Source organism: Enterobacter sp. BIDMC92, from assembly GCF_001030225.1.
Lineage (GTDB): Bacteria > Pseudomonadota > Gammaproteobacteria > Enterobacterales > Enterobacteriaceae > Enterobacter > Enterobacter sichuanensis.
Genome location: NZ_KQ087598.1, coordinates 1,434,320 through 1,665,005, shown reverse-complemented (window position 1 = coordinate 1,665,005; position 230,686 = coordinate 1,434,320). Strand labels below are relative to the sequence as shown.

198 protein-coding genes, 3 pseudogenes and 1 riboswitch (2 of these 202 cut by a window edge) are annotated in these 230,686 nt (G+C 56.3%); of the genes and pseudogenes, 88 read left to right on the top strand and 113 right to left on the bottom strand.

Translation table 11 applies throughout. The features are described 5' to 3' along the window. Positions 1 to 1,755 carry the 5' portion of an ABC transporter ATP-binding protein gene (locus SP99_RS07530; protein ID WP_047958172.1) on the bottom strand. 153 nt of this gene lie to the left of the window's left edge, so the window shows 1,755 of its 1,908 coding nt (coding positions 1-1,755); it begins with the start codon at positions 1,753 to 1,755; its stop codon lies off the left edge, out of view. Positions 1,756 to 1,767: 12 nt separating this feature from the next. Beyond that, complete coding sequence (rlmKL, locus tag SP99_RS07525) at positions 1,768 to 3,876, bottom strand: bifunctional 23S rRNA (guanine(2069)-N(7))-methyltransferase RlmK/23S rRNA (guanine(2445)-N(2))-methyltransferase RlmL (RefSeq protein ID WP_045284707.1); 2,109 nt, start codon at positions 3,874 to 3,876, stop codon at positions 1,768 to 1,770. 98 nt (positions 3,877 to 3,974) lie between these two features. Here rlmKL and SP99_RS07520 point away from each other — a divergent pair, with 98 nt between their 5' ends. Next, positions 3,975 to 5,084, top strand: a complete 1,110-nt coding sequence (locus SP99_RS07520) for a YcbX family protein (RefSeq protein WP_047958171.1) — start codon at positions 3,975 to 3,977, stop codon at positions 5,082 to 5,084. On the opposite strand, the gene zapC is transcribed toward SP99_RS07520, so the two are convergent. Beyond that, entirely contained in the window at positions 5,081 to 5,623 is a 543-nt protein-coding gene (zapC, locus tag SP99_RS07515) for a cell division protein ZapC (RefSeq protein ID WP_047958170.1), read from the bottom strand. The two genes, SP99_RS07520 and zapC, sit on opposite strands and share 4 nt — an antisense overlap. A gap of 165 nt (positions 5,624 to 5,788) precedes the next feature. Then, positions 5,789 to 6,799, bottom strand: a complete 1,011-nt coding sequence (pyrD, locus tag SP99_RS07510; protein WP_045284708.1) for a quinone-dependent dihydroorotate dehydrogenase — start codon at positions 6,797 to 6,799, stop codon at positions 5,789 to 5,791. Positions 6,800 to 7,048: 249 nt separating this feature from the next. Here pyrD and ssuE point away from each other — a divergent pair, with 249 nt between their 5' ends. From ssuE to ssuB, 5 genes are read left to right on the top strand one after another with little or no spacing between them, the layout of a single operon-like run. After that, entirely contained in the window at positions 7,049 to 7,624 is a 576-nt protein-coding gene (ssuE, locus tag SP99_RS07505; protein ID WP_025755987.1) for an NADPH-dependent FMN reductase, read from the top strand. Further along, positions 7,617 to 8,579 carry a sulfonate ABC transporter substrate-binding protein gene (locus SP99_RS07500; protein ID WP_025755988.1) on the top strand — a complete coding sequence of 321 codons (963 nt, stop codon included), beginning with the start codon at positions 7,617 to 7,619 and terminating at the stop codon, positions 8,577 to 8,579. The genes ssuE and SP99_RS07500 overlap by 8 nt, the downstream gene beginning before the upstream one ends. Further along, positions 8,576 to 9,721: an FMNH2-dependent alkanesulfonate monooxygenase gene (gene ssuD, locus SP99_RS07495; RefSeq protein ID WP_047958169.1), complete on the top strand. Its 1,146-nt coding sequence runs from the start codon at positions 8,576 to 8,578 to the stop codon at positions 9,719 to 9,721. The genes SP99_RS07500 and ssuD overlap by 4 nt, the downstream gene beginning before the upstream one ends. Positions 9,722 to 9,730: 9 nt before the next feature. Next, positions 9,731 to 10,522, top strand: coding sequence for an aliphatic sulfonate ABC transporter permease SsuC (gene ssuC, locus SP99_RS07490; protein WP_025755990.1), 792 nt, complete (start codon positions 9,731 to 9,733; stop codon positions 10,520 to 10,522). Then, a complete protein-coding gene (ssuB, locus tag SP99_RS07485) occupies positions 10,519 to 11,289 on the top strand; it encodes an aliphatic sulfonates ABC transporter ATP-binding protein (protein WP_047958168.1) in 771 nt (256 codons plus the stop codon). The genes ssuC and ssuB overlap by 4 nt, the downstream gene beginning before the upstream one ends. An 84-nt stretch (positions 11,290 to 11,373) precedes the next feature. Here ssuB and pepN read toward each other — a convergent pair whose 3' ends face one another. After that, positions 11,374 to 13,986, bottom strand: coding sequence for an aminopeptidase N (gene pepN, locus SP99_RS07480; protein WP_047958167.1), 2,613 nt, complete (start codon positions 13,984 to 13,986; stop codon positions 11,374 to 11,376). Positions 13,987 to 14,240: 254 nt separating this feature from the next. Here pepN and pncB point away from each other — a divergent pair, with 254 nt between their 5' ends. The 4 genes from pncB (at position 14,241) to SP99_RS07460 (ending at position 20,079) form a co-directional block, all read left to right on the top strand. Beyond that, positions 14,241 to 15,443, top strand: coding sequence for a nicotinate phosphoribosyltransferase (pncB, locus tag SP99_RS07475; protein WP_047958166.1), 1,203 nt, complete (start codon positions 14,241 to 14,243; stop codon positions 15,441 to 15,443). A gap of 166 nt (positions 15,444 to 15,609) precedes the next feature. Then, complete coding sequence (asnS, locus tag SP99_RS07470; RefSeq protein WP_025755994.1) at positions 15,610 to 17,010, top strand: asparagine--tRNA ligase; 1,401 nt, start codon at positions 15,610 to 15,612, stop codon at positions 17,008 to 17,010. A gap of 605 nt (positions 17,011 to 17,615) precedes the next feature. Further along, positions 17,616 to 18,704 carry a porin gene (locus SP99_RS07465; protein ID WP_047958165.1) on the top strand — a complete coding sequence of 363 codons (1,089 nt, stop codon included), beginning with the start codon at positions 17,616 to 17,618 and terminating at the stop codon, positions 18,702 to 18,704. A gap of 184 nt (positions 18,705 to 18,888) precedes the next feature. Next, positions 18,889 to 20,079 (top strand): amino acid aminotransferase, encoded by a 1,191-nt coding sequence (locus tag SP99_RS07460; protein ID WP_025755995.1) that lies wholly within the window; start codon positions 18,889 to 18,891, stop codon positions 20,077 to 20,079. Positions 20,080 to 20,128: 49 nt separating this feature from the next. On the opposite strand, the gene SP99_RS07455 is transcribed toward SP99_RS07460, so the two are convergent. The 8 genes from SP99_RS07455 to cmoM all read right to left on the bottom strand — a co-directional run bounded on the left by SP99_RS07455 (position 20,129) and on the right by cmoM (position 34,737). Further along, positions 20,129 to 20,776: an MBL fold metallo-hydrolase gene (locus SP99_RS07455; RefSeq protein WP_025755996.1), complete on the bottom strand. Its 648-nt coding sequence runs from the start codon at positions 20,774 to 20,776 to the stop codon at positions 20,129 to 20,131. Positions 20,777 to 20,796: 20 nt separating this feature from the next. Further along, a complete protein-coding gene (locus tag SP99_RS07450; RefSeq protein WP_025755997.1) occupies positions 20,797 to 21,348 on the bottom strand; it encodes a peptidoglycan L,D-endopeptidase MepK in 552 nt (183 codons plus the stop codon). 174 nt (positions 21,349 to 21,522) lie between these two features. Beyond that, on the bottom strand, positions 21,523 to 23,337 hold the full coding sequence (gene ldtD / locus SP99_RS07445; RefSeq protein WP_047958164.1) for a L,D-transpeptidase: 1,815 nt from the start codon (positions 23,335 to 23,337) through the stop codon (positions 21,523 to 21,525). A 178-nt stretch (positions 23,338 to 23,515) separates the two neighbouring features. Next, positions 23,516 to 27,052, bottom strand: coding sequence for an inverse autotransporter beta domain-containing protein (locus SP99_RS07440; protein ID WP_231584222.1), 3,537 nt, complete (start codon positions 27,050 to 27,052; stop codon positions 23,516 to 23,518). 446 nt (positions 27,053 to 27,498) lie between these two features. After that, positions 27,499 to 31,947 carry a chromosome partition protein MukB gene (gene mukB, locus SP99_RS07435; RefSeq protein WP_047958162.1) on the bottom strand — a complete coding sequence of 1,483 codons (4,449 nt, stop codon included), beginning with the start codon at positions 31,945 to 31,947 and terminating at the stop codon, positions 27,499 to 27,501. Continuing rightward, a complete protein-coding gene (gene mukE, locus SP99_RS07430) occupies positions 31,947 to 32,651 on the bottom strand; it encodes a chromosome partition protein MukE (RefSeq protein ID WP_008499954.1) in 705 nt (234 codons plus the stop codon). Before mukE ends, mukB begins: the two co-directional genes overlap by 1 nt. Next, on the bottom strand, positions 32,632 to 33,954 hold the full coding sequence (gene mukF, locus SP99_RS07425) for a chromosome partition protein MukF (RefSeq protein ID WP_025756001.1): 1,323 nt from the start codon (positions 33,952 to 33,954) through the stop codon (positions 32,632 to 32,634). Before mukF ends, mukE begins: the two co-directional genes overlap by 20 nt. Positions 33,955 to 33,957: 3 nt before the next feature. Beyond that, positions 33,958 to 34,737 carry a tRNA uridine 5-oxyacetic acid(34) methyltransferase CmoM gene (gene cmoM, locus SP99_RS07420; RefSeq protein WP_025756002.1) on the bottom strand — a complete coding sequence of 260 codons (780 nt, stop codon included), beginning with the start codon at positions 34,735 to 34,737 and terminating at the stop codon, positions 33,958 to 33,960. Positions 34,738 to 34,861: 124 nt separating this feature from the next. Here cmoM and elyC point away from each other — a divergent pair, with 124 nt between their 5' ends. Then, positions 34,862 to 35,641: an envelope biogenesis factor ElyC gene (gene elyC, locus SP99_RS07415; protein ID WP_047958161.1), complete on the top strand. Its 780-nt coding sequence runs from the start codon at positions 34,862 to 34,864 to the stop codon at positions 35,639 to 35,641. On the opposite strand, the gene SP99_RS07410 is transcribed toward elyC, so the two are convergent. From SP99_RS07410 to SP99_RS07350, 13 genes are all read right to left on the bottom strand, one after another. Beyond that, positions 35,618 to 36,511: a YcbJ family phosphotransferase gene (locus SP99_RS07410; RefSeq protein WP_025756004.1), complete on the bottom strand. Its 894-nt coding sequence runs from the start codon at positions 36,509 to 36,511 to the stop codon at positions 35,618 to 35,620. The genes elyC and SP99_RS07410 overlap by 24 nt on opposite strands. A 139-nt stretch (positions 36,512 to 36,650) precedes the next feature. Then, on the bottom strand, positions 36,651 to 37,397 hold the full coding sequence (kdsB, locus tag SP99_RS07405) for a 3-deoxy-manno-octulosonate cytidylyltransferase (protein ID WP_047958160.1): 747 nt from the start codon (positions 37,395 to 37,397) through the stop codon (positions 36,651 to 36,653). Further along, the gene (gene ycaR / locus SP99_RS07400; protein WP_006174474.1) at positions 37,394 to 37,576 is read right to left on the bottom strand and encodes a protein YcaR; all 183 of its coding nucleotides are present in this window, start codon (positions 37,574 to 37,576) and stop codon (positions 37,394 to 37,396) included. Before ycaR ends, kdsB begins: the two co-directional genes overlap by 4 nt. A gap of 45 nt (positions 37,577 to 37,621) precedes the next feature. Continuing rightward, entirely contained in the window at positions 37,622 to 38,851 is a 1,230-nt protein-coding gene (locus SP99_RS07395; protein ID WP_047958159.1) for a winged helix-turn-helix domain-containing protein, read from the bottom strand. A 44-nt stretch (positions 38,852 to 38,895) separates the two neighbouring features. Beyond that, a complete protein-coding gene (gene lpxK / locus SP99_RS07390) occupies positions 38,896 to 39,873 on the bottom strand; it encodes a tetraacyldisaccharide 4'-kinase (protein ID WP_047958158.1) in 978 nt (325 codons plus the stop codon). Then, positions 39,870 to 41,618, bottom strand: a complete 1,749-nt coding sequence (msbA, locus tag SP99_RS07385) for a lipid A ABC transporter ATP-binding protein/permease MsbA (RefSeq protein ID WP_047958157.1) — start codon at positions 41,616 to 41,618, stop codon at positions 39,870 to 39,872. The genes lpxK and msbA overlap by 4 nt, the downstream gene beginning before the upstream one ends. Positions 41,619 to 41,653: 35 nt before the next feature. After that, positions 41,654 to 43,918, bottom strand: coding sequence for a ComEC family protein (locus SP99_RS07380; protein WP_047958156.1), 2,265 nt, complete (start codon positions 43,916 to 43,918; stop codon positions 41,654 to 41,656). 214 nt (positions 43,919 to 44,132) lie between these two features. Beyond that, a complete protein-coding gene (ihfB, locus tag SP99_RS07375) occupies positions 44,133 to 44,420 on the bottom strand; it encodes an integration host factor subunit beta (RefSeq protein ID WP_008499965.1) in 288 nt (95 codons plus the stop codon). Between the two features lie 170 nt (positions 44,421 to 44,590). Then, on the bottom strand, positions 44,591 to 46,264 hold the full coding sequence (rpsA, locus tag SP99_RS07370; RefSeq protein ID WP_008499966.1) for a 30S ribosomal protein S1: 1,674 nt from the start codon (positions 46,262 to 46,264) through the stop codon (positions 44,591 to 44,593). A 111-nt stretch (positions 46,265 to 46,375) separates the two neighbouring features. Beyond that, the gene (gene cmk, locus SP99_RS07365; RefSeq protein WP_013097305.1) at positions 46,376 to 47,059 is read right to left on the bottom strand and encodes a (d)CMP kinase; all 684 of its coding nucleotides are present in this window, start codon (positions 47,057 to 47,059) and stop codon (positions 46,376 to 46,378) included. Between the two features lie 185 nt (positions 47,060 to 47,244). Then, a complete protein-coding gene (gene aroA, locus SP99_RS07360; protein ID WP_045284487.1) occupies positions 47,245 to 48,528 on the bottom strand; it encodes a 3-phosphoshikimate 1-carboxyvinyltransferase in 1,284 nt (427 codons plus the stop codon). A 66-nt stretch (positions 48,529 to 48,594) separates the two neighbouring features. Continuing rightward, positions 48,595 to 49,683, bottom strand: a complete 1,089-nt coding sequence (gene serC / locus SP99_RS07355) for a 3-phosphoserine/phosphohydroxythreonine transaminase (protein WP_045284488.1) — start codon at positions 49,681 to 49,683, stop codon at positions 48,595 to 48,597. Between the two features lie 162 nt (positions 49,684 to 49,845). After that, positions 49,846 to 50,538 (bottom strand): DUF421 domain-containing protein, encoded by a 693-nt coding sequence (locus SP99_RS07350; protein ID WP_025756012.1) that lies wholly within the window; start codon positions 50,536 to 50,538, stop codon positions 49,846 to 49,848. A gap of 127 nt (positions 50,539 to 50,665) precedes the next feature. On the opposite strand from SP99_RS07350, the gene ycaO reads away from it, so the two are divergent. The 4 genes from ycaO (at position 50,666) to pflA (ending at position 56,969) form a co-directional block, all read left to right on the top strand. After that, positions 50,666 to 52,426 (top strand): 30S ribosomal protein S12 methylthiotransferase accessory factor YcaO, encoded by a 1,761-nt coding sequence (gene ycaO, locus SP99_RS07345; protein ID WP_162185033.1) that lies wholly within the window; start codon positions 50,666 to 50,668, stop codon positions 52,424 to 52,426. Between the two features lie 406 nt (positions 52,427 to 52,832). Then, positions 52,833 to 53,690, top strand: coding sequence for a formate transporter FocA (focA, locus tag SP99_RS24555; protein ID WP_008499974.1), 858 nt, complete (start codon positions 52,833 to 52,835; stop codon positions 53,688 to 53,690). A gap of 51 nt (positions 53,691 to 53,741) precedes the next feature. Next, complete coding sequence (pflB, locus tag SP99_RS07335; RefSeq protein WP_045284490.1) at positions 53,742 to 56,024, top strand: formate C-acetyltransferase; 2,283 nt, start codon at positions 53,742 to 53,744, stop codon at positions 56,022 to 56,024. A 204-nt stretch (positions 56,025 to 56,228) separates the two neighbouring features. After that, a complete protein-coding gene (gene pflA / locus SP99_RS07330) occupies positions 56,229 to 56,969 on the top strand; it encodes a pyruvate formate lyase 1-activating protein (RefSeq protein ID WP_025756015.1) in 741 nt (246 codons plus the stop codon). A gap of 35 nt (positions 56,970 to 57,004) precedes the next feature. Here pflA and SP99_RS07325 read toward each other — a convergent pair whose 3' ends face one another. The 10 genes from SP99_RS07325 to lrp all read right to left on the bottom strand — a co-directional run bounded on the left by SP99_RS07325 (position 57,005) and on the right by lrp (position 71,017). Then, a complete protein-coding gene (locus SP99_RS07325) occupies positions 57,005 to 57,523 on the bottom strand; it encodes an anti-virulence regulator CigR family protein (RefSeq protein ID WP_025756016.1) in 519 nt (172 codons plus the stop codon). 123 nt (positions 57,524 to 57,646) lie between these two features. Beyond that, positions 57,647 to 58,795, bottom strand: a complete 1,149-nt coding sequence (locus SP99_RS07320) for an MFS transporter (protein WP_047958155.1) — start codon at positions 58,793 to 58,795, stop codon at positions 57,647 to 57,649. A 275-nt stretch (positions 58,796 to 59,070) separates the two neighbouring features. Further along, positions 59,071 to 59,934 (bottom strand): dimethyl sulfoxide reductase anchor subunit family protein, encoded by an 864-nt coding sequence (locus tag SP99_RS07315; protein WP_047958154.1) that lies wholly within the window; start codon positions 59,932 to 59,934, stop codon positions 59,071 to 59,073. A gap of 1 nt (position 59,935) precedes the next feature. Further along, positions 59,936 to 60,553, bottom strand: coding sequence for a DMSO/selenate family reductase complex B subunit (locus SP99_RS07310; protein WP_025756019.1), 618 nt, complete (start codon positions 60,551 to 60,553; stop codon positions 59,936 to 59,938). A 10-nt stretch (positions 60,554 to 60,563) separates the two neighbouring features. Continuing rightward, positions 60,564 to 63,008, bottom strand: coding sequence for a dimethylsulfoxide reductase subunit A (gene dmsA / locus SP99_RS07305; RefSeq protein ID WP_047958153.1), 2,445 nt, complete (start codon positions 63,006 to 63,008; stop codon positions 60,564 to 60,566). A gap of 211 nt (positions 63,009 to 63,219) precedes the next feature. Then, on the bottom strand, positions 63,220 to 64,512 hold the full coding sequence (gene serS, locus SP99_RS07300) for a serine--tRNA ligase (protein ID WP_025756021.1): 1,293 nt from the start codon (positions 64,510 to 64,512) through the stop codon (positions 63,220 to 63,222). A 92-nt stretch (positions 64,513 to 64,604) separates the two neighbouring features. Then, the gene (gene rarA / locus SP99_RS07295; RefSeq protein WP_025756022.1) at positions 64,605 to 65,948 is read right to left on the bottom strand and encodes a replication-associated recombination protein RarA; all 1,344 of its coding nucleotides are present in this window, start codon (positions 65,946 to 65,948) and stop codon (positions 64,605 to 64,607) included. A gap of 9 nt (positions 65,949 to 65,957) precedes the next feature. Beyond that, positions 65,958 to 66,569 carry an outer membrane lipoprotein periplasmic chaperone LolA gene (lolA, locus tag SP99_RS07290; RefSeq protein ID WP_047958152.1) on the bottom strand — a complete coding sequence of 204 codons (612 nt, stop codon included), beginning with the start codon at positions 66,567 to 66,569 and terminating at the stop codon, positions 65,958 to 65,960. Positions 66,570 to 66,697: 128 nt separating this feature from the next. Further along, positions 66,698 to 70,387, bottom strand: a complete 3,690-nt coding sequence (locus tag SP99_RS07285) for a DNA translocase FtsK 4TM domain-containing protein (RefSeq protein ID WP_047958151.1) — start codon at positions 70,385 to 70,387, stop codon at positions 66,698 to 66,700. A gap of 135 nt (positions 70,388 to 70,522) precedes the next feature. Continuing rightward, on the bottom strand, positions 70,523 to 71,017 hold the full coding sequence (gene lrp / locus SP99_RS07280) for a leucine-responsive transcriptional regulator Lrp (RefSeq protein WP_000228469.1): 495 nt from the start codon (positions 71,015 to 71,017) through the stop codon (positions 70,523 to 70,525). Between the two features lie 544 nt (positions 71,018 to 71,561). Between lrp and trxB the strand changes: the two genes are divergently transcribed. The 6 genes from trxB (at position 71,562) to SP99_RS23620 (ending at position 78,305) form a co-directional block, all read left to right on the top strand. Further along, positions 71,562 to 72,530: a thioredoxin-disulfide reductase gene (gene trxB / locus SP99_RS07275; RefSeq protein WP_025756025.1), complete on the top strand. Its 969-nt coding sequence runs from the start codon at positions 71,562 to 71,564 to the stop codon at positions 72,528 to 72,530. Between the two features lie 114 nt (positions 72,531 to 72,644). Then, a complete protein-coding gene (cydD, locus tag SP99_RS07270; protein ID WP_047958150.1) occupies positions 72,645 to 74,411 on the top strand; it encodes a heme ABC transporter permease/ATP-binding protein CydD in 1,767 nt (588 codons plus the stop codon). Continuing rightward, positions 74,411 to 76,132 (top strand): heme ABC transporter ATP-binding protein/permease CydC, encoded by a 1,722-nt coding sequence (gene cydC, locus SP99_RS07265; protein ID WP_047958149.1) that lies wholly within the window; start codon positions 74,411 to 74,413, stop codon positions 76,130 to 76,132. The genes cydD and cydC overlap by 1 nt, the downstream gene beginning before the upstream one ends. A 45-nt stretch (positions 76,133 to 76,177) precedes the next feature. Continuing rightward, entirely contained in the window at positions 76,178 to 76,882 is a 705-nt protein-coding gene (gene aat / locus SP99_RS07260) for a leucyl/phenylalanyl-tRNA--protein transferase (RefSeq protein WP_025756028.1), read from the top strand. Between the two features lie 284 nt (positions 76,883 to 77,166). Then, positions 77,167 to 77,385 (top strand): translation initiation factor IF-1, encoded by a 219-nt coding sequence (infA, locus tag SP99_RS07255; protein WP_002211347.1) that lies wholly within the window; start codon positions 77,167 to 77,169, stop codon positions 77,383 to 77,385. Between the two features lie 665 nt (positions 77,386 to 78,050). Next, positions 78,051 to 78,305: a DUF4225 domain-containing protein gene (locus SP99_RS23620; protein WP_072049117.1), complete on the top strand. Its 255-nt coding sequence runs from the start codon at positions 78,051 to 78,053 to the stop codon at positions 78,303 to 78,305. 51 nt (positions 78,306 to 78,356) lie between these two features. Here SP99_RS23620 and SP99_RS07245 read toward each other — a convergent pair whose 3' ends face one another. Further along, the gene (locus SP99_RS07245) at positions 78,357 to 78,680 is read right to left on the bottom strand and encodes a hypothetical protein (protein WP_050597145.1); all 324 of its coding nucleotides are present in this window, start codon (positions 78,678 to 78,680) and stop codon (positions 78,357 to 78,359) included. A 146-nt stretch (positions 78,681 to 78,826) separates the two neighbouring features. Further along, positions 78,827 to 79,033, bottom strand: a pseudogene (locus SP99_RS25315) (group II intron maturase-specific domain-containing protein); the annotation flags it as partial. A 236-nt stretch (positions 79,034 to 79,269) separates the two neighbouring features. Between SP99_RS25315 and parS the strand changes: the two are divergent. Together parS and SP99_RS07235 are read left to right on the top strand one after the other, a co-directional pair. Further along, a complete protein-coding gene (gene parS / locus SP99_RS07240) occupies positions 79,270 to 79,713 on the top strand; it encodes a type II RES/Xre toxin-antitoxin system antitoxin (protein WP_025756031.1) in 444 nt (147 codons plus the stop codon). After that, positions 79,710 to 80,183: an RES family NAD+ phosphorylase gene (locus tag SP99_RS07235; protein WP_047958147.1), complete on the top strand. Its 474-nt coding sequence runs from the start codon at positions 79,710 to 79,712 to the stop codon at positions 80,181 to 80,183. The genes parS and SP99_RS07235 overlap by 4 nt, the downstream gene beginning before the upstream one ends. Positions 80,184 to 80,263: 80 nt before the next feature. Here SP99_RS07235 and clpA read toward each other — a convergent pair whose 3' ends face one another. Beyond that, positions 80,264 to 82,543 carry an ATP-dependent Clp protease ATP-binding subunit ClpA gene (clpA, locus tag SP99_RS07230; protein ID WP_014831269.1) on the bottom strand — a complete coding sequence of 760 codons (2,280 nt, stop codon included), beginning with the start codon at positions 82,541 to 82,543 and terminating at the stop codon, positions 80,264 to 80,266. Between the two features lie 27 nt (positions 82,544 to 82,570). Beyond that, entirely contained in the window at positions 82,571 to 82,891 is a 321-nt protein-coding gene (gene clpS / locus SP99_RS07225) for an ATP-dependent Clp protease adapter ClpS (protein ID WP_006174393.1), read from the bottom strand. A 267-nt stretch (positions 82,892 to 83,158) separates the two neighbouring features. Between clpS and cspD the strand changes: the two genes are divergently transcribed. Then, positions 83,159 to 83,380: a cold shock-like protein CspD gene (gene cspD / locus SP99_RS07220; protein ID WP_008499993.1), complete on the top strand. Its 222-nt coding sequence runs from the start codon at positions 83,159 to 83,161 to the stop codon at positions 83,378 to 83,380. Positions 83,381 to 83,450: 70 nt separating this feature from the next. On the opposite strand, the gene macB is transcribed toward cspD, so the two are convergent. Together macB and macA are read right to left on the bottom strand one after the other, a co-directional pair. After that, on the bottom strand, positions 83,451 to 85,391 hold the full coding sequence (gene macB, locus SP99_RS07215; protein WP_047958146.1) for a macrolide ABC transporter ATP-binding protein/permease MacB: 1,941 nt from the start codon (positions 85,389 to 85,391) through the stop codon (positions 83,451 to 83,453). Beyond that, on the bottom strand, positions 85,388 to 86,503 hold the full coding sequence (gene macA / locus SP99_RS07210; RefSeq protein WP_047958145.1) for a macrolide transporter subunit MacA: 1,116 nt from the start codon (positions 86,501 to 86,503) through the stop codon (positions 85,388 to 85,390). Before macA ends, macB begins: the two co-directional genes overlap by 4 nt. 159 nt (positions 86,504 to 86,662) lie before the next feature. On the opposite strand from macA, the gene SP99_RS07205 reads away from it, so the two are divergent. Then, the gene (locus SP99_RS07205) at positions 86,663 to 87,619 is read left to right on the top strand and encodes a VirK/YbjX family protein (RefSeq protein ID WP_047958144.1); all 957 of its coding nucleotides are present in this window, start codon (positions 86,663 to 86,665) and stop codon (positions 87,617 to 87,619) included. On the opposite strand, the gene SP99_RS07200 is transcribed toward SP99_RS07205, so the two are convergent. Next, a complete protein-coding gene (locus SP99_RS07200) occupies positions 87,616 to 89,274 on the bottom strand; it encodes an ATP-dependent endonuclease (protein ID WP_047958143.1) in 1,659 nt (552 codons plus the stop codon). The genes SP99_RS07205 and SP99_RS07200 overlap by 4 nt on opposite strands. A 372-nt stretch (positions 89,275 to 89,646) precedes the next feature. On the opposite strand from SP99_RS07200, the gene aqpZ reads away from it, so the two are divergent. The 4 genes from aqpZ (at position 89,647) to hcr (ending at position 94,189) form a co-directional block, all read left to right on the top strand. Then, on the top strand, positions 89,647 to 90,342 hold the full coding sequence (gene aqpZ / locus SP99_RS07195) for an aquaporin Z (protein WP_013097330.1): 696 nt from the start codon (positions 89,647 to 89,649) through the stop codon (positions 90,340 to 90,342). Between the two features lie 171 nt (positions 90,343 to 90,513). Next, positions 90,514 to 91,413 carry a LysO family transporter gene (locus SP99_RS07190; RefSeq protein ID WP_025756039.1) on the top strand — a complete coding sequence of 300 codons (900 nt, stop codon included), beginning with the start codon at positions 90,514 to 90,516 and terminating at the stop codon, positions 91,411 to 91,413. Between the two features lie 144 nt (positions 91,414 to 91,557). Beyond that, positions 91,558 to 93,210: a hydroxylamine reductase gene (gene hcp, locus SP99_RS07185; protein ID WP_047958142.1), complete on the top strand. Its 1,653-nt coding sequence runs from the start codon at positions 91,558 to 91,560 to the stop codon at positions 93,208 to 93,210. Positions 93,211 to 93,220: 10 nt separating this feature from the next. Continuing rightward, positions 93,221 to 94,189: an NADH oxidoreductase gene (hcr, locus tag SP99_RS07180; protein WP_047958141.1), complete on the top strand. Its 969-nt coding sequence runs from the start codon at positions 93,221 to 93,223 to the stop codon at positions 94,187 to 94,189. Positions 94,190 to 94,280: 91 nt separating this feature from the next. Here the strand turns inward: hcr and SP99_RS07175 are convergent, their stop codons facing one another. Next, positions 94,281 to 94,715 (bottom strand): DoxX family protein, encoded by a 435-nt coding sequence (locus SP99_RS07175; protein WP_047958140.1) that lies wholly within the window; start codon positions 94,713 to 94,715, stop codon positions 94,281 to 94,283. A 151-nt stretch (positions 94,716 to 94,866) separates the two neighbouring features. Between SP99_RS07175 and poxB the strand changes: the two genes are divergently transcribed. The 4 genes from poxB (at position 94,867) to SP99_RS07155 (ending at position 100,177) form a co-directional block, all read left to right on the top strand. Beyond that, positions 94,867 to 96,585, top strand: a complete 1,719-nt coding sequence (gene poxB / locus SP99_RS07170; protein WP_047958139.1) for a ubiquinone-dependent pyruvate dehydrogenase — start codon at positions 94,867 to 94,869, stop codon at positions 96,583 to 96,585. A gap of 37 nt (positions 96,586 to 96,622) precedes the next feature. Beyond that, positions 96,623 to 97,624: a low-specificity L-threonine aldolase gene (ltaE, locus tag SP99_RS07165; protein ID WP_025756044.1), complete on the top strand. Its 1,002-nt coding sequence runs from the start codon at positions 96,623 to 96,625 to the stop codon at positions 97,622 to 97,624. Positions 97,625 to 97,634: 10 nt separating this feature from the next. Further along, entirely contained in the window at positions 97,635 to 99,071 is a 1,437-nt protein-coding gene (locus SP99_RS07160) for an SDR family oxidoreductase (RefSeq protein ID WP_047958138.1), read from the top strand. Positions 99,072 to 99,163: 92 nt separating this feature from the next. Beyond that, the gene (locus SP99_RS07155; protein ID WP_047959784.1) at positions 99,164 to 100,177 is read left to right on the top strand and encodes an NAD-dependent epimerase/dehydratase family protein; all 1,014 of its coding nucleotides are present in this window, start codon (positions 99,164 to 99,166) and stop codon (positions 100,175 to 100,177) included. Between the two features lie 519 nt (positions 100,178 to 100,696). On the opposite strand, the gene SP99_RS07150 is transcribed toward SP99_RS07155, so the two are convergent. The 15 genes from SP99_RS07150 to gspC form a co-directional block, all read right to left on the bottom strand. Continuing rightward, positions 100,697 to 102,532, bottom strand: a complete 1,836-nt coding sequence (locus tag SP99_RS07150; protein WP_045284521.1) for a glycoside hydrolase family 19 protein — start codon at positions 102,530 to 102,532, stop codon at positions 100,697 to 100,699. Between the two features lie 137 nt (positions 102,533 to 102,669). Beyond that, entirely contained in the window at positions 102,670 to 103,122 is a 453-nt protein-coding gene (gene iagB, locus SP99_RS07145) for a type III secretion system invasion protein IagB (RefSeq protein ID WP_047958137.1), read from the bottom strand. A gap of 138 nt (positions 103,123 to 103,260) precedes the next feature. Beyond that, positions 103,261 to 105,963 carry a glycosyl hydrolase family 18 protein gene (locus SP99_RS07140; protein WP_047958136.1) on the bottom strand — a complete coding sequence of 901 codons (2,703 nt, stop codon included), beginning with the start codon at positions 105,961 to 105,963 and terminating at the stop codon, positions 103,261 to 103,263. Between the two features lie 263 nt (positions 105,964 to 106,226). Continuing rightward, the gene (locus SP99_RS07135) at positions 106,227 to 107,024 is read right to left on the bottom strand and encodes a prepilin peptidase (protein ID WP_047958135.1); all 798 of its coding nucleotides are present in this window, start codon (positions 107,022 to 107,024) and stop codon (positions 106,227 to 106,229) included. Further along, entirely contained in the window at positions 107,021 to 107,506 is a 486-nt protein-coding gene (locus SP99_RS07130) for a type II secretion system protein M (RefSeq protein ID WP_047958134.1), read from the bottom strand. Before SP99_RS07130 ends, SP99_RS07135 begins: the two co-directional genes overlap by 4 nt. Then, the gene (gene gspL, locus SP99_RS07125) at positions 107,503 to 108,633 is read right to left on the bottom strand and encodes a type II secretion system protein GspL (protein WP_047958133.1); all 1,131 of its coding nucleotides are present in this window, start codon (positions 108,631 to 108,633) and stop codon (positions 107,503 to 107,505) included. The genes SP99_RS07130 and gspL overlap by 4 nt, the downstream gene beginning before the upstream one ends. Before the next feature lie 15 nt (positions 108,634 to 108,648). Continuing rightward, positions 108,649 to 109,665 carry a type II secretion system minor pseudopilin GspK gene (gspK, locus tag SP99_RS07120; protein WP_047958132.1) on the bottom strand — a complete coding sequence of 339 codons (1,017 nt, stop codon included), beginning with the start codon at positions 109,663 to 109,665 and terminating at the stop codon, positions 108,649 to 108,651. Next, positions 109,662 to 110,315 (bottom strand): type II secretion system minor pseudopilin GspJ, encoded by a 654-nt coding sequence (gspJ, locus tag SP99_RS07115; RefSeq protein WP_047958131.1) that lies wholly within the window; start codon positions 110,313 to 110,315, stop codon positions 109,662 to 109,664. Before gspJ ends, gspK begins: the two co-directional genes overlap by 4 nt. After that, positions 110,312 to 110,686, bottom strand: coding sequence for a type II secretion system minor pseudopilin GspI (gene gspI / locus SP99_RS07110; protein WP_045284528.1), 375 nt, complete (start codon positions 110,684 to 110,686; stop codon positions 110,312 to 110,314). The genes gspJ and gspI overlap by 4 nt, the downstream gene beginning before the upstream one ends. After that, positions 110,679 to 111,164, bottom strand: coding sequence for a type II secretion system minor pseudopilin GspH (gspH, locus tag SP99_RS07105; protein ID WP_025756056.1), 486 nt, complete (start codon positions 111,162 to 111,164; stop codon positions 110,679 to 110,681). Before gspH ends, gspI begins: the two co-directional genes overlap by 8 nt. After that, the gene (gene gspG / locus SP99_RS07100) at positions 111,164 to 111,613 is read right to left on the bottom strand and encodes a type II secretion system major pseudopilin GspG (protein ID WP_047958130.1); all 450 of its coding nucleotides are present in this window, start codon (positions 111,611 to 111,613) and stop codon (positions 111,164 to 111,166) included. Before gspG ends, gspH begins: the two co-directional genes overlap by 1 nt. A 2-nt stretch (positions 111,614 to 111,615) precedes the next feature. Next, on the bottom strand, positions 111,616 to 112,824 hold the full coding sequence (gene gspF / locus SP99_RS07095; RefSeq protein WP_047958129.1) for a type II secretion system inner membrane protein GspF: 1,209 nt from the start codon (positions 112,822 to 112,824) through the stop codon (positions 111,616 to 111,618). Then, positions 112,824 to 114,302 (bottom strand): type II secretion system ATPase GspE, encoded by a 1,479-nt coding sequence (gene gspE / locus SP99_RS07090; protein ID WP_047958128.1) that lies wholly within the window; start codon positions 114,300 to 114,302, stop codon positions 112,824 to 112,826. The genes gspF and gspE overlap by 1 nt, the downstream gene beginning before the upstream one ends. Positions 114,303 to 114,315: 13 nt before the next feature. Further along, positions 114,316 to 116,244, bottom strand: coding sequence for a type II secretion system secretin GspD (gene gspD / locus SP99_RS07085; protein WP_047958127.1), 1,929 nt, complete (start codon positions 116,242 to 116,244; stop codon positions 114,316 to 114,318). Positions 116,245 to 116,256: 12 nt separating this feature from the next. Then, entirely contained in the window at positions 116,257 to 116,988 is a 732-nt protein-coding gene (gspC, locus tag SP99_RS07080) for a type II secretion system protein GspC (protein ID WP_047958126.1), read from the bottom strand. Positions 116,989 to 117,287: 299 nt separating this feature from the next. On the opposite strand from gspC, the gene SP99_RS07075 reads away from it, so the two are divergent. Together SP99_RS07075 and SP99_RS07070 are read left to right on the top strand one after the other, a co-directional pair. Then, positions 117,288 to 118,841, top strand: coding sequence for an ExeA family protein (locus tag SP99_RS07075; RefSeq protein WP_047958125.1), 1,554 nt, complete (start codon positions 117,288 to 117,290; stop codon positions 118,839 to 118,841). Then, on the top strand, positions 118,841 to 119,449 hold the full coding sequence (locus SP99_RS07070; protein WP_047958124.1) for a hypothetical protein: 609 nt from the start codon (positions 118,841 to 118,843) through the stop codon (positions 119,447 to 119,449). Before SP99_RS07075 ends, SP99_RS07070 begins: the two co-directional genes overlap by 1 nt. Here the strand turns inward: SP99_RS07070 and SP99_RS07065 are convergent. The 3 genes from SP99_RS07065 to SP99_RS07055 form a co-directional block, all read right to left on the bottom strand. Then, positions 119,446 to 120,069 (bottom strand): helix-turn-helix domain-containing protein, encoded by a 624-nt coding sequence (locus SP99_RS07065; protein ID WP_047958123.1) that lies wholly within the window; start codon positions 120,067 to 120,069, stop codon positions 119,446 to 119,448. The two genes, SP99_RS07070 and SP99_RS07065, sit on opposite strands and share 4 nt — an antisense overlap. A 261-nt stretch (positions 120,070 to 120,330) precedes the next feature. After that, on the bottom strand, positions 120,331 to 121,161 hold the full coding sequence (locus SP99_RS07060) for an N-acetylmuramoyl-L-alanine amidase (RefSeq protein WP_047958122.1): 831 nt from the start codon (positions 121,159 to 121,161) through the stop codon (positions 120,331 to 120,333). Next, entirely contained in the window at positions 121,158 to 121,481 is a 324-nt protein-coding gene (locus SP99_RS07055; protein ID WP_025756066.1) for a heavy metal-binding domain-containing protein, read from the bottom strand. The genes SP99_RS07060 and SP99_RS07055 overlap by 4 nt, the downstream gene beginning before the upstream one ends. A 97-nt stretch (positions 121,482 to 121,578) precedes the next feature. Between SP99_RS07055 and SP99_RS07050 the strand changes: the two genes are divergently transcribed. From SP99_RS07050 to artJ, 6 genes are all read left to right on the top strand, one after another. After that, positions 121,579 to 122,097: a lipoprotein gene (locus tag SP99_RS07050; protein WP_047958121.1), complete on the top strand. Its 519-nt coding sequence runs from the start codon at positions 121,579 to 121,581 to the stop codon at positions 122,095 to 122,097. 226 nt (positions 122,098 to 122,323) lie between these two features. Continuing rightward, the gene (artP, locus tag SP99_RS07045; RefSeq protein WP_008500030.1) at positions 122,324 to 123,052 is read left to right on the top strand and encodes an arginine ABC transporter ATP-binding protein ArtP; all 729 of its coding nucleotides are present in this window, start codon (positions 122,324 to 122,326) and stop codon (positions 123,050 to 123,052) included. 19 nt (positions 123,053 to 123,071) lie between these two features. Beyond that, positions 123,072 to 123,803: an arginine ABC transporter substrate-binding protein ArtI gene (artI, locus tag SP99_RS07040; protein ID WP_047958120.1), complete on the top strand. Its 732-nt coding sequence runs from the start codon at positions 123,072 to 123,074 to the stop codon at positions 123,801 to 123,803. A 6-nt stretch (positions 123,804 to 123,809) separates the two neighbouring features. Beyond that, positions 123,810 to 124,526, top strand: a complete 717-nt coding sequence (gene artQ, locus SP99_RS07035) for an arginine ABC transporter permease ArtQ (protein ID WP_025756069.1) — start codon at positions 123,810 to 123,812, stop codon at positions 124,524 to 124,526. Then, positions 124,526 to 125,194, top strand: a complete 669-nt coding sequence (gene artM, locus SP99_RS07030) for an arginine ABC transporter permease ArtM (RefSeq protein ID WP_025756070.1) — start codon at positions 124,526 to 124,528, stop codon at positions 125,192 to 125,194. The genes artQ and artM overlap by 1 nt, the downstream gene beginning before the upstream one ends. 180 nt (positions 125,195 to 125,374) lie before the next feature. After that, the gene (gene artJ / locus SP99_RS07025) at positions 125,375 to 126,106 is read left to right on the top strand and encodes an arginine ABC transporter substrate-binding protein ArtJ (protein WP_015571008.1); all 732 of its coding nucleotides are present in this window, start codon (positions 125,375 to 125,377) and stop codon (positions 126,104 to 126,106) included. A gap of 85 nt (positions 126,107 to 126,191) precedes the next feature. Here the strand turns inward: artJ and SP99_RS07020 are convergent, their stop codons facing one another. The 11 genes from SP99_RS07020 to nfsA form a co-directional block, all read right to left on the bottom strand. Further along, a complete protein-coding gene (locus tag SP99_RS07020; RefSeq protein WP_047958119.1) occupies positions 126,192 to 127,661 on the bottom strand; it encodes a sensor histidine kinase in 1,470 nt (489 codons plus the stop codon). Then, a complete protein-coding gene (locus tag SP99_RS07015) occupies positions 127,645 to 128,352 on the bottom strand; it encodes a response regulator transcription factor (protein ID WP_025756073.1) in 708 nt (235 codons plus the stop codon). Before SP99_RS07015 ends, SP99_RS07020 begins: the two co-directional genes overlap by 17 nt. Before the next feature lie 72 nt (positions 128,353 to 128,424). Then, positions 128,425 to 129,552: a 23S rRNA (uracil(747)-C(5))-methyltransferase RlmC gene (gene rlmC, locus SP99_RS07010; protein WP_047958118.1), complete on the bottom strand. Its 1,128-nt coding sequence runs from the start codon at positions 129,550 to 129,552 to the stop codon at positions 128,425 to 128,427. A gap of 40 nt (positions 129,553 to 129,592) precedes the next feature. After that, positions 129,593 to 130,066, bottom strand: coding sequence for a YbjO family protein (locus SP99_RS07005; protein WP_025756075.1), 474 nt, complete (start codon positions 130,064 to 130,066; stop codon positions 129,593 to 129,595). Between the two features lie 65 nt (positions 130,067 to 130,131). Continuing rightward, the gene (gene potI / locus SP99_RS07000) at positions 130,132 to 130,977 is read right to left on the bottom strand and encodes a putrescine ABC transporter permease PotI (protein WP_023310934.1); all 846 of its coding nucleotides are present in this window, start codon (positions 130,975 to 130,977) and stop codon (positions 130,132 to 130,134) included. After that, positions 130,974 to 131,927, bottom strand: coding sequence for a putrescine ABC transporter permease PotH (potH, locus tag SP99_RS06995; RefSeq protein WP_047958117.1), 954 nt, complete (start codon positions 131,925 to 131,927; stop codon positions 130,974 to 130,976). The genes potI and potH overlap by 4 nt, the downstream gene beginning before the upstream one ends. A gap of 10 nt (positions 131,928 to 131,937) precedes the next feature. Beyond that, positions 131,938 to 133,071 carry a putrescine ABC transporter ATP-binding subunit PotG gene (gene potG / locus SP99_RS06990; protein WP_025756077.1) on the bottom strand — a complete coding sequence of 378 codons (1,134 nt, stop codon included), beginning with the start codon at positions 133,069 to 133,071 and terminating at the stop codon, positions 131,938 to 131,940. Between the two features lie 143 nt (positions 133,072 to 133,214). Then, a complete protein-coding gene (gene potF, locus SP99_RS06985) occupies positions 133,215 to 134,327 on the bottom strand; it encodes a spermidine/putrescine ABC transporter substrate-binding protein PotF (protein ID WP_047958116.1) in 1,113 nt (370 codons plus the stop codon). A gap of 351 nt (positions 134,328 to 134,678) precedes the next feature. After that, positions 134,679 to 135,155: a YbjN domain-containing protein gene (locus tag SP99_RS06980; protein ID WP_047958115.1), complete on the bottom strand. Its 477-nt coding sequence runs from the start codon at positions 135,153 to 135,155 to the stop codon at positions 134,679 to 134,681. Between the two features lie 63 nt (positions 135,156 to 135,218). Beyond that, positions 135,219 to 136,121, bottom strand: coding sequence for a 30S ribosomal protein S6--L-glutamate ligase (gene rimK / locus SP99_RS06975; protein WP_025756080.1), 903 nt, complete (start codon positions 136,119 to 136,121; stop codon positions 135,219 to 135,221). A 69-nt stretch (positions 136,122 to 136,190) separates the two neighbouring features. Next, positions 136,191 to 136,913, bottom strand: coding sequence for a nitroreductase NfsA (gene nfsA / locus SP99_RS06970; protein ID WP_047958114.1), 723 nt, complete (start codon positions 136,911 to 136,913; stop codon positions 136,191 to 136,193). A 184-nt stretch (positions 136,914 to 137,097) separates the two neighbouring features. Between nfsA and SP99_RS06965 the strand changes: the two genes are divergently transcribed. After that, entirely contained in the window at positions 137,098 to 137,367 is a 270-nt protein-coding gene (locus SP99_RS06965) for a GrxA family glutaredoxin (RefSeq protein ID WP_006809455.1), read from the top strand. A gap of 30 nt (positions 137,368 to 137,397) precedes the next feature. Here SP99_RS06965 and SP99_RS06960 read toward each other — a convergent pair whose 3' ends face one another. Further along, on the bottom strand, positions 137,398 to 137,772 hold the full coding sequence (locus SP99_RS06960) for an inner membrane protein YbjM (protein WP_045284541.1): 375 nt from the start codon (positions 137,770 to 137,772) through the stop codon (positions 137,398 to 137,400). 274 nt (positions 137,773 to 138,046) lie between these two features. On the opposite strand from SP99_RS06960, the gene SP99_RS06955 reads away from it, so the two are divergent. From SP99_RS06955 to arsC, 4 genes are all read left to right on the top strand, one after another. Next, positions 138,047 to 139,732 carry an aspartate:alanine antiporter gene (locus tag SP99_RS06955; protein WP_008503440.1) on the top strand — a complete coding sequence of 562 codons (1,686 nt, stop codon included), beginning with the start codon at positions 138,047 to 138,049 and terminating at the stop codon, positions 139,730 to 139,732. Between the two features lie 252 nt (positions 139,733 to 139,984). Then, on the top strand, positions 139,985 to 140,305 hold the full coding sequence (locus tag SP99_RS06950; RefSeq protein ID WP_047958113.1) for a metalloregulator ArsR/SmtB family transcription factor: 321 nt from the start codon (positions 139,985 to 139,987) through the stop codon (positions 140,303 to 140,305). A 40-nt stretch (positions 140,306 to 140,345) separates the two neighbouring features. After that, a complete protein-coding gene (locus SP99_RS06945; protein ID WP_047958112.1) occupies positions 140,346 to 141,635 on the top strand; it encodes an arsenic transporter in 1,290 nt (429 codons plus the stop codon). Between the two features lie 12 nt (positions 141,636 to 141,647). Continuing rightward, the gene (gene arsC, locus SP99_RS06940; protein ID WP_047958111.1) at positions 141,648 to 142,079 is read left to right on the top strand and encodes a glutaredoxin-dependent arsenate reductase; all 432 of its coding nucleotides are present in this window, start codon (positions 141,648 to 141,650) and stop codon (positions 142,077 to 142,079) included. A gap of 14 nt (positions 142,080 to 142,093) precedes the next feature. Here the strand turns inward: arsC and SP99_RS06935 are convergent, their stop codons facing one another. Beyond that, positions 142,094 to 142,645, bottom strand: a complete 552-nt coding sequence (locus tag SP99_RS06935) for a TetR/AcrR family transcriptional regulator (RefSeq protein ID WP_025756087.1) — start codon at positions 142,643 to 142,645, stop codon at positions 142,094 to 142,096. A gap of 81 nt (positions 142,646 to 142,726) precedes the next feature. Between SP99_RS06935 and SP99_RS06930 the strand changes: the two genes are divergently transcribed. After that, the gene (locus tag SP99_RS06930) at positions 142,727 to 143,941 is read left to right on the top strand and encodes an MFS transporter (protein ID WP_047958110.1); all 1,215 of its coding nucleotides are present in this window, start codon (positions 142,727 to 142,729) and stop codon (positions 143,939 to 143,941) included. Then, positions 143,931 to 144,743 carry a Cof-type HAD-IIB family hydrolase gene (locus SP99_RS06925; protein ID WP_047958109.1) on the top strand — a complete coding sequence of 271 codons (813 nt, stop codon included), beginning with the start codon at positions 143,931 to 143,933 and terminating at the stop codon, positions 144,741 to 144,743. The genes SP99_RS06930 and SP99_RS06925 overlap by 11 nt, the downstream gene beginning before the upstream one ends. Before the next feature lie 58 nt (positions 144,744 to 144,801). Here SP99_RS06925 and SP99_RS06920 read toward each other — a convergent pair whose 3' ends face one another. Next, entirely contained in the window at positions 144,802 to 146,034 is a 1,233-nt protein-coding gene (locus SP99_RS06920; RefSeq protein WP_047958108.1) for an MFS transporter, read from the bottom strand. Positions 146,035 to 146,202: 168 nt separating this feature from the next. On the opposite strand from SP99_RS06920, the gene SP99_RS06915 reads away from it, so the two are divergent. The 3 genes from SP99_RS06915 (at position 146,203) to deoR (ending at position 148,373) form a co-directional block, all read left to right on the top strand. After that, a complete protein-coding gene (locus SP99_RS06915; RefSeq protein WP_047958107.1) occupies positions 146,203 to 146,931 on the top strand; it encodes a phosphatase PAP2 family protein in 729 nt (242 codons plus the stop codon). 7 nt (positions 146,932 to 146,938) lie between these two features. Continuing rightward, positions 146,939 to 147,547 carry an undecaprenyl-diphosphate phosphatase gene (ybjG, locus tag SP99_RS06910; protein WP_047958106.1) on the top strand — a complete coding sequence of 203 codons (609 nt, stop codon included), beginning with the start codon at positions 146,939 to 146,941 and terminating at the stop codon, positions 147,545 to 147,547. Between the two features lie 67 nt (positions 147,548 to 147,614). Continuing rightward, positions 147,615 to 148,373: a DNA-binding transcriptional repressor DeoR gene (gene deoR, locus SP99_RS06905; protein WP_025756093.1), complete on the top strand. Its 759-nt coding sequence runs from the start codon at positions 147,615 to 147,617 to the stop codon at positions 148,371 to 148,373. Positions 148,374 to 148,463: 90 nt separating this feature from the next. Here the strand turns inward: deoR and dacC are convergent, their stop codons facing one another. Continuing rightward, entirely contained in the window at positions 148,464 to 149,669 is a 1,206-nt protein-coding gene (gene dacC / locus SP99_RS06900; protein WP_032672410.1) for a serine-type D-Ala-D-Ala carboxypeptidase, read from the bottom strand. A 241-nt stretch (positions 149,670 to 149,910) separates the two neighbouring features. Between dacC and SP99_RS06895 the strand changes: the two genes are divergently transcribed. Further along, a complete protein-coding gene (locus tag SP99_RS06895; protein ID WP_047958105.1) occupies positions 149,911 to 150,537 on the top strand; it encodes a glutathione S-transferase family protein in 627 nt (208 codons plus the stop codon). Here the strand turns inward: SP99_RS06895 and SP99_RS06890 are convergent, their stop codons facing one another. Both SP99_RS06890 and bssR read right to left on the bottom strand, forming a co-directional pair. After that, entirely contained in the window at positions 150,538 to 151,656 is a 1,119-nt protein-coding gene (locus SP99_RS06890; protein ID WP_047958104.1) for a PQQ-dependent sugar dehydrogenase, read from the bottom strand. Between the two features lie 106 nt (positions 151,657 to 151,762). Then, positions 151,763 to 152,146, bottom strand: coding sequence for a biofilm formation regulator BssR (bssR, locus tag SP99_RS06885; protein WP_025756097.1), 384 nt, complete (start codon positions 152,144 to 152,146; stop codon positions 151,763 to 151,765). A 216-nt stretch (positions 152,147 to 152,362) separates the two neighbouring features. On the opposite strand from bssR, the gene rimO reads away from it, so the two are divergent. Beyond that, a complete protein-coding gene (gene rimO, locus SP99_RS06880) occupies positions 152,363 to 153,688 on the top strand; it encodes a 30S ribosomal protein S12 methylthiotransferase RimO (protein ID WP_047958103.1) in 1,326 nt (441 codons plus the stop codon). A gap of 63 nt (positions 153,689 to 153,751) precedes the next feature. On the opposite strand, the gene gsiD is transcribed toward rimO, so the two are convergent. The 5 genes and pseudogenes from gsiD to iaaA all read right to left on the bottom strand — a co-directional run bounded on the left by gsiD (position 153,752) and on the right by iaaA (position 159,974). Further along, the gene (gene gsiD / locus SP99_RS06875) at positions 153,752 to 154,663 is read right to left on the bottom strand and encodes a glutathione ABC transporter permease GsiD (RefSeq protein WP_047958102.1); all 912 of its coding nucleotides are present in this window, start codon (positions 154,661 to 154,663) and stop codon (positions 153,752 to 153,754) included. A gap of 1 nt (position 154,664) precedes the next feature. Then, positions 154,665 to 155,585 (bottom strand): glutathione ABC transporter permease GsiC, encoded by a 921-nt coding sequence (gene gsiC / locus SP99_RS06870; RefSeq protein ID WP_025756100.1) that lies wholly within the window; start codon positions 155,583 to 155,585, stop codon positions 154,665 to 154,667. A 5-nt stretch (positions 155,586 to 155,590) separates the two neighbouring features. After that, a complete protein-coding gene (gene gsiB / locus SP99_RS06865; RefSeq protein ID WP_025756101.1) occupies positions 155,591 to 157,129 on the bottom strand; it encodes a glutathione ABC transporter substrate-binding protein GsiB in 1,539 nt (512 codons plus the stop codon). A 23-nt stretch (positions 157,130 to 157,152) separates the two neighbouring features. Beyond that, a complete protein-coding gene (gene gsiA / locus SP99_RS06860; RefSeq protein WP_047958101.1) occupies positions 157,153 to 159,024 on the bottom strand; it encodes a glutathione ABC transporter ATP-binding protein GsiA in 1,872 nt (623 codons plus the stop codon). Beyond that, positions 159,011 to 159,974 (bottom strand): annotated as a pseudogene (iaaA, locus tag SP99_RS06855) (beta-aspartyl-peptidase). The gene gsiA and the pseudogene iaaA overlap by 14 nt, the downstream one beginning before the upstream one ends. A gap of 187 nt (positions 159,975 to 160,161) precedes the next feature. On the opposite strand from iaaA, the gene moeA reads away from it, so the two are divergent. Further along, complete coding sequence (gene moeA / locus SP99_RS06850) at positions 160,162 to 161,394, top strand: molybdopterin molybdotransferase MoeA (RefSeq protein WP_047958099.1); 1,233 nt, start codon at positions 160,162 to 160,164, stop codon at positions 161,392 to 161,394. A gap of 1 nt (position 161,395) precedes the next feature. Beyond that, complete coding sequence (gene moeB / locus SP99_RS06845) at positions 161,396 to 162,148, top strand: molybdopterin-synthase adenylyltransferase MoeB (protein ID WP_047958098.1); 753 nt, start codon at positions 161,396 to 161,398, stop codon at positions 162,146 to 162,148. Between the two features lie 99 nt (positions 162,149 to 162,247). Here the strand turns inward: moeB and fsa are convergent, their stop codons facing one another. Next, positions 162,248 to 162,910 (bottom strand): fructose-6-phosphate aldolase, encoded by a 663-nt coding sequence (gene fsa / locus SP99_RS06840; protein WP_047958097.1) that lies wholly within the window; start codon positions 162,908 to 162,910, stop codon positions 162,248 to 162,250. A 128-nt stretch (positions 162,911 to 163,038) separates the two neighbouring features. Here fsa and SP99_RS06835 point away from each other — a divergent pair. The 4 genes and pseudogenes from SP99_RS06835 to SP99_RS06820 all read left to right on the top strand — a co-directional run bounded on the left by SP99_RS06835 (position 163,039) and on the right by SP99_RS06820 (position 168,817). Next, a pseudogene (locus SP99_RS06835) lies at positions 163,039 to 163,938 on the top strand (glycyl-radical enzyme activating protein). A gap of 4 nt (positions 163,939 to 163,942) precedes the next feature. Beyond that, positions 163,943 to 166,375, top strand: coding sequence for a formate C-acetyltransferase/glycerol dehydratase family glycyl radical enzyme (locus tag SP99_RS06830; RefSeq protein WP_047958096.1), 2,433 nt, complete (start codon positions 163,943 to 163,945; stop codon positions 166,373 to 166,375). Positions 166,376 to 166,596: 221 nt separating this feature from the next. Further along, entirely contained in the window at positions 166,597 to 167,412 is an 816-nt protein-coding gene (locus SP99_RS06825; RefSeq protein WP_025757290.1) for a Cof-type HAD-IIB family hydrolase, read from the top strand. A gap of 148 nt (positions 167,413 to 167,560) precedes the next feature. Then, the gene (locus SP99_RS06820; RefSeq protein WP_047958095.1) at positions 167,561 to 168,817 is read left to right on the top strand and encodes a DUF1479 domain-containing protein; all 1,257 of its coding nucleotides are present in this window, start codon (positions 167,561 to 167,563) and stop codon (positions 168,815 to 168,817) included. On the opposite strand, the gene SP99_RS06815 is transcribed toward SP99_RS06820, so the two are convergent. Further along, positions 168,814 to 169,887 carry a LacI family DNA-binding transcriptional regulator gene (locus SP99_RS06815; RefSeq protein ID WP_025757288.1) on the bottom strand — a complete coding sequence of 358 codons (1,074 nt, stop codon included), beginning with the start codon at positions 169,885 to 169,887 and terminating at the stop codon, positions 168,814 to 168,816. The genes SP99_RS06820 and SP99_RS06815 overlap by 4 nt on opposite strands. Positions 169,888 to 170,175: 288 nt before the next feature. Here SP99_RS06815 and SP99_RS06810 point away from each other — a divergent pair, with 288 nt between their 5' ends. Then, a complete protein-coding gene (locus tag SP99_RS06810) occupies positions 170,176 to 171,477 on the top strand; it encodes an MFS transporter (RefSeq protein WP_047958094.1) in 1,302 nt (433 codons plus the stop codon). Positions 171,478 to 171,494: 17 nt separating this feature from the next. Then, positions 171,495 to 173,858 (top strand): glycoside hydrolase family 31 protein, encoded by a 2,364-nt coding sequence (locus SP99_RS06805; RefSeq protein WP_047958093.1) that lies wholly within the window; start codon positions 171,495 to 171,497, stop codon positions 173,856 to 173,858. An 84-nt stretch (positions 173,859 to 173,942) separates the two neighbouring features. On the opposite strand, the gene SP99_RS06800 is transcribed toward SP99_RS06805, so the two are convergent. Then, the gene (locus tag SP99_RS06800; protein ID WP_047958092.1) at positions 173,943 to 175,538 is read right to left on the bottom strand and encodes an ABC-F family ATPase; all 1,596 of its coding nucleotides are present in this window, start codon (positions 175,536 to 175,538) and stop codon (positions 173,943 to 173,945) included. 221 nt (positions 175,539 to 175,759) lie between these two features. Between SP99_RS06800 and ldtB the strand changes: the two genes are divergently transcribed. Further along, the gene (ldtB, locus tag SP99_RS06795) at positions 175,760 to 176,680 is read left to right on the top strand and encodes a L,D-transpeptidase (protein ID WP_025757284.1); all 921 of its coding nucleotides are present in this window, start codon (positions 175,760 to 175,762) and stop codon (positions 176,678 to 176,680) included. Positions 176,681 to 176,722: 42 nt separating this feature from the next. Here the strand turns inward: ldtB and SP99_RS06790 are convergent, their stop codons facing one another. The 9 genes from SP99_RS06790 to mntR form a co-directional block, all read right to left on the bottom strand. Next, complete coding sequence (locus SP99_RS06790) at positions 176,723 to 177,439, bottom strand: GntR family transcriptional regulator (RefSeq protein ID WP_047958091.1); 717 nt, start codon at positions 177,437 to 177,439, stop codon at positions 176,723 to 176,725. A gap of 11 nt (positions 177,440 to 177,450) precedes the next feature. Further along, positions 177,451 to 178,776, bottom strand: a complete 1,326-nt coding sequence (locus tag SP99_RS06785) for a PTS sugar transporter subunit IIC (protein ID WP_047958090.1) — start codon at positions 178,774 to 178,776, stop codon at positions 177,451 to 177,453. Between the two features lie 51 nt (positions 178,777 to 178,827). Next, a complete protein-coding gene (locus SP99_RS06780; protein ID WP_047958089.1) occupies positions 178,828 to 180,204 on the bottom strand; it encodes a glycoside hydrolase family 1 protein in 1,377 nt (458 codons plus the stop codon). A 148-nt stretch (positions 180,205 to 180,352) separates the two neighbouring features. Beyond that, entirely contained in the window at positions 180,353 to 181,393 is a 1,041-nt protein-coding gene (locus tag SP99_RS06775; RefSeq protein WP_047958088.1) for an aldo/keto reductase, read from the bottom strand. Between the two features lie 104 nt (positions 181,394 to 181,497). Further along, positions 181,498 to 183,021, bottom strand: a complete 1,524-nt coding sequence (locus tag SP99_RS06770; protein WP_047958087.1) for an efflux transporter outer membrane subunit — start codon at positions 183,019 to 183,021, stop codon at positions 181,498 to 181,500. After that, positions 183,021 to 184,592: a DHA2 family efflux MFS transporter permease subunit gene (locus SP99_RS06765; protein WP_045285466.1), complete on the bottom strand. Its 1,572-nt coding sequence runs from the start codon at positions 184,590 to 184,592 to the stop codon at positions 183,021 to 183,023. Before SP99_RS06765 ends, SP99_RS06770 begins: the two co-directional genes overlap by 1 nt. Beyond that, positions 184,589 to 185,683: an HlyD family secretion protein gene (locus tag SP99_RS06760; protein WP_047958086.1), complete on the bottom strand. Its 1,095-nt coding sequence runs from the start codon at positions 185,681 to 185,683 to the stop codon at positions 184,589 to 184,591. The genes SP99_RS06765 and SP99_RS06760 overlap by 4 nt, the downstream gene beginning before the upstream one ends. Before the next feature lie 101 nt (positions 185,684 to 185,784). Beyond that, complete coding sequence (locus tag SP99_RS06755) at positions 185,785 to 186,894, bottom strand: anion transporter (RefSeq protein ID WP_047958085.1); 1,110 nt, start codon at positions 186,892 to 186,894, stop codon at positions 185,785 to 185,787. After that, the gene (gene mntR, locus SP99_RS06750) at positions 186,891 to 187,364 is read right to left on the bottom strand and encodes a manganese-binding transcriptional regulator MntR (protein WP_025757276.1); all 474 of its coding nucleotides are present in this window, start codon (positions 187,362 to 187,364) and stop codon (positions 186,891 to 186,893) included. The genes SP99_RS06755 and mntR overlap by 4 nt, the downstream gene beginning before the upstream one ends. A 183-nt stretch (positions 187,365 to 187,547) precedes the next feature. On the opposite strand from mntR, the gene mntS reads away from it, so the two are divergent. Both mntS and SP99_RS06740 read left to right on the top strand, forming a co-directional pair. Continuing rightward, the gene (mntS, locus tag SP99_RS06745) at positions 187,548 to 187,676 is read left to right on the top strand and encodes a manganase accumulation protein MntS (RefSeq protein ID WP_014831181.1); all 129 of its coding nucleotides are present in this window, start codon (positions 187,548 to 187,550) and stop codon (positions 187,674 to 187,676) included. 283 nt (positions 187,677 to 187,959) lie between these two features. Then, positions 187,960 to 189,543, top strand: coding sequence for a phosphoethanolamine transferase (locus tag SP99_RS06740; protein ID WP_047958084.1), 1,584 nt, complete (start codon positions 187,960 to 187,962; stop codon positions 189,541 to 189,543). A 145-nt stretch (positions 189,544 to 189,688) separates the two neighbouring features. On the opposite strand, the gene ompX is transcribed toward SP99_RS06740, so the two are convergent. Continuing rightward, positions 189,689 to 190,207 carry an outer membrane protein OmpX gene (ompX, locus tag SP99_RS06735; RefSeq protein WP_025757274.1) on the bottom strand — a complete coding sequence of 173 codons (519 nt, stop codon included), beginning with the start codon at positions 190,205 to 190,207 and terminating at the stop codon, positions 189,689 to 189,691. Positions 190,208 to 190,561: 354 nt separating this feature from the next. On the opposite strand from ompX, the gene rhtA reads away from it, so the two are divergent. The 6 genes from rhtA (at position 190,562) to ybiO (ending at position 197,159) form a co-directional block, all read left to right on the top strand. Then, positions 190,562 to 191,449, top strand: a complete 888-nt coding sequence (gene rhtA, locus SP99_RS06730) for a threonine/homoserine exporter RhtA (RefSeq protein WP_025757273.1) — start codon at positions 190,562 to 190,564, stop codon at positions 191,447 to 191,449. A 299-nt stretch (positions 191,450 to 191,748) separates the two neighbouring features. Further along, complete coding sequence (gene dps, locus SP99_RS06725; RefSeq protein WP_025757272.1) at positions 191,749 to 192,252, top strand: DNA starvation/stationary phase protection protein Dps; 504 nt, start codon at positions 191,749 to 191,751, stop codon at positions 192,250 to 192,252. A 362-nt stretch (positions 192,253 to 192,614) separates the two neighbouring features. Then, positions 192,615 to 193,358 carry a glutamine ABC transporter substrate-binding protein GlnH gene (gene glnH, locus SP99_RS06720; protein WP_025757271.1) on the top strand — a complete coding sequence of 248 codons (744 nt, stop codon included), beginning with the start codon at positions 192,615 to 192,617 and terminating at the stop codon, positions 193,356 to 193,358. Between the two features lie 84 nt (positions 193,359 to 193,442). Next, positions 193,443 to 194,102 carry a glutamine ABC transporter permease GlnP gene (gene glnP / locus SP99_RS06715; protein ID WP_003858462.1) on the top strand — a complete coding sequence of 220 codons (660 nt, stop codon included), beginning with the start codon at positions 193,443 to 193,445 and terminating at the stop codon, positions 194,100 to 194,102. Next, positions 194,099 to 194,821 carry a glutamine ABC transporter ATP-binding protein GlnQ gene (gene glnQ / locus SP99_RS06710; RefSeq protein ID WP_025757270.1) on the top strand — a complete coding sequence of 241 codons (723 nt, stop codon included), beginning with the start codon at positions 194,099 to 194,101 and terminating at the stop codon, positions 194,819 to 194,821. The genes glnP and glnQ overlap by 4 nt, the downstream gene beginning before the upstream one ends. A gap of 124 nt (positions 194,822 to 194,945) precedes the next feature. Further along, positions 194,946 to 197,159, top strand: a complete 2,214-nt coding sequence (gene ybiO, locus SP99_RS06705) for a mechanosensitive channel protein (protein WP_047958083.1) — start codon at positions 194,946 to 194,948, stop codon at positions 197,157 to 197,159. 45 nt (positions 197,160 to 197,204) lie between these two features. Here the strand turns inward: ybiO and rlmF are convergent, their stop codons facing one another. Then, positions 197,205 to 198,116: a 23S rRNA (adenine(1618)-N(6))-methyltransferase RlmF gene (gene rlmF / locus SP99_RS06700; RefSeq protein ID WP_047958082.1), complete on the bottom strand. Its 912-nt coding sequence runs from the start codon at positions 198,114 to 198,116 to the stop codon at positions 197,205 to 197,207. Between the two features lie 242 nt (positions 198,117 to 198,358). On the opposite strand from rlmF, the gene mcbA reads away from it, so the two are divergent. The 3 genes from mcbA (at position 198,359) to ybiJ (ending at position 199,555) form a co-directional block, all read left to right on the top strand. Beyond that, positions 198,359 to 198,625, top strand: coding sequence for a DUF1471 family periplasmic protein McbA (mcbA, locus tag SP99_RS06695; RefSeq protein WP_025757267.1), 267 nt, complete (start codon positions 198,359 to 198,361; stop codon positions 198,623 to 198,625). A gap of 117 nt (positions 198,626 to 198,742) precedes the next feature. Continuing rightward, the gene (locus SP99_RS06690; RefSeq protein ID WP_047958081.1) at positions 198,743 to 199,009 is read left to right on the top strand and encodes a DksA/TraR family C4-type zinc finger protein; all 267 of its coding nucleotides are present in this window, start codon (positions 198,743 to 198,745) and stop codon (positions 199,007 to 199,009) included. 285 nt (positions 199,010 to 199,294) lie between these two features. Continuing rightward, the gene (gene ybiJ, locus SP99_RS06685) at positions 199,295 to 199,555 is read left to right on the top strand and encodes a DUF1471 family protein YbiJ (protein WP_025757265.1); all 261 of its coding nucleotides are present in this window, start codon (positions 199,295 to 199,297) and stop codon (positions 199,553 to 199,555) included. Positions 199,556 to 199,673: 118 nt separating this feature from the next. On the opposite strand, the gene ybiB is transcribed toward ybiJ, so the two are convergent. Further along, positions 199,674 to 200,636, bottom strand: a complete 963-nt coding sequence (gene ybiB / locus SP99_RS06680; RefSeq protein WP_047958080.1) for a DNA-binding protein YbiB — start codon at positions 200,634 to 200,636, stop codon at positions 199,674 to 199,676. 219 nt (positions 200,637 to 200,855) lie between these two features. Between ybiB and SP99_RS06675 the strand changes: the two genes are divergently transcribed. The 5 genes from SP99_RS06675 to SP99_RS06655 all read left to right on the top strand — a co-directional run bounded on the left by SP99_RS06675 (position 200,856) and on the right by SP99_RS06655 (position 206,209). Continuing rightward, a complete protein-coding gene (locus SP99_RS06675; RefSeq protein ID WP_047958079.1) occupies positions 200,856 to 201,389 on the top strand; it encodes a fimbrial protein in 534 nt (177 codons plus the stop codon). A gap of 61 nt (positions 201,390 to 201,450) precedes the next feature. Further along, a complete protein-coding gene (locus SP99_RS06670; RefSeq protein WP_047958078.1) occupies positions 201,451 to 202,125 on the top strand; it encodes a fimbrial biogenesis chaperone in 675 nt (224 codons plus the stop codon). 72 nt (positions 202,126 to 202,197) lie between these two features. Next, positions 202,198 to 204,693 (top strand): fimbria/pilus outer membrane usher protein, encoded by a 2,496-nt coding sequence (locus SP99_RS06665; RefSeq protein WP_047958077.1) that lies wholly within the window; start codon positions 202,198 to 202,200, stop codon positions 204,691 to 204,693. 15 nt (positions 204,694 to 204,708) lie between these two features. After that, complete coding sequence (locus tag SP99_RS06660) at positions 204,709 to 205,698, top strand: fimbrial protein (protein ID WP_047958076.1); 990 nt, start codon at positions 204,709 to 204,711, stop codon at positions 205,696 to 205,698. Between the two features lie 10 nt (positions 205,699 to 205,708). Then, a complete protein-coding gene (locus tag SP99_RS06655) occupies positions 205,709 to 206,209 on the top strand; it encodes a fimbrial protein (protein WP_047958075.1) in 501 nt (166 codons plus the stop codon). Here the strand turns inward: SP99_RS06655 and dinG are convergent. Then, the gene (gene dinG, locus SP99_RS06650) at positions 206,196 to 208,373 is read right to left on the bottom strand and encodes an ATP-dependent DNA helicase DinG (RefSeq protein WP_047958074.1); all 2,178 of its coding nucleotides are present in this window, start codon (positions 208,371 to 208,373) and stop codon (positions 206,196 to 206,198) included. The genes SP99_RS06655 and dinG overlap by 14 nt on opposite strands. A gap of 97 nt (positions 208,374 to 208,470) precedes the next feature. Then, positions 208,471 to 209,850, bottom strand: a complete 1,380-nt coding sequence (gene rhlE / locus SP99_RS06645; protein ID WP_025757258.1) for an ATP-dependent RNA helicase RhlE — start codon at positions 209,848 to 209,850, stop codon at positions 208,471 to 208,473. Positions 209,851 to 210,053: 203 nt separating this feature from the next. On the opposite strand from rhlE, the gene cecR reads away from it, so the two are divergent. Genes cecR through SP99_RS06620 form a run of 5 tightly spaced genes read left to right on the top strand, consistent with a single transcriptional unit; the run spans position 210,054 to position 215,694 of the window. Then, positions 210,054 to 210,731 (top strand): transcriptional regulator CecR, encoded by a 678-nt coding sequence (gene cecR / locus SP99_RS06640; RefSeq protein ID WP_025757257.1) that lies wholly within the window; start codon positions 210,054 to 210,056, stop codon positions 210,729 to 210,731. Then, positions 210,728 to 211,723 (top strand): secretion protein HlyD, encoded by a 996-nt coding sequence (gene hlyD, locus SP99_RS06635; RefSeq protein ID WP_025757256.1) that lies wholly within the window; start codon positions 210,728 to 210,730, stop codon positions 211,721 to 211,723. The genes cecR and hlyD overlap by 4 nt, the downstream gene beginning before the upstream one ends. Next, the gene (locus SP99_RS06630; protein ID WP_047958073.1) at positions 211,716 to 213,455 is read left to right on the top strand and encodes an ATP-binding cassette domain-containing protein; all 1,740 of its coding nucleotides are present in this window, start codon (positions 211,716 to 211,718) and stop codon (positions 213,453 to 213,455) included. The genes hlyD and SP99_RS06630 overlap by 8 nt, the downstream gene beginning before the upstream one ends. After that, positions 213,445 to 214,578, top strand: a complete 1,134-nt coding sequence (locus tag SP99_RS06625) for an ABC transporter permease (protein WP_047958072.1) — start codon at positions 213,445 to 213,447, stop codon at positions 214,576 to 214,578. Before SP99_RS06630 ends, SP99_RS06625 begins: the two co-directional genes overlap by 11 nt. Before the next feature lie 9 nt (positions 214,579 to 214,587). Further along, positions 214,588 to 215,694 carry an ABC transporter permease gene (locus SP99_RS06620; RefSeq protein ID WP_047958071.1) on the top strand — a complete coding sequence of 369 codons (1,107 nt, stop codon included), beginning with the start codon at positions 214,588 to 214,590 and terminating at the stop codon, positions 215,692 to 215,694. On the opposite strand, the gene SP99_RS06615 is transcribed toward SP99_RS06620, so the two are convergent. Continuing rightward, a complete protein-coding gene (locus SP99_RS06615; RefSeq protein ID WP_023334980.1) occupies positions 215,656 to 216,066 on the bottom strand; it encodes a YbhQ family protein in 411 nt (136 codons plus the stop codon). The genes SP99_RS06620 and SP99_RS06615 overlap by 39 nt on opposite strands. A gap of 133 nt (positions 216,067 to 216,199) precedes the next feature. Between SP99_RS06615 and SP99_RS06610 the strand changes: the two genes are divergently transcribed. The 3 genes from SP99_RS06610 to SP99_RS06600 are packed head-to-tail and all read left to right on the top strand — an operon-like array spanning position 216,200 to position 219,158. Beyond that, complete coding sequence (locus tag SP99_RS06610; RefSeq protein WP_045285451.1) at positions 216,200 to 216,961, top strand: endonuclease/exonuclease/phosphatase family protein; 762 nt, start codon at positions 216,200 to 216,202, stop codon at positions 216,959 to 216,961. Next, positions 216,958 to 218,196 (top strand): cardiolipin synthase ClsB, encoded by a 1,239-nt coding sequence (gene clsB / locus SP99_RS06605; protein ID WP_025757251.1) that lies wholly within the window; start codon positions 216,958 to 216,960, stop codon positions 218,194 to 218,196. Before SP99_RS06610 ends, clsB begins: the two co-directional genes overlap by 4 nt. Continuing rightward, a complete protein-coding gene (locus SP99_RS06600; RefSeq protein WP_047958070.1) occupies positions 218,196 to 219,158 on the top strand; it encodes a lysylphosphatidylglycerol synthase transmembrane domain-containing protein in 963 nt (320 codons plus the stop codon). Before clsB ends, SP99_RS06600 begins: the two co-directional genes overlap by 1 nt. A gap of 105 nt (positions 219,159 to 219,263) precedes the next feature. On the opposite strand, the gene SP99_RS06595 is transcribed toward SP99_RS06600, so the two are convergent. The 6 genes from SP99_RS06595 to moaA all read right to left on the bottom strand — a co-directional run bounded on the left by SP99_RS06595 (position 219,264) and on the right by moaA (position 222,743). Continuing rightward, a complete protein-coding gene (locus SP99_RS06595; RefSeq protein WP_014883084.1) occupies positions 219,264 to 219,971 on the bottom strand; it encodes a Bax inhibitor-1/YccA family protein in 708 nt (235 codons plus the stop codon). A gap of 64 nt (positions 219,972 to 220,035) precedes the next feature. Continuing rightward, entirely contained in the window at positions 220,036 to 220,488 is a 453-nt protein-coding gene (gene moaE / locus SP99_RS06590; RefSeq protein ID WP_047958069.1) for a molybdopterin synthase catalytic subunit MoaE, read from the bottom strand. Between the two features lies 1 nt (position 220,489). After that, complete coding sequence (gene moaD, locus SP99_RS06585) at positions 220,490 to 220,735, bottom strand: molybdopterin synthase sulfur carrier subunit (protein WP_025757247.1); 246 nt, start codon at positions 220,733 to 220,735, stop codon at positions 220,490 to 220,492. Beyond that, positions 220,728 to 221,213, bottom strand: a complete 486-nt coding sequence (gene moaC, locus SP99_RS06580; RefSeq protein WP_047958068.1) for a cyclic pyranopterin monophosphate synthase MoaC — start codon at positions 221,211 to 221,213, stop codon at positions 220,728 to 220,730. Before moaC ends, moaD begins: the two co-directional genes overlap by 8 nt. Positions 221,214 to 221,216: 3 nt before the next feature. Continuing rightward, positions 221,217 to 221,729, bottom strand: a complete 513-nt coding sequence (moaB, locus tag SP99_RS06575) for a molybdenum cofactor biosynthesis protein B (RefSeq protein ID WP_047958067.1) — start codon at positions 221,727 to 221,729, stop codon at positions 221,217 to 221,219. Positions 221,730 to 221,753: 24 nt separating this feature from the next. After that, positions 221,754 to 222,743, bottom strand: coding sequence for a GTP 3',8-cyclase MoaA (gene moaA / locus SP99_RS06570; protein WP_047958066.1), 990 nt, complete (start codon positions 222,741 to 222,743; stop codon positions 221,754 to 221,756). Beyond that, positions 222,731 to 222,865: riboswitch (molybdenum cofactor riboswitch) on the bottom strand. Its footprint overlaps the gene before it by 13 nt. 226 nt (positions 222,866 to 223,091) lie before the next feature. On the opposite strand from moaA, the gene yvcK reads away from it, so the two are divergent. After that, the gene (yvcK, locus tag SP99_RS06565; protein WP_025757243.1) at positions 223,092 to 224,000 is read left to right on the top strand and encodes a uridine diphosphate-N-acetylglucosamine-binding protein YvcK; all 909 of its coding nucleotides are present in this window, start codon (positions 223,092 to 223,094) and stop codon (positions 223,998 to 224,000) included. 74 nt (positions 224,001 to 224,074) lie between these two features. Here the strand turns inward: yvcK and uvrB are convergent, their stop codons facing one another. Continuing rightward, complete coding sequence (gene uvrB, locus SP99_RS06560) at positions 224,075 to 226,090, bottom strand: excinuclease ABC subunit UvrB (RefSeq protein WP_025757242.1); 2,016 nt, start codon at positions 226,088 to 226,090, stop codon at positions 224,075 to 224,077. A 752-nt stretch (positions 226,091 to 226,842) separates the two neighbouring features. On the opposite strand from uvrB, the gene SP99_RS06555 reads away from it, so the two are divergent. Further along, entirely contained in the window at positions 226,843 to 227,565 is a 723-nt protein-coding gene (locus SP99_RS06555) for an ABC transporter ATP-binding protein (RefSeq protein ID WP_047958065.1), read from the top strand. On the opposite strand, the gene bioD is transcribed toward SP99_RS06555, so the two are convergent. The 4 genes in view from bioD to bioB are tightly spaced (each overlapping or abutting the next) and all read right to left on the bottom strand, a layout consistent with a single transcriptional unit that may run on beyond the window. Then, on the bottom strand, positions 227,528 to 228,229 hold the full coding sequence (gene bioD, locus SP99_RS06550; protein WP_197086099.1) for a dethiobiotin synthase: 702 nt from the start codon (positions 228,227 to 228,229) through the stop codon (positions 227,528 to 227,530). The two genes, SP99_RS06555 and bioD, sit on opposite strands and share 38 nt — an antisense overlap. Then, positions 228,222 to 228,977 carry a malonyl-ACP O-methyltransferase BioC gene (bioC, locus tag SP99_RS06545; RefSeq protein WP_047958063.1) on the bottom strand — a complete coding sequence of 252 codons (756 nt, stop codon included), beginning with the start codon at positions 228,975 to 228,977 and terminating at the stop codon, positions 228,222 to 228,224. The genes bioD and bioC overlap by 8 nt, the downstream gene beginning before the upstream one ends. Beyond that, complete coding sequence (gene bioF / locus SP99_RS06540) at positions 228,961 to 230,118, bottom strand: 8-amino-7-oxononanoate synthase (protein WP_047958062.1); 1,158 nt, start codon at positions 230,116 to 230,118, stop codon at positions 228,961 to 228,963. The genes bioC and bioF overlap by 17 nt, the downstream gene beginning before the upstream one ends. Next, positions 230,115 to 230,686 carry the 3' portion of a biotin synthase BioB gene (bioB, locus tag SP99_RS06535; protein ID WP_047958061.1) on the bottom strand. Its footprint extends 469 nt past the window's final position, so the window shows 572 of its 1,041 coding nt (coding positions 470-1,041); its start codon lies beyond the right edge, outside the window; it ends in the stop codon at positions 230,115 to 230,117. The genes bioF and bioB overlap by 4 nt, the downstream gene beginning before the upstream one ends.

Below are 230,686 nucleotides of genomic sequence, written 5' to 3'. Positions count from 1 at the left end.
CTCAAGCGCGGCCTCTAGTTCTTCAAGACGCTGCGGTAGCCCCTCCAGTTCGCGCTGCAGGTTATAGCTTAGTTTAGCCGAGGTTTTCTTGACAGTTTCTGCTTTTGTTACAACAGGTTCAGAACTTATTTTGGACTTTGCCTGTTTCTGCGCCAGAGACTGCGACTGCTGCCCTTTTGCATCGTGATAGCCGCCGACATATTGTCCAATTCGACCTTCACCTTCGAAAATCCAGCACTCGGTCACGGTGTTATCAACAAACTGACGATCGTGGCTGACGAGCATCACGGTTCCCTGATAGCCATCAATCAGTTCTTCCAGCAGTTCCAGCGTTTCGACATCCAGATCGTTGGTCGGTTCATCGAGGATCAGCAGGTTGCTTGGCTTCAGGAACAGACGTGCCAGCAGAAGACGATTTCGCTCACCGCCTGACAGGGCACGTACCGGCGTCATCGCACGTTTCGGATGGAACAGGAAGTCCTGCAGGTAGCCCAGCACATGGCGCGGCTTGCCGTTCACCATCACCTCCTGCTTACCTTCGGCGAGGTTATCCATCACCGTTCTGTCCGGATCCAGCTCCGCGCGGTGCTGATCGAAGTAGGCCACTTCGAGTTTCGTACCGCAGTGAATGCGTCCGCTGTCGGCCTGAAGCTGTCCGAGCATCAGTTTCAACAGCGTGGTTTTACCGCAGCCGTTCGGGCCAATCAGGGCGATTTTGTCACCGCGCTGGACCTGAGCCGAGAACTCTTTCACCAGGACTTTACCGTCAACCTGATAGTTCACGTTTTCCATTTCGAAGACAATCTTGCCGGAACGGGAGGCCTCTTCCACCTGCATTTTGGCGCTGCCCATCACTTCACGGCGTTCGCTACGTTCACGGCGCATGGCCTTCAGGGCACGCACGCGGCCTTCGTTACGGGTACGGCGGGCTTTAATCCCCTGGCGGATCCACACCTCTTCCTGCGCCAGCTTGCGGTCAAACTCGGCATTCTGCAGTTCTTCCACGCGCAGGTTTTCTTCTTTCTCCAGCAGATAGGTATCGTAATCGCCTGGATAAGTCACCAGCTTACCGCGGTCGAGATCGACAATACGCGTCGCCATATTGCGAATAAACGAACGGTCGTGAGAGATGAAGATGATGGTGCCGCTGAAGGTTTTCAGGAACCCTTCCAGCCAGTCAATCGCTTCGATATCCAGGTGGTTGGTGGGTTCGTCCAGCAGCAGCACCTTCGGCCCGCTGACCAGCGCGCGACCCAGGGCCGCTTTACGCAGCCAGCCACCGGAGAGCGCCGACAACTCCATATCCGCTTCGAGACCAAGCTGCGCCAGCACCTCATTAATACGGTTTTCAAGCTGCCACAGGCCGTGGTGATCGAGCATCTCCTGCACTTTAGCCAGCTCGTTGAGATTCTTGTCGCTCGGGTCGGTCATCACCAGATGCGAAATCTCATGATAGCGCTTCAGGTATTCAGCCTGCTCAGAGATGCCTTCCGCCACGAAATCGTACACGCTGCCGGTCACGTGGCGCGGTGGATCCTGCTGCAGGCGGGAGACAATCAGATCCTGTTCGTAAACAATCCGGCCGTCATCCAGGCCCTGTTCACGGTTGAGGATTTTCATCAGCGTGGATTTACCCGCGCCATTGCGGCCCACCAGACAGACGCGCTCGTTATCTTCGATGTGCAGTTCGGCATTATCGAGAAGTGGTGCGTCGCTGAATGAGAGCCACGCGCCGTGCATACTAATTAAAGACATTTATTTTTCCTTTCAGACCGCGGTAATCAACCAGCAGTTATGGATTTGACGGTTACGGGCAAAGTCCTGAGACAGCGTTTTTTGGCTGATTTCTTGTGCTTTCAGTCCCAGGGCTGCTAAGCCGTCATGATCCATACGGAAGCCGCGTTTGTTGTTCGAGAACATAATCGTGCCGCCTTTACGCAGCAGGCGTTTCAGGTCGGTCATCAGGCGCAGGTGATCGCGTTGTACATCAAAGCTATCTTCCATACGCTTGGAGTTGGAGAAGGTCGGCGGATCGATAAAGATCAGGTCGAACTGCTCATCGGTATCACGCAGCCAGCCCAGCACGTCGGCCTGCATCAGACGATGCTGACGCCCGGTTAAGCCGTTCAGGCGCAGGTTGCGCTCCGCCCACTCCAGATAGGTGCGGGACATATCGACCGTGGTAGTGCTGCGCGCACCGCCCAGACCCGCATGCACGCTGGCGCTGCCGGTATAGGAGAACAGGTTGAGGAAATCTTTACCCTTGCTCATCTGGCCCAGCATACGGCGGGCGATACGGTGGTCAAGGAACAGACCGGTATCGAGGTAGTCGGTCAGGTTAACCCACAGGCGGGCGTTATATTCGCCCACTTCGATAAAGTCGCCCTTCTCGCCCATCTTCTGATACTGGTTTTTCCCTTTCTGCCGTTCACGGGTTTTGAGCACCAGTTTGTTTGGCGCAATCCCCAGCACGGCGATGGTGGCGGCAATGACGTCCAGCATGCGCTGACGCGCTTTTTGCGCATCAATGGTTTTTGGTGGCGCGTATTCCTGAATCACCACCCAGTCCGCGTAGCGGTCAACCGCCACGTTGTACTCCGGCAGATCGGCGTCATACAGGCGATAGCATTCAATGCCTTCCTGCTTCGCCCATTTTTCAAATTTCTTCAGGTTCTTACGCAGACGGTTAGCGTAATCTTCCGCCACGCCCGACGGTTTGCTGTCCGCCGCCTTCTCTGCCAGATGGTAGTTTTTCTGCACGCAGTCCAGCGGGCCATTCTTCGCCTTAAACTGGCGATCGGCGCGCAGTTGCAGGCAGCTCAGCAATTCCGGTGAGGCGCTAAAGAGGGAGAGATTCCAGCCGCCAAAGTAATCTTTCATGTTGCGGCCGAGCAGGCTGTGCAGGGCAATCAGCGCCGGTTCGCTGTCGAGACGCTCACCGTATGGCGGGTTGCTGATAACCGTACCGTAAGGCCCTTTCGGCAGCGGGTTGGTCAGGTTGGCGACATCTTTCACCTCGAAGGTGATCAGCTCGCCGATACCGGCACGACGGGCGTTGCTGCGCGCACGTTCAATCACGCGCGGATCGCTGTCCGAACCGTAGAAGTGGGAGGTGTACTCCGCCAGGCCTTTACGTGCGCGGGCCTGAGCGTCCGCTTTCACCTCTTTCCAGATGGCTTCATCGTGCTGCGCCCAGCCTTTGAAGCCCCACTGGCCGCGGTGCAGTCCCGGCGCGCGGTCGGTGGCCAGCATAGCCGCTTCAATCAGCAGCGTACCGGAGCCACACATCGGGTCGAGCAATGGCGTGCCTGGCTGCCAGCCGGAGCGCATCACGATGGCGGCGGCCAGGGTTTCTTTGATCGGTGCCATACCGGTGCGATCGCGGTAGCCACGCAGATGTAAGCCCGCCCCGCTCAGATCGAGAGAGATACTTGCTGTGTCACCATTGAGCCAGACGTTAATGCGCAGATCCGGGTTTTCACGATCGACGTTTGGTCGTTCCTTATTTTTACGCGTGAAACAGTCCACAATGGCGTCTTTGACGCGCAAGGCACCGTACTGGCTGTTGCGGATCTCGTCGTTCACGCCGTTGAAATGCACCGCGAAGGTGGCATCTGGAGTGAAGATCTCTGTCCAGTCGATCATCTGAACGCCGGTATAGAGGTCAAGGTCACTGTAAACCTTACACTCCTTCATCGGCAGCATGATGCGCGATGCCAGACGGCTCCACATCAGGCTCTGGTAAATAAGCCGTGTGTCGCCCTCGAAATGGACACCACCCTGAACCACCTGGCACTCTTGCGCACCCAGGGCTTCCAGTTCAGTTTTTAACAGCTCTTCCAGCCCACGGGCCGTACTGGCAAACAGAGAATTCATATCGTCACTTTTACTCTAAGAAAATTGTCGCGCATTATAGCTAATATGGCGTGTATGTCATAAAGTTGAGGGCTTATTTTCATTCGAGGGACTGTGCAGTGGCGACCTTATCCAGGCTTTTTATTCATCCGGTGAAATCCATGCGTGGCATCGGCGTTTCTCACGCCCTGGCCGACATGAGCGGATTTGCCTTCGATCGTATCTTCATGGTCACCGAGCCGGACGGGACGTTCATTACCGCACGCCAGTTCCCGCAGATGGTTCGCTTTACCCCTTCCCCGCTTCATGACGGTTTGCACCTGACCGCACCGGATGGTGAAAGTCGGGTGATCCGCTTTGCTGATTTTGCGCCTGTCGATGCGCCAACGGAAGTGTGGGGCAATCATTTTACCGCGCGCATTGCCCCGGAAGAAATTAACCGCTGGCTGAGCGGCTTTTTCTCCCGCGACGTGCAGCTTCGCTGGGTTGGGCCGGAACTGACACGTCGCGTGAAGCGTCACGACGCGGTTCCGCTCTCCTTCGCCGATGGTTTCCCGTTCCTGCTGACCAATGAAGCCTCGCTGCGTGATTTACAACGCCGCTGCAAAGCCAGCGTTCAGATGGAGCAGTTCCGTCCGAACCTGGTGGTGACGGGAGCAGACGCCTGGGAAGAAGATACCTGGAAAGTAATCCGCATTGGCAGCGTTATTTTCGACGTGGTGAAGCCCTGCAGCCGCTGCATTTTCACGACGGTGAGTCCGGAGAAAGGCCAGAAGCACCCTTCCGGCGAGCCGCTGAAAACCCTGCAGTCCTTCCGTACCGCGCAGGATAACGGCGATGTCGATTTTGGCCAGAACCTTATCCCACGCTCCAGCGGCGCGATCCGTGTCGGTGACGAGGTAGAAATTCTTGCCCGTGGACCCGCACGCGTTTACGGCGCAGGCCAGGAAGAGGAGTCTGTCGATATTGAGACGCCAGTCAGCTCGGCGGTGGATATTCACTGGCAGGGCAGCGTCATTCGGGGAAACAATCAGCAGGTTTTACTTGAGCAACTGGAACAAGCGGGGATCCGCATACCCTATTCCTGCCGCGCGGGGATCTGTGGCTGCTGTCGAATTAAACTGGTGGAGGGCGAGGTCAGTGCGCTGAAAAAGTCAGCGATTGCCGAAGACGGGACCATTCTGTGCTGCAGCTGTATCCCAAAAACGTCGGTACAGCTGGAAGCTTAAACCGCCTGCTCAAGGCTGAACGAGTCCATACGCAACTGCGGTTTCAGCCTGTCGTTCATTACCTTTATGGCATCCCCAAGCTGCATCGTCCGCCCGGCAATGGTCACGCCGGGCTGGGCCAGCAGACAGAGCGCGGCATTTTCGCCAGGCTCAACCACCAGCAAACTGACATCTTCTGCCGTATCGCTCAGGTTGACGCAGGCTGCGTCACCCGTTGCCGGGGTCCAGTTCATGTTGTGCGCAAGAAAGTGCCAGCTTTTCGGCATCTGTGGTTTCAGGAAACGGATCGCGACCAGCGCATTTAATACCAGTTCGGCACGCTGCTCTTTAGAGAGAACCAGATCGCGACATTTCTCCTCAAAGGAGAAATAAAGCGCAGCGTCATCCACGCAAAAGCCAGACGGGGAAAACGCATCCGGGGTTAACATTCGGCGGGCGAAACGAGAACGAAACAACATGCCATTGGCTAAATCGAGCATCATTCGATCGTGCTCGTCGCAAAAATACCAGCGCCAGTTATCGTCAGGTTTAATTCGCATGTTTCTCTCCCGTACCCAAACGTCCTGTACTAAAAATGTCCTGATTGCCGCTTCGTTTATAACACCATTAATAAAAGACCATAATGTCTAAATAAGCAACAGTGACGGAATATAAAACAACCAGGGCTGGAAATAAAGCCCTGGTTGTCTGATTAGGAGAAAAGATTAGATATGAGTAACGATTTCTTTAATCAGCGGCGGCCCTTTAAAAATAAAGCCGGAATAGATTTGCACCAGTGACGCACCTGCCGCCATCTTCTCGCGCGCAGCTATCACGGAGTCAATGCCACCGACGCCAATAATCGGCAGGCGTCCTTTTAATTCCGCAGACAGGGCACGAATAATTTCGGTGCTTTTTAATTGTACCGGACGACCGCTTAACCCACCCGCTTCATCACAGTTTTTCATTCCCTGTACGAGGGAGCGATCGAGGGTGGTATTGGTCGCAATCACGCCATCAATATTATGGCGAACTAAACTGTCAGCAACCTGGATCAATTCTTCCGCAGAAAGATCCGGGGCGATCTTAACCGCCACCGGAACATATTTATGGTGGATCGCCTGCAGGGCATTTTGTTTATTTTTAATGGCGCTCAGAAGATCGTCCAGCGCTTCACCATATTGTAAGGATCGCAGGCCCGGAGTATTGGGTGAAGAAATATTCACCGCGATATAACCGGCATAGGCGTAGACTTTTTCCATACAAATCAGGTAGTCATCTTTACCCTGCTCGACTGGCGTATCTTTATTTTTGCCGATATTGATGCCTAATACCCCATCAAAATGGGCTTTTTTTACGTTCTCCACCAGGTGATCCACACCGTGGTTGTTAAAGCCCATGCGGTTGATCAACCCTTCGGCTTCGACCAGGCGGAACAGGCGCGGCTTGTCATTTCCCGGCTGCGGACGCGGGGTGACGGTACCAATTTCGATGGAGCCAAATCCCATCGCGCCCAGGGCATCAATGCACTCGCCATTTTTATCCAGACCTGCCGCCAGACCCAGCGGGTTTTTAAAAGTCAGTCCCATGCACTGCACAGGTTTTTCCGGCACGTTCTGGCGCACCAGTGCCGCCAGCGGCGTTCCGGTAATACGACGTAATTGCTGGAATGTAAATTCATGAGCGCGCTCAGGATCGAGCTGGAAAAGGGCTTTACGAACGAAGGGGTAGTACATGAACTCTCCTGGATTCCCGGTGTGCAAACCGGGAGGGGATTATGGGCGATCCCGGCGCGAAAGGGAATTGACCTGTGGCAAAAAAAGCCGCGTAAAACGCAATCGTTTACCTGCCCGGGGATTTCTTATGCTCTTTTTCGCATTTTAATTGCAGATAAATCATTTAGTGGAATAACCGCGCGATGTCACACTCCTGAAAATTGTTATGAATGTTAGATAAAAGCAAACAATTGGTTATAAGGAGGAAGTATGCGCGTCATTACTCTGGCCGGAAGTCCACGATTCCCTTCGCGCTCCAGCGCCCTGCTGGAATATGCCCGTGAAAAGCTCAATGCCCTGGATGTGGAAGTGTGCCACTGGAACCTGCATAACTTCGAACCTGAGGATCTGCTCTACGCCCGTTTTGACAGCCCCGCGCTCAAAACCCTGACAGAACAGCTTAAAGACGCGGACGGCTTAATCGTCGCCACGCCGATTTATAAAGCCTCTTTTTCCGGCGCACTGAAAACCTTGCTTGATTTGCTTCCTGAACGCGCACTGGATGGCAAGGTGGTGTTGCCGCTGGCCACAGGCGGCACAGTCGCCCATTTACTGGCGGTGGATTACGCCCTGAAGCCGGTCCTGAATGCGCTGAAAGCGCAGGAGATCCTCCACGGCGTCTTCGCGGATGACTCCCAGGTCATTGACTATCAGCACAAACCACACTTTACGCCTAATCTGCAAACCCGCCTCGATAACGCTCTGGAAACCTTCTGGCATGCCCTGCATCGCAGGGATATTCAGGCTCCGGCGTTTGGTCAGCCTCAAGGAGTCGCTCATGTTTAAAATCTTATCACGCGTCGGACTGGCAGGTCTGATGGCACTGACGTCGCTGGCCCATGCCGCAGATAACGCCCCTGAGAGCTTACGCATCGGTTACCAGAAAGGCAGCGTGAGTATGGTGCTGGCCAAAAGCCACCAGCTTCTGGAAAAACGCTTCCCGGACACCAAATTCTCCTGGGTTGAGTTTCCCGCTGGCCCCCAGATGCTGGAAGCCCTGAACGTCGGCAGTATTGATCTGGGCAGTACAGGCGATATTCCGCCAATATTCGCCCAGGCCGCCGGAGCGGACCTCGTCTACGTGGGCGTTGAGCCGCCTAAACCGAAGGCCGAAGTGATTCTGGTACCGGAAAAGAGCGACATCAAAAGCGTCGCCGATCTTAAAGGACATAAAGTTGCGTTTCAGAAAGGTTCCAGCTCGCATAACCTGCTGTTGCGTGCCCTGCAGGAAGCCGGGCTGAAGTTCACCGATATTCAGCCCGTCTATCTGACCCCGGCTGATGCGCGCGCCGCCTTCCAGCAAGGGAATGTGGATGCCTGGGCCATCTGGGATCCGTACTACTCGGCCGCACTGCTGCAGGGCGGCGTGCGGGTACTGAAAGACGGTACCACCCTGAAACAGACCGGCTCGTTCTACCTTGCCGCAAAACCGTATGCGGAAAAAAACGGCGCATTTATTCAGAACGTACTGGATACCTTTACCCAGGCCGATGCCCTGACTCAAAGCCAGCGTCAGGAGAGTATTGCCCTGCTGGCAAAAACCATGGGCTTACCTGAACCGGTGATCGCGAGCTATCTCAGCCACCGTCCACCGACCACCATTTCCCCCGTAGATGCACACGTTGCCGCACTTCAGCAGCAAACCGCTGACCTCTTCTATCAAAATCACCTGGTTCCTAAGCAGGTGGATATTCGTGAACGTATCTGGCAACCCGCAGGCAAAGAAGGAACAAAATCATGAGTCTGAATCTTTTCTGGTTTTTACCCACCCACGGTGATGGACACTATCTTGGTACAGAAGAGGGTTCACGCCCGGTTGACCACGGCTATCTGCAGCAGATAGCGCAGGCGGCGGATCGCATCGGTTTCACCGGGGTACTGATCCCAACCGGACGATCCTGTGAAGATGCCTGGCTGGTCGCCGCCTCGATGATCCCGGTGACTCAGCGGCTAAAGTTCCTGGTTGCGTTGCGCCCGAGCGTCGTCTCCCCCACCGTGGCAGCGCGTCAGGCGGCAACCCTCGACAGACTGTCCAACGGTCGCGCCCTGTTTAACCTGGTGACGGGTAGCGATCCCCAGGAGCTGGCGGGCGACGGAGTGTTCCTCGACCACACCGAGCGCTATGAGGCCTCTGCCGAGTTCACCCGCGTCTGGCGACGTCTGCTGGAGGGTGAAACCGTGACCTTCGAAGGCAAGCATATTCACGTTCGCGACGCGAAGCTTTACTTCCCGCCGGTGCAGCAGCCGCGCCCTCCCCTCTATTTTGGCGGATCGTCAGATGTGGCGCAGGACCTGGCGGCAGAGCAGGTCGATCTGTATCTCACCTGGGGCGAACCGCCTGAGCTGGTAAAAGAAAAAATTGACCAGGTCCGCGCCAAAGCGGCCGCGCATGGCCGCAAGGTGCGCTTCGGTATTCGTCTGCATGTGATTGTGCGTGAGACCAATGAAGAAGCCTGGCAGGCGGCCGACCGTCTGATTTCTCATCTGGATGATGAGACTATCGCCAAAGCGCAGGCCGCGTTTGCCAAAACTGACTCTGTAGGACAGCACCGGATGGCATCCCTGCACAACGGCAAACGCGAGAATCTGGAGATCAGCCCGAACCTGTGGGCAGGCGTGGGTCTGGTGCGCGGCGGTGCGGGTACGGCGCTGGTCGGCGACGGTCCAACCGTGGCCGCGCGGATTAATGAATACGCAGAGCTTGGGATCGACAGCTTTATTCTCTCAGGCTATCCGCACCTGGAAGAGGCGTATAAGGTGGGCGAACTGCTGTTCCCGCATCTGGATGTGGCCATCCCGGAAATTCCCCAGCCCCGCCAGCTGCAGCTGCAGGGCGAAGCCGTGGCCAACGAATTTATCCCGCGAAAAGTTGCGCAAAGCTAAGGAGTAACCATGTCTGCCACCTCACAAAAATGGTTGCTGCGCGCCGCGCCGTGGTTTTTACCCGTCGGTATTGTGGCTATCTGGCAGCTCGCGTCGTCCACCGGCTGGCTGTCGAGCCGCATTCTGCCCTCCCCGGAGGGCGTTATCGAAGCGTTCTGGTCGTTAAGCGTCAGCGGCGAGCTGTGGCAGCATCTGGCGATCAGCTCCTGGCGCGCGGTGATTGGTTTTTCCATCGGCGGTAGCATCGGCCTGGTGCTGGGGTTGATCAGCGGCCTGTCCCGCTGGGGTGAACGGCTGCTGGATACGTCCATTCAGATGCTGCGCAACGTGCCGCATCTGGCGCTGATCCCGCTGGTGATTTTATGGTTTGGTATTGATGAGAGCGCCAAGATTTTCCTCGTGGCGCTGGGCACGCTATTCCCGATTTACATCAACACCTGGCACGGCATCCGCAACATCGATCGCGGTCTGGTGGAGATGGCGCGCAGCTACGGTTTATCAGGCTTCGCGCTATTTACTCACGTCATTCTGCCCGGCGCCCTGCCCTCGATTATGGTCGGGGTGCGTTTTGCGCTCGGTCTGATGTGGCTGACGCTGATCGTCGCGGAAACCATCTCTGCCAACTCCGGCATTGGCTATCTGGCGATGAACGCCCGCGAATTCCTGCAAACGGATGTGGTCGTGGTCGCCATCATCCTTTACGCCCTGCTCGGCAAACTCGCCGATGTGAGCGCCCAGTGGCTGGAACGCAGCTGGCTACGCTGGAATCCGGCCTATACCACTTCGGAGGCGAAAGCATGAACACAGCCCGACTGACTCAGGGTACCCCGCTGTTACTCAGCGGTGTCACCAAACGCTATGGTGAAAACACCATTCTTAACGGACTGGATCTGCACATTCCCGCCGGGCAATTTGTGGCCGTTGTCGGCCGCAGCGGCGGCGGCAAGAGCACACTGTTGCGTCTTTTAGCGGGGCTGGAGTCCCCCAACGGCGGCGACATTCTGGCAGGCACGACGCCGCTGGCCAATATTCAGGACGATACCCGTATGATGTTCCAGGACGCGCGGCTGCTGCCGTGGAAAACAGTCATCGACAATGTCGGGCTCAGTCTTAAGGGCAACTGGCGGGATGAAGCCCGCCAGGCGCTGGCCGCGGTTGGGCTGGAAAATCGAGCCGATGAATGGCCTGCGGCGTTGTCGGGTGGACAGAAGCAGCGTGTGGCGCTGGCGCGGGCGTTGATTCACCGTCCGGGCCTGCTGTTGCTCGATGAACCGCTGGGCGCGCTCGATGCCCTGACGCGAATCGACATGCAGGATTTGATTGCATCCCTCTGGCAGGCGCACGGCTTTACGGTGCTGCTGGTGACGCATGACGTGAGCGAAGCCGTCGCAATGGCCGACCGGGTGCTGTTAATAGAAGACGGGAAAATTGGGCTGGATCTGACGGTAGACCTTCCACGCCCTCGTCGCGTCGGTTCCGCAAGGCTGGCGGAGCTCGAAGCTGAAGTGCTGGATCGGGTGATGAAACGGGGGGGGAATGAGCGCGCGTTGATCAAAGCTAATGCCTGATGCCCTCACCCCGACCCTCTCCCACAGGGAGAGGGAGAAAACCCTATGTAGGCCCGGTAAGCGTAGCGCCACCGGGCTTTTACATCAGGCCAACGCTTTAGCAATCTTCTCGTACAGATCGCCTGACAGGTTTTCCAGCCCTTTCAGTTGCTCAAGCGCGGCACGCATCTTCGCCTGACGCTTCTCGTCGTAACGTTTCAGACGGATCAGCGGCTCAATCAGACGCGATGCCACCTGCGGGTTACGGCTGTTCAGCTCAGTCAGCATTTCAACCATAAACTGATAACCGCTGCCATCTTCGGCGTGGAACGCCGCCGGGTTGCTGCTGGCAAACGCACCAATCAGGGAGCGCACGCGGTTGGGGTTGCTCATGGTAAAGGAGCGATGCTTCAGCAGGCTGCGAACGGTGCTGAGGGCATCGGCCGCCGGACTGGTCGCCTGCAGAATGAACCACTTGTCCATCACCAGACCATCCTGATGCCATTTGTCGTCGTACTCCTGCATCAGCGCATCACGGCAAGGCAGTTCAGCTGCAACGCTTGCCCCCAGCGCGGCCAGCGCGTCGGTCATGTTATCCGCGTCGTGATACTGCTTGCTCACCAGGGTGTTCGCCAGCCCGGTTTCACCAAACGCCAGATAGCGCAGGCAGGTGTTACGCAGAGAACGTTTACCGATGTCCGCATGCTCCACGCGATACGCGTCAAGCTTATTGGCGTTGTAGACCGCCAGGAACTCATCGGCCAGCTCGGTCGCCAGCGTGCGGGTCAGCGCTTCACGCACCGCCACGATGGCGATCGGGTCAATAATGTCAAACAGCTCCGCAATTTCCGTCGCGGACGGCAGAGTCAGGATTTCAGCCGCCAGTGCCGGATCAATCTTCTCGTCCAGCAGGATGGCGCGGAACGCGTCAGCCACATGAACCGGCAGCGTCAGCGGCTGGCCCTGCTGGTAACGGTTCACGTTCAGCTTGATGTAGGTTGCCAGCAGGCTTTGTGCCGCATCCCAGCGGGAGAAGTCGTTGCGCGCGTGACGCATCAGGAACGTCAGTTGCTGATCGCTCCACTTGTACTCCAGCTTCACTGGCGCAGAGAATTCACACAGCAGCGCAGGTACCGGCTGGAAATAGACGTTATCGAAGATAAAGGTCTGCTCGGCCTGGGTCACGTTCAACACGTGGTGCACCGGGTGGCCGCCCTTCTGGAGTGGGATGACGTTGCCTTCGTTATCGTACAGCTCAATACTGAACGGAATATGAAGCGGATATTTCTCTTCCTGCTCTGCCGTAGGCGGCGTGCGCTGACTGATGGTCAGCGTGTACTGCTCGGTTTCCGGATTGTAATCGTCTTTGATGGTGACAATCGGCGTACCGGCCTGGCTGTACCAGCGGCGGAAATGAGAGAGATCGACATTGGAGGCATCTTCCATCGCCTGCACAAAGTCGTCGCAGGTGGCCGCACTGCCGTCATGACGCTCAAAGTACAGCTGCATCCCTTTCTGGAAATTCTCCTCACCCAGCAGGGTGTGGATCATACGGATAATTTCCGCCCCTTTTTCATACACCGTCAGGGTGTAGAAGTTGTTCATCTCAATGACTTTATCCGGGCGGATCGGGTGCGCCATTGGGCTGGCATCTTCCGCAAACTGCAGGCCACGCATGGTACGCACGTTGTTGATGCGGTTTACCGCACGAGACCCCAGATCGGAGCTGAACTCCTGGTCACGGAAGACGGTCAGGCCCTCTTTCAGGCTCAGCTGGAACCAGTCACGGCAGGTGACGCGGTTACCGGTCCAGTTGTGGAAATACTCGTGGCCGATGACGCGCTCGATATCGAGATAATCTTTATCGGTGGCGGTATCGGTACGCGCCAGCACATATTTGGAGTTAAAGACGTTAAGACCTTTGTTCTCCATTGCGCCCATGTTGAAGAAGTCAACAGCGACGATCATATAGATGTCGAGGTCGTATTCGAGGCCGAAGCGCTCTTCGTCCCACTTCATAGAGTTGATGAGCGAGGTCATCGCCCATGGGGCGCGGTCCAGGTTTCCGCGGTCAACAAACAGCTCCAGCGCCACCTCGCGACCCGAGCGCGTTTTGAAGGTGTCGCGCAGCACGTCGAAATCTCCCGCTACCAGCGCAAACAGGTAGCACGGTTTCGGGAACGGATCCTGCCACTGAACCCAGTGACGGCCATTTTCCAGCTCGCCTTCACCGACGCGGTTACCGTTGGAGAGCAGGAAGGGATAAAGCTTTTTATCGGCGATGATTTTGGTGGTGAAGCGCGCCAGAACGTCCGGGCGGTCCAGATACCAGGTAATGTGACGGAACCCTTCCGCTTCGCACTGGGTGCACAACGCCACGCCAGACTGATAAAGCCCTTCCAGCGCCGTGTTGGCGGCCGGGCTGATTTCATTCACGATGCGCAGCGTAAACTTTTCCGGCAGGTTGTCGATGACCAGCTGGTTGTTTTCTTCTTTATAGTCAGACCACGCTTCATCATTAATCTGCAGGGAGACCAGCGTCAGGTCTTCACCATCCAGACGCAGCGGCACGGCCGTTGCGCTGTGGCGCGTCACCTGGCTCACCGCCGTCACAACGGTTTTAGTGGCATCCAGGTCAAAAGTCAGATCGATATCGCTAATCAGGTAATCCGGCGCACGGTAGTCGTGGCGGTATTTGGCTTGTGGCTGTTGTGTCATAGAAAACCTTATGCATCGTTTGTCGAGTAACGTTTCAATATATTCCTGTTGTGTAAAACGCGCTACGCAGAATGTTCATCTTTTCAGGAACAAAACCCTTTTTTGCTACATTTATATAACACGGGGCACAAAATGCCCTCGACCCTTAAACGCGCTTATGTTGTGATCGGGGTTCAATAAATCACTAAACAAGGTATACTCCGGAGTTGTTTATTGTACTAAACGCTCCTGTGAGAGGATGCTACTGCGCACCTATGACTCAATTCGCTTCTCCTGTTCTGCATACGTTGCTGGATACCGACGCGTATAAACTGCATATGCAGCAAGCCGTTTTCCACCATTACTATGACGTTCATGTCGCGGCGGAATTCCGCTGCCGTGGCGACGACTTGCTCGGTATCTACGCAGACTCCATTCGTGAACAGGTCGATGCTATGCAGCATCTGACGCTGCAGGACGACGAATATCAGTGGCTTTCTGGCCTGCCTTTCTTCAAAACCGACTATCTGAACTGGCTGCGCGATTTCCGCTATAAGCCGGAGCAGGTGACCGTGGTTAACGATAATGGCAAGCTGGATATTCGCCTTGAAGGCCCGTGGCGGGAAGTGATCATGTGGGAAGTGCCGCTTCTGGCGGTAATCAGCGAGCTGGCCCACCGCTACCGTTCGCCGGAAACAGGCGTCGCGCAGGCGGTTGCCTCGCTGGAAAACAAACTGGCCGCCTTCTCCACGATGACTGAAGGGCTGGATATGTCCCGCTTCCGTCTGATGGACTTTGGCACCCGTCGCCGTTTCTCCCGCGACGTTCAGGAGGCGATCGTGAAACGTCTGCAGCAGGAGCCGTGGTTCGTGGGCACCAGCAACTACGACCTGGCCCGTCGTCTCGACCTGACGCCAATGGGAACCCAGGCGCACGAGTGGTTCCAGGCGCATCAGCAGATAAGCCCCGACCTGGCTAACAGCCAGCGTGCGGCACTGGCCGCTTGGCTCGAGGAGTACCCGAATCAACTCGGGATCGCCCTCACCGACTGTATTACGATGGATGCCTTCCTGCGCGACTTCGGTCCCGAGTTCGCCGAGCGTTACCAGGGGTTACGCCACGATTCCGGAGACCCGGTTGAATGGGGCGAGAAGGCGATTGCCCATTACGAAAAGCTGGGTATTGACCCGATGAGCAAAGTGCTGGTCTTCTCCGATAACCTCGATCTTGCGAAAGCCGTTGAGCTCTACCGTCATTTCAACACCAGAGTGAACCTGAGCTTTGGGATTGGTACCCGTTTGACCTGCGACATTCCCCAGGTGAAACCGCTGAATATCGTCATAAAACTGGTGGAATGTAACGGCAAGCCGGTGGCGAAGCTCTCCGACAGCCCGGGCAAAACCATCTGTCATGACAAAGCGTTTGTCCGCGCGTTACGCGAAGCGTTCGATCTCCCCCAGGTTAAAAAAGCCAGTTAAGCGCTCACGGGAGCCTTAACTGGCTCCCCTCTTCTTATTTATTTCTTAAATCTTCTCTTTTGACTGCGAAATTTACTTGTCTGATAGCGGATGGCAGGTAACATAGATATCCCCCATAAGGGTGGACAAGTGTTTATTTTTTCCGACTATTAACAGAGAGAATATTATGAGCGTTGTGCCTGTAGCCGACGTACTCCAGGGCCGTGTCGCCGTTGACGCAGAAGTCACCGTGCGCGGATGGGTGCGTACCCGCCGAGATTCTAAAGCTGGCATCTCCTTCCTTGCCGTCTATGACGGTTCCTGCTTTGATCCTGTACAGGCCGTCATTAATAATTCTCTGCCCAATTACAATGATGACGTTCTGCGCCTGACAACGGGTTGTTCCGTAATTGTGACCGGCGTTGTGGTGGCATCACCGGGTCAGGGCCAGAGTTTTGAAATTCAGGCCACATCCATTGAGGTTACCGGCTGGGTTGAAGATCCGGACACCTATCCGATGGCGGCAAAACGTCACAGCATTGAGTACCTGCGTGAAGTCGCGCACCTGCGTCCGCGCACCAACCTGATTGGTGCGGTGGCGCGCGTGCGTCATACGCTGGCGCAGGCGCTGCATCGTTTCTTCGATGAGCAGGGTTACTTCTGGGTTTCGACTCCGCTGATCACTGCGTCTGATACAGAAGGTGCAGGTGAAATGTTCCGCGTCTCTACGCTGGATCTCGAAAACCTGCCGCGCACGCCAGAAGGCAAAGTGGACTACGATAAAGACTTCTTTGGTAAAGAAGCCTTCCTGACGGTCTCTGGCCAGCTCAACGGCGAAACTTACGCCTGTGCGCTGTCCAAAATCTATACCTTCGGCCCAACCTTCCGCGCCGAAAACTCCAACACCAGCCGTCACCTGGCGGAATTCTGGATGCTGGAGCCGGAAGTGGCGTTCGCTAACCTGGACGATGTCGCAGGTCTGGCAGAAGCGATGCTGAAGTATGTCTTCAAAGCGGTGCTGGAAGAGCGTCCGGACGACATGAAATTCTTCGCTGAGCGAGTAGACAGCGATGCGGTGGCCCGTCTGGAGCGTTTCGTCTCCGCTGATTTTGCACAGGTAGACTATACCGACGCGGTGGCAATCCTAGAGAAGTGCGGTGAGAAGTTCGAAAACCCGGTCTACTGGGGCGTTGACCTGGCGTCTGAGCACGAACGCTATCTGGCTGAGAAACACTTCAAGGCACCGGTTGTTGTTAAAAACTACCCGAAAGACATTAAGGCTTTCTATATGCGCCTTAACGAAGACGGTAAAACCGTGGCAGCGATGGACGTGCTGGCGCCGGGCATCGGTGAAATTATCGGTGGTTCGCAGCGTGAAGAGCGTCTGGACGTGCTGGACGCGCGCATGGAAGAGATGGGTCTCAACCCTGCAGACTACAGCTGGTACCGCGATCTGCGCCGCTACGGCACCGTACCGCATGCCGGTTTTGGTCTGGGCTTCGAGCGTCTGATCGCTTACGTGACCGGTGTTCAGAACGTTCGTGACGTGATTCCGTTCCCACGTACTCCGCGTAATGCCAGCTTCTAATCGGTAAAACAGAAAATGGCCAGATCATGCTGGCCATTATTTTATTCTGCATTGTCAGTTTTCGTCAGCGTAAAGTCAGCATCTTTAAACCTTCTCCCCGTCACAACCACTACCTGTTACGTTTTGTTTCCGTGAAATATCCAGCCACAAAAAATAAACCCCATTCTTATTGCGATTAATACATCCTCAAGCAATAGCACAAATTTCAACCACTTTTTAAGCCATCCAGACGTCTTTATTGCGCCATAAGAAAAAGCGAGTCGTTTAAGGTCTGTTTATATGAAATGCCTTTATCCAAATTAATCATAAGGAATTCATATATATAGGAAACACCCTGTTGTTTAATTCGCCAGCGAGTTCTGAAGTTTGAGATGGTTCACAAAGTTCCGAAAAATACATATTTAGTTACACATATTTTCTTGTTGTTACTTAATCTTGAGATTTGTAGCACTTTGAGGCTAGCGAAACGCTTCGGTGAATGGAAAGATGCCTGTCAGATACATAAAGACACCAAACTCTCATCAATAGTTCCGGAAATATTTATTGACAGAATTTATTGACGGCAGTGGCGAGTGTCATAAAAAAACCAATGAGGGTAATAAATAATGATGAAGCGCAATATTCTGGCAGTGGTAATCCCTGCCCTGCTGGTAGCCGGTGCAGCTAACGCTGCAGAAATCTATAACAAAAACGGCAACAAACTGGATCTGTACGGGAAAGTTGTAGGTGAGCACGACTTCGTAACTTCAGGTGACAACACTGACAGCAGCGATGCAACCTATGCTCAGATCGGTTTCAAAGGCGAAACTCAAATTAATGACCAGCTGACCGGTTACGGTCAGTGGGAATACCGTGCGCTGGCAAGCCAGGCAGAAAGCAACCAGACTCAGCGTACCCGTCTGGCGTTCGCTGGTCTGAAAGCCGGTGATGCGGGCTCCATCGATTACGGCCGTAACTACGGTATCGTATACGATGTAGAATCTTATACCGATATGGCCCCATCCTTCTCTGGTATGACCTGGGCTAACTACTCTGATAACTTCATGACTGGCCGTAACTCTGGTCTGCTGACCTACCGCAACTCTGACTTCTTCGGTCTGGTTGACGGTCTGAGCCTGGGCCTGCAGTATCAGGGTAAAAACGAGCGTACCGACGTGAGAACGGCTAACGGTGACGGCTTCGGTACCTCTCTGGGCTATGAATTCGGCGAAGGTTTCGGCCTGATCGGTGCTTACAGCAACTCTGACCGTACTAATGCGCAGAGCGCTGACGGTAAAGGCGAAAAAGCTGAAGCATGGGCAGTTGGCGCGAAATACGACGCGAACAACATCTACCTGGCGACCACCTACGCTGAAACCCGCAACATGACCCGTGAAGCTGACGGTTCATTCGCGAACAAAACTCAGAACTTCGAAGTGATCGCTCAGTACCAGTTCGACTTCGGTCTGCGTCCGTCCGTGTCCTACGTTCAGTCTAAAGGTAAAAACCTGGCACAGCGTGGCACCTTCTCTGGCGGCGATGCTGACCTGCAGAAATTCGTTGAACTGGGTGCGACTTACTACTTCAACAAAAACTTCAACATCTATGTTGACTACCAGCTGAACCTGATCGACGACACCGACTACTCTCGTAACGTCGGCATCGTGAACGGTAAAGACGACCAGGTTGCAATGGCTGTGACCTACCAGTTCTAATCAGAACACCACTATGTTATATGCTTAATGAACAGGGCTTCGGCCCTGTTTTTTTATGCCCGACAGAAAATAATAGCGACTTTTGAAAAGCCGCACGCTTTTCGTCGCAAACGGTTGGCATTTTGTAAATCTACCGTTAACCTGATAGCGGATTTCACTTCTGTAATCACAATGGAACTTCGTCATGTTTGAGAACATTACCGCCGCTCCTGCCGACCCGATTCTGGGCCTGGCCGATCTGTTTCGTGCCGACGACCGCCCTGGCAAAATCAACCTGGGTATTGGTGTATATAAAGATGAAACCGGCAAAACTCCGGTACTGACCAGCGTCAAGAAAGCTGAGCAGTATCTGCTGGAAAATGAAACCACCAAAAACTACCTCGGTATTGATGGTATCCCTGAATTTGGTCGCTGCACCCAGGAGCTGCTGTTCGGTAAAGGCAGCGCAATTGTAAGTGACAAACGTGCCCGTACAGCACAGACCCCTGGCGGTACCGGTGCTCTGCGCGTGGCGGCGGATTTCCTTGCGAAAAACACCTCTGTTAAGCGCGTCTGGGTGAGTAACCCAAGCTGGCCAAACCACAAGAGCGTCTTCAACTCTGCGGGTCTCGAAGTGCGCGAATATGCTTACTATGATGCGGCAAACCACTCTCTTGATTTTGACGGCCTGCTGGCAAGCCTGAGCGACGCGCAGGCAGGCGACGTGGTACTGTTCCACGGCTGCTGCCACAACCCAACCGGTATCGATCCAACGCTTGAGCAGTGGGAACAGCTGGCTAAGCTTTCTGTTGAGAAGGGCTGGCTGCCGCTGTTTGACTTTGCCTACCAGGGCTTCGCCCGTGGTCTGGAAGAAGACGCCGAAGGCCTGCGCGCGTTCGCAGCCGTCCATCAGGAGCTGATTGTTGCAAGCTCCTACTCCAAGAACTTCGGTCTGTATAATGAGCGTGTAGGTGCCTGTACGCTGGTTGCGGCAAACGAAGAGACCGCCGATCGTGCCTTCAGCCAGATGAAGTCGGTTATCCGTGCGAACTACTCTAACCCACCAGCACACGGTGCCTCTGTTGTTGCCACTATTCTGAGCAACGATGCGCTGCGCGCCATCTGGGAACAAGAGTTGAACGATATGCGTCAGCGTATCCAGCGCATGCGTCTGCTGTTTGTGAACACTCTGGCGGAGAAAGGTGCTGACCGCGACTTCAGCTTTATCACCAAACAGAACGGTATGTTCTCTTTCAGCGGCCTGACCAAAGAGCAGGTTCTGCGTCTGCGTGAAGAGTTTGGCGTGTACGCCGTGGCGTCTGGCCGTGTCAACGTTGCGGGCATGACACCTGACAACATGGCGCCATTGTGCGAAGCGATTGTCGCCGTACTGTAATATGCGCCCATAAAAAAGCCTGCGTTATGCAGGCTTTTTTTATTTCGGATTACCAGACAGGCATTTCATCCTGAAGGAACGGGTTGTGGAGCCGTTCATAGCCCAGCGTCGACATCGGGCCGTGTCCAGGGATAAACGTCACGTCATCACCCAGCGGCAACAACTTCTGTTTAATCGACTGAATCAACTGCCCGTGATCGCCGCGCGGAAAATCGCTGCGTCCTACGCCACCTTTGAAAATCACGTCGCCGGAAATCAGCAGACGGGACTGGTCATCAAAGAAGACAATATGGCCTGGCGTATGCCCAGGACAATGCAACACCTGTAAAGTCACATTCCCTACGTTAACGCGCTCTCCTTCGTTTAGCCAGCGATCGGGCGTCAGAGGCTGACACTCATCAAGGCCAAACATGCGGCTTTGGGCAGGTAACCCCTGCAGCCAGAACTCATCTTCTTTTTCCGGACCAATCACCGGCACGCCATAATGTTGTGCCAGTTCCGCCGCTGCGCCAACATGGTCAAGGTGACCATGCGTCAGCAAAATTTGCATCAGCGTCACACCGCTGTCAGCGACTTCCTGCTTGATTTTCTCAGCGTCGCCGCCGGGATCGACAAGCGCGGCCAGTTTAGTTTGTTCGCACCAGATAAGTGAACAATTCTGGGAGAACGCGGTAACCGGAATAATACGATAGTTCATACTGCTCCTGTGTTTCGTTATTACCAGTGCCGGACCGGACCGGTATCAATATGCACAAAGTTGCTGCTGGGGTAATATCCTACACCACCTGCGCGCATAGATAACGCAGCTTTGCGAATATTGGCTAACGAAACGCCCTCAATATGGAAATCCATTGCCTGTCCCTTCGTGTGGTAGCTTTTTTTCGCTACCCCGCGACTATGGGCGCGCAGCTCATTATTGGTATCAATGGAACGATAACCCGAAATAAGCTGCACCGGCTTGCTGGTACCCAGCAGGCCCTGAAGGCGGAAAAGCTGGTCAAACAGTCCTGGATCGATGGCTTTTACTTTATTCGCGCGGAAATCACGGAAAAAATGGTTAAGTCTTGCTAATTCATCCTGAATATAGCCTCTGCCATCGAAGAACTCCGCTTTTAGCGACTCACCGGTGTGAAGATTGTTGAGCGTTAAAACTCGCGGACGAGGTGTCGAGAGGGTGGCAAATGCTGGCGTCGGCAAGATGGCCGCTGCGCCAAGCGCAACACCACCTAACGCCAGCAGTTTGCGGCGATTAGCGTCAAATTTGTCCATGATAATCAGGTCTACAGGTCAAAGAAATCGTAATATGCTTAGCGCACGAAGGGCACCATAACTGGCAAAACCGGGTACGTCAAGGCGCCCAACCCCAGTGAACACGCGGCTTACAGCGATATCGCCCCGTGTTCACCATAACTTACGACAATCATTTTTCCCGAACTGCTTCATTTACCTGATTAATTGTTCCGCTTTTGGCAAAATTTGTGCACCGGATCGCGCGGTGAGATCATAATTGTAAATATCTGTACGGTACTGGGTACGCCCGTCTTCGCCAACAAACGCCGTCAGGTAGTAAAGATTGACCGGAATATTGTGTCGAATATTAACGTAACGCGTATCCCCCTGTTTCAGAGCATCCGAAATACGGGTGTCATTCCAGCCCGCATCCTGCAGCAGCATGTTGGCCAGCTCCGAGGCTTTGTTCACGCGTACACAGCCAGAACTTAGCGCACGGGTCTCTTTCTGGAACAGGTTGTGATTCGGAGTATCGTGCAGATAGATCGCTTCTGAACTCGGCATATTGAATTTGTAACGTCCCAGCGAGTTATGCGCCCCGGGAGCCTGCTGGAAACGGAACGGCAGATTCGACGGCGTGATCGTCGACCAGTCGACCATATAAGGATCAATCGCTTCTTTGCTGTTCCAGCCGCGCATCACCGTATAGCCATGACGTTCCAGATAACCCGGATCGTTCCACACCTTCGGCAGAATGTCTTTACGCGCCAGCGTCGGCGGCACATTCCACGGCGGGTTGACGACCACGTTATTCAGCGCACTGCTCATCAGCGGTGTTTTGCGATCCGGCCGCCCGACAATGACGCGCGACGCCAATACTTCGCTGCCGTTCTGGTAATAGACCAGCGAATACGCCGGAATGTTAACCATTATCCCGGTGGAGAGCGTGCCCGGCAGCAAGCGCAACCGCTGGATGTTCAGCGCCAGCACCCCGGCGCGTTGCGCAGGTGAAACGTTCAGCCAGTCACGCGTTGATTTACCGATTACGCCGTCCGCGCCCAGCCCCTGAGCCGCCTGGAACTGTTTAACCGCCGCAACCAGTTCCCGATCGTAAGCTGCAGGCTTATCACTCAACCTCTTCTCTTTTACTGAGGCTGACGGGCTAACCACAGCGTCTTGCGCCTCATCGCCTGGAAGGGCTATCTTCGGCCCGCTGTCCAGAAGACCGGAACGTTTCAGAATTTCACGCAGGGCGGGAACATCGCTGCTCCACTGTCCCGGACGCAGCGTCGCGGTACCGCGCATCTGCGGCCACGGACGGGAATCCGCCACCAGCGTAAGCAGCGACTGATGCATCGTGGCATATTGCGGATGCGCCGGCGCGAGGCTGGCAATAAACTGCGGCAACTGGCCGTTGTCCAGGGCCAGTTGCCACTGATTAATCACTGACAGGGCTGGCGTCGCCAGCTTGTAAGGCTTATCACTGTACAACCAGCGATTGCCGTTGACCGGAATACCAGCCACAAACTGCAGGTAGCCCATCATGGCATCAGAGAGCACCACATCCCGTGCCTGACCGGTGACCGCCGGGTCGGTTAGCAGTTCCACCCACTGCGTAAACTGAGGCTGGAAACCTGCTATCGCCACTTCCGCCAGCTGTTGCTGGAAGGCACGCACGGCATCCCGGTTTTCCCACATGGGTTTCATATCGCGTGCCGCATACAGCAGCGTGAGCTGGTTAATATAGGCGGGTGTGTATCCGGCAGGAAGCCCGGAGCGCAGCTGCTGACTAAGAGACTCTGCGTCGATACCCTCCGGTAACGGCCTGATGCCGGCCATAATCGCCGTCGCCGGAGATTGGTCCAGCGGTTGCGACAGCGACGTCGGCTGCGCGCCGGTCGTGGCGGAGCTGTCAGTCGGCACGATTTCAGGCTCATCGGCCTGAGCGGTTAACAGTGGAGCAAACATCACTGCCAGGCACAAACCGAGTGCTGACAGCTGACGACCACATTGATTCTTTAGCAACATCCCTTGCCCCCTGTTTTCTCACGACATGCCCATCACAATGGGGCTTTTCTTCATTATAGAAAGGCGTAATCAGTGTTGCCTTACCTTATGTAAAGAAGCTTAAAGATAACGCAGCGGAAGAAAGAAGTTAAGTGATAAGAGAAAAACCCCGCAGCAGGGTGGCTGCGGGGGGAAGGAATTACTCTACGGTTAAGAGAGTATTGATGTGATAACTTAATAGCCGAGCCTGGGTATTGTAGTCCTGGCCATCAAACGTAATCACGCCCTCATAGATCCCCTTAGGTAACGACGGATTGTCGCTTGCGTTATAATTCAGTTGCGGTTTATTACGTAAAGTTTCGCAGACAGTTGCGTCGTTAAACGGAACAGTAACACATCCCTCTGTCTGTCTGACACCTTTAAATACAACGTTGTGAACAACATCGTTCTCATCCTTCATCGGCACGGTCAGGGTCGTTGCTGGCTGACCCGAACGTCCGCTTTTATATAAAGATGTTGGTCCAACCGTATCACCTGTGGCGATAAATCCGACCGATGAATAATCCGTAATAACCTCACTTTTATATTGTCCTGATGCACCCGTGATAGTCCAGTCATAAGAGACAGTATCAAAGAAATCCACACTTCTGTCTTCCAGTGTGGTGCCGCCTGCCGTAGCCGTTACCGTCACCGACCCACGGGTTGCACCTCTCAGCGTTACGCTTGTTTTACCGGAACTGTTAGTCGTGCTTTCCGTTGCAGACAATGTATTAATACTGGTTGTCCAGGTGACCGTCTCCCCCTGTAACGGGTTACCGTTAGCATCAGTTACCACTGCGGTATAGGTCACCCCACTCCCGTTTATCGACACATGAGTGGAAGACGGCGTCAGGGAGGCCACCGTTGCTGTTTTGACATCTCCGATAAATGTCACCGCACCGTCGGTTTTCTCACCGCTGGTGTTCGTCGCTGGCGTTGCCGTCACCTTGACCGCCGTGCCCGCTTTCACTGAGGTTCCCGCAGTGGTCGCCGTGCCATTAACGTCAGTATCGCTGCTGGCTGGCGTAAGCGTCACACCGTCCTGGGTGGTGCTCCAGTTCAGGGTGGTCCCCGTCACCACGTTATCGTTCGCATCCGTCACCGTGGCCGTCCAGGTGATCACATCGGCGCCGTCAGCCACCGCCTGCGTTTTATCTGCCTGGATGCCGGTGACCTTCGCTGTCGCAGCGTCCGCCACGAAAGTCACCTTATCCGCCGCCTTTGGCGTCGCCTCGCTGGTCTGCACCGTTACCACCACATCGCCCGCCTTAACGGAGGTGATCGTAATCTGCGACGTGCCGTCTGCGGCGCTGGTGGTCTGCGCGGCACTCAGCTTCACATCGCGGTTATCCGCCGACCAGTTCACCGTCGCGCCCGCGATCGCGTTCCCCTTCGCATCTGTCACCGTGGCTTGATAGGTGATGCTGTCCGTGCCGTTTGCCACCCCTTGTTGCTTGTCGGGTGTAATCTGGCTGATCACTACCGTGCTGGTATCCGCCACAAAGGTGATCGGGTTCGTTTCCTGGGTGGTGCCGTTGACTTCTGCATTCACCGTAATGGTGCCGGTTTTTGACGACTTCAGGGACAACACCGCATTACCGCTGCTGTCGGTGGTCGATGTTTTCGTGGCAACCGCCGTATCGTCCATTTTCACCGTCCAGTTCACCGTCACGCCGGAGACCGGATGGCTGTAGCCGTCCGTGACCTGCGCCGTTACCACGCTAGTGTCGGTATTGTTCGCCACCACCCTGTCTTTCTCACTGTCAATCGCCACCACTTTTGCCGTGGACATATCAGCAGTGAACGTCAGTGATGGCGAGCTCAGAGCATTGCCGCCCTGCAATTGCGCCGTCACCACCGTGGTAATGACATCCTTACTGGACACCTGGATTTGCGCGGCGCCGGTCTCATCGGTACTGGTCTGAGAAGCCGAAAGTACCGCCTGAGCACTGTCGGCAGACCAGTTCACCACGGCATCTTTCAGAACCTTGCCGTACTGATCCGTCACGTGTGCCGTCAGGGTGATAGGCGCGCTGCCGCTCGCCAGCGCACTGTTTGCGGAGGTATCGAGCGTGGTTAACTGCGGTAAAATGACCGTCGCCTCTTCAATCAGCGTCGCGGTGGCCAGTGTTGTGGTGCCATCAATCAACGGCTGAATGGTCAGAGTGTCCGGCGTAGTACCGCTGATCAGCGTGGCCGTGTAGATGCCGCTGCCGGACTCCGTAAAGGCCCCCATCGTCGGCGCCTTGTCGGTTATCGCCCCCGCGGCTTTCGCAGCAGCGGTGACCGATGAAGTCAGCGTGGCCGTCAGACGTGAAGCCAGGCCCGTTGCGGCTTCACCCGCGCTGGTTTTGAGCGTCACGCTCACCACAGCAGTGCTTTTTCCGTCTGCTGGTACCTTAGCCGACGAAACCGTGGTCGTGGACTGCAGGGTGTTGACGTCGATCCCGTTCACCGTAACGTTTATCCGCTCCGGCGACGAGGCATTGCCCTTTTTATCCCACGCGGTGGCGCTCAGGGTGTAGCTGTTGCTGCCGCTGCCCTGCCAGACCGGCAGCGTCATGACAACCTGTTCCGGGCTGCTGCCCGCCGTGATTTTCCCGCCGTGGCTGAAGAAGCTGTCGCCCCGCCATTCAATGCGGTCGAGACCGTGCTTCGCTTTTACCTTCGCCGTCACGGCCTGTTTTGACTTCTCCGCCCCTTCCAGTTCCGGTGGCAGCGAGAGGGAAATCAGCTCCTGCTTGCGGTACTCCAGCACGATGTTGTTGTTGCGATCGACCAGATCCATCCGGCCCCCCTGCAGAGTGCGGCGCTGCGCCACCTGCGACGGATCGAGCTGAGCACTCAGCGGCACACCCGGCGTCCAGGTCAGCGCCAGGTTCACCTGGGTGTCATTCTCACCGCTCTTGCCCATCTTCTGGTTCAGACCCATCGTCACCAGCGGTACCGGCGTGTAGTTCACGCCGACCGTGACGGCATAGGGATCTTTTTGTCTGTCGTCTTCGTCATCGCCAAACAGTCCGACGCTGTCGCCAAAATACTGTTCGTAAATAATATTCGCCCCTAACTGCGGGTACGCCGGTAAATAACCGGTGGCGCGAATATCAAATCCGTTCGCCACACGCTCGTCGTAATCTTCATAGCGGGAAGAGGACATCCAGTCGCTCAGACGTAAATAACCGTTCGCGGACAACTTCAAGTAATCCCATCCCAACTCGGTGCCAAAACCGAGACGCTGATGCTCATTACCGGAAACCTGCCGATCGTAGAAAATATTGGTTCCCCACATCCAGTTATCATTAAAATGGCGATAGCCAAATCCGCCATTGACAATATTACGGTCATCGTGACGGCGGCCACCTAACTGGGTGAAAAGCAGGTTTTCTTTTCCGTTATATAACGGAAGCAGTAAATCCAGATCGGAATCATTAAGCGTGAAATGTTCATCGGTGCTGATATTCACCCGGGCGGTGCCAAACTGGCTCAGCCACTCCTGCACACTGGAGGCCGCCTTGCCGGTGGCGGCGTTGACCACCGTGCTGACGAGGGCGTCAGAGGCGTTGTCGCTGCTGAGCAGGGAGCCAGCCTGAACGGCCGTCTGCGCGATGCTGTCTGCACCTTGATCTGAATTTTTTGCCGATACTTTTTCAGGAGAAGATATTTTTTCCTGCGCGCTGGCGTTAAATACCGGAGACAAATAAAGTACTGATGAGGGAGGAAGCAGCTGTAACGCAATTTGTATGACAGCGAACAACTTCCTTGTTCCTGATTTCATAATATTACCATTTCCATTAAAAGAAGATTGCAAATTATTATTCTATTGTTCACTCAGAACGTTTTCAATACCACTCGGGAAGAGAGCTTTGCGTATAGAGAGGGCATTCCGACTGCAACCAATAAATCACATCAATATAAAAACAAATAATTTTATTTATAATACGTAAATACAGCCAGATTCATTTATGGCGTGAATAAATTGCAGCGACAATGTTGTTATCAGAAGGTCTTTATATTTACTTAATAAAAACTTTAAAACATCTTACATTAAAATAAAAACGCAACCCGGGGGTTGCGTTTAAAAAAGACATGTTGTGCGTAGCACCGCCCGGCAGGACAGACGGCTACATTATTGATAAAAATACGCTACGAAGCGCCAGCCGCATCCGGCAATGACTCCGGCGGCTGCGGGGCAAAACCGCGCAGCCCGACAACGTGTACGTGCTCACTGTTCTGGAACACCTTACGCACCAGTTTATAGGTGGTCCCTTTTTCCGGGCTGATGTTTTCCGGTGCCGCAATGATGAGCTGCATATCGAGACGTTCGCAAAGCTCAAACAGCGTGGCGATGGATCGGGCGTCGAGACGCGCCGCTTCATCCAGGAACAGCAGTCGGCATGGGGAGATGTCTTTCCCGCGCAGACGACGCGCTTCATCTTCCCAGCTCTGTACAACCATCACCAGAATCGACATCCCGGTACCGATCGCTTCACCGGTGGAGAGCGCGCCGGATTCAGCACGCAGCCAGCCGTCGGAGCCACGGTTGACCTCAACTTCCATCTCCAGGTAGTTACGGTAATCCAGCAGCTCTTCACCGATGGTTTGTGGCGTACGCTGCCCCATATCAATCTGCGGGTTCAGGCGCTGATACAGCTTAGCCAGCGCTTCAGAGAAGGTCAGACGGTTGCTGTTGAACAGGTCCTGATGCTGCTCATGCTGCTCAGACAGCACCTCCAGCAGCGTCGCGTGGGCTTCACGCACGTTGACGTTGAGGCGCACGCTGTTCACCTGACCAAACGACACGCTCTGCAGCCCCTGGTTCAGCTGGCGAATACGGTTCTGCTCGCGTTGAATGGTTTTGCGGATGATGTTCGCCACGCTGCGGGAGCTGATCGCCAGCTTCTGTTCACGGGAGGTCAGCTCTTCCGTCAGACGCCCCAGTTCGATCTCCATCTGCTCGATGGCTTCAACCGGATCGTCGGTACGGATAATGTCCTGACGAATACGCTCGCGCAGGTGCTGGTAAACCGCCACGAAGAACTGAATTTTACGTTCCGGACGTTTCGGATCCTCTGACATCCGCAGAACATCGCGCAGATGCTCGTTATCTGCCACCGCCAGACGCAGCGCACCCAGCGCCTTATCCGACATGGAACGCAGCTCATCGGCAGAGAGGTAAGCCAGTTCACGGCGGTGCAGACGACGCTCAACGTTATTGTCTTTCACCATCCGCATGACCGCGCACCAGCCCGCCTTCGCGCTGACGACCTGCTCACGCATTTCATGGTAGTCACGCTCCAGCTTGCGCAGGCGACGGGTCAGGTTATCCATTTCCGCTTCACAGAAGGTCAGCGCTTTTTCCAGCTGATTGCGTCGTGCGCGGTTATTACTGAGCTGGGCATGCAATTCGTCACGACGAATGCGCGCCCGCTCTTCTGCCCCGCTGTCAGCACGCACGCCGATGTCCTGAAGCTCTTTGTGCAGATCGTTGAGCAGCTCTTTCTTGGTATCGAAGGAGCTTTTCAGTGAAGCCAGCACCTGGTTGTACTGGTTCAGCTGAGCGGAGTGGCTGCGCATCGCTTCACGGGCGCGGGTACGTTCCGCTTCAGCCTGCTCAAGACGCTGACGTAATTTTTCGTTCAGATCGCTGTTACCGCTCAGCATTTCGGCCGAGTCGGAGTAGCCGAAGTGGGCACGACGCTGCACCACTTCCGTCAGGGCAAACGCCTGCTGGCGCGCTTCGCGCTGCACCTGCTGCGACCAGGCATAATCTTCTTTTAACTGCTCGAACTGTTCCGGGTCGCTCTGCAGCACAGACACGACGGGCTCCAGCTTCGCCAGCTGGTTGCCGTGCTGCTGCACAAAGCGGGCGGCTTCCTGCGCTTCATCCAGACGTTCCTGGATCTCATCCACACGGTCAGCCAGCGTGTCATCGGCCAGCAGATTCAGGCGCGGCAGGATACGGTTAAGGGCCGCAACGCCCTCTTTCGCCTGCTCGAACTGGACGCGGCTCTGCTGGTTATCATTTTCGTGCGCGGCAATCGCACGCTCCAGCTCACCACGGCGGGTGTTGAGCTTGCGAATTTCCGCTTCCGGGTCAGCTTCAAAGGCCACAGCCAGATGGCTGCCGATAAAGCGGCTGAACGCCTGGTGCAGGCGCTGGGTTTTCTGGACGTCAAACGACAGGGTCGCAAAACGTTCAGACAACGTTTCACGTTCGGCGTGAAGGCTTTCAATGCGGCTTTCACGCGCGGCGCGACCGAACAGCGGCAGTTCCGGGAAGCGGGAATAACGCCACTGGCGATCGGCGATTTTCACCACCACCGCTTTTTCCAGCTCATCGACGCTGAATACGCTGTCATCAAATGACTGCGGATCCCCTTCAATCAGGTAGAGATCTTCCGGGCAATCTTCCAGACCGGCAAGCTGCTCAGAAATTAGCGACAGATCCGGGACCACAATCGCGTTACGCGACGGGCCATACAGCGCCGAGAAGTACGGCGCATCATCCAGACCGACATCGTCATAAATTTCGGACAGCAGCACGCCGCCAAAACGCTCCGCCAGGGCATTGAGACGCGGGTCTTCCGCACCGCCCGGCTGGCTTAAGCGCTCAATTTCTTCGTCGACGTCACGCTTGCGCGCACCCACTTCATCACGCTCAACAATCGCCTCGCGCTCGCGCTCCAGCAACTGCTGCAGGTATTCAGTGACTTCCTGGCTGGATTCGAACTGCTCGCCACACTGCTCACTCAACTGGTTAAGGCTGCTCTGGGCCGCCAGCCAGACCGGCGCACGCTGCAGCAGCGCCTGAGAGCGGGACTGAAGCTGCTCCAGCTCCTGGCGCAGGGTCATGCGCTGTTCGCTGGCGCTGGATACGGAATCGGAAAGCGCGGCAATACGGGCTTCCAGCTCCTGATGCAGGGCTTCAAGCTCGTCGAAATCGTAATTTTTCCCCTGGCGCTTGCAGAACTCCGCCAGCAGACGCTCGGCTTCCTGCTGCTCACGCAGGCGCTGCTCCAGTTCGTTCAGGCGCATACGCAGCGGCTGAACCTGCTCGGCAAGATGGCGCTGGTTCACCCCATCGCGCAGCAACTCGCGGGCAACGTCCCACGCTTCGTTACGGGCCAGCGGGCCGTTAATCGCCACCACCAGCTGATAAGCCTGCTCAAACTGGCTGTGCGCCGTTTGCGCGACGCTCATTTTCTGTTCGAGAGAGAGCAGTTTTTCCGTTGCTTCCTGCTCTTTTGCCTGGAAGGTTTCCAGCCATTCGTCGGCGCTGTCCGGCGTTAAGTCGGGCAGATGGCACAGCTCTTTTGCGCGCTGTAACGCCTGCAGGGCCTGGGTGTACTGAATCGCACGCGTCTGCTGCACGTCCAGCGCCTGCTGGTAATCGGCAAGCTGGCTTTTCAGCTCATCCACTTCCAGCTCGGCGGCTTCGGCACGGGCTTCGTTCTCTTCCTGCATCTCGGCGGCTTCGGCCACCACTTCATTTTGCTCTTCGAGACGAATTTGCAGTTCATCGAGATCCGCTTCATAGCGCTCGATTTTTTCCTGCTGACGCAGTGCGGTTTGCACCAGGTTCAAGTGATCGCTGGCAGCCTGGTAATCGGCTTCCAGATCGCCCTCAGCACCGTTGTGTTCGCCCAGTTCACGCGCCATTTCAACGTGCTTATACTGCTCGGCCACCAGCTGTTTACGGGAGGTAAACAGCTCGCGACGATACTCTAATGCCTGATCGAGATGCACGCGGCGCTCGTTGGCGTGACGCATATAGTCCGCCGCCACGTAGTTGGTGGCCTCGCTGATCAGGTGTTTAAACAGATCGCGGTCAGACTGGGTAACGCGAATGGCTTCCAGCGTCATGCGGTTTTCACGCAGCGCCGCTTCCATATCCTGGAACGCCTTCCGTACCCCGCTGTTTTCCGGCAACAGGTAGTCGCGCAGGGAGCGGGTAATGGCGCTGGAGATCCCGCCGTACAGGGACGCTTCGATCAGACGGTAGTATTTGCTACGGTCAGATGCCGTGCGCAGACGACGCGCCACCACGCCCAGATCGAACATCAGGGAGTGGTAGTCGGTAATCGAGTTGAACTGCTTGAACTGCACGCCTTCGATAGTCTCAAGCTTATCTTTCAGCTCCTGCAGCGTCAGTACGCGCGCCTGGCGCTCGTTCAGGGTTTCCGTCAGCAGCGCCGTCGGCTGCATTGAGGTTGGCAGTCCCTGAATGGCGAACGGTTTAATATCGACTTTACGGTCGCGTCCGGCCACCTGTTGCAGTCGCACGCCCACCACCACACGCTGATGACGGGAGTTAATGACGTCCAGCACCGAATAGCAGACACCGGCCTTCAGCTTACCGTGGAGGCCTTTATCGCGGGAGCCACTTGTCGCCCCCGCTTCGGTGGTGTTACGGAAGTGGAGCAGCGTCAGGTCAGGGATCAACGCCGTGACAAACGCCGCCATGGTGGTGGATTTCCCTGCGCCGTTACCGCCGGAGAGGGTTGTCACCAGCTCGTCCAGATCGAACGTTCGGGCAAAGAAGCCGTTCCAGTTAATCAGCGTCAGTGAGCGAAATTTACCGCGTTCAATCATTACTCTTCCTCCCCGCTATCCGGCAGATTCTCTTCATGCTCATCATTGAGCTGCAAATGGTTTTCCACCGGCATCGCTTCACCGTCGCGGATCATGCGAAGCTGCGCTTCACGCGCGTCGTCACCCGCACGCACGTCGGCGCCGAAGCGGAAGACAGATTCCGTAATGCGGAATTTGCTGCTGTCGTGGCCCATAAACCAGACCATCCCCAGACGGCGCAGACGGTTCAGGGAGGAGCGGACTTTTTCCTGTAATTTCTGACGATCGAGATCCGACCCTGTTGAACGGTTATTGACCAGCTTAAGCAGCTTGCTCTCATCTGCCAGCGTTAATAGCTCATCGTAAAGCTCCTGCTGGGTGAAGATACCTTCATTGGCCAGACGTTCAGGGCTGAGATAGAGGTAGCACAGAATTTTGCCGACCATCATATCCAGCTCGGAGAGTACGGAACGCGGAATCAGCGTCGTGGAGCGTGGGCGCAGGTAGAAAAACCCTTCCGGCGCGCGAATGAGCTCCACGTTGTAGCGTGCGTAAAACTCTTCCAGGTACTCCTGGAAGTCCATCAAAAAGGCGTGATTATCCAGCTCGTCGAGGCCAATGTGACGACCGGCACGCAGCTGGCTGTCCAGCGCCGGAAATAACGGATTCGCCAGCGCCTGTGCCAGCTTAACTGGCATCACTTGTTCAATATTTGTCAATGACATGCGCCTGTACCTTGGCTCCGTAATCGTTAATTGGCTGCCACTTCGGCGGCAGTCCGGTGAAATCTGCTTGCGCGATGCCCAGGCGTACCGCCTGGTCTACCACAATGCGGGCAATGTCGAAGTGGCGCGCGCGAGGATATTGCGCCAGATAGTCGCGCACCACGAGGCCAAGATCCAGCGGCACTTGTCTGGTTTTGTAGACAGCGAGCTGTTCTTCGATCATGGCCGCAAGTTGCTCGCGAATTTCGTTAAATTCTTCATATTCCAGATCCGGTGGCAGTTCACCGGTCACCTCTTCATCGCGCAGCGCCATCTCTTCGTCGCGCATATCCAGCAGACGATCGGCGTTGGCGTAGGTCAGCGCCCATGGCGCATCGAAATAGGTCTGTACCGACTGGCGCAGACGCTGAGCAAAGACGCGGTTTTTATCCATATCGATCGCGGTACGGATAAATTTATGCACGTGGCGATCGTAGCCGATCCACAGGTCGATCGACTGCTGGCCCCAGCTGATAATGCGATCGAGCTTGCTCTGCAAATCAAAGACCAGACGGTCGATAAAATGCAGATCGTCATGCGCCAGAGTCGCATCCTGAATGCGCAGCAGGTTCGCCTGCAGCTTATCCCCCGCCGCCTCCAGTGTATCCTGCAATTCGCGCAGCGTGCCGGAGGTTTCTGAGAGCAGCAGTTCGCAGCTGGAGATGGCCGCACGCCAGTCTTTATTCAGCAGTTGCGCGATATCGTCTTTCACCTGCTGCTGCTGTTCGTCCATCAGACGCTGGGTCAGATCGATACTGTCGAAAATTTCCGCCACCGAGTATTTCAGCGGGGCGTAGACGTTACGGTGCCAGTGGAACTCATCACCGTTTTCATCCGCAGCATCAGCGGCACGCTTAAGCTCACCCGCCACAATCGAAAGCTGCATTGAGAGACGCAGCGTGGAAAATTCCCGCTGGCGGATGTAGTAATCGGTAATGCCGATGCCCAGTGGCGTCAGGCGATAGATGGCGTTTCCTTCCGCCTGCTCGCTGGTAAAGCGGTTCAGCAGACGTTGACGCACCATATCGTTGATTGCGTTGTTGGCACGCACGCTAATGGTTTCGCTGGTTTGCTCAAACGCATCACTGACATGGCGGAACGCGTCCACCAGTTCACCCTCGCTCATTTCCCCGTCCAGCCGTTCGCCGTTCAGCGTGGCCACCGCCAGCAGGAAAGAGAGTCTGTCTACCGGCAGCGAGATGGAGAAATCGTTTTTCCTGGCCCAGGCAACCAGTTCGGGGACTGTCTGGGAAAATTCACTCATAGGTTATCCTTGCATCTGCGGCTTGTGCGCGGTGACGTGAATATAGCGGCCAAGGCTGACAAAAGGCTCCTGACGGCAATACCGCGTTTCTAATTCTGTTAAGGTGTCAAAACAGTCACGCTGTTTGTGTTTTTCACGCAGATAATCATGAAACACCCTGACGCCCGTCTTCCCGGTTATCTTCCAGCCGATCGCTTCCAGCCAGCCATAAACCTGCTGCGGATCGCGCGGATAGTCCGGGGAAAGCGTGCGCTTTTTCTTTTTAGGCATCCCGACCTGAACATAGTCGAAGTTACCCGCAACCATGTTGTGCATCAGGAAGCCGTTAGCATTGTAGAACATCAGCGACAGCGTGCCGCCCGGGCGCAACATCGACCACAAGGTTTGTAACACGCTTTGCGGATCGGCCACCCACTCCAGCACCGCATGAAACAATATCAGATCAACCTGGGTTTCCAAATGCTGTGCAATGTCCTGAGCGGCGCATTGTATAAAATGCATGTTGTCGCTCACACCTTTCTCTTCCGCTGCACGCGTCGCACGGGCGACCATTTCAGCAGAAAGATCGCAAAGCGTGACGTGATGACCGCGTTCCGCCATTTTTATGGCCGTCTGTCCTTCACCGCCTCCGGCGTCCAGCACGCGCAACGTTTGACCCCCGAAGGTGGCCAGAATCGTGTCCAGATCCTGCCAGAGGATCGTCTGCCGGAGCTGCCCTTTAGTGGTGCCATAAATGTTGCGCGAAAACTTTTCCGCGATGTCATCAAAATTGCGATCCCGCATTGGGAGAGTTCCACTCGCTAACTGCAAAACCGCTATTTTGTCACACCCGCGCGGAGAATGAACCTCTCTGGTGTAATATCACGGGTATTCACCTGCTATATGGTTAAAAAAGGAACCAAAAAGGATGCTTTTTACCCTGAAGAAATATGTGGGAGGGATGATGCTTCCCCTTCCGCTCCTGCTGCTCATCATCGCGCTGGGGTTGGCGCTGGTGTGGTTCAGTCGCTTTCAGAAAAGTGGCAAAACGCTTATTACGTTCGGCTGGCTGGTCTTGCTGCTGCTGAGCCTGCAACCGGTCGCGGATGGCCTGTTACGTCCCATCGAAAACAGGTACCCAACATGGCAGGGTAATCAGAAAGTGGCCTACATCGTGGTGCTGGGTGGCGGATATACCTGGGACCCGGACTGGGCCCCCAGCTCAAACCTGATCAACAACAGCCTGCCACGGCTCAACGAAGGCATTCGCCTGTGGCTGGCGAATCCGGGATCAAAAATGATCTTCACCGGTGCAGCGGCTAAAACCAACCCGGTGAGTACGGCTGAAGCGGGGGCCAGGGTGGCGGAATCGCTCGGCGTGCCGCGGTCATCGATCATTACCCTGGACCGCCCAAAAGATACCGAAGAAGAGGCCGCTGCGGTGAAGCAGGCGATTGGTGATGTCCCGTTCTTACTGGTGACCTCCGCCTCGCACTTGCCAAGAGCGATGATCTTCTTTGAAAAGCAGGGCCTGCACCCGCTCCCGGCACCGGCAAACCAGATGGCCATAGACGCGCCGCTTAACCCCTGGGAACGGGCGATCCCGTCCCCGACCTGGCTGATGCACAGCGATCGCGTGGGTTATGAAACGCTTGGACGCCTCTGGCAGTGGCTGAAGGGGTCCTCAGGCAAGCCAGGGCAGGAGTGATTTTGTCGCCAGATCGAAGTTGGCGCGATTGAAACGACCGGTATTCACCAGTTGTGCCACCTCGTCCCACAGCAGGTAGAGCCAGCGCCGCCAGAGAAACGCTTCGGCAACGGGCGCACGTTGAAGGTAGTGCCAAAGCAGACCTTCCGCCGCCCCGCTGTCGCTGAGCCTGAATAACTCATATTCGCGCGGCGCCCAGAGCATGACTCCCGGCCCCAGCATGGCCAGAAGCTGATCGCTGCGGGAGTCCTTGAGCATGCTGCGCAGGGTGAAATTACCGTGGATCAGCACGCAGTTGTCATTAAAACCTTCAAACAGCGCCGGTAAGCACTCGCGGGTGCGGAACAGAATACGTTTGTCCTGCATGGTTAAACCGGTGTTATTGAACTGGTTAAGCGTCCCCCACAGCACTTCGACCCGCTGGCGATACCATAGCGGCCACAGGTTTTCCTGGGTACTGTCGACCGGGCCAACGAGTCCACGGCTATCCTGACGATGCCAGGCCAGCAGCGCCTCGACAATCTGGTCCTTGAGCTGTTCCCAGCGCTCCGGCGTACGTGCCGGGGCTTCAACAGACACCCCGCGCAGCCGCTCAATCAGCAGCACATCCGGGCCGGGGTGCTCCTCATGCGTCATCACGCCATAAACCGTCGGCATACGGACGGTTCCCTGCCGTGCGAGCATTGAAATTTTCCAGGCGAGCTGGCGGGCAACCCCCGGCGAGGTAAAGCTCCTGGCCATCAGCGGCATTGGGTTTCCCTGACTGTCGTACAACGACCAGAGCGCGGTATCAGCCTTTTCACTCACACATTCAACCCGGCTTAATTTCTCGCCAAGCAGGTGACTCAGTTCGGCACGCAGCTGTTCCATATGAGATTACCCCCATTAAGACTACTGCTTTTATAATGAGCGCGTTGAAAGCAGATGTCACCCTGCAGAGATCAATTATGGAAAAGACAGGAAAAAATAAACCGGAGAGTGCATCCCTCCATGAGGGATGCAGGCAGGATTAATGCAGTTCGGCGCGAACGCGCTCAAGATCTTCAGGAGTGTCAACGCCCGTGCCAGGGACCTCCTCGGCAACAGCAACGTGGATTTTTTCGCCATACCAGAGCACGCGCAGCTGCTCCAGCATTTCGATATGTTCCAGTGGGCTCGGCGCCCAGCTCACATACCGACGAATAAAGCCAGCGCGATAGCCGTAGATGCCAATGTGACGCAGGAAGGTATCACCAATAGTCTCTTTTGAAACCGCAAAGCGATCGCGATCCCACGGAATGGTGGCGCGGGAGAAATAGAGCGCATAACCCTCAGCATCCGTCACCACCTTTACCGCATTCGGATTGAACGCTTCTTCTGCATGATGAATGGGCACCGCCAGCGTGGCCATTCCGACCTGACGCTGCGCCAGGTTTTCTGCCACCTGACGAATAATGACCGCCGGGATCATCGGCTCGTCACCCTGCACGTTCACGATGACCGTATCATCGCTGAAACCGCATTTCTCAACCACTTCCGCCAGACGCTCGGTGCCAGACTGGTGATCGGCGCGGGTCATACATACTTCCCCACCAGCAGCCTCAACCGCACGCGCCACATCGGGATGGTCGGTCGCCACGATAATGCGCTCAGCACCCGACTCACGGGCACGTTCAAGGACGTGCACGATCATCGGCTTGCCATTGATATCCACCAGCGGTTTACCCGGCAGACGGGTTGAGGCGTAACGCGCAGGAATAATGACAACAAAACTCATGGTTTGCTCTCTTCTGCCACCAGGGAACGGGCTTCGTTTTCCAGCAATACCGGAATACCGTCACGCAGCGGGAAAGCCAGACTGTCCAGCTTGCAAATCAGCTCTTGTTTGTCCTGGCTGTAGTAGAGTTTGCCGTTGCATACCGGGCAGGCAATAATTTCAAGTAAACGGTGATCCATAGTTCCTCCGTATGGGTAATCGCTAAAGCTTAACACATTCCTTTTTCAGGGAGTGCCTGTTTCCCAGCCACTTCGACAGGATGTAAACAATCCATCAGGTACCCGACCCAGCGTCACGTCGTGAGCCCCCTGCCAGCGCGCGAATTCGCTTATGGCGAGCGTTAACCCTTTTTCCAGAGCCGCCGTCACCCTGACGCCCTCTTCCAGGTAAAGCGCTATGATTTCAAGCGTACCGGTCTTGCGGTGCATTTTGGCATCCATACGCCCGACCAGTTGCCCCTTATGCAGCAGAGGTAAGACGAAGTAGCCATACTGGCGCTTGGGTGCCGGGGTGTAACACTCCAGCCGGTAGCTGAAACCGAACAGCTGCTCGGCGCGTTTTCTGTCCCAGACCACCGGATCGAAAGGCGACAGCACCGTGCTGTGGGTTGCCTGAAGTTTCCCTTCCAGCGCCTGAGGCAATAGCGGGAAGAGCTCCTTATGCAGCCACATTTCGCCCAGTGTTTCTACCATGACGGGGATTATGCGCTGTTCTTGTTGCCACATTTCCAGCAGCGGTTTTAGCGCGGGCTGGCGCAGACGGTAATAATCTGCCAGCCATTGTGAACGGAAAATACCCAGGCTGCGGGCGCTGTTTTCCAGCATGATGGCCTCAGCGGCCTCACGGGAAAGCAGGTCGCGCTCGTCGTCCCAGTGCGGCATCACGCGATGCGTGAGGTCGTAAACACGCTGAAAATTACGCCGTTCAATCACCATGACTTTGCCTGAGGTAAACAGGCCTTCCAGATGACGTTTGTGTGGCTTCCACTCCCACCAGCCGCTCGTGCCTTTCCGGGGATGTTCAAAATCGGCGGAACGTACCGGACCGTTCTCCTGAATATGTGCGATAAGCTGCTCGATTTCAGCCGCATGTTCCAGCATCCACGCCTGGCGGTATTTCCAGCCCATCTTCTCCGGCGCAAGCATACGGTGACGAACCAGGGCAAAGTCGCTACGGGGCAGGAAGCAGGCTTCGTGCGCCCAATACTCCATCAACTCCCCCTTGCTGAGCGACTCATCCAGCCACTGTGAAGGATAACTCCCCAGCCGGCTAAACAGCACCAGATAAGGGCTGCGGGCCACGATGTTAATGGTGTCAATTTGAAGTAGCGACATGCGCTGGACGGTAGAGAGAATATCGGCAGGCTGTGCACGGCGACGGGGCTTTTTAAGCAGCCCCTGTGCAGCAAGGTGTAAATGACGTGCGGCTGAAAGCGAGAGTTGCGGTAAAGACATGCGTTTTCCTGTCAGTCAAAGCGCCACCAGAACCGCGTAAGCGTTTATTTTACCAACGCCATCAGTTCCTGGAGCAAGTGTTCCGGCTGCTCGCCGCTGAGTTCAGCGTCAACCGGCAGATACCACCAGTTATCTTTCGCAAAGAGACGGCATTTCACCGCATCTTTTTCAGTCATGATCAATGTCTGACCGGGCGTCGTCAGTGCGTCAACCTGTTCCACCGACAGCGCCTGATGATCGGCCAGCGGAACGCGTTTTTCAAGCCGGGCACCGCCCTGTTCCAGCGTCGAGAAGAAGCGGGGAGGATGACCAATACCCGCCATGGCGACCAGCGCAGGTAAATGAGAAACCGGACGACGTTCGCCCGTCACAAGATTGACGGCCATGCCAGGCTGGAGGTGCATAGGGATTTCGCCCGTTTTTGCCTCACCGCCATTCACAATCACCGCATCCACGGACTTCAGGCGTGAAGCCCGTTCTCGCATGGGGCCGGCGGGCAGCCACCAACCGTTACCAAAACGACGAACCCCATCAATGACCACAATCTCTTTATCACGCGCCAGCGCGTAGTGTTGCAGGCCATCATCCGTGATGATTATCTGTACTGCATGTTCGGCAAGCAGGGCCCGGACGGCATCGCTGCGCACCGGCGAGACCGCGACAGGGGCGCCAGTACGCTGGTAAATCAATACTGGCTCATCACCCGCCTCGGCGGTCGTGGTTTCCGCCGTCAGCAACAGAGGGTATTTCGCCGCTTTACCGCCATACCCTCGCGACACCACGCCGGGACGGATACCGCGCTGTTGCAGTTGCTCAACCAGCCAGATGACCACCGGGGTTTTACCGTTGCCACCCGCCGTAAGATTACCCACCACCACAACCGGTACCGGCGCGCGCCATGCCTGCTTCAGCCCCAGACGGTAAAGCAGGCGAATAGCACCGCTCACCAGGCCGTACAGCCAGGAGAGCGGCAGAAGCAGCAGCCACAGCGGGGATTCACCGGACCAGATGCGTGCAATCATTCGCCGAACTGCATCTTATGAAGCTGGGCATAAACGCCGCGGTGTTCCAGCAGATCGGCATGGCTGCCGCGTTCAACAATGACCCCATCCTCAACCACGACGATTTCATCAGCCTGCTCGATAGTCGACAGACGGTGCGCAATCACCAGCGAGGTACGGTTCTTTTGCAGCTCATCCAGCGCCGACTGAATCGCACGTTCTGATTCCGTATCCAGCGCAGAGGTCGCTTCGTCCAGGATCAGGATCGGGCTGTCACGCAGCAGCGCGCGGGCAATGGCGATACGCTGACGCTGACCACCGGAGAGCAGTACGCCGTTCTCGCCGATGATGGTATCGAGACCGTTATCCATCTTGTTGATAAAGTCCATTGCATAGGCCATACGCGCGGCATTCTCAATCTGCTCACGGCTGTACTCTTCAGTGCGCGCATAAGCGATGTTGTTTGCCACCGTATCGTTGAACAGGTGCACGTTCTGGGAGACCAGCGCCACCTGGTTACGCAGCGACTGCAGGGTATACTCGCGCAGATCGTGGCCGTCTAACAGAATTTCACCTTCGTCAATGTCGTAGAACCGGGTGATCAGGCTGGCAATGGTCGATTTACCGGAGCCGGAACGGCCTACCAGCGCAACGGTTTTTCCTGCCGGAATGGTCAGGTTGATATTGCGCAGAGCCGGTGTTTCGCGGCCAGGATAGGTGAAGGTCACATTACGGAACTCAACGTCACCGTTCGCGCGCTCAATGACGCGCTTGCCTTCATCTTTCTCCTGTTCGGAATCGAGAATGCTGAACAGGGTCTGACAGGCCGCCATCCCGCGCTGGAACTGGGCGTTGACGTTTGTCAGGGATTTCAGCGGACGCATCAGGGCGATCATGGAGGAGAAGACCACGGTGATGGTACCTGCCGTCAGCGTCTCCATCACGCTTGGGAAGCTTGCCGCGTACAGAACGAACGCCAGCGCCAGTGAGGCAATCAGCTGAATAATCGGGTCAGAGATGGAAGAGGCCGACACCATTTTCATTCCCTGCAGACGCATTTTGTTGCTGACTTTATCAAAGCGTTTTGTTTCGACGTCCTGACCACCAAAAATCAGAACTTCTTTATGCCCTTTCAGCATCTGCTCTGCGCTGGTGGTCACCTGTCCCATCGTATTCTGCATATTCTTGCTGATATTACGGAAGCGCTTCGACACGACGCGAATAGCCACGGACACGACCGGAGCCAGTACGATAAGGATCAGCGACAGCTGCCAGCTGTAGTAGAACATCATCACGAACAGGCCGATAATCGACGCACCCTCGCGCACAACGGTAATCAGCGCGCTGGAAGAGGAAGAGGCAACCTGCTCGGAGTCGTAGGTAATACGTGACAGCAACGTTCCGGTCGACTGTTTATCGAAGAACGCAACCGGCATGCCCATCATATGACTGAACAGTCGACGGCGCATGGTCATCACCACTTTTCCTGATACCCAGGAAATACAGTAGCTGGAGATATAGCTGGTGATACCGCGTAAGATCATCAGTCCGATCACCACCAGAGGCATCCATAGCAGCACTGAGCGATCCGTTTTACCAAAACCGTCGTCCAGTAACGGTTTAAGAAGCGATAGCATAAAAGTATCGCTGGCTGCGTTGAGGATTAACGCTACACCCGCCACGATCAAGCCTGCTTTAAAAGGAGCAATCATCGGCCAGAGTCGGCGGAACGTTTGCCACGTGGAGAGATCTTTGTCGTTATGCATTCAAAAAACCAGCATTGTTGAAATAGCCGCATATTCTACCCGTTATCTACGGGCGCGCCAAACCACTGATGATACCAGCGGGGTAAAATTTGTTCTCGCAAGCGTCGGATTTGCCAGTGATGTTGCGAGAATGTCACCGATATTTGTCCAGAATGAGGCGTATCGTGCCAGATATACCCCTCTTTTCGATAACGCCGCACGACTTTAGCCGACGGGAAATGCCATGCGTTGTAGCGGGCCGCCGAATCCAGTGCAATCTGCCCTTCCGCCCGCTGTACCAGTGGCAACGATGAAGACGTATTGCTGCCATGATGGGGGACTTGTATGAGCGTGGTCCTCAGATGACGCCAGTAATGGCTAAGCATAGCCTGTTCCGCAGGCGCTTCAATATCCCCAGTCAGCAGAACACTCTGCTCACCGTCATCAACTTTTACCACACAGGAAGCGTTATTCCCCTGGGAGGGATAATTCTCTGGTGGCCAGTGAACGGTGATGGTAAGTCCCTGCCATTGCCAGCGTTGTCCCCGGAAACAAGGGCGATGACCTGCCTGACGTAAGGGGCTTCTTATCCACATTTCAGGCCAGGCTTTTTTCAGCGATGCCAGGCCCCCTGCATGGTCGAGGTGATCATGACTGAGAATGACGCCTTCCGGCCGCAGGTGATGCCAGCGAAGCCACGGAATAATTACCCGCTGCGCGCTGTCTCCGCCCGGCCAGGCGAGCCCGGTATCATACAGAATGGCTTTTCCCTGCCGTTCAATGACCATAGCCAGCCCCTGCCCTACATCCAGCATATGTAGCGTCCAGCTATCGCTTTTTGTTGTTTGCCACAGGGGATATGTCAACAGGACGCTTCCTGCCAGACAAACGGCAGGAACGATTTTCCAGGCACGAAAACGCCAGCCCGCGATGGCAAGCCAGGGCAGCAATGACAGGTACTGCCAGCGTTGGTCCACATTTTGCCAGCCATCAGGCAGGCGCATCAGTAGCCAGAAGAGTCCCGCAAGCGACTTATCGGCCGCAAACCAGACGGCACTTTCTACCGCCGCCAGCGGCAGCAGATGGAGCAACATACCGAGCAGGATCAGCGGCACGGAGATAAATGTCACCAGGGGAACGGCAAAGAGATTGGCAATGAGAGACGAGAGGCTGAACCCATGGAAAATCAGCACCTGCAACGGCATAAGCAGCAGCAACATTCCGACCTGTAGATATACGAGGTTCAGGAGTGGTCGTATCCGACGAACCCGGTGCCAGTGAGGAAGCGGCAACCACTGAAACCAGAAAATCAACGCAGCGACGGCAAACCCTGACAGAGCCAGACTTTGCGACAGTACGGCTAACGGATCGCTTAGCAGGATCGCCGCAATACAGCAAAACCATACCTGCCAGGGAGACCATTGACGGGCCGTAATACGTAACGTCGCGAGTACAGCAAGGGCGATAACCGTTCGCATTGCCGGTGGTTGTAAACCGGTAAGCCAGGCGTAAAAAGCGGCAAAGGCCAACCCGGCCAGGAGAGGAATTTGCCAGTGGATCCGATAGGCGGGTAATAAAAACTGGAAACCGCGAGCCAGTAACCAGACGATGGATGCTGCCAGTGCGATATGCAGACCTGAAATCGCCATGAGATGCAGCGTGCCGGTTTCTCGCATCAGATCTTTTATTTCCCGCGGGACATCCAGACGCTCCCCCATCCCCAACCCGAGGATAACCGCTCCCCATTGATAAGCAGAAAGCCGGTTTCGCAGTGACATCAGGTATTGCGCGCGCAGGCTGCAGCGTCCATCGACGCGTTCCGCATGGGTGAACCGCCCGCTCAGCGTTTGATGTTGAGCAAGAGCGCTTCGCTGGGCATCATAGCCTCCGTCGTTCAGTTCGCCGTGAACTGGCCTGAGTCTGAGCGTCATGGCCCAGCGCTGACCGGCACATACGTTCTGTGGCAGATCGTTGCCATACAGGGTTACGCCTGTGAACGCCCACCAGCGTTGACCATCCACGCTGAGAATGTTTCCCTGGAGCAGGGTTCTGCCATCGGTCGCGGTGATCTCGACCTCAGCCCGCACCGCGCCCGCGGTTAAATGCGCCATAGGCCAGACGCTCTCCTGTGCGGCCAGGATCCCCCATACACAAAATAACACCCCCATCCCCACATACTTCAGTTGTACGTTTCGCCGTGCAGCCAGCACGACACCACCCACAATCATTATCCAGACGAGATGACGTGATGGCAGCTCAGGTAACCAGAGCAAAGGGGTTATTGCCAGAATGGCGCAGATGCTCAGCGCGGGTATGCCCATTGCTACCTCCCTGTTTCAGGATGGCAGTATGTAAGCAGGCAGAGCGTGTTGTCAGGTGGAAAGACCAGGTTTTACAGCACGTGCCGTACTGTTTTTATCCGTTTGCAGAAACGGAAATGAAAAATGCGGGAGCTCTTCAGAACGAAAACGTTAAGCACAAAAAAAGCACCCGCAGGTGCTTTCTTTCGAACCCAGTTTACCCCAAGAGATAAACTCAGTTGCCATAAATATTGGCGCGATCGCGCAGTTCTTTACCTGGCTTAAAGTGCGGAACGTACTTACCTTCCAGTTCGACTTTATCGCCCGTTTTCGGGTTACGCCCGGTACGTGGAGCACGATAGTGCAGAGAAAAACTACCGAAACCGCGGATTTCAATGCGCTCGCCCTGGGCAAGAGTGGAGGCCATATGCTCCAGCATCTCTTTTACGGCATCTTCCACTGCCTTGGCAGGGATATGCGGTTGCTGACTGGCAAGTCTTTCAATCAATTCTGACTTGGTCATGATTCCTCCGGTTCCTTTCAAACCAATTAGCTGAACAGCTCATTAAACAAGGGCGGCCGTAGCCGCCCTTTGTTATTGATTACAGGACGGATCCTGCAATCTGTCAAGTTTGCTCCTCATCCTTCGCGCTGTAAATGCGTTACAGCTCAAATGATGCTGAGAACCTGATATTACTCGCCTTTAGCTGCTTTGAAAGCTTCAGCCATTGCGTTGTTAGAGAAGTTTGCATCTTCCTGTTTGTTAACAGTTGCGATTGCATCTTTCTCATCAGCTTCGTCTTTAGCACGAACAGACAGGCTGATTGCACGGTTCTTACGGTCAACACCGGTGAACTTAGCTTCAACGTCGTCGCCTACGTTCAGAACCAGAGTGGCATCTTCAACGCGGTCACGGGAAGCTTCAGAAGCGCGCAGGTAACCTTCAACGCCGTCAGCCAGTTCTACGGTTGCGCCTTTAGCGTCAACTGCAGTTACTTTACCGTTTACGATTGCGCCTTTCTTGTTCAGTGCAACCCAGTTGTTGAACGGATCTTCCGCGAGCTGTTTAACGCCCAGGGAGATACGCTCACGCTCTGCGTCAACCTGCAGAACAACTGCAGCGATTTCGTCGCCTTTTTTGTATTCACGAACTGCTTCTTCGCCTGCAACGTTCCAGGAGATGTCAGACAGGTGAACCAGGCCATCGATGCCGCCGTCCAGGCCGATGAAGATACCGAAGTCAGTGATAGACTTGATTTTACCTTCAACACGGTCACCCTTGTTGTGGGTTTCCGCGAACTGCTGCCATGGGTTGTTTTTGCACTGCTTCAGGCCCAGGGAGATACGACGACGTTCTTCGTCGATATCCAGAACCATCACTTCCACTACATCACCAACGTTAACAACTTTGGATGGGTGGATGTTTTTGTTGGTCCAGTCCATTTCGGAAACGTGTACCAGACCTTCAACGCCTTCTTCGATTTCAACGAAGCAGCCGTAGTCAGTCAGGTTGGTCACGCGACCAGTCAGTTTGGTACCTTCTGGGTAACGCTTAGCGATAGCTACCCATGGATCTTCGCCCAGCTGTTTCAGGCCGAGGGATACACGAGTACGCTCGCGGTCGAACTTCAGCACTTTAACAGTGATTTCGTCGCCCACGTTCACGATTTCGCTTGGGTGCTTAACGCGTTTCCACGCCATGTCGGTGATGTGCAGCAGGCCATCAACGCCGCCCAGGTCAACGAATGCGCCGTAGTCAGTGAGGTTCTTAACGATACCTTTGACTTCCATGCCTTCCTGCAGGTTTTCCAGCAGCTGATCGCGTTCTGCGCTGTTTTCGGATTCGATAACGGCACGACGGGAAACAACAACGTTGTTACGCTTCTGGTCCAGCTTGATTACTTTGAACTCAAGCTCTTTGCCTTCGAGGTGCAGGGTGTCACGGACTGGACGAACGTCTACCAGAGAACCTGGCAGGAACGCACGAATACCATTCAGCTCAACAGTGAAGCCACCTTTAACTTTGCCGTTGATAACACCGACCACAGTTTCAGCTTCTTCGTAAGCTTTCTCCAGCGTGATCCATGCTTCGTGACGTTTAGCTTTCTCACGAGACAGCAGGGTTTCGCCGAAGCCGTCTTCTACTGCGTCCAGAGCAACGTCAACTTCGTCACCCACCTGGATTTCCAGCTCGCCCTGGGCGTTTTTGAACTGCTCTGCCGGAATGGCGGACTCAGATTTCAGACCGGCGTCAACCAGTACTACGTCTTTGTCGATAGCAACAACAACACCGCGAACGATGGAACCCGGACGGGTTTCGATTTCTTTTAAGGATTCTTCAAACAGTTGAGCAAAAGATTCAGTCATGTTTAATCTTCAGGTTAATATTAACGTCCACCTGGCTCCGTGCCGGATGGGGTTGTTTCACATACCCGCCGTCAATCCATTGCAGCGGGGGTACTGCTAAATCGGTCGCGATTACGCGAGTGCCAGTTTTTGGCGCGCATATTGTAGCGCTTTTTCAATCACTTGCTCAATAGTTAAACTGGTGGAATCCAGAACTAATGCATCTTCTGCAGGAACAAGTGGGGCGACGGCGCGGTTACGATCGCGGTCATCGCGCTCTTTTATCTCGGATAAAAGGCGATCAAAGTTAACACTAAACCCCTTCTCCTGCAACTGAAGCATGCGGCGTTGCGCACGTTCTTCCGAAGAGGCGTCAAGGAAAATTTTCACCGGCGCATCAGGGAATACCACGGTTCCCATATCACGCCCGTCCGCAATCAGACCCGGGGCTTCACGGAACGCGCGCTGACGGCGTAACAGCGCCTCACGAACGCGCGGGAAGGCCGCCACCTGGGAGGCGGCATTCGCCACTTCCTGCGTACGAATTTCGCCGCTCACGTCTTCCCCTTCAAGGATGACTTCGAGGTTGCCATCGGTCGACACGAAACGCACATCCAGATGCGCCGCCAACGGAACCAGCGCCTCTTCAGAGGCTACATCCACATGATGATGCAGTGCAGCCAGCGCCAGCACGCGATAGATTGCTCCCGAATCTAAAAGATGCCATTGCAATGCTTCTGCCATCGCTTTGCACAGCGTACCTTTCCCTGCGCCACTAGGCCCATCAATGGTGATTACCGGGGCAACTGCCGTCATCTTTTTCTCCTTAAATAAGGCATACCGTTTACATAAACGCCGCGCATTATACGCGCCAACGTGCGCAACTGTTACCTTTGCGTGCAAATTAGGGAATTAATGAAGCAGAGTGTAGAAGAAATGCGCGTGAATGAACGTCAGGAAGCGTAAGCAAATGCCGCATCGGGCGATGCGGCACGCTGTTATCAGGCCAGCGTACTGATGCGGGCCAGCTGCTCGAAGTAGTCCGGGAAGGTTTTCGCTGTACATTTTGGATCGAGGATGGTCACCGCGGTATCGGACAGCGCCACCAGCGAGAAGCACATCGCCATACGGTGATCGTTGTAGGTCCCAATTTCCGCGAACTGCAGTTTTGCCGGAGGCGTAACGCGAATGTAGTCTTCGCCCTCTTCCACTTCAGCTCCCACCTTACGCAACTCGGTGGCCATTGCGAACAGACGATCGGTCTCTTTCACGCGCCAGTTGTAGATGTTACGCAGCGTGGTGGTGCCTTTTGCAAACAGTGCCGCCGTGGCGATGGTCATCGCCGCATCCGGGATATGGTTCATGTCCATATCAATGGCCTTCAATTCACCGTGTGTACAGGAGATGAAATCATCGCCCCAGGTGACAATGGCACCCATTTTCTCCAGCACGTCAGCAAAACGAATATCGCCCTGCACGCTGTTACGGCCAATGCCGGTCACTTTCACCGTGCCGCCTTTAATCGCCCCGGCAGCCAGGAAATACGAAGCGGAAGAGGCATCCCCTTCCACCAGGTAATGGCCCGGAGACTGATATTGCTGGGCGCCGCGAACGACAAAACGCTGATAAGCCTGGTTTTCAACCTCTACACCGAAGGTCTTCATCAGATGCAGCGTAATATCAATGTACGGTTTGGAAACCAGATCGCCCTTAATAGTGATAACGGTATCCTGCGGTGCCAGCGGTGCGGTCATCAGCAGCGCCGTCAGGAACTGGCTGGATACGCTACCGTCAACCTCGACGTTACCGCCGGTAAACCCTCCGCGCAGACGCAGGGGTGGATAATTCTCTTGCTCCAGATACTCAATCTGCGCGCCGCCCTGACGAAGGGCATCCACCAGATGGCCGATCGGGCGCTCTTTCATGCGCGGCTCGCCTGTCAGGACAATGTTGTTGCTGCCCAGACACAGCGCTGCCGCCAGCGGACGCATTGCGGTCCCCGCGTTACCCAGAAACAGTTCAAGCTCATCAGCCGAGCGTAGCGCGCCGCCGTTCCCCGTCACTTCGCAGCGGGTACGGTCGTCAGACAGCGTGTAATGAACTCCCAACGCTTTCAACGCATTGAGCATATGGCGCACGTCATCGCTGTCCAGCAGGTTCGTGAGGACGGTGGTGCCGTTTGCCAGAGCTGCCAGCAGCAGAGCGCGGTTCGAGACACTTTTTGAACCAGGCAGATTGATGGTGCCATCTACCCGCGCGATAGGTTGTAACGTCAGGGATTCCATGAAACTTATCTCAACTCAACATAATAAAAACCCCGCAGCAGGGCTACGGGGGTGAAAACAGCGCAATTAACCGTGGCGACGTTCGAAGTCAATCATGAAATCGGTCAGCGCTTTAACGCCTTCCAGCGGCATGGCGTTATAGATGGAGGCACGCATGCCGCCCACCACTCGGTGGCCTTTCAGCGCGTGCAGACCTGCCGCGAAGGACTCTTCCAGGAAGACTTTATCCAGGTTGCTGTCCGCCAGCTGGAACGGCACGTTCATGCGCGAACGGTTGGCTTTCGCCACATCGTTACGATAGAAATCGCTCTTATCAATCACGCCGTACAGCAGCTCGGCTTTCTGCTGATTAACCTTGTCCATCTGCGCCACACCGCCGTTTTGCTTCAGCCATTTGAAGACCAGGCCGGACAGGTACCAGGCAAACGTCGGCGGGGTGTTGAACATGGAGTCGTTATCGTTCAGCACGGTGTAATCGAGAATCGACGGGCAGGATTTATGCGCTTTACCCAGCAGGTCTTCGCGCACGATGACGATAGTCAGGCCAGCAGGGCCGATATTTTTCTGCGCGCCCGCATAAATTACACCGTAGCGACTGACGTCAATTGGCGCAGAAAGAATGGTGGAGGAGAAATCTGCGGCAACCACTACGTCTTTGCCGAAGTTCGGGGTCTCGTCAATGGCGATACCGTCGATGGTTTCGTTCGGGCAGTAGTGAAGATACGCAGCGTTGTCAGAGAGTTGCCACTCGCTCATGGGCTTCACGGCGCGCAGACCGTCAACGGTCACTTTGGCGTCAATAACATTCGGCGTGCAGTACTTGTGCGCTTCTTTCACCGCACTGGCCGCCCAGTAGCCCGCATCAACGTAGTCTGCCGTCGTTTTATCACCAAGGATGTTCAGCGGCACGCCAGCAAACTGGCCGCGTCCGCCGCCATGACAGAACAATACTTTGTAGTTCGAGGGAATATTCAGCAGATCGCGAAAATCCTTTTCTGCCTCTTCCGCCACCTGAATAAACTCTTTACCCCGGTGGCTGATTTCCATCACCGACGTCCCCAGACCGTTCCAGTCACAAAGTTCCTGTTGAGCCTGTTTAAGCACGTCTGCCGGTAACATTGCCGGACCTGAACTGAAATTAAAGACTTGAGCCATTTCCCCTCACCACGCTAAAAGCCATAAGTTATAACTGTGGATATCGGTTTTATCATTCAGTGACACGCGCCGCAATGTCTAAAACTAATGACCGGTGAAATGTGCCCCGCGTCACACAAAACAATCTGCCGCCTCGCTATCGCAAAACCGACAAAATGGCTGTCAGGTGATCCGTTTAGCCCGGCTAACCTTCGTCCATTCCGGATTTGCACAGCGAGGGCATAATTGACGATCGCCAGGCTTCATGGCCACAACATGGCTACATCTTACGCAAGCGTAATCGCCTGCTTCGGGGACCGTCCTGAAACGCTCGATCAGCATATCCGGCAAAATACAGAGACCAGGCTTTACGTCCTCATCCGCGTAGTAATAGACGCTGATCTGCCCGTTAGTTTCCATTATCGCCAGACGCACCTGCCCGAGCTGTTCCACGCTGTTCAGGCGCAGCTCCATAAAGAACTCAAACTCGGTCATATTGGCGCTCTGGACATTTTCCCAGGCCAGCTGACCGTCCTCGACGATCACGACCGGCTTTCCTTCAAGCAGATCTTCCAGCTTTTCGCTTTTCGACATCAGCCACATCACCAGGCGATAGAGGAGCGCCAGTGAGACAAAAACGATAAACACCGGCACCATCGGCACATCATCATAAAAAGCGACATCCCCCGCCGCTGAACCCAGCGTCAGGATGATCAATACTTCAAAAAGCGACATCTGCCGCACGCCGCGACGACCGGTGATTTTAAGAAACAGGAAGACCAGAACGAAGGTATACAGACTACGCAGCGCCACTTCGCCTAAAAATTCAGGAGGGACTTTATCAAACGCCATCCGCTGGAGATCGAATGCTTTCATTTTTCTATGCCTTAACAGTGAGTTACTGACAGTAAGCATAGCCCAGTCTTTTATTTTCGCCGGAGATAGCACCTGTCACGCAAAACCCGTATCATTGCGCGCTTTACGTACGATAAAAGTGAACGCCATGACTCAAACGTTTATCCCCGGCAAAGACGCCGCCCTGGAAGATTCCATCGCTCGCTTCCAGCAGAAACTGACCGACCTGGGTTTTAACATCGAAGAAGCCTCCTGGCTCAATCCGGTGCCGCATGTCTGGTCCGTACATATTCGCGATAAAGACTGTGCCCTGTGCTTTACCAACGGTAAAGGCGCGACAAAAAAAGCGGCACTGGCCTCTGCGCTGGGTGAGTATTTTGAGCGTCTGTCCACCAACTACTTCTTCGCCGATTTCTGGCTGGGTGAAACCATCGCTAACGGCCCATTCGTTCACTACCCGAATGAAAAATGGTTCCCGCTGACCGAAGATGACGAACTGCCGGAAGGTATCCTGGATACGCGTCTGCGCGCGTTTTACGATCCCGAAAACGAACTGACCGCCAGCATGCTGATCGATCTGCAGTCAGGAAACGAAGATCGCGGCATTTGCGCCCTGCCATTTACCCGTCAGTCGGATGAACAAACCGTCTATATCCCGATGAACATCGTCGGCAACCTGTACGTGTCTAACGGCATGTCCGCCGGTAACACCCGCAATGAAGCGCGCGTGCAGGGTCTGTCTGAAGTCTTCGAACGCCACATTAAAAACCGCATTATTGCCGAATCCATCAGCCTGCCTGAAATTCCGGCGGACGTGCTGGCGCGTTATCCGGGCGTGGTGGAATCCATCGCCAAACTGGAAGCCGAAGGTTTCCCAATCTTTGCGTATGACGGCTCGCTGGGCGGTAAATACCCGGTTATCTGCGTTGTGCTGTTTAACCCGACGAATGGCACCTGCTTCGCCTCCTTCGGCGCACATCCGGACTTCGGCGTAGCGCTGGAGCGTACCGTGACCGAACTGCTGCAGGGCCGTAGCCTGAAAGACCTCGACGTATTTACGCCGCCAACGTTCGACGATGAAGAAGTGGCTGAGCATACCAATCTGGAAACCCACTTCATCGACTCCAGCGGTTTGATCTCATGGGATCTGTTCAAACAGGATGCCGACTATCCTTTCGTGGACTGGAGCTTTGCCGGTACCACGGAAGAAGAGTTCGCCACGCTGATGGCCATCTTCAAATCTGAAGATAAAGAAGTCTACATTGCTGACTACGAGCACCTGGGCGTCTATGCGTGCCGTATTATTGTTCCTGGCATGTCCGACATCTACCCTGCTGAAGATCTGTGGCTGGCGAATAACAGCATGGGCGCACATCTGCGTGAAACTCTGCTGGCACTGCCGGGCAGCGAATGGGAAAAAGAGGATTATCTGAACCTGATCGCCCAGCTGGACGAGGAAGGCCACGATGACTTCACACGCGTACGCGAGCTGTTGGGCCTGGCGACCGGCAAAGATAACGGCTGGTATACCCTGCGCATCGGCGAGCTGAAAGCGATGCTGGCGCTGGCGGGCGGCGATCTGGATCAGGCCCTGGCCTGGACCGAGTGGACCATGGAGTTTAACCAGTCGGTCTTCTCTGCCGAGCGCACCAACTATTACCGCTGCCTGCAAACCCTCCTGCTTCTCGCGCAGGAAGAGGATCGTGAGCCGCTGCAGTATCTGAATGCTTTTGTGCGCATGTACGGTGCCGAGGCGGTAGAAGCGGCCAGCGCGGCGCTGAGCGGAGAAGAGCCGTTCTACGGTCTGCAGGCTGTTGACAGCGATCTGAAAGCCTTCCCGGCGCATCAGTCGCTGCTGAAGGCCTATGAGAAGCTGCAGAAAGCGAAAGCCGCTTACTGGTCAAAATAAGCGCACATAACATTACCAGCAGTAGGCGTATTCAATCAGCTGGGCTATATTACGGGGCAATTTCATTGCCCCTTTTTTTATTTTCTTCGGCAATGACTGTTGATTGTAATAATAAAGTTAATCATGGGTAAATATAATAATATCTACCCGGACTTTACTGTTACTTTTTATGGCTAATACTCCATATTAATTAACTGTTTCAGAGGTGGCCGAACGAAAAAATTCAACTCTTTTCACAACTTTTAAAATTTATTTTTATACGGATAATCAAATACTTACTCCGCATTTGGTGTAAAACCATACACACTGCGGGCCTATAAGCCAGGCGAGATATGATCTATATCAATTTCTCTTCTATAATGCTTTGTTAGTATCTCGTCGCCGACTTAATAAAGAGAGAGTTAGTGTGAAAGCTGACAACCCTTTTGATCTTTTACTCCCCGCTGCGATGGCAAAAGTCGCCGAAGAAGCGGGTGTCTATAAAGCAACGAAACACCCGATGAAGACGTTCTATCTGGCGATCACGGCTGGTGTGTTCATCTCTATCGCTTTCGTCTTCTACATCACCGCCACCACCGGTACTGCCGGAATGCCTTTTGGCATGGCCAAACTGATTGGCGGCATTTGCTTCTCACTGGGTCTGATTCTTTGCGTCATTTGCGGTGCCGATCTCTTCACCTCAACGGTGCTGATTGTCGTGGCAAAGGCCAGCGGAAGAATTACCTGGGGTCAGCTGGCACGTAACTGGCTTAACGTCTACGTGGGTAACCTGGTTGGCTGTCTGCTCTTTGTTTTGTTGATGTGGCTTTCTGGCGAGTACATGACCGCCAACGGCGGCTGGGGACTGAACGTCCTGCAAACCGCCGACCACAAAATGCACCACACATTTATTGAAGCCGTTGCTCTCGGCATCCTCGCGAACCTGATGGTCTGCCTGGCTGTATGGATGAGCTACTCCGGTCGTAGCCTGATGGACAAAGCCTTAATCATGGTTCTGCCGGTTGCGATGTTTGTTGCCAGCGGCTTTGAGCACAGTATCGCGAATATGTTCATGATCCCAATGGGCATTGTCATCCGCGACTTTGCAAGCCCGGAGTTCTGGACCGCAGTTGGTTCATCCCCGGAAAGTTTCTCTCACCTGACTATTATGAATTTCATTACTGATAACCTGATCCCTGTCACTATCGGGAACATTATCGGTGGGGGTCTGTTAGTTGGGTTGACATACTGGGTCATTTACCTGCGTGGCGACGATCATCATTGATGGTTTTCTCAGGCAGTAAATAAAAAATCCACTTAAGAAGGTAGGTGTTACATGTCCGAGCTTAATGAAAAGTTAGCCACAGCCTGGGAAGGTTTTGCGAAAGGTGACTGGCAGAATGAAGTCAACGTACGTGACTTCATTCAGAAAAACTATACCCCGTATGAAGGTGACGAATCCTTCCTGGCTGGCGCAACTGAAGCGACCACCAAGCTGTGGGACAGCGTAATGGAAGGCGTTAAACTGGAAAACCGCACTCACGCGCCAGTTGATTTTGACACCTCCGTGGCTTCCACCATCACTTCTCACGACGCTGGCTATATCAACAAAGCCCTTGAGAAAATCGTTGGTCTGCAGACTGAAGCACCACTGAAACGCGCAATCATCCCGTTCGGTGGTATTAAAATGGTTGAAGGTTCCTGCAAAGCGTATAACCGCGAGCTGGACCCAATGCTGAAAAAAATCTTCACCGAATACCGCAAAACCCATAACCAGGGCGTATTCGATGTTTACACCAAAGACATTCTGAACTGCCGTAAATCTGGCGTTCTGACTGGTCTGCCAGATGCCTATGGCCGTGGCCGTATCATCGGTGACTACCGTCGCGTTGCGCTGTACGGTATCGACTTCCTGATGAAAGACAAGTACGCGCAGTTTGTTTCCCTGCAGTCCGATCTGGAAAACGGCGTAAACCTGGAAGCGACTATCCGTCTGCGTGAAGAGATTGCTGAACAGCACCGCGCGCTGGGTCAGATCAAAGAAATGGCAGCGAAATACGGCTGCGATATCTCTGGTCCTGCAACCAACGCTCAGGAAGCTATCCAGTGGACCTACTTCGGCTACCTGGCCGCAGTTAAGTCTCAGAACGGTGCCGCAATGTCCTTCGGTCGCGTATCCACCTTCCTGGATGCCTACATCGAACGTGACCTGAAAGCTGGCAAAATTACCGAGCAAGACGCACAGGAAATGATTGACCACCTGGTCATGAAACTGCGTATGGTTCGCTTCCTGCGTACCCCTGAATACGATGAGCTGTTCTCCGGTGACCCAATCTGGGCAACTGAATCTATCGGTGGTATGGGCGTTGATGGCCGTACTCTGGTAACTAAAAACAGCTTCCGCTTCCTGAACACCCTGTACACCATGGGTCCTTCTCCGGAGCCGAACATCACCGTTCTGTGGTCTGAAAAACTGCCTCTGAACTTCAAGAAATTCGCCGCTAAAGTGTCCATCGACACCTCTTCTCTGCAGTACGAGAACGATGACCTGATGCGTCCGGACTTCAACAACGACGATTACGCTATCGCTTGCTGCGTAAGCCCAATGGTTGTTGGTAAACAAATGCAGTTCTTCGGTGCGCGTGCAAACCTGGCGAAAACCATGCTGTACGCTATCAACGGCGGCGTTGATGAAAAACTGAAAATGCAGGTGGGTCCTAAGTCTGAGCCGATCAAAGGCGATGTTCTGAACTTCGACGAAGTCATGGACCGCATGGATCACTTCATGGACTGGCTGGCTAAACAGTATGTCACTGCACTGAACGTTATCCACTACATGCACGACAAGTACAGCTACGAAGCATCTCTGATGGCGCTGCACGACCGTGACGTTATCCGCACCATGGCGTGTGGTATCGCAGGTCTGTCCGTTGCTGCTGACTCCCTGTCTGCAATCAAATATGCGAAAGTTAAACCAATTCGTGACGAAGATGGTCTGGCTATCGACTTCGAAATCGAAGGCGAATACCCGCAATTTGGTAACAACGACGCTCGCGTTGATGACATGGCGGTTGACCTGGTAGAACGTTTCATGAAGAAAATTCAGAAACTCACTACCTACCGTAACGCTATCCCGACTCAGTCTGTTCTGACCATCACCTCTAACGTTGTGTATGGTAAGAAAACCGGTAACACCCCAGACGGTCGTCGTGCTGGCGCGCCATTCGGCCCAGGTGCTAACCCAATGCACGGTCGTGACCAGAAAGGTGCTGTTGCCTCTCTGACATCCGTTGCGAAACTGCCGTTTGCTTACGCGAAAGATGGTATCTCCTATACCTTCTCTATCGTGCCAAACGCGCTGGGTAAAGACGACGAAGTGCGTAAAACGAACCTCGCGGGTCTGATGGATGGTTACTTCCACCACGAAGCGTCCATCGAAGGTGGTCAGCACCTGAACGTGAACGTAATGAACCGTGAAATGCTGCTCGACGCGATGGAACACCCTGAGAAATATCCTCAGCTGACCATCCGCGTATCTGGCTACGCAGTACGTTTTAACTCCCTGACCAAAGAACAGCAGCAGGACGTTATCACCCGTACTTTCACTCAGTCCATGTAAGTGGAAATGACTGAAATCACGCGTTAAAAAGCGTACAATAAAGGCTCCACGTCAGTGGGGCCTTTTTAGCACCCTCTCCACCTTAGTCTCTTTTGTCCGCTATCTATACTCTATGGATATCAGCCAAAACAGACTTCAACACAGCCGGTTTTGAGCTGTGCATACACAGGCCCCGGACGGGCCGATGCTGGAGATATCACCGCAATGTCAACTATTGGTCGCATTCACTCCTTTGAATCCTGTGGCACCGTCGATGGCCCGGGTATCCGCTTTATTACCTTTTTCCAGGGCTGCCTGATGCGCTGCCTGTACTGCCATAACCGCGACACCTGGGACACGCACGGCGGGAAAGAAGTGACCGTCGACGATCTGATGAAAGAGGTGGTGACCTACCGCCACTTTATGAACGCATCCGGCGGCGGTGTGACGGCGTCCGGTGGCGAGGCCATTCTTCAGGCCGAGTTTGTCCGCGACTGGTTCCGCGCCTGCCACAAAGAAGGTATTCATACCTGCCTCGACACGAACGGTTTTGTGCGCCGCTACGATCCCGTTATTGATGAATTGCTTGAAGTAACCGATCTGGTGATGCTCGATCTCAAACAGATGAACGACGAGATCCACCAGAATCTGGTTGGCGTGTCCAACCACCGTACGCTGGAGTTTGCTAAATATATCTCAGCGAAAGGCATTAAAACCTGGATCCGCTACGTGGTGGTTCCTGGCTGGTCAGATGACGACGATTCCGCGCACCGCCTGGGCGAATTTACCCGCGACATGGGCAACGTCGAGAAAATTGAGCTGCTGCCCTACCATGAGCTGGGTAAACATAAATGGGTAGCGATGGGCGAAGAATATAAGCTTGATGGCGTGAAGCCGCCGAAAAAAGAGACGATGGAGCGCGTGAAAGGTATTCTTGAACAGTACGGTCACAAAGTAATGTATTAAAGAAAAGGCCCGGTAAAAACCGGGCCTTATTTATTCTATTTGAACACACCGTTAATAATGGTCGTCACCACAGCCGTGCTGAGTGCAATTAAGACCAGATCGTCACCGACCACGCGCCATTCATAGCCAGGATAGGAAGGCAACTGGTCCAGCATAGAAGCCGGCACGGTTTTCTTCGCAATCCCCGGAGGCAGTGGTTTACCGCGTGCGAGGTTTTTCGCAATGCCCGGAGGCAGTGACTCATAGCCGGTTAAACCATAGTTCACTGCCAGATGACGGGCATGATCGAAGCTTACACGGGCGTCGACATCATCGCTGACGCTTTTATTTGATTTACCCGGGTTGTCTGTATTGTGTTTACTACCATGGGTACCGGAATTTCCGTTACCATGATTCCCGGAATTGCCGTGATTACCACCATTACCTTGTCCGCCACTGTTACCGTGACCACCACCGCCATTCCCGTTTCCAGGATTAGCCATGACCGGTGCTGTAGCAAACGTTAAAGACAACACTACTGCCAGTGCGGTAGTGGTTAAACGACGTGTAGCCATGATTGCTGCCTTTTAGTGATAGAACTCACCTGAATTATCGCCTGGCGCGATAAACAAACAATGCGTAAAAGTCTTAGATGTGATGGGGACAAAAAAGCCAGTCGATGACTGGCTTTAATTTAATCAGACATGCGCCACTGGCGTTGGATGTTCGCCCGCTTTGCGCAGCAGCATCAGGAGATAAATAAACGACACGCTGGCAATCATGATGAACAGCAAATTGTCGGAATAATTCTGCATCAGCATCGCGGTAAACGTCGGCCCTAACAAACTGCCGATGGTATAGCTCAGTAAAAGCGCCTGGTTCATGGCCACCAGCTGATGATGTTCCACTTTCTCACAGGCCCAGGCCATCGCGACCGGATAGAGCGTGAAACCGGCAGCCCCAAGAATAAACAGCGCCGGTGCCATCGCGGCGTTGCTGAGCATGGCGAGGCATCCCATAATCACCACGAAGACCTGAACGCGCAGCACCAGCAGGCGGCCAAAACGGTCCGCCAGACGGCCAATAGGCCACTGGCCGAGAATGCCCGCACTCACCATCACCGCCATCCAGAAGCCGATCCCGGAATCGCTGACGCCCTGATGGTTCAGATAGAGCGGCATCAGGCCATAGAGCGAGCCCAGTACAATCCCGGAAATAATGCAGCCGTTTACCCCCAGACGTGCCTGCCGGAGTCTCAGCATTGGCCAGACGTGGGTGGCTTCCTGATGTTCGCTGTTCTGGTTCACAATACGCGTGAAGAGCAGCGGCAGGATCGCGGCCAGCACCATACCCGTCACCCACGGCAGAACGCTCATCAGGTCGGTTGGCAGCTTGCTGACCATCAGCTGTCCCAGCACGGTCCCCACGTAGTACACCATCATATAGGCTGCCAGCAGGCGCCCGCGGTTGCGCGACGTGCCGCTGCACATTAACGCACTTTCAACGACCACCCAAATCATCGCGCAGCCTACGCCGGCGATAAAACGCCACACCATCCAGCTCCAGAAGCCGACCATCAGGCCCAGCCCCGCACACCCGGCAGCGAAAATCAGCGAGGCCAGGTAATAGCTGCGGTTAAATCCTAAGCGCTTAATGAGGCTCCCGGTCACCAGCGTGCCCAGCAGGTTTCCGGTAAAAAAGGACGAGCTGACCATACCCACCTGCCAGGTCGGTAAGTTTTCATGGGCGAGCCACAGCGGAACGAGCGTATTTAACACTGCGATCGCCAGGGTCAACAGCAGCAGGCCACAGAGCAACAGCAGCACTGGCCGGGTATAGGTGGTCATGGATTAAAAGCCGTGAGGAAGTTCAGATTTCGTGCGCATCATGCCACTGGCAAAAACAAAGTCAATCCACTGACTTAGCCGCCAGGCACAATATGTTCCCTGTCGATTTAAAAAACTTATCCTGCTAATGCCACGCCTGCTATAGATATTAATTATGTCTCTGTTTTTATTTATTAATGGCCTAAATTAAAACAAAACGACAGTCGAAAAATTTCATGATCGAAAAAAAGAAAAGCCGGGCGCTCTGACCCGGCTTTACAGAAGGGATGACCGTCTTAACTGGCGACAGCCATACCCACGGTCATATGCAATCCGTAGAATACCCCACGGCCAATCAGTTCGCCCGCCAGGATGAGTACAAAGGCCAGTGACAGCAGCGGCAGCGCGGGCTGATAACCTTTGAGCTGCGGTGCAATCCAGAATACCAATGCCGCGACCAGCAGAACGACACGCCAGGCCATTAGCGAGCCGTAATCCGGCACCAGGGCAGACGCCTGCTGAATCGAACTGTGAATGGTTGCCAGTTCAGCGCCCTGCATCAGGGCAACCATAGCACTCACGACCAGCGCCAGCAGCGAAACGGCAGGCAGCAAGCGCATAGCCCAACCGTCTACCCCCGCCACGCGCAGCAACAGATAGCCCAGCAGCGGTCCGCCGATAAACATGGTCAGGAAGAAGCTCATTGGCGTCCAGACGGTGTACCAGGTGGGAACCGTGTCGATGGTGTTATAGACGCGCACCATCATCCACACGAACACCACGCCCAGCACCATGGTCACGATCAGCCACAGGCTGCGTAGAGCCGCAGGCAGCTTCTTCATTGCGGCCAGCAGCCAGCCCAGCCCGCCAACGGCAAAGAAAATCGCCCCGCTGGCAATCTCATTACTGAGGGACGAGGCGCCCACACGGTTCAGAGAATTAAATGCGCGCATCGGCGAGCCCAGGTGCAGCGTAGAAGCAACGAAGCCAATCCCCATGAGCACCCACAGGCCAAACATGCTCAACACTAAACGCTGCTGCTGTTCGCCGCTGAGATTACCCTTCAGCAGCGCCAGCGCGAGCACAATGAAGCCACCAGCCACGCACTGACCAAAGACCGTGAAGATCATCAGCGGCCATTCATGCCATCCACTTCCCATCTCACACCTCCTTCGGATTTGCCAGGTAGCCGGTGGTATCACCTGTAGGACGGCTGTTGGCGTTAGGTTTAATCACAATACTCGGCTTAGTGAAGTGCGCAGACGGCAGGGGCGCCACTGCGGCAAGCTGACCGTGTTTTTGACGCAGCTCTTCAACTGGGCCGAAGTCCAGCGCGCGCAGCGGGCAGGATTCGACGCAAATCGGCTTTTTGCCCTCTGCGACGCGGGTGTGGCAGCCATCGCATTTGGTCATATGCCCTTTCGCGGCGTTGTACTGCGGTGCGCCGTAGGGGCAGGCCATATGGCAATAGCGACAGCCGATGCAAACATCTTCATCCACCACCACAAAACCGTCTTCGCGCTTATGCATCGCGCCGCTCGGGCAGACCTTGGTACAGGCGGGATCTTCACAGTGGTTACAGGCAATCGACAGGTAATAAGCGAACACGTTCTGATGCCAGACGCCGTTATCTTCCTGCCAGTCGCCCCCGGCGTATTCGTAGATGCGACGGAAGCTCACGTCCGGAGTCAGGTCTTTGTAATCTTTACAGGCCAGCTCGCAGGTTTTGCACCCGGTGCAACGGCTGGAATCAATAAAAAATCCATACTGGGTTGTCATCGGTTACTCCTTAAACCTTTTCAACCTGGACAAGGTTTGTGTGGGATGGGTTGCCTTTCGCCAGCGGCGACGGGCGCTGCGTGGTCAGTACGTTAATACTGCCAGCCTGATCGATGCCCTTAGCATCCGGGCTGTACCAGGCACCTTCCCCCAGCGCCACCACGCCGGGCATCATGCGTGGGGTCACTTTGGCTTCAATGTGGACCTCGCCGCGGCCGTTAAAGATCCGCACGCGATCGCCATTGCTGATACCGCGCGCTTTGGCATCCATCGGGTTGATCCACATCTCCTGTCGACAGGCCGCTTTCAGGACATCGACGTTACCGTAGGTGGAGTGAACACGCGCTTTGTAGTGGAAGCCGGTCAGTTGCAGCGGGAATTTCGCCGTCAGTGGATCGTTATAGTTTTCAAAACCCGGCGTGTAGATCGGCAGCGGATCGATAACGTCCCCTTCCGGCAGCTCCCAGGTAGAGGCGATTTTTGCCAGCTCTTCGGAGTAGATTTCGATTTTCCCCGACGGCGTGGTTAGCGGGTTCGCCTGCGGATCTTCACGGAACGCTTTGTACGCGACGTGATGCCCTTCAGGGTCACGCTGTTTGTACATACCCTGCTTGCGGAAGGTATCGAAGTCCGGCAGATCGGGGATCGCTTTACGGGAGAGCGCGTGAAGATGGCGCATCCACCCTTCCTGAGTCCGCCCCTCGGTAAACTGCTGCTCTACACCAAGCCGTTTCGCCAGTTCGGAGGTCATTTCATAGATGGTTTTGCACTCAAAGCGCGGCTTGATGGCCTGGTCGGTGAAGATCACATAGGACATGTTGCCGCAGGAGGCATCCAGCGCGAAATCCATCTGCTCAGAGGCGGTGCAGTCCGGCAGCAGAATATCGGCATATTTTGCCGAGGAGGTCATGTGGCAGTCGATCACCACAATCATCTCGCACTTCTTGTCGTCCTGCAGGATTTCATGGGTACGGTTGATTTCGGAGTGCTGGTTGATAAGACAGTTGCCGGCATAGTTCCAGATCATCTTAATCGGCACGTCCAGCTTGTCCTTGCCGCGAACACCGTCGCGCAGGGCGGTCATTTCCGGGCCACGTTCAATCGCATCGGTCCACATAAACATGGAGATGCTGGTCTTCACGGGGTTGTCCAGGGTCGGCATCCGTTCAAACGGCAGCGAGTACGAACCTTCACGCGCGCCGGTATTACCGCCGTGAATACCGACGTTGCCGGTCAGAATAGAGAGCATAGAGATAGCGCGGGTGGCAATTTCGCCGTTCGCATGGCGCTGCGGGCCCCAGCCCTGGCTGATGTAGGCAGGTTTGGCTGAGCCAATTTCACGTGCCAGCTGCACAATACGTTCCGCCGGAATACCTGTGATGGTAGAGGCCCACGCCGGCGTTTTCGCCACGCCGTCACTGCCCTGGCCGAGAATATACGCTTTGTAATGCCCGTTTGCTGGCGCACTGGCCGGCAGGGTTTTCTCGTCATAGCCGACGCAGTATTTATCCAGGAAAGGCTGATCGACGAGGTTTTCGGTGATCATCACCCAGGCCAGTGCGGAGACCAGCGCCGCATCGGTCCCCGGACGAATGGGGATCCATTCATCTTCGCGCCCTGCACCGGTGTCGGTATAGCGCGGATCGATGATGATCATGCGGGCATTGGATTTGGCGCGGGCCTGTTCCAGATAGTATGTCACCCCGCCGCCGCTCATACGCGTTTCACCCGGGTTGTTACCGAACAGCACGACCAGCTTACTGTTTTCGATATCCGACGGGCTGTTGCCGTCCGCCCAGCCACCATAGGTGTAGTTCAGGCCAGCGGCGATCTGCGCCGAGGAGTAATCACCGTAGTGATTGAGGTAACCGCCGCAGCAATTCATCAGGCGCGCTACCAGCGTTTTACCCGGTGGCCAGGAGCGGGTCAGCGTACCGCCGAGCGTTCCGGTGCCATAGTTCAGGTAGATGGATTCGTTGCCGTACTCTTTGATCAAACGCTGCATATTGCTGGCGATGATATCGTAGGCTTCATCCCAGCTAATCCGCTCGAACTTCCCTTCTCCACGCTTACCGACGCGTTTCATCGGGTATTTCAGACGGTCCGGGTTATACACGCGACGACGCATGGAGCGGCCACGCAGACAAGCCCGAACCTGATGTAATCCTTCATAGCTATCGTCGCCGGTATTATCGGTTTCGACATACTTAATTTCGCCGTCCACCACGTGCATACGCAGGGGACAACGGCTACCACAGTTGACGGTACAGGCACTCCACACCACTTTTTCCGGCGTCGTGGCTGGGGAGAGTGCCTCTGCCGCCGATGCCAGTCGGGTAAAAGGGAGCGTGAAGGCGCTGCTGGCTACAGCCAGACCGCCTATTGCCGTGGTTTTCATCAACCCACGGCGAGTGACCTCGGCAGCCATGAGTGCTTCAGGCGCGTTGATTTTCATAGAAACTCACTTTGGTTGCTCACAAAGAAAAGAGAGGCGGCGCGAACCGCAACATAGCTTTATAGATATCGAATTTCCGGGTATTCAGCTTTTTATGCTGACTTTCATTCGCAACAGTATTACTACTTTGGAGGGAGGGGGTATTGCGTCGTATCAATTCACAGACATAAAAAAAGCGCCCGCAGGCGCTTTTTTGTTTTGAGGCAAATCATTAGCCGATGTACTGCAGGCCTTTCATGTATGGACGCAGCACTTCAGGGATCTCGATGCGACCATCTGCCTGCTGGTAGTTTTCCATCACGGCAACCAGCGTACGGCCAACCGCCAGACCAGAACCGTTCAGGGTGTGCACCAGACGGGTTTTCTTGTCAGATTTGCTGCGGCAGCGTGCCTGCATACGGCGCGCCTGGAAATCCCAGACGTTAGAGCAGGAAGAGATTTCACGGTAGGTGTTCTGCGCAGGCACCCACACTTCAAGGTCGAAGGTTTTGCGGGCGCCAAATCCCATATCACCGGTGCACAGGGCCATACGACGGTACGGCAGACCCAGCAGCTCCAGCACCTTCTCTGCATGACCGGTCATCTCTTCCAGCGCATCCATAGAATCTTCAGGACGGACGATCTGTACCATCTCAACTTTATCAAACTGGTGCATACGGATCAGACCGCGCGTGTCGCGACCGTAAGAGCCTGCTTCAGAACGGAAGCACGGAGAGTGCGCCGTCAGTTTGATCGGCAGATCGTCTTCATCGATGATCTCATCACGCACGAGGTTGGTCAGCGGCACTTCCGCCGTTGGGATCAGCGCGTAGTTGCTGCTGTCCGCTTCCTCGTCCAGCGGACGGGTGTGGAACAGATCGCCGGCAAATTTCGGCAACTGACCGGTGCCGTACAGGGTATCGTGGTTAACCAGATACGGAACATAAGTTTCACTGTAACCGTGCTGCTCGGTATGCAGATCCAGCATGAACTGCGCCAGAGCGCGGTGCAGATGAGCAATCTGGCCTTTCATCACCACAAAGCGAGAACCGGTCAGCTTAACTGCTGCTGCAAAGTCCAGGCCTGTGTGCATTTCGCCCAGCGTCACGTGATCGCGCACCTCGAAGTCAAACTCACGAGGCGTACCCCAGCGTTTCACTTCAACGTTGTCGTTTTCATCTTTACCGACAGGGACGCTGTCGTCAGGAATATTCGGGATAGCCAGGGCAATATCACGAATTTCGGCCTGAAGAACATCCAGTTCGGCTTTCGCCTGATCCAGTTCTTCACCCAGTTTGTTCACTTCCAGGCGTAATGGCTCAATATCTTCCCCGCGCGCTTTCGCCTGGCCAATGGATTTCGATCGAGAATTACGCTCTGCCTGCAGATTTTCAGTTTGTACCTGCAGAACTTTACGACGCTCTTCAAGAGCGCGCAGCTTATCTACATCCAGCTTAAAGCCCCGGCGTGCCAGTTTTTCAGCGACTGCGTCTGGCTCATTACGCAGCAGATTGGGATCGAGCATGCTTATCCTGTGCTTATCGAATTAAAATAGGAAAAAGTGACCACAGCCTGCGATCACAGGGATACAACGCCAACATTACCGCAACGACTGCACTAACGGTAGCGTTTTATAGGGCTATTTTGATCCTGTCCGGCGAGCCAGGCGAGCTTTTCGCCAATCTTGCCTTCAAGACCTCTGTTTGTGGGGTGATAATAGCGGGTTTGTGCCATCTCCTGCGGGAAATATTCCTCACCGGCCGCGTAGGCATTGGGTTCGTCATGGGCGTAACGATACTCCTGCCCATACCCCATCTCTTTCATCAGTTTCGTTGGCGCATTACGCAGGTGAACCGGCACATCGTAGTCCGGGCGTTCACGCGCATCAGACATCGCCGCTTTAAACGCGGTATAAACGGCATTGCTTTTCGGCGCACAGGCCAGATAGACAATCGCCTGGGCAATTGCACGTTCGCCTTCCGCCGGACCCACGCGGGTGAAACAATCCCACGCCGACAGCGCGACCTGCATGGCACGAGGATCGGCATTGCCGACATCTTCTGAGGCGATCGCCAGGCAGCGGCGCGCAACGTACAGCGGATCGCCACCGGCAGTAATAATGCGCGCGTACCAGTACAGTGCCGCATCTGGCGCGCTGCCGCGCACGGATTTATGCAGGGCAGAAATGAGATCGTAAAATCGATCGCCTTTATTATCGAAACGCGCGCTGCGCTCCCCGGCTATTTCGGTGAGCAGTTCCGGCTTCAGCACTCGTTTGCCAGCATCGTCGACTTCGGCCATGTCGGCCATCATCTCCAGCGTGTTCAGCGCCCGACGCGCATCACCGTTCACCAGCTCCGCAATCGCACGACGCGTGTCGTCAGGCAGAACGATATCCTGCCCGCCGTAGCCGCGCGCTTTATCGTCCATCGCCTGGGTGAGAACCTTTTCGATATCCTCGACGGTCAGCGATTTGAGCAAGTAAACGCGCGCACGAGACAACAGCGCCGAGTTCAGTTCAAACGAGGGATTTTCGGTAGTCGCCCCGATGAAGAAGATCGTGCCGTCTTCAATGTGCGGCAGAAAGGCATCCTGCTGGCTTTTGTTGAAGCGGTGAACTTCGTCCACGAAGAGGATAGTCCTGCGCCCGGCATTGCGGTTCTGCCGCGCGCGCTCGATCGCTTCGCGGATCTCTTTCACGCCGGACGTAACTGCAGAGATGCGTTCAACGTCCGCGTTCGCATAGCGGGCGATCACTTCGGCAAGCGTGGTTTTGCCCGTGCCGGGTGGACCCCAGAGGATCATCGAGTGAAGATGCCCGGCCTCAATGGCGCGCGGCAATGGCTTACCGGCAGCCAGCAGGTGTTGCTGGCCGATATACTGCGCTAAATTTTCTGGCCGCATACGAGCGGCCAGAGGTTGAAACGCGTTGTCTGAAAAATCGAGCGACAGATTGCTCACTCACGCCTCTTACTTACGTTGGTCATCCACCGTTACGCCCTGCGGCGGGGTAAAGGTGAATTTCGATGCATCTACAGCGCCATTCTGCTGAGACTTAAGCTGATAGCTGCTGCGCTGATCGTCCTGCTCAACGGCGCCAAACTGATTAATGGTACCGTTGGGGCTTACGTTAATGGTGAACTGCTTCAGGTTGCCGTTACTGCCTTTTGGCGTCAGGACAAACTCGTCCCCCGTCTGCTTAATATTGTACTGCTGCCAGTCGCTGGCCTGGTTGCGGGCAATCAGCATAAATGGCGTATTGCTGGTGGCATCTTTCAGCCAGGTCGCCGTTGCCTGCTCAACGAACGGGTTGAAGAACCATAGCGTTTTACCGTCAGACACCAGGATGCTTTCATCCGGCTGGGTCATGTGCCAGTTAAACAGATTCGGGCGTTTTACCCACAAATCTCCCTGACCTTCCTGCACCGCGTTGCCGCTGCCGTCAGTCACTTTTTGCGTGAAGCTGGCGTGGAAGCTGCTTACTTTATCCAGTCGGCTTTTAAGGTCGCTGGCTGCATCAGCCCAGACGCTGCTGGCAACAAAACTGGTGAATAATGCACAGGCGATGGCGATTTTTTTCATTGTTATTCCTTAAAATACGTCTTCCCGATATGGGGTTTCCGTCTTCTATTCTGGACCTGCCCGCAGGCAGGCGACAGAAGAAAATGCTTAATTTTGGTTGATTTACCCTTCTTTGCAATTGCCGAAGGTTAATCAAACGGCGGCGGTGCCAGCACCTCGCGGTTACCGTTGTGCCCCTGCTCGCTGACAATACCCTGCGCTTCCATCTGTTCGATGATACGCGCCGCGCGGTTATAGCCGATGCGGAACTGACGCTGTACGCCAGAGATGGAGGCCTTGCGTTTTTCGGTCACGAAGTTCACCGCCTGATCGAATAATGGATCCAGCTCTTCGCCGCCGTCGAAGCCGCCGCCGCCGCCTTCGCTTTCCGTGTCGCTGGTAATGCCATCAACGTATTGCGGACGACCACGCGCTTTCCAGTCCTGCACTACCGCGTGCACTTCCTGGTCGCGAACGAATGCGCCATGAACACGCACCGGAGAGGTGGAATTCGGGCCGGAATAGAGCATGTCCCCCATCCCCAGCAGCGACTCTGCACCGCCCTGATCAAGGATGGTACGTGAGTCAATTTTACTGGATACGGTAAAGGCGATACGCGTCGGGATGTTCGCTTTAATCAGACCGGTGATAACGTCCACGGATGGACGCTGGGTCGCCAGCACAAGGTGAATACCGGCGGCGCGCGCTTTCTGCGCCAGGCGGGCAATCAGCTCTTCCACTTTTTTACCGACGGTCATCATCAGGTCGGCGAATTCATCTACCAGCACCACGATATAAGGCAGTTTTTCCAGCACCGGATGCTGTGCATCCATGCTGTCTCCCGGTTTCCAGTACGGATCAGGGATCGGACGGCCCATACGCGCCGCCTCGGCGATTTTCTCGTTATAACCGGCCAGGTTACGCACGCCCAGTGCCGACATCAGCTTGTAGCGACGCTCCATCTCGTTCACGCTCCAGCGCAGGGCGTTGGCCGCGTCTTTCATGTCGGTAACTACTTCCGTCAGCAGGTGCGGGATGCCTTCATAGACGGACAGTTCGAGCATTTTCGGGTCGATCATGATGAAACGCACATCTTCCGGCTGCGCTTTATAGAGCATGCTGAGGATCATGGCGTTCACACCGACGGACTTACCGGAACCGGTCGTACCGGCCACCAGCAGGTGAGGCATCTTCGCGAGGTCTGCCACCACTGGATCGCCCGCAATATCTTTACCCAGCACCACCGTTAACGGGGAAGGGTTATCGCGGAACTTGGTGTTATCCAGCACTTCACGCAGGTAGACGGTCTGGCGTTTCTTGTTCGGCAGTTCAAGGCCAACGTACGGTTTGCCCGGTATGACCTCCACCACACGCACCGCCACGGTCGATAGAGAACGCGCCAGGTCACGGGAGAGGTTAGAAATACGCGCGGCTTTTACGCCTGGCGCCAGATTCAGTTCGAAACGGGTGATGACCGGCCCCGGGGAGTAGTTCACCACGTCCGCTTTAATGCGGAAATCAGCCAGACGCGCTTCGACCAGACGCGCCATCTGCTCCAGCGCGAAGGTATCAACCGGTTCAACTTCCGCTGGCGGCGGCGTTAACAGATCCAGCGACGGCAGTGGCGTGCTTGGACGCTGCAGCGGACGGCTGTCACCGTTACGCATCAGCAGCGGGTGAATCAGGCTCTCCTGCGGCTGTGGCGCAGGCTGCTGGAACTGCGGCGGCTGTTGTGGCTGCTGCGGTTGCGCGTAAGCCTGCGGCGCCGGCTGCTGCGGTTGCGGTGCGTATGACGGCTGTGCGGGTTGCTGGCGCACAGGCTCCGCTTCCGGCATCACGCTCGGGGTAAATAAAGGCTCGCTCGGGCCATCATCCACCAGATCTTTCATCGGCGAGAATTCAAAATCCGACAGGGAGAACGGATTTGCGCCAGCCGGTTGTTCGCCGGAATAGCGCTGCTGCTGGGTAGCGGCAAACTGGCGCGCCAGTTCGGCTTCCGCCGCGTCATCGTCGTCCAGCGCAGGCTCATCGTGCTGATATTCCTCACCGTAGCGTTGATTCTGCTGCGCGGCGAACTGGCGAGCCAGCTCAGCCTGCTGCACGTCATCGGCATCATCCTCGTACTCAGACTCGCGGGCTTTTTCTTCGGCCATCCGCTGGGAAGGCAGCTTGATACCGTAAGAGGCAAGCTCACGACGGGTTGGCACGCGGACGCGGTTAGGGCGAGGCAATTGAGGACCAATCCCCTCTTTCACCTGAGGACGTGGCGCTCCCCCTGTTGCCAGGCTAAAGACAGGTGCAGCCACGGCCGCCGCCGCGGTGGCCTGCTTCACGCTTTCCGCTACAGGGGCAACCGAAGGTGTTGGATCAACCTGAGGAGCCGAAACAGCAGCTGCTTTCGTAACAGGTTCCTGCACCGGTTCAGGCACTGGCTGATACCAGGCCGCCAGCTGTTCGCGTTCACGCGCACGGCGCTCTTCGACTTCTTCAAAATAGTACAGTGGCGGACGCACTGGCTTCACCTCTTCCACGATTTCGGGCTCAGGTTCCGGTGCGACATAAGGCTGGACGGGTTCAACCGGTTCAGGCACATACTCCTGATACGGTTGAGTCACAGACTGTTCATAGTGTGGGTTGTGTTGTGGTTCATACGCAGGCTGCGGCGGCTGATAAGGCTGCTGCCACTGTTCCTGCTGAACGGGAATATAGCTTTCTGGTTCAGGCGCAATAACCGGCTCCGGGGTATGAACACCCGGCGCAGTCTGCCAGTCTACCTGAGGCTGCTGAATAACGGATTCCGGCGGTGAAACCGGCGCAGATGGCATCACGGCGTCAACGGGGGCGGCATAGGCCTGAGCAGCGGTCGTCGCGGCGGCGGCGGCGGCAACCGGCTCGGTGACCGAATGACCGTTTAACAGCGGATCGTATTCGTCAAAATCGCCAGGGGTGGCACGGTTGCCGGAGAAGAGCACATCGTCAGGATCGACCTGATTTCCCGCAGCGCGATAGACCACCTGCTCGTCTTCATCCATGCGTTTACCAGAGAAGAGCGCCGCATCAGTTTTACGGCCCAACGGGTTGGCAAATTTCTCTGCAACACGTTGGCGACGCGCCAGCGCGCCACGCAGAATTCGAGCACGACGAGACTCTCGACGCTGTACAGGCGCGTCATCTTCCTCTTCATCTTCGTACTCATCTTCATCAACCCACGTATCGTCACGACGGGTACGGTTGCTGGCGAAGGTCAGAATAGTGAGGATAAAACTGCCAATTTTCTCGGCAATGCTCACCCAGGACCAGCCGGTGAATAACGTCAGCCCCGCCGCCCAGATGCACAGCAACGCAAGGGTGCCGCCGCTGCTGTGAAGCATCGGTTGCAGCGCAGAACTCAACAGGCTGCCAATCACGCCGCCCGAAGCGAAGTACCAGATATCATCCGCATTAATGGCCGCCAGCCCGCATGAGGTGAGGATCAGCGCCAGTGCGCCAATCAGGCGCAGCGAAACGGCGAAATAATCGATGTAATCATCGTTTTGACGATGTCGCCACGCAAACCAGCACCCGCCGATAATAATGACGGGAAGGGTGTAAGCCATCACACCGAAAATGAAAAAGAGCGTGTCCGCAAGCCAGGCACCGGGTACGCCGCCTAAATTATGAATAGGCTCATGCCATGCAGTTTGTGACCAGCTGGGATCTGAGGGGTTGAAACTGAGTAAGGCTGCCATCAGCCAGACGGCAAAAAGGGCAATAACAATCAGCAAAGCCTCGAGGAGACGACGTCCGCTGCTTAGCTTCGATAGTGTGACTTCTTTGTCTTCAGTGTATTCCTGGCTCAAGAAAGGCTCTCCAGGTATCAGGCATATCCTGCCTGTTTGCTAAAACGGACAACAGCGCCGGGACTCCCCGGCACTGTTGCTGTATGGATTAACAGGAGTGTAATCAAACTACGCTGATTTTGCACCTGTTCCGTGTTAGCGAGTCTTAATAACCAGACGATTGCTCTGTTTGACCTCTTCCATCACCACATAGGTACGGGTGTCGTTCACGCCTGGCAGACGCAGCAGGGTTTCCCCCAGCAGCTTACGGTAGGCGGACATATCAGGCACACGGGTTTTCAACAGGTAGTCGAAATCACCGGACACCAGATGACACTCTTGAATTTCTTCAAGTTTTTGTACAGCGGCGTTAAATTGCTCAAACACATCCGGCGCACCACGATTCAGAGTAATCTCAACAAATACCAGAAGTGAGGCATCCAGATAATGCGGGTTCAGCAGAGCTGTATAGCCCTGAATAAAACCCTGTCTTTCCAGTCGGCGCACACGCTCAAGGCATGGCGTCGGGGAAAGTCCCACACGTTTTGAAAGCTCGACGTTGGAAATACGCCCATCCTTTTGCAATTCATTAAGAATGTTACGATCGATACGGTCGAGATCTTTGCCAGGGCGCTTCTTGCTATCTACCATTATTATTGTCTCTCTGTATTCCTTCCCTACTCCTGCCTGGACCCTGTGCACATCACTGTTCAGAGCCTGTACCCGTTAGTCATCACATCGCCTGATTTTGTATTAGACGCGATGCGGATTCGGGTTCTGTTGGTAAGAAGACCGTTGCCCGAAGGCTGTCACCGACATCACGTATGGCGTCTGTCCACGCCATGCGTAGATTTCACTGACCCGGTAAAAATGGCATTTACGTGCATGCCTATGCGGCATACGGTTAACGCGGTTTTTTTTCTTCCTTGAATGTTTTCGCAAAAGCGCAGGGGATTGTCAAAGCAAAACATCGTTTTTTAGTACAACATGCCGGATATTCATTACGGCAGGGTATTAATCCTCATTTTATTGCCTTATAAACAACCGGTTTTCAGGAGAAAGCTTGATGTTATCGCGCGCCATTCATCGTCCGTGACTATTACACAGATTGATATCAAAATTGCTGCGCTCTTTTTTTACGACAACAAATTCCCTACAATCCAGCCAAATGTCTGCCAACAACAATGGGGATCTCATGGGCACGGCCAAACACAGTAAGCTGCTAATCCTTGGTTCTGGACCTGCGGGATATACCGCGGCGGTCTATGCTGCACGCGCTAACCTGCAACCGGTATTAATCACCGGCATGGAAAAAGGCGGTCAGCTGACCACCACCACCGAAGTGGAAAACTGGCCAGGCGACCCGAACGACCTGACCGGGCCGCTACTGATGGAACGTATGCACGAGCATGCTGCCAAATTCGAAACCGAAATTCTGTTCGACCATATTAACAAGGTCGATCTGCAGAACCGTCCGTTCCGCCTGACGGGTGACAGCGGCGAATACACCTGTGACGCGCTGATCATCGCCACCGGTGCTTCTGCCCGTTACCTGGGTCTGCCATCAGAAGAAGCATTTAAAGGCCGCGGCGTCTCTGCCTGCGCAACCTGTGACGGTTTCTTCTACCGCAATCAGAAAGTTGCGGTCATCGGCGGCGGCAACACTGCCGTGGAAGAAGCGCTGTACCTGGCGAACATTGCCTCAGAAGTGCACCTGATCCACCGCCGCGATACATTCCGCGCGGAGAAGATCCTGATCAAACGTCTGATGGATAAAGTGGCAAGCGGCAACATCGTGCTGCACACCAACCGCACGCTGGAAGAGGTCACGGGCGATCAGATGGGCGTTGCCGGTCTGCGTATTCGTGATACCCAGAACAGCGATAACGTCGAAACGCTGGACGTGGCGGGCCTGTTTGTTGCTATCGGTCACAGCCCGAACACGGCAATCTTCGAAGGGCAACTGGAGCTGGAAAACGGCTACATTAAAGTGCAGTCAGGCATTCACGGTAACGCGACGCAGACCAGCATCCCGGGCGTGTTTGCGGCGGGCGATGTCATGGACCATATTTACCGTCAGGCAATTACCTCTGCGGGTACCGGGTGTATGGCCGCGCTGGATGCTGAACGCTACCTCGATGGACTGGCGGAACAAGGTAAATAATCTTTACAAGTCAGTAACAAACGTAAATAAAGGCGGCGATAAGTCGCCTTTATTGTCTCCCCGTTGTAACATTGCGCTGCCCAATTTCTAATAACGTCACCTGCAAAGTACGCAATGGAAAAAAACCGTCAACAAGAGTTAACACGCTGGCTGAAACAGCAAAGCGTTATTTCCCGCCGCTGGCTTACCATTTCCCGTCTGCTGGGATTTGTTAGCGGTCTGTTGATTGTTGCCCAGGCATGGCTGCTGGCCCGCATTCTCAATCACATGATCATGGAGAACATTCCCCGCGAGGCGCTCCTGCTGCCCTTTATTGTCCTGATCCTGGTTTTTATCCTGCGCGCCTGGGTGGTCTGGCTGCGTGAACGCGTCGGTTTTCATGCCGGACAGCATATCCGCTACGAGATCCGTCGTCAGGTGCTCGACAGGCTTCAGGAAGCCGGCCCGGCGTGGATTCAGGGAAAACCAGCCGGAAGCTGGGCGACGCTGATCCTTGAGCAGATTGACGATATGCACGACTATTACGCGCGCTATTTGCCGCAAATGGCGCTTGCCGTCTTCGTTCCGCTGTTGATTGTGATCGCCATCTTCCCGGTTAACTGGATGGCAGCACTGATTCTGCTGGGCACCGCCCCGCTGATCCCCCTGTTTATGGCGCTGGTTGGGATGGGAGCGGCGGATGCCAACCGCCGTAACTTCCTGGCATTGGGTCGCTTAAGCGGCCATTTCCTTGACCGTCTGCGCGGCATGGAGACGTTACGCATTTTTGGCCGCGGTGAAGCGGAAACCGACAATATTCGTCTGGCATCGCAGGATTTCCGCCAGCGCACCATGGAAGTGTTACGCCTCGCCTTCTTATCCTCAGGCGTGCTGGAATTCTTTACTTCGCTGTCGATCGCCCTTGTGGCCGTCTACTTCGGCTTCTCCTATCTCGGTGCGCTGGATTTCGGCCATTACGGCACGGCAGTGACCCTTTCTGCCGGTTTCCTGGCGCTGATCCTGGCCCCGGAATTTTTTCAGCCCCTTCGCGATTTGGGGACCTTCTATCACGCTAAAGCCCAGGCGGTTGGCGCGGCCGACAGCCTGAAAACGTTCCTGGAAACACCGCTGGCACACCCGGAGCGGGGTGACGTGATGCTAAATGCCAAAGAACCCGTGACCGTCGAGGCCCAGGATTTTTGCATCCTCTCACCGGAAGGTAAGGTGCTGGCAGGCCCGCTGAACTTTACCCTGCCGGCCGGACAGCGCGTGGTGCTCGTCGGCACCAGCGGTTCCGGGAAAAGTTCGTTACTGAATGCGCTATCCGGTTTTATGGCCTACACCGGTTCGCTGCAAATAAACAAAACCGAGTTGCGTAAACTCGACCCTGACGCCTGGCGTAAACAGCTCAGTTGGGTAGGACAAAACCCGCAGCTTCCGGCCTCCACGCTACGTGAAAATGTGCTTCTGGCGCGTCCGGATGCGCGTGAAGATGAACTGCAATCGGTGCTCGACCGCGCCTGGGTCAGCGAGTTTCTGCCGCTGCTCCCGCAAGGGGTGGACACCGTCGTCGGTGACCAGTCCGCCGGGCTGTCTGTTGGCCAGGCGCAGCGTGTAGCCGTTGCCCGCGCGCTGCTTAACCCATGTCAGCTGATGCTGCTGGATGAGCCTGCAGCCAGCCTGGATGCCCACAGTGAGCAGCGCGTGATGGAAGCGCTTAACGCCGCCTCACGCCAGCAAACGACCCTGATGGTCACCCACCAGCTGGAAGGTCTTGCCGACTGGGACCAGATCTGGGCCATGGAAAATGGCCGTCTTGTTGAGCAAGGCGATTACGCCTCTCTTGTTGCCGCGCAGGGGCCGTTTGCCGCCCTGCTGGCGAACCGTCAGGAGGACATCTGATGCGTGCTCTGCTGCCTTATCTTGCGCTCTATAAACGCCACAAATGGATGCTGACGCTGGGGATCGTGCTGGCGATAGTGACTCTGCTCGCCAGCATTGGTCTGCTCACGCTTTCCGGCTGGTTCCTGTCGGCCTCTGCCGTCGCGGGCGTTGCCGGGTTGTACAGCTTTAACTATATGCTCCCGGCGGCCGGCGTTCGCGGTACCGCCATCACCCGTACTGCCGGACGCTATTTTGAGCGGCTGGTCAGCCACGATGCCACTTTCCGCGTGCTGCAGCACCTGCGCATCTACACCTTCAGTAAACTGCTGCCCCTCTCCCCTGCCGGGCTGGCGCGTTTTCGTCAGGGTGAGTTACTTAACCGTGTCGTTGCCGATGTCGACACGCTGGATCACCTTTATCTGCGCGTGATCTCCCCGATTACAGGCGCGTTTGTGGTGATTGTGGTAGTGACGCTGGGATTGTCTTTTCTGGATGTTCCCGTTGCGCTCACGCTGGGCGGGATCATGCTGTTGACGCTTATTATCCTGCCGCCGCTCTTTTACCGCGCCGGGAAATCCACCGGGGAAAACCTGACGCGTCTGCGCGGAGATTACCGCCAGCAGTTGACCTCCTGGCTTCAGGGCCAGGCAGAATTGACCATTTTCGGTGCCAGCAAGCGCTATCGCGCGCGTATGGAAAGTACGGAGCTGAACTGGCATGAAGCTCAGCGCCGACAGTCGGAACTGACTGCTTTTTCCCAGGCACTGATGACACTCATTGGCGGCATCGCGGTGATTGCCATGCTGTGGCTGGCGTCCGGGAGTGTCGGGGGAAATACACAGCCAGGTCCCCTGATCGCCCTCTTCGTTTTTTGTGCGCTGGCCGCGTTTGAAGCGCTGGCACCCGTTACGGGCGCCTTCCAGCATCTGGGGCAGGTCATCGCCTCTGCCCTGCGCATCACCCAGATTGCCGAACAGGAACCTGAAGTAACATTCAGTGCCGGACAGACCGCGGTACCCGCGCAGGTTGCGCTGGCGCTGGATGATGTCACCTTCGCCTACGACAAACAGGCGCAAAACGCGCTGGAAAGCATCAACCTGTCTGTTAACGCCGGAGAGCGGATTGCGATCCTCGGCCGTACCGGGTGCGGTAAATCGACGTTGCTGCAGCTGCTGACCCGCGCCTGGGATCCGCAGCGCGGCCAGATCCGTTTTAACAATACGTTGCTGACAGATTTCAGCGAGCAGGCCCTGCGTCAAACCGTCAGCGTCGTTCCACAGCGCGTACACCTGTTTAGCGCCACCCTGCGTGATAACCTGCTGCTGGCCGCACCGCACGCGTCGGATGACGCTCTTCGCGCCATGCTGGAGCAGGTCGGTCTGCATAAGCTGCTTGAGGACGAGGGATTAAACAGCTGGCTGGGCGAAGGTGGCCGTCAACTCTCCGGCGGTGAGCTGCGCAGACTGGCGATTGCGCGCGCGCTGCTGCACGATGCCCCGCTGATGTTGCTCGACGAACCCACCGAAGGGCTGGACGCGACAACTGAGAGCCAAATCCTTGATCTGCTTGCGAATGTCATGCGCGGGAAAACCGTGCTGATGGTCACGCACCGCCTGCGCGGTCTGGCGAGTTTTGATCGGATAATTGTGATGGACAACGGACAGATTATTGAGCAAGGTAGTCACGCAGAGCTGTTGACGAAACAGGGTCGCTACTACCAGTTTAAACAGCGTCTGTAGACTATATTTGTAGCGTCCTCACTCGCGTACTGGAGTTTTGCTGTCATGCGCCTGGTCCAGCTTTCTCGTCATAATATCGCGTTCCCTTCGCCGGAGGGGGCGCTGCGCGAGCCCAATGGGCTGCTGGCCCTTGGCGGTGACCTTAGCCCTGCGCGGCTATTAATGGCGTACCAGCGCGGCATTTTCCCGTGGTTTTCCCCCGGCGACCCGATTTTATGGTGGTCTCCCGATCCCCGCGCCGTGCTGTGGCCAGAGCAGTTTCACCTGAGCCGCAGCATGAAGCGTTTCCATGCAAAATCACCGTACCGTGTCACCCTGAATCACGCCTTTGGTCAGGTTATAGAAGGCTGTGCTGAAGACCGCTATGAAGGGACATGGATAACCCGCGATATCATTACCGCCTATCACCAGTTGCATGAGCTGGGTTACGCCCACTCTATCGAGGTCTGGCAAGATGGGACGCTCGTCGGCGGCATGTACGGCGTGGCGCAGGGGACGCTGTTTTGTGGCGAGTCGATGTTTTCTCGTTCGGTCAACGCCTCGAAAACCGCGCTGCTGGTTTTCTGCCAGGCCTTTGCCCAATGCGGCGGACGCCTGATCGATTGTCAGGTGCTCAACGAACACACGGCCTCGCTGGGTGCCGTTGAAATCCCGCGACGCCAGTATATCGGGCATCTGGATGCCAGCCGTCAGGAGAAGCTCCCGCGCGACTTCTGGGTCCCGAGAACGCTCTTTATGCCCTATGCCTAAATGTTTTCCGCATATTTTTTGTGAGGGTGTTATAATTATGCCGCAGAGTAGCTTCTGCCTGTTGCCCCGCCGCCGTTTGGGACCCTCGCTTCAGATAACGTCCTGACGTTTATCCTGTTGTCTCCCCTTTACGAATGCGCTTCCTGTTCGGTTGTACCGTGACGCTTGGGCAATGCGCCGAAACTGTTTTGCTGCGTTTTAATCGCGCAATTCTTTACTTAATAGATGAATTTCGGCATTATCTTGCCGGTTCAAAACTTGGTAGTGATACCCCAGAGGATTAGATGGCCAAAGAAGACAATATTGAAATGCAGGGTACCGTACTTGATACGTTGCCTAATACCATGTTTCGCGTAGAGCTGGAAAACGGTCACGTGGTAACTGCGCACATCTCCGGTAAAATGCGCAAAAACTACATCCGCATTTTGACGGGCGACAAAGTGACTGTTGAACTGACCCCGTACGACCTGAGCAAAGGCCGCATTGTCTTCCGTAGTCGCTAATTGTTTTCGCCTGTAATGGCAGATGAATATTAAATAAGGTCGGGTTCTTCCCGGCCTTAAATTTATGGAAAACCCTCCCCTTAACTATACAGTCGCCTTTCTTGCCGGGTGGCGCTGCGCTTACCCAGCCTACACGCCAAAATTGCACAACACATTGTAGGCCTGCGCAAGCGTAGCGCCGCCAGGCGACGCGGTAGTATGTAAAACCTCTTTATTTGCTTTTTTATGCTGCCTGCCCGGCAGTGCACTTGCTGCGATATTCCGTGGCAGTTACACAGAATTGCTGACAGGCTCTTGTCACACAAACGACCAGTTGGGTGACAACGATTAAAACGACGGTTCAAATGCTGGAATCTGTCAAATAACCCGCCATTTATTCAGTGTCATGCAAATCAGATGTTTTTTAGCTTAAGTGACGGAATTTTCTGGGGTTCCGTCGTAGACCCCCAATGTACTGACCAGACTAGCCCGGTGAACCCAGGGGTAACCTCTTGCTCCTGCTCTCTAAAAAATGGTTGCATCGAGCTTTATGCATCTGCCATAAATTTAAGTCCAATTGTGTTTATGGATCATACATAAGGATGTTTTGATGGATATCGCGCTTTTTCCTGGTCAGAACAGGCGCCAGTGGGCTGACACTATGATAAATCTCGAAGCCCGTAAGCTTGGGAGCTATCCTCATCGGTGACGCTTTTAATACGATATCCAGAGAAGCGGCCAGGCAATTGCTGAATGCACCTGCCTCACAGGGGATGTTCGCAGACAGCGCGATGCCCATTGCTGAGTTCAAGGGATTTAGTCGTGATGTTGGTCTTGGCGTTTACAATGCCACTACTTTAGCGGCAAGCGTCTATGGTGTGTTCGGATTGACAGGCAAAGCCGAGGCCTGGCGGTTATTCAGATATCTTCCGGCAAATTAAGCATGAAAGTTTTAGGGTGGGGAGTCAATGCAAAGGTGGTACTGGAGCGACTCACCCACGACGATCAAAATCGCTAACATACGTTCTCAATAGCTTCCAGGATTTATAACCAACTTTAACAGGCATCACCAGGAGAAAAACAACAAACAGGAAAACTGCTGCTATCGCGCTTGAGATTGCCTGTACGGTGCTGCCTAAAATGAAACTGAGAATGGTAATCACGGTCATAATAATTGTGACCCAAACGAACATTTTGAAGTAACGGGAAAGATCTAACAGAACCCTGTCCAGTGAATCACCAGTTTCAAGGTAACGTTTAATCCTTATGATTTCCTTTTTTGTAAAACCTGACGCGTGTAGATCATGTTCTTCCACTGGCACCGACCTTCTTTCTGTTTAACCTGTGGACACAGGATACACTATTTTGCACATGATGGATGGGTACGCCGCGTTAGGGCGTCAGTGATTGTACGGCAAGCCTGTATATTGGGGTTCCGGGTGAGTAGACCCGCCGGTTACCCGGTCAGGCCCCTCCGCAGAACTTTGCGGTTAAACCATCTGTAGATGATTCGCTTGCTCTGGTAGATGAACTGTCCCACTCGCCTTTTATTATCTGAGATGCCGTGATAGTTGATCCATCCGCGAACAACCCGGATACAACAGTGCACCAGTACTGCGATCATATGGTTCCGGACGGTAATTTCTAAGCTGCCTGTACGGCAGTGCACTGAAATATTATCTAAACAACTTTATGATTTTCATACAAAAAATCTAAAAACGCTTTTCTCACCCTCTTTTTTACAGCCATTAAATTATCATTGAAAATCAGTTCATTACACTTCAATTAAAAATTAGGATCATAGCCCGCCTTCCTTTATTTACCCCTGCGTAAAACAATCACTTCCTACCTTCTGACAAATGTCTATAATAAACCATGACAAATGACAATCATCAGGAGGTAAAAATGAGAACATGGGTTCCTGCGCAGAAGCCTGCTGATAACGCGCTCTGGCGATTTGCGGGGTTACCGGCAAACCGGGGTATGCGGTTGGTTGAGTATCTCAATCAGGGGTTACCCGTAAGCGTCCTCGACAATATCCACGAGTGGACGGCGATGTCGAAAGCGGACATCCTGCGCGTGACGGGGATTAACGAGCGTAACGTCGCGCGCCGCAAAAGCGCGGGCCGTACGCTGACCCCAGATGAAAGCGAACGCGTGGCGCGTTTCGTTCGGGTGCTGGATGCTGCCGTCGATTACTTTGGCAGTAAAGACGACGCCTGGACCTGGCTGCAATCTCCGGTGCGAGGGTTAGGGAACAGAGCACCTGTCGATTTAATTGCGACAGAAACCGGCGCGCTGGAAGTGACCGATTTGATTGGTCGGCTTGAACACGGTGTGTTTGCATGATTTTTTATCGGCTGGTGACGGGACGCTACGCCAGCGAAGCGTGGAGTGGAGGCGGTGCAAACCAGTATGGCGGGCGCTGGAATCATAAGGGGCATCCTGCCGTGTATGTTTCCACCGCCATCTCGCTGGCATCGCTGGAAATTCTGGTACATGTCAAAAAAGACACCGTGCTGAATCAGTACCAGCTGTTTAGCATCGATATCCCGGATGAGCAGATTGATTATCTGGACAAAGCATGGCTGCCCGATGACTGGCAGGAAAACCCGGCACCGGTCTCAACGATGGATCTGGGCGCCGGTTGGCTACAATCCCGCAGCGCGCTGGCGCTTATCCTGCCTTCCTGCATTATTCCTTACGAAAATAACGCCATACTTAATCCATTACATCCGGCGTTTCATCAGGTACTGGGTACGGTTAAGCCACTCCCGTTTATTTTTGATCCTCGCCTGGCAGAAAAAACCGCACCCTGAAAGCAGATACGGCTCTGATTTTCCAGGACCAGGCATAAAAAAACCGGGCCTGTGCCCGGTTTTTACGTTTAACTTTCCACTTAGTGAGCCGCTTCCGGCTTGTGCTTCGCCGCACTCTGGAAATCGTACGTCAGTTCGTTCTTCGCCTGATCCAGCGCCACGGTCACCTGACCGCCGTCCACCAGCGAGCCAAACAGCAGCTCGTTCGCCAACGGTTTCTTCAGGTTATCCTGAATCACACGCGCCATCGGACGGGCCCCCATCGCACGGTCATAGCCTTTCTCGGCCAGCCAGTTGCGGGCCTCCTGGCTCACTTCCAGCGACACGCCTTTCTGATCCAACTGAACCTGCAGCTCGACGATGAACTTATCCACCACCTGATGGATCACCTCGGTAGACAGGTGATCGAACCAGATAATGTTGTCCAGACGGTTACGGAACTCCGGCGTGAAGATCTTCTTGATCTCTTCCATCGCATCGGTGCTGTTATCCTGGTGGATAAGACCGATGGATTTACGCTCGGTTTCACGTACCCCGGCGTTGGTGGTCATCACCAGCACCACGTTGCGGAAGTCCGCCTTGCGTCCGTTGTTGTCGGTCAGCGTCCCGTTGTCCATCACCTGCAGCAGGATGTTGAACACGTCCGGGTGCGCTTTCTCGATTTCATCAAGCAGCAGTACCGCGTGCGGATGCTTGATCACCGCGTCGGTGAGCAGCCCGCCCTGGTCAAAGCCCACGTAACCCGGAGGCGCACCGATCAAACGACTGACGGTGTGACGCTCCATATACTCGGACATATCAAAGCGCAGCAGCTCAATGCCCAGCGCTTTGGAGAGCTGAACCGTCACCTCGGTTTTCCCCACGCCGGTTGGGCCGGCGAACAGGAAGGAACCAACAGGTTTATGCTCATGCCCCAGCCCGGCGCGGGCCATCTTGATCGCTTCGGTTAAGGCCTCAATGGCTTTATCCTGACCAAAGACCAGCATTTTCAGGCGGTTGCCAAGGGTACGCAGCGTGTCGCGGTCGCTCTGAGAGACGCTCTTCTCAGGAATGCGCGCAATACGGGCCACCACGGACTCAATATCCGCCACGTTAACGGTTTTCTTACGCTTGCTGGCCGGCATCAGACGCGCACGCGCCCCTGCCTCATCAATGACGTCGATCGCCTTATCCGGCAGATGACGGTCGTTGATGTATTTCACCGCCAGCTCCACCGCCGCACGCACCGCTTTCGCGGTATAACGCACGTCGTGGTGCGCTTCGTACTTCGGTTTCAGGCCGTTGATGATCTGCACCGTTTCCTCGACAGACGGTTCGGTCACGTCGATTTTCTGGAAGCGGCGCGCCAGCGCACGATCTTTCTCAAAGATGTTGCTGAACTCCTGGTAGGTGGTGGAGCCAATCACGCGGATCTTGCCGCTGGAGAGCAGCGGTTTGATCAGGTTTGCGGCATCCACCTGGCCACCGGAGGCCGCACCGGCACCGATGATGGTGTGGATCTCATCGATAAACAGGATGCTGTTGGTGTCCTGCTCCAGCTGTTTTAACAGCGCCTTGAAGCGTTTTTCAAAATCACCACGGTATTTCGTGCCCGCCAGCAGTGAGCCAATATCCAGCGAGTAGATGGTGCAATCGGCAATCACTTCCGGCACATCGCCCTGCACAATGCGCCAGGCAAGACCTTCGGCAATCGCGGTTTTACCTACGCCAGATTCCCCCACCAGCAGCGGGTTGTTCTTGCGGCGACGGCATAATACCTGGATCGCACGCTCCAGCTCTTTATCGCGACCAATCAGCGGGTCGATACCGCCAACGCGAGCAAGCTGATTAAGGTTGGTGGTGAAGTTTTCCATACGATCCTCCCCGCCTGCTTGCTCTTCATTGTTATTGACCTGATTGCTGGAATCCGATGCCTGGTTAGGCTCGTCTTTGCGCGTTCCGTGAGAAATAAAGTTAACCACATCGAGTCGGCTGACTTCGTGTTTGCGCAGCAGGTAGGCAGCCTGTGACTCCTGCTCGCTGAAGATGGCGACTAAGACGTTTGCGCCAGTCACTTCGCTACGTCCGGAAGACTGGACGTGAAATACCGCGCGCTGCAGCACACGCTGGAAGCTGAGCGTCGGCTGCGTGTCGCGCTCCTCTTCACTGGCTGGCAGCACCGGTGTGGTTTGTTCGATGAAGGCTTCGAGTTCCTGACGTAGCGCCACCAGATCCACGGAGCAGGCTTCCAGCGCTTCGCGGGCAGATGGGTTGCTAAGCAGTGCGAGCAACAGGTGCTCGACGGTCATAAACTCATGTCGGTGCTCACGCGCTCTGGCGAAAGCCATGTTTAAACTGAGTTCCAGTTCTTGATTGAGCATAGGCACCTCCCCCAATTTTATGCCTTATCAGGCCTTTTCCAGCGTACACAGCAACGGATGCTCGTTCTCCCTCGCATAGTCGTTCACCATCGCCACTTTGGTTTCCGCCACTTCGGCTGTGAAGATGCCGCAGATAGCTTTGCCACGATAATGAACGGTAAGCATCAGTTGCGTTGCACGTTCTACATCATAAGAAAAGAACTTTTGTAGCACGTCAATAACAAATTCCATCGGCGTGTAATCATCGTTCATTAACATAACTTTATACATAGATGGCGGTTTTAGCGCGTCACGCACTTTGTCTTCCGCCAGCTGGTCAAAATCCAGCCAGTCGTTGGTCTTACCCATTTTGCATAACCACTTTGAATCTACCTCAGATGTTAGATAACAATCATCTATTACTGTCATCCGCGATGTCTGTCACAAACTGTTGCAATAGCGTTAACTGCTTCAAACTTTGGTTGATTATTGTCCCATCTCCAGCGCCAAACGCTTGACGACTTCTTTCGTTTCTCTAAATTGTACAAGCGTGAGATGGCGAGGTTTTGAACAGCCCCCACTCCACCACCGGTTCATTCCATCTTAACTTATAAGATTTACGAAGGATGTCGAAGCATGGAAATGGGTACTGTTAAGTGGTTCAACAACGCCAAAGGGTTTGGCTTCATCTGCCCCGAAGGCGGCGGCGAGGATATCTTCGCTCACTATTCCACCATTCAGATGGATGGTTACAGAACGCTCAAAGCCGGGCAGTCCGTCCGGTTCGATGTACACCAGGGACCCAAAGGCAATCACGCAAGCCTTATCGTACCCATTGAAGCAGAGACGGTTGCATAGCTCTCTGTTTTATTGTGTACATCCCGCAGTCAAAATGCCAGCCCGATCGGCTGGCATTTTTATTTTCAGCCTATTCACGGGCCAGAGCATCCACCGGATCCAGCCGCGCCGCATTGCGGGCGGGTAACCAGCCAAACAAAATGCCGGTAAAGGTTGAACACAAAAACGCGGTAAGAATGGCCACCGGTGAGAAGCCAATTTCCCAGCCGGGTAAAAAGAGCTGCAGCGCAAATGCGATCATCATCGAGAGCGCAATGCCCATCGCGCCCCCCACCAGACACACCAGCACAGCTTCAATCAAAAACTGTTGCAGGACATCGCTGGCTCTGGCCCCGACCGCCATGCGGATACCAATCTCACGGGTGCGTTCGGTCACCGATACCAGCATGATATTCATCACCCCGATACCGCCAACGACCAGCGAAATGACCGCCACCAGCGTGAGGAACAACTGAAGAGTACGTGTGGTCTTTTCCGCCGTTTTCAAGAGGCCGTCCATATTCCAGGTGAAGAAATCCTTCTTCCCGTGGCGCAGGGTTAACAGCCGCTCAAGCTGCTGTTCAGCCAGCGCGCTGTCGTAGCCCTCCTTCACGCGCACGGTGATGGAGTTAAGCCAGGACTGCCCCATAATCCGCCCGGAGATGGTGGTATAGGGCAGCCAGACGCGCAGGATCTTGCTGCTGCCAAACATCGACTGCTTCTCTTCCGCCACGCCGATGACCGTAGCCGGCATGTTGCCGACCAGGATTACTTCCCCCACCACATTCGCTTTATTAGGGAAAAGCTGTCTGCGTGAGTTCGCGTCCAGGACCACCACCTGCGCCCTGCCTGCCAGCTGTTCGGCATTGAAGGTCGCACCTTCACTGAAGGTCATACCGTAAACGTTGAAATAGTCCCCGCTGACGCCGTTCGCGCTGGCGGCAACGTCCACGTTACCCACGCGCAGGCGCAAATTTTGCGACACGGCCGGCGTAGCCGAGTTGACCCACGGCTGCTTCTGAATCGCCGCCAGATCGTCATATTTCAGGGACTGCTGATACTGCGGCTCGTCGTCGCCAAAGTCTTTGCCGGGATAGACGTCAATGGTATTGGTGCCAATCGCGCGGATATCGGCCAGCACCAGCTGCTTGGCCGCGTCGCCCACCACCACAATCGATACCACCGAGGCGATACCGATAATGATGCCGAGCATGGTGAGCAGGGTGCGCATTTTATTCGCTGCCATCGCCAGCCAGGCCATGGCAAGCGCTTCACGAAAGCCGCTAGAGAATTGTCCCCAGCCGGTGGACGGCGGTAGCGCTTCTTTCGTCGCCGCCGCTCTGGACGCTCCCGGCGGCGGATTGCTGACCAGCTCGCCGTCGTGGATCTCAATAATGCGTTCCGCCTGCGCCGCCACCTGTGGGTCATGCGTCACGATAATCACCGTGTGTCCCTGATCGCGCAGCTGGTGGAGGATCGCCATCACCTCTTCGCCGGAATGGCTATCGAGCGCCCCGGTGGGTTCATCCGCGAGGATCACCTGCCCGCCGTTCATCAGGGCACGGGCAATACTTACGCGCTGCTGCTGGCCGCCTGAAAGCTGTGAGGGCTGATACTCCACCCGCTCCGCCAGCCCCAGACGCGTCAGCAGCATCTGCGCGCGCTCAAGACGCTTTTTCCGCTCCACGCCGGCATAGACTGCCGGCACTTCGACGTTCTGCGCCGCATTGAGGTGAGAGAGCAGATGGTAACGCTGGAAGATAAAGCCGAAGTGCTCCCGACGCAGCTTTGCCAGCGCGTCGCCGTCCAGCGTGGAGATGTCCGTTCCGGCCACGCGATAGGTGCCGCTGGTCGGTTTATCCAGACAGCCGAGAATGTTCATCAGCGTCGATTTACCGGATCCCGATGCGCCAACAATCGCCACCATCTCACCCGCCTCTACGCGCAGGGAGATGCCTTTCAGCACCTCCACCGGGCCATCGCCCGAGGGGTAGCTGCGACGAATGTCGTTCAGCTCAAGCAGCGCCGTCATTTCGCGGCTCCGGGCAGGTTTTCGCTGATGACAACCTCCTCACCCTCTTCCAGCCCTTTCACCACCACCACATCGGTGTCGTTGCGCGCGCCAATCACTACTTCACGCTCGCGCGTTTCCCCGTTGCGCAGCACTTTGACTTTATAGCGGTTATCCCCGGCGGACTCGCCCAGCGCAGAGAGGGGAATGGTCAGCACGTTCTTCACGCCGGTCAGTTGGATATGCACCTGCGCGGTCATGTCCAGACGCAGCACGCCCTGCGGGTTCGGCACTTCAAAACGGGCATAGTAGAAGATGGCGTCGTTAACCTTTTCCGGCGTCGGCAGAATATCTTTCAGCACGCCTTCGTAGCGGGTCTGCGGATCCCCCAGCACCGTAAACCAGGCGTTTTGCCCCGGTTTGAGATGGATAACGTCCGCCTCGGAGACCTGAGCTTTGACCAGCATGGTGCTCATGTCCGCCAGCGTCAGGATGTTTGGCGCCTGCTGCGCGGCAATCACCGTCTGCCCCTGCAGGGTGGTGATCTGGGTGACTTCGCCAGCCATCGGCGCGACGATTTGCGTATAGTCGAGGTTGGTTTTCGCCGTATCCAGCGAGGCCTGGTTGCGTTTGATTTGCGCGTCGATGGTGCCAATCTGCGCCTGTTTTACCGCCAGCTCTGTGGTGGCCGTATCTAAATCTTGTTTCGAAATGGCCTGGGTTTTCGCCAGCGCCTGCTGGCGGGTGAGTGTGACCTGAGCCAGGTTGCGCTCTGCCAGCGCCTGGGCGCGCTGAGCGCGCAGCTCCATCAGCGTGGCTTCCACCTCGCGGATCTGGTTCTCAGCCTGTTCAGGATCGATAACCCCAAGCAGCTGGCCTTTTTTCACCTTATCGCCAATCTCTACCGACAGCGTTTTCAACTGGCCGCTCACCTGGGCACCCACGTCAACCTTGCGCAGGGCATCCAGCTTGCCCGTCGCGAGGACGTTTTGCTGCAGTTCGCCAGGACGAACAATCAATGTCTGATACTGTGGCACAGGCGCATTAAGCACTTGCCATAGCCAGTACCCACCGGCTAATACCACGACCGCCAGCAGCAGAAACAGCGTTCTGCGTTTTCCCTTAAGGTTCATAAATATTCCAATTAAATGTTCTGGCAATAATAAATGTTGATTCTAACTAAACGACTCCTCAACGAAACCCCCGTTCCCTGAAATCGTCACAATTTGTTTACGAGACGTTGAACGTTCGCCTGCTGAAATGGAGATATTCATCAAGAAGCAGGATCTATCATGTCTTCCATCGTCGATACACCTTTTTCCAGCCTGCCACAGCCTAAATCGGGCTGGCAGCTCTTCAAAAATCTGGCTTTCGGTACGCTCACGCCAGGGCTGGCGTGGCAGAACCCCGCCTATCGACGTAAATTCATGTTACGTTCGCTGGCGACGCCCATTAGCACCGCGCGCCTGTTAACGAGCCTTGCTAAGCAACCGCGTCTGATGCAGATGCTGCAGGTCCAGCCAGGACTGCCGTGCCGGCTGCATCGCCCCTGGCTGACGGTGAAGATGGATCGTCAGCATGCGCTGGAATCGCTTAACTGGCACTATCAGACCCTGAGCCGCCAGCTTCCTGCGACGCTGCTTGCGGGTTATCTTTCTAAGCCAGGTTACACCCTGCTGACCTTAACCGGCAAAGAGGAACAGCAGTTCACCGTTCGTCTGTGCGCTGATGCGTTCCTGGATAAAGAAGGGGAAGCCACACTCGCCTTCTGCGACAGGCACAACACGGTGCTGGCGGAAATGACCTTTACGCTCTGCCAGTTTGCAGGAAAAACGACGCTGTTCATCGGTGGTCTACAGGGCGCAAAAGCGCACGTTCCCCATGAACTGATCCAGGGGGCGACGAAAGCCTGTCACGGTCTGTTCCCGAAACGTCTGCTGCTGGAAGCCGCGATGACGCTTGGCACCGCTTTCCCGGTCGAGCAGATCGTTGCCGTCAGTAACGCCACACACATCTATCGCAGCTGGCGTTACCGCAAGAAAAAAGAGGGGAAACTGCTGGCTGATTACGATAGTTTCTGGGTCTCGATCGGCGGTGAAAAACAGGATAATGGTCACTTCCTGCTGCCGCTTGTCATGCCGCGTAAACCGATGGAAGAGATCGCGAGCAAAAAGCGCGCCGAGTATCGCCGTCGTTATGAACTGCTGGATAGCCTGATTCAGCAGGTCAATCAGGCAACCCAACGCTAATCCGCTTTCCCGCGCGCCAGCCACAGCACGCGGGAAAACATCTTACGTAGCAGAGTCGGTACCGCCTCCACGCCCCGCCTTCCCGCTTCTGTCGCCACTTCAATGGCTAAATCCGGTTTTGACGAACGATGAATGGCTTTGGCGATCACGCGCCGCATGTTCATCGGGACATCGACAGGCACCATGGCAATTCGGTGGAATACGTCGTCGAACCCCTGACGATACATAAAGTGCTCCATGTCCATCGCGGGCAGCATAGTTAAATGGTCGCGCTCTTCTTCCCGCTCGTTATTGAGCAGGCTACGCACGGTCGAGGCATATTTTTTGCCCGCCTCATCACCGTCGACCAGGACGTGCCACTCGATCCCCATCCGGCGTGCGAATTTAATCAACGGCTTTAATCCCGACTGGGCGAATTCGATCACCTTAATGCCTTCCGCATCAAAATGGTGACCACACTGGCGCGCCAGCTCGTTAATGACCCAGGTTTCCGTCTCTCCTTCCACCAGCAGCCAGCAGCGGGCAAAGAGCGATGACGCCCGGTTAAAGCGGATATGAAACGCGATGCGCCGCCCGTCTTCCGCGTTCATGCCGCCCGGCCCCAGTCGGTAAGCGGTGACACGGGAGGATTCACGCACCAGACGACAGACGTGTTCAACCGGCGTCAGGGATAATAGCTCACCGGAGTTGGTGGTCGTAATGCGCTGGAGCGGCAGCAGATTCAGCAGATGCCATGCCACGGAGAGCATAATGGGATGCAGGCGGGTTTCAGGATCTTCCACCAGCAACAGCGGTCGGGCGTCCCGGTCAAGACGGACGGTGCCTTTGGCCTGCAGAAGCGTGGAGAACAGCCCCAGCAAAATCACCCGATGCGTACGCCCGCCGGGTCGGTCAATCATTCGGTTAATGATATCGAGATAGCGCCAGCTTCGTTGCTCATCATGAGAGCGGCGGCGCATCAGACGATGGCGGGACTCCGAGGTCCCCTGCTCGGAAAAATAGTGCTCCAGCAGTTGTACCATCGCGGACAACCCCTGGCGGATTTGACCATCGGTCAGATTTTGTGGACGAGACACCAGCTCCCGCGCCAGAAAATCCAACTCGCGGGCGGTGACTTCCACTTCCGGCATATTCGGTACGGTACCGTTACGAATACGCCGCATAAAACGCGCATCGCGCAAGCGTAATACCGGCGTCAGGCGGATCAGGTGGCGGGCCAGATCGTCAATATTGTCCAGCGGGATAGGATTGGCTTTTTCGTCGAGAAACTCACGCAGCGTGAGTACGCCTTCGTTCTCCGCCATCTCCCCTTCCAGCCGATAGAAAATCCGGTGGAAGCCGTCATCGCACGGCACCCAGCAGGGTGACAGCGGACGGAAGCGCCGCACGCGGTGACGGCCCGGTTCGGATTCCCGGAACGTCAGGATGATATGCAGGTGCTTCTCGCGGCCATTGACATCACCGGGCGGAAACCAGAAATCGTCCTGGACGAAGTGATACAGATCGTCTTCGGGCGAAAGCAGCAACGTCAGCGCATCCAGCAGGCTGGACTTACCCCACGCGTTCTCGCCGATCAGGACGTTGTTCTGCTCCAGCTGCAGCGACAGGCGGTTAATACCGCGAAACCCGACAATTTCCACTCGTTCGAGAAGCATAAGTCCCCCGCGAAATGATCACTTTTTCCTTTAAGTTATCAGCAGTATAGCGGGAGGATGCCGCGCAGAACACTGCCAGAGGTCCTGATTATTCTGCGCAAGCACGAAAAATTAAGAATTTCCGTGGCAGGTTTCATTTGAAATAGTGTCAACAGCACAACAAACTATTGTCCGCAAATTGGACTATGCTCTATTCACCTCCAGTTTGAACAAGGATTGACATCACATTGCCTTAAATCAAATTAAACAAATTTATTTAAGTGGCGAAGGGATGTTATTGGTTTTTAAAATACAGGCTCTTTGAGTCGTCATCCCTTTATGGCGATATATCCCGCATGCGGGAAAGCGTGCGGAAATTATGTTGAGGTGGTTATGTTTAGAAAATTGGCAGCAGAATGCTTTGGTACATTCTGGCTGGTATTTGGTGGCTGCGGTAGCGCCGTTCTGGCAGCAGCATTCCCGGAATTAGGTATTGGTTTTGTCGGCGTGGCGCTGGCCTTTGGTTTAACCGTATTAACCATGGCCTTTGCCGTGGGTCATATTTCCGGTGGTCATTTTAACCCGGCCGTGACGTTGGGTTTATGGGCCGGCGGTCGTTTCCCGGCGAAAGAGGTGATCGGTTATATCGTCGCCCAGGTGGTGGGCGGGATTATTGCCGCAGCCGTTCTGTACGTCATCGCCAGCGGTAAAGCGGGCTTCGACGCGGCAGCCAGCGGTTTCGCCTCTAACGGCTTCGGCGAACACTCTCCGGGCGGTTATTCCATGCTGTCGGCTATCGTGATTGAAATTGTGCTGACCGCTGGTTTCCTGCTGGTGATCCACGGCGCAACCGACAAATACGCGCCTGCTGGTTTCGCACCGATTGCCATTGGTCTGGCATTGACGCTTATCCACCTGATCTCCATTCCGGTCACTAACACCTCCGTTAACCCGGCGCGCAGTACCGCAGTGGCTATCTTCCAGGGTGGCTGGGCGCTGGAGCAGCTGTGGCTGTTCTGGGTCATGCCTATCGTCGGCGGTATTCTGGGCGGCGTGCTGTATCGCACCCTGCTGGAAAAACGCGATTAATAGCACTCGGTGTCGGGTGGCGCTAACGCTTACCCGACCTACGTGAGAGTGCACGTTGTAGGCCGGGTAAGACGTAGCCGCCACCCGGCTTTTTTATTGCTCCTTTACCTGACAGCCTTTATTGGGTAGTGTCTCTGGCGCTCAACAGATACTCACAAGGACCGGCTGTTCATGTTTTCAGGACTCCTCATTATTCTGCTGCCCCTGATTGTGGGCTATCTTATCCCACTGCATCAGGAATCCGCCTTACGGCTGATTAACCGTTTTCTCAGCTGGATTGTTTACGTCATTCTTTTTTTTATGGGAATAAGCCTGGCCTTTCTGGATAACCTGGCGACCAATCTGCTGGCGATCCTGCATTATTCTGCGGTCACTGTTGTGGTTATTTTGCTGTGCAATATTGCTGCATTGTTCTGGCTTGAACGCACTATTCCGTGGAAAAACCACCACCATCAGGAAAAACTTCCGTCCCGCATAGCGATGGCGCTGGAATCATTAAAACTGTGCGGAGTCGTGGTGCTCGGTTTTCTTCTTGGGCTGACCGGCTGGGCGTTTTTACAGCACGCGACAGAGGCCAGCGAATATACGCTGATCTTCCTGCTGTTCCTGATTGGTATCCAGTTGCGAAATAATGGCATGACCCTGAAGCAAATTGTCCTCAATCGTCGGGGAATGATGGTCGCGGTTATTGTTATCGCCAGTTCTATGGTGGCGGGCGTGATTAACGCTTTTATTCTCGACCTGCCACTGAAAACCGGTCTGGCCATGGCGTCAGGTTTTGGCTGGTACTCCCTCTCCGGCATTCTGCTGACCGAGTCCTTCGGTCCGGTGATTGGCAGCGCCGCCTTCTTTAACGATCTGGCGCGTGAGCTGCTTGCTATCATGCTAATCCCGGGCCTGGTGCGCCGCAGCCGCTCTACCGCGCTGGGGCTTTGCGGCGCGACGTCTATGGACTTTACCCTCCCGGTACTGCAGCGTTCTGGCGGACTGGAGATGGTCCCCGCCGCCATTGTTCACGGCTTTATTTTAAGCCTGCTGGTTCCCGTTCTGATGGCACTCTTCTCTGCCTGATACCTCTTTGGCGGTAGCGAACCTGCCGCCAAAATTGCGCTAAATCAAGCTCCCTCTATTTTGTCACAGAAAGCCCTTTTCACCGTTCTGACACAGGCATAACCTTAAACATGTATATCAAATATAACTTTAACAGGTGTGATTATGTTTTGTGTGCAATGTGAACAAACCATCCGTACCCCGGCAGGCAATGGCTGCTCTTACGCACAGGGTATGTGCGGCAAAACCGCAGAAACATCTGACCTGCAGGACCTGCTGATTGCGGCCCTGCAAGGCCTTTCCGCATGGGCATCCAAAGCCCGGGAATACGGCATCACCGACCACCACGTCGACAGCTTCGCCCCGCGCGCCTTCTTTTCCACGCTGACCAACGTCAACTTCGACTCCCCGCGCATCGTCGGGTATGCCCGCGAAGCAATTGCCCTGCGTGAAGCGCTGAAAGCGCAGTGCCTGAAGGCGGATGCGAGCGCCCGCGTGGAAAACCCGATGTCTGAACTTCAGCTGGTGAGTGACGATCTGGGCGAGTTGCAGCGTCAGGCGGCGGAATTCACCCCAAATAAAGACAAAGCCGTGATTGGTGAGAACATTCTCGGCCTGCGCCTGCTGTGCCTGTACGGTCTGAAAGGCGCTGCGGCGTATATGGAGCACGCGCACGTTCTGGGTCAGTACGACAATGAGATTTACGCCCAGTACCACAACATTATGGCGTGGCTGGGGACCTGGCCTGCCGATATGAATGCGCTGCTGGAATGCGCCATGGAAATCGGCCAGATGAACTTCCGTGTGATGAGCATTCTGGATGCCGGTGAAACCAGCACCTATGGGCACCCAACACCAACCCAGGTCAACGTCAAAGCGACCAAAGGCAAATGCATTCTGATCTCCGGTCATGACCTGAAAGATCTCTACAACCTGCTGAAACAAACCGAAGGCACCGGCGTTAACGTCTATACCCACGGGGAAATGCTACCGGCGCACGGCTATCCGGAGCTGCGTAAATTTACGCATCTGATCGGTAACTACGGCAGCGGCTGGCAGAACCAGCAGGTCGAGTTCGCCCGCTTCCCGGGTCCTGTTGTGATGACCTCAAACTGCATCATCGACCCGACTGTCGGCGCATATGACGACCGCATCTGGACCCGCAGCATCGTTGGCTGGCCGGGCGTGAGCCACCTCGAAGGTGACGATTTCGGTCCGGTGATTGCGCAGGCGCAGCAGATGGCCGGCTTCCCGTACAGCGAGATCCCACATCTCATCACCGTTGGCTTCGGTCGCGAAACCCTGCTCGGCGCTGCAGATTCCCTGATTGATCTCGTCAGCCGTGAAAAACTGCGTCATATCTTCCTGATCGGCGGCTGCGACGGCGCGCGCGGCGAGCGTAACTACTTCACCGACTTCGCCACCCGCGTGCCGGAAGATTGCCTGATCCTGACTTTGGCCTGCGGTAAATACCGTTTCAACAAACTGGACTTCGGCAATATCGAAGGTCTGCCGCGTCTGGTGGATGCCGGTCAGTGTAACGATGCCTATTCAGCCATCATTCTGGCGGTCACCCTGGCGGAAAAACTGGGCTGTGGCGTAAACGATCTGCCGCTGTCTCTTGTGCTCTCCTGGTTTGAGCAGAAGGCCATCGTGATCCTGCTGACCCTGCTTTCGCTGGGCGTAACCAACATCGTCACCGGCCCGACTGCGCCAGGCTTCCTGACACCGGACCTGCTGGCCGTACTGAATGAAAAATTCGGTCTGCGTTCCGTGACCACCGTTGAAGAAGACATGCAGCAGCTGCTGAGCGCGTAAGGAGTTATTCATGACCATGCCAACCTCACAATGTCCGTGGCGGATGCAGGTCCATCACATCCATCAGGAGACGCCGGATGTGTGGACGCTGTCACTACTGTGCCATGACTACTATCCGTACCGCGCGGGTCAGTATGCACTGGTCAGTGTCCGCAACAGTGCGGATACACTGCGCGCCTACACGCTTTCCTCCACGCCGGGCGTGAGCGAGTACATTACGCTGACCATCCGCCGTATTGATGACGGGGCTGGCTCCCGGTGGCTGACCCGGGACGTGAAGCGTGGGGATTACCTCTGGCTGTCTGACGCCCAGGGCGATTTCACCTGTGACGACAAAGCAGAGGATAAATTCCTGCTGCTGGCGGCCGGTTGTGGCGTGACGCCGATTATGTCAATGCGCCGCTGGCTGGCCAAAAACCGCCCGCAGGCTGACGTGCAGGTGATCTTCAGCGTGCGTTCACCGGACGATGTGATCTTTGCCGACGAGTGGCGCAATTATCCGGTCACGCTGGTGGCAGAACGCAACGCGACGCACGGTTTTGTCGCGGGGCGTCTGAACCGCGAACTGCTGCGAAGCGTACCAGATATCGCAAACCGTACCGTGATGACCTGCGGCCCGGCACCGTACATGGCGAGTGTGGAAGAGGACGTAAAAGCGCTCGGCGTCACCCGCTTCTTCAAAGAGCAGTTCTTCACGCCGGTGGCAGAGGCGGCAACCAGCGGGATCCAGTTCACCAGACTGCAACCGGCGCAGACCTTCTTTGGCCGCGTGGGCACCACGCTGCTGGAGGCGCTGGAGAGCAATAAAGTACCGGTGGCTGCAGCCTGTCGTGCTGGCGTGTGTGGGTGCTGTAAAACGAAAGTGGTGTCCGGTGATTATACCGTCACCAGCACCATGACGCTAACGGACGCAGAGATCGCGGAAGGTTACGTGCTGGCGTGTTCGTGCCATCCGCAGGGCGATCTGATCCTCGCATAAACAATGAACGCTCGTTCGTAGGCCCGGTAAGCGTAAGCGCCACCGGGCTTTTTTGCCGGGTGGCACTACGTTTACCCGACCTACAACAACCCTATCGCCACGCAGGACCTTTCCCCAGCGCGTAACGCCCTGCCCCTAAAAACGCCACCGCCAGCGAGCCGATAAAGAAGTACATCAGGCTCTCAATCGCCCAGGCCCCCACGGCATCCAGCGTAAAGGTTTTACCCGTGCCCACCATCAGCCATGCCACGATCATGGTGAACGCCAGCACCAGCGCCGCCGGGCGCGTGAAGAGCCCGACAATAATCAGGATCGGTGCCACCACTTCGCCAATCAGCACACCGTAAGCGATAAACCCCGGCAACCCTTTTTCCACCAGCATGCCGCTGATAAACCCGACGCCGCCAAACAACTTGTGTAAACCGTGAAACAGCATCAGTCCGCCGACGGCAAGTCGTAACAAGAGTTTGCCGAGATCGTCACACGCGAGCTTTTCATTTACAGCCATTAACAATGATTTAACCATTTGAAATCCTTTATTTTTCACCCTGTACCCGAACAGATTATGCCGAACAATTACCCATGAAAACCACCTTTAAATGAGGGGTATTAGGCAGGCAATACAGTGACTTTCTTCTAAGCTTGTAGGCGATATCACAAAAAGGAGACGGACCACCATGAAACAAACCGTGGCTGCATATATAGCGAAGACCCTGGAACAGGCAGGCGTAAAACGTATCTGGGGCGTAACCGGGGATTCCCTTAACGGACTCAGCGATAGCCTTAACAGGATGAAGACCATTGAATGGATGTCGACCCGTCATGAAGAGGTCGCCGCCTTTGCTGCCGGTGCCGAAGCACAGCTCACGGGTGAACTGGCCGTCTGCGCCGGGTCGTGCGGGCCGGGTAACCTGCATCTGATCAACGGGCTGTTCGACTGCCACCGCAATCACGTGCCGGTGCTGGCGATAGCCGCCCACATCCCCTCTTCCGAAATCGGCAGCGGCTATTTTCAGGAGACGCATCCGCAGGAGCTGTTCCGTGAATGCAGCCACTATTGCGAGCTGGTTTCATCCCCGGAGCAGATCCCGCAGGTGCTGGCGATTGCCATGCGCAAGGCGGTGCTGAACCGGGGCGTTTCTGTGGTCGTCATCCCGGGCGACGTGGCCCTCAGGGCGGCGCCTGAAGGGGCCAGTACCCACTGGTACCACGCGCCGCAGCCGATCATCACCCCAGCGGAAGAGGAGCTGAAAAAGCTGGCGCAGCTGCTGCGCTACTCCAGCAATATCGCCCTGATGTGCGGCAGCGGATGTGCCGGCGCGCACAAGGAGCTGCTTGAATTTGCGGGCAAGCTGAAAGCCCCAATTGTTCATGCCCTGCGCGGCAAAGAGCATGTCGAGTACGATAACCCCTATGACGTGGGAATGACCGGGCTGATCGGTTTTTCCAGCGGCTTCCACACCATGATGAACGCCGACACCCTGATTTTGCTCGGCACCCAGTTCCCGTATCGCGCGTTCTACCCGACGGATGCCAAAATCATTCAGATTGATATCAACCCGGCCAGCATCGGCGCACACAGTAAGGTCGATATGGCGCTGGTGGGAGACATCAAATCCACCCTTGCCGCCCTGCTGCCGCTGCTGGAAGAGAAAACAGATCGCAGGTTCCTCGACAAGGCCCTCAGCGATTATCGCGATGCCCGCAAGGGGCTGGACGACCTCGCTAAACCGAGCGACAAAGCGATCCACCCGCAGTATCTGGCCCAGCAGATCAGCCATTTCGCAGACGACGATGCCATCTTCACCTGTGACGTGGGCACGCCCACCGTCTGGGCGGCGCGCTATCTGAAAATGAACGGCAAACGCCGTCTGCTCGGCTCGTTCAACCACGGCTCGATGGCGAACGCCATGCCGCAGGCGCTGGGAGCAAAAGCGACAGCGCCGGAGCGTCAGGTGGTGGCGATGTGCGGCGATGGCGGGTTCAGCATGCTGATGGGGGATTTCCTGTCGGTGGTACAAATGAAGTTGCCCCTGAAAATCGTGGTCTTTAATAACAGCGTGCTGGGCTTTGTGGCGATGGAGATGAAAGCCGGCGGCTATCTGACAGACGGCACCGAGCTGCACGACACCAACTTCGCGCGCATCGCCGAGGCCTGTGGCATTACCGGCATCCGCGTGGAGAAAGCGTCAGAGGTGGATGAAGCCCTGCAGCGCGCCTTTTCCATCGACGGCCCGGTGCTGGTGGATGTCGTGGTCGCCAAAGAGGAGCTGGCCATCCCGCCGCAGATCAAGCTGGAGCAGGCCAAAGGCTTTAGCCTCTACATGCTGCGTGCGATCATCAGCGGCCGCGGCGATGAGGTGATCGAACTGGCAAAAACCAACTGGCTCAGGTAAAACATCTGGCATCGCCTTTTAAATATAAGGACATGCCATGATTGATTTACGCAGTGATACCGTTACCCGCCCGAGTCGCGCCATGCTCGAAGAGATGATGGCCGCCCCGGTCGGGGACGACGTTTACGGTGACGATCCAACCGTAAACGAGCTGCAGCGCTATGCCGCGGAGCTCAGCGGCAAAGAGGCCGCCCTGTTCCTGCCCACCGGAACCCAGGCTAACCTGGTGGCGCTGCTCAGCCACTGCGAGCGCGGCGAAGAGTACATTGTCGGCCAGGGGGCGCATAACTATCTCTACGAAGCAGGCGGTGCCGCAGTGCTCGGCAGCATTCAGCCGCAGCCGATTGACGCCGCACCGGACGGCACCCTGCCGCTCGACAAAGTCGCCGCGAAAATCAAAGCCGACGATATCCATTTCGCCCGCACCCGGCTGCTCAGCCTCGAAAACACCCATAACGGCAAAGTCCTGCCGCGCGAGTACCTGAAAGCGGCGTGGGAATTCACCCGCGAACGCAAACTCGGGCTGCACGTGGACGGCGCGCGTATTTTTAACGCCGTGGTGGCCTACGGCTGCGAGCTGAAAGAGATTACGCAATACTGCGATTCGTTCACCATCTGCCTCTCTAAAGGGCTGGGTACGCCTGTCGGCTCCCTGCTGGTGGGCAACGCGGACTACATTAAGCGCGCGAACCGCTGGCGCAAGATGACCGGCGGCGGCATGCGCCAGGCCGGTATTCTGGCGGCGGCGGGTCTGTATGCCCTGAAAAACAACGTGGCGCGCCTGAAGGACGATCACGACAACGCCGCGTGGATGGCGACGCAGCTGCGTGAAATTGGCGCCGACGTGATGCGCCACGACACCAACATGCTGTTCGTTCGCGTGGGCGATGACCATGCCGCGGCGCTGGGTGAGTTTCTGAAAGCGCGTGGCGTGCTGATCAATGCGTCACCCGTTGTGCGTCTGGTGATGCATCTCGACGTGAGTCGCGCACAGCTGGCGGACGTGGTGAAACACTGGCAGGCGTTTTTACAGCGTTAAGGAGCAGAACGTGCCGCAGCGTATTCTGGTGCTTGGCGCCAGCGGGTATATCGGTCAGCATCTCACCGCGGCGTTAAGCCAGCAGGGGCATCAGGTGCTGGCGGCGGCACGCAACACGGAACGCCTGCAAAAGCAGAACCTGCCCGGCGTGACCTGCCACAACGTCGACCTCAACTGGCCTGTCGCGCTGCCAGCACTGCTGGAGGGGGTCGATACGCTTTATTACCTGGTGCACAGCATGGGCGAAGGGGGCGATTTTATCGCCCACGAACGTCAGGTGGCCCTCAACGTGCGCGATGCGCTGCGGCAAACGCCGGTGAAGCAGGTGATTTTTTTAAGTTCGCTTCAGGCTCCTGAAAACGAGCAGTCCGATCATCTGCGTGCACGCCAGCTTACCGCTGACACGTTGCGAAGTGCGAACATTCCCGTCACGGAACTGCGCGCCGGCATTATCGTCGGTGCCGGTTCCGCCGCCTTCGAAGTGATGCGCGATATGGTCTACAACCTGCCGGTGCTCACGCCGCCGCGCTGGGTCCGCTCGCGTACCACGCCCATCGCGCTGGAGAATCTGCTGCATTATCTGGTGGCATTACTGGATCATCCGGCGGAACAGCACCGCGTGTTCGAAGCCGCTGGCCCGGAAGTGCTGAGCTATCAGGAACAGTTTGAACACTTTATGCGCGTCAGCGGCCGTCGACGCTGGCTGATCCCGATCCCCTTCCCGACCCGCTGGATCTCGGTGTGGTTTTTGAATGTGATCACCTCCGTCCCGCCGACGACCGCCAAAGCCCTGATCCAGGGGCTGAAACACGATCTGTTGGCAGACGATAGCGCGCTTCGCGCCTTAATTCCCCAGACGTTGATCCGCTTTGACGAGGCCGTGCGCAACACCCTGCAAGAAGAGGCGCAGCTGGTGAACTCCAGCGACTGGGGCTACGACGCCCAGGCGTTTGCCCGCTGGCGGCCGGAGTACGGTTATTACCCGAAACAGGCGGGCTGCACGGTAGAAACCCCGGCAAGCCTGGCCGCGTTGTGGGAGGTGGTAAACCAGATTGGTGGTAAAGAGCGCTATTTCTTCGGCAACCTGCTCTGGCAAACCCGCGGAGCGATGGACCTGCTGGTGGGCCACCGGCTGGCAAAAGGCCGCCCGGCGCGCCCGTATCTTGAGGTGGGCGACGCGGTGGACAGCTGGAAGGTGATCATCGTCGAACCGGAAAAACAGCTGGCACTGCTGTTCGGTATGAAAGCGCCGGGACTCGGCCGGCTTTGCTTTACCCTGAAAGACAAAGGCGATCATCGTGAACTGGACGTCCGCGCCTGGTGGCATCCGCACGGCATGCCCGGTCTGTTCTACTGGTTGTTCATGATCCCGGCGCACCTGTTTATCTTTCGCGGGATGGCAAAGCGGATTGCGCAACGGGCAGAACAAAAGACGGAAAAGATCTAAATAAAACTCTCTTTCTTTCACCTTTCCCATTGCATAGCGCCGTAATTCACGAAAGAATGCGCACGAAATTCTTTTCAACACAGTGGATTGATATGAAGGTACTGGTTACCGGGGCGACCAGCGGCTTAGGCCGAAATGCGGTCGAATTTCTGCGCAACAAGGGCATCAGCGTCAGGGCTACCGGTCGCAACGAAGCGATGGGAAAACTGCTGCAAAAAATGGGCGCAGAGTTCGTCCATGCCGATCTGACGGAGCTGGTCTCCTCTCAGGCCAAAGTGATGCTCGCCGGTATCGATACCCTGTGGCACTGCTCCAGCTTTACCTCTCCGTGGGGTACCCAGGAAGCCTTTGATCTCGCCAACGTGCGGGCCACCCGCCGTCTGGGCGAATGGGCCGTCGCCTGGGGCGTGCGTAACTTTATTCATATCTCCTCTCCGTCGCTCTATTTCGACTATCACCACCACCGCGATGTGCAGGAAGATTTCCGGCCAGCCCGTTTTGCCTGTGAGTTTGCCCGCAGCAAGGCAGCCAGCGAAGAGGTGATTGATCTGCTGGCACAGTCGAACCCGCATACCCGTTTTACGGTTCTGCGTCCGCAGAGCCTGTTCGGACCGCACGACAAAGTGTTTATTCCCCGTCTGGCGCAGATGATGCACCACTACGGCAGCGTACTGCTGCCGCGCGGCGGCGACGCGCTGGTGGATATGACCTATTACGAAAATGCGGTCCACGCCATGTGGCTGGCCAGCCAGCCGGACTGCGATACGCTGATTTCCGGTCGCGCCTATAACATCACCAACGGCGAGCCCTGCACGCTTCGCAGCATTGTGCAGCGCCTGATTGATGAGCTGCAGATCAACTGCCGTATCCGTTCCGTGCCTTACCCGATGCTGGATATGATCGCCCGCAGCATGGAACGTTTTGGCAGTAAATCGGCCAAAGAGCCTGCGCTGACCCACTATGGCGTTTCAAAGCTTAATTTTGATTTCACGCTGGATATTTCCCGCGCAGAGAATGAGCTGGGGTATAAACCGATTGTGACGCTGGATGAAGGGATTGTGCGTACCGCGGCGTGGCTGCGGGATCACGGAAAGTTGCATCGGTAGTTAATCTGGTGCGGCCTGATGCCCTCACCCACAGGGGTGAGGGATCCCCACAACATAATGTCTGCACAGACGCCCCCCTCTCCCTTGAGGGAGAGGGCTGGGGTGAGGGGGAACATACGGCTCTGGTGGATATTCCGTTCACTTTATATTCATTGCTACTCTGTAACGACATGACCTGTGAACGTGCCAGGGCGGCTCAATCGCCACCGCCCTGGCGACCCGGGCTCCCGGCGGTAAATCGCCGCTTCGCGGTACCCTCAGCTTTTTCCTTCAGGCTATCGGGTCGGGCATGAGCCTGCATCCCTGCAGGCCACGCCCTCTCGGCGCATCCCTGCGCCTCGCCCCGGCCTTACGGAAACGCCTCGGCGATTTACAGCCGGACCAGGGCATCGCTGTCATTCATTCATTTTCCTGAAACAACCTTCGTCGCTTACGGTAAAAAAATTACTGGGGATCCCTCACCCCACAGGGAGAGGGAGTAAAAACAAAAACGGCAACCTTTCGGTTGCCGTTTTGTTTTTACAGAGCCGTCCAGGCTTCAGACCATGCCAGGCCTGCGCCTGGTTCATAGTATGCCGGGGCGTTGTTACACCAGCCGCTGTACGGGAATGGTTTGCACTGGAACAGTTTACCGTGGTTGTTCACGATATCGCCTGCGCTGTACTTGCTATTCGCGCTCCACGCCGGGTAGGTACCTTCATCCTGAGACGGGGTCGCCGCTTTGGCTTTGACGTTCAACAGGTAAGTGGTGGTGCTGCTCAGTTCACCATCGCTGACAGTCAGGCTGACTTCGTACTGTTTCGCCGTGGCGGCTTCTGGTGCCGTAAAGGTGATCACCGCTTTATCCTGACCGGTCACCGTCTGGCCGTCCTGGGAACGCCAGGTGTAAGTCAGCTGGTTACCGTCTTCGTCAGTAGAACCTTCCGCGCTCAGAGACACCTGCGCACCCGCTTCAACTGCACCAATCGGACCGGCAATCTGCGCAACCGGTGCGTGGTTTACCGGAGCCGGCGTGTTGTCAGCAGGCGTATTATCCGCTGGGGTATTGTCTGCTGGCGTGTTGTCCGCTGGCGTATTATCTGCCGGGGTGTTGTCAGCAGGGGTGTTATCCGCCGGGTTCACATTTGAGCCATCGTCATTCACGATCTTCACGTTAAAGAACTTCTGTACACACTTGGTGTAGTCGCCGTCTTTGAACGCGCTGAATGGCGTCTGGTAGCCCACCAGCTGGCAGGCGTAGGTTTTGCCGTCAGGCGTATCCGCGCTCCATCCCCAGTCCTGCTCCCAGTAGATCTTCAGGGCACCCGCGCCGCCTTCATCGAACTGCTTCATGTTGGCACAACCCAGCACTTCATCAGCAGGAACAGGCACTTTCAGGTAGTTTGCGAACTCTTTGTAATACTTGATACGGTTCTGAGACTGGGCAATCTCGGTTGGACCGCCGCACTCAACGCCGCCGTTGATGATCTGGGTGGTGACGCCGAAGCCTGGGACCAGGCCGTTAGCCTTGTCGTGGTCGTTCGGCTGCCAGGTCCCGTCGATAACCTGCAGCATGCTTGGTTTTGGCGGTTGTGGATAGGCGAAGAAGAAGATCGCACTCGCCAGGTTCAGCCAGGTGTCTGCCACAAGCTCTGGTTTGTCGAGCAGCGTGCGGACATCGCCGTACATCGCTTCAGAGAAAGGACCGTAGTTATAGTTGTAAGACAGCTGTTTCGCACCGCGACCGAAGTAGCTCAGGAAATCACCGTCTTTGTCTTTACCACACGGCCAGGTCTGACCCTGCCAGACGCTGGTATTACATTCGCCGTTATAACCGCCCTTCTGGCCTTCACTCCAGCCCATTTCACGCACGTACACCAGCGCCTGACGCCATTCGGCTTCCGGACGCCAACTTTCGTGCCCCCCCGTTTCCTGCGCAAAGTGAGCAAACATGGTTGCCAGCTCTTTACGGCAGATGGCATCGCTGTTGCGGCCGTCTTTATAGGTGTCGCACAGTGCAGGGAATTTGCCCACCGCTTTCAGGAAGTTGCTGTAGCTGTAATCCTTCGCGCGCAGTGGGAACAGGTATTCCCAGTCGCTCTCTTTCAGGATCCCTTCAACGCGTTTTACGTTATCCGGGTTTGCCGCACGGCCTGGCTCAATTTGCTCAACTGACGCGTTGTCCAGCGTACGGATAGTATCCTTCACGGATTTCATCAGCGGGAAATCGGTGAGCGCTTTCTCCTTTTTCGCCAGATCGCTGGCTTTCATGGTGTAAGGCTCGCTGTTATCCGCCTTCAGCATGGTGGCCTGAGCAATAACAGGTGCTACGCATGCACCTGCAATAAGCACGCTCAGTAATGTCCTTTTATTCATCTCGGTTATTCCTGTTAATTTCGATAGTGTTAAATAAAAATCCAGTTTATTTATTAATCCATTAATAAATAAACTCCAGACAGCTGCTTTTCATTTTCTGAAGAATACGTATTGGTACTCTTCAAAAAAGAAAAAACTCACCAGTCATTTCTTTCATGGGCAACGGATTTGAGTTGCTGATATTTTTCCCAGACTTTATGGGCATACACCATGCGTTTGGGGTAATTCTCTTTTTTGAGCCCGGCGTTATAAGCGCCGACGGCTTCCCAGTTATAACCGTAAACTTTAATCATGCCTGAGAGGATCGATGCGCCCACCATAATGGAGGTACAAGGTTCAGTCATGAGTCTTCGTTCGCTGATACCGTGTTGTTCAAGCGCCGTAAAGTGCGTGCTGTTAATTTGCATTAATCCCACATCAATCGTGCCATCGTGATTTTTCCCGACAGCGTAGGGATTCATTCCTGATTCAACATTAGCAATCGCATACAGCAAATACGGATCAACATGATAATAGTGCGCTGCTTTATTCCAGCAATTCGCTAACGCGCTTTGGCTTAATATCAATAACAGAAACAGTAAACGCTTCATTATTCACCTGCTGTGGTATGACTCGATTCTCCTCAAACACGTCCTGTTAAATTAGGTGAAGTGACTGGCCACACCCGAAGCGGGGTGTGACCAGTGATTGTGGGCAGATATCACACCCACAATTTCAAGTTCAGAAGATTATTTGCAGTCCGCAGACGCGCCTTCTTTCACCCATACATCGCTGTTACCGGGTTTGTCGCCCTGAGTCCACCATTTCGCACGGTATTCAAAGCCCTGATAGGTCGTCTTGTCACCACCGTTGTAGACTTTATCGGCACGCCAGTTCATTTTCACCTGACTTACCATTTCCCATGCGTCTGCATCAAAGCCAGGTTTGTTGCCCTGAGTCCAGTATTTCGCTTTCCATACCAGATTATCGGAACTGACCATATCGCCATTGTTGTAGACTTTGCTGGATTCCCATGCCGCATATTTGCTGGCGTTGGCGTCAACCGGGTTGTCACAGCTGCCGGTTGCCTGCCCTTCGTCAGAAGGTTTGTCGCCTTCGTCAGACGGCTTAGTCCCTTCGTCAGACGGATTGGTGTCTTCATCAGGTACCACAGGTGTTGCTTTCGGCGTTACGGTGACCTGTACGTTGGACTGTACGCTGGTTTTACCGTCGCTTACCATCACGCTCAGGGTGTAGGTAGAGTCAGCGTTCACGTCTGGTGCAGTGATGTTCACGTTGGCGGTGTCAGTACCGGTTGCGTGCATATCCGCTGGAACGCTCCAGGTATAGGTCAGTGCATCACCATCCGGATCCGCTGCTTGCACGTTCAGGGTATAAGACTGGCCCGCTTCCAGAGTGACGGCCTGCATCTGGTTAACCACCGGTGCCTGGTTCGCTTTCGGTGCTTTGTTCAGTACCTGCACGTCAGCAGTGCTGCTCAGCCCTTTTGCATCGGTCACGGTCAGACGGAATGCCAGGGTCTGGTTGCTGGTCACCGCGCCAACGGAGAAGGTCGCTTTCGCTTTGGTGCTGTTGGTCAGCGTGACGGATGGGCCAGAGATTTGGGTCCATTTGTACGTCAGCGCATCGCCATCAGGATCGGTAGACGCAGAGCCGTCCAGGGTAACGCTCACAGGACCAGTCACGGCCTGATCCGCCGCCACAGCGACAGGGGCGTGGTTTGTTACCACCGGATCCGGCGTTGAACCACCCAGCAGGCTTTCGTTCATCGCGTTCAGGATGTCGCCGTTATCGGAATCGATAGACCAGGAGAACAGCCCCCCCAGGTTTTTCGCCAGGACATACTTCCCTTTCGCAGTAGTGGAACGGGCATCTTCATAGGAGATCAAATCGCCGGTGGATTTGTTAAAGACGTAAGGCGCTTCCGCATCCGCGTCATAACCGTATTCCCAGCCTGGCTTGCCTTTGTACTCGTTCACAATCTGACGATAGTCAACGACCCCCGGTTCCCAGGTGCCTTTCACTGCGCCCGTTGCAGTACCGGTGAACGGGTTGTCGCCGGTGTAGCCGTGTACGCCAGTCCAGCCGCGGCCGTACATACCCGCACCCACAACGATCTTACCTGGCTGTACGCCCTGCTCCAGCAGCGCGTCAACGCCGTTAGAGGTGGTGTAGTTGGTATCCGGACGCCACGCTGGTGCATGCAGTGCCGCCTGGTGGCCGAGATCGGTCATGCTCCATGCGCCGTAGAAGTCGTAGCTCATCAGGAAGATATGGTCGAGGTATTGCTGGACAGTGTTGTAGTCCACATCTTCGATCTTATCTTTACCGGAACCAATTGCCGTGGTCAGCTCATAGGTGCGACCGGTTTCCGCAGACAGCTCGTTCAGCATGGTGCGCAGATCGTGCATCAGCGCGGTGTAGGTCGCTTTATCCTGTTGCGGGTTACCCAGCGTTTCGTTCACGCCGCCGCCGCCAGGGAATTCCCAGTCAATATCCACGCCGTCGAAGAATTTCCAGGTTTTCAGGAAGTCTTTAACGGACGCCACAAAGCGTGCGCGGATTGCGGTATCGTTCATTTTGTAGAACGGATCGGACATGGTCCAGCCACCGATGGATGGCAACACTTTCAGGTCTGGATGGGCTTTTTTCAGCGCCATCAGCTGGCCGAAGTTACCTTTGTACGGGTCGTCCCAGTTAGACACGCCAGACTGAGGTTTCTGCAGTGCCGCCCACGGGTCGTGGATCGCCACGGTGAAGTCCTGACGGCCTGCACACGCGCGCTGAAGCGCCGCGAAACTATTGCCCCCTTCTACGGTTTTCAGACCGTCGTTAATGCCATCGCCGCCACAGATTGGAATGAAGCCGTAGAGAATGTGGTTCAGGTTAGCTGCCGGGATTTTATCAACCGGGAAGTTACGACCATAGACGCCCCACTCCGGGAAGTAAGCCCCAACGACTTTGTCAGTATGTTTTGTGAGGGTTTTGTTGTTTTCCTGCAGAGGGGCATTCAGCGGCAGCAGGTGGCTACCGTCAGTATCCGCAACGATAATCAGCTTACTGGCACTTTTGGAACATCCGCTGGTGTTACAAAGTTCGACCTGCTCCTGATAGCGGCCACCTTTTTTCACTTTGAAGGTTGCGGAGCCGGAGGCACCGGCCGCGCCAGACCATACGGTCTGACCGTCGAGCAGCACTTTACCTGTGGTCGGCGCATCGCCGCTCCAGACGTTCCACTCCACTTTTACGTCCACACCGTCGTTATGAACTTTAACGAGAGTACCGTAATCCTGTGCGGCCTGGTCTACTTCAACGAGGGCAAACTTATCATTACCACTGCTGATTGAAGGCGTACCTGGCGCTGCGGCGAATGCGGTGCCTGAGACAGCAGCAACAAAGAGTGCCAGATATTTAGGCTTCATAAATTTCATTATTAATTCCTGATAATCTTATTTGTGATAAATTAAAACAACCATGTATTCCATATAACATGGGCGGGTAGTGAATATATTATTTAACTAAAACCGTGAGCCTTGCTTAATTAAACCAAATAGCTATTACGCCAAATCACCCTCCATAAAAAAACATGAGCGACAATCCTTACAGTTTATGTCTCTTACAATACGCCGGGAATTTAATAAAATCCTGCCATTCCCTTATCGAAAAAATTTCAAAAAAAACTTGACCACGCCGTTCAGAATGTAATGTGCAAGGTCTGCAGAATAAAAATAACCAAACCCGCCAGTGACAACATCGGTCCAAACGGAATAACGCTATTTTCTTTAACAGATTTATAAAAAAGGAAATACAACGCGATGCCGCTCAATGCAGCCGCCAGCAATAAAGAAGGCAATGCCTGCCAGCCGCACCACGCGCCCAGCGCGGCCAGCAGCTTAAAATCACCGTAGCCCAAACCTTCGCGGCCTGTGCTCAGGCGAAACGCCCAGTACATCAGCCACAGCGACAGGTAGCCTGCCGCCGCGCCATACAGTGCATCCGTCAGCGGCAACTGATGAAACAGTGCATGGCTTAACAGCCCCGCCCACAGCAGGGGTTGCGTCAGACAATCCGGCAGCAGCAGGTGTTTCGCGTCAATCACCGCCAGCGGCAGCAGCCCGCACCAGAGCATCCACAGTGAGGCCAATGCGGCCGCAGACGGGGCAAACGCCGCCGTCAGGGCAAAAAACAGGGCGCTGGAAAGCTCAAGCAGCAGCAGACGCAGCGGGATCGCGGTTTTACAGCAGCGGCAGCGCCCGCGCAGACAGCACCAGCTCACAACAGGGATATTTTCCCACCAGGAGAGCCTGTGGGAACACGCGGGGCAGTGGGAGGCCGGAAACAGCAGGTTCCCGGCGCCCTCCTCTTCGTTTATAAGCGGGGGAATGCGCTCGACAACTACGCCCAGAAAGCTGCCGATAATGCCGCCAAGCGTACCGCTCAACAGGCAAAGGGCGGGCATCTGGCTGCTCTGAAGCAACATCAGCGGGTTCATGCCACTTTCGCCCAGGTGAGTTTTATCTGCGCTTTTACGTCGCTGAGATGATCGACCGGGGTGAGATCCATTTTCTCCAGACGCACCCCGGTGGTTAAATTCACCTCCCGGAGCCAGTTTTTCAGTTCATAGACGTTAACCCGATCAATATTAAATGACAGGGTCTGACCGTCCTGCTGAATATTACTCAGCGCAACGTGGATCTCTTTCGCGCTCTCTTCCACCACGCTACGTGGATTACTGGTTTTTAATATTTTGGCCTGAAGATGGTTTTTATTTATTTCGGCACGCATCCAGTTGAGGGTTTGTTTCTGTTTGACCAGCGTGCTTTCACTATTTTTAATCATACTGTCCAGCGGGGTCATCACGCCGTACCAGATAATGGCGCAGCAGAGCGCCGCGCCGCACAGTTTAAACAGATTTCGCTCGCGCGGACTGTAGCTCTGATAGCGCGCCTTTAATTGTCCAACTTTCTCTTTCATTTATATTTCCCTGTGATAATGGCGGTATACGGCGCTTCACTGGAAACCGGCTGCAGCGTAAAGTCGAAGGTGTCACTGGCCTTATTGACGAACGCCTGCAACGCAGCGGGATCCGTGGCGCTGATGTTGAGCGTGAGCTGATTCTGCGTGTCGTCATACCCGACTTCACTCAGTTCAACCGACGGGAGCGCGGCTTTGATCTGCTCCAGCGCCTCCAGTTGCAGAAAGACGCCTTTTTTCTCTTTCTTAATGTTCTGCCCGAAGTGGTACTTCAGGTTGGTGGTCTGGCGCAGCGTGGGAAAGTAGTGCTGAGCCAGCTCAACCATCTGCTGCTGGGCCAGATTTTCCTGGTGAGTCAGCATCCAGGCCATGCCGATGCGAGGGCCGATCAGCAGTCCCAGGCTCAGCAGCGCCACGGCGGCGATAGCCGGTCTGGCGTAACGAAAACCGCCGTCTGTGCCTTTGGCAGAAAATTCGCCGTGCAGCAGATTGGCTTTGCAGGTTTTCCACTGCGGCTGGATCAGCACCAGCGGGTGCTGCCAGGCCAGTTGCTCATCCACCTGCACGCCCGCGGGCGCCTCGCCGTAGCAGACGATTTCCCCGGCGCGCTGCTGGCTCAGCAGCAGCGGCAGCAGCGCGGCGTCGGTTTCACAGGCGCCAAACGGCGAGTAGCGCATCCAGTAGCCGTCGTCGGTGGACACCAGCGTGGTCCCGCCTTCAGCCACCGGCAGAAGGATGGCATCGGGCAGCACCTGCACCACCGTCAGTCCGGCCCCGGCACAGCGGTCCAGCCAGTAGCGCAGACGCGCCGCATCAATGGCCACTGCGTCAACATCCCGCCCTTTCTTGTTGAGCACCGTCCAGTGGAGCGTGTCCACGTCACCAATCAGCGTCTCTTCGGCCAGCCAGGAGAATTCAACGCTCCCTTTTTTCGGCAAGGTGAAATGGCGGAAGATCATTTCGCAGGCCGGGAGTAACAGACATACCCGCGCGGCAAGCGCGTGACCGGCGAGTTCCGCCAGTGACGCCGCCCCCTGGCGTTCTCCCACCTGGTCGCTACCGGACTCGCACCACATTATGTTCCCGTCTTCATGCGTATCGGGACGAATAAAAAGCACCTGTTTCATAGAGATCGTCTTGTGTTATTCAACCATTCGGTAGCGACGTTGCCAGGTAATCACCTTCCCGGCTTCATTATCAACATGAAGCTGGCTGACGACGCGCAGCGTTAAATCATCGGTATTGCCGGTGCTGTTGACCCGGAAATAGTTACTGTTCACCGCAAGCAACGCCTGAACCTGCTTGAGGGCGTCTTTGGTCTGCGGATAATTTGTCTCAAGCGCTTTCAGGAATGCCTCCATCGACTCCCAGCCCTCTTCCGGGCGGGAGGCGATAAGCCGGATGGCTTCATCCTCGCTCAGCGAGCCGATGAACAGCGCGGCCAGTAGCGGCGCCTGTTCTTCGGTCAATGTATTCACATCCACCTTGCTGGCCGTGTCGGGTAAGGCGCACAGCACCTTACTGACCTTGCCGTAGGCCGCCGCCGGAAAGGCGGGCAGCAGCTTTAACTCCCCCGGGGTGCGCATCATCTGATTCGCGGGCTGCCGCGCTGGCTCCACGCCGGCCCAGGCATCCGTCTCCAGCCCCTCTTTAACCGTCGTGGTATCGCCATCGAGATAGTCCATCAGTTGCTGGTAGATCTCTTCGGCATCCCCCGTGGAGATCCCGCTGTCGGTGAGCAGTTGTTCAACGATGCGCTCTTTGACCGGTTTTTCCGGCAGCGCACCCGCCGTCTGGGTCGCCGGTGTCGGGTCGGCGGCCAGTAAATTGTTCACGTTAAAACAGGTCTGGGCGTCCTCAATCTGGCTTACCACGGTGTAATGTTCGCCTTCGGTTTCCACCGGATCCGTCCATTCCCCTTTTGGCGACAGCCCTTTGCTCTCACCGCTGGCGTACGTCTGCAGCCGGTCTTCAATCTTTTTTTGCTGGCTCTGAATGGACCAGCGCAGCTGCTGCTGGCTCACCTGATAGCGGGTCTTCTGCAGATTGCGGCAGAACTGCTGGCTGATTTTGGCCGCCAGCGCTGACATCATGACCAGCAAAATTAGCACCACCAGCAGCGCGACACCGCGCTGTTTTCGAACCGATTTTCCGCTCATTTCTTCTCTCCGGACGGGGCAGGTGCCGGCTGCGGTTGCGTATCCCCGGGGGCTGCTGGCGTAGCTTCTTTTGGCACCGCAGGCGCGTCCGGCAGATCGCCCGGGGTGGTAAAGACCCAGCGCCAGGTATCGCCATTTTCCATGGTCAGCAGCAGCTCCACGCCGTCCGGCTGATGCGCCGTGTCGGTCCACTTGTCGAGCCAGCTCGCTTTCCAGAAGCGCCAGGAGATCTCTTTCACCTCGCTGAGGATTGCCACCTCTTCCGGCTTCGCATCCGCCGGGCCGTCAATGACCGGCCAGATATCCCGCCACAGCTTTTTATCTTCGAGCCGCCAGCGCACGCGCTCCAGCTGAACCTGACCGCTCACGCCGTTCAGCGTGGTCAGCTCCAGCGCATCGTCATGCTGGACAAAAACCTCAGGCTCGTTGCGCGGGGCGCGGGCCTGAAGCTGGAAGAAATCCCGCTCCAGCAGGTTGTAAGCGCGCTGAAGCTGATTTAAGCGGGTGGCCGCCGCGTCGGTGGCGTTCGAGGTGCGCATCGCCCCGTCAAGAATTTGCCAGGCAAGCAAGCTGATAACCGCGAAAATGGTCAGCGCAATCATGATTTCCAGCAGCGTAAAGCCCTGCTGACGCTGAATCTGCTTGCTCATTTCACTTCTCCGGGATCCGGCACCTGCAGGGTAATCACCGGCTTGTCTTCGTCGCCCTCGGCGAACACCTGCACCTCATCGGCAAAGCGTTTTTCGGTGACGTTGACCCGCTGCTTGCGCCAGGTCCAGTTGCGCCCGCCCATCATCTCCGTGCCCGTCTGCAGGGCATCCGGGAGCGGCGTGTTGCTCAGTTTCGCTTCCGCCAGCTGGTTTTCCGCTACCCAGCTCGCCTGCAGCGAGTCGCCCAGACCGTGGGTGAAGCGCACGTTCAGCGAGACGGAGTTCATCAGCGCCAGTGCGGCGGTGGAGAAGATGACCAGAGCGACCATCACTTCCAGCAGGGTCATCCCCTGTTCTTTGCGTTTAGTCATCGTTCTCTACCAAAACCGGTGATGCCCCCTGCGACACCACGCGAAAACGTTGCTTTTTGTCAAAACTTTGCAGGGAAAGCGTGAAGCGGCCGATCTCCCCGTCCGGCAAAAAGACAATCTGCGGCGTCGCGTCAGTCGTGGCCGCAAGGCGCTGCGGTGACAGTGAGACGTGCATCTCTTCCGGGAACTGACCGTGGGTGACAATGCGCCCGGCGGTTAAAGGTTCCCAGTGACGCTCGCCCTCTTTTTCGGCCCAGGTGACCAGCTGATATTCCGAAGGGGTGATCACCAGCCCGACAATATTGCCGTCCATCACCGCACGGTCCGAACCATATTCAACGAGGGCTTTTAACTGCTGACCGAAAATATCCGCGCCGCTGCGCGACGGAATAGTCGACACCACCATCATGGCGCAACTGGCAAATATCACCAGCGCCAGAATAATTTCCAGTAAGGTAAACCCACGTTGCTTATTCATTACTTCTCTTTTTTATCTAAAGACCAGTTGGTAATATCATCCGCGGTATTCGCTTCGGCATCCGGACCGGCAGAGAACACATCCACCGCGCCATGTTCACCAGGGCTTACCAGGATATAATCATTACCCCATGGGTCTTCCGGCAGACGACGAATATAGCCATCGTCACGATAGTTTTTCGGGATCGGGGCGATTTCCGGTTTGGTCACCAGCGCCTGCAGCCCCTGCTCTGTCGTGGGATAACGGTGGTTATCCAGCTTGTACATATCCAGCGAACCTTCCAGCGCCACGATATCGCTGGTCGCTTTCTGGGCATCGGCTTTTTCTTTATTTCCCATTAAATTTGGCACCACCATACTGGCGAGGACGCCAAGAATAACGATTACCACCATTAATTCGAGCAAGGTAAACCCGGCCTGACGTTTCAGGCTATTTATTTTTAAGCACATATTTAACCCACCATATTATTGAGCTGAAGGAGCGGTTGTAATATTGACAGCACGATAAATAAAACCACTGTCGCCATTGTCACCACCAGTGCCGGTTCAAAGACCGACAGCGTTAACGTAATTCGATGTTGTAAAGCCGATTCCTGATTTTCCGCGGCGCGATCCATTAATGAACCTAACTCCCCGCTCTCTTCGCCGGAGGCAATCATGTACAGCATGGTCGGCGGAAACAGTTTCGCCTGGTCCAGGGCGTTATACAGGGAGGCCCCCTGACGCACGGTATCCGCCGCCTGCTCCAGCACCTGCCGGGCATAGCGGTTTTCGATGCCGTCCATCGCGATATACATCCCCTCCAGCAACGGGACGCTACTGGCCTGCAGGATACTGAGCGTGCGGATATAGCGCGCGCTGTTAATGGCGCAGACCAGCTTTTTGATCGGCGAGCCGTTCACCAGCCAGCTGTGCCAGCGAAAACGGTTCGCCGTTTTCTTGACCCAGACCTTAAAGCCGACCATCGCGCCAAAGAAGGCACCTGCAATGAAGATCCCGTATGCCTGCAGGAAATCACTGACGGCAATCAGGGTGCGGGTGGTAATCGGCAGCTGCTGCTTCATATGCACAAACTGCTCGATCACCTGCGGGACCACCGCCACCAGCAGGATGCTGATCACCGCCACGGCGACCACCGTCAGGGTGATCGGGTAGACCATCGCCTGCGTCAGCTTGCTTTTCATCTTCTGACGCTGCTCGTTGTACTCCGCCAGCTTCTCCAGCACGTCGCCGAGGTGGCCGGTTTTTTCGCCGGCCATCACCAGCGTGCAGTAGAGCTTGTCGAACGTGCGCGGGAACTGGCTGAAGGCGTCAAAAAGGGTATGGCCTTCCACCACTTTCTCGCGGATTTCGGTCACCATCGCCGCCAGCTTTTTGTCTTCCGTCTGCTTTGAAATCGCCTTCAGGGCGCTTTCCAGCGGCAGCGACGCATTGACCAGCGTCGACAGCTGACGGGTAAACATCGACAGCACCGGCACAGAGAGTCTGGCGCCGGTTTTGGCTTTGGCGCTGACCGCATTTTCACGGGTTTCGGTGATGGTCAGCGGCATCAGCTTCTGTTCACGCAGCGACTGACGCACCTGCTTCGGTCCTTCCGCCTGCAGCGTGCCGCGCTGGGTTTTCCCGGCGGCATCGGTGGCGGTCCACACGTAGAAAGCCATTATTCATCGCCTCCACGCTCGGCGGTCACGCGCATCACCTCTTCCAGCGAGGTGATACCGCTGATGACCTTCATCAGGCCGTTTTCGCGCAGGCTGTAGGCCTGTTTGAACAGCTCGGTCTCAATGGACATTTCATCTTTGTCTTCGTGAATGGCGCGGCGCATGGCGCTGTCGACCACCAGAAACTCGTGAATGCCCGCCCGTCCCTGATACCCGCTCAGACGGCAGTGTTCGCAGCCCACGGCGCGATAGATGGCCTTCGGCGGTTTATCCATAAAGCTAAACAGCGCTTTTTCATTATCGTCCAGCGGACTGGTGGTCCGGCAGTGCGGACACAGCCGACGCACCAGACGCTGGGCAATGACGCCAAGTAGCGATGAACCAATCAAGAAGGACTCAAGGCCCATATCCCGCAGACGGGTAATTGCCCCCGCCGCACTGTTGGTGTGCAGCGTAGACATGACCAGGTGACCGGTGAGCGACGCCTGCACCGCAATTTGCGCGGTTTCGCCGTCACGAATCTCCCCGATCATCACCACGTCCGGATCCTGACGCAAAATGGCGCGCAGACCGCGGGCAAAGGTCATGTCCACGCGCGGGTTCACCTGCGTCTGCCCCACCCCTTCCAGCTCATACTCAATCGGATCTTCGACGGTCAGGATGTTACGTTCATGGCCGTTCAGCGCCGACAGAATGGCGTACAGGGTGGTACTTTTACCGGAGCCTGTCGGCCCGGTGACCAGGATAATGCCGTGCGGGCGAGCAATCAGCCCTTTCAGTTTTTCCAGCTCTTCATCAATCAGCCCGAGCTTGTTGATGTCCGGCTTCAGGTTGCTCTTATCAAGCAGACGCATGACCACGCGCTCGCCGTACTGCGACGGAATAGTCGAGACACGCACGTCGATCGCTTTACGGCCAATGCGCAGGGAGATACGGCCATCCTGCGGAAGACGTTTTTCGGCGATATCGAGCTTCGACATCACCTTAATTCGCGACACCAGCAGCGGCGCCAGCTTACGCGCCGGCTGCAGCACCGGGCGCAGCACGCCGTCAACGCGAAAACGGATGCTCAGCGTGCGCTCGAAGGTTTCAATATGGATATCCGAAGCGCCGTCTTTCACCGCTTCGCCAAGAATGGCGTTGATCAGGCGGATCACCGGCGAGTTTTCGTCGTTATCCAGCAGATCTTCGTTGTCCGGGATCTCCTCGGTTAAGGCCATCAGATCGATGTCCGCATCCATGTCGTCCACCAGCTGCTGCGAAACGCCGCTGTTCTGCTGCCAGATTTTGGCCAGCATTTCATCAAACGCTTCGGCGCTCAGCGTCTGGGGCACAAAGGCGCGCCCCAGCACCCGGCGCATCTCCAGCAGCGCAAACGCGGGCACATCTTCACGGATATAGACCGTGTCGTTCCAGAACAGGATGCCGTTGTCTTTCGCAAAGCTGCTGGTGCAAAGCTGTTTCGTCAGTTCATCCACGCATCACCTCCGCTTACTCTTTGAAGGGATTGCGGGTCGATGACGGCGCAGTCGTCCCCACCGGCGTCGAATGGCTTTGCGATGGCAGTGCCGGCAGTACCGGGTTATCACTGTTTTCAATAATCCCCAGCTTCTGCTCTTCCATACGCTGCTGCTGACGGGCGCGGATCTGATCGTATTTCTCTTTCGTCGCCGCGCTGTAGTTGTCGTCATCACGCAGCACGGTGGTGTGGATAAACACCATCAGGTTACGTTTCGACGTGTCCTGCGAGGTATAGCGGAACAGCTGTCCCACCAGCGGCAGGTCACCCAGTAGCGGCACTTTTGACACGTTCTGTTTGTTGACATTCTCCATCAACCCGCCGAGCACCACCGTCTGGCCACTGTGAACCATCACTTCGTTATTGATGGTGCGGGTGTTGAAGGTTGGCCCCAGGCTGGCGTCCGTGGTGGCGCTGGCATCGACGCTGGAGACTTCCTGTTCGATCTTCAGGTGGATCATATCCCCGTCGTTGATCTGCGGCACAATCTTGAGTTTGGTACCGACGGTTTTACGTTCAACCGAATTAAAGACGTTGTCGCCGCTGGTGGTCTGGGAGCCGGACAGTACCGGTACATCCTGACCGACGTTGAACGACGCTTCTTTGTTATCCAGCGTGACCACGCTCGGCGTGGAGAGAATGTCGTTCTTACCGGTGGTCGACAGCGCAGTCATCAGCGCACCAAAGTCGCCGTTAAAGAAGCCAGTCGCCAGGCCGGTAAAGCTGGCCGTTTTCAGCGTCTTGTTTTTAATCTGGCTGATCGGCAGACCGGTCGAGCCAAACTGCACGCCGCCGTGTGAGCTGGTCCACTGCACGCCGAGATCCAGGCCGTTGCCGTCCTGTACCTCAGCAATGATCGCTTCCACCAGCACCTGCGGACGGCGAATATCCAGCTTGTCGATCACCTTCTCCAGCGAGTTCATGACGTTTGGCTGGGCGGTGATCACCAGGGAGTTGGTCGCATCATCGGCGGTAATATTCAGATCCCCTGAAGGGCTTGCGGTTTTGCTTTTCGGCGTACCCGCTTTGTCTTTCAACTGCTCACCAATACCGGTCAGCACCGGCACCACTTTTGAGGCGTTGGCGTATTTCAGGTAAAAGACGCGGGTATTGCCCTCGTTATTCTGCTCGCGGTCGAGCTGACCGATCAGCGAACGGGTGCGCGCACGTGCATCTTCCGTCCCACTGATCACCAGGCTGTTGGTTTCGTCATCTGCCACCACTTTGGTTGCCAGCTGCGGCGCGTTCTGCCCTTTCTGCTCTTCATTGTTGAGGTTATTCAACATGTCAGAGAGCTCTTTGGCGGAGGCATAGCGCAGCGGCACGATTTCACGACGCTGCATGCCGGAACGATCCACGCGCTCCACCAGATCCACCAGGCGGTTCACCACCGAGGCTTTACCGGTTAACAGCAGCACGTTTGAAGGTTCAAAATGGACCACGTTGCCGATGCCCGAAGCATCGTTCAGCTGGCGCAGCAACGGCGCCAGCTCGCGCACCGGGACGTTTTCCATACGCACCACGCGGGTGATGATCTCATCCCCTTTGCCAGGGTTTTTACTGTCGGCCACCGGTACACCGGCAGTACGCGCCACGCTTGAACGCACCACTTTGACCATGCCGTTATCCATCGGAATAACCGACAGACCATACAGGTCCAGCACGCTCAGGAAGAACTGATAATATTCCTCCTCCGACAGCACGTTATAGGTTCTCACCGACACGGTGCCCTGAACGGACGGGTCGACGAGAATGGTTTTATTCAGATTACGACTTACCGTATCGATAAATTCGCGGATATCGGTATTTTTAAAACTGGCGCTAAAGTTGGCTGCAAGCAGCGAACCGGAATATAACGACAATGCGGTCAGCGCCACGCACGCCCACGGAAATTTCTTCATGATGTACACTTGTTAATTGTTGAATACATTAACCCGAATATTTTCAAGGTGAGCGTGCCGTCTGACGACAACATCCGCTTCTTTCATTTTCGACCAGTTGGCGATGATATTTTTCGCCTGCGCTTCTTGCGTCATATCGACGTCATTGACTTTCAACACCACGTCGCCTTTTTCCAGTCCTGCATTATGGTAAAAAGGCGTTGCGTTCCGTGGATTAATAGTAAAGCCTTCCAGTTGGCCTTTATCGATTAACGGCTTTAACACCAGATAATCATCGAGATGCAGAATGTCGGCGCCGGCATCTTTTTTCGATTTGGTAACCGGGGCGCTGTCAACGCCGCCCTTGAAATACGCCGGTTTATTGAGGGCCAGCGTCTGTTTCGCCCCCTCGTACTGCACCACCACATTATCTTGATTAATTTCACTTACATAGGCATCGTCAAAGCCCACCAGCGGCTCCCCTTCCCGGTAGCTCTGCTGACCGGCGGGCGTCTTAATCACGGCGAACGATAACCAGGATTCATCGCTACGAATAATGCCCTCAATCTCTGCCGACAGTGGCGCTTTTGCCGCGGCCGGCGCGTCGCTTTGACGCACTGCGGCGGTGAAAAGCCCAAAGGATTTTTCAGCATCAGGTTTTTTTAGCGCCGGCTTATCAGCATTCGCTAACTTATTCGTAACTTTCTTATAATCTTTATAAACGACATATCCCTGCTGGCTGCAGAATATCAGCATGACAAGCATGACGCAGGGTGTCATTAAACGGGAAAGGAATGCGTTCCTCATTATTTATCTGGCCTTTTTGCAAAGCAGTCATTCGCAGCGACGTGCTGCATCACTGAGTGAGCTAATAATAATCAACCCCCTGAAGGTGGACTATCGGCTTCGCTATTAACTTTAATGAAGAAAATGATTGACCGGAAAAAAGGGGAATGTTAGAGCCTGACAGCAGGTTATTTTTACTCTGGTGTTAAATTGACCAGGGCTTGTGCATCCCGTACTTTTCGCCCATTGCTATTAAAGAGAAGAGACGGTTAGTCGCTATGTATCAGAGTCATTTTAAATTCAGTACCCCTCCGTTCAGAAATATCACCCGCAAATCGGGCGATTTTCTGGTGCCTTATCATCAGGATGTGTTCAATCTTCTGAAAGAAAAAAGCCAGCAGGCAGGGATCACCGGACTCTTTTACCACGACAGCGAACTGCTGGGGCAGTTCAGCGAGGCGTTGAAGCGCAGCAACGCCGTCATCCCGGTTAATGCCTTTCCGAAGCTGAGCGCTAATAACCTCCTTTATAAGCTCAACCCGTCGGTGAAAGAGAGCAAAAATAAACTGCAGGCCGTGGATGCCGTGCTGCGCCAGTGGCGCGATGCCCGTGCCATGCAGAAGGTGCTGGTCATCACCCATGCTGAGGCGATGAAGCACAACTGCTATGATCTGCTGGCCATGCTGCTCACGCGTGCCCAGGAGCTGGACGTGTGTTTGTCGGTCATCCTGATGGGCAGTGAAGATCAGGAGACGATGCTGACCGATTCCGCGCTGCAGGCGTTTGTTCTGACCAGCCACACGCTGCGTAACCTGACCTGCCGCGAGTTCCTGAGCTATGTCGACGCCCAGTGCGAAGAGCACGGCGCAGCGCTCTCCCCGCTGACGCCTGCTCGCGTGAAAAAAATCCACGCCCTGACCAAAGGTAATATCAGCAAGCTGAATGCGCTGGCGCATCTTTCGATGCTGGCCGCCTGGACCGAACGCGCGCCGAACGTCGGGCCGCGCCATCTGCGTCTGGCCATCGGCGAAGTGCTCCCGGCGCGGAAACGCGGTAAAGCGCTGGCTACCGTCGGGCTGTTCGCCTCCGTCCTGTTCGCTGCCTGCGGCTGGATGATGACCTCTTCCATTACGGCAAAACTGCCGGTGGCGCTGCCGGTGCCGGCCAGCTGGAAACAGCCAGTCAAAACGCCAGACGCGCCGGTGGTCCCGGTTATCGAAAACGAGGTGGTGAATCAGCCTGATGCCATGCACCAGCTGTACGCCATGTGGGGGTATGACGCTTCAGCAGACGACGCCCTGTGTCAGAACGCGGCCAAAGTGAACCTGATGTGTAAACAGGGAACGGCCAGCCTGGATACCCTGACCAGCGAAGGGTACCCGTGGGTCAGCGAAATGAAAACGGGCGATCATATTAACTACGCCGTGGTGGCGCGCGCCGGAAAAACCTCTCTGGATCTGCTGATGAACAACCGGACCTGGCAGGTGAGCCGTGCCTGGTATAACCAACACGCCACGGGGAATTACACCCTGCTTCACCGCCTGACGCCTTCCGGCAAAGATGAAATTACCGCGGCCAGCGACAGCAAAGATCTTGAGTGGCTGGATCAGCAGCTCAGCGTCGCGCTGGGTGAAAACGAAACGCATGATAAAAACTGGACGGCGGAGCTGATGAAACGCACCCGCGAATTCCAGGAGAAGATGCACCTTCGCGTCGACGGTATCCCAGGGGAAGAGACCCTGATGCAGCTAATGCGCGAAACCCATACCACACCGAGCGTTCAGATCCAGGCATCGCAGACCACCCCGAACACGCAAGAGAAACACGCATAATGTCTACTATCTGTCTCGCTGCCCAGCGCAGCTATACCACCGGGGAACCGGTCTGGTTTTCCTGGCGGTTACCGTCGTTCAGTAAAATGTTCAGCGTGGTCACGCTCTGGTGTCTGGGGATGTGCGCGCTGATCGTCGCCGGGCTTTATGCCCATGTGTACTGGAACTTACGCCATCCGGCGCCGGTGGTGAAAAAGGTCAGCGTCGCGAAGCCGGAAACCAGCCTCTCGGATATGCACTATATCTATGTAACGAAGCCGTTCCCGCACCCGCAGCCCAAACCGCAGCCGGTGAAAATAAAGGACGATTTACCGCCGATGGAGAATATGCCGATCAACAGCGACGAAAATGACTGGCAGCAGGCGCCTGATGGCACCTTACCGGATAGCCCCGTCACGCATGACACCTCGCGCGATACCTTACCCGGCACCGAGGCACACGAACAGGCGACGACATCTGAGGATGACGGTGCGTTAAAAGCGTTGTTTATGCAGGCGTTAAAACAGCAACAGGATGATATGGCGAAGGGAAAAATGCCGGCACCACCGGTCGATGAAACGCAAAATGCGTCTCCTTCGGTGATAAAAGGAGACGCAGGAGGGGATTAATATTTTTCAGGTAAGGTCGTCAGGCTGAGCAGTCGCCCTTTTTCCACCACAATATATTGACCTTTTTTCAGGTCGGAGAGAATTTTGATAATGGTACTGCGTGCCAGGTTGGTGTATTCCTGAATATAATCATAAATATTAATATCACGCTGTTGCTGAACAATCAGATCGTTAATTTCAATCAGGAATTCACGCACCACGGAATACGCACTGCGGGCAACTAAAACGTCATCACGTTTGCTGAGCAAACAGATATACCATGCCAGCACTTTGGTTAAATCAGGCCACAGCCCATGCTGGGTTATTAACCGCTGAAATTCATCTTTATGAATGGTGCGTACCACGGTGTTACTCCGTACCACGCCCTGCATATGTGCCGAGTTATAAAAAATAGCGGAGAGACCAAATATACATTGTCCCTGCAGCGTAAACATACATAAATCATCAGAGCTTCGGCGGAACTCAACTTCACCGCTGACGATAATGTGAATATTATCTGAGTTTTCGGTGGAGATTTTTTGCCATTTTTTTAACGTCTTTTCCTCGTGTCCAGACGTTGCGGAAATAATAGCTTCCATTTCTTTATGAGGACGTGTTTTTTTACCAAAGATGCTTAACATTGTTATACCTGATTAAGATGTTTAAAAGGGAAAGTGCTCGGCAGCGATAAATGTTGCCGTAAAGTTAATTCTGTATTCTTTTAAAATTAAAAAAACCAAACAAGTTCTGTTTTTTTAATTTGATTCATGCTGTGAATCGATGAATCCATCTTAATTGAGGACGATTTTAAATCAATTAACTTAAAATGAATTGAGAATGTACTTAAGATTAATCTCAAGCGCATTTATAGCTAATCTTTCTTTCGGGGGCTTTCCGAAGAATTACCCCTGCCCGTATTTCTCCAGAAGCGCTTCGGCGATGGCCAGCGTTTCGACATCCGCGACACCGTTCCACAACTGCGGCCTGAAGTGCATCTGGAACACCATGATGATGCGTTTCTGCTGGGCGGGAGTGCTGTTATCAGGCACTTCGTAACCATAGCGCGCGAGCAGATCCAGCAGCGCGGCGGTGTCCACCGTCTGATAAGGCGGCCGGCCATTCATATAAAATGCCACCCGGTCAGCATCAGGCCACGCGCCAATTCCCTGCTGCGCCAGCTCACGCCAGGGGAAAAGCGGTCCGGGATCGTCCTTGCGCTGCGGCGCAATATCCGCATGAGCCACCACGTTCTCAGGCTTGATGTTGTAGCGGGCGATAATGTCTTTAGCAAGCGGGACCAGCGCCGCAATTTGCGCAGGTGCGAACGGCGTAAAATGCTTCACCCCGGCCGTTTTCTGCCAGCCACGGTTCTCGAGCTCAATGCCCACCGAGGTATCATTGATACGGTTGGTGCCGCGCCAGAAGCTGATACCCGCATGCCAGGCCAGTTCGCTTTCAGGCACCAGCTGCCAGATGCGCGGCTTACCGTCCGGGGCAGGCGGTGTGGCAGGGATCAAATAGTGAGAGCTGACGTTTTTATCCGTCAGCGTGGCCAGCGAGCTGTCAAAATCATCCGCGGTGTAGTGAAGAACCAGCACTTTTATGCGCGGATACGCCGCCTGGGCCTGATGGCGCGTATCCAGCTCGTAGGCACCTTTATCGACAATCCCTTTTTCCGAGACACATCCTGCCAGCAACAGCGCCAGCAGGAGTGGAGCAAACGCACGCCTCATCGCAGGGTTTTCACCGCCGTACCGCTTACGCTCACCATCAGCATGCTGCCGTCTTTACCGACCGTTTCGTAGTCGATGTCGATCCCCACAACCGCATCAGCGCCGAGGGCTTGCGCCTGCTCGCCGAGCTCTTTAAAAGCAATTTCGCGCGCTTTGCGCAGCTCTTTTTCGTACGCGCCAGAGCGGCCGCCCACGATATCGCGGATACCGGCAAAAAAGTCACGGAAGATATTGGCACCGAGAATCGCCTCACCGGTGACCACGCCGCAATACTCGGTAATGGTCTGCCCTTCCAGGGTTGGCGTTGTTGAAAACTGCATGGTTTCTCTCCTTCTTTAGCGTTCAATGCCTTAGAGACAGCATTATCGGTTCGTTACGCTATGATTGAAAGGATAGTTAATAAATAAGGAAATCAACATGCGCTATTCAGCTTTAACACTTTTAGTGCCCTGCGCGCTGGTGCTCAGCGCCTGTACCACCACGGTCACGCCAGCCTTTAAGGATATCGGTACCCGCAGCGGCCCCTGTATCGAGGGTGGGCCGGATACCGTGGCGCAACAGTTCTATGATTATCGCATTCAGCACCGCAGCAACGATCTCACCGGTCTGCGTCCTTACCTGAGCGATGGGCTGGCAAAACTGCTCAACGACGCCACCCGCGATCCGCAGCATAACGCGCTGCTGAAGTCCGACCCGTTCTCCAGCCGCACCACGCTGCCAGACAGCGCCGAGGTGGCCAGCGCGTCCACCATTCCGAACACCGATGCGCGAAATATACCGCTGCGCGTGAAGCTGACCCAGGACAGCCAAACCTGGCAGGATGAAGTGCTGATGATCCGTGAAGGCCAGTGCTGGGCGGTGGATGACGTGCGCTACGTTGGCGGCAGCGTTCATGCCCCGGCCGGCACGCTTCGCCAGTCGATTGAGAATCGCTAACTTCTGCGATACCGCGCGGTAACCCCCGTAAAATGTGCGGCATTTCATGCGGAATGCCGACATTTATACTCGCCGACCTTGCCGCTCGCTATTTTGTGCTATGTTTAAGGGGAAACACGGGTTATATTTAACTTTTAACGCAGAAATATTGCATAACTATTCTGTCAACGGTACTATCTGCGGCCTCAATTGCTATAGATTGCCTGGATGAGTAAAGACTGCCCCGATGAGTATTAAACTAAACGGCATTAACTGCTTCTACGGCGCACACCAGGCGCTGTTTGACATCACGCTGAACTGCCCGGAAGGCGAAACGCTGGTTTTGCTGGGTCCAAGCGGCGCAGGCAAAAGCTCCCTTCTGCGTGTCCTTAATCTGCTTGAAATGCCCCGTTCAGGTACGCTGGCTATCGCCGGTAACCATTTTGACTTCGCCAAAACGCCCTCTGATAAGGCGATTCGCGAACTGCGTCAAAACGTCGGCATGGTCTTCCAGCAATACAATCTCTGGCCGCATCTCACCGTACTGCAAAACCTGATTGAAGCGCCATGCCGCGTGCTGGGCTTAAGCAAGGATCAGGCGATCGCGCGTGCGGAAAAGCTGCTGGAGCGTCTGCGTCTTAAGCCCTACAGCGACCGCTACCCGCTGCACCTTTCCGGTGGTCAGCAGCAGCGCGTGGCGATTGCCCGTGCGCTGATGATGGAGCCTGCGGTACTGCTGTTTGATGAACCGACGGCGGCGCTGGATCCGGAAATCACCGCTCAGATCGTCAGCATCATTCGCGAGCTGGCGGAAACCAACATTACGCAGGTTATCGTCACCCACGAAGTGGAAGTGGCGCGTAAAACCGCCAGCCGTGTTGTCTATATGGAAAACGGGTATATCGTTGAGCAAGGTGATGCGAGCTGCTTCGCGAACCCGCAAACCGATGCCTTCAAAAACTATTTATCTCATTGATTGTGTCAGGGGAAATATAATGAAAAAAGTAATACTTGCCGTGCTGCTTGCTGGCGTTACCCTTTCCGCTACCGCAGCCCAGACCATTCGTTTCGCCACGGAAGCGTCTTATCCTCCGTTTGAGTCTATGGATGCGAACAACAAAATTGTTGGCTTCGACGTAGATCTGGCGAATGCCCTGTGTAAAGAGATCGATGCGACCTGCACCTTCAGCAACCAGGCGTTCGACAGCCTGATCCCAAGCCTGAAGTTCCGCCGTATCGACGCCGTGATGGCCGGTATGGACATCACCCCTGAGCGTGAAAAGCAGGTGCTGTTCACCACCCCGTACTACGACAACTCCGCCCTGTTCATTGGTCAGAAAGGCAAATTCACCTCTGTTGATCAGCTGAAAGGCAAAAAAGTGGGCGTGCAGAACGGCACCACCCACCAGAAATTCATCATGGATAAGCATCCGGAAATCACCACCGTTCCGTATGACAGCTACCAGAACGCGAAGCTGGATCTGCAAAATGGCCGTATCGATGGCGTATTTGGTGATACCGCGGTCGTGACTGAATGGCTGAAAGCCAATGACAAGCTGGCGCCAGTGGGCGACAAAGTGACCGATAAGGACTACTTCGGTACCGGTCTGGGGATTGCCGTTCGTCAGGGCAACACTGAGCTGCAGCAGAAATTCAACGCTGCGCTGGAAAAAGTGAAGAAAGACGGCACCTACGAAACCATCTACAAAAAATGGTTCCAGAAGTAATTCCTGATGAATGAAATTTTTCCTTTAGCAAGCGCCGCCGGGATGACCGTCGGCCTTGCCGTTTGCGCACTGATTATCGGCCTTGTGCTGGCGATGTTCTTTGCGGTGTGGGAATCCGCGAAATGGTTCCCCGTCGCCTGGACAGGCTCCGCACTAGTCACCGTGCTGCGTGGACTACCGGAAATTCTGGTGGTCCTGTTTATCTATTTCGGCTCCTCACAGCTGCTGCTTACGCTGTCGGACGGTTTTACCCTCAATCTCGGTTTTGCGCAGATCCCGGTGCAGATGCAGATTGAAAACTTCGACGTCAGCCCGTTCCTGTGCGGCGTGATTGCCCTCTCCCTGCTCTACTCCGCGTACGCGTCGCAAACCCTGCGCGGTGCGCTGAAGGCCGTGCCGCAGGGGCAATGGGAGTCGGGTCAGGCGTTAGGGTTGTCGAAATCCGCGATCTTCTTCCGTCTGGTGATGCCGCAGATGTGGCGTCATGCCCTGCCGGGCCTCGGCAACCAGTGGCTGGTGCTGCTGAAAGATACCGCGCTGGTAAGCCTGATAAGCGTTAACGATTTGATGCTGCAAACCAAAAGCATCGCCACCCGTACCCAGGAACCCTTTACCTGGTACATTGTGGCGGCGGCGATCTACCTGGTGATCACGTTGCTCAGCCAGTACATCCTCAAGCGGATTGACCTGCGTGCCACGCGCTTTGAACGGAGACCAGGCTGATGCTTGAATACTTTCCCGAGCTGATGAAAGGGCTGCACACCAGCCTGACGCTGACCGTGGCGTCCATCATCGTGGCGCTGATCCTGGCGCTCATTTTCACCATCATCCTGACGCTGAAAACGCCGGTGCTGGTGTGGATTGTGCGCGCTTATATCACCCTGTTTACCGGTACGCCGCTGCTGGTGCAGATATTCCTGATTTACTACGGCCCGGGCCAGTTCCCGTCGCTGCAGGAGTATCCGGTTATCTGGCACCTGCTTTCTGAGCCGTGGCTGTGTGCCCTGATAGCCCTTTCGCTGAACAGTGCGGCCTATACCACCCAACTGTTCTACGGGGCGATCCGTGCCATTCCGGAAGGACAGTGGCAGTCCTGCGGGGCGCTGGGCATGAGCAAGAAAGACACGCTGGCGATCCTGCTGCCGTACGCCTTTAAGCGCGCCCTCTCCTCTTACTCCAACGAAGTGGTGCTGGTGTTCAAGAGTACCTCTCTGGCCTACACCATTACGCTGATGGAAGTAATGGGGCATGGACAGTTGCTGTACGGACGCACCTATGATGTGATGGTGTTCGGCGCGGCGGGCGTGGTGTATCTGGTGGTTAACGGTCTACTGACGCTGATGATGCGCCTGATCGAGCGTAAAGCGCTGGCGTTTGAGCGCCGGAATTAGTCGGGTGGCGGCTTCGCCTTACCCGACCTACATAATGCATAAAATATAAACACCAATGCGGGTAACCTTCTGGTTATCCGCTTTTTTTTATATCAGAAATAATATTTAATCATTTTTATTGAATATAAATTCATTTGCTGGCATTGTTTATTCATAGGACCTACAGACGGGAGTATGATAATGAAAAAGTTAGTTCTGGCCGCCTTACTGGCAACGTTCGCCGCTGGCGCATCCGCTGCGGATAAAATCAATTTTGGCGTTTCCGCCACCTATCCGCCGTTTGAATCGCTGGATGCCAGCAACCAGATCGTCGGTTTCGATATCGACCTGGCGAAAGCGCTGTGCAAACAGATGCAGGCCGACTGCACCTTTACCAACCATGCCTTCGACAGCCTGATCCCGTCGCTGAAATTTAAAAAATACGATGCGGTGATCTCCGGGATGGACATCACGCCTGAGCGCAGCAAGCAGGTGGCCTTCACCGACCCGTACTACGCCAACTCGGCGGTGGTGATTGCGAAGAAAGGGGCGTACAAGTCCTTCGACGAGCTGAAAGGCAAACGCATCGGGATGGAAAACGGCACCACCCACCAGAAGTACCTGCAGGACAAGCATCCTGAAGTGAAAACCGTGGCCTATGACAGCTACCAGAATGCGATTATCGACCTGAAAAACGGCCGTATCGATGGCGTATTCGGTGATACCGCCGTGGTGAACGAATGGCTGAAAACCAACCCGCAGCTGGGCACCGCCACGGAAAAAGTGACCGATCCACAGTACTTCGGCACGGGTCTGGGTATCGCGGTTCGTCCGGATAACAAAGCCCTGCTGGAAAAACTGAACGGCGCGCTGAAAGCGATTAAAGCCGACGGTACGTATCAGAAAATCAGCGAGCAGTGGTTCCCGCAGTAAGATTTTTTTGGCGGGTGGCGGCTACGCCTTACCCGGCCTGCGGGGGGAATTCCAGGCCGGATAAGCGTAGCGTCATCCGGCAATTCTACAGCGGAACAAAGAAGCGAAAACGCGCCCCACTCACCGACTCCATCAGCCTGATCCCGCCTCCGTGCAGCTCCAGCATCCGTTTCACAATCAGCAGTCCTAACCCGCCGCGATCCTCGCGTGATGCCTGGGTCGTCAACGCCGATGGCCGCTGGAACAGATCGTCGCGCAGCGCGGCATCAACACCCGTTCCGTTGTCGGCCACTTCAACCTGAAGCTGTTGATTCTCCTGCCAGACCGCCAGACGGATCTCCCCGCCGGCTGGCGTATGCCGCATCGCGTTATCGAGCAGGTTGGTCACCACCCTCTCAATCATCGACACATCGGCATTAATCAGCGGCAGCGGTCCCGGCACATCAATATGCAGGTTCACCTCCCGGGTGCGGGCGGTTAATTCAAACTTCTGCGCCACGTCTGAAATCAGCTCCGCCATCGCGAAACGCTCGCGCTGCGGTTTAATGCCGCCATGTTCAAGACGCGCCAGCTCAAACAGCTGCTGGGAGAGATGTCGCACCTTCTGCCCCTGACGCAGGGCGGTGGCGAGATACTGCTGGTGCTCCTGCGGCGTCAGGGTCGCGGATTTGAGCGACAGGGTTTCGAGATAGCCCAGCAGCGACGTCAGCGGTGTGCGGAGATCGTGTGAGATATTGGCGATAAATTCCCGGCGCTGGCGATCGCTGTCCGCCAGCTGATCCCATTGTTGGGTGATTTTACGCGCCAGTTCGATAAAACTGTTGCGCAGGAGCGCCACTTCATCTTTCGCCGCCGCGTCCGGATGCTGTGCCGCCAGCTGCCTGATGGCGCTGATGCTGTCCTGCTCCAGCCCGGCCACTTCACGGGTCAGGCGTTTGACCGGACGCGTGACCCAGTACCAGATCAGTAAGCCCGCCAGCAGTCCAAACAGCGCTACCCACAGCAATGACCAGAGGACGGTACTCCACAGCGCCTTATGCCAGGCCATTTCCGCCAGCGCGTTCGACTCCTCGCCCTGCAAAATAATGTACAGATAGCCTTTAAGCTCGCCGTCCTGACGCAGCGGCGTCGCGCTGAAGACTTTTTTACTCTGGCTGCGCGGATCGTCGCCATAGATCGGCATGACCTCGCCGCTGAGGAAGCTCTGCACCGGAGCAAGGTCGATAGTTTGTCGCTGAATATGGCCGGGCGGTGCGGCATCGGCCAGCAGCGTGCCGTCCGGGGAGACGACGTACAGCTCAACGCTGGGGTTAAAGGTCATCAGCCGGCCAAACAGCGGTTTCAGCGCGCTGCGGTCAACCCTGCCCTGCGCGTCCAGAATCGGTTCACGCTGGACAATCTGCTGCGCCAGCCCGCCCGACAACCGCTGCACCATCGCATTACCGTACTGCATACTGCTGTAGAGCTGCACCGCACAGGCGACGGTGGCGCAGAGCATCATCAGCAGAATAAACAGCAGCATCAGGCGCTGGCTGAGGCTAAAGCGGCGCATCATGGTGCGCCTCCGCAAATTTGTAGCCCTTGCCCCAGACGGTGCGAATGATCTCCGGCTCGGCAGCATCCTTCTCAATCTTGATGCGCAGGCGGTTGATGTGGGTGTTCACAGTGTGCTCGTAGCCTTCGTGCTGGTAGCCCCAGACCTGCTCCAGCAGGGCCAGACGCGAAAACACCTCGCCAGGATGACGGGCAAAGAAGTAGAGCAGTTCGAATTCACGCGGGGTGAGATCCACTACCTGGCCATGAAGCAGCACGCTGCGCGCCAGCGGATCGATGGTCAGACCATGAGCCTGAATGTGACCGTCGGTTTGCGCCTGCCCCATCGCCTGCTGGCGGCGGAACAGGGCTTTGATGCGCGCAATCAACTCCTGCACCGAAAACGGTTTTGCCAGATAGTCATCGGCACCGGTTTCCAGCCCGGTAATGCGGTCGGTTTCGCTGCTGCGGGCGCTGATAATGATGACCGGCAGGTAACGCGTCATCTGACGAATACGGCGGCAAATCTCCAGCCCGTCAACGTTGGGCAACATCAGGTCGAGGATCACCGCATCCCATGGCTGTTTTTCAAGACGCTGCAGGGCGTTGCCCCCGTCGGGCTCATGGGTAATGGCATAGCCTTCGTCTTCTAAATTGAGTCGCAGAAGCGCCGCGATATCGTGGTCGTCTTCCACCAGCAGGATCTGCTTCATGGGTAAGCCTTCATTCATGTCTTATGACGTAAGCTTACCTGATTTCGCAGGGATGAAGAGTTCACATTTTGTTTAAGATTTTACGAGCAACGTCAGCACTTCATAATGGGCGGTATGCGGGAACATATCGAAAAGCTGAACGCATTCAACGCGATAGCCCGGCAGTTCAGCGATGTCTTTCGCCATGGTCTGCGCGTTACAGCTGGAGTAGATGATGTACTCCGGCGCCATCTGGCTCAGGTAGTCGCACAGCGCCTTGCCGATGCCACGGCGCGGCGGGTTGACCAGCACCAGCGCCGGCACGTTGCCCTGGCCGGTCGCGAACTGCGTGGAGTCCAGCGCCTGGAAGTGGATATTCGTCAAACCCAGCCCGGCGGCGGACTGTTTCGCACAGGCAATGGCTTCGGCGGAGATCTCAATCCCGGTGAGCTGCATCTCAGGCGTGGCGCAGTGCAGGCCAAAACCACCGACGCCGCAGAACAGATCCCACATATGATGGATATTCAGCGACCGCACCCAGTCGCGGGCGGTGGCGTATAACGCACTCGCCACCGTCGGGTTCGTCTGGAAGAAGCTTTGCGGGCGGATCCACAGCGGCACGCCGTTGAAGTTCTCGGCCAGCGCGTGCTGTTCGGTGAAGAAGATCTCTTTCTCCCCTTCCATGATCGCCATATGCACTGGCTGAATGTTAGCGGTTATGACCTTTAACTGCGGAAGCTGTTCCTGCAGCCACGGCAGCGCCGCGCGCAGCTGCTCCAGTTTGGTTTCCGAGCGCAGCACAAAACGCAACATCATGCCGCCATCTCTCTGACTCTCCGTCAGCAGCAGGTATTTCAGCTCACCGCGCTTGCGGGCGACGTTATAAGGCGTTAACCCGGCCCGCGCGATAAACGGTTTAAGCGCGGCAAAAACAGGCGCAAACGAGGCAGGATAGAGCGGGCAGTCGGTCAAATCTTCCGGCGTGCCGTCGCGATGCAGCATCCCGAGCAGCGGTTTTTCAACGCTGCCGCTGACCACCATTTTGGCTTTATTACGAAAGCCCTGCTCCGGGCCGCTGACGGGTGCGCACCACTCCGCCACCGCGTGTGCTGCCAGCAGCTGTTGCAGGCCGGCCATTTTGGCGGTGAGTTGTTGAGAGACCGGCTGTTCTATCCACTGACAGGAGCGGCAGCGTCCGGCGTCATAGAGTGCGCACTGCATATGAAAACCTTAAGGAAAGCGAGGGCTGCGATTATACACATTATTGCAGGCGGAAGAACCGCCGGCTTGAAGCTGGCGCAAAGAGCAACAGGAGCACCAGCATATCCGGCAATTTCTGCATGACCAGCGCGTGGAAGATTTCGCGTTTGGATCCGCCGGCAATGCTGAACAGTTCCGGGTAGCCGTATCCCAGCGAAGCCGCCCACAGATAGCTCGCCGCGGTTACCTGCGTCAGCAGATAGACCCAGCGCGCCCAGTTGCGCCCTTTGACCAGCGAGAACGCACAGTAGATCTCGATAAACACCAGCATCAGGCTGCTCAAAAAGACCAGCGTCAGGTTCCACGTCTGCACGCTGCGGTGAATGAACTCACCGATGCCGCGCACGCCCAGGGTGTTGAGAATCATCAGCACATCCAGGCAGCGGATCATAATAATGGCGAGCGCCGCCACCTGAACCAGCGCAGGAACGTTAGGACGCGCGTGCGTAATACGTGATTTCTTTAATAATCCCAATGTTTTACTTCCCTGAAAAACAGTGCCGCGTCATGCGCGGCACATCACTGGAAATTTTAAATCCTTCAGCCGCGTCTTGCACGCTGGATATCACGCACGCGCTGCTTTTCCGCGCGCGCCATCAAATACCAGGCGATAAATCCGACAATTCCGACCACGCCGAGGATGATCGAGGCCAGAGCGTTGATCTCCGGATTGACCCCCATGCGTACACTGGAGAAGACCAGCATCGGCAGCGTCGTCGCGCCCGGGCCGGAGACAAAGCTGGCGATCACCAGATCGTCGAGGGACAGGGTAAACGCCAGCAGCCAGCCGGAGATCACCGCCGGCATAATCATCGGCAGGGTGATGATGAAAAAGACCTTCAGCGGCGTCGCGCCGAGATCCATCGCCGCCTCTTCAATGGAGCGATCCAGCTCGCGCAGGCGCGAGGAGATCACCACCGCGACATACGCGGTACAGAAGGTGACGTGCGCCAGCCAGATGGTGAGCATGCCGCGATCCGCCGGCCAGCCGATGGCATGCGCCAGCGCCACGAACAGCAGCAGCAGCGCAAGACCGGTGATGACGTCGGGCATGACCAGCGGCGCGGTGATCATAAAGGCAAACCCGTTCGAACCGCGAAAACGGCCAAAGCGCACCATCACCAGCGCGGCGATCGTGCCCAGCACGGACGCCATTGTCGCCGCCAGCGCCGCAATGGTCAGGCTCAGCCCCACCGCGCTCATCATCGCATCATCGTGGAACAGCTCGCTGTACCAGCGCGTCGACCAGCCGGCCCACACCGTCACCAGTTTGGAGCTGTTGAACGAGTAGATCACCAGCATCAGCATCGGCGCATACAGGAAGGTAAAGCCGATAACCAGGATCGCTATTCGCCACGGGGAGCGCACTACCGGTAAGTTGTTCATCCGTGGTCTCCCATCTGTTTCTGCTGATGCTTGTGGAACCACATGATCGGCACGATCAGCAGCAGTAACATCACGATCGCCACCGCCGACGCCACCGGCCAGTCGCGGTTATTGAAGAACTCCTGCCACAGCACGCGGCCAATCATGATGCTGTCTGGCCCGCCGAGCAGTTCCGGGATCACAAACTCCCCTACCGCCGGGATAAAGACCAGCATCGACCCGGCGATAATGCCGCCTTTGGTCAGCGGGACAATGACGCTGAAGAAGGTTTTTAGCGGACGGGCACCGAGATCCAGCGAGGCTTCCACCAGCGAGTAATCAATACGCGTCAGCGCCGTATAGATCGGCAGCACCATAAACGGCAGATAGGCATACACAATGCCAATATAAACCGCGAGGTTGGTGTGCAGGATCGTCAGCGGCTGATCGATAACGCCTAACCACATCAGGAAGTTGTTCAGCACGCCGTTGTTTTTCAGGATCCCCATCCACGCGTAAACGCGGATCAGGAACGAGGTCCACGACGGCAGGATCACCAGCAGCAGCAAAATATTCCGCGTCGACGGTTTACTGTGCGCCACGGCCCATGCCAGCGGATAGCCCATCACCAGACAGCAGAGCGTCGAGATCGCCGCGACCTGCAGCGACTGCAGGTACGCCTCGAAATAGAGCGGGTCATCCGTCAGTTGCAGGAAGTTGCCGAGATTCAGCGTCAGCGTCAGTTGCCCGTCGGCCCAGTCCAGCAGGTTGGTGTAGGGAGGGATCGCCCGCGCCATTTCCGCCAGGCTTATCTTGAAAACAATCAGGAACGGCAGCAGAAACAGCAGGATCAGCCACACGTAAGGCATGGCGATCACCAGCTTGCGGCCGTGGTTCATCTGCATGCGAGTCAGCCAGCTGGCAACGCCGCCCGGTTTACCTGCGCGGGCTGGAGGTTCAAGTGTACTCATTGGCCGCTCCTTATACCGTCAGCACAACACAGCTGTCCGCATCCCAGCACAGGCGCACCTCGTCACCCCAGGTTGGCTGGCCTTTGCGATAGCGGTGTTCGTTCTGCAACTGGGCGCTCAGCATCTGCCCGCTTTTCAGGCGCACGTGGTAGATGGAGAGATCGCCCAGATAGGCAATGTGCACCACTTCACCCACGGCAAAGTTATAGCCATCGGCAGGGGGATCGTCGCAGAGCATGATCTTCTCCGGGCGCAGCGCGACGTAGACCGGCACGTTATCCACCACGGAGTTATCCGGATCGACCTTAAGCGGATGCTGCAGCCCCGGCGATTCGATGATCAGGCCATCTTCCTGACGCGCTTTCAGCAGCCCTTCAAAGACGTTAACCGAACCGATGAACTCAGCGCTGTAGCGGGTGGTCGGATGCTCATAAATCTCTTCCGGCTCGCCAATCTGCACGAACTTGCCGCGGTTCATGATCGCGATACGTCCGGCCATGGTCATGGCTTCTTCCTGGTCGTGGGTGACCATCACGCAGGTCACGCCTACGCGTTCGAGAATATCCACCACTTCGAGCTGCATACGGTCGCGCAGCTTTTTATCCAGCGCGCCCATCGGCTCATCAAGCAGCAGCAGCTTCGGGCGTTTCGCCAGGCTTCTGGCCAGCGCCACACGCTGACGCTGACCGCCAGAGAGCTGGTGCGGTTTACGTTTCGCGAACTCCTGCATATGCACCAGGCTCAGCATCTCGGCCACGCGCGCGGTAATTTCAGCCTTCGGCAGCTTATCCTGCTTCAGGCCAAAGGCGATGTTCTGCTCCACCGTCATGTGCGGAAAAAGCGCGTAAGACTGGAACATCATGTTAATGGGGCGCTGATACGGCGGCACGCTGGAGAGATCCACGCCATCAAGCATGATCTGCCCGGCCGTGGGCTGTTCAAAACCGGCCAGCATACGCAGCAGGGTCGATTTGCCGCAGCCAGACGCCCCCAGTAGGGCAAAAATTTCGCCTTTATAGATAGTCAGGCTGACGTCGTCCACGGCATGCTGGCCATCGAAAGATTTGGTGAGGTTACGAATTTCAAGAAGCGGGGTCAGCGCTTTACGGACTTTCGCCTGCGGGCGGGGGATCGCGTCATTCACGGGGTGCTCTCCGGCATAGATCAAAACTGGTGCAAACGCACCGTCAGGGTGCGCATCGCCGGGCGGCGCTAACGCTTGCCCGGCCTACGGGTTGTATAGGCCCGGTAAGCGATAGCGCCACCGGGCAACCATCCCAAACGCCGTTATTTACCGCTTTTCACCTTGGTCCACGCGCGGGTACGCACACGGTCAATTTTTGGATCCTGAACTTTCAGGGTGAAGAGCTTGGCGAACACATCCGCTGGCGGATAGATAGCCGGGTTATTACGGATTTCTTCGCTCACCAGCGGCACGGAGGCCTTGTTACCGTTTGCGTAGTAAACATGGTCGCTGATGTGGGCGATCACGTCAGGACGCATCAGGTAGTTGAGGAACTGATAAGCTTCATCTTTGTTTTTCGCATCCGTCGGCATCGCGAAGACGTCAAAGAAGGCCAGCGCCCCCTCTTTCGGAATGAAGTAGGAGACATTCACGCCGTTTTTCGCCTCTTTCGCGCGGTTAGCCGCCTGCCATACGTCCCCTGCCCAGCCAATCGCGACGCAGATATCGCCGTTCGCCAGGTCATTGATGTACTGAGACGAGTGGAAGTAACGAATGTTTGGACGCAGCTTCAGCAGCAGCTCCGTCGCCGGACCGGTGTAATCATCCGCCTTGTTGCTGTTCGGATCTTTGCCCAGGTAGTTCAGCACGGTGGCGAAGATCTCCTCCGGCGCATCGAGGAAGGAGACGCCGCAGCTTTTCAGCTTCGCAAGGTTTTCCGGCTTCAGCACCACGTCCCAGCTGTCCAGCTTGACATCCGGGCCCAGCGCCGCTTTGACTTTATCGACGTTGTAGCCAATACCGGTGGTCGCCCACAGATACGGCATCGCGTATTTGTTCTCCGGGTCGTGTTTGGCCACCAGCTTCAGCACTTCCGGGTCGAGGTTTTTCCAGTTCGGTAATTTGCTCTTATCCAGCGGCTGGAAGACGCCGGCAGTAAGCTGACGCTCCAGGAAGCTAGCAGACGGTACCACGAGGTCGAACCCGGTGCTGCCTGCCATCAGTTTGCCTTCCAGCACTTCGTTGGAATCGAACACGTCATAGACCACTTTAATGCCGGTCTCTTTTTCAAAATTCGCGACCGTGTCCGGCGCAATATAGTCAGACCAGTTGTAGACGTGCAGCGTTTTTTGTTCCGCAGCGAGCGTGCCGGCAGAGACGGCCATCAGAGCACCCGCAACCAGACCCGATAACCATTTTTTATTCAAGGCGATCATAGTGTTATTCCTTCTGAAAGCTCGTTAACAAACGAACTAAAACTGTGCAATCTGGATATATGCAAAAATCATGCATAGTTTGTCGCTCTGCCCGAAATAAAAAGAAACCTCTTTATCCGGCAGCCTCCGCTCGCTTTTTTAAGCATCGCAAGAATAACTGTAGCCCGTGTCCCCGGCTATAGCCCAGACGAAAAAACGCCTTTTATCAATTTTTTATGCAGGTTATGTCTACGTGATAAGCCGAAATGGCCTTTGGGGAGGTGAAAAATTCTTTAAGGAAAGGTTAAAAGCAGCAGAAAAAATGGCCTTCTGCAGCCGCTATGGCAGCGACTGCGCAAAAGTCAGACAGGTTTAGTGAAGAAAATTGGGAGATGCATCATTATTCTCTGCATCATCTTCCGCGCTGTACAGAAGATGGTGTGCACTGGCTTCCATCATGACCATGGAAATTTGCTCTTCGCTCAAGCGCATAAACCAGGCGAACTGCTTGAACGACAGCCCGGCACCGGAGAATAAAGACTGGCAAACGACCAGTTTTGGCAGATTATCATCCTGTATGTCGAGAAATGCTTTCACCGTCAAAGAACTGGCGTTGATCGCTGACAGGTCCGAGGCCAGCGCCAGCAGCGCAGACGGCTTCACTTCGGCCAGCGCGGAGAAGAGGATCACGTCGTTAATGAGATCGATTTTGGCGTCAAAAATGCCGTCAAAATTCTGCATATGAGGCAGATGCAGCGCCTGGCAGGAATCACATTCAAAGAACGTAATACCCGCATCATCGAGCCATTGACGTAACGTATCCAGTGTTGGAACGACCTGTAAATCCATCGCTGTGCAGCCTCTTTAATAAAAACTTCGCATAGGGTACGCAAAAAGTACGATCAATACCATTCACCCACCCGTTTTCAGACAGTAACCTGGGGTCGCATGACGCTCGATCCATGCGATCATTTTACCCGCAATATCGACCCCTGTGGTTTTTTCCACGCCTTCCAGCCCCGGCGAGGCATTCACCTCCATCACCAGCGGCCCGCGCGTCGCCCGCAGAAGATCAACACCCGCGACATCCAGCCCCAGCGTTTGCGCAGCTTTCACCGCTATCTCACGCTCACGATCGCTGATCGTTGCCACCCGCGCAATGCCTCCGCGATGGAGATTGGAGCGAAAATCGCCCTCTTTCGCCTGGCGTTCGATGGCCGCCACGACTTCATTCCCCACCACGAAGCAGCGGATGTCACGCCCTTTGGCCTCTTCGATGTACTCCTGCACCAGAATATGGGCGTTCAGGCCCCGGAAGGCGTCAATCACGCTCTCCGCCGCCTGACGCGTCTCCGCCAGCACCACGCCAATGCCCTGGGTGCCTTCTACCAGCTTGATGACCAGCGGCGCGCCGCCCACCATGTCGATGAGATCGCTGGTGTCGTCCGGGGAGTGAGCGATGCCGGTCACCGGAAGATCGATCCCCTGACGGGCGAGCAGCTGCAGTGAGCGCAGCTTATCCCGGGCACGGGAAATGGCGACGGATTCGTTGAGCGGGTAGCTGCCCAGCATCTCGAACTGGCGCAGCGCGGCGGTGCCGTAATAGGTGATCTGGGAGCCGATGCGGGGGATCACCGCATCAAAATGCGGCAGCTTGCGGCCTTTGTAGTGAATCGATGAGGCCGCGGGATCGATGTTCATATAGCAGGACATCGGATCGAGGATTTCAACCTGATGCCCGCGCTTTGCCGCCGCTTCTCGCAGGCGTTTACATGAATAGAGCGTTCCATCCCGGGATAATATGGCAATTTTCACCCTGCACCTCGCTAAAGACATGGAAAAAGCCTGCGTATCATATACGCAGGCAGGCACAGGATAAATGGACTATCGCGTCGCCCAGCCCTGTTTGTGCAGGTAATCAAGAATAAACGGACGATTTTCTTTAATGATGGTGCGGCGAATATGGTCGCTCCAGGTATCGCGACGGGTATTGCTCCCGCGGGTCATATAGTAGTGCGCCAGCTCCTCGTCGTATTGCTCCAGCACGTCGCGATCGAGCGGCTGGTAGTGGTTTTCGTGCACCAGCATGGCAGCAGGAATACGCGGCTTCAGATCCGGGTTATCCGCCGGCCAGCCAAGGCACAGGCCAAACAGCGGCAGGACATGTTTTGGCAGCTTCAGCAGTTCGGTCACGCTTTCAATGTTGTTACGCAGCCCGCCGATATACACACCGCCTAACCCCAGCGACTCTGCCGCCGTAAAGGCGTTTTGCGCCATCAGCGCGGTATCCACTACGCCCAGCAGCAGCTGTTCTGCCAGGCCTAATTCGGCCTCAGGGCAGATCTGCAGGTGGCGGTTAAAGTCGGCACAGAACACCCAGAACTCCGCGGCCTGCGCCACGTGTTTCTGCCCGCCAGTGAGTGAAACCAGCTGCTCGCGCAGGGCCGGGTCGGTGATGCGGATAATGGAGCTGCACTGCAGGAAGCTGGAGCTGGAGGTCGCTCTTGCGCTGTTAATAATCGCTTCGCGCTGCGCTTCGGTAATCGGTTCACCGGTAAAGTGTCGAATGGAACGATGGGAAAGGAGCAGGTCAATCGTTGGTGTCATCTTGTCTCTCTTTGTCGTGCTTAAACCGTATTGCAGCCAGTATAGGCAATCATTTGCGCGGTGTAATTGGCGAAACATAGCCTTACTGTATCAAAGTGACAGGCGAAACCTTCTTTAATGACGGCAGTTTATCGGGCACTATATGTCCTATTCGCCGTCAGGCTTGTTTTTTGAGGAGAGAGAAATGTTTGCAGTAATTTTTGGTCGTCCAGGATGCCCTTACTGTGTGCGCGCAAAAGAGCTGGCTGAAAAACTGACTGAAGAGCGTGATGACTTTAACTTCCGCTATGTGGATATCCACGCAGAAGGCATCACCAAAGCCGATCTGGAAAAAACCGTGGGTAAACCGGTAGAAACCGTACCGCAGATTTTCCTCGATCAGAAACACATTGGTGGCTGCACCGACTTTGAAGCTTACGCTAAAGAGCATCTGGGTTTGTTTGCCGCCCAGTAACACTAAGACGCCCTCACCTGGAGGGCGTTTTTATTTGTGGTGTCGCCAGTGCTTAAGCAGACTGCACACAAACAAATAGCACAGCGCCCCCAGCGCGCACCAGAATACCGCACTCAGTAACCACGCCAGCTCCTGCCAGAAACTTCTCGTCGGGACATACAGTAACCGCATCAGCAGCAAACAGAGCGGTGCGGCCAGCATGGCGCCGATCAGTGGCTTAACCACCTCCCCTTTACGGGAGAGGAAACTGGCTGCCGCTCCCGGCAGGGTAAAAAAGAGCAGCCCGAGCTCCGGGTGACCGGCAGCCCTGAACGCCCCTTTCACATTAAAAGCGAGCGCCATGCATACGACGATAAACAGCAAAAAGCAGCTGATCACCCCCGCCCAGTTCCGTGTAATGTTCAAACTATCCTCCTGACTTCATCTCTATCAAATACAGCTTCGTCCAGTGGACGCCCAGTCAGATAAAGCAATGTGGCAATCCTTGCCAAAGCCCGCACAGGGTTATGCGATAATAGGTAGCTGTCAGTAGCTAATACGATTAAACTATCGGCCAGCTAATGTTTTAGGGAATAAATTAGGATACAGGGAGTGTTGTACGCGTTCCCTGACCCAGAAAACAGTAGCCCAAATAGTCCTTTCATTCAACAACTTACTGGTAAACAAGAAGTTAGCCTCCGTGAATATAAACGTCGCAGACTTGTTAAACGGGAATTACATCCTGTTATTATTTGTGGTACTGGCGCTGGGTCTTTGCCTGGGTAAATTGCGTCTCGGTTCAGTTCAACTGGGTAATTCCATTGGCGTTTTAGTCGTCTCCTTATTATTAGGCCAGCAGCATTTCAGCATTAACACGGACGCGCTCAACTTAGGTTTTATGCTGTTTATTTTTTGTGTTGGCGTGGAAGCGGGACCTAACTTTTTTTCAATTTTCTTCCGTGACGGCAAAAATTATCTGATGCTGGCACTGGTGATGGTCGGCAGCGCGCTGCTGATCGCCTTAGGGCTGGGCAAACTGTTTGGCTGGGATATCGGGTTAACGGCCGGTATGCTGGCAGGCTCCATGACCTCCACCCCCGTGCTGGTGGGTGCCGGTGATACCCTGCGCCATTCCGGTATGGCCGGGGAACAGCTCTCTACCGCCCTCGACCACCTGAGCCTGGGTTATGCCCTGACCTATTTGATTGGTCTGGTGAGCCTGATTGTGGGCGCACGCTATCTGCCAAAACTGCAGCATCAGGATCTGCAGACCAGCGCCCAGCAAATCGCCCGCGAGCGCGGTCTGGATACCGACTCCAAACGTAAAGTTTATCTCCCGGTGATCCGCGCCTACCGCGTCGGGCCGGAGCTGGTGGCCTGGGCGGACGGCAAAAACCTCCGCGAACTGGGCATTTACCGTCAGACGGGCTGCTACATCGAACGTATCCGCCGCAACGGCATTCTGGCGAACCCGGACGGCGATGCGGTGCTGCAGATGGGCGACGACATTGCACTGGTGGGCTACCCGGATGCCCACGCGCGACTCGACCCGAGCTTCCGTAACGGCAAAGAGGTGTTCGACCGCGATCTGCTCGACATGCGCATCGTCACCGAAGAGATCGTGGTGAAAAACCATAACGCCGTAGGCCGCCGTCTGGCGCAGCTGAAGCTGACCGACCACGGCTGCTTCCTCAACCGCGTGATCCGCAGCCAGATTGAGATGCCCATCGACGACAACGTTGTCCTGAATAAAGGTGACGTGCTGCAGGTGAGCGGCGACGCCCGCCGCGTGAAAACCGTCGCTGACCGCATCGGCTTTATCTCCATTCACAGCCAGGTCACCGACCTGCTGGCCTTCTGCGCTTTCTTTATCGTTGGCCTGATGATCGGGATGATCACCTTCCAGTTCAGCAACTTTAGCTTCGGCATCGGTAACGCCGCCGGGCTGCTGTTCGCCGGGATCATGCTGGGCTTCCTGCGCGCGAACCACCCGACCTTCGGTTACATTCCGCAGGGCGCGCTGAACATGGTGAAAGAGTTCGGTCTGATGGTCTTTATGGCGGGCGTTGGCTTAAGCGCCGGCAGCGGCATTGGCCACAGCCTGGGCGCTGTCGGCTGGCAGATGTTGGTTTCCGGACTTATCGTCAGCCTGGTGCCGGTGGTGATCTGCTTCCTGTTCGGCGCCTACGTGCTGCGCATGAACCGTGCCCTGCTCTTCGGGGCAATGATGGGGGCGCGTACCTGTGCGCCGGCCATGGAAATCATCAGTGATACCGCGCGCAGCAACATCCCGGCGCTGGGCTATGCGGGCACGTATGCTATCGCTAACGTACTGCTGACACTGGCGGGTACGCTGATCATCATCATCTGGCCAGGACTCGGATAACGCTGACGTTTGCGCATAACGAAAAAATTTTTGTTACGCGCAGAACTTTTTAATCAGGGGGCAGTCATAACTAGTGCCACTGCTTTTCTTTGATGTCCCCAATTTGTGGAGCCCATCAACCCCGCCGTTTTGGTTCAAGGTTGATGGGTTTTTTGTTGTCTGAAATTCCCCTGCCTCTAATCTCACCTTCTCACCTGCCAACAAAACATATATGATTAAACATATATGATAATCGCGCCAGCAGGAACTCCCATGCACCACCCGCTCCAGCTGTTCAAAACCCTCGCCGACGAAACGCGGCTCGCCATCGTCATGCTGCTCCGCGAAGCCGGCGAGCTGTGCGTCTGCGATCTCTGCTCCGCCACCAACGAGCCGCAACCTAAGGTCTCGCGCCATATGGCCCTGCTGCGCGAGTCCGGGCTGGTGATCGACCGCCGCGAGGGTAAGTGGGTCCATTACCGTCTCTCCCCCAACATGCCTGCATGGGCAGCTACCGTCATCGACACCAGCTGGAACTGCCTGCGGGAAGAGACGCGCCTGAAGCTGAAAAACCGACTTCCGGGCTCGTGCTAAGCAAAACACATTCACAAATACAGATGTAATGGAGTAAAAAATGTTTCTGGCAGGGACTATTTTTCTGTTTACGCTGGTACTGGTCATCTGGCAGCCCAAAGGGTTGAGTATCGGCTGGAGTGCCACCCTTGGCGCCGTGCTGGCGCTGGCCAGCGGCGTGATCCACATAAGCGATATTCCGGTGGTCTGGAATATTGTCTGGAACGCCACGGCAACGTTTATTGCCGTCATCATTATCAGCCTGTTGCTGGATGAGTCCGGCTTTTTCGAGTGGGCAGCGCTGCACGTCGCCCGCTGGGGGAACGGTCGCGGAAGATTGCTGTTTACCTGGATAGTCCTGCTGGGCGCAGCCGTAGCGGCGCTGTTTGCCAATGACGGCGCGGCGCTGATCCTGACCCCTATTGTTATCGCCATGCTGCTGGCGCTGGGGTTCAGCAAGCAGGCCACGCTGGCGTTTGTCATGGCGGCAGGTTTTATCGCCGATACCGCCAGCCTGCCGCTGATTGTGTCTAACCTGGTCAACATTGTCTCGGCAGACTTCTTTTCGCTGGGGTTCAGCGAATACGCCTCGGTGATGATCCCGGTCGATATCGCCGCGATTGCCGCAACGCTGGTGATGCTGCATCTTTTCTTTCGCAAAGACATTCCCCCGGCATATGACCTGGCAAAACTCCGCGAACCCGCTCGGGCCATTCACGATCTCCCGACGTTCAGAACGGGCTGGATCGTCCTGCTGCTGCTTCTGGTCGGCTTCTTCGTGCTTGAACCGCTCGGTATTCCGGTCAGCGCCATTGCGACTGCAGGCGCGCTGATTTTGTTTGCCGTTGCAAAACGCGGACATGCGATAAACACCGGAAAAGTGCTGCGTGGCGCGCCATGGCAGATTGTTATCTTCTCGCTGGGGATGTATCTGGTGGTGTATGGCCTGCGCAATGCCGGGCTGACAGATTCGCTCACAGGCGTTCTGAATAGCCTGGCCGGACATGGATTGTGGGCCACCACGTTGGGTACCGGGTTCATCACCGCGTTTCTGTCATCCATAATGAACAACATGCCCACGGTGCTGATTGGCGCACTCTCCATTGATGGCAGCACGGCAACAGGGTTAATTAAGGACGCGATGATTTACGCCAACGTGATTGGCTGCGATCTGGGGCCGAAAATCACGCCCATCGGTAGCCTCGCCACCCTGCTCTGGCTCCACGTGCTGGCGCAGAAAAACATGACGATTACCTGGGGCGACTATTTCCGGACGGGCATCATCATGACGCTGCCGGTCCTGTTTGTGACGCTCGCCGCGCTGGCGCTACGTCTCTCCTTCACACTGTAATGAGCCACTGATATGAGCCACATCACTATTTATCACAACCCCGCCTGCGGCACCTCGCGCAATACGCTGGAAATGATCCGCAACAGCGGCACGGAGCCAGAGATTATCTTCTATCTGGATACCCCGCCGTCACGCGATGAACTGATTAAACTGATTGCCGACATGAGCATTTCAGTGCGGGATCTGCTACGTAAAAACGTGGAGCCCTATGAACAACTCGGCCTGGCCGAAGATAAATTCAGCGACGACCAGCTTATCGATTTTATGCTGCAGCACCCGATCCTGATTAACCGTCCGATTGTGGTCACACCGCTGGGCACCCGCCTGTGCCGCCCCTCTGAAGTCGTCCTCGACATTCTGCCGGACGCGCAGAAAGGGGCGTTTGTCAAAGAGGACGGCGAAGCCGTCGTGGACGCCAGTGGGAAAAAAATCACTCGAAAATAAGTGGCAACCGCGGGTTAGCGGCTTCCCTCACCCGCGATCCTTCCCACCATCGCCCGGATCTCCTCGCGCGTTAACGGTGCCCGGTCAGTCACGTAGTGCAGCGTCATCCCTTCGATGAAGGCATCCAGCGCACGCGTAGTGACCGGGTCGAACCACTGCTCCAGCGTGGTCTGGCTCATCTTCATCCAGTCCTGCATCACCGTTTTGAGCGCCGCGCTGCGGTGCATGAAGGCGTAGAGCTGATACATCAGCGCCATGTTGTGGGGCGTCGTCACCTGCGAACTGTGGATCAGGGTGGTGATGGATTCGCACGCCATCTCCGGGCCGGTGACGCCCGCGAAGAAATCCCGGTACTGCTGCGACATCTGCCGGGTAAACCACGTGAAGGCCTCCTCCAGTAGCGGCTCCATTCCGTCAAAATAGTAGGTCATCGACCCCAGCGGCACGCCGGCGCAGGTGGCGATTTTACGGTGCGTGACGGCGTGAATACCGTGTTCAGCAATGGTATCGAGCGTTGCCTGCAGGATCTTCTCCCGGCGATGCGGATCGTTCGGTGGTCTGCTCATAAATTCCTCATGTGGTTTGTGTACAAATGTACACAAACTTGCTAGTGTTGTCGCTATTGATGTACTTCTGGTGCAACCCCGATGACGCAAACCTCTTCCCGTAAAGCCCTGCAGCTCCGCCTGTGGGCGCTGTTTATGTTCTTCTTTATTCCGGGCCTGCTGATGGCCTCCTGGGCCACGCGTACGCCCGCCATTCGCGATATTTTGTCCGTCTCTACCGCTGAAATGGGCATCGTGCTGTTCGGCCTGTCGATAGGTTCGATGAGCGGCATCCTCTGCTCCGCGTGGCTGGTGAAACGCTTCGGTACGCGGGCGGTGATCCGCACGACCATGTGCTGCGGGGTGATTGGGATGATTGTGCTGAGCGCGGCGCTCTGGTTTGCCTCACCGGTGCTGTTTGCCCTGGGGCTGACGGTATTTGGCGGCAGCTTAGGCTCGGCGGAAGTGGCGATAAACGTTGAAGGGGCCGCGGTTGAGCGCGAGATGAACAAAACCGTGCTGCCCATGATGCACGGCTTCTATAGCCTCGGCACGCTGGCCGGTGCTGGCGTGGGCATGGCGCTGACGGCTGCTGGCGTAAGCGCGAATCTGCATATCCTGCTGGCGGCGCTGGTGTGCATCATTCCGATTCTGATCGGCATCCGTGCCATCCCGAACGGTAATGGCAAGAATGCCGCGGACGAACAGCACTCGGCCGAAAAGGGACTGCCCTTCTACCGCGATTATCAGCTGATGCTGATTGGCGTGGTAGTGCTGGCGATGGCATTCGCGGAAGGTTCCGCCAACGACTGGCTGCCGCTGCTGATGGTGGACGGTCACGGCTTCAGCCCGACCTCCGGCTCGCTCATTTACGCCGGGTTTACGCTGGGAATGACCGTCGGACGCTTCACTGGCGGCTGGTTTATCGACCGCTACAGCCGCGTGGCGGTGGTGCGCGCCAGCGCCCTGCTCGGCGGCCTGGGTATCGCGATGATCATCTTTGTGGATGTGGGCTGGATTGCCGGCGTCTCGGTGATCCTCTGGGGTCTGGGGGCCTCACTCGGCTTCCCGCTGACCATTTCAGCCGCCAGCGACACCGGCCCGGATGCCCCGACGCGCGTCAGCGTGGTGGCAACCACCGGCTATCTCGCCTTCCTGGTCGGGCCGCCGCTGCTCGGTTTCCTGGGCGAACACTACGGCCTGCGCAGCGCCATGCTGGTGGTATTAGGGCTGGTCATCATCGCGGCGCTGGTGGCACGCGCGGTGGCCAGGCCGGAAACGAAACAAACGACACTGGAGAAGGGATATGAGCGTTAAACTGATCGCCGTCGACATGGATGGTACTTTTCTGAGCGATGCCAAAACCTATAATCGCGAACGTTTTCTGGCCCAGTACGCCCGCATGAAGGCGCAGGGCATTCGTTTTGTGGTCGCCAGCGGCAACCAGTACTACCAGCTGATCTCTTTCTTCCCGGAAATTGCGCATGAAATTGCGTTCGTCGCGGAAAACGGCGGTTGGGTTGTGAGTGAAGGTGAAGACGTCTTTAACGGTGAACTGTCGAAAGCCCATTTTGAAACCGTCGCAAACGTGCTGAACGACGTCCCGGGCATTGAGATCATCGCCTGCGGGAAGAGCAGCGCCTACACGCTGAAGTGCTATGACGAGAGCTTCAAGGCTATCGCGGCGAAGTACTATCACCGACTCGAAATGGTCAGCAACTTCGACAATCTGAACGATATTTTCTTCAAGTTCGGGCTTAACGTCTCTGACGATGAAATTCCGCGTATTCAGGCGCTGCTGCATGAAAAGTTAAGCGATATCATGGTGCCCGTCACCACCGGTCACGGCAGTATCGACCTGATTATCCCGGGCGTGCATAAAGCCAACGGTCTGCGGATCCTGCAACAGCGCTGGGGGATAGATAACAGCGAGGTGGTGGCCTTCGGAGACAGCGGCAACGACGTGGAGATGCTGCGTCAGTCGGGCTTCAGCTTTGCGATGGCGAATGCCAGACCGCATATTAAGGCGGTGGCTCGCTTTGAGGCACCGCACAATAACGAGGAAGGCGTTTTAAATGTGATTGAGAAGGTATTGAACGGGGAGGCGCCGTTTAATTGATACCGTGCGGTCTGGTGCCCTCACCCTGGCCCTCTCCCACAGGGAGAGGGAATAATAATTAAGGTTGCAGGGCGTTTCCGACGCGTTTGTCCTTCAGGAACACCACCATCAGGCCAACCCACAGCACGCCGTTGGCGAGGTTAAACAGGCTGAACAAACCGTTGCCGCCCATCGCGTAGGCATGCTTGCTCACCTCGATACCGACGGTAAAAATCAGCATCTGCAGCATTCCCATCGCCGCGGAGACCGTCCCTTTACTCATCTCGCTGGCGAATAACGTCAGGCGCACCAGACCGGCGTTCGCCACGCCAATTCCAAAGGCATAGAGGCTGAGCCCCGCCGTCATCCACAAATAAGCGTGGGAGGACGCCACGGTCGCCACCGCCGCCAGAATCAGCCCCGCGGCAACCGGCCAGCCGCCCATGATAATCAGCGAACGCACGGTGCGGCGTGACGTCAGACGCGCCAGCACCAGGTTACCGATAATCAACGCGCCAAAAATCGGCACCTGCAACAGACCGTACTCGTAGCTGCTGAGCTTTTCACCGCTGATGATAATGACCGGTGATTGCGCAATCCACGCCAGCAGCGGCAGGCTAACAAACCCTGTCGCCAGCGCACCGGCCACAAAGCGGCCATTCTTCAGCACGGCTTTGTAATCCCGACCCAGCTCTTTTAGCGAGAGTTTCTCGCCAATGCGGGTCGCCGTTTCCGGCATGGCACGGTGCAAGCCAAAGAAGGCGATGGCGGCGAGAACCGCAAAGAGGACAAACATCCCTTCCCAGGGCGCAACGTGCACCCACGCGGCCCCCACCAGCGGCCCGAGTAACGGGGCGATCAGCGCCACGTTCGCCATCAGCGCGGTAATTTTGATACACACCGCCTCTTCAAACGACTCCTGAATGGCGGCATACCCTACAGCACCGATAAAGCACAGGCTCACCCCCTGCAGGAAACGCAGCAGGGTAAACTGCTCAATGTTTTGCGCCAGTAGCGTGGCGAGGCAGGTCACGATGAACCACACCACACCGGTCAGCATCACCGGACGACGGCCGATACGATCCGACAGCGGGCCTAACAGCCACTGCAAAAACATGCCACCTGCCAGATAGGCGGTCATCGAGGTCGGCACCCATTCGATCCCCGCGTTGTACTGCGCCACAACGGCCAGCATACCGGGCTGGATCATATCGTTGCCGATATAGGTCGAAAATTCGTAGAGCACCAGACACAGAGGGAAAAGCAGCGCCTGACGACCCAGACGTGAACCTGAAGAAGAACGGTTTAACATGCAATCTCTTTATAATGACAAAATCGCGACGAGTGTAATGAAATGCCGCAGCCCGAGATAGTGATTTATCGAGGATAAACAGAAATAAAGCACATATCGTCTTCGTTTAAGGTTTCCTTAAGTTGACAGATTTATGATAGCCCGATGACTCGTCAACGATCCCAAATTATGTCACTCACGTCCAGCCGCTCAGAATTATCTAACTTACAGACAAATAAGACAAAACGCCTTTACCGCTTACCGACCCGCTTTTATGGTTATCAGCTTTTCGTGCTGATTGCTCTTGCCGTGGTGTTCACGTGGCTATCGCGCAATGAAGCGCTGGACAGATGGATTAGTGGTTTTTGGTATGACGCGGCGACGCAAAGCTTCCCGCTGCAGAAAGACCACCTGTTGGATCTGCTGAACCATCGCCTGGCGAAGTACATCGCCATCGCCTCAGGGGTCGTGGCGCTGTTATTCGGTGCTTACAAGCGTAACGCAAGGCTGGTTACGGCGGCGCTGCTGATGGGACTCGGTGCGCTGGTGGTGGGGGCGTTGAAAAGCATCAGCCATCACAGCTGTCCGTGGGATCTGGTGGAGTATGGCGGTAAGGCCGTGTCTTATCCCCTGTTCAGCGCTGTCCCGGCAGACAGCGGTCCGGGTCGCTGTTTCCCCGGCGGTCATGCCTCCAGCGGCTTTATGGTGATGGGGCTGTTTTTTGCCTTCTGGCGCGAGCGTCCGCGCCTCGCCTGGAGCTTTGTGATCCTCGGCGTGGTGCTGGGTCTGGCGATGGGCTTCGGCCAGGTCATGCGCGGGGCACATTTTTTCTCTCACAACCTGTGGGCCGGGTGGTGGGTCTGGTTTTCCCAGGTGGTGGTCTATGGCCTTGTTTCCACCTGGTTTGCTAAAGAGTGATGACATTATGTTAGAGAGTCTGAATTACCAGCTGTTTTATCTGATCAACGCCACGCCGGCCTCGCCAGAGTGGATGATCGATTTCGCCACCTTCCTGGCAAAAGATCTGATCAGTATCGTGCCTGCGCTGGCCGCCATCCTTTGGCTGTGGGGTCCCCGCAGTCAGTTAAAAGCGCAGCGCCAGCTGGTGATCAAAATGGCGATGGCGCTCGGCGTAAGCGTGCTGGTGAGCTATATTCTCGGCCACGCGTTTCCCCACGACCGTCCTTTCGTCGATCACGTCGGCTATACCTTCCTGCACCACGCGCCAGATGACTCGTTCCCGAGCGATCACGGTACGGTGATCTTCACCTTCGCGCTGGCCTTCCTGTTCTGGCATCGCCTGTGGTCGGGTGCGGTGCTGATGGCGGTGGCCGTGGCCATCGCCTGGTCCCGCGTTTATCTGGGCGTCCACTGGCCGCTGGATATGGTGGGCGGTTTCCTGGTGGGACTGATTGGCTGCGTCAGCGCGGCGATCCTGTGGAATCTTATCGGGGAAGCGCTCTACCGCGGGCTCTCTTCACTCTATCGGGCCGTTTTCGCCATCCCGATCCGCAAAGGCTGGATACGTGACTAACCCCGACCTGACAGGTTACACTTGAGCCCCCGCCCTGCGGGGGTTCACTTTTTTATGCCGAGGAACTATGGAAACACGACGCGATGACCGCATTGCTCAGCTGCTACAGGCGCTGAAGCGCAGTGATAAGCTGCATCTTAAGGAAGCCGCCACCCTCCTCGGCGTCTCAGAGATGACCATTCGTCGGGATCTGAACAGCGAGAGCGCGCCGGTTGTGCTGCTGGGCGGGTATATTGTGCTTGAACCGCGTAGTGCCAGCCATTATCTGATCAGCGACCAGAAAACGCGTCTGGTTGAAGAGAAACGCAAAGCTGCACGGCTCGCGGCTTCCCTGGTACAGCCGCACCAGACGCTGTTTTTTGACTGCGGTACCACCACGCCGTGGATTATCGAAGCCATCGACAGCACAATTCCGTTCACTGCTGTGTGCTACTCCCTGAACACCTTTCTGGCGCTGCAGGAGAAGCCCGAGTGCCGGGTGATCCTTTGCGGCGGTGAGTTTCACGCCAGCAACGCGATTTTTAAGCCGCTTAACCTGCAGGACACGCTCAGCAATTTATGCCCGGATATCGCGTTTTATTCCGCCGCTGGCGTCAGTGTCCGCCAGGGCGCAACCTGCTTTAATCTGGAAGAGTTACCGGTGAAGCACTGGGCGCTGAGCGCAGCGCAGTATCACGTACTGGTGGTCGATCACAGTAAATTTGGCAAGGTGCGTTCGGCAAGAATGGGCGAACTGGCGCAGTTTGATGCCATCGTCAGCGACTGCCGTCCGGATGACGAGATAGTGGCCCACGCGAAGGCGCAGCAGGTGAAGTTGATGTATTAAGTGGGGTGCGGTCTGATGTCTGATGCCCTCACCCACAGGGAGAGGGAGAAAAACGTAGGCCGGGTAAGCGCAGCGCCACCCGGCAAAAAATTAGCTGAACCAGCTCCCAAACCAGCTATGGAATTTCATCATCACGAAATCCCACATCCGGCTGAAGAAGCCGCCCTCTTCTACCGCTTCCATCACAATCAGCGGACGCTGTTCAATCGACTTCCCGTTGAGCTGGAAATCAATCGTCCCGACCACCTGGCCCTTTTTCAGCGGAGCCGTGAGCTGCGGGTCGGTGAGGGTGTAGCTGGCCTTCAGGTTTTTCAGCTGACCGCGCGGAATGGTCACTGAACCCGCTTCACCCGCGCCCAGGTTCACTTCGCTCTTGTCACCAAACCAGACACGCTGGCTGACGAACGTGGCATCCGGTTTTATCGGCGTCACGGTTTCATAGAAGCGGAAGCCCCAGGTCAGCAGTTTTTCGGATTCGTTAAAGCGGATACGGTCGGTTTTGGTCCCCAGAACAACCGAGATCAGGCGCATATCGCCCTGGGTCGCGGAGGCCACCAGGTTGTAACCCGCCCCGGCGGTGGTGCCGGTTTTCATCCCGTCGACATTGACGTTGCTGCTCCACAGCAGGCGGTTACGGTTCGGCTGACGGATTTTGTTGAAGGTAAACTCTTTCTCTTTATGGATGGCATATTCATCCGGCACGTCATGGATCAGCGCTTTCCCCAGCAGCGCCATGTCGCGGGCGGTGCTGAACTGGCCCGGCGCATCCAGGCCGTGAACGGTTTTAAAGGTGGTGTTGGTCAGGCCCAGCTTTTGCGCGTAACCGTTCATCAGACCGATAAACGAGTCCTGACTGCCCGCAACGTAGTCCGCCAGCGCGATACAGGCGTCGTTACCGGACTGGATAATCACCCCTTTATTCAAATCCGAAACGGAAACCTGATCGCCCGGCTTCAGGAACATCACCGACGATCCACGCAGCGCCGGGTTGCCGGTCGCCCAGGCGTCCTTCCCGATGGTGACCATATCGTCCAGCTTGATCTTGCCCGCTTTTAACGCCTGGCCTACCACATAGCTGGTCATGATTTTGGTCAGGCTTGCCGGATCGAGTTTCTCATCCGCATTGCCTTCCGCCAGCACTTTACCGCTGGCATAGTCCATCAGGATCCAGGCGCGCGCATCCACAGGCGGCGCTTCGGGCGCAGACTGTTCGGCTGCGTAGAGCGTTGGTGCAAACAGGAAAAGGAGCGCAGAGCCTGCCGCCAGGCTGCGCAGAGAAGTCATTTTTCGCGTCATAAATGCCACCCGAGTGTCCATTCAAAAATTACGTCACATCACCGTGTCGCAAGAAGCGATGAGTAATAGCGCACTAAAACCGTTAAAGAAACCCAACGAGGGTAAAGTTATTAAAGTTTATGCAATAACATTCAGATACGCTTTGATTCAGGCGATTTTTTTCTCTTCTGTTGCGTAATTGTTAGGTTTATCTCACCATGACCAAAAGCTGATTCGGATTCACATCTCATCGGGAGTAAATATGATTACGCTGTGGGGCAGAAATAATTCGACCAACGTTAAGAAAGTGCTCTGGACGCTGGAAGAGCTGGATTTACCGTTCAATCAAATCATGGCCGGGATGTCGTTTGGCGTGAATAAAGAGGCCGACTACCTGGCCATGAACCCGAATGGCCTGGTGCCGCTGCTGCGCGATGACGAAACAGATGCCACGCTGTGGGAATCTAACACCATTGTGCGTTACCTGGCTGCCCAGTACGGACAGGGTCGTTTGTGGGTCGAAAACCCGGCCCGCCGCGCGCAAGGGGAAAAGTGGATGGACTGGGCGAACCAGACGCTTTCACCAACTCACCGGGTGATCCTGATGGGGCTTATCCGCACCCCGGAAGCTGAACGCGACTATCCCGCCATTCATGCCGCGCAGGATGCCTGCGAAAATCTGTTTGCGATGATGGATGACGAACTGGCGAAGCACCCGTGGTTCTCCGGTGATGCGTTCGGCACAGGCGATATCGCCGTGGCGCCGTTCGTCTGGAACCTGACCAACATGGGTCTGAAGTGGACGCCGCGCCCGCACCTGGAGCGCTGGCTTAAACAGCTGAGCGATCGCCCGGCGTACCGTAACGTCGTGATGATCCCGGTCACCTGATCACGTCCCGGACGGGCTGACTTTTAACAGTTGCCCGTCCGTCTCATCGGTCAGGACATACAGATATCCATCCGGCCCCACCCGCACATCACGAATACGTTGATCCCGGTCGCCCAGAATGCGTCCGTCCTCCGTGACCTTGTTACCCTTCACGCTGAGCACGATCACATCCTTCTCCTTCAGCGCGCCAATAAACAGCTTGTTTTTCCACTGCGGGAAAACCTCGCTGTTGTAAAACGCCATGCCGCTTACGGCCGGTGAAACTTTCCAGACAAACAGAGGTTTTTCGGTCCCCTCAACGTGCTCGCCTTTGGCTTCCGGAATTTTCAGCCCGCTGTAGTTGATACCGTGCGTCGCCAACGGCCAGCCATAGTTTTTGCCTTTCTCAGGAATGTTGATCTCGTCCCCGCCGCGCGGACCGTGCTCGTTCAGCCACAGCGTATCGCTCCAGGGGTTCATCGCCATTCCCTGCGGATTACGAATGCCGTAAGACCAGATTTCCGGCCGCGCGCCGGGCGTACGCACAAACGGGTTATCTGGCGGCACGTTTCCGTCCTCCGTCAGACGCACCACTTTACCCTGTAGCTTGTCCAGATCCTGCGCCGTCGGGCGCTGGTTGTTCTCGCCGAGTCCGATAAAGAGATAGCCCTTGCCGTCGAACACCAGTCGGCCACCAAAATGGTTACCGGTAGAGAGTTTCGGCGTCTGGCGGAACACCACCTGGAAAGCCTCAATGCGCGTCAGATCGTCACTTAAACGACCATAGCCTACTGCCGTTCCGGCTTTGCCGTCCTTTCCCGCTTCGGCGTAGCTGAGCCAGATGCGGCGTGATTGTTTAAAGTCCGGGGCGAGGACGACATCCAGCAATCCGCCCTGACCGTTTGCCCAAACCTTTGGTACACCGACGATCGGATCGGAAAGCCCTTTCCCGGCCTGCCAGTGTTTAAGCTGGCCGCCCTTCAGGGTTACCAGCAGCCCGTTATTATCCGGCAGGAACGCCAGAGACCAGGGATGATCGAGTCTGTTTTGCAGCACCTCAACCCTGACTGCCTCTGGCGCAGCGAGCAGCGAAAAGGGAATAAATAACGTAGGCAGGAAAATCAGCGAGGATCGAGGCATAACGCGCTCCTTTATCGGCATATGGCATAAAGGTTAGCCACTGCGCCCGGGCGCGTTACCACTTTTACAAAAGCTTAATCAGAAGGGGGAGTTGCCTCCCCCTGGATCAGTGCTGTTCAAGCTGTTCGTGCTTGTTCAGGCACATGATGCATAGAGAGAGCGTTGTCAGGCAGTTTTCAAGCTTCTCCGCGTTTACGGCGATAAAATTCGGGCAGTCGTGGCGTCCGTTCATCAGACACACCCCTGCAATGGAGAGCACCTCGGCGGCGCGGCGCAGTGCGATAAGTTCGCTTTCGCCGTAATTCGCCTTCAGGGTCGGTGCTTTTTCACGCATGAAATTGCAAAGTTCAAACAGGTTATCACGCAGATGTTCGCTTTCGCTGACTGACATATACCCTTTTGCCTTCCTCAACTGCAGGTACGCGGCCAGGTCGATTCGGGCATTGATCAGCTTGTTCAGCAGATCGCGTTTTAGTCTGTCAACGGTCATGCTCTTTCCTCCTCTGTCAGCCATTGTGCATAGTCAGGATAAGTTCATTTTTTGTACAGTTTAATGCCTGGGATCAATTTTTATTAACTGATTAACATTATTTACAATGTTACAACGTCTCCCCGGCGCATCCGCCTTGCAAAGAGTGTATAAATCCCCCGCGATACGCTGTAAAATCCCGCCCTGATAACTCCATAATTGATGAATTTTTAACCTATGAGCAATGTTACGCACCAGCCGAAAATCGGCTTCGTCTCCCTGGGCTGCCCGAAAAACCTGGTGGATTCAGAACGCATCCTGACCGAACTGCGCACCGAGGGCTATGACGTGGTGCCAAGCTACGACAACGCCGATATGGTGATCGTTAACACCTGCGGGTTTATCGACAGCGCGGTTCAGGAGTCACTGGAAGCCATCGGTGAAGCCCTGACCGAAAACGGCAAAGTGATCGTGACCGGCTGTCTGGGCGCGAAAGAAGACCAGATCCGCGAAGTTCACCCGAAGGTGCTGGAGATCACCGGCCCGCACAGCTACGAGCAGGTGCTGCAACATGTTCATCACTACGTGCCAAAACCCAAGCACAACCCGTTCCTGAGCCTCGTGCCGGAACAGGGCGTGAAGCTGACGCCGCGCCACTACGCGTACCTGAAAATTTCCGAAGGCTGCAACCATCGCTGCACCTTCTGCATCATCCCGTCAATGCGTGGCGATCTGGTGAGCCGTCCGATTGGCGAAGTGCTGGCGGAAGCGAAACGTCTGGCCGACGCGGGCGTGAAGGAGCTGCTGGTCATCTCCCAGGATACCTCGGCTTACGGCGTGGACGTCAAACACCGCTCCGGCTTCCACAACGGCGAGCCGGTGAAAACCAGCATGGTGGGCCTGTGCGAGCAGCTGTCTAAACTCGGTATCTGGACGCGTCTGCACTACGTTTACCCGTACCCTCACGTTGACGATGTGATCCCGCTGATGGCGGAAGGTAAAATTCTGCCGTATCTGGACATCCCGCTGCAGCACGCCAGCCCGCGTATTCTGAAGCTGATGAAACGTCCTGGCTCCGTTGACCGTCAGCTGGCGCGCATCAAGCAGTGGCGTGAGATCTGCCCGGATCTGACCCTGCGCTCCACCTTCATTGTCGGCTTCCCGGGTGAAACCGAAGAAGATTTCCAGATGCTGCTCGACTTCCTGAAGGAAGCGCGTCTGGACCGCGTCGGCTGCTTCAAATACAGCCCGGTAGAAGGTGCAACCGCCAACGAGCTGGCGGACCAGGTGCCGGAAGAGGTAAAAGAGGAGCGCTGGAACCGCTTCATGCAGCTGCAACAGCAGATCTCTGCTGAACGCCTGCAGGAGAAAGTGGGTCGCGAAATTCTGGTCATTATCGATGAAGTGGACGAAGAAGGCGCGATTGGCCGCAGCATGGCGGACGCCCCTGAAATCGACGGCGCAGTGTACCTCAATGGCGAAACCAACGTTAAGCCGGGTGATATTATTCGCGTGAAGGTTGAAAACGCGGATGAGTATGATCTGTGGGGTAGCCGGGTTTAAACACCCAGCGCCTTTTTTGTAGGCCGGGTAAGGCGTCGCCGCCACCCGGCACATTCCACCGCTTTACCCCTTAATCCTCGGATCCAGCGCGTCGCGCAGCCCGTCACCCAGCAGGTTAAACGCCAGCACGGTCAGGAATATCGCCAGACTCGGGAAGATCGCCACGTGCGGCGCAATCACCATATCCGCCCTCGCCTCGTTGAGCATCGCCCCCCACTCCGGGGTCGGCGGCTGTGCGCCTAGTCCCAGAAACGACAGGCTGGCCGCCGAGATAATCGACACGCCGATACGCATGGTGAAATAGACCACGATGGACGACACCGTTCCCGGCAGAATATGGCTAAAGAGGATGGTAGCATCGCTGGCCCCCATGCTGCGGGCGGATTCTATAAAGGTCTGCTGTTTCAGTACCAGCGTGTTGCCGCGCACCAGGCGCGCAAACGCCGGAATCGAAAACACCGCTACCGCAATAATCACGTTGGCCATACCGCTGCCCATGATCGCCACCACGGCAATCGCCAGCAGGATGCCGGGGAAGGCAAACAGCACGTCGCAGATGCGCATGATGATGCGGTCCCACCAGCCTTCATAATACCCGGCGACGAGCCCCAGCACGGTACCGATGGTCGCGCCAATCAGCACCGCGAAAACCCCGGCGGCAAGGGAGATCTGCGCCCCGACCAGCACGCGGCTAAAAATATCGCGCCCGAGGGAGTCCACGCCAAACCAGTGCATCAGGGAGGGGCCGTCGTTCAGGCGGTCGTAGTCAAAATAGTTTTCCGCATCAAACGGCGCCACCCATGGCGCAACGATCGCCACCGCAATCAGCAGCAACACAAACAGCCCCGCCGCCATCGCGACCGGCTGACGACGAAAACGCCGCCAGAATTCAGACCACGGCGTGCGGATATGTTCCGGTTTAAGCCCCGGCATAGCGTTTAAAACGGCCTGGCGTCGCCAGTTCAACAATCGCATCTTACTTATACCTGATGGCCGGGTTAATGGCAGCGTAGAGCACATCCACCACTAAGTTGATAAGAATAAACTCCAGCGAGAACAGCAGGACTTCCGCCTGTATAACCGGATAGTCGCGCATCTCAACGGAATCGACCAGCAGGCGTCCCAGCCCCGGCCAGTTGAAGACCTTTTCCACCACAATAGAGCCGCCCAGCAGGAAGCCAAACTGTAACCCCATCATCGTCACCACCGGGATCATCGCATTGCGGAACCCGTGCTTGAGAATGACCCACTTCTCGCTGACCCCTTTCGCCCGGGCGGTACGGATATAATCTTCGCTCAGGACGTCAACGAACGAGGCGCGGGTAAAGCGGGCCATCACCGCCGACACGGCAGCCCCCAGCGTCATGGAGGGCAGAATGTAATGCTGCCAGGTGTCGGCCCCGACGGTCGGCAGCCAGCCCAGCTCAACGGAGAAGATCTGCATCAGCAGCATCCCCAGCGCGAACGCCGGGAAGGAGATACCGGTCACCGCCAGCGCCATCCCGAGCTTGTCCGGCCAACGGTTTCGCCAGACGGCTGCGACAATCCCGGCGCAGAGGCCAAACACCACCGCCCAGCTCATACTGGCTATCGTCAACCAGAACGTCGGCATAAAGCGGCTGGCTATCTCCTCCGACACCGGACGTCGCGACACCATCGAGATGCCAAAGTCGCCCTGCAACACGTTGCCAATGTAGTGCAGAAACTGCATATACAGCGGCTGGTCGAGGCCCAGCTGCTTACGCACCAGCTCTATCACCGTCGCGTCCGCTTCGGGCCCGGCAATCAGGCGCGCCGGATCGCCCGGCAGCAGATGAACAAACAAAAACACCAGTACCGCCACGATCAGCAGCGTCGGAATAAGCCCCAGCAGGCGTTTACAAACATAATTCAGCATGAGGTTTATTTTAAATCCGCATCGTCAAAGCTAAAGCCGGTGTCCGGCATGATGTAGAACCCGGTCAACGCTTTGTTATGGGCTGACACCAGTTTCTCCACCACCAGCGGCACCCACGGTGACTCTTTCCAGATGATATCTTGCGCGTCTTTGTAGAGGCGCGCTTTCTCTTCCGGTTTGGTGGTTTTCAGCGCATCGGCAAGGTCTTTGTCGACCTGCGGGTTACTGTAGAACGCGGTATTGAACAGGGTTGGCGGCCAGTTCTGCGAGGCAAACAACGGCGACAGCGCCCAGTCAGCTTCACCGGTCGAGGCCGACCAGCCGGTGTAGAACATCCGCACGCCGCTCTCTTTCTGCCCTTTGCCCTCCACTTCAGCCGCACGCTGTCCGGCATCCATGGCGGTGACCTGCGCCTTAATCCCCACCTGCGCCAGCTGCTGCTGGGTGAACTGCAGCACTTTCTGCGCGGTGCTGTGGTTATGCGACGACCACAGCGTGGTGCTGAACCCGTTCGGGAAGCCCGCCTCTTTCAGCAGCTCGCGCGCTTTAGCCGGATCGTACGGCCACGGCTGATAGCTCTGGGCATAGGCGATAGCAGGCGGCAGCACGCCGGTGGCCGGGGTGGCATAGCCGGCAAAAGCGACCTTAACCAGCGCCTGGCGATTAATGGCGTAGTTGATGGCCTCACGCACCTTCGGGTTATCAAACGGCTTTTGCGTCACGTTCATGCTGATGTAGCGCTGCATGATCGACGGACTGGCGACCAGCTCCAGCTTGCTGTTTTTCTGCAAAATCGCGGCCTGCTCATAGGGGATCGGGAAGGCAAACTGCGCTTCACCGGTTTGCAGCATCGCCGCGCGGGTGTTGTTGTCCACTACCGGACGCCAGGTGATGGTGTCCAGCTTCGGCAGCCCCTGCTGCCAGTAGCCGCTAAATTTTTTCACCTTCACAAAGTCGGTCTGGTTCCAGGTCACCAGTTCATACGGGCCGGTACCCACCGGATGGAAACCGATCTCTTTCCCGTATTTTTTCAGCGCGGCGGGCGAGATCATTGCCGTTGCCGGATGTGCCAGAATGTTGATAAACGCGGAGAACGGCTCTTTCAGGGTGATTTTTACCGTCGCCGGGTCAACCACCTCGGTTTTGGCGATGTTTTTATAGAGGTTATAGCGCTTGAGGCTATTTTCCGGATTGCTGGCGCGGTCGAGGTTAACCTTCACCGCCTCTGCGTTGAAATCGGTACCGTCCTGGAACTTGACCCCGGTTCTGAGTCTGATGGTATACACCAGCCCGTCATCGGAGACCGTGTAGCCCTCCGCCAGCACATTTTTCAGCTTCATCTCTTTATCCAGGCCAAAGAGTCCCTGATAAAACGATTTCGCCACCGCCTGCGACAGCGTGTCGTTGGCATCATACGGATCCAGGGTGGTGAAATTAGAGCCGACGGCAACCACCACATCTTTGGCAGCGAACGCGGGGGCAGCGGCCAGGGCTGCCGTCACGCTCGCGGCTAACAACCATTTACGCGCTACAAATGTAACCATTGTGTTCTCCTGCCTGTTGTAAGTTATAACCGCGAGAAAGCATTTGCCTGACGCGGGGGAGCGACGAAATGACCCGGACCCACTTCGCGCAGCGTGACACGTTCCACGACCTCGCCGCGTTTACGAATATTGCTCGGCATTTCATCCTGCAGCAGCACGCGCTGGCCGTGACGATGCGCCGGATCGGCGACCGGAACCGCCGCAATGAGCTTGCGGGTGTACGGATGCTGCGGGTTCTCAAACACCGCTCGTCGCGGGCCGATCTCGACGATCTGCCCCATAAACATTACCGCCACGCGATGGCTGATGCGCTCAACCACCGCCATATCGTGCGAGATAAACAGAAAAGCGATGCCCATATCCCGCTGTAAATCGAGCAATAAGTTGATGATTTGCGCCCGGATAGAGACATCCAGCGCCGAAACGGACTCATCGGCAATCACCACTTTCGGGTTCAGCGCCAGCGCGCGGGCAATGCAGATCCGCTGGCGCTGCCCGCCGGAAAACTCATGCGGGTAACGCCAGGCGTGTTCCGGCTTCAGGCCAACGCGCTCCAGCAGCCAGGCCACGCGACGCTGTGCCGCGTCGCCGTCCAGCAGGTTATGTACCCGCAGCGGCTCCATGATCGAGTACCCCACCGTGTGGCGCGGGTCGAGAGAGGCATACGGATCCTGGAAAATAAACTGAATATCCCGCCGCACCGCCTGTAGCCTGCTGTCCGGCAGGGTATCAATGCGCTCGCCGTTAAAGGTAATGCTCCCTTCCTGCGATTCCACCAGACGGAGCAACGCGCGCCCGGTGGTAGATTTACCGCAGCCGGACTCCCCCACCAGCGCCAGCGTTTCGCCCGGCCAGAGATCAAAACTGACGTTTTCCACCGCGTGCACTTCGCGCTTCACGCGATTCAACACGCCGCTGCGCAGCGGGAAACGGGTGACCAGATTACGCACCTCCAGAATGGGCTTACCCGGCACCACGGTATCCTGCTCGCGTTCCTCCTCCTCCGGCCCTGTCGCATCGAGGGAAATCAGCGGGAAGCGGCGCGGCAAATCGCGGCCGTTCATGGCACCGAGACGCGGGACCGCCGCCAGCAACGCTTTGGTATAAGGATGAACGGGCGCGTGAAAAATCTGCTCAACTGTGCCCGTTTCTACCCCGCTGCCCTTGTGCATCACCAGCACGCGATCGGCGATATCGGCGACCACGCCCATATCGTGGGTGATGAATATCACCCCCATCTCCATCTCCTGCTGCAGCACTTTGATGAGCTGCAGGATCTGCGCCTGAATCGTCACGTCCAGCGCTGTCGTCGGCTCATCGGCGATCAGCACCGCAGGACGACAGGAGAGCGCCATGGCAATCATCACCCGCTGGCGCATGCCGCCGGAAAGCTGATGCGGGTAGCGACCAAGAATGGCCTGCGCTTCCGGAATACGCACCAGCTCCAGCATCCGTCTGGCTTCACTGAGCGCCTCATCGCCACCGAGCCCCTGGTGCAGGCGGATGGACTCGGCAATTTGTTCCCCCACCGGGAACACCGGATTGAGCGAGGTCATCGGCTCCTGGAAAATCATGGCAATATCCGCCCCGCGCACGCCCTGCATCTGCGCGCTGCTCAGATCGTTTATATCAATGACCTGACGGTTACGGCGGCGCAGGAGCATTTTCTCGCTGCTGATTTGCCCGCCCGTCTGCTCCAGCAGACGCATCAGCGCCAGCGCGGTGACCGATTTACCGGAGCCGGACTCGCCAACAATCGCCAGCGTCTCGCCGCGTTTGAGCGAGAAGGATAAATTCTGTACTGCGGGGATGAACTGCCGCTCTTCCTGAAACGCAATATTCAACTGATGGACAGCCAGCACTTCGCGGTTGTCCAGCTCGTCACTGTGCGGCACGCGTTGCCCCCTTATTCACGATAGATCCCCGTGCTCGGTTCATCACCGGCATAACCCCAGGCGCGGTACATCCCTTCGCTGTTGAACGGCAGGGCCACGTTGCCCTCACGATCCACGGCAATCAGCCCGCCGATGCCGCCCAGCGCGGGCAACTTTTCCATCACCACGCGCTCGCAGGCCTCGCTCAGGCTTAGCCCGCCGTAATCCATCAGCGCGGTGATGTCATAGGCCGCGAGGGCACGAATAAAGACTTCCCCGGTGCCGGTACAGGACACCGCCGCCGTGGCGTTATTGGCATAGCAGCCGGCACCGGGCAGCGGGCTGTCGCCGACGCGTCCAGGCAGCTTGTTGGTCATCCCTCCCGTTGACGTCGCCGCCGCGAGGTTTCCGGCCTTATCGAGCGCCACCGCGCCGACCGTGCCCATTTTGGTGGTTTCATCCAGCGGCGCAGCATGGTCAAGCTGCGTCATGCCCGCCGAACGCGCTTCAAGCAGCTGCTGGTAGCGCGCCTCGGTAGAAAAGAGATCGGGCGATACCTGTTCCATCCCGTGCCCGAAGGCAAACGCCTCCGCCCCGGCACCGGTCAACAGCACATGGGGGCTCTCTTCCATCACCAGACGCGCCGCCAGCACCGGATTACGCAGGCGACTGACGCCCGCCACGGCCCCCGCTTTCAGGGTGATGCCGTCCATCACGCAGGCATCCAGCTCGTGGGTTTCGTCCCGGGTAAAGACCGAGCCGATCCCGGCATTAAATAACGGACACTCCTCCAGCAGGCGTACCGCCTCGGTGACCACGTCCAGCGCGCTTTCGCCCGCTTCCAGCATTTTCTGGCCCGTTTCCACAATGGCGTACAGCGCGTCAATGTAGCGCTTTTCATCCTCGGGACTGAGCTGTGCACGGGTGATAGCCCCGGCGCCGCCATGAATTGCGATTACCGCATTACCCATTCACATCACCCGTTAGCCTGATTTGCGGCTTTTTCTATAAATATCATTATCGTCAATGAAACTTCAGATGATTTTTGAATATAGAAAGACGCAACTGTGATGTAAAGCGTACACCTCCGGGTCATACTGTTAGTGGCACTTTTCTGCCATAATGGCCGCTTTCGTTGTTACTGTGCAGGAGCCCACCATGGATTTTACCGCCGGACTGATGTCGCTTGAGACGGCACTCACGCAGATGCTTGACCGAGTTTCCCCGCTGCAGGACGTTGAAACGCTGCCACTGGTGCGCTGTTTTGGCCGTATTGCTGCGCGCGATATTGTCTCCCCGCTTAACGTGCCAGGGTTCGATAATTCCGCGATGGACGGTTATGCGGTACGCCTGGCGGATCTCCGGACCGGTCAGGCGCTGCCGGTGGCGGGTAAAGCGTTTGCCGGACAGCCATTTAACGGTGATTGGCCTGCGGGCACCTGTGTGCGCATCATGACCGGTGCGCCGGTGCCGGCAGGCTGCGACGCCGTCGTGATGCAGGAAGAGACCGAGCAGACGGATGACGGCATACGGTTTACCGCCAGCGTCAAAGCGGGCCAGAACATTCGCCGCACTGGCGAGGATATTGCCCTTGGCGCGACGGTTTTTGCCGCCGGACAGAAGCTGACGGCGGGTGAACTGCCGGTGCTGGCCTCCCTCGGCATCGCGGAGATCGAGGTTATCCGTAAAGTGCGCGTCGCCGTATTCTCGACGGGCGACGAACTGCAGCTTCCGGGCCAGCCGCTGCAGGACGGACAGATTTACGACACCAACCGTCTGGCAGTACACCTGATGCTGGAGCAACTGGGCTGCGAGGTGATTAACCTCGGCATTATTCCTGACGATCCGGAAAAACTGCGCGCTGCGTTTATTGAGGCGGACAACACCGCCGACGTGGTCATCAGCTCCGGCGGCGTCTCCGTGGGCGAGGCGGATTACACCAAAACCATCCTTGAAGAGCTGGGTGAAATCGCCTTCTGGAAGCTGGCGATCAAGCCGGGCAAACCGTTCGCCTTTGGTAAACTGCGGCACAGCTGGTTCTGCGGCCTGCCGGGTAACCCGGTTTCGGCGGCACTCACCTTCTACCAGTTGGTGATCCCGCTGCTGGCGAAGCTCTCCGGTAACCGGGCCCACCCGCTGCCGGAACGCCTGCGCGTGCGTGCCGCGACGCGCCTGAAAAAATCACCGGGCCGTCTCGATTTCCAGCGTGGGATCCTGACGCGCAACGCGGACGGTGAGCTCGAAGTGAGCACCACCGGGCACCAAGGCTCGCACATTTTCAGCTCCTTCAGCCAGGGCAACTGCTTTATCGTCCTCGAGCGCGAGCGCGGCAACGTGGAAGCGGGCGAATGGGTTGAGGTGGAGCGCTTTAACCAGTTGTTCGGGGGCTGACATGACGGTGGAGCTGAGCGACCAGGAGATGATGCGCTACAACCGCCAGATTGTGCTGCACGGCTTTGATTTCGAGGGTCAGGAAGCGCTCAAGGCGGCCAGCGTGCTGGTCGTCGGACTTGGCGGTCTGGGCTGCGCCGCCGCCCAGTACCTCGCCGCGGCGGGTGTGGGCAGGATGACACTGCTGGACTTTGATACCGTGTCGGTGTCTAACCTGCAGCGCCAGACGCTGCACAGCGACGCAACGGTTGGCCAGCCGAAAGTAGATTCTGCCCGCGCGGCGCTGGCCCGCATTAACCCCAACGTTCAGTTCACTCTGCTTGACGCGATGCTGGATGATGACGCGCTCTCCGCGCAAATTGCCCGGCACGATCTGGTGCTCGACTGCACCGACAACGTCGCCGTCCGTAACCAGCTAAACGCAGGCTGTTTTGCCCACAAAACTCCGCTGGTCTCCGGTGCGGCGATCCGCATGGAGGGGCAAATCAGCGTCTTCACATACGCGGACGGTGAACCCTGCTACCGCTGCCTGAGCCGTCTGTTTGGCGAGAACGCGCTCACCTGTGTCGAAGCCGGCGTAATGGCGCCGTTGGTCGGCGTGATTGGGTCATTGCAGGCGATGGAAGCGATCAAGGTGCTGGCGCATTACGGTACGCCGGCGGCGGGGAAAATCGTGATGTACGACGCAATGACCTGCCAGTTCCGCGAGATGAAGCTGATGCGTAATCCGGGATGTGAGATTTGCGGAGGTTAAACCCTACTGCGGCCTGATGCCCTCACCCCGGCCCTCTCCCACAGGGAGAGGGAGAAAATCGTAGGCCGGGTAAGGCGAAGCCGCCACCCGGCAACAGCGTCAGATCGACGTCCGTCCAAACGCCCCCTGCCAGTCCTGCTCAAACTTCACAATCGCCGCGTCCACGGCCGGAGAGGTAATAAACTGCTGCGCCACGTCCAGCGGCAGCGTGATGGACTTGCAGCCTGCCAGCAGGCAATCCAGCGCCTGACGCGGGGTTTTAAAGCTCGCGGCCAGCACCTTTGACTGCGGGGCATGCAGGGTCAGCAGCTGCTGTAATTCCACCACCGTCTGGATCCCGTCCCCGCCCTGCGCGTCCACGCGGTTAACGTAAGGCGCGACATACTCAGCCCCCGCAAGCGCGGACAACATCCCTTGTGCAGCGCCGTATACCGCCGTGCCCAGCGTCGGGATCCCTTCCGCCTTCAGCATCTTGATCGCCGCCAGCCCTTCTGCGGTCACCGGCACTTTCACCACCAGATCGTTAATGATGGCGCGCAGCTTACGCGCGTCTTCCACCATCCCTTCGGCGGTGGTCGCCATCACCTGCGCGAACAGACGGCCCTTGCCGCCCAGAGCATCGTGCAGGGCTGGCAACAGCTCCTCCAGCGGCGTTTTCCCGGCCGCAACGATGCTTGGGTTAGTGGTCACGCCTGCCAGCGGGAAGATACGCGCCAGCTTTTTCACCGCCGCAACGTCAGATGTGTCGAGATAAAGTTCCATGATGTCACCCTCAAAATTAGCCTGCACTTACCCTATCACGACAAAACCTGCTCAGGAGTTGACCTGCATCAAGATAACTTTCATTCGAAAGTAATTTAATCTTCATATGCAAGATGAGAGGCAAAAACATGATCTTCAATATTCAGCGTTACTCTACCCACGACGGCCCCGGTATTCGTACCGTGGTGTTCCTGAAAGGCTGCTAGCTGGGCTGTCGCTGGTGCCAGAACCCGGAAAGCCGCTCCCGCAGCCGGGACGTGCTGTTTGATGCACGCCTGTGCCTGGACGGCTGTGACCTGTGCCAGCAGGCGGCGCCGGGCTGCATCGAACGTGCGCTGAACGGGCTGGTCATTCACCGTGAGAAGCTTGATGACGCCACGCTCAACGCCCTCACCGACTGCTGCCCGACGCAGGCGCTGACCGTCTGCGGTGAAGAGCAGCAGGTCGGGGAGATCATGGCGACCGTCCTGCGCGACAAACCCTTCTACGACCGCAGCGGCGGTGGAATTACGCTTTCCGGCGGCGAGCCGTTTATGAACCCCGATCTGGCACTTGCGCTGTTTAAAGCCAGCCACGACCAGGGCATCCACACCGCCGTTGAAAGCTGCCTGCACGTGCCGTGGCATTATATCGAGCCCTCTTTACCGTACGTCGATCTGTTCCTCACCGACCTGAAGCACGTCGATGGCGAGGTATTCAAACAATGGACGGACGGCTCAGCGAAACGGATCCTGGATAACCTGAAACGCCTGGCGGCAGCCGGGAAAAAGATGACCATTCGCGTGCCGCTGATCCCGGGCTTTAACGCCGATGAAGCGTCTGTTACCGCCATCACCAATTTCGCCGCCGACGAGCTCGGCGTCAACGATATTCATTTTCTGCCGTACCACACGCTGGGCATGAACAAATACACCCTGCTCGGCCAACCCTACTCTGCCCCTGACAAACCGCTGGATAACCCTGCCCTGCTGGACTTCGCGCAGCAGTACGCCTGCCAGAAAGGGTTAACCGCGACCTTACGAGGATAAACTCATGACCACCCTGAATCTCAACACCCTCAGCGAGCGCATTAAGGCGCACAAAATGGCCCTGGTGCATATCGTCAAGCCGCCGGTGTGTACCGAACGCGCGCAGCACTACACCGAAATGTATCAGCAGCACATGGACAAACCGATCCCGGTGCGTCGCGCCCTGGCGCTGGCGCATCACCTGGCCCGGCGCACCATCTGGATCAAACACGACGAGCTCATCATCGGTAACCAGGCAAGCGAAGTGCGCGCCGCGCCGATCTTCCCGGAATATACCGTTTCCTGGATTGAGAAAGAGATCGACGATCTGGCCGACCGTCCGGGCGCGGGCTTTGCGGTGAGCGAAGAGAACAAGCGCGTTCTGCATGCGATCTGCCCGTGGTGGCGCGGCCAGACGGTCCAGGATCGCTGCTACGGCATGTTCACCGACGAGCAGAAAGGCCTGCTGGAAACCGGCATCATCAAAGCCGAAGGCAACATGACCTCCGGCGATGCGCACCTTGCGGTTAACTTCCCGCTGCTGCTGGAGAAAGGTCTCGACGGCCTGCGCGCCAAAGTGGCCGAGCGCCGCTCGCGCATTAACCTGACGGTGCTGGAAGACCTGCACGGCGATCAGTTCCTGAAAGCAATTGATATCGTGCTGGAAGCGGTGAGCCTGCACATCAAACGCTTTGCCGACCTGGCACGTGACATGGCCGCCAGCGAAACCCGCGAAAGCCGCCGCGACGAACTGCTGGCGATGGCGGAAAACTGCGACGTGATTGCCCACGAACCGCCAAAAACCTTCTGGCAGGCGCTGCAGCTGTGCTACTTCATTCAGCTGATCCTGCAGATTGAGTCCAACGGTCACTCCGTGTCGTTTGCCCGGATGGACCAGTATCTCTATCCGTTCTACCGCCGCGACGTGGAGCTGAACCAGAGTCTCGACCGCGAGCATGCCATCGAGCTGCTGCACAGCTGCTGGCTGAAGCTGCTGGAAGTAAACAAAATCCGTTCCGGCTCGCACTCGAAAGCCTCTGCCGGTAGCCCGCTGTACCAGAACGTCACCATCGGCGGCCAGACGCTGGTCAACGGTGAGCCGATGGACGCGGTCAACCCGCTCTCCTACGCGATTCTGGAGTCCTGCGGCCGTCTGCGCTCCACCCAGCCTAACCTGAGCGTGCGCTACCACGCGGGCATGAGCAACGACTTCCTCGACGCCTGCGTGCAGGTGATCCGCTGCGGCTTCGGGATGCCGGCATTCAATAACGATGAAATCGTGATCCCGGAATTCATCAAGCTCGGCGTTGAGCGCGATGATGCTTACGACTACGCGGCGATTGGCTGCATCGAAACCGCCGTCGGCGGCAAATGGGGCTATCGCTGCACCGGCATGAGCTTTATCAACTTCGCCCGTGTGATGCTGGCGGCGCTGGAAGGCGGCCGGGACGCCACCAGCGGGAAAGTGTTCCTGCCGCAGGAGAAAGCGCTCTCTGCCGGTAACTTCGATAACTTCGACGAGGTGATGGCGGCGTGGGATACCCAGATCCGCTACTACACCCGCAAATCCATCGAGATTGAATATGTGGTGGACACCATGCTGGAAGAGAACGTCCACGATATTCTCTGCTCCGCGCTGGTGGACGACTGTATCGAACGGGCGAAGAGCATCAAGCAGGGTGGCGCGAAGTATGACTGGGTCTCCGGCCTGCAGGTGGGGATCGCCAACCTCGGCAACAGCCTGGCGGCGGTGAAGAAGCTGGTATTCGAGCAGGGCGTCATTGGTCAGCAGCAGCTGGCGGTCGCGCTGGCGGATGACTTCGACGGGCTGACCCACGAGCAACTGCGTCAGCGTCTGATCAACGGTGCGCCGAAATACGGTAACGACGACGACAGCGTGGATATGCTGCTGACGCGTGCCTACCAGACCTACATAGAAGAGCTGAAGCAGTACCACAACCCGCGTTACGGCCGCGGCCCGATTGGCGGAAACTATTACGCAGGCACCTCTTCTATTTCCGCTAACGTGCCGTTTGGCGCGGCGACGATGGCCACCCCGGACGGACGAAAAGCCCATACCCCGCTGGCGGAAGGCGCCAGCCCGGCATCCGGTACCGATCACCTTGGTCCAACGGCGGTCATTGGCTCCGTGGGCAAATTGCCGACCGAAGCGATTCTCGGCGGCGTGCTGCTAAACCAGAAGCTGAACCCGTCAACGCTGGAAAACGACAGCGACCGCCAGAAGCTGATGGTGCTGCTGCGCACCTTCTTCGAGGTGCATAAGGGCTGGCATATTCAGTACAACATTGTTTCCCGCGAAACGCTGCTGGAAGCGAAAAAACACCCTGACCAGTATCGTGACCTGGTGGTGCGCGTGGCGGGTTACTCGGCGTTCTTCACCGCCCTGTCGCCGGATGCGCAGGACGATATTATTGCGCGTACGGAGCATACGCTGTAACCGAGCTATCCCCTCTCCCTTGAGGGAGAGGGTTAGGGTGAGGGGGAATACGCGCGCTGATGCCCTCACCTCGGCCCTCTCCCACGGGGAGAGGGAGAAAACACTAAAAACGGCAACCTCGGTTGCCGTTTTGCTTTGACTTTCGAATGAAATTAAATTTGTGCTCCCCGTCACCTTGTTATTAGAATGTTTCAAAACGCAGTGACCCAGGAGCGCAATGTATGACCGTTAAAGTTATCGTCACCGATATGGACGGAACTTTTCTTGATGATGCCAAGCAGTACGATCGGGACCGCTTTCAGGCACAGTTTGAGCAGCTTAAAGCCCGCAATATTGAATTCGTTGTCGCCAGCGGCAACCAGTATTACCAGCTCATCTCCTTCTTCCCGGAGCTGAAAGAGCAGATCTCCTTCGTGGCGGAAAACGGCGCGCTGGTGTTCGATCACGGCGAGCAAATTTTCCACGGCGAGCTGACGCGCCATGAGTCGCAGATCGTCACTGGCGAGTTGCTGAAAGACAAAGGGTTGAACTTTGTGGCCTGCGGTCTCGAAAGTGCGTACGTCAGCGATAAAGCGCCGGAGGCGTTCGTGGCGCTGATGTCAAAGCACTATCACCGCTTAAAGCGCGTCAGCGATTACCATGACATTGACGACGTGCTGTTCAAGTTCTCCCTGAACCTGCCGGACAGCGATATCCCGAATCTTATCGACAAACTGCACGTGTCGCTGGACGGCATCATGAAACCGGTCACCAGCGGCTTTGGTTTTGTGGATTTGATTATCCCTGGCCTGCACAAAGCCAACGGCATCAGCCGACTGCTGAAGCGCTGGGCTATCTCCCCGCAAGAATGTGTGGGTATCGGCGACAGCGGCAACGACGCGGAAATGCTGAAGCTGGTGAAATACTCGTTTGCAATGGGCAACGCGGCCGACACTATCAAAGACATCTGCCGCTACAGTACCGACGACAATAACCACCAGGGCGCGCTGAACGTAATTCAGGCCGTGCTCGATGCCCATTCCCCGTTCGACGCCTAATCCTTCCCCGCCGGAGCCTCGCTCCGGCTCTCTCCTTCTTTTTCATCCTGTGGCACGCGTCAAGTTTTTAAACTTGCATTAACTTATTTTTAACTTAAAGTATCACTTGTAGATATTTTTACTTTCGAATGAAAGATGCGAGGCAGTTATGACCTTTACCAGTGAAACCTTACCGGCGGATCACAAAGCGGCAATCCGTCAGTTGAAACGTGAGTTACGCGCGCAGATTGGCGACGTGCAGGCGGTGTTCGACAAGCTCAGTGATAAAATCGCCACCCGCGTGGCGGAAATCAACGCCCTGAAAAACAAAGGTGAATCGGTCTGGCCGGTGATCCCGTTTGCGGATGTGAAAAATGGCACCATCACGCCCGCGCAGCGCGACGCCATCAAACGCCGGGGCTGCGCGGTGATTAAAGGTCACTTCCCGCGCGAGCAGGCCCTGGCGTGGGATCAGTCGATGCTCGACTACCTCGATCTCAACCAGTTTGACGAGGTGTATAAAGGCCCGGGCGATAACTTCTTCGGCACCCTAACGGCCTCCCGCCCGGAGATATACCCGATCTACTGGTCGCAGGCGCAAATGCAGGCGCGTCAGAGTGAAGAGATGGCGCAGGTGCAGTCGTTCCTGAACCGTTTATGGACATTCGAGAGCAACGGCAAGCAGTGGTTCGACCCGGATGTGAGCGTGATTTATCCGGATCGTATTCGCCGCCGTCCGCCGGGAACCACCTCGAAAGGGCTGGGGGCGCATACCGACTCCGGCGCGCTGGAGCGCTGGCTGCTGCCGGCCTATCAGCAGGTCTTTGCCCGCGTGTTTGACGGCAACGTCGATAAATACGACCCGTGGAACGCCGCGCACCGCACCGAAGTGGAGGAGTACACCGTGGATAACACCACCAAATGCTCCGTGTTCCGCACCTTCCAGGGCTGGACGGCGCTGTCGGACATGATCCCGGGCCAGGGGCTGCTGCACGTGGTGCCCATCCCGGAAGCCATGGCGTACATTCTGCTGCGCCCGCTGCTGGACGACGTACCGGAGGACGAGCTCTGCGGCGTCGCACCGGGGCGCGTGTTGCCGGTCTCGGAGAAGTGGCACCCGCTGCTTATCGAGGCGTTAAGCAGCATTCCAGCACTGGAGGCGGGTGATTCCGTGTGGTGGCATTGCGATGTGATCCACTCGGTTGCACCGGTTGAGAACCAGCAGGGCTGGGGTAACGTGATGTACATCCCTGCCGCGCCGATGTGCGAGAAGAACCTCGCCTATGCGAAAAAGGTCCGGGAAGCGCTGGAAACCGGCGCGTCGCCGGGTGACTTCCCGCGTGAAGATTATGAAAAGACCTGGCAGGGCCGTTTTACCGTGGCCGACCTGAATATCCACGGCAAGCGCGCGCTGGGCATGGTTTAACTGTCGTACAACCCTTCCCGCTCCACGGCGGTACGTCGTTTCCCCTGACGTATCCGCCGGACCGATTCCCGTACGGTCAGGGTGCCGTTCAGCAGCAAGGTGCCCACCGGCGCGTCCGGGCGCATCAGCCGCTGCTGGAGCATATGCACCGCTTCCGTTCCCAGCTCGTCGCGCGGAACATGCACCGCCGTTAACGGTACATCCTGAATGGCTGCCAGATTAAAGCCGTCAATGCTCATCACCGAGATGTCCTGCGGCACGCGCAACCCTTGTTTTTGCAGCGCACTGATGGTGCCCGCCGCCATAAAGTCGCCACCGACCAGAAACGCCGTCGGCAGATCGTTGCCCTGCATCTGGCTCAGCCAGTCGCTGACCATCTGTTCCGTTTCGCGCGCGCTGAAACTCGGTACCACCAGCAGATCGCGTTTGTCGTTGAACGTCAGGTTGTGGGATTGCCACGCATCGCGGATGCCGGAGAGGCGCAGTTCCATGGTGTAGCGACGCAGGCAGAGCACGTTCATCACTTCGCGGTGCCCCATCTCAAACAGATACTCCGCCGCCCGCTCGCCAATCGCCCGATGATCCGGCGCCACGGCCGGCAGGCGCATATGGCGATCGCGACAGTTAATCAGCATGCAGGGTTTACCGACATCCACCGCCAGATCGTGGATATGCGGATCGTCAATCCCGAGAAGGATGGCGGCCTGGGTGTCCGGTTCGTTCATACGTGCCAGAAAAAGCTGGGCGTCGCTGTCGTTCTCCTCCAGTGCACAGTAGCGCAGGCGTACATCGTGGGAAGCAAGGCCTTTGCTCACGCTCTGGATCACGCGGTAGTAAAAAATGTCAGACCGCTCGTCAAATGCCCGCTGCGGGGCGAACACCACCAGGCTGTTCAGCAGCAAACGCCCCGCCGCCATCCCGTCCAGCACCCCCAGCTCGCGGGCACACTCCAGCACCTTCGCCCGCGCTTTTTCGCTGGTATTGGCCTTCCCCGCCAGCACCCGCGAAACGGTGCTGATCGAGAGCTGAGTCCGGGTGGCAATTTCGGTGATTTTTAGCCTTTTGTCCATTTTGTGATCTGGCTCCATTTGCGAAATGACAAAATTTTCATAGCGTGTCTGTCAGGTCATTACTGATGCGTAAACCATCATGCCAAATGATTAAGCTCAGTTATGAGAATTTTTGCACAAAATCCACTACTGCCCACTCATTTTCTCCCTTAAGGTGAACTTGTCACACAACTTCCATACTAGTTGTATAGCAACTTAAGCATTCTAAACGGATAGAAATCAAAGCCATAAAAAACTGTGTGACACCTGAACCTCCGTCCCCTTAGCGTCCGTCTTGTGGAGAGTAAAATGAGTCAGGACATCAATAACACCGTTGCGGCAAGCAAAACCCGTCGCGTCATTAAAAACCTGCGCTGGTACGTATTGGTGCTGTTCTTACTGGGCGTCACCGTTAACTACATCACCCGAAATTCGTTAGGTATTCTCGCGCCGGAGCTGAAAGAGAGCCTCGGGATCACCACCGAGCAGTACTCCTGGATCGTCGGGGCCTTCCAGATCGCCTACACCATTTTCCAGCCCCTGTGCGGCTGGCTGATTGACGTCATCGGCCTGAAGATTGGCTTTATGATCTGCGCCGGGATCTGGGCGCTGATGTGTATTTTCCACGCGGGCGCCGGAAGCTGGCTACATCTCGCTATTCTGCGCTTCTTTATGGGGGCCTCTGAAGCGGCCGCCACGCCGGCGAATGCCAAAACGATTGGCGAATGGTTCCCGAAATCAGAGCGTCCTGTCGCCGCCGGTTGGGCGGGGGTGGGCTTCTCCATCGGTGCGATGCTGGCTCCGCCTATCATCTACTTTGCCCACGCCTCGTTCGGCTGGCAGGGAGCGTTTATGTTCACCGGCGTGCTGGCGCTGCTGTGGGTGATCCTGTGGTGGGCGTTCTACCACAACCCGGAGCAGCACCCGAACCTGAGCAAAGACGAGCTGGCGTTTATCAAACAGGATAATGAACCGCCTGCGGTGAAGCTGCCGTTCCTGACCGCGCTGAAAACCGTCTCGAAGAACAAACGTTTTTACGGTATCGCCATCCCGGCCTTTATGGCAGAGCCGGCCTGGGCGGTGCTGAGCTTCTGGGTGCCGCTGTATCTCGCCAAAGAGCACGGCATGGATCTGAAACAGATCGCGATGTTTGCCTGGCTGCCGTTCCTCGCCGCTGACCTTGGCAGCGTAGCGAGCGGCTACCTCACCCGCCTGTACACCCGTCTGTTCGGCTGCTCCCGCGTGAACTCGGTCGTGGCAAGCTCCGTGACCGGCGCGTTCCTGATGATCTCTCTGGCCATCGTGGCCATTACCCGCGACCCGTATATCACCATCGTGCTGATCTCCATCGGCGGCTTCGGGCACCAGATCATCTCCTGCATGCTGAGCGCCCTGGTCGTGGAGTCGTTTGATAAAGGTCAGATGGCGACCGTAAACGGCATGCGCGGCTCGGCGGCGTGGATCGCCAGCTTCCTGTTCTCGCTGTTAATTGGGGTGACCGCCGACAAAATCGGCTTTAACCCGCTCTTTATTGCCATGGGCTTCTTTGACCTGATTGGCGCTCTCTTCCTGGTAGCATTTATTGCTGAACGTCGCGCCAAGCGCGCCTGATAGTGGATGTATTGCATATGAAAACCCTGAAAAACTGGACCGTCGATAAGCAGTCGGCAAACCATCTGGAACTGCTGGTGGATAACCAGCACCGCCTGTGCCTGTATGTGCTGGAAGAGAACCTGTTCCGCGTGCTGTTCAAACGCAAAGGCGAACTGGCGCTCGACCGTACCTGGAGCATCGCCCCGGAGAAAGACGTACCGTGGGAAGGCCGCCGTCGCGACGATCTCAGCGGCTTCACCTGCCCGGCCTGGACGCTGACGCAGCAGGACGACACGTTAACCGTGGCGACCGAACGGCTGCGCGTGACCGTCCACCAGCCGCTGTGGCTGGAGTGGCACTACCGCAATGACGAGGGTGAGTGGCAGCCGCTGGTCAACGACCGTCCGACCAGTGCCTACCTGCTGAATGCCCACGGCGACGGGGTGGCGCACTACCTGAGCCGCCGCAAGGACGAGCGTTTTTACGGTCTGGGTGAGAAAGCGGGCGATCTGCAGCGTAACGGTAAACGCTATGAGATGCGTAACCTCGATGCGATGGGCTACAACGCCGCCAGCACCGACCCGCTGTACAAGCATATTCCGTTCACCCTTACCCGCCGCGACGACGTGAGCTACGGCCTGTTCTATGACAACCTGAGCAGCTGCTGGCTGGACCTGGGTAACGAGATCGACAACTACCACACCGCCTATCGCCGCTGGCAGGCGGAAGCGGGCGATATCGATTACTACCTCTTTACCGGCAAACGGGTACTGGACGTCACCAAAGCCTTCGTACGCCTGACCGGGAAAACGTTATTCGGGCCGAAATGGAGCCTGGGCTACAGCGGCTCAACCATGCACTACACCGACGCGCCGGATGCGCAGAATCAGCTGATGAACTTTATTCGCCTGTGCGAAGAGCACGCCATCCCGTGCGACTCGTTCCAGCTCTCCTCGGGCTATACCTCGATCAACGGCAAGCGCTACGTCTTTAACTGGAACCATGACAAAGTGCCGCAGCCGAAGGTGATGACCCAGGCGTTCCACGACGCGGGGCTGAAACTTGCGGCAAACATCAAGCCGTGCCTGCTGCAGGACCATCCGCGCTATAGCGAAGTGGCGGAGAGCGGCCTGTTCATCCGCGATTCAGAAACCGATGCCCCCGAACGTTCCAGCTTCTGGGATGACGAAGGATCGCATCTCGACTTTACCAACCCGCAGACGGTGCAGTGGTGGCAGAACGGTGTCACCACGCAGCTACTGGAGATGGGCATTGATTCCACCTGGAACGACAACAATGAATATGAAGTGTGGGATGGCGAAGCCCGCTGCCACGGCTTTGGCAAGGAGATCGCCATCAAGCATATTCGCCCGGTGATGCCGCTGCTGATGATGCGCGCCTCGCTGGAAGCGCAGCAGCGCTTTGCCCCGGAAAAGCGTCCGTATCTGATCTCCCGCTCCGGCTGTGCCGGGATGCAGCGCTACGTTCAGACATGGAGCGGGGATAACCGCACCAGCTGGGAGACCCTGCGCTATAACATCCGCATGGGGCTGGGGATGAGCCTGTCCGGGTTGTTTAACGTCGGCCACGACGTGGGCGGTTTTTCTGGGGACAAACCGGACGCCGAGCTGTTTGTCCGCTGGGTGCAGAACGGGGTGATGCACCCGCGCTTCACCATTCACTCGTGGAACGATGACCACACGGTGAACGAGCCGTGGATGTACCCGGGCGTGACCCCTGCCATTCGCGCGGCCATTGAACTGCGCTATCGCCTGCTGCCGTATCTCTACACCCTGCTCTGGCAGGCACACGCAGACGATGAACCGATGCTGCGCCCAACCTTCCTCGACCACGAGCACGACGCGCAGACTTTCGAAGAGTGTGATGACTTCCTGCTGGGCCGCGATGTGCTGGTCGCAAGCGTCGTCGAAGCCGGTCAGCGTGCACGCCGTCTCTGGCTGCCGGATAACGAAACCGGCTGGTACGATTTTTATACCCATGAGTGGTATGCGGGCGGGCAGTGGTTCGTCCTCGACGCGCCGCTGGAAAAACTGCCGCTGCTGGTGCGCGCCGGTGCCGGTCTGCCGCTCAGCGAACGTATTACGCATGTGTCTGCTGAAAAGGACGACGCCCGCGAACTGAAGCTGTTCCCGGTGAAAGGTGTCGGCGCCAGCGCTGGCCTGCTGTTTGAAGACGACGGTGAAAGCTGGGGCTACCAGAATGGCAATGCGCTGTGGGTGGAATGGGAAATGGTATGCGACGGGGCAACCATCGACCTGAAGGTCAACGCGCGCGGGGATTACCGTCCGGCGTGGAAAGCCCTGAAGGTGTCGTTACCGGCGGGGGAGAAACGCAAACTGCGGGTGAATGGGGTTGAAGGGGGCGAGTGGGTGCTCTGAACATTGCCGGGTGGCGGCTTCGCCTGACCCGGCCTACAAACTAACCCGTAGGCCCGGTAAGCGTAGCGCCACCGGGCAAGGTTTTTAGCTTTCGATACCTTTGCTGCGCAGGTAATCTTCGTAGTTACCGGTGAAGTCCACCACGCGCTCTGGCGTAATTTCGATCACGCGGGTCGCCAGCGAGCTGACGAACTCGCGGTCGTGAGAGACGAAGATCAGGGTGCCCTGATACATCTCCAGCGCCATGTTCAGCGACTCGATCGATTCCATATCCAGGTGGTTGGTCGGTTCGTCCATCACCAGAATGTTGGGTTTTTCCATCATCAGCTTGCCGAACAGCATGCGGCCCTTCTCGCCACCGGAGAGCACTTTAGCCGGCTTCTTGATGTCGTCCTGGCTGAACAGCAGACGCCCGAGAATGCTGCGCACCGCCTGCTCGTCGTCGCCTTCCTGCTTCCACTGGCTCATCCAGTCGAAGACGGTCAGATCGTTTTCGAACTCATACTCATGATCCTGCGCGTAGTAACCGATTTGCGCGTTTTCAGACCATTTCACGGTGCCGTTGTCCGGCTGCAGTTCGCCCACCAGGGTTTTCAGCATGGTGGATTTACCCACGCCGTTCGCCCCCAGAATGGCAATCTTCTCGCCCACTTCCAGCAGCAGGTTGAAGTTTTTGAACAGCGGACCTTCATCGAAGCCTTTGGTAAGGGCTTCCACTTCCAGCGCGTTACGGAACAGTTTCTTGTCCTGCTCGAAGCGGATGAACGGGTTCTGACGGCTGGAGGCTTTAACCTCTTCCAGCTTGATTTTGTCAATCTGACGCGCGCGCGAGGTGGCCTGACGCGATTTAGAGGCGTTGGCACTGAAGCGGCTAACGAAGGACTGCAGGTCTGCAATCTGCGCTTTTTTCTTGGCGTTGTCCGCCAGCAGACGTTCACGCGCCTGGGTGGCCGCCGTCATGTATTCGTCGTAGTTGCCCGGATACACGCGCAGCTCGCCGTAGTCCAGATCCGCCATGTGCGTACAGACCATGTTCAGGAAGTGACGGTCGTGCGAGATGATGATCATCGTGCTGTCGCGATCGTTCAGCGTCTGCTCCAGCCAGCGAATGGTGTCGATGTCCAGGTTGTTCGTTGGTTCGTCGAGCAGCAGAATGTCCGGGTTTGAGAACAGCGCCTGCGCCAGCAGCACGCGCAGCTTCCAGCCTGGCGCAACTTCGCTCATCGGGCCGTAGTGTTGTTCTACCGGAATACCCACGCCCAGCAGCAGCTCGCCCGCACGGGCTTCCGCGGAGTAACCGTCCATTTCGCCGTACTGCGTTTCCAGATCGGCCACTTTATAACCGTCTTCTTCGCTCATCTCGGCCAGCGCATAGATACGATCGCGCTCCTGCTTCACTTCCCACAGCTCCGCGTGCCCCATGATCACCGTGTCGAGCACGGTGAACTCTTCAAAGGCGAACTGATCCTGACGCAGCTTACCGATACGCTCGTTAGGGTCGAGCGAAACGTTGCCGAGGGTCGGCTCCAGGTCACCGCCGAGGATCTTCATAAAGGTGGATTTACCGCTACCGTTGGCACCAATCAGGCCGTAACGGTTGCCGCCGCCAAATTTGACGGAAATGTTTTCGAACAGCGGCTTACTGCCAAACTGCATAGTGACGTTGCTGGTAACTAACACGGGGAGATTCCTGCGAAAAGTGTGATAAACACGGCATTATGCCACAATTCCGAATTGAGATCCCGTGTTGCGACGCTCCGCTAAACTTTAACAAAATCGAAAAAAATGTGATTTCGTACACATCTGAATTCCCTGTTAGCGGGAATGCACATATAATGCGCTCCCATCACAGATTCAGACTTATCAACTCACGCCTGAATGGCTTAGATACCTCGCACAACATGAACATGAAATTAACAACGCTTTTTGCGGCGGCGTTAGCCGTAGTAGGTTTTTGCAAAACCGCTTCTGCGGTGACTTATCCGCTGCCGACAGACGGTAGCCGTCTGGTGGGTCAAAACCAGGTAGTGACGGTGCCTGAGGGTAACACTCAGCCGCTGGAGTATTTCGCGGCGCAGTACCAGCTGGGCCTGTCTAATATGCTGGAAGCGAACCCGGGCGTTGACCCGTATCTGCCAAAAGCCGGGACCGTGCTTAACATTCCTCAGCAGCTGATCCTGCCGGATACCGTTCATGAAGGTATCGTCATCAACAGCGCGGAAATGCGTCTTTATTACTACCCGAAAGGCACCAACACCGTGATCGTGCTGCCAATCGGTATCGGCCAGTTGGGCAAAGACACCCCGCTGAACTGGACCACCAAAGTTGAGCGTAAGAAAGCAGGCCCAACCTGGACCCCAACGGCGAAAATGCACGCGGAATACATCGCGGCAGGCGAGCCGCTGCCAGCCGTGGTCCCGGCAGGCCCGGATAACCCGATGGGTCTGTACGCGCTGTACATTGGCCGTCTGTATGCTATTCACGGTACTAATGCCAACTTCGGTATCGGCCTGCGCGTCAGCCACGGCTGCGTACGCCTGCGTAACGACGACATCAAATTCCTGTTCGAAAACGTACCTGTCGGGACGCGTGTGCAGTTCATCAACGAACCGGTGAAAGCCACGTCTGAGCCAGACGGTAGCCGTTACATCGAAGTGCACAACCCGCTGTCCACCAGCGAAGATCAGATCAACAATAACGAAATCGTACCGATTACGCTGAACAGCGCGGTGCAGGCGGTGACCTCTCAGCCTGACGTCGAGACGACGATTGTTGACCAGGCGGTGCAGAACCGCTCCGGTATGCCGGTGCGTTTGAACTAATCGCCAAAAAGAAAAAAGCGGGCTTCGATGCCCGCTTTTTTTTTACCCGTTATTGACGATCACAATCCCGCCGTGGTCGTACCGGTAGTGGCAGTGGGCATACTCCAGCGGCGTGCCATCTTCCAGATAGATCACCTGCTCCACCTCCAGCACCGGGTCGCTCTCCTCGCAGACCAGATGCTGCATGTCCAGCGCATTCGGCTTTAATGCCCGCACTACCCGGTACGACCCCATAATCTTCAGCCCCAGCGTCTCCTGGACATAGCGAAACACCGAGCTTTCAAGATGGCTCTTATTCAGGCCGGGCACCAGATTGAGCGGCATCACCGTGGCGTCCAGCGACATCGGCTCACCGTTGAGCAGACGCAGGCGAATGAAATCATAGACGGGCGTATCGACGTTGATCATCAGCGAAGCCTGCTCTTTCTCGTTCGGAAAACGCAGTTCAAAATGCACCACCTGGCTGGTCACCGTACCCAGATGCTCCCAGGTTTTGGTCGCGCCAAAGTAGTCGCTGCCGGAGAGATCCCACTGCGACAGCTGAAGAAAATTCTTGCGGATGAACGTACCCTGCCCCTGACGGGTATACACCAGCCCTTCGACAATCAGCTGACGCATGGCCTGCTGAATGGTCATCCGGCTGGTATTGAACTCCGCGGCCAGCGCAAACTGATCCGGCAGCGGTTCATTGGCGGCGTACTGCTGGCTGATGATGCGTTTCTTAATTTCCCGCGCTATGGTGATGTACTTCGCCGCCATCGTCCTTCCTTTCAGTTAGTTTCTATCCCGCTGTTTTTTAACGCCACTCTCTCGGCAATCTTGAGGAAAGGCAGGTAGAAGAATACACCAAATACAATGATTGCCAACTGCACCACCACCGCCCGCCAGTCCCCCGCCGTCGCCAGCCAGGCGCTCAGGATCGGCGGTGTCGTCCAGGGGATCATCACCACGCAGCGCGACATCAACCCCAGGGTCGTACAGAGCCAGGCAAAATAGATGCCGATGGCGGGTAACAGCACAAACGGGATCATCAGCGGCAGGTTAAAGACAATCGGCAGCCCAAAAATCACCGGCTCGTTGATATTGAACAGACCCGGCGCCAGCGACAGACGCGCCACCTGCTTCGCCGACTGTTGCCGCGAGAAGATAAAGATGGCGATCAGCAGCGAGATCGTGCTGCCGGTTCCGCCCACCATGCCAAACGTCGGCACGAAGATGTTGTTGATGATGTGCGGGATCGGCTGACCGTTGGCGAAGGCCAGCATGTTCTCGTTGGTGTTGATCAGCAGGAACGGTTCCAGCACCACGCTGTTGACCACCGACTGATGAATACCGAGCGTGAACAGGAAGTTGCCGAAGCTATAGATGAAAATCGTTCCCGGCAGGCTGGTGTTGATGAGCCGCAGCGGCTGCTGGATAAAGGTCGTAATGAGATGGATCAGATCCGTGTGCAGCATGTTTGCCAGCAGGGCTGCCAGGATAGCAAACAGCGAGAGCGTCAGGATGGTCGGGATCAGCGCGGTAAAGGATTTGCTCACCGCCGGCGGCACGTTTTCGCCGAGCGAAATGTGCAGCGCCTTCAGCCGCGAGATAGCGATAAACAGCTCCGTCGACAGCAGACCAATCAACACGCCGGCGAAAATTCCGGTCGAGCCGATATTGGCGAAGGTCAGCACCTGGGTGACGTTAACCGCGGTGTCGCTGCCGACGGGCGTGACCTGTAAGCGCATCGGCATCATGATGATAAAGCTGCTGACGGCGATAACCACTGCCGAGACCGGATTGTCGAAATCCTTGTTGCGCGCCAGCGACCAGGCAATCATCGGCGCCAGCAGCAGCGCGGCGATGTTCAGCGTGCCGTTGATGATCGCCTCGCCCCACACCTTAAAGTGGGTAAGCGTGTCGCCTTCCAGGATCCACGGAAACACCACGTTGTTCACCAGCACCGCCAGTCCGGCGAGGATGAAAATCGGCATCACCGTGGCGAAGGCGTCGCGCAGGGAGCGGAGGTGCACCTGGTTTGCCAGGCGCGCCGAGAACTCAACAAATTTATCGACAAAGGACTGCATATGCGGTGTGATTTTTGTTTCAGACATAGCGGATAGTTCCCATCAATCAGTCACAAAAACGGCCCGGCAGCGTACGGCTTACATCTCGCGTCCGTTGGTATGGATTACCTGTTTTAACCACGCGTAGCTCTTTTTCGGCACGCGTTTCAGGTCTTTCAGGTCGTGGTTTTCACGATTGACATAGACCACCCCGTAGCGCTTACGCATATCGCCCTGGGAGCTGAGAATGTCGATCAAACCCCAGCCGAGGTAGCCCATCACCTCTGCACCATCCTCAAATATCGCGGCTTTCATCGCCTCAATATGCGCCCGGTGGTAGTCGATGCGGTAGGTATCCTCGATGGGGTTGACGCCATCCCAGGACTCAATCACGCCAATGCCGTTTTCAATCGGGAACACCGGCATGCGCCAGTCGTTGGCGTAGCGGGTAATGATGGTGCGAAAACCGAGCGGGTCGATCTGCCAGTTCCACTCGGTGGCTTTCAGGTATGGGTTATTTTTCTCGCCGTGCAGCAGGTAATAGTTGACCGGCGTGCCCTCCGGGATCGCATCGCTGTCCAGCGTTTTACTGGCGTAATAGCTGAAGGCCATAAAGTCGTTTTTGGTGCGCGCCAGTAGCGCTAAATCCTCGGCGCGGTAGAGATCGCCAAATCCTTCCTGCTCCACCACCGCCATGACCGCCGGGCTGTAGCCCTGACCGGCAAAAACACGCAGCAGGTTCTGGTTGAGGAATTCGTCGTACTGCTGGGCGCAGAAGATATCGCGCGGTTTGCAGGTGGCCGGGTAGATCAGCTGATGCGCCAGCATGCCGCCCATCAGCTGGCCCGGGCGGGTCTGGTGCAGATACTCGGTCAGCGCCATGTGCGCCACCATCGTATGGTGCTGCAGTTCGTACAGCTCGCGCAGGGTTTTCTCCCCTTTCATGTAGCCGGAAATACGAAACGCTTCCGGCATATGGAAAATGTTCTGCTCGTTGAAGGTCAGCCAGTACTTCACCCGGTCACCGAAGCAGTCGATCATCTTTTTACCGTAGCGGATAAAGGCATCCATCACCCGGCGGTCATTGAAGCCGTTGTACTCCTGCGCCAGCGCCAGCGGCATATCGAAGTGGTAGAGGCAGACCATCGGCTCAATACCGCGAGCGATCAGGTCGTTAATAAAGCGGTCATAAAACGCGATGCCCTCGTCGTTGAACGCACCGTCACCCTGCGGGCAGACCCGGCTCCAGGAGATCTGGAAGCGGTAACAGTTCATCCCCAGATCCTGCATCAGGTCGAAATCTTCCCGGTAGCGGTGGTAGGAGTCGGTCGCCACCTTCCAGTCAGAGATGTTCTCCCCGGCTTCGCGAATGTCGTAGACCGACATCCCCTTTCCGCCCTCATTCCATGCCCCTTCCGTCTGCATGCTGGATACCGAGTTGCCCCATAAAAAGTTGGCTGGCAGCTGATTGTTCATGGTCTCTCCCTATATGACTAGTCATTTAAATTTCATGACTAGTCATATAGACGAAGAGGTAAAAGCGATCAAAGAGGAGGATCGTTTTTTGTGAGCAAGGCGGGAAAAAAAGCCCCGGTAAGCGAAGCGCCTACCGGGGAAAGGAAGGTTATTGTTGTGCGAGCTGATTACGACGATATTCCCCCTGCCGCTCCAGCATCCAGCCGGGATATTCGCGCGGCAGCGCGCTGACCGCATCAAGCTGTTTAAGCTCGTCTTCGCTTAAGCGGATCCCGGTGGCGGCAATGTTGTCATCCAGCTGTTCGACGCGTTTGGCACCAATGATCACACTGGTGACGGCTTTTTGGTGCAGCAGCCACGCCAGTGCGATTTGCGCGACGGAGACACCCTTGCTTTCGGCGATAGTGCGCATCACGTCCACGCAGTCGAAGGCGCGATCTTTATTCACCGGCGGGAAGTCGAACTCCAGACGACGACCACCGGCTTCACTCTGCCCGTCGCGGCCATATTTCCCGCTCAACAGGCCACCCGCCAGCGGGCTCCAGACCATCAGCCCGACACCTTCGCTCTGCATCATCGGCACCAGCTCGCGCTCCAGATCGCGTCCGGCGATGGTGTAATACGCCTGGAGCGATGCGAAACGCGCAAGGCCGAGACGTTCAGAAATACCGAGCGCTTTGGCAATCTGCCATGCTGCCCAGTTCGAGACGCCGATGTAGCGCACATGGCCGTTCTGCACCAGGTTATCCAGCGCGTACAGCGTCTCTTCAATCGGCGTGGCCGGGTCGAAACCGTGAAGCTGGTAGAGATCGATATGATCGAGCTGCAGACGGCGCAGGCTCTCCTTCACGCTGCTGATAATGTGATAGCGCGAGCTGCCGCGTGAGTTCACCCCTGCCGTCCCCGTTTCGCCGAACACTTTGGTGGCCACCACCACGTTTTCGCGCGGGATTTTCAGGTTTTTCAGCGCCTGGCCGGTGATCGCCTCCGAGCGCCCTTCCGAATAGACGTCCGCGGTGTCGATAAAGTTGATCCCGGCATCCAGCGCGCGGCCCACCAGCTGCTCGGCCTCATTTTGCTGCAGCTGGCCAATCTTGCCCCACATGCCGCCTTCACCGCCGAACGTCATGGTGCCGAGGCAGAGTTCAGAAACAAACAGACCGGTGTTGCCCAGTTTTTGATAACGCATATGTCATTCCTCGCATGTCGATTGGGTACCCGATAGTTATACCCGCCTCTCAGCCATCGCGAATGTGGCGTTCCTGTCCGTTTCTTGCCCAATCCTCTGAAAATTTATCCGCGCGGGGCATCGCCAAAGACGGTGTAGTCCGGTAATTGCACCTGCTGATACGGCTCCCAGCCGCCACCGAGCGCCTTGTAGAGCGCCACAAGGTCAAGGGCGCTTTGCACCTGCGCCTGGGCGCGCTGCTGCTGGGCCTGCGCCAGCTGTCGCTGGGCGTCCAGCACGTCGATAAAGCTGGCGATCCCCTGCCGGTAGCTGTCGCTCGCCAGGTCAAAGGCGTTTTGCAGCGCGTCGATGGTTTTCGCCAGGCCCGCTTCACGCTGCTGATCGGTACGGTAGCTCACCAGCGCATTTTCCACATCCCCGAGCGCGGTCAGCACCGTCTGGCGATAGTCCAGCACCGCCGCCCCCTGCTGCGCACGCGCCAGTTTCACGCTGGAGACCAGCCGTCCGCCCTGGAAGATGGGAATCGATACCTGCGGACCAAAACTGTAGAAATGGCTGCTCCAGTCGGTCAGCCAGTTGGTTTCGCTGTTTCGCAGGCCAAACTGCCCGGAAAGGGTAAAGCTCGGGAACAGCTGGGCCACCGAGACGCCGATTTGCGCCGTGGCGGCATGAAGATTCGCTTCCGCTTCCCGCACGTCCGGGCGGCGTCGCGCCAGCGTCGACGGAATGCCCGTTTGTACGATATCCGGCAGGGCCGGCATCGGCTGCGCGGATTGTAGTTCTGCATCCAGCGCCCCCGGCGGCTTGCCGAGCAGGATCGCCAGACCGTTCATCGCCTGGCGCTCCTGCGCCTGATACTGCGGCAGCTGTGCTTCAAGATTGCCCAACTGCGCCCGGGCGTTTTCGACATCCATCTGCGGTGACAGCCCGCCGCGCTGGCGGCTTTCGGTGAGATCCAGCGTCTGTTGCGCGCTTTTAATCTGCGTGTTCAGGGTGGCGATAATGCTCTGCGCCCCGCGCAGCTGCAGCCAGGCGCGGGCCACTTCCGCTTCCAGCGACACCAGCGCATCGTTACGCTGTTCAATAGCCGCTTTCTGCTGCGCTTGTGCCGCCTCGACCTGCCTGCGCACCTTGCCCCACAGGTCGATTTCCCACTGGGCGTCGAAGCTGCCCTGATAGAGGTTGATCGGCTGCGTCAGCGGTCCTAACGCGCCCCGCAGCTCAGGATCGACATTATCCAGCTGGTCATACACCCCGTGGGATTTCAGTTCGCCTTCCAGACCGAGCTGCTGGCGCGTCGCCTGCAGATTGCCGTTCACCGACGGGTAAAACGCCCCGCCCGCCTGGTTAATCTGTTCACGCGCTCCCGCGATGCGCAGCACCGTTTGCTGCAGCGTCAGGTTTCCGGCGATGGCGCGTTCAACCAGGCTGTCGAGCTGCGGCGAGCCGAAGGTTTTCCACCAGCGCGGGTTGGTCGCGGCGGAGGTGGTTTGCGATTTCACCGCGCTGTCGCCTTTATCGTTCCAGTGCGTCACGGCAGGCGGCGCGGGCGGCTGATAATCCGGCCCGACGGCGCAGCCGGCCAGCAGCATCATTATCATCAGGGGGTGTAAACGTCTGTGTATCATCAGTGTGCTCCTGCACTCCCCTCGCTCTTAACCGGCGAGAGCAACAAACAAAACGGAATCAGCAACAAGGCCACCGCGCTCAGAAGGGTGAAGACATCGATGTAGGCCAGGAAGCGCGACTGCTCAATCATGGTCTGGTACAGGCGTCCGGTGGCAATCCCGGTGGGATCCCCCACCTGGGTGGTGAAATTCTGGATCGCCTGGGCGCTCTCGCGTATCGCCTGCTGGAACTGCTCGTTAAACGGCGAGGCGTGGTACGCCAGATGCGCGCTGTGCGCCTGTGAGCGTTCGGTGATGGCCGCCGTCGACAGCGAGATCCCAACCGAGCCCGCAACGTTACGGAACATGGTAAACAGCGCCGCCGCATCGGCGTTCAGCCGTCGCGGGATCGAAATAAAGGCAATGGTGGTCAGCGGAACAAACAGGAACCCCAGCCCCAGCGACTGGGCGCTGCGGAACAGCACCAGCGTTTCGAAGTCGATATCCGGAGTGAGCGTGCGCGACCAGAAGAACGACACCGCCAGACAGGTAAAGCCAAAGGCAATAATCCAGCGCGTCTGCACCACCGGCATTAGCTTAAGCACCAGCGGGATGGTTAACACAATCAACACCGCGCCAGGCGACAGCACCAGCCCGGACCAGGTGGCGGTGTAGCCCAAATCCTGCTGCGCCAGCTGCGGGATCACCACCGAACTGCCATAGAGGATCATCGCCATCCCCGCCATCAACAGGCTTGAGACGGCGAAGTTGCGGTCCTTCATGCAGTGCAGATCCACCACCGGTTTTTTGGCATACATCAGCCAGTAAATGGCGCCGATAATGCCGATCAGGGTTAACACCGCGAAGGTGCGAATAAAGTGCGAGTAGAACCAGTCCTCGTCTTCGCCCCTGTCGAGCATCACCTGCAGGCAGCCGAGGCCGAGCGCGATCAGGCCGATCCCCGTCCAGTCGATGGTCAGTTTCTCTTTCGATTTACTCTCCCAGGGCGGATCTTCCAGCAGCTGGTAGATCGCCAGCACCGTAACAATCCCCACCGGGATATTGATAAAGAAGACCCAGCGCCAGGAGTAGTTATCCGTGATCCAGCCCCCCAGCGTCGGGCCGAGTACCGGAGCAACGATAATCGCAATGGACGAGAGCCCAAACGCTTTGCCCCTGTCCTCAGGCTTGAAGTAGTCGAGCAGTACCGACTGTTGGGTAGGCTGCAGGCCGCCGCCAAAGAAGCCCTGCATCACGCGAAACAGAATGATCTGCCACAGCTCGGTGGCAATCCCGCACAGGAACGAACAGACCGTAAACATCACGATGCAGATCAGGAAGAACTGCTTACGACCAAACACCCGGCTCAGAAACGCCGAGATGGGCAGCACAATGCCATTCGCGACCAGATAGCTGGTTAACACCCAGGTGGATTCGTCGTAGCTGGAGGAGAGCGACCCCGCCACGTGGGGCAGCGCCACGTTGACGATGGTGGTGTCGAGGATCTCCATAAACACCGCCAGGGTGACGACAATCGCCACCGCCCACGGATTACTGGCGGGTTTCCAGTTGTCGTGGCTGTGATCCGTCATTCCACCGTCACCTTCGGTGCCACCGACAGCCCCAGCGGCAGCGGTTTGTTCGGATCGAGCCCCTTATCAATCACAATTTTCACCGGCACGCGCTGCACAATTTTGACAAAGTTACCGGTGGCATTTTCTGCCGGGAAGGCGGAGAAACGTGAGCCGCTCCCCTGCTGGATACTGTCGACATGCCCCTTAAGTTCCATATCCGGCCACGCGTCCACGGAGACGGTGACCTTATCACCCGGCTTCATCCGCTCAAGCTGCGACTCTTTGAAGTTCGCTACGACCCACACATTTGGGGAAACCAGTGAGAACAGCGCCGTCCCCGCCTGCACCAGCGTGCCGGGCTGCACGTTGCGTTTGGTGACAAACCCGTCGAACGGGGCGCGGACTTCGGTGTAAGAGAGGTTCAGATTGGCCGTTTCCAGCTGCGCTTTGGCCTGCTCGACCTGACGCTCGCGCGCTTCAACGTTGGTTTCCTGCTGGCGGATTTGCAGCTGTACCTGCTCTGCCACTTCCAGCTGCGCCTGGGCGCTGGCCAGACCCGCCTGGGCACTGCGCAGCTGCGCATTCGCGGAATCAATACTTTGCTGGGTGGTCGCACGCGGGTCGACGCCGCGCTGGCGGCGATACTCTGCCTGCGCGTTCGCCAGATCGGCCTGCGCTTTCAGCACCTGCGCTCTGGCCTCATCACGCTGGGCGGGATACTGCACTCTGGAGAGCGCCAGTTGCGCCTGGGCCTGATGCAGCTGCGCGATAGCCAGCCCAAGCTGGGCCTGAGCCTGATCGCGCTGTGCGGTGGTATCCCGTGGATCGATGACCACCAGCAGATCGCCCTTTTTCACGCGCTGGTTATCGCGCACGCGCAGCTCGGTGACATAGCCTGCCGTTTTGGGGGCAATCGTCACCACGTCGCCGTCGGTGAAGGCGTCGTCGGTTGTCTCTTCGTTACGGGTTAAAAACCACCAGACCAGCGCCACAACGACCATGATCACCACGACAATGCCGAGGATGATTAACGGTTTTTTGCCCGGACGCTTACGCTCATTATTGTTTTTGTCCTGCTCGTCAGCAGGCGGATTTTGATCTTCAGCCATAGGTCAGCAACAGTCCTGTCAGTGAGCGGCATCACACTATGCCGTTCACTAAAGCTAGGACGTTGCTATACGTTTGCCAGGAAAAACTGACAAATTGCGCACTATATGAGAAGGAATATTCCGAAACCGATCGTCGCGGCCCAGATCAGCATCGGAAGCGACCAGAGATGGAAGCGCCACCAGATACGGCGATCGTTCGCCATCCGCAGGGCAATCAGGTTGGCAAGCGATCCAGGCAGCAGCCCAAACCCGCCAATGTTAACGGCCCAGGCCAGCAGCGTGTCCGGCGGAACGTAGTTGAGCAGCAGAATGGTGGAAGGCACGTTGCTGATAACCTGCGACAGGCCAATCGCCGTCAGCCACAGTCCTGGCTGAGACAGCGTACTGACGCTGTGCAGCACGTTTTGCAGCACCGGAAGCTGGATAAGCAGATGCACATCAATAAACATCACCATAAAGACCAGCAACAGCGTCCAGTCCACGCTCACCAGCACGCGACGTGCCAGCACGACAAACCCCGCCGCCACGAGCAGCACGCCCGCCAGCTCATACTTCAGCTCCAGCGCGAACAGGAAGACGATGTATAGCCCAAGGCAACTCCAGACCAGACGAGGCTGCCACTGCGGGCCGGTTGTACCGCTGTGGTATTGCAGTTTTTTATCCGGAAACGCAAACCAGCAGACCGCCAGCAGCGACGCCATCATCACCAGCGCCAGCGGCGCCATCTGCAAGGTGAATGCGGCGAACGACAGCCCGGAACGCCCCCAGAGAAGGATATTTTGAGGGTTGCCGACAGGCGTTAACAGCGAACCCGCGTTGACGGCCAGCGCTTCAAAGATGATCAGCCGGCTAACCGGGATCTCGCACAGCTTACGCAGGGTGAGCGTGAGGGGCACGATAATAAACAGCGCCACGTCGTTAGTCAGAAACGTCGACAGTACCGCGGCGGAGAAGACCATAAACAGGGACAGCCTGCGCTCGGTGGCAAAGCGGCGCACCATTTTACGTCCCAGCACGTCAAAATAGCCGCTCAGCTCGACCCCTTTGGTGAGCATCATTAAGCCGCTCAGGGTAATAATGGTGCGCCAGTCAATCGCAGCAGGCCAGGCGTGCGGCGCAAACGGCACAAAGAGGCTTAACCCTGCGCCAGTGATCAATAACAGATGAAAGAAGCGATCGCGTGCCAGGGCCTGCAGTCCAGGGATTTTCATTCAGCGGAGGGACCATATTTAAGGGTAAATTCGCGAAACTTCACCAGCGTCTCTTCGCTGACGTGGTGTTCCATACCTTCCGCATCCCGGCGGGCAATCTCCGGGCTGACGCCCAGCACCAGTAAAAAATTCTCGACAAGCTGATGGCGCTCGCGGCTCTCCTGCGCGAGTTTCTCCCCTTCTGGCGTCAGGAAAACCCCGCGCCAGGGGATCATTTCGATCAACCCCACAGAAGCAAGCCGTTTTAACATCTTCGCAACGGTTGGTTGCGACACTCCCAGCCTGGCGGCCATATCGACCTGGCGCGCTTCCCCAACCTCACGGATCAGATCGGAAATGAGTTCAACATAATCATCAATCAGTTCACGCCGGTGCGCTTCACGGACCTGGCGAAAACCTTCGACATGTTCTTCAACATTCACCAGTTGCGTCGTTTTCCTCATTGCTGGCTTACCTGCGCGACGGTTCATTGTACTTCCTCAGTGGGGTGACGCTTCCAGCGCCCGGTATCGAGAGCGCACATTGTAAACCATAGCTCTGCAAGCACAAAAAATTAACGAAATAGCCATAGCTATACAATATAGCCTGTGCTATATCTGTATGTAATGCAGTCACCCTTCACGGATCGAAGGGATCAAAAATCAGGAGGTCTTATGAACGAATTCAAGAGGTGTATGACCGTGTTTACCCACTCTCCTTTTAAAGTGCGCTTAATGCTGTTGAACATGTTGTGCGATATGTTTAACAACAAACCGCATCAGGACGACAAACCTTCCCACTAAGCGGCGTTGCGGTACGCCGCGTCATTTTCCCGTCACACTCTCGCTGTAAACTGGCTTTTAGCCGCCCTATTCCCGATCTTTTTTACGGATTTGCAATCCCCTTCGCAAAACATCTGCTTAGCAACTGTTGATATTATTTAGCGCTCGCACTATCTTCTTGCAGCCCTGCACAATTTGCGGCTCGCTGAAGCGGACCCTCATTCCCTCTCCACGCACTGTCAGGCAGGTTATGACCCTTGACGCCAGGGTGAGCACATGGCGTTTTCATCCATGATAGTGACCTATGAATTTAACCCTGATAGATACCGTTGTGACCCGCAGCCGGGCCTTAAGCCCGTGGACGGGATTTTACTTTTTGCAGTCATTACTGATTAACTTTGCACTCGGTTATCCCTTTAGTCTGCTCTACGCAGTGGCTTTTACCTGCATTCTGCACCTGCTGTGGCGAACCGCGCCACGTGTGCAAAAAGCGTTAATCGGCATATGTTCGCTGGTTGCTGCGCTCTATTTTCCGTTTGGTCAGGCGTACGGCTCGCCAAACTTTAATACCCTGCTGGCGCTGCACTCGACCAACATGGAAGAGTCGACGGAGATCCTGACGATCTTCCCGTGGTACAGCTACGTGGTCGGGCTCTTTATCTTCGCGTTGGGCGTTATCGCCATTCGTCGTCAGTCTGACGAGAAAAAATCCTGGGGTAAGATCGAAGTACTCTGTCTGGTGTTCAGCGTTGCCGTGGCGTTTGTCGCCCCCATCCAGAATATTCCCTGGGACGGCAAGCTAAGGCTGATCAATGTAGGCTATCCGGTTTTCCGCTTCGTGAAAGATGTGGTGGTGAACAATAAAGAGGTGCTCGACGAACAGGCGCGTATGGCTGAGCTTTCCAATATGAAAGACACCTGGAACGTGCTGGCGGTGAAGCCGAAATATCACACTTATGTGGTGGTGATTGGTGAAAGCGCGCGTCGCGATGCCATGGGGGCGTTTGGCGGGCACTGGAATAACACCCCGTTTGCTGATTCGGTCAAGGGGACCCTGTTTACCGATTATGTCGCGGCCAGCGGCTCGACGCAGAAATCGCTCGGCCTGACTCTTAACCGGGTGGTGGATGGCAAACCCCAGTATCAGGATAATTTCGTCACTCTGGCAAACCGCGCAGGTTTTCAGACGTGGTGGTTCTCCAATCAGGGGCAAATTGGCGAATACGATACCGCCATCGCCAGCATCGCCAAACGGGCTGATGAAGTGCAGTTCCTGAAAAACGGTGATTTTGAAGCCGATAAAAACACCAAAGACGAAGCCTTGCTTAAGATGACGGCGCAGGTCTTTGCCACCCAGCGCACGCAGCCTCAGCTGATTGTCCTGCACCTGATGGGGTCACACCCGCAGGCGTGCGACCGTACTGGCGGGAAGTACGCGGAGTTTGTGCAGTCCAAAGAGACCTCGTGCTATCTCTACACCATGACGCAAACCGACGACCTGCTCAGCAAGCTGTACGAGCAGTTACGCAATACGGGCGATAGCTTCTCCATGGTCTATTTCTCGGATCACGGGCTGGCGTTTAAAGAGCGCGGCAAAGAGGTGCAGTATCTGGCGCACGATGACAAGTTCCAGCAGAACTTCCAGGTACCGTTTATGGTGCTGTCGAGTGATGATAAAACGCACCGCATCATTAAAGCGCGTCGTTCGGCAAATGACTTCCTGCAGTTCTTCTCGCAGTGGACGGGGATTACTGCCGGACAGATAAAAAATGTTTACCCGTTTGTCTCAAACAAGAAAGCGCCCCCAGTGTACGTTACCAACTTCAAGTTACAGAAAGTTGACTACAACCATCTGGGTACGGATATTTTCGATATTAAGAGTAAGTAGCGGCCTGATGCCCTCACCCTGGCCCTCTCCCACGGGGAGAGGGAAAAAACAGTAAAAACGGCAACCCAGGGTTGCCGTTTTGCTTTTACCTTGCAAAAAAAAATCCGCCACAGTGGGCGGATTTTTTATTTAATCACCGAAGTGATTAGAAGCGGTAACCTACGCCCGCGATCCAGGTGCCAACGTCAACGTTGCGGATACGGCTCTGCTCATAGGAGAAGTCCAGAGCAACGTCCTGGATTGGGTTGAACTGCAGGCCTGCGCCATAGGAGAAGCCATAGTCGCTGTTGCTTGCAGTGCGGTTCAGACCTTCGTTTTCGGTCTGCTGGAATTTACCGTAGCCAACACCAACAACACCGTAGATGCTTGCCCAGTCATTCAGACGGTAAGCTGGACCTGCGGTGATACCGTAGTATTGACCTTTGTTGTATGCGCCGTTTTCAGAACGATCTTTCTCGGTGTAGGTGAAAGAACCGATCACGCCCAGTGGGTTGTTATCCTGCTCGTAACGATACTTCAGGTTGAAACCGTTAGCTTTGTTCATCACGCCCTGCATATCGCTCTGAGCGTAACCACCAGTTACAGTAGAAGTAGCAGCTACAGCGGTACCTGCGGAAACAGCCAGTACAGCGGCCAGTGCTGAAAGACATGCAATTTTTTTCATAACCACCTCAAATGTGCTTCAAGTAAGTCCGTAAGTTTTAAATATATCAAAAAAATTTGCGAAACTCTTTGTGATTCGTGATGTCTAACGAAGCCTTTCCTGTAACAGAACGTTTCCATCGACAGTTATCTTATTCAAATCACGAAGGATTTCTGCTGCAAAACGCCAATAGTGCGCGTCAATGCCGTTACATTCATCCAGATTATTCCTAATCTGGCAGGCGATAAAACCAGCAGTGCTTATCTATTTTACGGATTTTCCCTGGTTTTTTTTCAACAGTAGCTCAACCGTTGCGCCATATTTCCATTACACTGCGGCTTTTACCCTTTTTGACAAAACATGACAGGAGAAAGGATGCCAGGGTTATCCCGCAGGTCGTCGGTCTGGATGCCGGTTGCTGTAATACTGATTGCGATGTTGTCCATTCAGAGCGGCGCATCACTCGCGAAATCACTCTTCCCGCTGGTGGGCGCGCCGGGCGTGACGGCGCTGCGTATCGCATTAGGCACCCTGATCCTCGTGGTCATCTTTAAACCCTGGCGGCTGCGTGTCCAGAAAGCGCAGCGACTTCCGCTGCTTTTCTACGGACTGGCGCTGGGGGCAATGAACTATATGTTCTATCTCTCTATCCAGACCATTCCTCTGGGTATTGCCGTCGCGCTGGAATTTACCGGCCCGCTGGCAGTGGCGCTTTTCGCGTCCCGTCGGCCTGTTGACTTTATCTGGGTGATATTAGCCGTTCTGGGATTATGGTTCCTGTTACCGCTGGGCCAGAACGTTTCAGAGATCGACCTGACGGGGGCCGCGCTGGCTCTGGGGGCGGGAGCCTGCTGGGCGGTTTATATCCTTACGGGTCAACGTGCCGGGGAAGAGCATGGGCCGGCGACCGTCGCGCTGGGGTCATTAATAGCGGCCATCATCTTTGTGCCGCTCGGCATGGCGCAGGCCACGGAGTCCATCTGGCAATGGTCAGTGATGCCGGTTGGGCTCGCTGTCGCCGTCCTCTCGACTGCGCTGCCCTATTCGCTGGAGATGATTGCCCTCACCCGCCTGCCCACACGCATCTTTGGTACGCTGATGAGCATGGAGCCCGCGCTTGCCGCTATCTCCGGGATGATCTTCCTCGGTGAAACCCTGACCTTTACCCAGACGCTGGCACTGTGCTCCATTATTGCGGCATCTATGGGCTCGACGCTCACCATGCGTCCCGAGTCAAAAGTTCAGAAAGTAGACCTTAGCTAATGACGTATATTCTGCATGGCTTCATTGTCATGCAGAATAAATGCCAGGGAGAAAACCCTTATATTTCCGGACATGCTTTGTCACAAAGAAGACATATTCTCCTCGTACCCAAAGCGGTAAGCAGAATTAAGATTGATCTGCATCAATTCCAGAATCCTCCTTGTCTATCAGTGAGTTAAAAATACAACGCACTTCTTGCTATTAAACCAATAGGCACAGCCAGACCGCAGGGAAAAAATCCGGTGCTATACTTAGTTCCGTAATTACCTGGGACATAAACATCAAGAGGATATGAGATTATGAGTACCGCTAAACTGGTGAAAACGAAAGCGTCTAATCTGCTTTATACCCGTAACGATGTATCGGACAGCGACAAAAAAGCAACGATTGAGTTGCTCAATCGCCAGGTGATCCAGTTCATCGATCTTTCGCTGATCACCAAACAGGCCCACTGGAATATGCGCGGTGCAAACTTTATTGCCGTTCATGAAATGCTGGATGGCTTCCGCACAGCACTGGTGACCCACCTCGATACCATGGCCGAACGTGCTGTGCAGCTGGGCGGTGTGGCGCTGGGTACCACGCAGGTGATCAACAGCAAAACGCCACTGAAAAGCTATCCGCTGGATATCCATACCGTTCAGGAGCACCTGAAAGAGCTGGCGGACCGTTATGCCATCGTGGCAAACGATGTGCGTAAAGCCATCAGCCAGGCGAAAGACGAAGATACCGCAGACATCTTCACTGCTGCCTCCCGCGACCTGGATCAATTCTTGTGGTTTATCGAATCTAACATCGAATAATTCATACGAATTATCTATTAAGCCCTCGCCCACTGGCGAGGGTTTTGCACATCTATGGTGCACACTTTTTGCCTGAGACCGTGCAAAAGTGAAGAAATTGTAATAATCACCTCACACAACCGTTAACGAAAGATTGTTTTTTCGTCAGAATTTCCGCTAAATGTCTCCCCGTCAGTTGCACCAAACCAGACGCACCAAAACAGTGCTCCACATTGGTGCAACAGAACGCCATTGCCACGTTTATTGTGCAATGCATGACATCATCCCCTTTACAAAACAATAGCTTGTAAAGTTGGCACGATTTTTTCATTGTGCCACGTGTTCTCGCAGGGGATCGCCCCGTGGATATAAAAGGAAATGCTATGAAGTCTGTATTAAAAGTTTCACTGGCTGCACTTACCCTGGCTTTTGCGGTGTCCTCTCAGGCTGCCGACAAACTGGTTGTGGCGACCGACACGGCGTTCGTTCCGTTTGAATTCAAACAGGGTGATAAATACGTTGGTTTTGATGTGGATCTGTGGGCCGCTGTCGCAAAAGAACTCAAGCTGGATTACACCCTGAAGCCAATGGACTTCAGCGGCATTATCCCGGCACTGCAAACCAAAAACGTAGATCTGGCGCTGGCGGGTATCACCATCACTGATGAGCGTAAAAAAGCGATCGACTTCTCTGACGGCTACTACAAAAGCGGCCTGCTGGTGATGGTCAAAGCCGATAATAACGACGTAAAAAGCGTGAAAGATCTCGACGGCAAAGTGGTTGCAGTGAAGAGCGGCACAGGTTCTGTTGATTACGCCAAAGCGAATATCAAAACCAAAGACCTGCGCCAGTTCCCGAACATCGATAACGCCTACATGGAACTCGGCACCAACCGCGCTGACGCGGTTCTGCACGACACGCCTAACATCCTGTACTTCATCAAAACGGCGGGCAACGGCAAGTTCAAAGCGGTGGGTGAGTCTCTGGAAGCACAGCAGTACGGTATCGCCTTCCCGAAAGGCAGCGACGAGCTGCGCACCAAAGTTAACGGCGCGCTGAAAACGCTGAAAGAGAACGGCACTTATAACGAAATCTACAAAAAATGGTTCGGTACCGAGCCTAAATAATAAGACGTAAAAATGACGTTCACTCGGGGGCGACCTTTCGCCCCTGATATTTTTGAAACACGGTAACAGTAACAGGAAATTATCATGCAGTTTGACTGGAGCGCCATCTGGCCTGCCATTCCACTCTTGCTTGAAGGCGCTAAAATGACCCTGTGGATTTCGGTCCTGGGTCTGGTTGGTGGGTTGATTATCGGTCTTGTCGCCGGTTTCGCCCGCACCTACGGCGGCTGGATTGCAAACCACATCGCACTGGTATTCATCGAAGTGATCCGCGGCACGCCCATTGTCGTGCAGGTCATGTTCATTTACTTCGCCCTGCCCATGGCGTTCACCGACCTGCGCATCGACCCGTTCAGCGCCGCCGTCGTCACCATTATGATCAACTCAGGCGCCTACATTGCGGAAATCACCCGCGGTGCGGTGCTGTCGATTCATAAAGGTTTCAGTGAAGCCGGTCTGGCGTTAGGTCTTTCTCGTCGCGAAACGATCCGTCACGTTATTCTGCCGCTGGCGCTGCGCCGCATGCTGCCGCCGCTCGGTAACCAGTGGATCATCAGCATTAAAGATACGTCGCTGTTCATTGTTATCGGCGTGGCTGAGCTGACCCGTCAGGGCCAGGAGATCATCGCTGGCAACTTCCGTGCGCTGGAAATCTGGAGTGCGGTAGCCGTTGTCTACCTGATCATTACTCTGGTTCTGAGCTTCGTTCTGCGTCGTCTTGAAAGAAGGATGAAAATCCTGTGATTGAATTTAAAAACGTTTCCAAGCACTTTGGCCCAACCCAGGTGCTGCACAATATCGATCTGAGCATCAAACAGGGTGAAGTGGTGGTGATTATCGGGCCGTCCGGCTCCGGTAAATCGACTCTGCTGCGCTGCATCAACAAGCTGGAAGAGATCACCAGCGGCGATCTGATCGTCGATGGTCTGAAGGTGAATGACCCGAAAGTGGATGACCGTCTGATTCGTCAGGAAGCGGGCATGGTGTTCCAGCAGTTCTACCTCTTCCCGCACCTGACGGCGCTGGAAAACGTGATGTTTGGCCCGCTGCGCGTGCGCGGCGCCAACAAAGCGGCGGCCGAAGCGCTGGCAAAAGATCTGCTGGCGAAAGTGGGTCTGGCAGAGCGTGCGCACCACTACCCTTCTGAGCTCTCCGGCGGCCAACAGCAGCGTGTGGCGATTGCCCGCGCGCTGGCGGTTAAACCGAAAATGATGCTGTTTGATGAGCCAACCTCAGCGCTTGACCCGGAACTGCGTCATGAAGTGCTGAAGGTCATGCAGGATCTGGCCGAAGAAGGGATGACGATGGTTATCGTGACCCACGAAATCGGCTTTGCGGAGAAAGTGGCTTCCCGTCTGATCTTTATTGATAAAGGCCGTATCGCGGAAGACGGTAACCCGCAGGAATTAATCGCGAATCCGCCGAGCCCGCGTTTGCAGGAGTTCCTGCAGCACGTCTCCTGATCCACCGCGTTACGCTGAGCCGGGCATGCCCGGCTTTTTTACGCCAGATTGTTCTCAAAAATCCTCCTCTGCGTCCCGACTTCTATACTTATCATTTTGTTCGACATTTTCACCGGAGGACGCCGTGCCGTGGATCCTGTTGCTGTTGATAAGCCTGTTTAGTGCGCCATCGTTCGCCGTTACGATCCCCGGCGTCACCACCGGAACGACCGCGACGAAGGAAAATACACCGCCACCAGAGCCCGATGTCGAACAGAAAAAAGCCGCCTACAGCGCCCTTGTCGACGTTCTTGAGAACGATGCTTCCCGCCAGGAGCTCATCAGCCAGCTGCGAAAAGTCGCCGCCACGCCGTCACAGGAGCCGGTTCCTGACATCATCCCTCCGCAGGTGGAGGAGCAAAAAACGGTGCTGGAAAACGTCACCGACGTCAGCCGCCACTATGGCGAAGCCCTCTCCTCACGCTTTGCCCAGCTCTATCGTAATCTGATTGGCTCACCGCATAAGCCCTTTAACCCACAAACGTTTACCGTCGCCGCCACGCAGTTCCTGATGCTGGCGGGCGCAGTATTTCTTTTTTATTGGCTGGTGCGCCTGAGCGCGTGGCCGCTGTACCGCAAAATGGGACAATGGGGTCGCAGGAAGAATCAGCAGAGAAGCAGCTGGCTCCACCTGCCATTGATGATCGCGTCAGCGTTTATCATCGATTTACTGCTGCTGGCGCTGACGCTGTTTTTAGGCCAGATGCTGGCCGACAGGCTGAATGCGGGCAACAAAACCATCGCCTTCCAGCAATCGCTGTTCCTCAATGCCTTTGCCCTGATTGAGTTCTTCAAGGCACTGCTGCGGCTACTGTTTTGCCCCCACGTGCCGGAACTGCGTCCTTTTTCCATACGGGATGAGAGCGCGAAATACTGGGCGCTGCGTCTGAGCGTGCTCAGCGGGTTAATTGGTTATGGTCTGCTGGTGGCCGTGCCGATCATCTCGAACCAGGTGAACGTCCAGTTTGGCGCGCTGGCAAATGTGGTGATCATGCTGTGCATTACCGTCTGGTCGCTGTACCTCATCTTCCATAATAAAAAGACCATCACCGAGAGTCTGCTGCATCTGGCCGATCGCTCCCTCTCGTTCTTTAGCCTCTTTATTCGCGCCTTCGCCCTCGTGTGGCACTGGCTGGCCAGCGCTTATTTCATTGTGCTGTGCTTCTTTTCGCTGTTCGACCCGGGTAATAGCCTGAAATTTATGATGGGTGCCACATTCAAAAGCCTGGCCATTATCGGCATCGCGGCGTTTGTGTCGGGCCTGTTATCCCGCTGGATATCAAAAACCATCACCCTCTCACCGCAGGTGCAGCGCAATTACCCGGAACTGCAAAAACGGGTGAACGGCTGGATGTCAGTCTCGCTCAAGGTCGCGCGCATCCTGACCGTCTGCGTGGCGATTATGCTGCTGCTCAACGCCTGGGGGCTGTTCGATTTCTGGAACTGGCTGCATAACGGTGCCGGGGAAAAGACCGTTGATATTTTAATTCGAATCGCGCTGATCCTGTTCTTCTCTGCCGTCGGCTGGACGCTGCTGGCAAGCCTGATAGAGAACCGTCTGGTCTCCGACATTCACGGCAGGCCGCTGCCCAGCGCGCGTGCCCGCACGTTGCTGACGCTGTTCCGCAATGCGCTGGCGGTAATTATCAGTACCATCACCATCATGATTGTGCTGTCCGAGATTGGCGTGAATATCGCCCCGCTGCTGGCCGGTGCCGGTGCGTTGGGGCTGGCGATCTCCTTCGGGTCACAGACGCTGGTGAAGGATATTATTACCGGCATCTTTATCCAGTTTGAGAACGGGATGAATACCGGCGATCTGGTGACGATTGGGCCGCTCACCGGCACGGTGGAGCGCATGTCCATCCGATCTGTCGGCGTGCGTCAGGACACCGGGGCGTACCATATTATTCCCTGGTCTTCGATCACTACCTTCGCCAACTTTGTGCGCGGGATTGGTTCCGTCGTGGCGAACTACGATGTGGATCGTCATGAGGATGCAGACAAAGCGAAGCAGGCGCTGAAAGATGCGGTAGAAGAGCTGATGCAGATGGAGGATATTCGCGGGCTGGTGATTGGCGAGCCATCATTTGCCGGCATTGTCGGGCTGACGAATACGGCATTTACCCTTCGCGTCTCCTTCACCACCCAGCCGCTGAAGCAGTGGACGGTGCGCTTTGCCCTCGACAGCATGGTGAAAAAACACTTTGATCTGGCAAATGTAAGGATGCCGGTGCAGACATATCAGGTCTTGTCACCGCCCGCCTCACCGCTCCCTCCGCAGGAGCCGACGCTGTGACCGAGCCGGGTGGCGGCTTCGCCTTACCCGGCCTACGACGGCGTGTTATTTGCGACGTTTATTATCGTCCATAAACGACCAGGCGATAAAACGGCTCTGTTTCTGGCCTTGCGCCATCTCTTTTTTCACCACTTTGACGGCACCGGCTTCGGTCAGCGCGCGGTACAGTGGCGGCAGGTTATCTCCCCGGGAAACCAGCGTTGTGAACCACTTCACCTGACGGGAAAACTGCTTGCTTTCTGCGATCATGCGCAGAATGAATGCGACTTCGCCCCCTTCACACCACAGCTCCTGCTGCTGGCCGCCAAAGTTCAGCGCAGCGTCTTCCGCCTGACCGAGATTGCGGCGCTTGCGCTCGCTGCCCGCGCGGGCGGCGGCGGCTGAATCATGAAACGGCGGATTGCACATCGTCGCGTCGTAGCTTTCATTTTTATGGATAATGCCGTTGAAAATAGAGGCGGCGTCTTTCTGACGACGCAGGCGAATAGCACGGCTTAATCCCGGGTTAGCGCTGATAATCGCCTGGGCGCTGGCGAAGGCCTCGGCACCGATTTCGCTTCCGGTAAAGCGCCAGTGATACTCATGCGCGCCGATCAGCGGATAAATCAGGTTCGCGCCGGTCCCGATATCGAGCACGGAAGCGTTCTGGGGTACCACGCCGTCACGATCGTCTGCGAGGAGATCGGCAAGATGGTGCACATAATCCGCGCGGCCTGGTACAGGCGGACAGAGAAAGCCTTCCGGAATATCCCAGTGCGCCACACCGTAAAAATGCGCCAGCAGGGCTTTGTTCAGCATTTTAACCGCCTGCGGGTCAGCAAAGTTGACCGACGGTTCACCTGCTGGGGTCTGAACAAGGTAATCCTGCAGCGGCGGGCAGCTCAGGCATAAGGCCTTCATGTCGTAGCGGCTGCGGTGGCGATTTCGCGGGTGCAATCCCGGCTTTTGGGAAGTCATGGCATTCTCCTTTAAACAGCGGCGTAAGATACCCTTTGCTGGCCCAACGGTAAATCTTTCTCTTCTGCGCTTAAAAAAACGCCATAAATCAAACACCTTTATGTCTATGATCTGTCAGCGAATTGTCAATTAACATCGTTCAAAAAATAAGCAGATCATCATCAAATATTTGCGCCTAATCACACTCGTCCGGCTTCTAAACTTAAAGGGAATCACCTGTTGTTTCCCCTGAGGATGTGATTATGAAAAAATATCTGACCCTTGTCGTTGTTGCCGGTGTTCTGGCCACCGCGTCATTTTCTGCCATGGCCGTTCAGTCACTGACCCAAAGTACCGATACCAGCCAGCTCCGCCCTGCGGGCACCGTGTCGGTAAGCCGTGCCAGCAACCTTGACGATCTGCAAAATAAACTGGCTGAAAAAGCCCGCGAGGAAGGTGCGAAAGGCTTCGTGGTGAATTCCGCCGGTGGCGATAACCACATGTATGGCACAGCAACCATCTATAAATAGTCTCCCCTTCTGAGAATCACTGCATCTGGCCGACAGGTGCAGTTCTCATCCCCCTGTCTTGATTGCACATTTTTTGACCCCATATGACTCAGATAACCCCCGTGTGAGGAGAATGCCATGGCTTCCGGATGGGCGAATGACGACGCCGTTAACGAACAGATCAACAGTACAATTGAAGATGCCGTTGCCCGCGCTCGCGGCGAAATTCCGCGCGGTGAGAGCTTAACGGAATGTGAAGAATGTGGAGAGCCCATCCCGGAGGCGCGGCGTAAAGCCATTCCCGGTGTGCGGTTATGCATCCAGTGCCAGCAGAATAAAGATTCGAAAAATAAATCTCATTCGGGATATAATCGCAGAGGATCGAAAGACAGCCAGTTACGTTGACTTTCCTTTACCTAAGTAAACCCCGAAAATGCGTTCCTTTACGCTCACGATTTTTTGCCCGCCGCGTAGCAAAATGTGCCCTTCATCACGCCTCTGTAAAGCGCAGCGACAAGAAATGTAAATCCCTCTTGTGAATTTATTAATATTCAATAAGTTATTTGTCATTCAATTTTTTTGAGCAACCACGTCAATTCTCTTCGATTTTATCTGTCGGAAAAAAGCGTGATACTTATCACATCGACGGAACATCGTCCCCTTAACAGAATAACCTGCGAGAGATTAATTATGAAAACCATCAAATATGCTGTTGCTGCTGTTGCCCTGTCTGCTCTGTCTTTTGGTGCATTCGCTGCAGAACCTGTTTCTCCAGCTCAGGCGCAAAACATGAATAAAATCGGTGTGGTGAGTGCAGAAGGCGCGACCACGCTGGACGGTCTGGAAGCCAAACTGGCTGAGAAAGCGGCAGCTGCCGGTGCAAGCGGATACAGCATCACTTCCGCGAACACCAATAACAAGCTGAGCGGTACTGCGGTTATCTACAAATAATCGACTGAATGAATGCTGTCCCCTCGCCATACCCTCTGGTGAGCTGCTCCAACCCTCATTGACCCTGTTGTTTGTTACCCTTGCTTGCCCGTCCGCCACTGGACGGGCTTTTTTTTATCTAAAACGCCTGCGCCACGCGTGCAAGCCCGGCCTCGACTGACTCCACCTCTCCGGTCGCCAGCAGACAGCAGGCCATCTGGAGTTTGATCGAATGCGGAACAGGCACATTTCCGGCCAGACACTGCTCAATCCAGTGGGCGGTGGTATGCGGATCTTTTGCCTCAGGCACTATCACGCCGACATTCTCTTCCTGACGTTCCAGTACGGGCCGCGTGCCTGCGGGATCGATTAAGACCAGCTGCGGACAGCGCTGCGGGTTGGCGTATACCTCCCCTTCTGTGCCGTGCATCAGCAGTGCCCTGCCGCCAATCTCTTCAAAAAATGTGCCTACACGCGTCACGTACTCCGGATGCGACACGCTGGAGAGGCGCAGGGCATCCGCTTCGCCAAAGGGGGTGGCGAGTTTCGCCAGCGTGTGTGCGCTGTTGCGCACGCCCATGCGCCAGCGCATATCCAGCTGCTTTTCCAGCGGCGGGCAGAGTGCCTTCACCGGAATATAGACTGGCTGATGGCCATCCAGCTTCGCCTGCGCCTGGCCGGCGTGCAGCGTCGGTTCAATACCTAACATGCCAAAGATGGTTTCCGTCAGCACGCGCGTGGGATCTTCGCTGACGCCATGGACCACCACCGGAAAACCCAGCTTGTGCAGCAGAATCGCCAGCAGAGGGGTGAGATTCGCCTGCTTGCGCGCGCCGTTATAGGTGGGGATGACAATCGGCATCGGTTTTGCTACCGGGGGGGTTAAACGCAGCGTTTGCGCCTGCATCGCTTCATAGAAGCCGCGCATCTCCGCTTCCCCTTCGCCTTTAATACGGAGCGCAATCAGGATACCGCCCATCTCCAGATCGGGAACATCGCCGTTGAGCATATGGGTGTACAGGGCACGGGCCGTTTCCTGATCCAGGTCGCGGGCATGGTTTTTTCCTCGCCCTACCTCTTTGATAATTTTACGATAATCCACGACATCTCTCCTTGCGGCTCTTTGCAGATACTATAGCCCTGATAAATGCCTGGCGGGTAATCATTTTCCTCTCCCCGCCCCGCCGAAGGCGCTTCGAGGGTAAAAATGGTCTGAAGTTAAATTGAACGAAAGATAGTTCTCAGCGATAGTTCCTGCCGAATTAATCAGCCACGTGATGATTAATACCCGAAGTGTCCTATTTTCATTCAGAGGATTTAAATGAAAAAATTAATTATTGCGGGGATCGCTGCCGGGATGGCGTGTGCTTCCGTTTCTGCTATTGCATCCAGTGGTGAGGGTCAAATTAATTTCACCGGTGAAGTTATTGACTCGGCATGTACGGTTGTAAACGGATTAAGCAATCCACTTACCGTATCATTAGGTAAGGTTGCGAAATCGGCATTTACCGGAAGTGGTTCGACGACGTCGACTACTCGCTTTAGTATTCAACTTAAAAATTGTCCCGATACTGTTACCAGCGCCTCGGTAACATTCGGCGGGACACCTGATGGTAACAATAAGGATATCCTTGCTGTGACGTCAGGAACCGGTACCGCGTCAGGAGTGGGTGTTCAGTTGCTGGATAAAACGCAAACCCCACTGAGTTTATATACGTCTTCCGCTGCGTATACCCTCACGTCAGGTACTACAACGAACGATCTGGAGTTTGGTGCACGCTATATCCAGACCGGAGGAACCGTTTCCGCCGGCGTGGCGAATGCTGCATCCACCTTCACCATCGTTTACAACTAATAAAACAGATATTAGCTACCCCAGTGGCTAATATCTGTTATTTCTTGATGACGGTTTCACTATGCGAAAATATCTTCTGGCCTCCTCCTTTTTATTTATTGTCTCTGTCGCCCATGCCGGTATTACTATCGGCGGTACGCGCGTGGTCTATCCAGAAAATAAAAAAGAGTCTTCCATTGGAATCACCAACCCGGACAACCTCGACTACCTTGTCCAGTCATGGGTGGAAACGGAAGATAACGCACGCGAGAAAGCCCCGTTCCTGATCACGCCGCCCCTGTTCCGCCTTGACGGAAAGCAGGAAAACGTGCTGCGTATCATCAGAACCGGTGGGAATTTACCCGCCGATCGCGAATCGCTGTTCTGGTTGAATATTAAATCCATTCCCTCTTCCGAGCGCAATGCAAACATCAACACGCTGCAGATCGCGATTAAAACCCGAATTAAATTGCTGTATCGCCCGGCGAGTATTACCGGTAATCCGGAAGATATGACCACGCAATTATCCTGGCACACGCGGGGAAATCAGCTGATTATCGAAAACCCCACGCCGTTTTATATGAATTTCCAGGAAATAAAACTCGACGGTAAAAAAGTTGACAAAGCCACCTATGCCGCACCGAAAAGTGAAACGGTTTTCACCGCCCCGGGAAATATAACTGCACATACCGTGAGCTGGAAAATCATCAATGACTACGGCGGTATTAGCCAGTCATATTCTGCGCAAATTAAATAACCGCTGGATTCGCTAAACATCATTATGAGCTGGGAATATTCCACCGAACCACCCAAACAACACGGGCGCTCAATGCTGATTGCATTGGGTTGTACCCTGTTGGGTGTTTGTGTGCAAAAAGTTCTGGCCGATGATTATTTCAACCCGGCGCTGCTGGATATTGACAACCCGAGCCAGGGAAAGACTGACCTGAGTATCTTTGAGATTGGCCCAGGCCAGGCGCCGGGTAAATACCACGTCGACGTGTTCGTTAACAACAATAAAGTTGCAGCCAAAGAGATTGAATTCACGCTGAAAAAAGACGCCAGCGGAAAATCAACGCTGCAGCCGTGCCTGAGCGCGGCTCAGTTAAAAAGCTTCGGCATTAATATCGATAAATACGTGCAGGACGATAAGGCCCAATGTATTGATCTGAGCCTCATCCCCTCCGCCAGCGCAACGTTTCATGTTAATCCCCAGCAATTGCTGTTAAGCATTCCGCAGACCGCGATTACCCAGGTCCCGCGTGATTACGTCGACCCGCAGGAATACGACGAGGGAATTAACGCCCTGCTGCTGAATTACAGCTTCAGCGCCGGGAACAACCGCGGCAAAGGTGAAAACAGTACCGATCAGCACAGTGAATTTCTTAACCTGCGTCCGGGTCTTAACCTCGGGGCGTGGCGTTTACGGAACTACTCCACCTGGAGCAAAACCAGCAGTGACGGTGACGCGGAGAGTGCGTTTTCCTCCGTCTATACCTATGCCCAGCGCGATATCGTGCCGCTTGGCGGTAACGTCAAATTCGGGCAAAGCTCTTCCCCTGCGGACGTGTTTGACAGCATCTCTTTCACCGGGGCGCAGATCGCCTCGGACGACGATATGCTGCCGGACAGCATGAAAGGGTTTGCGCCGGTGATCCGCGGTACCGCGCACAGTAACGCTCAGGTGATTGTCCGCCAGAACGGTTACGTCATTTACCAGAACTATGTCGCACCCGGCGCGTTTGAGATTAACGACCTCTACCCCACCGGCGGGAGTGGAGATTTGAACGTCACCGTGAAAGAGACGGACGGCAGTGAACAACATTTTGTCGTGCCCTACGCGTCGGTGCCGGTATTGCAGCGTGAAGGCCACTTTAAATACAGCCTTACCGCGGGGCGCTATCGCAGCTATGACAGCGACGTCGAGAAAACGCCGTTCATCCAGGGGACCGCAATCTACGGTTTGCCTTATGGCTTTACGGCCTACAGCGGCGTGCAGGCCAGCCAGTACTACGAAGCGCTGGCGCTGGGGTTCGGGAAGAACATCGGCGAGCTCGGCGCGTTTTCAGTGGATGTCACCGACGCCAGATCGGAGATGCAGGACCAGGATGCCACCCACGGTCGCTCCTGGCGCATCCGCTACAGCAAAGATTTCGCCACCACTGGCACCCATTTTTCCATTGCCGGCTATCGCTATAACAGCAAGGGGTTCTACACCCTGCAGGACACCCTGGATTCCCATACCCGCAATGATGACTGGGAAACCCCGGATACCCGGCGCAGCCGTGAAGAGGCCACTGTCGACCAGTCGCTCGGCGGCACGTTTGGTTCGCTGACGTTAAGCCTGGTGAAAGAGAACTACTGGAACGCAAGCCAGGGGATGACCTCCCTGAGCCTCGGCTATAACAACGCCTGGCACGGGATCAGCTACGGTCTGAGTTACGGGCTGGATAAAAACACGCGTGGCGGCAGTGACGATAATAATGAGAAAACCAGCGAACAGACCCTCGCGTTCAACGTCTCTGTTCCCCTCGATCGCTGGCTCAGCAACACCTGGGTGAACTACAACCTGAACAGCACCAGACACGACACAACCCAAAGCGTAGGCCTGAACGGCACCGCGCTGGCGGGCAATAATCTCAGCTGGGGCGTGCAGCAGGGCCACAGCCAGAGCAGCGGCGACAGCACCAGCCTGAACGGCGATTACAAAGGCACCTATGGTGAAGTGAGCGCTGGCTATTCGCAGGACAACCAGCAGCAACAGCTCAACGTCGGTCTTCAGGGCAGTGTGATTGCCCATGCTCACGGCATCACCCTCGGTCAACCAATGGGTGAGACCGCAGCGCTGGTGGAAGCGCCGGGCGCAGACGACACGAACATCACCAATCAGACAGGCGTGAATACGGATTTCCGCGGCTACGCCATTGTGCCGTACGTCACGCCATATCGACATAACACCCTCGCGCTGAATACCGAGACCCTGCCGGGCAATGCGGATATTGACCAGGCCGCGAAAACGGTGACACCAACGCGCGGCGCGATTGTGCGCGCGCATTATGAAACCCACGTTGGCAGCCGGGTGTTGATGACCTTAACACGCGCGGATGGTCGGCCGATTCCGTTTGGGGCAACGGCCTCGCAGGTCCATCAGGACGGTGAATTTATTGTCGGTGACGGCGGTCAGGTCTACCTGACCGGTATGCATGAGCAAGGCACGGTGAAGGTCAGCTGGGGAAAAACCGCCGACAGCCATTGTTCCGCGGCGTATCACCTGCCGGCGAAAGACGACGGTGCTGTTCTTAACATCACGGCGCAATGCGTATGACTTTTCCGGGGAAAAATGAACATGTTTAAATATGCCTTTGCGCTGCTGGTGCTCCTCATCAGCGTATGTCTCATGCCGCACGCCCATGCGGCGACAACCTGCGACAGTGCCGATCTGCCCTATAACATTAATGTCGGCACGCTGTCCGTTCCAACAACCCTCGACACGGGCAGCGTCATTCCGGGATCTGCAAAGACGCACACCGTCAGCGGCAGCTGCACCGGAACGCTTGCAAATCATACCCTTATTGCCTGTTATTACGGGACGGGAGCTGAAGTGCCGGGCATGCCAGGCGTTTATGCCACCAATATTGACGGCATTGGCATTGAGCTTCTGAACAGCAGCGGGCAGGTCGTTCGCGGAACGGGGTATACCTGTGACTCAAGCGCTACGCCGGTAGGCAGTGTCAGCAGCGACAGCGGGCAAACATTCTCTTTCAGCTATACCGAACGGTTAATTAAAACCGCCTCACACATCGCAGCGGGGACAGTTTCCAGTGCGCAGGATCCGTTTGGATTCGGGGTATATAACTCTGTCGGTATTTCTGGCGCCCGCAATACCAGCCACTATTCCACTACGATTTCGGAGAGAACGGCCACCTGCTCCATTGACCCGCTCAATCTGACGGTCACGTTAGGGGACTTCCCGGTCTCACAATTTACCCATGTGGGCAGTTATACGGCATGGAAATCATTCAATATCACCGCAACCTGTACTGAAACGGTCAATCTTACCGCGTCGGTCACCAGCGCGAATGGCTATAACAGCCAGTATCCTGATGTCCTGAACCTGACGCCTGGCAGCGGTAGCGCCACGGGTATCGGCGTGCGAATGCTGCTTGACGGCGTCGATCTTCGCTACAACTACCCTATTCCGGTGGGCGGAAGTACCGAGCCCAACGTGCCCGACGTCATCCCCTTTTCCGTTCAGTATTACCAGACTGATGCCACCGTAACGGCCGGAACAGCCAATACCGTTGCCACCATCGATCTTGAATATCAGTAAGGATGAACCGATGAAACCGTTTTTGTACTGTCTTTGGCTGGCGACTCTCCCGGTGGCCGCAACCGACGTCACCGTCAATATTGCAGGGAATATTTACGATACCACCTGCCAGGTGGACAGCAGCAGCCAGAACATGGTGGTCGATCTGGGTCAGACGCTTTCCAGCAATTTTAAATCCGTCGGTGATACGGGGAAATGGAAAGACTTTGACCTTCTCCTGACAAATTGTCCTGCCAGCCTGATGGTCGCCACCATCACGGTCAATGGCCAGCCGGACGCAAAGCATCCCAACAAGTACGCCAACACGGGAACAGCAGGTGGCCTCGCCCTTGAACTGGCAGACCGGATAGATTTTATCACCCTCGCCCCACAAGCCAGTTTCAACACGATGATTAACGGCTCAACCCATACTGCTGATTTTCCGATGGCCGCACGCTATTACGCAACATCGATGCCGGTAACGGCTGGCACCTTCAGTAGCGTTGTTCAGGCCACCTTTACTTACCAGTAGGACCGCGCCCCTTAGCACGGATGCTTTTCCGTCGCCCGTCAGTCTGTTTTGCCGGGCGTTTTTTTATTTCCGGTACTTCAGGCTGTTCTATCGGGAACACCGGTAAGGCATTCAGCAGCCGCTGGCCGTAGTTTTTGGTGAGCAGACGTTTGTCATAGATAACAACCTCCCCCCAGCAGCCGTGGCTTCGGATGAGGCGTCCCACCTGCTGGATCAGGTTAAACGACGCTGCCGGTAAGCTTTGCACCTCAAACGGATAGCGGTTCAGGCTTTTCAGCCACTCCCCTTCGGTGATCACCACCGGGCTGTCGATCGGCGGGAAGGCGATTTTATGGATATGCACCTGCGTCAGGTAATCCCCTTTTAGATCCAGCCCTTCAGCGAACGACTGCAGCCCCACCAGCACGCTGCGCTCACCGCCATCGATGCGCTTGCGGTGCGTTTCCACCAGCCGGTAGCGCGGCTGGTCGCCCTGCACCAGCAGGAGTAAACGCAGGTCGGTGACGTGCTCAAGGAACCGTTGCATGGCGCGCCCACTGGCAAACAGCACCAGCATCCCGGGGTATTTTTTGCTCTCGACCTGCTCGCGGAAGTAGGCCGCCATCTCCGCGATGTGCTGCTCTTCGTTGTCAATCAGCGGCTCGTATTTCATGCGGGGAATAACCAGCTTGCCCTGTTCGCAGTGATTAAACGGCGAGTCCAGCGCCACAAAGCGGTCGCCCGCTTTTTCTTTCAGGCCGCTCATCTCCTGCAGACGGGAGAAGCTGTTAAGGGAGCGAAGAGTCGCAGAGGTCACCACCACGTGCGGTACGCTGCGCCAGATCAGCTTTTCCAGCTGATCGGCCACGCGGATGCCCACGCAGTGGAAAAAGAGATGCACCTGCCCGTCGCGCACTTCGCGGGTGGCCCATTTGGTAACCGGCGCGCCGGAGGCCTGCGCCATCGAGGCCAGCCGCCAGAGCTTGCTCTGCGCTTCGAACATCCCCAGCGCGCGGTTCATCTGCAGCAGAATGCGGTGCAGGCGCACGACGTCGTGGGTGCCCGTTTTCTCGCTGAGATCGTTTAAGAACAACTCTGCCAGACCGCGCAGCTTTTCCAGATGCTTCGCCAGCTGCTGGCAAATCTCCATCACCTCTTCAGGCAGCTCTCCCATGGCGAAGCGGTGCTCGGCCTCCTGGGCTGCCGGAAGATAAAGATTCAAAATGTTGTTGAGCGAGGCAATCAGGCCGTAGACCTCTTCGCAATGGTCGCTCAGCCGCTCGGGCACCGCCAGCGGGGGCGTGGTTTTCGGGCGGAACTGCTCCATGCAGGTTGCCACCAGCTTGCAGAAGAGATCGAGCTGCAGACGGAACCAGGGCGCGGTGATTTCGGCGCTCATCTCCAGCGCGTCCCGCGCCACGTCCGGCAAATGGTGGCCTTCATCGAGCACCAGCAGCAGATTTTTGGGCTCCGGCAATACGGCTTCGCTCTCAAGTGCGGCCATCACCAGCGCATGGTTGGCGACCACCACTTCCGCTTCCTGAATCTCGCGGCGGGCAACAAAGAACGGGCACTCCCGGTAGTAGTGGCAGTTGCGGTTGAGGCAGCTCGCTTTATCGGTGCTGAGCCTGCGCCATAAGTCGTCGCTAATGGCCTGGCTGGTGTGATCGCGCAGGCCGTCCCACTTATAGCCATCGAGGTCGGCTTTCAGTTTTGCACACTGCTCCTGCTCGACCTTGTTGTTCGGCGTTAGCTCGTCATCGAGAAACGCCAGCAAATCTTGCTGACCGGGTTCACTGCTGGCGAGCGCGGCCAGGTTGCGCGGGCACACGTAGCGCCCGCGCCCAAACGCTGCGGTGAAACGCAGGTCGGGGATGATTTTGCGCAGCAGCGGTAAATCTTTACTAAAGATCTGGTCCTGCAAGGCCACGTTGGCGGTGCTGACCACCAGCGTTTTGTCCTCCTCCCGCGCGATGGCGATGCCGGGAATGAGATACGACAGGGTTTTCCCGACGCCGGTCGGGGCTTCAATCGCCAGATGTCGCCCGTCGTCCCCGGCGAGCGTTTTTGCCACGTCGGCAATCATCTGCCGCTGCGGCGCTCGGGGGATAAAATCAGGGATCTGCTGTTGTAGCGCCTTATACCATGCGCCAATTTGCGCCTTGAGCGCAGCGGTTAAAGCCATCGGAAAACCTGAAACACTGTATAAACAGCCACTATTGTGGCACTTTCTCTTCTCTGCCGCAAAAAGAAAAGCCCGGCTTTACGACCGGGCTTCCATATTACTGCGGGTTAGCAGGTTTGCGCGGGCGGCGTCGGCGCTGCCCTTCCCCTGCAGGCTTGCCTTCACCACTGCGCCACGGATTTTCACCGGCGGGTTTGGCCTCGTTGTTACGACGCGGAGGTTTGCCCGATGATTTCGGCGCACCGCCTTCACCACGACGTGGCTGCTGGCCACGACCGCCGCCGCCCTGACCGCGACCACCCTGACGACCATTCTGAATCGGCTCCGCTTTAATGGACGGGTCCACTTCATAGCCCGGGGTTTCGATACGCGGGATCTCTTTCTTCAGCAGGCGTTCGATATCGCGCAGCAGTTTGTGCTCATCCACGCACACCAGCGAGAGCGCTTCACCGGTTGCCGCCGCGCGACCGGTACGGCCAATACGGTGCACGTAGTCTTCCGGCACGTTTGGCAGCTCGTAGTTCACCACGTGCGGCAGCTCTTCAATGTCGAGGCCACGGGCGGCGATGTCGGTCGCCACCAGCACGCGGATATCGCCAGACTTGAAGTCCGCCAGCGCACGGGTACGCGCGCCCTGGCTCTTGTTGCCGTGGATCGCCGCACTGCGAATGCCGTCTTTGTTCAACTGTTCCGCCAGATGGTTCGCGCCGTGTTTGGTGCGGGTAAAGACCAGCACCTGCTGCCAGTTGCCCTGGCCGATCATCTGCGAGAGCAGTTCCCGCTTACGCTTTTTATCCACAAAGTGAACGTGCTGCGTCACCTGTTCGGAGGCGGTGTTGCGACGCGCCACTTCCACTTCCAGCGGGTTATGCAGCAGTTTTTCCGCCAGCGCCTTGATCTCGTCGGAGAAGGTCGCGGAGAAGAGCAGGTTCTGACGACGCGGCGGCAGTTTAGCCAGCACGCGGCGAATGTCGTGAATAAAGCCCATGTCGAGCATGCGGTCGGCTTCGTCCAGCACCAGAATTTCAACGTTATCCAGCTTCACCGCGTTCTGGTGTTCCAGGTCCAGCAGACGGCCCGGCGTGGCCACCAGCACGTCCACACCGCCGCGCAGCTTCATCATCTGCGGGTTAATGCTGACACCACCGAAAACGACCAGCGAGCGAATGTTGAGATAGCGGCTATAGTCACGCACGTTCTCACCAATCTGGGCGGCCAGCTCACGGGTTGGGGTGAGGATCAGCGCGCGGACCGGGCGACGGCCCTTGGCGTGCGGCTGATTTTTTACCAGCAGCTCTAACAGCGGCAGGGTAAAGCCCGCGGTTTTACCGGTCCCGGTCTGGGCGCTGGCCATCAGGTCGCGGCCCTGCAGGACGGCGGGGATCGCCTGCTGCTGGATTGGGGTTGGCTCAACGTAGCCCTGCTCTGCGATCGCGCGCAGAATTTCCGGGTTCAGGCCAAGGGAATCAAAAGACATAAAAACTCCGAACCGCCCCGACCATCACAGGTGTAGTTTTCAGGGAGATATAACAATTAGGAGGACAAAAACCACAATGTCGCGAAGGGGCGGAGTGTAGCAGCTTTTGTGACGTGGCGCATAAAATATCCCTCAGTTCCCTCGACGAGAAGGGGAATCAGGCATAGTCTTAATCAATCGATTGATTAATTTTTAATGCCGCCATGAATACAACCCCGACGACATCAAAAGGTGAACAGGCCAAAAATCAGCTTATTGCCGCCGCGCTGGCGCAGTTTGGCGAGTACGGGCTGCACGCGACTACCCGGGATATCGCGGCGCTGGCCGGACAGAACATCGCTGCCATTCCCTACTATTTTGGCTCAAAAGAGGATTTATACCTCGCCTGCGCCGACTGGATCGCCGATTTTATCGGCACGCAATTTCACCCGCACGTCGAGGAAGCCACCGCGCTGCTCAGCCAGCCTGCGCCCGATCGCGAGGCCATCCGCCAGCTGATTCTTAATGCCTGTCACAACATGATCCGCCTGCTGACGCACGACGATACGCTCAACCTGAGCAAGTTTATCTCCCGCGAGCAGCTCTCCCCCACTGCCGCCTACCAGCGGGTACACGATCGGGTGATTGCCCCGATGCATACCCACCTGACCCGGCTCATTGCCGCCTATACCGGACGGGATGCCGACGATACCGGGACAATTTTGCATACCCACGCCCTGCTGGGTGAAATCCTGGCCTTCCGTCTGGGCCGGGAGACCATCCTGTTACGCACCGGCTGGACACAATTTGATGAGGATAAAGCCGCGCAGATTAGCCAGGTCATCGCCTGTCATCTCGATCTGATCCTGCAAGGCTTAACGCAAAGGAGCCTGAAGTCATGAAAAAACCTGTCGCCATCCTTCTGGTGGTTGTTGTTTTGCTTGCTGCGGGAGTCGGTGGCTGGCTATGGTATCAGAGCCATCAGGACCGGGGCCTGACGCTGTACGGTAATGTTGATATTCGCACGGTGAACATGAGTTTCCGGGTCGGCGGACGTCTCGCCTCGCTGAACGTTGACGAAGGCGATGCCATTAAGGCGGGCCAGACGCTGGGTATGCTCGACAAAGCGCCTTTTGAAAATGCGCTGCTGCAGGCCAAAGCCGGCGTGTCCGTTGCCCAGGCGCAGTATGATCTGATGCTGGCCGGCTACCGCGATGAAGAGATTGCCCAGGCCGCGGCGGCCGTCAAACAGGCGCAGGCGGCCTATGACTACGCGCAGAACTTCTATGCCCGCCAGCAGGGGCTATGGAAAAGCCGTACGATTTCCGCTAACGATCTGGAAAATGCCCGGTCATCACGCGATCAGGCCCAGGCGACGCTGAAATCCGCCCAGGACAAGCTGAGCCAGTACCGCACCGGTAACCGTCCGCAGGACATTGCGCAGGCCAAAGCCAGCCTTGAACAGGCGCAGGCGCAGCTGGCCCAGGCGGAACTGGATCTGCACGACACCACGCTGGTGGCACCGTCAGACGGCACGCTGATGACCCGCGCCGTGGAGCCGGGCAGCATGCTCAGTGCGGGCAGCACCGTCTTAACCCTCTCCCTGACCCGCCCGGTCTGGGTACGCGCTTACATCGACGAGCCGAATCTCGGCCAGATGCAGCCGGGCCGCGAGCTGCTGCTCTATACGGATGGCCGCCCGGACAAGCCGTATCACGGCAAAGTGGGCTTTGTCTCCCCTACCGCCGAATTCACACCGAAAACCGTTGAAACCCCAGACCTGCGCACCGACCTGGTCTATCGCCTGCGCATCATTGTGACCGATGCGGACGACGCGCTGCGTCAGGGCATGCCTGTTACCGTAAAAGTGAACAACGGGGAACGACATGAATGACGCGGTTATTCAGCTCAACAATCTGGTTAAACGCTTTAAGGGAATGGATAAACCCGCGGTTGCCCCGCTGAACAGCACCATCCAGAAAGGCTATGTCACCGGGCTGGTGGGCCCGGACGGCGCAGGCAAAACCACCCTGATGCGGATGCTGGCCGGCCTGCTGAAGCCGGATGAAGGCTCGGCCAGCGTGCTGGGTCTTGACCCGATTAAGGACGACGGTGCGCTGCACGCCATGCTTGGCTATATGCCGCAGAAGTTTGGCCTGTATGAAGATCTGACGGTGATGGAAAACCTGAACCTGTATGCAGATCTGCGCAGCGTTACCGGCGAAACGCGGCAGAAAACCTTCGCCCGCCTGCTGGCGTTCACCTCCCTCGGTCCCTTCACGGACCGCCTGGCGGGCAAGCTCTCCGGCGGGATGAAGCAGAAGCTGGGCCTGGCCTGCACGCTGGTGGGCGAGCCGAAGGTCCTGCTGCTGGATGAGCCGGGCGTGGGCGTTGACCCGATTTCACGCCGCGAGCTGTGGCAGATGGTGCACGAGCTGGCAGGCGACGGGATGCTGATCCTCTGGAGTACCTCCTACCTCGACGAAGCCGAACAGTGTCGGGACGTGCTGCTGATGAATGAAGGCGAACTGCTCTACCAGGGCGAGCCGACGACGCTGACGCAGAGCATGGCCGGGCGCAGTTTCCTGCTGCACAGTCCGCAGGAATCCAACCGCAAGCTGCTTCAGCGGGTACTGAAACTGCCGCAGATCAGCGACGGGATGATTCAGGGCCGCTCGGTGCGGGTGATCCTCAAAAAAGAGGCCACCGTTGACGATATTCGCCGTGCGCAGGGCATGCCTGAGCTCGAGATGGAAGAAACCGCGCCGCGTTTTGAAGATGCGTTTATCGACCTGCTGGGAGGTGCCGGCACATCGGAGTCCCCCCTCGGCGCAATCCTGCACACGGTGGAAGGGACACCCGGGGAAACGGTGATTGAAGCCAAATCCCTGACCAAAAAGTTTGGTGATTTCGCCGCCACCGACAACGTCAACTTCGCGGTGAAGCGCGGGGAAATTTTTGGCCTGCTCGGGCCGAACGGCGCGGGGAAGTCCACCACCTTTAAGATGATGTGTGGTCTGCTGGTCCCGACGTCTGGTAAAGCGCTGGTGCTGGATATGGATCTTAAGGTCAGCTCCGGTAAAGCGCGCCAGCATCTGGGCTATATGGCGCAGAAGTTCTCCCTGTATGGCAACCTGACCGTAGAGCAAAACCTGCGCTTTTTCTCCGGGGTGTATGGCCTGCGTGGGCGGGCGCAGAATGAGAAAATTCGCCGCATGAGCGAGGCCTTCGGGTTAACCAGCATCGCCTCTCACGCCACCGACGAACTGCCGCTCGGCTTTAAGCAGCGGCTGGCGCTGGCCTGTTCGCTGATGCACGAGCCCGATATTCTGTTTCTGGATGAGCCAACCTCCGGCGTTGATCCCCTCACCCGCCGCGAGTTCTGGCTGCATATCAACAGCATGGTGGAAAAAGGGGTGACCGTCATGGTCACCACCCACTTTATGGACGAGGCGGAGTATTGCGACCGCATTGGGCTGGTGTATCGCGGCAAACTGATTGCCCACGGCACCCCCGACGACCTGAAAGCGCAGGCCGCCGACGATGAGGTTCCGGACCCGACCATGGAGCAGGCGTTTATCACCCTCATCCACGACTGGGATAAGGAGAATGCCCATGCGCAGTAATGCCATTTCCTGGCGCAGGGTCCGCGCGCTGTGCGTTAAAGAGACGCGGCAGATCGTGCGTGACCCGAGTAGCTGGCTGATTGCGGTGGTGATCCCCCTGCTGCTGCTGTTTATCTTTGGCTACGGTATTAATCTGGACTCCAGCAAGCTGCGGGTTGGGATATTGCTGGAACAGCAGAGCGAAGAGGCGCTGGACTTCACCCACGCCATGACCGGCTCGCCCTACATTGATGCCACCATCAGCGATAACCGGCAGGAATTAATCCAGAAAATGCAGGCCGGGAAAATTCGCGGTCTGATCGTTATTCCTGTGGATTTTGCCGCCAACATGGCGCGTGCGAATACCGATGCGCCGATCCAGGTCATTACCGACGGCAGTGAGCCGAATACCGCGAACTTCGTTCAGGGCTACGTAGAGGGGATCTGGCAGCTGTGGCAAATGCAGCGCGCCGAGGATCGTGGCGAGACGTTTGAACCGCTGATCGACGTCGAGACGCGCTACTGGTTTAACCCTGCCGCCATCAGCCAGCATTTTATTATTCCGGGCGCGGTGACCATTATCATGACGGTGATCGGCGCGATACTGACCTCGCTGGTGATCGCCCGCGAGTGGGAACGCGGCACCATGGAGGCCCTGCTTTCAACCGAAGTGACGCGCGTCGAGCTGCTGCTGTGTAAGCTTATCCCTTACTACTTTCTCGGCATGCTGGCGATGCTGCTCTGCATGCTGGTGTCCGTTTTTATCCTCGGCGTCCCGTATCGCGGTTCACTCATCGTGCTGTTCTTTATCACCAGCCTGTTTTTACTCAGCACGCTGGGCATGGGGCTGCTCATCTCCACCATTACCCGCAACCAGTTTAATGCCGCGCAGGTGGCGCTGAACGCCGCTTTCCTGCCCTCGATAATGCTCTCAGGGTTTATCTTTCAGATAGACAGTATGCCTGCCGTGATCCGCGCCGTGACCTACGTGATTCCGGCGCGCTACTTCGTGAGTACCCTGCAAAGCCTGTTTCTGGCGGGGAATATTCCGGTGGTGCTGATTATCAACACGCTGTTTTTAATGGCCTCAGCGGTGATGTTTATTGGTTTGACGTGGATGAAAACCAAACGGCGACTGGATTAAGGAGCGAACATGTTTCACCGTTTATGGACGTTAATACGCAAAGAGCTGCAATCCCTGCTGCGCGAGCCGCAAACCCGCGCCATTCTGGTGCTGCCGGTGCTGATTCAGGTATTACTGTTTCCGTTTGCCGCCACCCTTGAGGTGACCAACGCCACCATCGCCATCTACAACGAAGACAACGGCAAACATGCCGTCGAGCTGACCCAGCGCTTTGCCCGTGCGAAAGCCTTTACCCATGTCCTGCGGCTGAAAAGCCCGCAGGAGATTAAGCCCACTATCGACACCCAAAAAGCGCTGCTGCTGGTGCGTTTCCCGGCGGATTTTTCCCGCAACCTGGACACCTTCCAGACCGCGCCGATTCAGTTGATCCTAGACGGGCGTAACTCCAACAGCGCCCAGATCGCGGCCAACTATCTGCAGCAGATAGTGAAGGATTACCAGCAGGAGCTCATGGCGGGAAAACCGAAACCCAACAACAGTGAACTGGTGGTGCGTAACTGGTACAACCCGAACCTGGACTACAAATGGTTTGTGGTGCCGTCGCTGATCGCCATGATCACCACCATCGGGGTGATGATTGTGACCTCTCTCTCCGTCGCCCGCGAGCGCGAACAGGGCACGCTGGATCAGCTGCTGGTTTCCCCGCTCGCCACCTGGCAAATCTTTGTCGGCAAAGCGGTGCCGGCGCTGATTGTCGCCACTTTCCAGGCCACCATCGTGCTGGGGGTGGGTATCTGGGCCTACCAGATCCCGTTCGCCGGCTCGCTGGCGCTGTTTTACTTCACCATGGTGATTTACGGGCTGTCGCTAGTGGGGTTTGGACTGCTGATTTCCGCGCTCTGTTCGACGCAGCAGCAGGCGTTTATCGGGGTGTTCGTCTTTATGATGCCCGCGATCCTGCTCTCGGGGTATGTCTCGCCCGTTGAGAATATGCCCGTGTGGCTACAGGATCTGACGTGGATAAACCCGATTCGTCACTTTACGGATATCACCAAGCAAATCTATCTGAAGGATGCGAGTCTGGATATTGTCTGGGGAAGTTTGTGGCCGCTACTGGTCATCGCGGCCACGACGGGCTCAGTGGCGTACGCGATGTTTAGACGCAACATCGCGTAGCTTTTTCTCTTTCGTCAACAACGAGACCACCGCAGGCCCGGCAAGAATAGCCAGACCGGCCAGGGCCAGCAGCAGGTTGTTTTGCAGCACGCGAGACAATAGCCAAAGCACAATCATCGCTGCGCCAAAATACCAGGTGGTGGTGAGCTCTTCGAGCACGTCACCCACCTCGCGCCAGCGCGCTTCATGGTGGCGCTGTAAAAACAGCATCGACAGTACGGTGACGCCATAAAGGACGCATAGTCCCAGGCCAACACGCACCAGCGTGCCGCTCATCCAGCCCATCACCAGTACGGCCACGACCAGTAAATGCAACATTATCTGCCAGCAACTCAGGCCAGTTGCGACACGAACACGTTGTTGCCACTTCATGGCTTCTCTCCTGAAGGATTTTTCTCTGCTTAATCAGACTACCGCACTTTACGGAAAATTCCGTAACGCCGCATCTTTTTGTGACGACGACTACACTTTATTTTCATCGGGATAGTCACTCAGGAAGGAGCTTATGACGAAAAAAATGCAGCATTTCTCGCTTAAAGTGCTGACGATAAACATTCATAAAGGCTTCACAGCATTTAACCGCCGCTTCATTTTACCGGAGCTGCGCGACGCGGTGCGCACCGTCAGCGCGGATATTGTCTGCCTGCAGGAAGTGATGGGCGCCCACGAAGTGCATCCGCTCCACTTTGAAAACTGGCCCGACACGCCGCACTACGAATTTCTGGCCGACACCATGTGGAGTGATTACGCTTATGGCCGCAATGCGGTCTATCCTGAAGGGCATCACGGCAACGCGGTGCTGTCGCGTTATCCCATTGAACATTACGAAAACCGCGACGTTTCCGTCGGGGAGAGTGAAAAACGCGGGCTGCTTTACTGCCGCATTACACCGCCCGATCTTGATCTGCCGATCCATGTCGGCTGCGTTCACCTGGGACTTCGCGAAGCCCATCGTCAGGCGCAGCTGAAAATGCTGGCCGAATGGGCCAACGCGCTGCCTGACGGTGAACCTGTTGTCGTGGCAGGCGATTTCAACGACTGGCGACAGCGGGCAAACCATCCGTTGAAAGTGGATGCCGGGCTGGAGGAGATTTTCACCCGGGCGAACGGCAGGCCTGCGCGCACGTTTCCGGTGCGGTTTCCGCTGCTGCGCCTTGATCGCATTTACGTGAAAAATGCCCATGCCAGCAGCCCCACCGCGCTGGCGCTCCTCAACTGGCGGCATCTTTCCGACCATGCCCCGCTCAGCGCGGAGATCCACTTATGAAATGTTCCTGGCAGGAAGGCAACCGGATCACGCTGCTGGTCAACGGGGACGAGTATTACCCGGCCGTGTTTAAGGCCATTGATAACGCTCAGCAGAAGGTGATCCTCGAAACCTTTATCTGGTTCGAAGATAACGTTGGCAAGCAGTTGCACAGCGTGCTGCTGCGCGCCGCCCGACGCGGCGTCAAAATTGAGGTGCTGCTGGATGGCTATGGCTCGCCGGACCTCAGCGACGCGTTCGTTAATGAACTGACCGCCGCGGGCGTGGTGTTCCGCTACTACGATCCCGGCCCTCGCCTGTTCGGCATGCGGACCAACCTTTTCCGCCGGATGCACCGCAAAATTGTGGTGGTGGATGAGACGGTAGCGTTTGTTGGCGGCATTAACTACTCCGCGGAACACATGTCCGACTATGGCCCGGAAGCGAAGCAGGACTACGCAATCCGCATTGAAGGCCCGGTGGTACAGGACATTTTACTGTTTGAGCTGGAAAACCTGCCGGGGAAAGAGGCCGTTCGCCGCTGGTGGCGACGCCATCATCGCCCGGAAGAGAACCGCAAACCCGGCGAAGCGCAGGCGCTTTTCGTCTGGCGGGATAACGGTGAGCACCGGGACGATATTGAACGTCACTATCTTAAGATGCTGGCCAACGCGAAGCGCGAAGTGATCATCGCCAACGCCTACTTTTTCCCGGGCTATCGCCTGCTGCATGCCATGCGCAATGCGGCCCGACGCGGGGTGCGGGTGAAGCTGATTGTGCAGGGCGAGCCGGATATGCCCATCGTCAAAGTCGGGGCGCGGCTGCTGTATAACTATCTGGTGAAAGGCGGCGTTCAGATCTACGAATATCGCCGTCGGCCGCTGCACGGCAAAGTCGCGCTGATGGACGACCACTGGGCAACCGTCGGTTCCAGTAACCTTGATCCCCTTAGCCTGTCGCTCAATCTGGAAGCCAACCTGATCATTCACGATCGCCAGTTTAACCAGACCCTGCGGGATAACCTGCAGGCGCTGATCGTCAACGACTGCGTGCGGGTGGATGAATCCATGGTCCCCAAACGCACCTGGTGGAACCTGGGCATCAGCGTGGTGGTGTTCCACTTCCTGCGCCATTTCCCGGCGATGGTCGGCTGGCTGCCGGCGCATACGCCGAAACTGGCGCAGGTGGACCCGCCGGTACAACCGGAAATGGAAACCCAGGACCGTATTGAAGCGGAAGACGGAGGCAAACCCTGATGTCGAAATCACATCCGCGCTGGCGGCTGGCAAAAAAGATCCTGACCTGGCTGTTTTTCATCGCCGTCGCGGTTCTGCTGGTAGTCTACGCGCAGAAAGTTGACTGGGAAGAGGTGTGGAAAGTTATCCGCAACTATAACCGGATGGTGCTGCTGGGGGCGCTTGGGCTGGTTATCGTGAGCTACCTGATGTATGGCTGCTATGACCTGCTGGGCCGGGCTTACTGCGGCCACAAGCTGGCCAAACGTCAGGTCATGCTGGTGTCGTTTATCTGCTACGCCTTTAACCTGACGCTGAGCACCTGGGTCGGGGGGATTGGCATGCGCTATCGCCTGTACTCACGCCTGGGCCTGCCTGGCGGGACAATTACGCGCATTTTTTCCCTGAGCATTACCACCAACTGGCTGGGCTATATTCTGCTTGGCGGGGTGATATTTACTGTCGGCGTGGTACAGCTGCCCGCGCACTGGTATATCGACGAAACCACCCTGCGCATACTGGGCATCGTGCTGCTGTTGATTATCGCCGTTTATCTCTGGGCCTGCGCGTTTGCGAAACGCCGTCATATGACGATCAAAGGGCAAAAACTGGTATTGCCCTCGTGGAAGTTCGCGGTGCTGCAGATGGCCGTGTCCAGCGCTAACTGGATGGCGATGGGAGCCATCATCTGGCTGTTGATGGGTGAAGACGTGAATTACTTCTTCGTGCTGGGCGTGCTGCTGGTGAGCAGTATTGCCGGGGTGATCGTGCATATTCCGGCGGGGATCGGCGTGCTGGAGGCGGTCTTCATCGCTCTGCTGGCCGGAGAACATGTCTCTCAGGGCACCATCATTGCGGCCCTGCTCGCCTACCGCATGCTCTATTACTTCCTGCCGCTGGCGCTGGCAACGGTCTGTTATCTGGTGCTGGAGAGTCGGGCGAAGAAGTTACGGGCGAAGAACGAGAAGGCGATGGCCAAATAAAAGCAAAACGGCAACCTTGTTGCCGTTTTTAGTGTTTGTTCCCTCTCCCGTGGGAGAGGGTCAGGGTGAGGGCACCAGACCGCACCGCCACCCGGCAAAACAACCTTAGCGACGGTTGCCGAAAATGCGCAGCAGCATCAGGAACAGGTTGATGAAGTCCAGATAGAGCGTCAGCGCGCCCAGAATCGAGTATTTGCGCAGGTTAGAGCTGTCGCGCACGTCGATCTGTTCGCCAATGTTTTTCAGCTTCTGGGTGTCATACGCCGTCAGCCCCACGAAGACCACCACCCCAATGTAGGTCACCGCCCACATCAGCGCTTCGCTCTTCAGCCACAGGTTTACCAGCGACGCCAGCACGATACCGATCAGCCCCATAAACAGCATGCTGCCGAAGCCGCTCAGATCGCGTTTGGTGGTGTAACCGTAGAGGCTCATCGCACCAAACATCCCGCCGGTCACCACGAAGGTGCTGGCAATGGAAGAGTAGGTGTAAACGATGAAAATGCTGGAAAGCGTCAGCCCCGTTAACGCCGAATAGAGCATAAACAGGGTCGTTGCCATCCCGGCACTCAGCTTTTGCACCAGGCCTGAGAGCACAAACACCAGCGCCAGCTGCGCGATAATCAGCCCAAAGAAGGTGATTTTGCTGGAGAAGATAAACATCATCAGCTCAGGGGTGTTCGCTGCATACCACGCGATAAACGCGGTAAGCAGTAAGCCGACCGTCATCCAGCCATACACCTGAGCCATATACGTCTGCAGCCCGCTACGGGTCTGCTGAACTATTGAATCGGAACGCGGAAATCGGTCCATGATTCACTCCTGATTAAGTTTAAGTAGACACACACGTTAAGAGTAACACATCCACGTTAACCGACTACCAACGGCTGGCGGCCTGTTTATCGCTGTCGCGGGATTCAACCCACCGTTCGCCTTCCGGCGTGGCTTCGCGCTTCCAGAACGGCGCTCTGGTTTTGAGATAATCCATAATGAACTCCCCGGCGGCAAACGCGCTGCCGCGGTGCGCGCTGGTCGCCCCGACGAAGACAATCTCCTCGCCAGGCCACATCTCACCGATGCGGTGAATCACCGTGACGCGCCCAAGCGGCCAGCGGCTTCGCGCCTGGTCCACAATCTCCGCCAGCGATTTCTCCGTCATGCCGGGATAGTGTTCCAGCGTCAGCGCCTTCACGCTGTCGCCGAGGTTGTGGTTGCGCACTTTGCCGGTGAAGGTCACGACCGCGCCGTCTTCATCGCGCTCCGCCAGCCAGCTGTATTCTGTACCAACACTGAAGCGCTCAGGACCTACCAGAATTCGGGTTTCCGCCATCTTAGCCCCCTGTCACCGGCGGGAAGAAAGCCACTTCATCCCCTGCCTTCAGCGGATGGGTGAATTCCACCAGCGTCTGATTCACGGCGGCCAGCAGCTTGCCTTCGTCCAGCGCCAGCGCCCAGCGGTCGCTTTGTGCCGCCAGATGCGCACGCAGAGCCGCAACGTTTTCAAAAGAGGCATCCAGCGTCAGGCTGTCGGTATTCACCAGTTCACGCACCTGGGCAAAAAAGAGCACCTTAATCATCGCTGTCCACCTTAAAATCACCGGACTTGCCGCCGCTTTTTGCCAGCAGGCGTACCGGGCCAATCACCATATCTTTCTGTACCGCTTTGCACATGTCGTAGATGGTCAGCGCGGCGACGGAGGCCGCCGTCAGCGCCTCCATCTCCACGCCGGTTTTCCCGGTTAAACGGCACAACGATTCAATGCGCACGCGGCTGTGCTCCAGCTGCGCCTGCAGGTTCACTTCCACTTTGCTCAGCATCAGCGGGTGGCAAAGCGGGATTAAGTCCCAGGTGCGTTTCGCGGCCTGAATACCCGCAATACGGGCCGTGGCAAATACGTCACCCTTGTGATGACTGCCGTCGATAATCATCGCCAGGGTCTCCGGCAGCATAGTGACGAACGCTTCCGCGCGCGCCTCGCGCACCGTTTCGGCTTTGGCGGAGACGTCCACCATATGCGCTTCGCCAGCGGCGTTAATGTGGGTCAGTTGTGACATAGCTTATTTCTTTAAATGGGGATGGAAATTACACGGACGGGTACGGGCATCCAGCTGCGGGGCGATGATGTTTTCCCACGCGGTGCGGCAGGCTTTGGTCGAACCCGGCATGGCGAAAATCAGGGTTTTGTTAGCCACCCCGGCAACAGCACGCGACTGCAGCGTGGAAGTCCCAATCTCTTCAAAGGAGAGCATGCGGAACACCTCGCCGAAGCCTTCCACTTCGCGGTCGAACAGCGGGATCAGCGCTTCGGGGGCCTGATCGCCCGCGGTAAAGCCGGTGCCGCCGGTGATCAGCACCACCTGCACCTCATCACTGGCGATCCAGTGAGAGACCTGCGCGCGAATGGCATAGCGGTTCTCTTTGACGATCGCTTTATCGACGATCTTATGTCCTGCGTCATGGGCCGCCTCGCGCAGCCAGTGGCCGGAGGTATCATCCTCTTCGCCACGGCGGTCGGAAACGGTAAGAATGGCAATGCGTGTCGGGATAAATTCCGCGCTGACCTGACTCATCTTCTGATTCCTTCTTAAGACTGGTTACCCGCCGATGTAGGACAGGTTCTGAGTAATGCCGGTATTGCCCTGATGCAGGAAGTGGGTCTGTTTTTTATGCGTCAGGGCCTCAGAGATCCGCGCTTCAAGCGCACTCTGCTGGGTATCATCTGCCAGCAGATCGCGTAGCTCAACGCCACCGTCGCCAAACAGACATAAGTGCAGTTTGCCCACGGAGGAGACGCGCAGACGGTTACAGCTGGCGCAGAAGTCTTTCTCATAGGGCATGATGAGCCCTATCTCACCTTCGTAATCCGGGTGGCAGAAGACCTGCGCCGGGCCGTCGCTGCGCTGGCGGATCTGGTGGATCCAGCCGCGTTTCAGCAGCTCGTCACGCAGCACCATGCCGGAGATGTGATGGCGGCGGAACAGCTCGCTGCCCTCACCGGTTTCCATCAGTTCAATAAAACGCAGTTGAATGGGACGGGATTTAATCCACGCCAGGAAGGTATCGAGCTGATGGTGGTTGACGTCACGCATCAGCACGGTGTTGACTTTGACCTTTTCGAAGCCGGCCGCAAATGCCGCGTCGATACCGTCCATGACCTGCCGGAATTTATCCTGGCCGGTAATAGCGTGGAACTGGCGGGCGTCCAGGCTGTCCACGCTGACGTTGATGGCGGTCAGGCCGGCATCTCGCCAGGTGGCCACGTCGCGGGCCATACGGTAACCGTTGGTGGTGACCGCAATCTGGCGGATGCGCTCGTTTTCACGCACCGCGGCAATGATGTCGGGGAAATCACGGCGCAGCGAGGGCTCTCCGCCGGTAAGGCGCACTTTTTCGGTGCCGAGTTCAGAGAAAGCGCGCGTGATGCGGCGCACTTCATCCACGGAGAGAAAGCCGTTATTGGTGACGCTGCCCGGTTTGTAGCCGTCGGGCAGGCAGTAGGTGCAACGGAAGTTGCACACATCGGTAATCGACAGACGTAAGTAATAAAACTTACGCGCGAAAGCATCAGTAAGTTGTGAAGCCATGTACACCTTTCCAGATACGGGAGGCACAGTCATTTCTTTCTGTACCCTGGTGGCAAAGTCGCCACGGCCAGAGCGCCATATCTTTCGACACAGGCACAAAGGCTAGAGTGTATGTTTTCAAATTTGAAAACGTGGTTATGGCGATAGTAGCGCGTAAATCCTCTCACCGCTATTCTCGCTTAACGCTATATAAATAACTACATAACGACATAATCGTGTATTTTCGCTACAGAATACTCAAAAACAGCCTCTTCGCATTGATATGTGTCATTTTGCGTCCGGTAGGGCATCGTCTTTTAGGGGTAGTTAAGGTAGTGTTACGCAGATCAAACGTGATAAGGAACAGGTATGCGCAATCGCACTTTTGCGGATCTTGACCGTGTGGTCGCACTCGGCGGAGGCCACGGTCTCGGGCGAGTGATGTCCTCACTGTCTTCACTCGGCTCCAGACTGACAGGGATAGTGACAACCACGGATAACGGTGGCTCTACGGGGCGCATCCGACGTGCGGAAGGGGGTATCGCCTGGGGCGATATGCGCAACTGCCTGAACCAGCTGATTACCGAACCGAGCGTCGCCTCGGCGATGTTTGAGTACCGTTTCGGCGGGAATGGAGAACTTTCCGGGCATAACCTCGGAAATTTAATGCTTAAGGCTCTCGATCACCTGAGCGTGCGCCCGCTGGAAGCCATCAATCTGATACGTAATCTGCTTAAAGTGGATGCGTTCCTGATCCCGATGTCTGAACAGCCGGTCGATTTGATGGCCATCGACGTGGATGGCCATGAAGTGTACGGCGAAGTGAATATCGACCAGCTAACCCTGCCGCCAAAAGAGCTGATGACCTACCCCGCCGTCCCCGCCACGCGCGAAGCGGTTGAGGCCATCGCCGAGGCGGATGTGATCCTGATCGGACCCGGCAGTTTTTACACCAGCCTGATGCCGATTCTGCTGGTGAAAGAGCTGGCGCAGGCCTTGCGCAGAACCCCTGCTCCGATGGTCTACATCGGTAACCTGGGCCGTGAACTGAGCCCAGCTGCGGCCAGCTTGTCGCTGGCGGACAAGCTGGAGCTGATGGAGCAGTACGTCGGGAAGAAAATTATCGACGGCGTGGTAGTGGGACCGAAAGTTGATGTGTCAGGGATTGGCGATCGCCTGGTGATACAGGAACCGCTGGAGGCCAGCGATATCAAATATCGTCATGACAGGCACTTGCTGCGCGAAGCGCTGGAGAAGGCGATTCAGGCACTGGGTTAGACGCATTTTGTGCGGCCTGATGCCCTCATCCCGGCCCTCTCCCACAGGGAGAGGGAGAAAACACGCCGCTTTCACTAAGATGCGGCGATGAAAAGATCCCGCAACTGATGAAGCTGGTCGCGGATCTGCGCCGCCTCTTCGAACTCCAGGTTCTGTGCGTGTTGCATCATCTGCGCTTCCAGCTCGTGGATTTTCTGCTGCAGCGCTTTCGGCGTCAGCGCGACGGTATCTTCTTCCACTACTGAACGCGCCTTGCCGCGGCCTTTCGCTTTGGTTTTGGCAATGTTCTGACCCAGCGCCAGAATATCCACCACCTTCTTGTTCAGCCCCTGCGGCGTAATGCCGTGCTCTTCGTTATAGCGCTGCTGTTTCTCGCGACGGCGCTCCGTTTCACCGATCGCTTTCGCCATCGACGGGGTGATTTTATCCCCGTACAGAATCGCTTTGCCGTTGACGTTACGCGCGGCGCGGCCTATGGTCTGGATCAGAGAGCGTTCAGAACGCAGGAAGCCTTCTTTATCGGCATCCAGAATCGCCACCAGCGAGACTTCCGGCATATCCAGACCTTCCCGCAACAGGTTGATCCCTACCAGCACGTCAAACTCGCCCAGGCGCAGGTCGCGAATAATCTCCATGCGCTCCACGGTATCGATATCCGAGTGCAGATAACGCACCTTCTCGCCGTGCTCTTCGAGATACTCGGTCAGATCTTCCGCCATACGTTTGGTGAGCGTGGTCACCAGCACACGCTCGTTGATGGCGGAACGGGCACGGATCTCGGAGAGCAGATCGTCCACCTGCGTCGCCACGGGACGCACCTCGATAACCGGGTCCAGCAGCCCCGTCGGACGCACCACCTGGTCCACCACCTCATCGCCGGATTTCTCCAGCTCATAGTTGCCTGGGGTAGCCGAGACGTAGATGGTCTGCGGGGCCAGCGCCTCAAACTCTTCAAACTTCATTGGGCGGTTATCCAGCGCGGACGGCAGACGGAATCCGTACTCCACCAGCGTCTCTTTGCGCGCCCGGTCACCGCGATACATCCCGCCAATCTGCGGGATGGTGACGTGGGATTCGTCGATCACCAGCAGACCGTCGGCCGGAAGATAGTCGAACAGTGTCGGCGGTGGCTCACCCGGCCCGCGTCCGGAGAGGAAACGGGAATAGTTTTCGATCCCGGAGCAGTAGCCCAGCTCGTTCATCATCTCCAGATCAAACTGGGTACGCTGGGTCAGGCGTTGCTCTTCCAGCAGCTTATTGTTCGCCAGAAGCACTTTACGCCGTTCTGCCAGCTCGACTTTAATCTCTTCCATCGCCTGCACGATACGCTCGCGGGGCGTCACATAGTGCGTTTTCGGGTAGATGGTATAGCGCTGAATGACTGACTCGATGTGGCCGGTCAGCGGGTCGAACAGCGAGAGGCGCTCGACCTCTTCGTCAAACAACTCTACGCGCAGCGCAATATCGTCAGATTCTGCCGGGAAGATATCAATCACTTCACCGCGAACGCGGAACGTTCCGCGCTGGAACGCCTGGTCATTACGGGTGTACTGCAGCTCCGCCAGACGGCGCAAAATCGCGCGCTGATCGATGATCATCCCCTGGGTCAGGTGCAGCATCATTTTCAGGTAGAGGTCCGGATCGCCCAGACCGTAGATAGCCGATACCGACGCCACAACCACCACATCGCGACGCTCCAGCAGCGCCTTCGTCGCCGACAGACGCATCTGCTCAATGTGTTCGTTTACCGAGGCATCTTTCTCAATGAACGTGTCAGAGCTCGGGACGTAGGCCTCAGGCTGGTAGTAATCGTAGTAGGAGACGAAATACTCCACGGCATTATCCGGGAAGAACTCTTTCATTTCGCCGTAAAGCTGTGCGGCGAGGGTTTTATTGGGTGCCAGCACCATCGTGGGGCGCTGCAGATCGGCAATCACGTTGGCGATAGTGAACGTTTTGCCGGAGCCGGTTACCCCCAGCAGCGTCTGGTGTGCCAGCCCGTCTTCCAGCCCCTCTTCCAGACGGCGGATCGCCTCAGGCTGATCGCCAGATGGACGGAAAGCAGAATTCAATTTGAACGGTTTACTCATGGGCGACAACCTGATGACGTTATAAGCGGCAGGTGAGTAATTTTACTCGTTGTTGCCAGGATTGCCAGTAAAAAACACTGGATGAAAAACCAGTGGCATGTCAGGATATTTAGCATAGCGCCTGAATGATTAGCGCGATAGCGGCCAAAATTTGGACTGTGACAATATAAAACACCAGTCAGGTGAGGTTATCCCCAGAACTTTTTCTTTTTTAACATTTGTCAAGCCAGGTAATGATAGTTTTATGGCAACGGGTGACACTTTCGTGACGGGAATTGCTTTTATCTAAGCAATTAAATTATAAACGATATTTTCTAAAGCCGCGTTTCGCGTCAATTTGGGCGAAAGCCGCGTCTTCTCTCGCTTATCGCGTGTTTTCTAACTCTAATGCACATGGTTATCCACAGGAATAGTGGATAACTGCTTCCAGCCCATACAGACTGGCGCTCGGCAAATTCCCGGATTTTCCCACGAGACGGCAGGAAAAAATTTTTATAGCTATTTTTTGATGATTAACAGTTGTCTCTTTCATAACCAATCGATGAGATATAGCTCACAATTTCATCATTCTTGTTCCTGCACCACAACTCACCACCGCCGGCACCGTTGATGTGCACTCCCTCGCTTTTTTAACCTCCCTCCTGTGACATAGTCCTAAAAAAGGCGCTTTTTTAAACACTTTCCGCTTTCTGGCAGGGGTTTTGCACAATCAACATCGAGCCTCACCTACACACATTTTTAAGGAGAGAAAGATGTTGAGTCTGCGTGCAGTGAACCAGTTTTACGGAAGCCAACATACGCTATGGAACGTGGATTTAGATTTTCCGCAAGGGGTGTGCACGGGCGTCGTAGGTCTGCCTGGAATGGGGAAAACCACCCTGATGAATTGCATCGCCGGGAAAGTGCCCGTGGAAAGCGGCACCATCATCTGGCATGAAGCGGGCGCGCCGCCGCGTGATTTGCTGAGCCCGGCGCCAGAACAGCGTTCAGGGCCGGGAATTGGCTATGTCCCGCAGGACAGGCGCATCTTCTCCCAGTTAACGATTGAGGAGAATCTGCATATCGCTATGCGGGCGATGGGGAAGCCCGATCCGCAAGCGAAAAGCGAGGTGTACGATCTGTTACCCGAACTCTACCCGTTACGTCAGACCCGGGCCAACGCCCTTTCGCCAGACGACCAGTACCAGCTGGCTCTGGCCAATGCGCTGGTAAACCGTCCGCGGATGCTGATTCTCGATGAGCCGATGCATGGCGCCGGTCACGGTTTTGCGCATAAGCTGGCACAGCTGCTGGTACGCCTGAACCGCGAACTGGGCATGACGGTGCTGCTGGCTGAGCAACGGCTGTCATTTATTCGCCGGGTCGCGGAACGTTTTTGTATGCTATATCGCGGGCGTAACGTGGCCCAGGGCCACGTTAACGAACTGGACGATGAGCTTATCGCGCACTGGATGTCGCTGGAAGCAAGGCGCTGAGGTCAAGATAGCGTCCGGTTTCGGCCCGTTCGGCCTCGTCCGCAAGCCACGGGATCTCTCCGAGGAAAGGGGCAGGCAAAACGCGCTTAAGCGTCGCCAGATACTCCTGATGCCGCTTGCCCGGGGCAACCACGTCGTTGGCGATCCAGCCCGCCAGACGCAGCCCCGCCTGCGAAACGGCCTGCGCGGTCAACATCGCATGGTTAATACAGCCGAGCTTGACCCCCACCACCAGGATGACCGGGAGCTGCTCGCGCTGCACCCAGTCAGCAAACGTCTGGTCCTGCGAGAGTGGCGTAAACCAGCCGCCGGCCCCCTCCACCAGCACCCAGTCCGCCTGGCGTTCCAGCGACCGTAATCCGGCTGAAAGCACGTCAAAATCAATCGGGCGGCCTTCATCGGCGCTGATGATGTGCGGCGACGTCGGCTCGGCAAAGGTATACGGATTCACCGCGGAATAGGTGAGCTCAAGGGTGCTGTTCCGCTGGAGCGCCAGCGCGTCGGTATTGCGCAGACCTTCTGCGGTCATCTCGCTGCCGGAAGCGACCGGCTTATACCCGGCAGTGTTTTTTCCCAGCCGTCGCGCCGCCTGCAGCAGCGCAGCGCTGGCCACCGTTTTCCCCACTTCCGTATCCGTTCCGGTGACAAAGTAGCGTTCAGTCACGTTCGATAATCCCATGAAAAAGTTGATAAGAGAGCGGGAAATGTCCCCGCTCCTGCGGCCAGGCCAGCTCCAGGCGCTGCAACTGACCCCGGGTGAGCAGTTTTTTCTCGCGTCCGGTGTGCAGATGCGTGGCGCCAATCCCCTTCAGCGAGCGCATGGCACTGAGCGCGTCGCTGAAATGGAGGGTGATGGTCTGCACCTGACCCTGATAGCGCCAGCCGGCCAGCGCCTGCGTGACCTGTTCGTGCGGTAAAAACCGGTTAGCGTGCGGCTGTTCATCTACCGCCTGCCAGGCCTGGTTGAGCTCCGGTAACGAGCTTTCCAGCAGCGTGGTAAACGCGACTCTCCCACCCGGACGCGCCACGCGGTAAAGCTCGCTTAAGGCCTGCGGCAGGCTGCTGCACCATTGCACGGCCAGATGGCTCCAGACCAGGTCGAATTGCGCGTCTGCCAGCGGGATCGCTTCGATATCCGCCACCAGATAGTGATGCGCGGCCTGCTGCTGCCTTGCTTCTGCAAGCATGTCAGGAGAGAGGTCGATGGCCGTCACCTGGCTTCCTGTTTCGCGCCAGTAGCGGCTATTTCCGCCGGGACCGCACCCGGCGTCCAGCACCTGGCTAAAGCACGTTTCGCCGAGCAACGCCAGCAGCCCCTCTGCGCTCTGACGCTGAAGTTCATCATGCTGTGAGTAGCTGCGCGCGGCCCGGCCAAAGGCCGCCGCAATGGCCTGTTTATTGACTGGCGACATGCAACGCCTCCAGAAGGGCATCAATATCGTCGGCTTCGTGTGCTGCGGTCAGCGTGAGGCGCAGTCGGGCGGTACCCGGCGGCACGGTGGGCGGACGGATGGCCGTGACCCACATCCCCCGCTCGCGCAGCGTATGCGCCAGCGTGAGTGCCAGGCTGTTTTCACCGACGATTACCGGCTGGATTGCGCTCTGCGAATCGGTACTCCGGAAGGGAAGCCGATCCAGACCCTGTCGAAAACGCCGGATGTGTTCCGCCAGACGAGCCCGGCGTTCACGGCCTTCGGCGCTGCGAATCACCCGCACAGACGCAGACAGCGCCACCGCCTGCGCGGGGGGCATACTGGTGCTGTAGATCAGATGCCGCGCAAACTGCAGCAGATAGTCGGCGACGGATTCGCTGCACAGCACAGCCGCCCCGCTCACGCCAAAACCTTTGCCGAAGGTGACAATCAGCAGTTCCGGCTTCACCTGCTGCTGATGCGCGCTACCGTGACCCTCGTCGCCCATCACGCCAATGCCGTGGGCATCATCCACCAGCAGCCAGGCGTTTTGCCGTTTTGCCGCGTCATGCAGCGCGGCAAGCGGCGCGCTGTCGCCATCCATGCTGAACACCCCTTCCGTGACCACCAGCTGTTGCCCGTCACAGGGTTTATCCAGCAGCGCAGCGAGTTGTCCCGCGTCGTTATGCGCAAAGCGGCGCAGTTGCGCCGGGCTTAAATTCGCCGCCTCCAGCAGGGAGGCATGGCTTAAGCGGTCGGCGACAATGCGGTCATTTTTCCCCATCAGCGCGGTAATAACCGCCTGATTGGCCGCGAAACCCGAGATAAACAGCAGCGCGCGCGGGTAGCCCAGCCAGTCGGCAAGCGTCTCCTCCAGCGCCTGGTGCGCGGTGGTGTATCCGCTGACGTGTCCGGACCCGCCGCTGCCCACGCCATACTGCGCCGCGCCCTGTTGCCAGGCGCGGATGATGGCCGGATGCTGGCTCAGCCCGAGATAATCGTTGCTGGAGAAGTTACAAAACTGCCGGTTCTCACGGGTCAGAAAACGGCCTGCACCGTTTTCGACAACCCTGCGTACGCGAAACGCATCTGCCGCCCGCCGCTCGTCGAGCGCGGAATGGATACGTGTCTCCCAGGTCATACCGCTGCCGCGTTGTAGAACTGGTCGGTGTCGGCGTTAATAATCTGCTGCTCCAGCTGCTGCTGTTGCTCGTTATCCCCCGCCAGCACCTCGGTCTGGTGCGGGTTCAGCCCCAGCTTGCGGAACAGCTGAACGTCTTTGTCCTCTTCCGGGTTCGGCGTAGTCAGCAGCTTGCAGCCGTAGAAGATGGAGTTGGCCCCGGCCATAAAGCACATTGCCTGGGTCTGCTCGTTCATCTGCTCACGACCAGCAGAGAGACGCACATAAGAGGTCGGCATCATGATGCGCGCTACCGCGATGGTGCGGATAAAATCAAACGCATCCACATCCTCGTTATCCGCCAGCGGTGTGCCTTTCACCTTCACCAGCATGTTGATCGGCACGCTTTCCGGTGGCGTCGGCAGGTTCGCCAGCTGCAGCAGCAGACCGGCGCGATCTTTCACCGTCTCACCCAGGCCCACGATACCGCCCGAGCACACTTTGATCCCCGCTTCGCGCACTTTATCAAGCGTGTCCAGACGCTCCTGATAGGTACGGGTGGTGATGATATTGCCGTAAAACTCCGGCG

What these genes read in the sequence shown, in the direction of transcription:
- rlmKL (WP_045284707.1), bottom strand. Translation starts at nt 3,876, where the DNA reads ATGAATTCTCTGTTTGCCAGTACGGCCCGTGGGCTGGAAGAGCTGTTA.
- zapC (WP_047958170.1), bottom strand. Translation starts at nt 5,623, where the DNA reads ATGCGAATTAAACCTGACGATAACTGGCGCTGGTATTTTTGCGACGAG.
- pyrD (WP_045284708.1), bottom strand. Translation starts at nt 6,799, where the DNA reads ATGTACTACCCCTTCGTTCGTAAAGCCCTTTTCCAGCTCGATCCTGAG.
- ssuE (WP_025755987.1), top strand. Translation starts at nt 7,049, where the DNA reads ATGCGCGTCATTACTCTGGCCGGAAGTCCACGATTCCCTTCGCGCTCC.
- SP99_RS07500 (WP_025755988.1), top strand. Translation starts at nt 7,617, where the DNA reads ATGTTTAAAATCTTATCACGCGTCGGACTGGCAGGTCTGATGGCACTG.
- ssuD (WP_047958169.1), top strand. Translation starts at nt 8,576, where the DNA reads ATGAGTCTGAATCTTTTCTGGTTTTTACCCACCCACGGTGATGGACAC.
- ssuC (WP_025755990.1), top strand. Translation starts at nt 9,731, where the DNA reads ATGTCTGCCACCTCACAAAAATGGTTGCTGCGCGCCGCGCCGTGGTTT.
- ssuB (WP_047958168.1), top strand. Translation starts at nt 10,519, where the DNA reads ATGAACACAGCCCGACTGACTCAGGGTACCCCGCTGTTACTCAGCGGT.
- pepN (WP_047958167.1), bottom strand. Translation starts at nt 13,986, where the DNA reads ATGACACAACAGCCACAAGCCAAATACCGCCACGACTACCGTGCGCCG.
- pncB (WP_047958166.1), top strand. Translation starts at nt 14,241, where the DNA reads ATGACTCAATTCGCTTCTCCTGTTCTGCATACGTTGCTGGATACCGAC.
- asnS (WP_025755994.1), top strand. Translation starts at nt 15,610, where the DNA reads ATGAGCGTTGTGCCTGTAGCCGACGTACTCCAGGGCCGTGTCGCCGTT.
- SP99_RS07465 (WP_047958165.1), top strand. Translation starts at nt 17,616, where the DNA reads ATGATGAAGCGCAATATTCTGGCAGTGGTAATCCCTGCCCTGCTGGTA.
- SP99_RS07460 (WP_025755995.1), top strand. Translation starts at nt 18,889, where the DNA reads ATGTTTGAGAACATTACCGCCGCTCCTGCCGACCCGATTCTGGGCCTG.
- SP99_RS07455 (WP_025755996.1), bottom strand. Translation starts at nt 20,776, where the DNA reads ATGAACTATCGTATTATTCCGGTTACCGCGTTCTCCCAGAATTGTTCA.
- SP99_RS07450 (WP_025755997.1), bottom strand. Translation starts at nt 21,348, where the DNA reads ATGGACAAATTTGACGCTAATCGCCGCAAACTGCTGGCGTTAGGTGGT.
- ldtD (WP_047958164.1), bottom strand. Translation starts at nt 23,337, where the DNA reads ATGTTGCTAAAGAATCAATGTGGTCGTCAGCTGTCAGCACTCGGTTTG.
- mukB (WP_047958162.1), bottom strand. Translation starts at nt 31,947, where the DNA reads ATGATTGAACGCGGTAAATTTCGCTCACTGACGCTGATTAACTGGAAC.
- mukE (WP_008499954.1), bottom strand. Translation starts at nt 32,651, where the DNA reads ATGTCATTGACAAATATTGAACAAGTGATGCCAGTTAAGCTGGCACAG.
- mukF (WP_025756001.1), bottom strand. Translation starts at nt 33,954, where the DNA reads ATGAGTGAATTTTCCCAGACAGTCCCCGAACTGGTTGCCTGGGCCAGG.
- cmoM (WP_025756002.1), bottom strand. Translation starts at nt 34,737, where the DNA reads ATGCGGGATCGCAATTTTGATGACATCGCGGAAAAGTTTTCGCGCAAC.
- elyC (WP_047958161.1), top strand. Translation starts at nt 34,862, where the DNA reads ATGCTTTTTACCCTGAAGAAATATGTGGGAGGGATGATGCTTCCCCTT.
- SP99_RS07410 (WP_025756004.1), bottom strand. Translation starts at nt 36,511, where the DNA reads ATGGAACAGCTGCGTGCCGAACTGAGTCACCTGCTTGGCGAGAAATTA.
- kdsB (WP_047958160.1), bottom strand. Translation starts at nt 37,397, where the DNA reads ATGAGTTTTGTTGTCATTATTCCTGCGCGTTACGCCTCAACCCGTCTG.
- ycaR (WP_006174474.1), bottom strand. Translation starts at nt 37,576, where the DNA reads ATGGATCACCGTTTACTTGAAATTATTGCCTGCCCGGTATGCAACGGC.
- SP99_RS07395 (WP_047958159.1), bottom strand. Translation starts at nt 38,851, where the DNA reads ATGTCTTTACCGCAACTCTCGCTTTCAGCCGCACGTCATTTACACCTT.
- lpxK (WP_047958158.1), bottom strand. Translation starts at nt 39,873, where the DNA reads ATGATTGCACGCATCTGGTCCGGTGAATCCCCGCTGTGGCTGCTGCTT.
- msbA (WP_047958157.1), bottom strand. Translation starts at nt 41,618, where the DNA reads ATGCATAACGACAAAGATCTCTCCACGTGGCAAACGTTCCGCCGACTC.
- SP99_RS07380 (WP_047958156.1), bottom strand. Translation starts at nt 43,918, where the DNA reads ATGGGCATACCCGCGCTGAGCATCTGCGCCATTCTGGCAATAACCCCT.
- ihfB (WP_008499965.1), bottom strand. Translation starts at nt 44,420, where the DNA reads ATGACCAAGTCAGAATTGATTGAAAGACTTGCCAGTCAGCAACCGCAT.
- rpsA (WP_008499966.1), bottom strand. Translation starts at nt 46,264, where the DNA reads ATGACTGAATCTTTTGCTCAACTGTTTGAAGAATCCTTAAAAGAAATC.
- cmk (WP_013097305.1), bottom strand. Translation starts at nt 47,059, where the DNA reads ATGACGGCAGTTGCCCCGGTAATCACCATTGATGGGCCTAGTGGCGCA.
- aroA (WP_045284487.1), bottom strand. Translation starts at nt 48,528, where the DNA reads ATGGAATCCCTGACGTTACAACCTATCGCGCGGGTAGATGGCACCATC.
- serC (WP_045284488.1), bottom strand. Translation starts at nt 49,683, where the DNA reads ATGGCTCAAGTCTTTAATTTCAGTTCAGGTCCGGCAATGTTACCGGCA.
- SP99_RS07350 (WP_025756012.1), bottom strand. Translation starts at nt 50,538, where the DNA reads ATGAAAGCATTCGATCTCCAGCGGATGGCGTTTGATAAAGTCCCTCCT.
- ycaO (WP_162185033.1), top strand. Translation starts at nt 50,666, where the DNA reads ATGACTCAAACGTTTATCCCCGGCAAAGACGCCGCCCTGGAAGATTCC.
- pflB (WP_045284490.1), top strand. Translation starts at nt 53,742, where the DNA reads ATGTCCGAGCTTAATGAAAAGTTAGCCACAGCCTGGGAAGGTTTTGCG.
- pflA (WP_025756015.1), top strand. Translation starts at nt 56,229, where the DNA reads ATGTCAACTATTGGTCGCATTCACTCCTTTGAATCCTGTGGCACCGTC.
- SP99_RS07325 (WP_025756016.1), bottom strand. Translation starts at nt 57,523, where the DNA reads ATGGCTACACGTCGTTTAACCACTACCGCACTGGCAGTAGTGTTGTCT.
- SP99_RS07320 (WP_047958155.1), bottom strand. Translation starts at nt 58,795, where the DNA reads ATGACCACCTATACCCGGCCAGTGCTGCTGTTGCTCTGTGGCCTGCTG.
- SP99_RS07315 (WP_047958154.1), bottom strand. Translation starts at nt 59,934, where the DNA reads ATGGGAAGTGGATGGCATGAATGGCCGCTGATGATCTTCACGGTCTTT.
- SP99_RS07310 (WP_025756019.1), bottom strand. Translation starts at nt 60,553, where the DNA reads ATGACAACCCAGTATGGATTTTTTATTGATTCCAGCCGTTGCACCGGG.
- dmsA (WP_047958153.1), bottom strand. Translation starts at nt 63,008, where the DNA reads ATGAAAATCAACGCGCCTGAAGCACTCATGGCTGCCGAGGTCACTCGC.
- serS (WP_025756021.1), bottom strand. Translation starts at nt 64,512, where the DNA reads ATGCTCGATCCCAATCTGCTGCGTAATGAGCCAGACGCAGTCGCTGAA.
- lolA (WP_047958152.1), bottom strand. Translation starts at nt 66,569, where the DNA reads ATGAAAAAAATCGCCATCGCCTGTGCATTATTCACCAGTTTTGTTGCC.
- lrp (WP_000228469.1), bottom strand. Translation starts at nt 71,017, where the DNA reads ATGGTAGATAGCAAGAAGCGCCCTGGCAAAGATCTCGACCGTATCGAT.
- trxB (WP_025756025.1), top strand. Translation starts at nt 71,562, where the DNA reads ATGGGCACGGCCAAACACAGTAAGCTGCTAATCCTTGGTTCTGGACCT.
- cydD (WP_047958150.1), top strand. Translation starts at nt 72,645, where the DNA reads ATGGAAAAAAACCGTCAACAAGAGTTAACACGCTGGCTGAAACAGCAA.
- cydC (WP_047958149.1), top strand. Translation starts at nt 74,411, where the DNA reads ATGCGTGCTCTGCTGCCTTATCTTGCGCTCTATAAACGCCACAAATGG.
- aat (WP_025756028.1), top strand. Translation starts at nt 76,178, where the DNA reads ATGCGCCTGGTCCAGCTTTCTCGTCATAATATCGCGTTCCCTTCGCCG.
- infA (WP_002211347.1), top strand. Translation starts at nt 77,167, where the DNA reads ATGGCCAAAGAAGACAATATTGAAATGCAGGGTACCGTACTTGATACG.
- parS (WP_025756031.1), top strand. Translation starts at nt 79,270, where the DNA reads ATGAGAACATGGGTTCCTGCGCAGAAGCCTGCTGATAACGCGCTCTGG.
- SP99_RS07235 (WP_047958147.1), top strand. Translation starts at nt 79,710, where the DNA reads ATGATTTTTTATCGGCTGGTGACGGGACGCTACGCCAGCGAAGCGTGG.
- clpA (WP_014831269.1), bottom strand. Translation starts at nt 82,543, where the DNA reads ATGCTCAATCAAGAACTGGAACTCAGTTTAAACATGGCTTTCGCCAGA.
- clpS (WP_006174393.1), bottom strand. Translation starts at nt 82,891, where the DNA reads ATGGGTAAGACCAACGACTGGCTGGATTTTGACCAGCTGGCGGAAGAC.
- cspD (WP_008499993.1), top strand. Translation starts at nt 83,159, where the DNA reads ATGGAAATGGGTACTGTTAAGTGGTTCAACAACGCCAAAGGGTTTGGC.
- macB (WP_047958146.1), bottom strand. Translation starts at nt 85,391, where the DNA reads ATGACGGCGCTGCTTGAGCTGAACGACATTCGTCGCAGCTACCCCTCG.
- macA (WP_047958145.1), bottom strand. Translation starts at nt 86,503, where the DNA reads ATGAACCTTAAGGGAAAACGCAGAACGCTGTTTCTGCTGCTGGCGGTC.
- SP99_RS07205 (WP_047958144.1), top strand. Translation starts at nt 86,663, where the DNA reads ATGTCTTCCATCGTCGATACACCTTTTTCCAGCCTGCCACAGCCTAAA.
- SP99_RS07200 (WP_047958143.1), bottom strand. Translation starts at nt 89,274, where the DNA reads ATGCTTCTCGAACGAGTGGAAATTGTCGGGTTTCGCGGTATTAACCGC.
- aqpZ (WP_013097330.1), top strand. Translation starts at nt 89,647, where the DNA reads ATGTTTAGAAAATTGGCAGCAGAATGCTTTGGTACATTCTGGCTGGTA.
- SP99_RS07190 (WP_025756039.1), top strand. Translation starts at nt 90,514, where the DNA reads ATGTTTTCAGGACTCCTCATTATTCTGCTGCCCCTGATTGTGGGCTAT.
- hcp (WP_047958142.1), top strand. Translation starts at nt 91,558, where the DNA reads ATGTTTTGTGTGCAATGTGAACAAACCATCCGTACCCCGGCAGGCAAT.
- hcr (WP_047958141.1), top strand. Translation starts at nt 93,221, where the DNA reads ATGACCATGCCAACCTCACAATGTCCGTGGCGGATGCAGGTCCATCAC.
- SP99_RS07175 (WP_047958140.1), bottom strand. Translation starts at nt 94,715, where the DNA reads ATGGTTAAATCATTGTTAATGGCTGTAAATGAAAAGCTCGCGTGTGAC.
- poxB (WP_047958139.1), top strand. Translation starts at nt 94,867, where the DNA reads ATGAAACAAACCGTGGCTGCATATATAGCGAAGACCCTGGAACAGGCA.
- ltaE (WP_025756044.1), top strand. Translation starts at nt 96,623, where the DNA reads ATGATTGATTTACGCAGTGATACCGTTACCCGCCCGAGTCGCGCCATG.
- SP99_RS07155 (WP_047959784.1), top strand. Translation starts at nt 99,164, where the DNA reads ATGAAGGTACTGGTTACCGGGGCGACCAGCGGCTTAGGCCGAAATGCG.
- SP99_RS07150 (WP_045284521.1), bottom strand. Translation starts at nt 102,532, where the DNA reads ATGAATAAAAGGACATTACTGAGCGTGCTTATTGCAGGTGCATGCGTA.
- iagB (WP_047958137.1), bottom strand. Translation starts at nt 103,122, where the DNA reads ATGAAGCGTTTACTGTTTCTGTTATTGATATTAAGCCAAAGCGCGTTA.
- SP99_RS07140 (WP_047958136.1), bottom strand. Translation starts at nt 105,963, where the DNA reads ATGAAATTTATGAAGCCTAAATATCTGGCACTCTTTGTTGCTGCTGTC.
- SP99_RS07135 (WP_047958135.1), bottom strand. Translation starts at nt 107,024, where the DNA reads ATGAACCCGCTGATGTTGCTTCAGAGCAGCCAGATGCCCGCCCTTTGC.
- SP99_RS07130 (WP_047958134.1), bottom strand. Translation starts at nt 107,506, where the DNA reads ATGAAAGAGAAAGTTGGACAATTAAAGGCGCGCTATCAGAGCTACAGT.
- gspL (WP_047958133.1), bottom strand. Translation starts at nt 108,633, where the DNA reads ATGAAACAGGTGCTTTTTATTCGTCCCGATACGCATGAAGACGGGAAC.
- gspK (WP_047958132.1), bottom strand. Translation starts at nt 109,665, where the DNA reads ATGAGCGGAAAATCGGTTCGAAAACAGCGCGGTGTCGCGCTGCTGGTG.
- gspJ (WP_047958131.1), bottom strand. Translation starts at nt 110,315, where the DNA reads ATGAGCAAGCAGATTCAGCGTCAGCAGGGCTTTACGCTGCTGGAAATC.
- gspI (WP_045284528.1), bottom strand. Translation starts at nt 110,686, where the DNA reads ATGACTAAACGCAAAGAACAGGGGATGACCCTGCTGGAAGTGATGGTC.
- gspH (WP_025756056.1), bottom strand. Translation starts at nt 111,164, where the DNA reads ATGAATAAGCAACGTGGGTTTACCTTACTGGAAATTATTCTGGCGCTG.
- gspG (WP_047958130.1), bottom strand. Translation starts at nt 111,613, where the DNA reads ATGTGCTTAAAAATAAATAGCCTGAAACGTCAGGCCGGGTTTACCTTG.
- gspF (WP_047958129.1), bottom strand. Translation starts at nt 112,824, where the DNA reads ATGGCTTTCTACGTGTGGACCGCCACCGATGCCGCCGGGAAAACCCAG.
- gspD (WP_047958127.1), bottom strand. Translation starts at nt 116,244, where the DNA reads ATGAAGAAATTTCCGTGGGCGTGCGTGGCGCTGACCGCATTGTCGTTA.
- gspC (WP_047958126.1), bottom strand. Translation starts at nt 116,988, where the DNA reads ATGCTTGTCATGCTGATATTCTGCAGCCAGCAGGGATATGTCGTTTAT.
- SP99_RS07075 (WP_047958125.1), top strand. Translation starts at nt 117,288, where the DNA reads ATGTATCAGAGTCATTTTAAATTCAGTACCCCTCCGTTCAGAAATATC.
- SP99_RS07070 (WP_047958124.1), top strand. Translation starts at nt 118,841, where the DNA reads ATGTCTACTATCTGTCTCGCTGCCCAGCGCAGCTATACCACCGGGGAA.
- SP99_RS07065 (WP_047958123.1), bottom strand. Translation starts at nt 120,069, where the DNA reads ATGTTAAGCATCTTTGGTAAAAAAACACGTCCTCATAAAGAAATGGAA.
- SP99_RS07060 (WP_047958122.1), bottom strand. Translation starts at nt 121,161, where the DNA reads ATGAGGCGTGCGTTTGCTCCACTCCTGCTGGCGCTGTTGCTGGCAGGA.
- SP99_RS07055 (WP_025756066.1), bottom strand. Translation starts at nt 121,481, where the DNA reads ATGCAGTTTTCAACAACGCCAACCCTGGAAGGGCAGACCATTACCGAG.
- SP99_RS07050 (WP_047958121.1), top strand. Translation starts at nt 121,579, where the DNA reads ATGCGCTATTCAGCTTTAACACTTTTAGTGCCCTGCGCGCTGGTGCTC.
- artP (WP_008500030.1), top strand. Translation starts at nt 122,324, where the DNA reads ATGAGTATTAAACTAAACGGCATTAACTGCTTCTACGGCGCACACCAG.
- artI (WP_047958120.1), top strand. Translation starts at nt 123,072, where the DNA reads ATGAAAAAAGTAATACTTGCCGTGCTGCTTGCTGGCGTTACCCTTTCC.
- artQ (WP_025756069.1), top strand. Translation starts at nt 123,810, where the DNA reads ATGAATGAAATTTTTCCTTTAGCAAGCGCCGCCGGGATGACCGTCGGC.
- artM (WP_025756070.1), top strand. Translation starts at nt 124,526, where the DNA reads ATGCTTGAATACTTTCCCGAGCTGATGAAAGGGCTGCACACCAGCCTG.
- artJ (WP_015571008.1), top strand. Translation starts at nt 125,375, where the DNA reads ATGAAAAAGTTAGTTCTGGCCGCCTTACTGGCAACGTTCGCCGCTGGC.
- SP99_RS07020 (WP_047958119.1), bottom strand. Translation starts at nt 127,661, where the DNA reads ATGATGCGCCGCTTTAGCCTCAGCCAGCGCCTGATGCTGCTGTTTATT.
- SP99_RS07015 (WP_025756073.1), bottom strand. Translation starts at nt 128,352, where the DNA reads ATGAAGCAGATCCTGCTGGTGGAAGACGACCACGATATCGCGGCGCTT.
- rlmC (WP_047958118.1), bottom strand. Translation starts at nt 129,552, where the DNA reads ATGCAGTGCGCACTCTATGACGCCGGACGCTGCCGCTCCTGTCAGTGG.
- potI (WP_023310934.1), bottom strand. Translation starts at nt 130,977, where the DNA reads ATGAACAACTTACCGGTAGTGCGCTCCCCGTGGCGAATAGCGATCCTG.
- potH (WP_047958117.1), bottom strand. Translation starts at nt 131,927, where the DNA reads ATGAGTACACTTGAACCTCCAGCCCGCGCAGGTAAACCGGGCGGCGTT.
- potF (WP_047958116.1), bottom strand. Translation starts at nt 134,327, where the DNA reads ATGATCGCCTTGAATAAAAAATGGTTATCGGGTCTGGTTGCGGGTGCT.
- SP99_RS06980 (WP_047958115.1), bottom strand. Translation starts at nt 135,155, where the DNA reads ATGGATTTACAGGTCGTTCCAACACTGGATACGTTACGTCAATGGCTC.
- nfsA (WP_047958114.1), bottom strand. Translation starts at nt 136,913, where the DNA reads ATGACACCAACGATTGACCTGCTCCTTTCCCATCGTTCCATTCGACAC.
- SP99_RS06965 (WP_006809455.1), top strand. Translation starts at nt 137,098, where the DNA reads ATGTTTGCAGTAATTTTTGGTCGTCCAGGATGCCCTTACTGTGTGCGC.
- SP99_RS06950 (WP_047958113.1), top strand. Translation starts at nt 139,985, where the DNA reads ATGCACCACCCGCTCCAGCTGTTCAAAACCCTCGCCGACGAAACGCGG.
- SP99_RS06945 (WP_047958112.1), top strand. Translation starts at nt 140,346, where the DNA reads ATGTTTCTGGCAGGGACTATTTTTCTGTTTACGCTGGTACTGGTCATC.
- arsC (WP_047958111.1), top strand. Translation starts at nt 141,648, where the DNA reads ATGAGCCACATCACTATTTATCACAACCCCGCCTGCGGCACCTCGCGC.
- SP99_RS06935 (WP_025756087.1), bottom strand. Translation starts at nt 142,645, where the DNA reads ATGAGCAGACCACCGAACGATCCGCATCGCCGGGAGAAGATCCTGCAG.
- SP99_RS06930 (WP_047958110.1), top strand. Translation starts at nt 142,727, where the DNA reads ATGACGCAAACCTCTTCCCGTAAAGCCCTGCAGCTCCGCCTGTGGGCG.
- SP99_RS06925 (WP_047958109.1), top strand. Translation starts at nt 143,931, where the DNA reads ATGAGCGTTAAACTGATCGCCGTCGACATGGATGGTACTTTTCTGAGC.
- SP99_RS06920 (WP_047958108.1), bottom strand. Translation starts at nt 146,034, where the DNA reads ATGTTAAACCGTTCTTCTTCAGGTTCACGTCTGGGTCGTCAGGCGCTG.
- SP99_RS06915 (WP_047958107.1), top strand. Translation starts at nt 146,203, where the DNA reads ATGTCACTCACGTCCAGCCGCTCAGAATTATCTAACTTACAGACAAAT.
- ybjG (WP_047958106.1), top strand. Translation starts at nt 146,939, where the DNA reads ATGTTAGAGAGTCTGAATTACCAGCTGTTTTATCTGATCAACGCCACG.
- deoR (WP_025756093.1), top strand. Translation starts at nt 147,615, where the DNA reads ATGGAAACACGACGCGATGACCGCATTGCTCAGCTGCTACAGGCGCTG.
- dacC (WP_032672410.1), bottom strand. Translation starts at nt 149,669, where the DNA reads ATGACGCGAAAAATGACTTCTCTGCGCAGCCTGGCGGCAGGCTCTGCG.
- SP99_RS06895 (WP_047958105.1), top strand. Translation starts at nt 149,911, where the DNA reads ATGATTACGCTGTGGGGCAGAAATAATTCGACCAACGTTAAGAAAGTG.
- SP99_RS06890 (WP_047958104.1), bottom strand. Translation starts at nt 151,656, where the DNA reads ATGCCTCGATCCTCGCTGATTTTCCTGCCTACGTTATTTATTCCCTTT.
- bssR (WP_025756097.1), bottom strand. Translation starts at nt 152,146, where the DNA reads ATGACCGTTGACAGACTAAAACGCGATCTGCTGAACAAGCTGATCAAT.
- rimO (WP_047958103.1), top strand. Translation starts at nt 152,363, where the DNA reads ATGAGCAATGTTACGCACCAGCCGAAAATCGGCTTCGTCTCCCTGGGC.
- gsiD (WP_047958102.1), bottom strand. Translation starts at nt 154,663, where the DNA reads ATGCGATTGTTGAACTGGCGACGCCAGGCCGTTTTAAACGCTATGCCG.
- gsiC (WP_025756100.1), bottom strand. Translation starts at nt 155,585, where the DNA reads ATGCTGAATTATGTTTGTAAACGCCTGCTGGGGCTTATTCCGACGCTG.
- gsiB (WP_025756101.1), bottom strand. Translation starts at nt 157,129, where the DNA reads ATGGTTACATTTGTAGCGCGTAAATGGTTGTTAGCCGCGAGCGTGACG.
- moeA (WP_047958099.1), top strand. Translation starts at nt 160,162, where the DNA reads ATGGATTTTACCGCCGGACTGATGTCGCTTGAGACGGCACTCACGCAG.
- moeB (WP_047958098.1), top strand. Translation starts at nt 161,396, where the DNA reads ATGACGGTGGAGCTGAGCGACCAGGAGATGATGCGCTACAACCGCCAG.
- fsa (WP_047958097.1), bottom strand. Translation starts at nt 162,910, where the DNA reads ATGGAACTTTATCTCGACACATCTGACGTTGCGGCGGTGAAAAAGCTG.
- SP99_RS06830 (WP_047958096.1), top strand. Translation starts at nt 163,943, where the DNA reads ATGACCACCCTGAATCTCAACACCCTCAGCGAGCGCATTAAGGCGCAC.
- SP99_RS06825 (WP_025757290.1), top strand. Translation starts at nt 166,597, where the DNA reads ATGACCGTTAAAGTTATCGTCACCGATATGGACGGAACTTTTCTTGAT.
- SP99_RS06820 (WP_047958095.1), top strand. Translation starts at nt 167,561, where the DNA reads ATGACCTTTACCAGTGAAACCTTACCGGCGGATCACAAAGCGGCAATC.
- SP99_RS06815 (WP_025757288.1), bottom strand. Translation starts at nt 169,887, where the DNA reads ATGGACAAAAGGCTAAAAATCACCGAAATTGCCACCCGGACTCAGCTC.
- SP99_RS06810 (WP_047958094.1), top strand. Translation starts at nt 170,176, where the DNA reads ATGAGTCAGGACATCAATAACACCGTTGCGGCAAGCAAAACCCGTCGC.
- SP99_RS06805 (WP_047958093.1), top strand. Translation starts at nt 171,495, where the DNA reads ATGAAAACCCTGAAAAACTGGACCGTCGATAAGCAGTCGGCAAACCAT.
- ldtB (WP_025757284.1), top strand. Translation starts at nt 175,760, where the DNA reads ATGAACATGAAATTAACAACGCTTTTTGCGGCGGCGTTAGCCGTAGTA.
- SP99_RS06790 (WP_047958091.1), bottom strand. Translation starts at nt 177,439, where the DNA reads ATGGCGGCGAAGTACATCACCATAGCGCGGGAAATTAAGAAACGCATC.
- SP99_RS06785 (WP_047958090.1), bottom strand. Translation starts at nt 178,776, where the DNA reads ATGTCTGAAACAAAAATCACACCGCATATGCAGTCCTTTGTCGATAAA.
- SP99_RS06780 (WP_047958089.1), bottom strand. Translation starts at nt 180,204, where the DNA reads ATGAACAATCAGCTGCCAGCCAACTTTTTATGGGGCAACTCGGTATCC.
- SP99_RS06775 (WP_047958088.1), bottom strand. Translation starts at nt 181,393, where the DNA reads ATGCGTTATCAAAAACTGGGCAACACCGGTCTGTTTGTTTCTGAACTC.
- SP99_RS06770 (WP_047958087.1), bottom strand. Translation starts at nt 183,021, where the DNA reads ATGATACACAGACGTTTACACCCCCTGATGATAATGATGCTGCTGGCC.
- SP99_RS06765 (WP_045285466.1), bottom strand. Translation starts at nt 184,592, where the DNA reads ATGACGGATCACAGCCACGACAACTGGAAACCCGCCAGTAATCCGTGG.
- SP99_RS06760 (WP_047958086.1), bottom strand. Translation starts at nt 185,683, where the DNA reads ATGGCTGAAGATCAAAATCCGCCTGCTGACGAGCAGGACAAAAACAAT.
- SP99_RS06755 (WP_047958085.1), bottom strand. Translation starts at nt 186,894, where the DNA reads ATGAAAATCCCTGGACTGCAGGCCCTGGCACGCGATCGCTTCTTTCAT.
- mntR (WP_025757276.1), bottom strand. Translation starts at nt 187,364, where the DNA reads ATGAACCGTCGCGCAGGTAAGCCAGCAATGAGGAAAACGACGCAACTG.
- mntS (WP_014831181.1), top strand. Translation starts at nt 187,548, where the DNA reads ATGAACGAATTCAAGAGGTGTATGACCGTGTTTACCCACTCTCCTTTT.
- SP99_RS06740 (WP_047958084.1), top strand. Translation starts at nt 187,960, where the DNA reads ATGAATTTAACCCTGATAGATACCGTTGTGACCCGCAGCCGGGCCTTA.
- ompX (WP_025757274.1), bottom strand. Translation starts at nt 190,207, where the DNA reads ATGAAAAAAATTGCATGTCTTTCAGCACTGGCCGCTGTACTGGCTGTT.
- rhtA (WP_025757273.1), top strand. Translation starts at nt 190,562, where the DNA reads ATGCCAGGGTTATCCCGCAGGTCGTCGGTCTGGATGCCGGTTGCTGTA.
- dps (WP_025757272.1), top strand. Translation starts at nt 191,749, where the DNA reads ATGAGTACCGCTAAACTGGTGAAAACGAAAGCGTCTAATCTGCTTTAT.
- glnH (WP_025757271.1), top strand. Translation starts at nt 192,615, where the DNA reads ATGAAGTCTGTATTAAAAGTTTCACTGGCTGCACTTACCCTGGCTTTT.
- glnP (WP_003858462.1), top strand. Translation starts at nt 193,443, where the DNA reads ATGCAGTTTGACTGGAGCGCCATCTGGCCTGCCATTCCACTCTTGCTT.
- rlmF (WP_047958082.1), bottom strand. Translation starts at nt 198,116, where the DNA reads ATGACTTCCCAAAAGCCGGGATTGCACCCGCGAAATCGCCACCGCAGC.
- mcbA (WP_025757267.1), top strand. Translation starts at nt 198,359, where the DNA reads ATGAAAAAATATCTGACCCTTGTCGTTGTTGCCGGTGTTCTGGCCACC.
- SP99_RS06690 (WP_047958081.1), top strand. Translation starts at nt 198,743, where the DNA reads ATGGCTTCCGGATGGGCGAATGACGACGCCGTTAACGAACAGATCAAC.
- ybiJ (WP_025757265.1), top strand. Translation starts at nt 199,295, where the DNA reads ATGAAAACCATCAAATATGCTGTTGCTGCTGTTGCCCTGTCTGCTCTG.
- SP99_RS06675 (WP_047958079.1), top strand. Translation starts at nt 200,856, where the DNA reads ATGAAAAAATTAATTATTGCGGGGATCGCTGCCGGGATGGCGTGTGCT.
- SP99_RS06670 (WP_047958078.1), top strand. Translation starts at nt 201,451, where the DNA reads ATGCGAAAATATCTTCTGGCCTCCTCCTTTTTATTTATTGTCTCTGTC.
- SP99_RS06665 (WP_047958077.1), top strand. Translation starts at nt 202,198, where the DNA reads ATGCTGATTGCATTGGGTTGTACCCTGTTGGGTGTTTGTGTGCAAAAA.
- SP99_RS06660 (WP_047958076.1), top strand. Translation starts at nt 204,709, where the DNA reads ATGAACATGTTTAAATATGCCTTTGCGCTGCTGGTGCTCCTCATCAGC.
- SP99_RS06655 (WP_047958075.1), top strand. Translation starts at nt 205,709, where the DNA reads ATGAAACCGTTTTTGTACTGTCTTTGGCTGGCGACTCTCCCGGTGGCC.
- dinG (WP_047958074.1), bottom strand. Translation starts at nt 208,373, where the DNA reads ATGGCTTTAACCGCTGCGCTCAAGGCGCAAATTGGCGCATGGTATAAG.
- rhlE (WP_025757258.1), bottom strand. Translation starts at nt 209,850, where the DNA reads ATGTCTTTTGATTCCCTTGGCCTGAACCCGGAAATTCTGCGCGCGATC.
- cecR (WP_025757257.1), top strand. Translation starts at nt 210,054, where the DNA reads ATGAATACAACCCCGACGACATCAAAAGGTGAACAGGCCAAAAATCAG.
- hlyD (WP_025757256.1), top strand. Translation starts at nt 210,728, where the DNA reads ATGAAAAAACCTGTCGCCATCCTTCTGGTGGTTGTTGTTTTGCTTGCT.
- SP99_RS06630 (WP_047958073.1), top strand. Translation starts at nt 211,716, where the DNA reads ATGAATGACGCGGTTATTCAGCTCAACAATCTGGTTAAACGCTTTAAG.
- SP99_RS06625 (WP_047958072.1), top strand. Translation starts at nt 213,445, where the DNA reads ATGCGCAGTAATGCCATTTCCTGGCGCAGGGTCCGCGCGCTGTGCGTT.
- SP99_RS06620 (WP_047958071.1), top strand. Translation starts at nt 214,588, where the DNA reads ATGTTTCACCGTTTATGGACGTTAATACGCAAAGAGCTGCAATCCCTG.
- SP99_RS06615 (WP_023334980.1), bottom strand. Translation starts at nt 216,066, where the DNA reads ATGAAGTGGCAACAACGTGTTCGTGTCGCAACTGGCCTGAGTTGCTGG.
- SP99_RS06610 (WP_045285451.1), top strand. Translation starts at nt 216,200, where the DNA reads ATGACGAAAAAAATGCAGCATTTCTCGCTTAAAGTGCTGACGATAAAC.
- clsB (WP_025757251.1), top strand. Translation starts at nt 216,958, where the DNA reads ATGAAATGTTCCTGGCAGGAAGGCAACCGGATCACGCTGCTGGTCAAC.
- SP99_RS06600 (WP_047958070.1), top strand. Translation starts at nt 218,196, where the DNA reads ATGTCGAAATCACATCCGCGCTGGCGGCTGGCAAAAAAGATCCTGACC.
- SP99_RS06595 (WP_014883084.1), bottom strand. Translation starts at nt 219,971, where the DNA reads ATGGACCGATTTCCGCGTTCCGATTCAATAGTTCAGCAGACCCGTAGC.
- moaE (WP_047958069.1), bottom strand. Translation starts at nt 220,488, where the DNA reads ATGGCGGAAACCCGAATTCTGGTAGGTCCTGAGCGCTTCAGTGTTGGT.
- moaD (WP_025757247.1), bottom strand. Translation starts at nt 220,735, where the DNA reads ATGATTAAGGTGCTCTTTTTTGCCCAGGTGCGTGAACTGGTGAATACC.
- moaC (WP_047958068.1), bottom strand. Translation starts at nt 221,213, where the DNA reads ATGTCACAACTGACCCACATTAACGCCGCTGGCGAAGCGCATATGGTG.
- moaB (WP_047958067.1), bottom strand. Translation starts at nt 221,729, where the DNA reads ATGAGTCAGGTCAGCGCGGAATTTATCCCGACACGCATTGCCATTCTT.
- moaA (WP_047958066.1), bottom strand. Translation starts at nt 222,743, where the DNA reads ATGGCTTCACAACTTACTGATGCTTTCGCGCGTAAGTTTTATTACTTA.
- yvcK (WP_025757243.1), top strand. Translation starts at nt 223,092, where the DNA reads ATGCGCAATCGCACTTTTGCGGATCTTGACCGTGTGGTCGCACTCGGC.
- uvrB (WP_025757242.1), bottom strand. Translation starts at nt 226,090, where the DNA reads ATGAGTAAACCGTTCAAATTGAATTCTGCTTTCCGTCCATCTGGCGAT.
- SP99_RS06555 (WP_047958065.1), top strand. Translation starts at nt 226,843, where the DNA reads ATGTTGAGTCTGCGTGCAGTGAACCAGTTTTACGGAAGCCAACATACG.
- bioC (WP_047958063.1), bottom strand. Translation starts at nt 228,977, where the DNA reads ATGTCGCCAGTCAATAAACAGGCCATTGCGGCGGCCTTTGGCCGGGCC.
- bioF (WP_047958062.1), bottom strand. Translation starts at nt 230,118, where the DNA reads ATGACCTGGGAGACACGTATCCATTCCGCGCTCGACGAGCGGCGGGCG.